The 230686-nt window shown below is 42.4% G+C and carries 180 protein-coding genes, 8 tRNA genes, 1 other RNA gene and 2 pseudogenes (2 of these 191 running past the window's edge); 91 read left to right on the top strand and 100 right to left on the bottom strand.

Annotated elements, in window-relative coordinates; translation table 11 throughout:
* From BZL35_RS01735 to BZL35_RS01725, 3 genes are all read left to right on the top strand, one after another.
* Positions 1 to 375: the 3' portion of a DNA-3-methyladenine glycosylase I gene (locus tag BZL35_RS01735; RefSeq protein WP_106182296.1), read on the top strand. The gene continues 219 nt to the left of window position 1, outside the view; the window shows 375 of its 594 coding nt (coding positions 220-594); its start codon lies off the left edge, out of view; it ends in the stop codon at positions 373 to 375.
* 17 nt (positions 376 to 392) lie between these two features.
* Positions 393 to 1247, top strand: coding sequence for a 23S rRNA (adenine(2030)-N(6))-methyltransferase RlmJ (locus BZL35_RS01730; RefSeq protein WP_106182293.1), 855 nt, complete (start codon positions 393 to 395; stop codon positions 1245 to 1247).
* A gap of 467 nt (positions 1248 to 1714) precedes the next feature.
* Positions 1715 to 1799, top strand: a tRNA-Leu gene (locus BZL35_RS01725).
* 210 nt (positions 1800 to 2009) lie between these two features.
* On the opposite strand, the gene pgi is transcribed toward BZL35_RS01725, so the two are convergent.
* Entirely contained in the window at positions 2010 to 3662 is a 1653-nt protein-coding gene (gene pgi / locus BZL35_RS01720) for a glucose-6-phosphate isomerase (RefSeq protein WP_245916320.1), read from the bottom strand.
* A gap of 952 nt (positions 3663 to 4614) precedes the next feature.
* On the opposite strand from pgi, the gene purL reads away from it, so the two are divergent.
* Entirely contained in the window at positions 4615 to 8652 is a 4038-nt protein-coding gene (gene purL, locus BZL35_RS01715) for a phosphoribosylformylglycinamidine synthase (RefSeq protein ID WP_106182291.1), read from the top strand.
* Between the two features lie 172 nt (positions 8653 to 8824).
* Here purL and BZL35_RS01710 read toward each other — a convergent pair whose 3' ends face one another.
* The 4 genes from BZL35_RS01710 to ygfZ all read right to left on the bottom strand — a co-directional run bounded on the left by BZL35_RS01710 (position 8825) and on the right by ygfZ (position 12000).
* Complete coding sequence (locus BZL35_RS01710) at positions 8825 to 9601, bottom strand: peptidylprolyl isomerase (RefSeq protein ID WP_106182289.1); 777 nt, start codon at positions 9599 to 9601, stop codon at positions 8825 to 8827.
* 61 nt (positions 9602 to 9662) lie between these two features.
* Positions 9663 to 9929, bottom strand: a complete 267-nt coding sequence (locus BZL35_RS01705; RefSeq protein WP_106182286.1) for a BolA family protein — start codon at positions 9927 to 9929, stop codon at positions 9663 to 9665.
* 2 nt (positions 9930 to 9931) lie between these two features.
* Positions 9932 to 10465: a septation protein A gene (locus BZL35_RS01700; RefSeq protein WP_106182284.1), complete on the bottom strand. Its 534-nt coding sequence runs from the start codon at positions 10463 to 10465 to the stop codon at positions 9932 to 9934.
* Positions 10466 to 10962: 497 nt separating this feature from the next.
* Positions 10963 to 12000, bottom strand: a complete 1038-nt coding sequence (ygfZ, locus tag BZL35_RS01695) for a CAF17-like 4Fe-4S cluster assembly/insertion protein YgfZ (RefSeq protein ID WP_106182282.1) — start codon at positions 11998 to 12000, stop codon at positions 10963 to 10965.
* Between the two features lie 141 nt (positions 12001 to 12141).
* On the opposite strand from ygfZ, the gene mltG reads away from it, so the two are divergent.
* From mltG to BZL35_RS01670, 5 genes are all read left to right on the top strand, one after another.
* Positions 12142 to 13143 (top strand): endolytic transglycosylase MltG, encoded by a 1002-nt coding sequence (gene mltG, locus BZL35_RS01690; protein ID WP_106182279.1) that lies wholly within the window; start codon positions 12142 to 12144, stop codon positions 13141 to 13143.
* Positions 13144 to 13163: 20 nt separating this feature from the next.
* Positions 13164 to 13802: a dTMP kinase gene (gene tmk / locus BZL35_RS01685; RefSeq protein ID WP_181276545.1), complete on the top strand. Its 639-nt coding sequence runs from the start codon at positions 13164 to 13166 to the stop codon at positions 13800 to 13802.
* Positions 13803 to 13877: 75 nt separating this feature from the next.
* On the top strand, positions 13878 to 14915 hold the full coding sequence (holB, locus tag BZL35_RS01680; protein WP_106182277.1) for a DNA polymerase III subunit delta': 1038 nt from the start codon (positions 13878 to 13880) through the stop codon (positions 14913 to 14915).
* A 214-nt stretch (positions 14916 to 15129) separates the two neighbouring features.
* Positions 15130 to 15903, top strand: coding sequence for a TatD family hydrolase (locus tag BZL35_RS01675; protein ID WP_106182275.1), 774 nt, complete (start codon positions 15130 to 15132; stop codon positions 15901 to 15903).
* A gap of 696 nt (positions 15904 to 16599) precedes the next feature.
* Positions 16600 to 17361: a phytanoyl-CoA dioxygenase family protein gene (locus BZL35_RS01670; RefSeq protein WP_106182273.1), complete on the top strand. Its 762-nt coding sequence runs from the start codon at positions 16600 to 16602 to the stop codon at positions 17359 to 17361.
* Between the two features lie 141 nt (positions 17362 to 17502).
* On the opposite strand, the gene bioD is transcribed toward BZL35_RS01670, so the two are convergent.
* The 7 genes from bioD to BZL35_RS01635 all read right to left on the bottom strand — a co-directional run bounded on the left by bioD (position 17503) and on the right by BZL35_RS01635 (position 25197).
* A complete protein-coding gene (gene bioD / locus BZL35_RS01665; protein WP_106182270.1) occupies positions 17503 to 18180 on the bottom strand; it encodes a dethiobiotin synthase in 678 nt (225 codons plus the stop codon).
* Positions 18181 to 18182: 2 nt separating this feature from the next.
* Entirely contained in the window at positions 18183 to 19526 is a 1344-nt protein-coding gene (bioA, locus tag BZL35_RS01660; protein WP_106182267.1) for an adenosylmethionine--8-amino-7-oxononanoate transaminase, read from the bottom strand.
* A gap of 1 nt (position 19527) precedes the next feature.
* The gene (gene bioF, locus BZL35_RS01655; RefSeq protein WP_106182265.1) at positions 19528 to 20694 is read right to left on the bottom strand and encodes an 8-amino-7-oxononanoate synthase; all 1167 of its coding nucleotides are present in this window, start codon (positions 20692 to 20694) and stop codon (positions 19528 to 19530) included.
* A gap of 27 nt (positions 20695 to 20721) precedes the next feature.
* On the bottom strand, positions 20722 to 21999 hold the full coding sequence (locus BZL35_RS01650) for a cytochrome P450 (protein WP_106182263.1): 1278 nt from the start codon (positions 21997 to 21999) through the stop codon (positions 20722 to 20724).
* A gap of 621 nt (positions 22000 to 22620) precedes the next feature.
* Positions 22621 to 22696: transfer RNA gene (locus tag BZL35_RS01645), tRNA-Thr, on the bottom strand.
* A 96-nt stretch (positions 22697 to 22792) separates the two neighbouring features.
* Positions 22793 to 23797 (bottom strand): class 1 fructose-bisphosphatase, encoded by a 1005-nt coding sequence (locus BZL35_RS01640; protein WP_106182260.1) that lies wholly within the window; start codon positions 23795 to 23797, stop codon positions 22793 to 22795.
* Between the two features lie 113 nt (positions 23798 to 23910).
* Positions 23911 to 25197, bottom strand: coding sequence for an aspartate carbamoyltransferase (locus tag BZL35_RS01635; RefSeq protein ID WP_106182258.1), 1287 nt, complete (start codon positions 25195 to 25197; stop codon positions 23911 to 23913).
* Positions 25198 to 25290: 93 nt separating this feature from the next.
* Between BZL35_RS01635 and BZL35_RS01630 the strand changes: the two genes are divergently transcribed.
* From BZL35_RS01630 to BZL35_RS01620, 3 genes are all read left to right on the top strand, one after another.
* Positions 25291 to 26187, top strand: coding sequence for a LysR family transcriptional regulator (locus BZL35_RS01630; protein ID WP_106182255.1), 897 nt, complete (start codon positions 25291 to 25293; stop codon positions 26185 to 26187).
* A gap of 306 nt (positions 26188 to 26493) precedes the next feature.
* Entirely contained in the window at positions 26494 to 28269 is a 1776-nt protein-coding gene (locus BZL35_RS01625; RefSeq protein ID WP_106182253.1) for a cation:proton antiporter, read from the top strand.
* Positions 28270 to 28613: 344 nt separating this feature from the next.
* Complete coding sequence (locus BZL35_RS01620; RefSeq protein WP_106182839.1) at positions 28614 to 29369, top strand: endonuclease/exonuclease/phosphatase family protein; 756 nt, start codon at positions 28614 to 28616, stop codon at positions 29367 to 29369.
* A gap of 361 nt (positions 29370 to 29730) precedes the next feature.
* Here BZL35_RS01620 and BZL35_RS01615 read toward each other — a convergent pair whose 3' ends face one another.
* Both BZL35_RS01615 and BZL35_RS01610 read right to left on the bottom strand, forming a co-directional pair.
* Complete coding sequence (locus BZL35_RS01615; protein WP_106182250.1) at positions 29731 to 29913, bottom strand: DUF1289 domain-containing protein; 183 nt, start codon at positions 29911 to 29913, stop codon at positions 29731 to 29733.
* 365 nt (positions 29914 to 30278) lie between these two features.
* A complete protein-coding gene (locus tag BZL35_RS01610; RefSeq protein WP_420837018.1) occupies positions 30279 to 30587 on the bottom strand; it encodes an HU family DNA-binding protein in 309 nt (102 codons plus the stop codon).
* A 405-nt stretch (positions 30588 to 30992) separates the two neighbouring features.
* On the opposite strand from BZL35_RS01610, the gene galE reads away from it, so the two are divergent.
* On the top strand, positions 30993 to 32024 hold the full coding sequence (gene galE, locus BZL35_RS01605) for a UDP-glucose 4-epimerase GalE (protein WP_106182245.1): 1032 nt from the start codon (positions 30993 to 30995) through the stop codon (positions 32022 to 32024).
* Positions 32025 to 32226: 202 nt separating this feature from the next.
* Entirely contained in the window at positions 32227 to 32997 is a 771-nt protein-coding gene (locus BZL35_RS01600; protein WP_106182242.1) for a ferredoxin--NADP reductase, read from the top strand.
* 768 nt (positions 32998 to 33765) lie between these two features.
* On the opposite strand, the gene cyoD is transcribed toward BZL35_RS01600, so the two are convergent.
* Genes cyoD through cyoA form a run of 4 tightly spaced genes read right to left on the bottom strand, consistent with a single transcriptional unit; the run spans position 33766 to position 37825 of the window.
* Positions 33766 to 34140: a cytochrome o ubiquinol oxidase subunit IV gene (cyoD, locus tag BZL35_RS01595; RefSeq protein ID WP_106182240.1), complete on the bottom strand. Its 375-nt coding sequence runs from the start codon at positions 34138 to 34140 to the stop codon at positions 33766 to 33768.
* A complete protein-coding gene (gene cyoC, locus BZL35_RS01590) occupies positions 34141 to 34755 on the bottom strand; it encodes a cytochrome o ubiquinol oxidase subunit III (RefSeq protein WP_106182238.1) in 615 nt (204 codons plus the stop codon).
* A gap of 10 nt (positions 34756 to 34765) precedes the next feature.
* Positions 34766 to 36739: a cytochrome o ubiquinol oxidase subunit I gene (cyoB, locus tag BZL35_RS01585; RefSeq protein WP_106182235.1), complete on the bottom strand. Its 1974-nt coding sequence runs from the start codon at positions 36737 to 36739 to the stop codon at positions 34766 to 34768.
* Between the two features lie 3 nt (positions 36740 to 36742).
* Positions 36743 to 37825, bottom strand: a complete 1083-nt coding sequence (gene cyoA, locus BZL35_RS01580; RefSeq protein WP_106182838.1) for a ubiquinol oxidase subunit II — start codon at positions 37823 to 37825, stop codon at positions 36743 to 36745.
* An 838-nt stretch (positions 37826 to 38663) separates the two neighbouring features.
* On the opposite strand from cyoA, the gene glyA reads away from it, so the two are divergent.
* From glyA to rplS, 6 genes are all read left to right on the top strand, one after another.
* Entirely contained in the window at positions 38664 to 39914 is a 1251-nt protein-coding gene (glyA, locus tag BZL35_RS01575; RefSeq protein ID WP_106182232.1) for a serine hydroxymethyltransferase, read from the top strand.
* 466 nt (positions 39915 to 40380) lie between these two features.
* Entirely contained in the window at positions 40381 to 40917 is a 537-nt protein-coding gene (locus BZL35_RS01570) for a DUF1415 domain-containing protein (protein ID WP_245916318.1), read from the top strand.
* Positions 40918 to 41501: 584 nt separating this feature from the next.
* A complete protein-coding gene (gene rpsP, locus BZL35_RS01565; protein WP_106182227.1) occupies positions 41502 to 41750 on the top strand; it encodes a 30S ribosomal protein S16 in 249 nt (82 codons plus the stop codon).
* A 150-nt stretch (positions 41751 to 41900) separates the two neighbouring features.
* The gene (gene rimM, locus BZL35_RS01560; protein ID WP_106182224.1) at positions 41901 to 42509 is read left to right on the top strand and encodes a ribosome maturation factor RimM; all 609 of its coding nucleotides are present in this window, start codon (positions 41901 to 41903) and stop codon (positions 42507 to 42509) included.
* A gap of 61 nt (positions 42510 to 42570) precedes the next feature.
* Complete coding sequence (gene trmD, locus BZL35_RS01555; protein WP_106182222.1) at positions 42571 to 43335, top strand: tRNA (guanosine(37)-N1)-methyltransferase TrmD; 765 nt, start codon at positions 42571 to 42573, stop codon at positions 43333 to 43335.
* A gap of 94 nt (positions 43336 to 43429) precedes the next feature.
* Positions 43430 to 43819 carry a 50S ribosomal protein L19 gene (gene rplS, locus BZL35_RS01550; RefSeq protein WP_106182220.1) on the top strand — a complete coding sequence of 130 codons (390 nt, stop codon included), beginning with the start codon at positions 43430 to 43432 and terminating at the stop codon, positions 43817 to 43819.
* A gap of 1050 nt (positions 43820 to 44869) precedes the next feature.
* Here rplS and BZL35_RS01545 read toward each other — a convergent pair.
* From BZL35_RS01545 to BZL35_RS01535, 3 genes are all read right to left on the bottom strand, one after another.
* Positions 44870 to 45379 carry a dihydrofolate reductase gene (locus BZL35_RS01545; RefSeq protein WP_106182217.1) on the bottom strand — a complete coding sequence of 170 codons (510 nt, stop codon included), beginning with the start codon at positions 45377 to 45379 and terminating at the stop codon, positions 44870 to 44872.
* Positions 45376 to 46170, bottom strand: coding sequence for a thymidylate synthase (locus BZL35_RS01540; RefSeq protein WP_106182837.1), 795 nt, complete (start codon positions 46168 to 46170; stop codon positions 45376 to 45378). The genes BZL35_RS01545 and BZL35_RS01540 overlap by 4 nt, the downstream gene beginning before the upstream one ends.
* Positions 46171 to 46595: 425 nt before the next feature.
* A complete protein-coding gene (locus BZL35_RS01535) occupies positions 46596 to 47708 on the bottom strand; it encodes an aromatic ring-hydroxylating oxygenase subunit alpha (RefSeq protein ID WP_106182215.1) in 1113 nt (370 codons plus the stop codon).
* A 229-nt stretch (positions 47709 to 47937) separates the two neighbouring features.
* Here BZL35_RS01535 and BZL35_RS01530 point away from each other — a divergent pair, with 229 nt between their 5' ends.
* The 4 genes from BZL35_RS01530 to folE2 all read left to right on the top strand — a co-directional run bounded on the left by BZL35_RS01530 (position 47938) and on the right by folE2 (position 52096).
* The gene (locus tag BZL35_RS01530) at positions 47938 to 48201 is read left to right on the top strand and encodes an exodeoxyribonuclease VII small subunit (protein ID WP_106182212.1); all 264 of its coding nucleotides are present in this window, start codon (positions 47938 to 47940) and stop codon (positions 48199 to 48201) included.
* Positions 48202 to 48255: 54 nt separating this feature from the next.
* Positions 48256 to 49125 (top strand): polyprenyl synthetase family protein, encoded by an 870-nt coding sequence (locus tag BZL35_RS01525; protein WP_106182836.1) that lies wholly within the window; start codon positions 48256 to 48258, stop codon positions 49123 to 49125.
* 138 nt (positions 49126 to 49263) lie between these two features.
* A complete protein-coding gene (dxs, locus tag BZL35_RS01520; protein WP_106182209.1) occupies positions 49264 to 51135 on the top strand; it encodes a 1-deoxy-D-xylulose-5-phosphate synthase in 1872 nt (623 codons plus the stop codon).
* 151 nt (positions 51136 to 51286) lie between these two features.
* Entirely contained in the window at positions 51287 to 52096 is an 810-nt protein-coding gene (folE2, locus tag BZL35_RS01515) for a GTP cyclohydrolase FolE2 (protein ID WP_106182207.1), read from the top strand.
* 66 nt (positions 52097 to 52162) lie between these two features.
* Here the strand turns inward: folE2 and tsaD are convergent, their stop codons facing one another.
* Complete coding sequence (tsaD, locus tag BZL35_RS01510; protein WP_106182205.1) at positions 52163 to 53191, bottom strand: tRNA (adenosine(37)-N6)-threonylcarbamoyltransferase complex transferase subunit TsaD; 1029 nt, start codon at positions 53189 to 53191, stop codon at positions 52163 to 52165.
* Positions 53192 to 53342: 151 nt separating this feature from the next.
* Here tsaD and BZL35_RS01505 point away from each other — a divergent pair, with 151 nt between their 5' ends.
* From BZL35_RS01505 to BZL35_RS01490, 4 genes are all read left to right on the top strand, one after another.
* Complete coding sequence (locus tag BZL35_RS01505; protein ID WP_106182835.1) at positions 53343 to 54560, top strand: BaiN/RdsA family NAD(P)/FAD-dependent oxidoreductase; 1218 nt, start codon at positions 53343 to 53345, stop codon at positions 54558 to 54560.
* A 355-nt stretch (positions 54561 to 54915) separates the two neighbouring features.
* Positions 54916 to 56790 carry a DNA primase gene (gene dnaG / locus BZL35_RS01500; protein ID WP_106182202.1) on the top strand — a complete coding sequence of 625 codons (1875 nt, stop codon included), beginning with the start codon at positions 54916 to 54918 and terminating at the stop codon, positions 56788 to 56790.
* 77 nt (positions 56791 to 56867) lie between these two features.
* Positions 56868 to 59477, top strand: coding sequence for an RNA polymerase sigma factor RpoD (gene rpoD, locus BZL35_RS01495; protein ID WP_420837013.1), 2610 nt, complete (start codon positions 56868 to 56870; stop codon positions 59475 to 59477).
* Positions 59478 to 59498: 21 nt separating this feature from the next.
* Positions 59499 to 59574: transfer RNA gene (locus tag BZL35_RS01490), tRNA-Ile, on the top strand.
* Positions 59575 to 59733: 159 nt separating this feature from the next.
* Here the strand turns inward: BZL35_RS01490 and BZL35_RS01485 are convergent.
* The 5 genes from BZL35_RS01485 to BZL35_RS01465 all read right to left on the bottom strand — a co-directional run bounded on the left by BZL35_RS01485 (position 59734) and on the right by BZL35_RS01465 (position 64790).
* Positions 59734 to 60495, bottom strand: coding sequence for an ABC transporter permease (locus tag BZL35_RS01485; protein WP_106182200.1), 762 nt, complete (start codon positions 60493 to 60495; stop codon positions 59734 to 59736).
* A 39-nt stretch (positions 60496 to 60534) separates the two neighbouring features.
* Complete coding sequence (locus BZL35_RS01480; protein ID WP_106182833.1) at positions 60535 to 61461, bottom strand: ABC transporter ATP-binding protein; 927 nt, start codon at positions 61459 to 61461, stop codon at positions 60535 to 60537.
* Between the two features lie 421 nt (positions 61462 to 61882).
* A complete protein-coding gene (gene nth, locus BZL35_RS01475) occupies positions 61883 to 62530 on the bottom strand; it encodes an endonuclease III (RefSeq protein WP_106182197.1) in 648 nt (215 codons plus the stop codon).
* 139 nt (positions 62531 to 62669) lie between these two features.
* Positions 62670 to 63299 carry an electron transport complex subunit RsxB gene (rsxB, locus tag BZL35_RS01470; RefSeq protein WP_106182194.1) on the bottom strand — a complete coding sequence of 210 codons (630 nt, stop codon included), beginning with the start codon at positions 63297 to 63299 and terminating at the stop codon, positions 62670 to 62672.
* Between the two features lie 291 nt (positions 63300 to 63590).
* Positions 63591 to 64790 carry an amino acid aminotransferase gene (locus BZL35_RS01465; RefSeq protein ID WP_106182192.1) on the bottom strand — a complete coding sequence of 400 codons (1200 nt, stop codon included), beginning with the start codon at positions 64788 to 64790 and terminating at the stop codon, positions 63591 to 63593.
* Between the two features lie 345 nt (positions 64791 to 65135).
* On the opposite strand from BZL35_RS01465, the gene uvrB reads away from it, so the two are divergent.
* The 9 genes and pseudogenes from uvrB to iscX all read left to right on the top strand — a co-directional run bounded on the left by uvrB (position 65136) and on the right by iscX (position 73415).
* Complete coding sequence (uvrB, locus tag BZL35_RS01455) at positions 65136 to 67226, top strand: excinuclease ABC subunit UvrB (protein ID WP_106182186.1); 2091 nt, start codon at positions 65136 to 65138, stop codon at positions 67224 to 67226.
* Positions 67227 to 67440: 214 nt separating this feature from the next.
* Positions 67441 to 67849: pseudogene (locus tag BZL35_RS01450) on the top strand (Fe-S cluster assembly transcription factor); the annotation flags it as partial.
* Positions 67850 to 67976: 127 nt separating this feature from the next.
* A complete protein-coding gene (locus BZL35_RS01445) occupies positions 67977 to 69200 on the top strand; it encodes an IscS subfamily cysteine desulfurase (protein ID WP_106182181.1) in 1224 nt (407 codons plus the stop codon).
* Positions 69201 to 69215: 15 nt separating this feature from the next.
* Complete coding sequence (iscU, locus tag BZL35_RS01440; protein WP_106182179.1) at positions 69216 to 69623, top strand: Fe-S cluster assembly scaffold IscU; 408 nt, start codon at positions 69216 to 69218, stop codon at positions 69621 to 69623.
* Between the two features lie 33 nt (positions 69624 to 69656).
* Positions 69657 to 69980, top strand: coding sequence for an iron-sulfur cluster assembly protein IscA (iscA, locus tag BZL35_RS01435; protein WP_106182832.1), 324 nt, complete (start codon positions 69657 to 69659; stop codon positions 69978 to 69980).
* A gap of 283 nt (positions 69981 to 70263) precedes the next feature.
* Positions 70264 to 70794, top strand: a complete 531-nt coding sequence (gene hscB, locus BZL35_RS01430) for a Fe-S protein assembly co-chaperone HscB (RefSeq protein WP_106182176.1) — start codon at positions 70264 to 70266, stop codon at positions 70792 to 70794.
* Between the two features lie 101 nt (positions 70795 to 70895).
* On the top strand, positions 70896 to 72782 hold the full coding sequence (gene hscA, locus BZL35_RS01425) for a Fe-S protein assembly chaperone HscA (RefSeq protein ID WP_106182174.1): 1887 nt from the start codon (positions 70896 to 70898) through the stop codon (positions 72780 to 72782).
* A gap of 16 nt (positions 72783 to 72798) precedes the next feature.
* Entirely contained in the window at positions 72799 to 73140 is a 342-nt protein-coding gene (fdx, locus tag BZL35_RS01420) for an ISC system 2Fe-2S type ferredoxin (RefSeq protein ID WP_106182171.1), read from the top strand.
* 80 nt (positions 73141 to 73220) lie between these two features.
* Positions 73221 to 73415 (top strand): Fe-S cluster assembly protein IscX, encoded by a 195-nt coding sequence (gene iscX, locus BZL35_RS01415; RefSeq protein ID WP_106182169.1) that lies wholly within the window; start codon positions 73221 to 73223, stop codon positions 73413 to 73415.
* 416 nt (positions 73416 to 73831) lie between these two features.
* Here the strand turns inward: iscX and BZL35_RS05085 are convergent, their stop codons facing one another.
* The 10 genes from BZL35_RS05085 to BZL35_RS01365 form a co-directional block, all read right to left on the bottom strand.
* Positions 73832 to 74050 (bottom strand): PIN domain-containing protein, encoded by a 219-nt coding sequence (locus BZL35_RS05085; protein ID WP_106182166.1) that lies wholly within the window; start codon positions 74048 to 74050, stop codon positions 73832 to 73834.
* Between the two features lie 419 nt (positions 74051 to 74469).
* Positions 74470 to 74931, bottom strand: a complete 462-nt coding sequence (locus BZL35_RS01405) for a peroxiredoxin (RefSeq protein ID WP_106182164.1) — start codon at positions 74929 to 74931, stop codon at positions 74470 to 74472.
* A 147-nt stretch (positions 74932 to 75078) separates the two neighbouring features.
* Positions 75079 to 75987: a polysaccharide deacetylase family protein gene (locus tag BZL35_RS01400; protein ID WP_106182162.1), complete on the bottom strand. Its 909-nt coding sequence runs from the start codon at positions 75985 to 75987 to the stop codon at positions 75079 to 75081.
* A 106-nt stretch (positions 75988 to 76093) separates the two neighbouring features.
* Complete coding sequence (locus BZL35_RS01395; RefSeq protein ID WP_106182159.1) at positions 76094 to 77140, bottom strand: bifunctional UDP-4-keto-pentose/UDP-xylose synthase; 1047 nt, start codon at positions 77138 to 77140, stop codon at positions 76094 to 76096.
* Positions 77141 to 77149: 9 nt separating this feature from the next.
* A complete protein-coding gene (locus BZL35_RS01390; protein ID WP_106182157.1) occupies positions 77150 to 78055 on the bottom strand; it encodes a formyltransferase in 906 nt (301 codons plus the stop codon).
* A 72-nt stretch (positions 78056 to 78127) separates the two neighbouring features.
* Positions 78128 to 79078 carry a glycosyltransferase gene (locus BZL35_RS01385; protein WP_106182155.1) on the bottom strand — a complete coding sequence of 317 codons (951 nt, stop codon included), beginning with the start codon at positions 79076 to 79078 and terminating at the stop codon, positions 78128 to 78130.
* The gene (locus BZL35_RS01380) at positions 79075 to 80217 is read right to left on the bottom strand and encodes a DegT/DnrJ/EryC1/StrS family aminotransferase (protein ID WP_106182152.1); all 1143 of its coding nucleotides are present in this window, start codon (positions 80215 to 80217) and stop codon (positions 79075 to 79077) included. The genes BZL35_RS01385 and BZL35_RS01380 overlap by 4 nt, the downstream gene beginning before the upstream one ends.
* Before the next feature lie 86 nt (positions 80218 to 80303).
* Positions 80304 to 80675: an SMR family transporter gene (locus BZL35_RS01375; protein ID WP_106182150.1), complete on the bottom strand. Its 372-nt coding sequence runs from the start codon at positions 80673 to 80675 to the stop codon at positions 80304 to 80306.
* Between the two features lie 46 nt (positions 80676 to 80721).
* A complete protein-coding gene (locus tag BZL35_RS01370; protein ID WP_245916317.1) occupies positions 80722 to 82410 on the bottom strand; it encodes a glycosyltransferase family 39 protein in 1689 nt (562 codons plus the stop codon).
* A complete protein-coding gene (locus tag BZL35_RS01365) occupies positions 82407 to 82793 on the bottom strand; it encodes an Mth938-like domain-containing protein (protein ID WP_106182148.1) in 387 nt (128 codons plus the stop codon). The genes BZL35_RS01370 and BZL35_RS01365 overlap by 4 nt, the downstream gene beginning before the upstream one ends.
* Before the next feature lie 926 nt (positions 82794 to 83719).
* Between BZL35_RS01365 and BZL35_RS01360 the strand changes: the two genes are divergently transcribed.
* The 3 genes and pseudogenes from BZL35_RS01360 (at position 83720) to clpB (ending at position 89556) form a co-directional block, all read left to right on the top strand.
* Positions 83720 to 85030: a homoserine dehydrogenase gene (locus BZL35_RS01360; protein WP_106182830.1), complete on the top strand. Its 1311-nt coding sequence runs from the start codon at positions 83720 to 83722 to the stop codon at positions 85028 to 85030.
* Between the two features lie 4 nt (positions 85031 to 85034).
* Positions 85035 to 86369 (top strand): annotated as a pseudogene (locus BZL35_RS01355) (PALP domain-containing protein).
* A gap of 571 nt (positions 86370 to 86940) precedes the next feature.
* On the top strand, positions 86941 to 89556 hold the full coding sequence (gene clpB, locus BZL35_RS01350) for an ATP-dependent chaperone ClpB (RefSeq protein ID WP_106182145.1): 2616 nt from the start codon (positions 86941 to 86943) through the stop codon (positions 89554 to 89556).
* A 133-nt stretch (positions 89557 to 89689) separates the two neighbouring features.
* On the opposite strand, the gene BZL35_RS01345 is transcribed toward clpB, so the two are convergent.
* Entirely contained in the window at positions 89690 to 91378 is a 1689-nt protein-coding gene (locus BZL35_RS01345) for a DEAD/DEAH box helicase (protein WP_420837012.1), read from the bottom strand.
* Positions 91379 to 91817: 439 nt separating this feature from the next.
* On the opposite strand from BZL35_RS01345, the gene tsaB reads away from it, so the two are divergent.
* The 3 genes from tsaB to BZL35_RS01330 are packed head-to-tail and all read left to right on the top strand — an operon-like array spanning position 91818 to position 93890.
* Complete coding sequence (gene tsaB / locus BZL35_RS01340) at positions 91818 to 92573, top strand: tRNA (adenosine(37)-N6)-threonylcarbamoyltransferase complex dimerization subunit type 1 TsaB (protein ID WP_245916316.1); 756 nt, start codon at positions 91818 to 91820, stop codon at positions 92571 to 92573.
* Positions 92573 to 93052, top strand: a complete 480-nt coding sequence (gene rimI, locus BZL35_RS01335) for a ribosomal protein S18-alanine N-acetyltransferase (protein WP_106182143.1) — start codon at positions 92573 to 92575, stop codon at positions 93050 to 93052. The genes tsaB and rimI overlap by 1 nt, the downstream gene beginning before the upstream one ends.
* On the top strand, positions 93039 to 93890 hold the full coding sequence (locus BZL35_RS01330; RefSeq protein WP_106182140.1) for a uracil-DNA glycosylase: 852 nt from the start codon (positions 93039 to 93041) through the stop codon (positions 93888 to 93890). Before rimI ends, BZL35_RS01330 begins: the two co-directional genes overlap by 14 nt.
* Positions 93891 to 94060: 170 nt before the next feature.
* Here BZL35_RS01330 and thiD read toward each other — a convergent pair whose 3' ends face one another.
* Together thiD and lplT are read right to left on the bottom strand one after the other, a co-directional pair.
* Positions 94061 to 94888, bottom strand: a complete 828-nt coding sequence (thiD, locus tag BZL35_RS01325) for a bifunctional hydroxymethylpyrimidine kinase/phosphomethylpyrimidine kinase (RefSeq protein WP_106182138.1) — start codon at positions 94886 to 94888, stop codon at positions 94061 to 94063.
* A gap of 1 nt (position 94889) precedes the next feature.
* Positions 94890 to 96182 (bottom strand): lysophospholipid transporter LplT, encoded by a 1293-nt coding sequence (gene lplT, locus BZL35_RS01320; RefSeq protein ID WP_106182136.1) that lies wholly within the window; start codon positions 96180 to 96182, stop codon positions 94890 to 94892.
* A 682-nt stretch (positions 96183 to 96864) separates the two neighbouring features.
* Between lplT and radA the strand changes: the two genes are divergently transcribed.
* A complete protein-coding gene (gene radA / locus BZL35_RS01315; RefSeq protein WP_106182131.1) occupies positions 96865 to 98244 on the top strand; it encodes a DNA repair protein RadA in 1380 nt (459 codons plus the stop codon).
* Positions 98245 to 98287: 43 nt separating this feature from the next.
* On the opposite strand, the gene BZL35_RS01310 is transcribed toward radA, so the two are convergent.
* From BZL35_RS01310 to dapC, 7 genes are all read right to left on the bottom strand, one after another.
* Entirely contained in the window at positions 98288 to 100225 is a 1938-nt protein-coding gene (locus BZL35_RS01310; RefSeq protein ID WP_106182126.1) for an ATP-binding cassette domain-containing protein, read from the bottom strand.
* A 111-nt stretch (positions 100226 to 100336) separates the two neighbouring features.
* Positions 100337 to 101767, bottom strand: a complete 1431-nt coding sequence (cls, locus tag BZL35_RS01305; RefSeq protein ID WP_106182124.1) for a cardiolipin synthase — start codon at positions 101765 to 101767, stop codon at positions 100337 to 100339.
* A 21-nt stretch (positions 101768 to 101788) separates the two neighbouring features.
* Entirely contained in the window at positions 101789 to 102706 is a 918-nt protein-coding gene (prmB, locus tag BZL35_RS01300) for a 50S ribosomal protein L3 N(5)-glutamine methyltransferase (protein ID WP_106182121.1), read from the bottom strand.
* Positions 102707 to 102811: 105 nt separating this feature from the next.
* The gene (gene dapE / locus BZL35_RS01295) at positions 102812 to 103963 is read right to left on the bottom strand and encodes a succinyl-diaminopimelate desuccinylase (protein ID WP_106182827.1); all 1152 of its coding nucleotides are present in this window, start codon (positions 103961 to 103963) and stop codon (positions 102812 to 102814) included.
* A 4-nt stretch (positions 103964 to 103967) separates the two neighbouring features.
* Positions 103968 to 104303 carry a Spx/MgsR family RNA polymerase-binding regulatory protein gene (locus BZL35_RS01290; protein ID WP_420837011.1) on the bottom strand — a complete coding sequence of 112 codons (336 nt, stop codon included), beginning with the start codon at positions 104301 to 104303 and terminating at the stop codon, positions 103968 to 103970.
* Between the two features lie 14 nt (positions 104304 to 104317).
* On the bottom strand, positions 104318 to 105145 hold the full coding sequence (dapD, locus tag BZL35_RS01285; protein WP_106182116.1) for a 2,3,4,5-tetrahydropyridine-2,6-dicarboxylate N-succinyltransferase: 828 nt from the start codon (positions 105143 to 105145) through the stop codon (positions 104318 to 104320).
* A gap of 15 nt (positions 105146 to 105160) precedes the next feature.
* Positions 105161 to 106372 (bottom strand): succinyldiaminopimelate transaminase, encoded by a 1212-nt coding sequence (gene dapC, locus BZL35_RS01280; protein ID WP_106182113.1) that lies wholly within the window; start codon positions 106370 to 106372, stop codon positions 105161 to 105163.
* Between the two features lie 950 nt (positions 106373 to 107322).
* On the opposite strand from dapC, the gene BZL35_RS01270 reads away from it, so the two are divergent.
* Together BZL35_RS01270 and ligA are read left to right on the top strand one after the other, a co-directional pair.
* Entirely contained in the window at positions 107323 to 108783 is a 1461-nt protein-coding gene (locus BZL35_RS01270) for a cell division protein ZipA C-terminal FtsZ-binding domain-containing protein (RefSeq protein ID WP_245916315.1), read from the top strand.
* 167 nt (positions 108784 to 108950) lie between these two features.
* The gene (ligA, locus tag BZL35_RS01265; RefSeq protein WP_106182109.1) at positions 108951 to 111059 is read left to right on the top strand and encodes an NAD-dependent DNA ligase LigA; all 2109 of its coding nucleotides are present in this window, start codon (positions 108951 to 108953) and stop codon (positions 111057 to 111059) included.
* A 337-nt stretch (positions 111060 to 111396) separates the two neighbouring features.
* Here the strand turns inward: ligA and map are convergent, their stop codons facing one another.
* Entirely contained in the window at positions 111397 to 112194 is a 798-nt protein-coding gene (map, locus tag BZL35_RS01260) for a type I methionyl aminopeptidase (RefSeq protein WP_106182106.1), read from the bottom strand.
* A gap of 511 nt (positions 112195 to 112705) precedes the next feature.
* Here map and rpsB point away from each other — a divergent pair.
* The 15 genes from rpsB (at position 112706) to BZL35_RS01185 (ending at position 126971) form a co-directional block, all read left to right on the top strand.
* Positions 112706 to 113458, top strand: coding sequence for a 30S ribosomal protein S2 (gene rpsB / locus BZL35_RS01255; RefSeq protein WP_106182104.1), 753 nt, complete (start codon positions 112706 to 112708; stop codon positions 113456 to 113458).
* Positions 113459 to 113594: 136 nt separating this feature from the next.
* Positions 113595 to 114470 (top strand): translation elongation factor Ts, encoded by an 876-nt coding sequence (tsf, locus tag BZL35_RS01250; protein ID WP_106182101.1) that lies wholly within the window; start codon positions 113595 to 113597, stop codon positions 114468 to 114470.
* 101 nt (positions 114471 to 114571) lie between these two features.
* Positions 114572 to 115285, top strand: coding sequence for a UMP kinase (gene pyrH, locus BZL35_RS01245; RefSeq protein WP_106182099.1), 714 nt, complete (start codon positions 114572 to 114574; stop codon positions 115283 to 115285).
* A gap of 106 nt (positions 115286 to 115391) precedes the next feature.
* Positions 115392 to 115952 (top strand): ribosome recycling factor, encoded by a 561-nt coding sequence (frr, locus tag BZL35_RS01240; RefSeq protein WP_106182096.1) that lies wholly within the window; start codon positions 115392 to 115394, stop codon positions 115950 to 115952.
* A gap of 54 nt (positions 115953 to 116006) precedes the next feature.
* Entirely contained in the window at positions 116007 to 116795 is a 789-nt protein-coding gene (gene uppS, locus BZL35_RS01235; RefSeq protein WP_106182094.1) for a polyprenyl diphosphate synthase, read from the top strand.
* Positions 116795 to 117604 (top strand): phosphatidate cytidylyltransferase, encoded by an 810-nt coding sequence (locus BZL35_RS01230; protein WP_106182092.1) that lies wholly within the window; start codon positions 116795 to 116797, stop codon positions 117602 to 117604. The genes uppS and BZL35_RS01230 overlap by 1 nt, the downstream gene beginning before the upstream one ends.
* Before the next feature lie 3 nt (positions 117605 to 117607).
* Positions 117608 to 118819, top strand: a complete 1212-nt coding sequence (gene ispC / locus BZL35_RS01225; protein ID WP_106182089.1) for a 1-deoxy-D-xylulose-5-phosphate reductoisomerase — start codon at positions 117608 to 117610, stop codon at positions 118817 to 118819.
* Between the two features lie 232 nt (positions 118820 to 119051).
* Positions 119052 to 121355 (top strand): outer membrane protein assembly factor BamA, encoded by a 2304-nt coding sequence (bamA, locus tag BZL35_RS01220; protein WP_181276530.1) that lies wholly within the window; start codon positions 119052 to 119054, stop codon positions 121353 to 121355.
* A 73-nt stretch (positions 121356 to 121428) separates the two neighbouring features.
* Entirely contained in the window at positions 121429 to 121926 is a 498-nt protein-coding gene (locus BZL35_RS01215; RefSeq protein WP_106182087.1) for an OmpH/Skp family outer membrane protein, read from the top strand.
* 14 nt (positions 121927 to 121940) lie between these two features.
* Positions 121941 to 122999, top strand: a complete 1059-nt coding sequence (gene lpxD / locus BZL35_RS01210) for a UDP-3-O-(3-hydroxymyristoyl)glucosamine N-acyltransferase (RefSeq protein WP_106182085.1) — start codon at positions 121941 to 121943, stop codon at positions 122997 to 122999.
* Complete coding sequence (gene fabZ / locus BZL35_RS01205) at positions 122996 to 123460, top strand: 3-hydroxyacyl-ACP dehydratase FabZ (protein ID WP_106182082.1); 465 nt, start codon at positions 122996 to 122998, stop codon at positions 123458 to 123460. The genes lpxD and fabZ overlap by 4 nt, the downstream gene beginning before the upstream one ends.
* Before the next feature lie 18 nt (positions 123461 to 123478).
* Complete coding sequence (gene lpxA / locus BZL35_RS01200) at positions 123479 to 124270, top strand: acyl-ACP--UDP-N-acetylglucosamine O-acyltransferase (RefSeq protein WP_106182080.1); 792 nt, start codon at positions 123479 to 123481, stop codon at positions 124268 to 124270.
* Between the two features lie 52 nt (positions 124271 to 124322).
* Complete coding sequence (gene lpxB, locus BZL35_RS01195; RefSeq protein ID WP_106182078.1) at positions 124323 to 125456, top strand: lipid-A-disaccharide synthase; 1134 nt, start codon at positions 124323 to 124325, stop codon at positions 125454 to 125456.
* Between the two features lie 63 nt (positions 125457 to 125519).
* Positions 125520 to 126113 carry a ribonuclease HII gene (gene rnhB, locus BZL35_RS01190; protein WP_106182076.1) on the top strand — a complete coding sequence of 198 codons (594 nt, stop codon included), beginning with the start codon at positions 125520 to 125522 and terminating at the stop codon, positions 126111 to 126113.
* A 75-nt stretch (positions 126114 to 126188) separates the two neighbouring features.
* Positions 126189 to 126971: a TrmH family RNA methyltransferase gene (locus BZL35_RS01185; RefSeq protein ID WP_106182074.1), complete on the top strand. Its 783-nt coding sequence runs from the start codon at positions 126189 to 126191 to the stop codon at positions 126969 to 126971.
* A gap of 32 nt (positions 126972 to 127003) precedes the next feature.
* Here the strand turns inward: BZL35_RS01185 and ppsR are convergent, their stop codons facing one another.
* Complete coding sequence (gene ppsR / locus BZL35_RS01180; protein WP_106182072.1) at positions 127004 to 127852, bottom strand: posphoenolpyruvate synthetase regulatory kinase/phosphorylase PpsR; 849 nt, start codon at positions 127850 to 127852, stop codon at positions 127004 to 127006.
* Positions 127853 to 128122: 270 nt separating this feature from the next.
* Here ppsR and ppsA point away from each other — a divergent pair, with 270 nt between their 5' ends.
* The 3 genes from ppsA to BZL35_RS01165 all read left to right on the top strand — a co-directional run bounded on the left by ppsA (position 128123) and on the right by BZL35_RS01165 (position 131973).
* Positions 128123 to 130510 (top strand): phosphoenolpyruvate synthase, encoded by a 2388-nt coding sequence (gene ppsA / locus BZL35_RS01175; protein ID WP_106182070.1) that lies wholly within the window; start codon positions 128123 to 128125, stop codon positions 130508 to 130510.
* A gap of 67 nt (positions 130511 to 130577) precedes the next feature.
* Positions 130578 to 130997, top strand: a complete 420-nt coding sequence (locus BZL35_RS01170) for an NfeD family protein (RefSeq protein WP_106182067.1) — start codon at positions 130578 to 130580, stop codon at positions 130995 to 130997.
* A 49-nt stretch (positions 130998 to 131046) separates the two neighbouring features.
* Entirely contained in the window at positions 131047 to 131973 is a 927-nt protein-coding gene (locus BZL35_RS01165) for an SPFH domain-containing protein (protein WP_106182064.1), read from the top strand.
* On the opposite strand, the gene smpB is transcribed toward BZL35_RS01165, so the two are convergent.
* Positions 131970 to 132419, bottom strand: a complete 450-nt coding sequence (gene smpB / locus BZL35_RS01160) for an SsrA-binding protein SmpB (protein ID WP_106182062.1) — start codon at positions 132417 to 132419, stop codon at positions 131970 to 131972. The two genes, BZL35_RS01165 and smpB, sit on opposite strands and share 4 nt — an antisense overlap.
* A 119-nt stretch (positions 132420 to 132538) precedes the next feature.
* Here smpB and BZL35_RS01155 point away from each other — a divergent pair, with 119 nt between their 5' ends.
* From BZL35_RS01155 to BZL35_RS01130, 6 genes are all read left to right on the top strand, one after another.
* Positions 132539 to 132976, top strand: coding sequence for a type II toxin-antitoxin system RatA family toxin (locus BZL35_RS01155; protein ID WP_106182059.1), 438 nt, complete (start codon positions 132539 to 132541; stop codon positions 132974 to 132976).
* 2 nt (positions 132977 to 132978) lie between these two features.
* Positions 132979 to 133314 carry an RnfH family protein gene (locus BZL35_RS01150; RefSeq protein ID WP_106182056.1) on the top strand — a complete coding sequence of 112 codons (336 nt, stop codon included), beginning with the start codon at positions 132979 to 132981 and terminating at the stop codon, positions 133312 to 133314.
* A 108-nt stretch (positions 133315 to 133422) separates the two neighbouring features.
* Positions 133423 to 134883, top strand: coding sequence for an IMP dehydrogenase (gene guaB, locus BZL35_RS01145; protein WP_106182054.1), 1461 nt, complete (start codon positions 133423 to 133425; stop codon positions 134881 to 134883).
* 6 nt (positions 134884 to 134889) lie between these two features.
* A complete protein-coding gene (locus BZL35_RS01140; RefSeq protein ID WP_106182052.1) occupies positions 134890 to 135279 on the top strand; it encodes a hypothetical protein in 390 nt (129 codons plus the stop codon).
* A gap of 76 nt (positions 135280 to 135355) precedes the next feature.
* Complete coding sequence (gene guaA, locus BZL35_RS01135) at positions 135356 to 136933, top strand: glutamine-hydrolyzing GMP synthase (RefSeq protein ID WP_106182049.1); 1578 nt, start codon at positions 135356 to 135358, stop codon at positions 136931 to 136933.
* A gap of 170 nt (positions 136934 to 137103) precedes the next feature.
* Positions 137104 to 138486, top strand: a complete 1383-nt coding sequence (locus BZL35_RS01130) for an MATE family efflux transporter (protein ID WP_106182047.1) — start codon at positions 137104 to 137106, stop codon at positions 138484 to 138486.
* 89 nt (positions 138487 to 138575) lie between these two features.
* Here BZL35_RS01130 and ldcA read toward each other — a convergent pair whose 3' ends face one another.
* The 7 genes from ldcA to BZL35_RS01095 all read right to left on the bottom strand — a co-directional run bounded on the left by ldcA (position 138576) and on the right by BZL35_RS01095 (position 146176).
* Positions 138576 to 139535 carry a muramoyltetrapeptide carboxypeptidase gene (ldcA, locus tag BZL35_RS01125; protein WP_338032332.1) on the bottom strand — a complete coding sequence of 320 codons (960 nt, stop codon included), beginning with the start codon at positions 139533 to 139535 and terminating at the stop codon, positions 138576 to 138578.
* A gap of 56 nt (positions 139536 to 139591) precedes the next feature.
* Complete coding sequence (gene tadA / locus BZL35_RS01120; RefSeq protein WP_106182044.1) at positions 139592 to 140107, bottom strand: tRNA adenosine(34) deaminase TadA; 516 nt, start codon at positions 140105 to 140107, stop codon at positions 139592 to 139594.
* A gap of 107 nt (positions 140108 to 140214) precedes the next feature.
* Positions 140215 to 140305 (bottom strand) — tRNA-Ser (locus tag BZL35_RS01115).
* A 90-nt stretch (positions 140306 to 140395) separates the two neighbouring features.
* Entirely contained in the window at positions 140396 to 141703 is a 1308-nt protein-coding gene (gene serS, locus BZL35_RS01110; RefSeq protein WP_106182042.1) for a serine--tRNA ligase, read from the bottom strand.
* Positions 141704 to 141829: 126 nt separating this feature from the next.
* Positions 141830 to 143164, bottom strand: a complete 1335-nt coding sequence (locus tag BZL35_RS01105; protein ID WP_106182039.1) for a replication-associated recombination protein A — start codon at positions 143162 to 143164, stop codon at positions 141830 to 141832.
* Positions 143165 to 143174: 10 nt separating this feature from the next.
* Positions 143175 to 143828, bottom strand: coding sequence for an outer membrane lipoprotein chaperone LolA (gene lolA / locus BZL35_RS01100; RefSeq protein WP_106182823.1), 654 nt, complete (start codon positions 143826 to 143828; stop codon positions 143175 to 143177).
* A 23-nt stretch (positions 143829 to 143851) separates the two neighbouring features.
* Positions 143852 to 146176: a DNA translocase FtsK gene (locus BZL35_RS01095; protein ID WP_106182037.1), complete on the bottom strand. Its 2325-nt coding sequence runs from the start codon at positions 146174 to 146176 to the stop codon at positions 143852 to 143854.
* Positions 146177 to 146511: 335 nt separating this feature from the next.
* Between BZL35_RS01095 and trxB the strand changes: the two genes are divergently transcribed.
* On the top strand, positions 146512 to 147468 hold the full coding sequence (gene trxB, locus BZL35_RS01090) for a thioredoxin-disulfide reductase (protein ID WP_106182034.1): 957 nt from the start codon (positions 146512 to 146514) through the stop codon (positions 147466 to 147468).
* 90 nt (positions 147469 to 147558) lie between these two features.
* The gene (locus BZL35_RS01085; protein ID WP_245916314.1) at positions 147559 to 148275 is read left to right on the top strand and encodes a Smr/MutS family protein; all 717 of its coding nucleotides are present in this window, start codon (positions 147559 to 147561) and stop codon (positions 148273 to 148275) included.
* A 14-nt stretch (positions 148276 to 148289) separates the two neighbouring features.
* Here BZL35_RS01085 and BZL35_RS01080 read toward each other — a convergent pair whose 3' ends face one another.
* The 5 genes from BZL35_RS01080 to hemC all read right to left on the bottom strand — a co-directional run bounded on the left by BZL35_RS01080 (position 148290) and on the right by hemC (position 154027).
* Positions 148290 to 148628, bottom strand: coding sequence for a P-II family nitrogen regulator (locus BZL35_RS01080; protein WP_106182032.1), 339 nt, complete (start codon positions 148626 to 148628; stop codon positions 148290 to 148292).
* Positions 148629 to 148730: 102 nt separating this feature from the next.
* A complete protein-coding gene (locus BZL35_RS01075; protein WP_106182029.1) occupies positions 148731 to 150830 on the bottom strand; it encodes an NAD(+) synthase in 2100 nt (699 codons plus the stop codon).
* 159 nt (positions 150831 to 150989) lie between these two features.
* Positions 150990 to 151517 (bottom strand): inorganic diphosphatase, encoded by a 528-nt coding sequence (gene ppa, locus BZL35_RS01070; protein WP_106182027.1) that lies wholly within the window; start codon positions 151515 to 151517, stop codon positions 150990 to 150992.
* 714 nt (positions 151518 to 152231) lie between these two features.
* The gene (locus tag BZL35_RS01060; protein WP_181276529.1) at positions 152232 to 153065 is read right to left on the bottom strand and encodes a uroporphyrinogen-III synthase; all 834 of its coding nucleotides are present in this window, start codon (positions 153063 to 153065) and stop codon (positions 152232 to 152234) included.
* Positions 153062 to 154027, bottom strand: coding sequence for a hydroxymethylbilane synthase (hemC, locus tag BZL35_RS01055; protein WP_106182018.1), 966 nt, complete (start codon positions 154025 to 154027; stop codon positions 153062 to 153064). Before hemC ends, BZL35_RS01060 begins: the two co-directional genes overlap by 4 nt.
* A gap of 779 nt (positions 154028 to 154806) precedes the next feature.
* On the opposite strand from hemC, the gene ubiG reads away from it, so the two are divergent.
* The 3 genes from ubiG (at position 154807) to ssrA (ending at position 160081) form a co-directional block, all read left to right on the top strand.
* Positions 154807 to 155526 (top strand): bifunctional 2-polyprenyl-6-hydroxyphenol methylase/3-demethylubiquinol 3-O-methyltransferase UbiG, encoded by a 720-nt coding sequence (gene ubiG / locus BZL35_RS01050; RefSeq protein ID WP_106182016.1) that lies wholly within the window; start codon positions 154807 to 154809, stop codon positions 155524 to 155526.
* Positions 155527 to 155814: 288 nt separating this feature from the next.
* Positions 155815 to 159684: a DUF748 domain-containing protein gene (locus BZL35_RS01045; protein ID WP_106182013.1), complete on the top strand. Its 3870-nt coding sequence runs from the start codon at positions 155815 to 155817 to the stop codon at positions 159682 to 159684.
* A gap of 26 nt (positions 159685 to 159710) precedes the next feature.
* Positions 159711 to 160081, top strand: a transfer-messenger RNA (tmRNA) gene (ssrA, locus tag BZL35_RS01040).
* A gap of 172 nt (positions 160082 to 160253) precedes the next feature.
* On the opposite strand, the gene BZL35_RS01035 is transcribed toward ssrA, so the two are convergent.
* The 4 genes from BZL35_RS01035 to BZL35_RS01020 form a co-directional block, all read right to left on the bottom strand.
* A complete protein-coding gene (locus tag BZL35_RS01035; RefSeq protein ID WP_106182011.1) occupies positions 160254 to 162671 on the bottom strand; it encodes a RelA/SpoT family protein in 2418 nt (805 codons plus the stop codon).
* Between the two features lie 54 nt (positions 162672 to 162725).
* Positions 162726 to 162932 carry a DNA-directed RNA polymerase subunit omega gene (gene rpoZ, locus BZL35_RS01030; protein WP_106182009.1) on the bottom strand — a complete coding sequence of 69 codons (207 nt, stop codon included), beginning with the start codon at positions 162930 to 162932 and terminating at the stop codon, positions 162726 to 162728.
* Positions 162933 to 163079: 147 nt separating this feature from the next.
* Positions 163080 to 163754 carry a guanylate kinase gene (gene gmk, locus BZL35_RS01025; protein WP_106182007.1) on the bottom strand — a complete coding sequence of 225 codons (675 nt, stop codon included), beginning with the start codon at positions 163752 to 163754 and terminating at the stop codon, positions 163080 to 163082.
* A gap of 6 nt (positions 163755 to 163760) precedes the next feature.
* Positions 163761 to 164711: a YicC/YloC family endoribonuclease gene (locus BZL35_RS01020; RefSeq protein WP_245916313.1), complete on the bottom strand. Its 951-nt coding sequence runs from the start codon at positions 164709 to 164711 to the stop codon at positions 163761 to 163763.
* Positions 164712 to 164956: 245 nt separating this feature from the next.
* On the opposite strand from BZL35_RS01020, the gene rph reads away from it, so the two are divergent.
* The 4 genes from rph (at position 164957) to BZL35_RS01000 (ending at position 167853) form a co-directional block, all read left to right on the top strand.
* Positions 164957 to 165691, top strand: coding sequence for a ribonuclease PH (gene rph, locus BZL35_RS01015; protein WP_106182820.1), 735 nt, complete (start codon positions 164957 to 164959; stop codon positions 165689 to 165691).
* A complete protein-coding gene (gene rdgB / locus BZL35_RS01010; RefSeq protein WP_106182005.1) occupies positions 165688 to 166302 on the top strand; it encodes an RdgB/HAM1 family non-canonical purine NTP pyrophosphatase in 615 nt (204 codons plus the stop codon). The genes rph and rdgB overlap by 4 nt, the downstream gene beginning before the upstream one ends.
* Positions 166303 to 167523 carry a radical SAM family heme chaperone HemW gene (gene hemW / locus BZL35_RS01005; protein WP_106182002.1) on the top strand — a complete coding sequence of 407 codons (1221 nt, stop codon included), beginning with the start codon at positions 166303 to 166305 and terminating at the stop codon, positions 167521 to 167523.
* A 238-nt stretch (positions 167524 to 167761) separates the two neighbouring features.
* Positions 167762 to 167853 (top strand) — tRNA-Ser (locus tag BZL35_RS01000).
* A 131-nt stretch (positions 167854 to 167984) separates the two neighbouring features.
* Here the strand turns inward: BZL35_RS01000 and BZL35_RS00995 are convergent.
* Complete coding sequence (locus BZL35_RS00995; protein WP_245916312.1) at positions 167985 to 168512, bottom strand: chorismate--pyruvate lyase family protein; 528 nt, start codon at positions 168510 to 168512, stop codon at positions 167985 to 167987.
* 356 nt (positions 168513 to 168868) lie between these two features.
* On the opposite strand from BZL35_RS00995, the gene BZL35_RS00990 reads away from it, so the two are divergent.
* On the top strand, positions 168869 to 169321 hold the full coding sequence (locus BZL35_RS00990) for a RidA family protein (protein ID WP_106181997.1): 453 nt from the start codon (positions 168869 to 168871) through the stop codon (positions 169319 to 169321).
* 59 nt (positions 169322 to 169380) lie between these two features.
* Here BZL35_RS00990 and parC read toward each other — a convergent pair whose 3' ends face one another.
* The 3 genes from parC to BZL35_RS00975 all read right to left on the bottom strand — a co-directional run bounded on the left by parC (position 169381) and on the right by BZL35_RS00975 (position 176103).
* The gene (gene parC, locus BZL35_RS00985) at positions 169381 to 171708 is read right to left on the bottom strand and encodes a DNA topoisomerase IV subunit A (protein ID WP_106181995.1); all 2328 of its coding nucleotides are present in this window, start codon (positions 171706 to 171708) and stop codon (positions 169381 to 169383) included.
* 282 nt (positions 171709 to 171990) lie between these two features.
* Positions 171991 to 173970 (bottom strand): DNA topoisomerase IV subunit B, encoded by a 1980-nt coding sequence (locus BZL35_RS00980; protein WP_106181992.1) that lies wholly within the window; start codon positions 173968 to 173970, stop codon positions 171991 to 171993.
* Positions 173971 to 174162: 192 nt separating this feature from the next.
* Positions 174163 to 176103: an ATP-binding cassette domain-containing protein gene (locus tag BZL35_RS00975; RefSeq protein WP_106181989.1), complete on the bottom strand. Its 1941-nt coding sequence runs from the start codon at positions 176101 to 176103 to the stop codon at positions 174163 to 174165.
* A gap of 283 nt (positions 176104 to 176386) precedes the next feature.
* Between BZL35_RS00975 and BZL35_RS00970 the strand changes: the two genes are divergently transcribed.
* A complete protein-coding gene (locus BZL35_RS00970; protein ID WP_106181987.1) occupies positions 176387 to 178102 on the top strand; it encodes a glutamine--tRNA ligase/YqeY domain fusion protein in 1716 nt (571 codons plus the stop codon).
* 323 nt (positions 178103 to 178425) lie between these two features.
* On the opposite strand, the gene pmbA is transcribed toward BZL35_RS00970, so the two are convergent.
* The gene (pmbA, locus tag BZL35_RS00965; protein ID WP_245916311.1) at positions 178426 to 179784 is read right to left on the bottom strand and encodes a metalloprotease PmbA; all 1359 of its coding nucleotides are present in this window, start codon (positions 179782 to 179784) and stop codon (positions 178426 to 178428) included.
* A gap of 151 nt (positions 179785 to 179935) precedes the next feature.
* Between pmbA and yjgA the strand changes: the two genes are divergently transcribed.
* The gene (gene yjgA / locus BZL35_RS00960) at positions 179936 to 180502 is read left to right on the top strand and encodes a ribosome biogenesis factor YjgA (RefSeq protein WP_106181982.1); all 567 of its coding nucleotides are present in this window, start codon (positions 179936 to 179938) and stop codon (positions 180500 to 180502) included.
* A gap of 663 nt (positions 180503 to 181165) precedes the next feature.
* On the opposite strand, the gene orn is transcribed toward yjgA, so the two are convergent.
* Positions 181166 to 181777 (bottom strand): oligoribonuclease, encoded by a 612-nt coding sequence (gene orn, locus BZL35_RS00955; RefSeq protein ID WP_106182819.1) that lies wholly within the window; start codon positions 181775 to 181777, stop codon positions 181166 to 181168.
* A gap of 69 nt (positions 181778 to 181846) precedes the next feature.
* Here orn and BZL35_RS00950 point away from each other — a divergent pair, with 69 nt between their 5' ends.
* Positions 181847 to 183109 carry a M48 family metallopeptidase gene (locus BZL35_RS00950; protein WP_106181980.1) on the top strand — a complete coding sequence of 421 codons (1263 nt, stop codon included), beginning with the start codon at positions 181847 to 181849 and terminating at the stop codon, positions 183107 to 183109.
* Entirely contained in the window at positions 183096 to 184049 is a 954-nt protein-coding gene (gene rsgA, locus BZL35_RS00945; RefSeq protein ID WP_106181977.1) for a ribosome small subunit-dependent GTPase A, read from the top strand. The genes BZL35_RS00950 and rsgA overlap by 14 nt, the downstream gene beginning before the upstream one ends.
* 226 nt (positions 184050 to 184275) lie before the next feature.
* On the opposite strand, the gene argH is transcribed toward rsgA, so the two are convergent.
* The 11 genes from argH to BZL35_RS00890 all read right to left on the bottom strand — a co-directional run bounded on the left by argH (position 184276) and on the right by BZL35_RS00890 (position 199188).
* Positions 184276 to 185685, bottom strand: a complete 1410-nt coding sequence (gene argH, locus BZL35_RS00940; protein WP_106181974.1) for an argininosuccinate lyase — start codon at positions 185683 to 185685, stop codon at positions 184276 to 184278.
* A gap of 491 nt (positions 185686 to 186176) precedes the next feature.
* Positions 186177 to 187694 (bottom strand): lysine--tRNA ligase, encoded by a 1518-nt coding sequence (gene lysS / locus BZL35_RS00935; RefSeq protein ID WP_245916331.1) that lies wholly within the window; start codon positions 187692 to 187694, stop codon positions 186177 to 186179.
* A gap of 431 nt (positions 187695 to 188125) precedes the next feature.
* Positions 188126 to 189230 (bottom strand): peptide chain release factor 2 gene (gene prfB / locus BZL35_RS00930; RefSeq protein ID WP_106181969.1). Its coding sequence is split into 2 segments (ribosomal slippage): positions 188126 to 189148 and positions 189150 to 189230, totalling 1104 coding nucleotides; the frame shifts between segments, so codons are not numbered across the junction.
* Positions 189231 to 189652: 422 nt separating this feature from the next.
* The gene (gene pheT / locus BZL35_RS00925; protein ID WP_106181966.1) at positions 189653 to 192106 is read right to left on the bottom strand and encodes a phenylalanine--tRNA ligase subunit beta; all 2454 of its coding nucleotides are present in this window, start codon (positions 192104 to 192106) and stop codon (positions 189653 to 189655) included.
* Between the two features lie 84 nt (positions 192107 to 192190).
* Positions 192191 to 193204: a phenylalanine--tRNA ligase subunit alpha gene (gene pheS / locus BZL35_RS00920; protein ID WP_106181964.1), complete on the bottom strand. Its 1014-nt coding sequence runs from the start codon at positions 193202 to 193204 to the stop codon at positions 192191 to 192193.
* A gap of 117 nt (positions 193205 to 193321) precedes the next feature.
* Entirely contained in the window at positions 193322 to 193681 is a 360-nt protein-coding gene (gene rplT, locus BZL35_RS00915; protein ID WP_106181961.1) for a 50S ribosomal protein L20, read from the bottom strand.
* 23 nt (positions 193682 to 193704) lie between these two features.
* Positions 193705 to 193902, bottom strand: a complete 198-nt coding sequence (rpmI, locus tag BZL35_RS00910) for a 50S ribosomal protein L35 (RefSeq protein WP_106181959.1) — start codon at positions 193900 to 193902, stop codon at positions 193705 to 193707.
* Between the two features lie 192 nt (positions 193903 to 194094).
* Positions 194095 to 194631, bottom strand: coding sequence for a translation initiation factor IF-3 (gene infC, locus BZL35_RS00905; protein WP_106182818.1), 537 nt, complete (start codon positions 194629 to 194631; stop codon positions 194095 to 194097).
* Positions 194632 to 194659: 28 nt separating this feature from the next.
* A complete protein-coding gene (thrS, locus tag BZL35_RS00900; protein WP_106181956.1) occupies positions 194660 to 196576 on the bottom strand; it encodes a threonine--tRNA ligase in 1917 nt (638 codons plus the stop codon).
* 239 nt (positions 196577 to 196815) lie between these two features.
* Positions 196816 to 196892 (bottom strand) — tRNA-Val (locus tag BZL35_RS00895).
* 64 nt (positions 196893 to 196956) lie between these two features.
* On the bottom strand, positions 196957 to 199188 hold the full coding sequence (locus tag BZL35_RS00890) for a RelA/SpoT family protein (RefSeq protein WP_106182817.1): 2232 nt from the start codon (positions 199186 to 199188) through the stop codon (positions 196957 to 196959).
* A gap of 747 nt (positions 199189 to 199935) precedes the next feature.
* Between BZL35_RS00890 and BZL35_RS00885 the strand changes: the two genes are divergently transcribed.
* Positions 199936 to 201606: an electron transfer flavoprotein-ubiquinone oxidoreductase gene (locus BZL35_RS00885; RefSeq protein ID WP_106181954.1), complete on the top strand. Its 1671-nt coding sequence runs from the start codon at positions 199936 to 199938 to the stop codon at positions 201604 to 201606.
* Between the two features lie 122 nt (positions 201607 to 201728).
* Here BZL35_RS00885 and aroC read toward each other — a convergent pair whose 3' ends face one another.
* The 3 genes from aroC to BZL35_RS00865 all read right to left on the bottom strand — a co-directional run bounded on the left by aroC (position 201729) and on the right by BZL35_RS00865 (position 205148).
* Positions 201729 to 202832, bottom strand: coding sequence for a chorismate synthase (gene aroC, locus BZL35_RS00880; protein WP_106181951.1), 1104 nt, complete (start codon positions 202830 to 202832; stop codon positions 201729 to 201731).
* Between the two features lie 329 nt (positions 202833 to 203161).
* Complete coding sequence (locus tag BZL35_RS00875) at positions 203162 to 203614, bottom strand: CBS domain-containing protein (RefSeq protein WP_106181949.1); 453 nt, start codon at positions 203612 to 203614, stop codon at positions 203162 to 203164.
* A 292-nt stretch (positions 203615 to 203906) separates the two neighbouring features.
* Positions 203907 to 205148, bottom strand: coding sequence for a YihY family inner membrane protein (locus BZL35_RS00865; RefSeq protein WP_106181944.1), 1242 nt, complete (start codon positions 205146 to 205148; stop codon positions 203907 to 203909).
* 95 nt (positions 205149 to 205243) lie between these two features.
* Here BZL35_RS00865 and wrbA point away from each other — a divergent pair, with 95 nt between their 5' ends.
* The 4 genes from wrbA (at position 205244) to BZL35_RS00845 (ending at position 209822) form a co-directional block, all read left to right on the top strand.
* Positions 205244 to 205831 (top strand): NAD(P)H:quinone oxidoreductase, encoded by a 588-nt coding sequence (gene wrbA / locus BZL35_RS00860; protein WP_106182816.1) that lies wholly within the window; start codon positions 205244 to 205246, stop codon positions 205829 to 205831.
* Positions 205832 to 206232: 401 nt separating this feature from the next.
* Positions 206233 to 206493 carry a type B 50S ribosomal protein L31 gene (locus tag BZL35_RS00855; protein WP_106181942.1) on the top strand — a complete coding sequence of 87 codons (261 nt, stop codon included), beginning with the start codon at positions 206233 to 206235 and terminating at the stop codon, positions 206491 to 206493.
* 225 nt (positions 206494 to 206718) lie between these two features.
* Positions 206719 to 208416, top strand: a complete 1698-nt coding sequence (locus BZL35_RS00850) for an ArnT family glycosyltransferase (RefSeq protein ID WP_106181940.1) — start codon at positions 206719 to 206721, stop codon at positions 208414 to 208416.
* A gap of 47 nt (positions 208417 to 208463) precedes the next feature.
* Positions 208464 to 209822 carry an MATE family efflux transporter gene (locus BZL35_RS00845; protein WP_106181937.1) on the top strand — a complete coding sequence of 453 codons (1359 nt, stop codon included), beginning with the start codon at positions 208464 to 208466 and terminating at the stop codon, positions 209820 to 209822.
* Between the two features lie 73 nt (positions 209823 to 209895).
* On the opposite strand, the gene BZL35_RS00840 is transcribed toward BZL35_RS00845, so the two are convergent.
* From BZL35_RS00840 to aceE, 14 genes are all read right to left on the bottom strand, one after another.
* Positions 209896 to 209972 (bottom strand) — tRNA-Asp (locus tag BZL35_RS00840).
* A 49-nt stretch (positions 209973 to 210021) separates the two neighbouring features.
* Positions 210022 to 210097, bottom strand: a tRNA-Glu gene (locus BZL35_RS00835).
* Positions 210098 to 210467: 370 nt separating this feature from the next.
* Entirely contained in the window at positions 210468 to 212618 is a 2151-nt protein-coding gene (pnp, locus tag BZL35_RS00830; RefSeq protein WP_106181935.1) for a polyribonucleotide nucleotidyltransferase, read from the bottom strand.
* Between the two features lie 278 nt (positions 212619 to 212896).
* Positions 212897 to 213169, bottom strand: coding sequence for a 30S ribosomal protein S15 (gene rpsO / locus BZL35_RS00825; RefSeq protein WP_106181932.1), 273 nt, complete (start codon positions 213167 to 213169; stop codon positions 212897 to 212899).
* A gap of 361 nt (positions 213170 to 213530) precedes the next feature.
* Positions 213531 to 215075, bottom strand: coding sequence for a 2-isopropylmalate synthase (locus BZL35_RS00820; protein ID WP_106181930.1), 1545 nt, complete (start codon positions 215073 to 215075; stop codon positions 213531 to 213533).
* 746 nt (positions 215076 to 215821) lie between these two features.
* Positions 215822 to 216610: a CDP-diacylglycerol--serine O-phosphatidyltransferase gene (pssA, locus tag BZL35_RS00815; protein ID WP_106181927.1), complete on the bottom strand. Its 789-nt coding sequence runs from the start codon at positions 216608 to 216610 to the stop codon at positions 215822 to 215824.
* A gap of 43 nt (positions 216611 to 216653) precedes the next feature.
* Complete coding sequence (locus BZL35_RS00810; RefSeq protein WP_106181925.1) at positions 216654 to 217289, bottom strand: phosphatidylserine decarboxylase; 636 nt, start codon at positions 217287 to 217289, stop codon at positions 216654 to 216656.
* A 194-nt stretch (positions 217290 to 217483) separates the two neighbouring features.
* Positions 217484 to 218500, bottom strand: a complete 1017-nt coding sequence (gene ilvC / locus BZL35_RS00805; RefSeq protein WP_106181922.1) for a ketol-acid reductoisomerase — start codon at positions 218498 to 218500, stop codon at positions 217484 to 217486.
* A 311-nt stretch (positions 218501 to 218811) separates the two neighbouring features.
* Positions 218812 to 219303: an acetolactate synthase small subunit gene (gene ilvN / locus BZL35_RS00800; protein ID WP_106181920.1), complete on the bottom strand. Its 492-nt coding sequence runs from the start codon at positions 219301 to 219303 to the stop codon at positions 218812 to 218814.
* Between the two features lie 83 nt (positions 219304 to 219386).
* Positions 219387 to 221153, bottom strand: coding sequence for an acetolactate synthase 3 catalytic subunit (locus BZL35_RS00795; protein ID WP_106181917.1), 1767 nt, complete (start codon positions 221151 to 221153; stop codon positions 219387 to 219389).
* 47 nt (positions 221154 to 221200) lie between these two features.
* Positions 221201 to 221353 carry a hypothetical protein gene (locus BZL35_RS05010; protein ID WP_181276526.1) on the bottom strand — a complete coding sequence of 51 codons (153 nt, stop codon included), beginning with the start codon at positions 221351 to 221353 and terminating at the stop codon, positions 221201 to 221203.
* Between the two features lie 320 nt (positions 221354 to 221673).
* The gene (gene lpdA / locus BZL35_RS00790) at positions 221674 to 223437 is read right to left on the bottom strand and encodes a dihydrolipoyl dehydrogenase (RefSeq protein WP_106181914.1); all 1764 of its coding nucleotides are present in this window, start codon (positions 223435 to 223437) and stop codon (positions 221674 to 221676) included.
* A 201-nt stretch (positions 223438 to 223638) separates the two neighbouring features.
* A complete protein-coding gene (gene aceF / locus BZL35_RS00785; protein ID WP_106181912.1) occupies positions 223639 to 224934 on the bottom strand; it encodes a dihydrolipoyllysine-residue acetyltransferase in 1296 nt (431 codons plus the stop codon).
* A gap of 95 nt (positions 224935 to 225029) precedes the next feature.
* A complete protein-coding gene (gene aceE, locus BZL35_RS00780; protein WP_106181910.1) occupies positions 225030 to 227714 on the bottom strand; it encodes a pyruvate dehydrogenase (acetyl-transferring), homodimeric type in 2685 nt (894 codons plus the stop codon).
* A 716-nt stretch (positions 227715 to 228430) separates the two neighbouring features.
* Between aceE and folD the strand changes: the two genes are divergently transcribed.
* Both folD and BZL35_RS00770 read left to right on the top strand, forming a co-directional pair.
* Complete coding sequence (gene folD / locus BZL35_RS00775; RefSeq protein WP_106181908.1) at positions 228431 to 229294, top strand: bifunctional methylenetetrahydrofolate dehydrogenase/methenyltetrahydrofolate cyclohydrolase FolD; 864 nt, start codon at positions 228431 to 228433, stop codon at positions 229292 to 229294.
* A 235-nt stretch (positions 229295 to 229529) separates the two neighbouring features.
* On the top strand, positions 229530 to 230686 hold the 5' portion of the coding sequence (locus BZL35_RS00770; RefSeq protein WP_106181906.1) for a M3 family metallopeptidase. Its footprint extends 937 nt past the window's final position; 1157 of the gene's 2094 nt are visible here — the first part of the coding sequence; the start codon lies at positions 229530 to 229532; its stop codon lies off the right edge, out of view.

Below are 230686 nucleotides of genomic sequence, written 5' to 3'. Positions count from 1 at the left end.
GAGGATCAAGCTCGCCTGATGAATAATGAGGGGATAGTACGTAATAGTTTAAAAATTTCTGGAGTTGTGAAAGGCTCAAATTCTTATCTCGCCTTGCAAGCGCTGGGTATACGATTTGAAGATTTTGTTTGGCAGTTCGTGGGTAATAAGCCGATCCAGAATTTCTGGAGAAAACTCGATGAAGTGCCTACTCGCACATTCGAATCCGATAATATGAGTTGTGCTTTGAAGAAAGTGGGCTTTACTTTTGTTGGCTCTACCATTTGCTATGCCTTTATGCAGGCGAGTGGTATGGTTAATGACCATCTTATTAATTGTCCTTGGCATCAGATAGTTTCATCCACTGATAGCCATTTGGTTGCCAACTGCAATTGATGAATTAGGAATATTCCATGTTTAGTTATCGCCATGCTTTCCACGCTGGCAACCATGCTGATGTACTCAAGCACATGATTTCTATCCAGTGTATTGATTATATGCGGCAAAAAGACAGTTCTTTCTGGTATATCGATACGCACGCAGGTGCGGGCGTTTATGCTCTCGATGGACACTGGGCTGAAAAAACAGCAGAATACGAGACGGGTATTGCTCGCTTGTGGACACGTAAAGACTTGCCGCAAGCCCTCAAGTCCTATGTTTTTTTGGTTCGTAAATTTAATAAAAATGGGCAATTACGTTATTACCCAGGTTCACCATATTTTGCTTTGCAATTGCTGGGTGACGGTGATCGGTTACGGTTGTTTGAGAAGCATCCGAAGGAAAATCGCATTTTATCTGAAAATTTTGCCATACAAGGAAAAAATGTGAAGCGTCGCACCATGATTTTTTTGGACGATGGATTTACTGGGCTTAAGGCATTGTTACCGCCATCGTCCCGCCGTGCATATACGTTGATCGATCCTTCCTATGAAGATAAGTTGGATTACGGTCGGGTGGTGAAAACGTTGCAAGAAGCGATCAAGCGATTTGCTACAGGTACTTATGCTATTTGGTATCCCAAAATTCAACGTCGAGAGGCAGTACAATTAACGGAAAAGCTAAAGCGTTTGCCTTTGAAAAATTGGTTGAATGTATCGATGACAGTTAGCAGTCCGAAGCAGGGTGAAATGGGCTTGCATGGTAGTGGGATGTTTATAATTAATCCGCCGTTTACATTAATGATGATCCTAAAGGAAACTATGCCATGGTTGACAAAAGTTTGTAGTCAAGATGGGAAAGCTGAGTTTGTGTTGGAAGGCGAAGGATGATCACGTTAGCGTAGACGAATCAAGAGCAAATGGCCTTGCATAACTTTACTATGTGTTATGCTGAGTGAGGGTTATAGCTGTTGATTTATCTAGCATTACATATATTTTTTGATAGTTACTGCCTTACCCTTTAAAATGAATCCATTCACTATGGACATCTTGTGGAGATTCTTTTCATCTACACAAGATGATTTGGACTGTATTCCTGTATTCAGATCTCATCAACTTTCGCCAAAATAATTTCCTACAGCCGAGTGTTTCTCATCTTAATAGCCGTTTCAGTGGCACCGATGGGTCATTATCGTAATGATATGCTTACTGATTTTGGATGGATTGGATATTAGTAAAATATTCCCGATGCAGTAAAAGATTCATACTAGATATTTTCGTATGTAGTTGACATGTTGTATTATATTAAGAATAATTTACACTTCTTCATGAGTCAATTCTGAAGAAGTCAGGATAGGGCCCAGATGGCGGAATTGGTAGACGCACTAGTTTCAGGTACTAGCGGGTAACTCCGTGGAGGTTCGAGTCCTCTTCTGGGCACCAGGTAAGAGTTTCAAGAAAATAAAAATACCAGATAACCATAAATGGGTTTTAGTGGAATTGGTTTTCTATGCGCCACTAACTAACGAATATTATTGTGCTGTCTGGCGAAATAGCTCTTTGATTGGGGTCAAACTTGTTAGCATCACCAGTTTTTGTCTTTTACTGCACATATTAGGTAATAGATAGGTTATATCATTTTATTTTGTATCTTTAGGTCTGATTAAGAGCAGCAGCAGCTCGGCGTATTAGGGACTCAGTTGAAGCATCGTGCGTTCCGTGAGTTAATAAGTCAAGTGAAACAAGTGCAGGCTCGATGGCAAAAGACAAGGTTTTCCCTAATTCGACGCCCCATTGATCGAACGGATTGATGTGCCAAATTGTCGCTTGCACAAAGACTTTGTGCTCATATAACGCGATTAATGCTCCCATCCGCTCAGGCGTCAGCGCATCTATAAGCAGGGTATTGCTTGGACGATTGCCTTCGAAACAACGTTGTGCCGCCAATGAGCTTTTCGCTTGAACTGATGTGTCTATCGATCCTCCTAGCATGAGTGCTTGACTTTGAGCAAAGCAGTTGGCCAGTAGTTTTCGATGATGAGTGTCGTAGGGGTACTGGGGTGTTAGTACAGCGATAAAGTCGACTGGTACCAGCGAGGTGCCTTGATGTAGCATTTGAAAGTAGGCGTGCTGACCATTTGAACCTGGTTGCCCCCAAATGACTGGCGCCGTTTGCCAGGCGACGGGTCGTCCATCAATCTGCATGGATTTTCCATTACTTTCCATATCCAATTGTTGCAAATATGGGGGTAGATGTAAGAGGGCATCTGTGTATGGGGCAATTGAAAGCGTTTGAGCATCAAAAAAGTTGCGGTACCAGATTCCAATAAGCGCAAGAAGGACGGGCATATTAGCTTCGAGCGGAGCATCATGGAAGTGCTGATCCATCGCATGTGCACCTGCCAGCAATGCATCAAAATGTTCAGGACCTAAGTACAGCATAATGCTGAGTCCAATCGGTGACCAAAGGGAGTATCGCCCACCAACCCATTCCCCAAATTCAAAAACGTGATTACGGGTGATTCCGAAAGCTAAGGCTGCATCAACATGATTTGATACGGCAACAAAATGTTGTCCCACTTCTTGTTCTGGAATACCTTGTTCAATAAACCAGGTACGCAAAGTGTGAGCATTAGTCATTGTCTCCATTGTCGTGAATGTTTTTGAGCAAACGACGACGAGCGTTGCTTCGGCGTCTAATTGAGGTAGAGTGCGAGCTAACTCAGTGGCATCGATGTTAGCGATGAAATGCATAGTCAGTTGTGGCGAACCAAAGGGAGTTAATGCATCACACACCATACGTGGTCCGAGGTCAGAGCCGCCAATGCCAATATTGACAATATGCCTGATGCGTTTACCTATCGCCCCAGGCCATGTCCCATCACGTACTGCATATGCAAATTTTCTCATGCGTGCAAGGCTACTGCGAACCATGTCGCTGACGCTATTTGGAAGATAGCGAAATGCACTATCGTCAGGGGCACGTAATGCAATATGTAAGGCGGCACGGTTCTCGCTAGTATTGACTGGGGCTCCATGCCACATTGCATCACGCCTTGCTACAACGTCACAATCACGAGCCAGCTGAGCTAGTAGTGTAATAGTTTTATCGGTGATACGATTCTTTGAGTAGTCGAGATATAGGCCTGCTGCTGATAGGGAAAATCGCTCAACGCGACTCTGTGAACTAGGGGAAGAAAACCAATCGCGCATATGTTGTGTGGCGATTTCAGTGCGATGTATGGAAAGTTCATGCCATGCAGGCAAATGATCCAAACGGAAAGGCGTCGAAGACGTTATAGCCACTGATGTTAATCCAATACGGTAGAGGGCCGGTAATCGTTAGGCACAATAATTGCAGTATAGCTGTATAGTCAATCCATTTACTGGGTCGGCATACATGAAGTGCAGCACTATACTCACTTGAATCTACTACATTTTTAAAATGAATAATTTGTAATTGAATCTCATACGGAATGGTAGATTTTGAGGTTAATAATTTTCATCCGGAATGGAATCTAATACTTGAAAACGTGAGTTTTGATTGAGAGGAATCATAGGGTTGGTAGCTCAATTGAAAAGCCGACGTAGACACGGGGCCAGCATCACCATGTTCCATCTGTCAAAGAAAGTACGTGATGAGAATGTCGATGGACAACCCTTTTAGGTCGTTGGGGCTATTTTCAATTCTATGAAGGTGGGTGATTGGAATTTTTGGCATGAATACGCGGCCGTCTGAGTGTATTTTAATTCGGTATGATCACCAATGTAGCGGGAATTTTCGATGTTTTATGCAAATCTTTTTATGCGAATCTTATGTCAAGATTCGATGCAGTGTGGTTGACTTAGATAAATTTGATAAGTCCCATCATATCATCAACCAATGCAGGCTGATTTGGCATCAGTATTTTGATTCATTTTTAATGAACTTGTACATGATTTTTGACCATAAAACAGAGTTATTGGAAGACTTAGTATCGTGTTGCATTTTTTGATGTATGCACTGGTGGGGTGACAATGATGCCTTTGGGTTGCGTCAGTTTGTCAACATGGGTGTCTTATGTTGTATTTTTACTAGATGTTGTCGCTGTAGTGATTTGTATCGATCTAAACTGATTGTGAGATTAAAATCATTAATCACTATTCAGTGTTTATATCTGAGATATAAACTTAGATGCGGTACAATCAGTACTGTTTTTTCTGGGATCTTCCATCAAGTGTTGACCTTGCCAACAGCTATACGTCTTCTATCTTTTCCATGACTCAGATTGCCTGCTTTCCCGGCGCTGTAGCGCTCTCCGAATCCCGCCTGAAACGTTTTTTGCAGATCTTGCAAGAAATTGATGATTCTATCGTTCGTATTCATGCGCGTTATGTTCATTTCGTCGCCAGTACGGAGTCACTTTCTTGTGAGGATGTTGATCGTCTCAATGGACTGCTTACCTACGGCGAACCTTCTACAGACAATACTGAAGGTGATACGCTGCTTGTGATTCCCCGGCTCGGTACGATTTCTCCGTGGTCAAGTAAAGCAACTAACATTGCACACAACTGTGGCATTGTTCACGTGCACCTTATTGAGCGCGGGATTGAATTCAAGCTCACTCTGAAGGCAGGATTATTTGATTCTAAGAAAAAACTATCGTTTGAAACACTTCGTCGAGTTTCTTTTGCTTTGCATGATCGTATGACGGAAACAATCGTTGCCAGTCGGAAGGATGCAGAAGCCTTGTTTGCCGAATTGCCTCCTAAGCCATTGCTTACTGTCGATGTAATTGGTGCTGGACGTAGTACACTCGAGGTCGCGAATCGTGATTGGGGGCTCGCCCTGGCGGACGATGAAATGGATTATCTTGTTGATGCTTTCGTTGGTCTGAAACGCAATCCGACCAATGTTGAGTTGATGATGTTTGCGCAGGCTAATAGCGAGCACTGTCGCCACAAGATTTTCAATGCAAGTTGGACGATTGATGGTGTAAAACAAGAAAAATCATTGTTCCAGATGATTAAGAATACTCATCAACAGCATCCGACAGGTACGATCGTCGCTTATTCAGATAATGCTGCGGTTATGGAAGGTGCCTCTGTTGAGCGTTGGTATCCTGGTAATGCTGGAAGTGGTCGTCTTTATGGCCGCAGCCTTGAGTTAATACATACCTTGATGAAAGTAGAAACACACAATCATCCAACTGTAATTTCTCCATTTTCTGGTGCAAGTACAGGAGTAGGGGGAGAAATTAGGGACGAGGGTGCAACTGGTCGTGGTTCGACACCGAAATGTGGACTGGCTGGTTTTACGGTATCTAACTTGACATTGCCTGGCGCACTCGAGATTTGGGAGAACGATGGTGATGTCACGATTCCGTTGTCATTACGCGAATCAAAAGATCATACACAAGTGTATGGCTATCCTAGTAACATCGCATCTCCACTACAAATAATGACTGAGGGTCCTATCGGTGCCGCTGCGTTTAATAATGAGTTTGGCCGTCCGAATATTGGTGGTTATTTCCGTACTTATGAGCAAAATGTAGCAGGGCGTATGCGTGGTTATCACAAGCCAATCATGATTGCTGGTGGTATGGGAAACATCTCCGCCAAACATACGCATAAGGATGATCTACCAGCTGGTACGTTGTTGATACAAATTGGTGGACCAGGAATGCGTATCGGTATAGGCGGAGGTGCAGCTAGTTCGATGGCTACGGGTACTAACATTTCAGAGCTTGATTTTAATTCAGTCCAGCGTGGTAATCCAGAAATTCAACGTCGGGCACAGGAGGTAATCAACTGGTGTTGGGCACAGAGTGATCAGAACCCCATTCTATCTATTCATGACGTAGGTGCAGGTGGATTATCGAATGCTTTTCCAGAGCTCGTTGATGGTGCGGATAAGGGTGCATTATTTAATTTACGTAATGTGCAACTCGAAGAGTCTGGCATGTCACCTGCTGAAATTTGGAGCAACGAAGCACAGGAGCGCTATGTATTGGCGATTGCGCCGGATAATTTTTCTGTTTTTGAGGCAGTGTGTAAAAGGGAGCGCTGTCCGGTAGCAGTGGTTGGGGTCTCTACGGATGAGCGTCAATTAAGACTTGTTGATGCTTTGCATCCTGAGTTTCCAGACCCTGTGGATATCCCGATGGATATATTACTGGGTAAACCCCCACGGATGCATCGTGATGTTAAGCGCATTATCCCTGTGTTCCCTGACGTTGATCTGACTGGTTTGGTACTTGATGATGTGGCACGTGCTGTGCTGCGGCATCCAACGGTAGCTTCAAAGTCTTTTTTGATTACGATCAGTGATCGAACAGTAGGAGGGTTAACTACTCGAGATCAGATGGTTGGTCCATGGCAAGTGCCGGTCGCGGATTGCGCTATCTCTCTGATGGATTATACGAGTTATCGTGGGGAAGCAATGGCCATGGGTGAGCGTACTCCACTGGCTGTGATTAATCCTCATGCATCAGGCCGCATGGCTGTTGGAGAGGCGATCACGAATATTATGGCAGCACCAATCATCTCATTGGATCAATTAAAACTTTCCGCCAATTGGATGGCTGCTTGTGGGAGTGAAGGCGAGGATGCAGCCTTGTTCGATATGGTCAAAGCGGTTGGTATTGAACTATGTCCAGCATTAGGTATATCGATTCCTGTTGGGAAAGACTCGTTGTCCATGCGTACACAATGGCAAGAAAATGGTCAACTTAAGGAAGTTGTCCCGCCCGTTTCATTGATTGTCTCAACGTTTGCCTCTGTTGAGGATGTTCGTTACCAATTGACACCGCAGCTGCATAGCATTAAAGAAGTTGGTGAAACAGTCTTGATCGCGATTGACCTTGGTCGGAACCAGTATCGCATGGCTGGTAGCATTTTGGCGCAGGTTACGCAGCAGATTGGTAATGAAACACCAGATGTTGATGATCCAATTGACCTCAAATATTTTTTCAATGCTATTCAGTTATTGAATCGGACCGGTAGGTTGCTAGCTTACCATGACCGCTCCGATGGCGGACTTTTTGTGACCGTTGCAGAAATGGCGTTTGCCGGACACGTTGGTGTTTCGCTAAATATTGATATCCTCACGATTGATAAGGATTTTGAATCAGATTACGGTGACGCTAAAGATTGGGTGAAACAAACGATTGGTCGTCGTGAAGATAAAACATTACGGGTATTGTTTAGCGAAGAGCTGGGAGGTGTGATACAAGTTCGCGCTGAAGATCGTGATGGTGTATTACAAGTTTTGCGTGAAAACGGCCTAGCGGCTTGTAGTCATGTGATTGGTAAGCTAAATACAGGTGATGTGATTGAGATTTATCGTGATGCCAAGAAAATTTTTAGTGCTCCACGTGTTGAATTGCATCGCTTGTGGAACGAGGTTAGCTGGCGTATCTCCAAGCTGCGAGATACACCAGCGTGTGCTGATGCGGAATTTGATGCCCTGAATAATACATCAGATCCTGGCTTAAGTTCGAGACTTACCTTTGATTCTAGGGTGGACATTGCAAAACCTTTTATCTCCACGGGTGTACGGCCCAAGCTCGCAATTTTGCGTGAGCAGGGTGTAAATTCTCATCTTGAGATGGCTTATGCATTCGACCGTGCAGGATTTGCAACATATGACGTACATATGAGCGATTTGCTCAGTGGTGAAGCGAAACTTGTTGATTTTCAAGGTTTTATTGCCTGTGGTGGTTTCTCTTATGGAGATGTTCTGGGTGCGGGGGAAGGTTGGGCTAAAACGATTCTCTTTAATTCAGCGCTGGCAGATCAGTTCTCGGATTTTTTTAATCGTCTTGATACCTTTGCCCTTGGAGTATGTAACGGTTGTCAGATGATGAGCAATTTATCCAATATGATTCCTGGAGCAATTCATTGGCCGAAGTTTACGTTCAATAATTCGAAGTATGAGGCACGTCTAGTACAGGTCGAGGTTCTTGATTCGCCTTCGATTTTTTTCAGCGGTATGGCAGGTACGCAAGCACCAATCGTAATTTCTCATGGTGAGGGTTTTGCAAATTTTAATCTACAAGGTGATATTGAAAATGCTATCCCAGCACTTCGTTTTGTGGATCACCATGGAGTGGCTACACAAGTGTATCCATTCAATCCAAATGGATCGCCTCGTGGATTGACCTCGTTCACCACATTAGATGGCCGTTTCACGGTCATGATGCCTCATCCAGAGCGAGTCTTCCGCACAGTACAGATGAGCTGGGCACCGAAATCATGGGAAGCAGATACCCCATGGATGAGGATGTTCCGTAACGCGCGCTGCTGGATTGGCTAACGTCGAGCTGTTTAGCGAAGTATTTTTTAACCTTAACTTTTTTCAACTATGATTACTTCTCTAGCTTGTCAAGGAAGGACACCGATTACTATGAGTGCGAGTGATGCAGGCTTACAGATTAAGGTTAGGTAATAAAATTTGAACTGTGATTAGTGGAATCACTCAAATTTCTTTATCGAATTTTTGATTTTTCTATTAAATTTTCTTCGAGAAGATGCATTCTTTCTTCACGGGCGCGATGCTCTAATTGAGGTTTGAGTTCTGCCAGTGATGGAACTTGTATGTTCCTTAGATCATCGAGCTTGATAACATGGTAGCCAAAATTTGTTTTCACAGGCGTTTCGATGATTTGCCCCTTTTTTAGCTGTAGTAATACTTCTTTAAATTCTGATACATATGAGCTAGCTGATGACCATTCCAGTCTACCACCATTCTTTGCTGAACCCTTGTCTTTTGAATACTGTTTGGCTAATTTTGAGAAATTGACTCCATTTTTGAGTTTGATAATGATTTTTTTGGCAGTATCTTCATCTTCTAACAGAATGTGGCTAGGGCGATATTCCTTATCACCAATTTGCTGTTTAATTTCGTCGTAGCGAGCCTGTAACTCATCGTCACTGATGGGAGATTTTACAATATCAGTGACTAGTGCACGGATTAAGACGGTTTGTTTTGTCAATTCAACTTGCGTTTTTACGTCTGCACGGGCTGCAATGCCCCGACGAATTGCCTCTTGAGCTAGAATTTCACGCTTGACCAATTCTCCTCGGATTTGCTGCCGCAATTCAGGTGAATCTGAATAACCTTGCTGCACCATTTCATTGAGCATTACATTGACCCGCGATGTGGGTATAGGTGAGCCATTTACGATGGCAACATTTTGGGCAAAAGTAGACAAAGATACTATTGCGGTGAGCGAGAGAGCTATATGAGCAAAGTTCAATGCCATGCTAATTTTCCTAACATTTTACGAGGAGAACAGAACTTTATAAATATTTGACATTTGCAACTTAACCTTCATTAGGCGATAGTGCTTTGATTACAAGTGCATGAATGCCATTTTCCATCAAATCAGCAAGTGCATCGTACACTAAGCGATGCCGTTCTACATGATTTTGACCGATGAAAGCTGCAGATACGATACGTATCTGATAATGCCCGCCAGCTGCTGCACTAGCATGACCAGTGTGACGAGAGCTGTCATTTTTGAGTGTAAATTCAATCGGCCTTAAAGTGGTTCGTAAGCGTGTTTCGATAACATCTTCGATATTCGACATGATTATTCATCTGATTTCATATGTTTAGATAGCCAAATGCTTTGTAAAATAAAGAATATAAGCATTAATCCCATACCACCGAATAATTTAAAATTAACCCAGAGGTCTGTAGAAAAATTGTAGGCAATCAATAGATTCAAAGCTCCAATCGCAATAAAAAATAGCGTCCAGCTATAGCTAAGCTTCTGCCAGATAGATTCGGTTAAGGTTATTTTCTCTCCCATCATGGCGTGAATCAAGTTGCGGTTGAAGAAGTGCTCTGTAATAAAAAGTGTCACACCAAATAACCAATAAAGGACTGTTGGCTTCCATTTAATGAATGCTTCGTTGTGGAACCAAATCGTGGCACCACCAAAAATTACAATGATTGCGAAACTGATCCACTGCATTGACTCAATCTTACGGCGATGAAAGCACATCCAGATGATCTGAATTAACGTGACGATGATGATAGTACCAGTGGCGACATAAATACCGGCAAATTTAAAGACAATGAAAAAAAGAATTAGGGGGAGAAGGTCGAATAAAAATTTCATACATTCTCGACAAAAAGAGAAATATCAATGATCATCTTCATATTATCATTTTAAATGATATTTTTGATTTCTATATTTCGACGTAATGGGAATCTCCTCATAATTTTAAAGAGGAGTGATGCTGAGTTAATAGAATCCAACCTACGTATTTCATGTAGGACCATTCGAACAATTGGCTAGAGAAATATTTGCATTAGTGTAGTTTTCTGCAGTGGGTTTTTCAATAAGTTCTATTTCCTGCATGTGGACAGTTAATTTTATTTTGCTAGACTTTTTTGATCAGTTTCAAACAAATTGATGAGTAAGGATAATCTCATTAAGTTACCTTATCTTGGTAGTCAAATTTTCGAATGCCCATCGTACTATACTAAGCATTTAAGTAGTCCTGATAAGCAAAGGTAATCCCCCACACCGCATTGTATATTGGTATTTTTTGAAGTGACGTATAACCTTATGCATAGTATCCTAAAGGTTTGGGTTTTGGTAGCTGTGAGATTTCATAGGGCATAAGGTAGTGCCAAGAACTTCAGACGAGTGCCGTCTACTTGTCCAAGATGTACGTCGTCAGCAGCACGTGCCATTAATTTTACTTCTACCAAGCAGTCCCATCCTCCTTCTGGTGAATGAGATACGTTTAGAACATGCCCACATGGTTGCTGTTTGTCTGAGCTTTCGAAAAGTTCTTGGCCTGGTTTGGGTTGACCATCGTCGAGATGCGCAAGAAATAACCGGCGTTTGATCGTGCCGCGATACTGGCTCCGAGCTACAATTTCTTGACCTGGATAGCAGCCTTTACGAAAACTCACACCTCCAATAAGTTCTAAGTTGATCATTTGAGGCACAAATTGTTCCTGGGTGACAGCGACGATTTTGGGTACTCCACTTTGTACATCAAGCCAATGGACGAGCTCTGGTGCGATAATTTCGAGATTGGGGACATTTAACAAGTTTTCCCACACATGCTTAACTACCTCGACGGGGATACTCCAGAGGTAGTGTGCTCGTGCCCGTGCTGCGGTGCTTGCATTTGGCAAGCAAACGAGTGTGCCGGCTGTTTGACTATGTGTGATAGAGAGTGGTGTGATGGGCAGTGTTGAAAAATATTGTTTCAATACTAATTCAACTGAATGACCGCCGACTCGAAGTAAGGCGCGATCGTTTGTGCCATCAGCAAGTTTTGCTTTTGCCCGTAATAGGAACATCGACAAACGTTTTTGTATCGAAACTCGTACATCGGCTGAACATATTAGAGAAATACAGTTTTCATCCTTCCAAACAAGGAAAGTAGCCAGTAAACGTCCCTTTGGCGAGCAATACCCAGCTAAAGTAGCCGTGTGAGTTAGTGACTGTGTAATATTAGCGGTCAGCTGGCTTTGTATGAAAGCTATAGCATCGGTACCACTACAGGTGATGATCCCCGAATCAGTCGAAATTGTGGCAAAACTTCCGTGCTTTAACGCGTCAAATTGTGCAGCTTGTGTTGCTTCTGAATGATGCGGAATATCCGGAAGAAAATTACACCAACGTGGATTCATAAATGAATTAGCCTGTCAATCTGTGAGAGTTTCGTTAGTGCAAGTATTATATTGTCTTTAGTGTATGGAAGTACCAGTAATCTTTGTTCACGTTCATATATAGAACCATTCTAGCTTGATTAGCACAGTATTTGGGTAATTATGTTTCGCATGTTTTTCAAACGTATATTCTTATTGCTTATAATTGCCGGATGTGTGGCTGGTTGTGCTGCATATTATTGGGCTACGTTCAAGATGGTGCTTACATCTCCCTTAATTGAGGTTACGGTAAAACCGCACAGTGCTGTGCCTAGTGTCGCGGCACAATTGCGAGATGGTGGTCTACCTATTCATCCACTTTTTTTTAATTTCTTGACACGTGTAATGGGTGTTTCTACAAAGCTAAAATCTGGCAGTTACGAGTTTTTGAACGGGGTTTCACTCTATGAAGTCATAGAAAAAATCGCCAGAGGTGAAGTAAATCACTATGGGATCACAGTAATCGAGGGATGGACGTTTAAACAGATGCGTGCCGAAGTTGATTTGCATCCTGCTTTGAAGCACGAATCGATAGGAATGAGTGATGCTGAATTGATGCACCGAATAGGTGCTGATGGCCTCATGGCAGAGGGAATGTTTTTCCCTGATACATATCTTTTTACCAAAGGATCAACAGATTTGGAATTGTATCAACGTGCCTATCGTTTGATGCAAAAACGCTTGAACGAAGCCTGGGCATCTCGTGTGCCTGGCCTGCCGTTTAATGTACCATACGAGGCTTTGATTATGGCATCTCTTGTGGAAAAAGAGACAGGACAACTTGATGAACGATCGAAAGTTGCTGCCGTGCTCATCAATCGGTTAAAAAAAGGAATGCTGCTGCAAACAGACTCAACAGTAATTTACGGTATGGGAAAACTATATACAGGACGTATTCGTAAGCGAGATTTGATCAGAGATACACCCTATAACTCTTATACAAGAGCAGGTCTCCTGCCAACACCAATTGCCTTGCCAGGACATGCATCGTTGAGTGCAGTTCTGAATCCTGCCAAAACGGATGCTTTATATTTTGTGGCATGTGGTGACGGAACCAGTCATTTTTCACTTAACTTGCAGGAACATAATCGTGCTGTGGAAAAATATCAACGAGCTCGGCAATAATGGGTAAAATTAATTCTCGTATGATACTACCAGGTCGATTTATCACCTTCGAAGGAATTGATGGTGCTGGGAAAAGCACCCATTTGAAGAATTTTGTTCAAGTATTACGTATGCGACTTGCGCCGCTTGGTCTGCAGGTGATTGACACCCGCGAGCCAGGAGGCACCCCTTTAGGAGAAAAGCTAAGAACATTACTGCTTCATGAAACTATGCATTTAGAGACTGAAGCATTGTTAATGTTCGCGGGACGGCGTGAGCATCTTACACGCGTAATTGAACCAGCCCTTGCACGCGGTGATTGGGTTGTCTCAGATCGTTTCACGGATGCGACTTTTGCGTATCAAGGTGGTGGACGTGGTTTGTCGCTTGATAAGTTGGTTACGCTTGAAACTTGGGTGCAGGGCGAACGTCAGCCTGACTTGACTTTTTTATTTGATTTAGCTCCTGAAATCGCTGCAAGGCGGATGGCTAGAACCAGGTTTCCCGACAAATTCGAGCGTGAATCGATCATTTTTTTTGCTCGAGTGCGAGCAGAATATTTGCGCCGAGTTTCGGTGGCGCCAGAACGTTTTGTCGTGATTGATGCTACAAAATCTGTCGAAGCGATCGCCTTGCAAATTTTGGATGAGCTGGATAGGAGTAAAATACCTGCATTATAAGAATAATTTTATAGATGCACTTGATAACTTCCACTCGCTATTTATTGCTCCTAAATTCGTTAGATAAGGGGATGCATGCTGTATTCGTGGCAATCTCGTGACTGGTCTCGATTGGCTAATCTTCGTGATCATTTACCTCACGCACTGTTGTTACAAGCTCTGCCTGGCACCGGTGAGATTGAGTTGGCATTCCACTTCGCACAAGGACTCCTTTGCGAAGCAGTACGGAGTGATCTACAACCCTGTGGTAAATGTACCGCATGCCAATGGTTCATTAAGGGAAACCATCCTGATTTTCGAGCTGTTTATCCTGAAATATTCATTGGGTTGTTATCTGAGGAGGCAAAGTCGGATAACAACATGAAAAAGAAACCGAATATTCTCAGTAAAGAGATAAAAATTGAGCAGGTGCGTCATTTAATCGATTTTGCAAACTTAGGTAGTCATCGACATGGAAATCGTGTTGCTGTGCTTTATCCTGCAGAGTCTTTGAACATGAACGCTGCCAACGCTTTGCTTAAGACGTTGGAAGAACCACCTGAAGGTGTTATTTTTATTCTTGTAACGACAGGGCGAAATCTCTTGTTACCGACAATCCTCAGTCGTTGCCGTCGTATAGTGTTGTCTCGTCCAGATATAGAATCTAGTACGCAATGGTTAATGTCTTCGGCTGTCCTTGATTATGGGGAAGCGATGTCCATTTTAACAGAAGCTGGAGGCGCTCCACTGCACGCACTTCTACTAAGCACTCCTGAGGAACGTCTTTGGCGCAATCATTTGCTCATACAGCTAGAGAAAGGGGCAGCACTCGACGTATTCACTTGCGCCGAAAAATTGTATAAACGAAGTTTGATAGATATTCTTGTTACATTGCAACGATGGTGTTTTGATTTGCTTTCGGCTCGTATGACTGGTGTAATACGATTTTTCCCTGCTCGTATAGAACAGTTAGAACGCTGTGGGCATAATACCGACAATCTCCGTTTACTTGGATTTTTACGTGAGCTTGAGCAGCAACGTGAATTCCAAAATCATCCACTGAATAAAAATGTATTACTCGAGGCATTATTTTTGAAGTATCAACAACTTTTTACAGATGTAGGTAGTGTCTAATTACCTCTCATACGCTACCAAAACCATGATTGTCGCTATCAGCTTTATCCCTAGGTCGATGAGAATTGGAACAAGGCTACTAGCATATTTGTGCGTATTAGCTCGGAGCTACAAGTGATACTTTTATTTTTAAACTACTCTGATTTTAACCTCGTCGTGTAGTCTACTTTTACTGGTACACGCATCAAACTTCGTTTATAAAATTTAATATAGAATGTTTATTGATTCGCACTGTCACCTTAATTTTCAAGAGCTAGCGACTCAGATGCCTGAGTTGCTAGCTAAAATGCGAGAGGCTCAGGTGAGTCATGCATTGTGTGTTTCCGTTGATTTATTAACACTACCGGATGTACTGGCAATTGCCTCCTCACATGAGAATATATATGCATCTGTTGGTGTACATCCTGATCATAAGGATATGCTTGAGCCATCGGTCAACGATTTAATTCGTCTTTCTAATATGCCAAAAGTGGTTGCTATCGGTGAAACTGGGCTTGATTATTACCGCTTGGAGAGCCATTCTATTGAGGCTATGGAATGGCAGCGTAATCGTTTTCGCCGTCATATTCAGGCGGCGAAAATTGCAAAAAAACCACTGATTATTCACACTCGTTCAGCAGCTCAAGATACTCTACGGTTAATGCGCGAGGAAAAAGCGAGCGAAGTCGGAGGAGTTGTACATTGTTTTACCGAAAGCTGGGAATTTGCTGCTGCGGTACTGGCAGAGAATTTTTACATTTCCTTTTCAGGTATTATCACATTCAAGAATGCAGGAGAATTGACGCACGTTGTGCGTCGTGTACCGCTGAATAAAATGTTGATCGAGACGGATTCACCTTACCTCGCACCAGTCCCATATCGGGGTAAGCTAAATCAACCGAGTTATGTTAAATATGTCGCGGAATTTATCGCAAAATTGCGTGGTGAATCAGTAGAGGCAATTGCAGAAGCAACTTCTGATAATTTTCATGCACTTTTTTCTGTTTGATGATTTTGGTAGGAGCAATCTTAAGCATACCTAAATTTAAATCATTTAACTAAGGGGCATACCAGGGGAGTAATTGGTGTATTCCTTCTCTATTCGTACAATTGACCACTTGCTTATACACTGAGCTTATTCAGCTACCCGGGTAAGGGTAGTGGGGATATGCTAATTATTTTTAGAAAATCTGTGATGTGTTTGAGATGTAAATGGATAAAATTTTAATAGTGCTAGGTATTCGCTTAAATACCCAAAATGGAGCTGATAGCTCCATTTTCTAATTTTGGTAATTCATATCTATGAATTTTTATTAATTCTTAATATTTAATTTATTTATTAAAATAATATCTTGCTTATGTTTTCCACTTTGCAGAATTTTATCACTTTTTTTGATGGCCCAGTGTAAGCATACTAAATAATTAACTGCCTTCTAAGCGGTGCTTGGTCGAGTGTACGTTTCTGGGAGCGAACTACTAAAATTACATGATTTTTCTTTAAACTGACGATTTTCGCAATCAATTTTTTCCTCGACAATCCCTTTCTGATATTGTAAGTTTAGGTGGTTCTTTCTGCAATGTACAAATTGATTTGTGTTCCAAGGCATTATAGACCGTTACAGACCTCAGTCAGATTTATGATAAGCCGTTTCCGTTGCAGAGGGTGCTATTTTGTACTTTTTCTATACGACACTTATCGTCTATTATGGCGCTTACCGCACACCAACTCGCCGAGTTTAAAGATAAAGGCTTCTTGATTTTGCCACGCTATGCTTCGGTGGATTACTGTGAAGATATTTTGTCAGATGTAAGACAGGAGCTAGAACAAAGTCGAGGACCATTGGAATATGAAGCAGATCTAGGCTATGAGGGTGCACCGAATTCTCGACAAGCAGAAGGCGGGCTAACTGTGCGGCGATTACTTAAAGCTTATGATCGGAGCGATAATCTACGTCATTGGGCCACTCATCCTGATCTTATTCAGTCCCTCGAACAAATCTTTTTAGAAGATGTTGTTCTAACACTTGCACATCATAATTGTGTAATGACTAAACATCCTAATTTCGGTACGGCGACAGGGTGGCATCGTGACATTAGATACTGGTTTTTCAATCGCAACGATCTTGTGTCCGTGTGGCTCGCACTTGGCACTGAGACTGCTACCAATGGGGCATTGCGTTTCATCCCAGGTTCACATCATGAGATGATTGCTCCTTATCAACTTGATGCGCTTGATTTTCTACGGCCTGAAGTTCCGGAGAATCGGAAACTTTTTGAACATAGTATCCAAGTAGAACTTTCACAAGGCGATGTTGTCCTTTTCCACAGTGGTTTGTTTCATGAAGCAAGCCGAAATGAAGGTAAAAATACAAAATTTTCCGTGGTTTTTGCTTATCGTGGTAGTAGCAATCTACCAATGCCAGGTTCACGATCTGCGTCTCACGGCGAGATTTTCACTAAAATCTAGGAGTTTATCTGTTGAAAATTTATGTAGGCTTAGATAGCCTGTAGGTCGGATTGGCATTATCGTTTGCCTCATATGCACCTAATAAACACATTGGCAGCTAATTTCATCATATTAGCGTTACTTTTTACTGCAAAATTTTTATTACGGTAACCTAATAAATTGGGCAACATTAGTCGCTTTTGAGCTAGATAGCCAAGGAATGTATCCAAGCATTGGTGATTGAATGCGTTTTTTTAGACAATTGATTGTGGCGTCAATCTGTCTCATTTCGGCATCGACAATATTAGCAATCCAGCCGACCATGCTGATGCCTCTGGCGGAAATTGCCTCGGTGGTTAGTAAAGTATGATTAATACATCCTAACCGAATCCCAACGACCAAAATAACAGGTAATTCAAGTATCGTGACGAGATGACCCATGTGAACGTTTTCATTGAGCGGAACAAGGAATCCGCCAATACCCTCCACAATAACTGAGTCAGCATATTTCTGAAGAGCACGATAGCAATGTTGTATGTGATTAACTTTGATTTGAATCCCTTCTGTGGCTGCTGCGATATGTGGGGCCGTGGGTTCGCGTAGCAGATAGGGATTATTTAAGGCGATTGGCACATCTACATTAGAAGCTTCTCGCAAAGCCGTTACGTCGTCATTTTGCCAAGCTCCGGAATTAAAAACGGCGCCTGATGCTACTGGTTTCATACCTACAGCACGATATCCTTTATTCGCGAAGTGATGGAGGAGCCCTGTACTGACTAATGTTTTACCTACTCCTGTGTCCGTGCCTACGACAAAATAACCTTTATACTTAGAAGACATGGTTAAACCCCATACATGACATTATCAGCGACTCGCTTTATGCGCGATGCAAGGATATCAATTTCTTCGGTATCTAGAATGTACGGAGGCATGAGGTAAACGGTTTTCCGAATTGGACGAATGAGGAGTTCCTGCTTAGTTGCCTCTGTATAAAACCGGTGAGCAAACGTTCTGGTATTTTCTGAATCGTTGATGATCGCATCACATGCCCAAATCATACCCTGCTGGCGGAAATGATGAAAGTCTGGATGTTGGGCGAGGGGCTGTAGTGCAACGTTAATATATTCTGCTAAGACACGGTTGCGTTCGATGATGTTGTCTTCTTCAAATATGGATAGCGTTGCAAGGGCCGCGCGGCATGCTAGTGGATTACCTGTGTAGGAATGGGAATGTAAAAAACCACGATGTAAATCTGTATCGTAGAATGCGCTATATATATCAGCGCTTGCCATGACTAAGGATAGCGGAAGATAACCTCCACTGATACCTTTAGATAGACAAAGCAAATCTGGCCAAATACCGGCTTGCTCGCAGGCAAAAAATTTCCCTGTTCGTCCACATCCGACAGCGATTTCATCAGCGATGAGGTGGACATGATAACGATTACACAAAGAACGTAATCCTTGTAGGTATGAAGCATCATACATTGCCATAGAATTAGCACACATGACCATTGGCTCTACAATTACTGCAGCAATGTGGTTTGCACGTCTTTCTAAAAGAGATTGAAGTGTATCTAGCGCATGTTGAAGAACATCATTAGGTGTTTGGCCGTCACGAGCCTGACGTGAATCAGGTGAGGGGACGACATGAGCAGCTCGAATTAGCGGCTCATAGGCCTCTCGAAACAATGAGGTATCGGTGATTCCCAGTGCACCAAGCGTTTCTCCGTGGTAACTGCCCTGTAGACAGACAAATTCCTGCTTCTTCGAATATCCTATGTTGCGCCAGGCATGTGCGCTCATTTTGAGCGAGATCTCAACGGCGGAAGCACCATCTGACGCATAAAAGCAGTGCCCTAAGGCATTGCTGGTCAGTGCTGAGAGTTTTTCTGACAGAGTGACAACTGGCTCGTGAGTAAAACCAGCTAGCATGACATGTTCCAGATAATCGAGTTGCTCCTTGATCGAGTTATTGATCCGATCATTAGCATGACCGAATAGATTGACCCACCATGAGCTGATTGCATCCAGATATCGCCGACCATCAGCATCATAGAGCCATGCGCCTTTCCCACGGACGATAGGAATGAGTGGCATAGTTTCATGATGTTGCATCTGTGTGCAGGGATGCCAAACACTACGCAAACTACGTAGAATGAGAGCAGAAGATTTTGAGGTGTTCATATTATCGCTCAACCTTTAGGACAGTTGCGATCTTCATCAGTGCCTTTGCTAGGCATATCACATCGTCCTCTGTATGCAATGCACTGAGGGAAATACGTAAACGTGCTGTTCCATCAGGGACAGTGGGTGGACAGATTGCAGGTACCCAAATGCCTTGATTTTTCAGCATGCTTGCTAAAGTTTGGGTGGTCTGATTATCGCCTATGATTATTGGGTGGATGGCAGTTTTCGAATGTATTAATGGCCATGGCAGCCCATACAAGACTTTTTGTAATTTTTTGCCTAACGTCCGGAGCCTAATACGTCGCCATTCCTCTTCGTAAATTAGAGGCAGTGCCGCAGATGCTGCTGTGGCGAGAAGCGCAGGGTTAGATGTGGTGTACATATAAGTACGCGCTCGCTGAAGAAGCCAATCTGAGATATGTCGATTGGCTGCAACAAATGCACCAGCAACCCCTGCTGCTTTCCCTAGCGTACCCATGTAAAGAAGCTGCTCCGATTTCAACCCAAAGTGATGCAGGCTGCCCTTCCCATGCGGGCCAAGAACACCAAAACCGTGAGCATCATCGACGAGTAACCATGCATCGTAACGCTCGCAAATAGTAATCAATTCTGCTAAATGAGCGATATCTCCATCCATACTAAAAACGGCATCGGTTACCACAAGTTTACTAGGACTTTTGCATTTCTGTAGAAGCTTTTCTAGCTTGAAAACATCACTGTGCGCATATACCTTGAATTCAGCACGGGAAAGTCGGGCTCCATCAATTAAGGAAGCATGATTCAGACGGTCGCAGAATATTGTATCTCCAGGCCCCACAAGTGCACTGATTACACCAAGATTAGCCATGTATCCGTTTGAAAAATAAATGACCCTTGGTATCTCGAGAAATGCAGCTAATGTTTGCTCCAAATCTTCATGAGCCTTTGTATGTCCACAAATAAGGGCTGAGGATGAGCTACCTACACCGAATTCAGACATACCGGTTATTATCGCTGCAATTAGGTTAGGATGATTTGCTAGGCCGAGATAGTCATTGCTACAAAATGAAAGAAAGGATTGATTATTGACACGTAAAGAAGGGTTCTGTGGGCCTTCAATGATGCGACGTGTGCGTAACAAACATTGTGACTCCATACGCATGAGCATTGCCTGAAAATCATTCATAGCAATTCTCCTCTAATAAATCCTTTATTAGGAAGCTAAGGATATTTGAGGTGTTAAAACACAAGTCAGTGGAAGTGATGTTAACCCGTGGTATGCCTTGTTGCTTTGCCATAGCGGCTTATCAGAAGTGAGCTGAAGACGAGGAAGAGCTTTCATTAAACTTTGGAAAGCAATGTTAGCTTCCATATAAGTGAGTGTGGCACCAACGCAGGCGTGAGGACCATAACCAAACGACAGATGATTTCTTTCATCGCGGTTGATATCTAGTCGATTTGGTGAAATGAAGCATCTTGGATCACGATTAGCTGATGCAATATCTAAGATGGCAAGTTGTCCTTTGCGTAGAAGGCATCCTTGGATAGAGACATCCTGCCGTAGCCGGCGCCCAGTGTATTGGATTGGGCTATCGTAACGCAACAATTCTCGCAACGCCCTTGGTAGGAGCTCCGGTGAATTCTGTAATGATTTCCATTGCGCTGGGTGACGAAGTAAAGCCAGCATTCCATTCCCAAGAAGATGACGAGTCGTTTCATAACCAGCAAAGAGTAAAGTGCAGGATTGAGCTAACATCTCAACTGTTGAAATCTGACCTTTTTGTTTTTTTTTCAAAAGCTTGGCAGTTATGCTTTCACTATCTAGTAAGTTGGGTTGATTCAGCATCTGGTTGAAGTAGTCACGTATTTTTACTAAAGCTTCCTGTGCAGCAAAGGCTTGTTCTATCGTTGGTATAGGACTTCCGATGAAAGTGGCAATGCTGCTTGCTGACTTTATAAATTGTGATTGAATCTCTGGAGTAACGCCCATCAAGTCAGCAATTACTAATGCAGGAATCGGTTGGGCAAACTCGCTGATATAGTCGAAATGGATCGTCTGTCTACCAGTTGAATCTAGTGTCGCTTTAGAAATAATATTTTTGATAAGTTGATCCACAATCCCAGAAATTCTGGGAGCTCGCTTCTGCAAAGCAGTACTGTTAAACTCGCCGGCAATTGCGCGACGTAGTCGAATATGAGCATGACCGTCAATAAATAGCAGAGAGCGAGAGAGGAGACGCTTGAATTCACGCAATGCATTCTTATCTTGACGCTGATGTTGATCAGCGATTTTGGTTGGATCAATGCTGCTGTTGACCCAGCGTGCCGCACGGGCTACAGAAAATCGCGGGTCGCGCAGGGCCGCGGCAACATCACGATAGCTACTCAATACCCATGCACCCTTGCAATATACTTCGCTCCAAACAGGAGCTTCTTCCCATGATTCATTAAGAGGATGCGAATGTACCTTAGTGCCTGTGATGAGATTCATTCTATGGAGGATCCTTTCCTTTGGGGATTTTCGATCGTCTATGCGACGTCATCCGCATGACCATATGGGATTTCTGTATCTATAGAATCAAAAAATACACTTTATTTTTTAGAGATTAAAACACCTGTATGGTGATTATTATAAATAATTTATAGAAATCGTCTATGCGAAATACTCAGAAAGAAAAATCGAAGAATACTTGGTAGATCGATGAAGTGATCAATATAAAAATATAATCGCTTGATTAAAATTATCTCAATATTTAACTGAAATTTTGATCATACTTACTACGTCAAATAAAGAACATTTTCGTATGAAATAACATTCCAAAACGTTCAAGAATAAATAACTTTAAATAACTTGATATTAAAATGCAAAAAAGCCATTTTTGCGCTATATCATATATGTAAAACGAATATTTTATAAACGACGTTTCTACCAGAACTGGGCTTCAATCTGAAAATGCATATATGACCGAGTAGTTCATCTTATTTTTCTAGTCTGATTTTTTTCGAAACAGAATCCAGACTAGCTACTCTGTTTCTCCAGATAGGAATAGGTGTTTCACGATCGCCGTTCCCATGCTTCTCTTTGGGTGCATAATTACCAAAAATGAACTTCTGGTGCCGGAGAGAGGAATTGAACCTCCGACCTTCTCATTACGAATGAGCTGCTCTACCAATTGAGCTACTCCGGCTATGCGAAGAGGAAGAATAATACTTTTCTGTTGACATGTTGTCACTAACTTTATCTAAAAAATTTTGATGATATTTCATACTTAGCCAGCTAATTCCTATATATCGATGTGGTAGCGTGTCACTCGTTCAACTTCATTCTTTGATCCAATAAATACGGCAACACGCTCGTGCAGTTCTATTGGTTGAAGATCAAGAATACGTTGACTTCCGTTAGTTGCTGAGCCACCTGCTTGTTCTACGATGAAGCTGATTGGATTGGCCTCATACATTAGTCGTAGCTTACCGGGCTTGTTTGGCTCACGTTTGTCTGCTGGATATATGAAAATTCCACCATGATTTATAATGCGATGCACGTCAGCGACCATCGATCCAACCCAGCGCATATTAAAGTTTTTGCCACGCACACCATCCTGGCCAGCTAGAATTTCATCGATGTACCGTTGTACAGGCGGATACCAATGTCGTGAATTCGATGCATTGATAGCGAATTGTTGCGTCTCTTCCGGAATTCGGATATTTTCTTGGCTAAGTACCCATGAGCCTATTTCACGGTCGAGTGTGAAACAATTTACACCGTGGCCTGTTGTCAGAACAAAGTCTGTTTGTGGACCATACACTGCATAGCCTGCAGCCACTTGCTCTGTACCAGCTTGTAAGAAGTCCTTCTCGCTTGGTTGTGTCACTTCCTTTGGGCAGCGCAGTACGGAGAAGATGGTGCCGATAGATATATTTACATCTATGTTTGAAGAACCATCGAGTGGATCAAACATCATCAGGTACTCGCCTTTAGGAAATCGATTTGGAATATGAAAAATATTTTCCATTTCTTCTGAAGCTATGGCTGCGAGATGCCCCCCCCATTCGTTAGCTTTGATCAAAATTTCGTTGGAGATGATATCTAGTTTCTTTTGAGTTTCGCCTTGTATATTTTTGCTGCCAGCAATGCCGAGTACTCCCCCTAGTGCACCTTTGGAAACGATATTGCTAATCGACTGACATGAGCAAGCAAAAACCTCGATAAGGAAGCGAAGCGTAGGTGGGATGCTGTTGAACTCTCGCTGTTGCTCAATGAGATATTGCGTGAGAGTCTTATTCCGCATGATGCCTCCAAAGAAAAAATGTCTATAGACGATTCTACATCTGGTAACTCGAAATTCTAGTTATTTTCTTTGAGATCTTGCTGAACGTGTAAAAGTATCTTCTACCTATGGTATCAATCAAGAAGTGCATCGAAGTATGCATCGTCTGGTCCGATATGAGATGGTACATTCCATTTAGCGTCTCGCATGCTGTGTGCCACTTGTTTATCGACTCCCATTAGCACGGCAAATATCGCCATACGAACCGGAATACCATTGTCTGTTTGGCGGAAAATCGCAAGTCGCGGGTCGTTGTTGAGGTCGGTAGACAAATCGTTTGCACCTGCCCGACTGTCACGAGGAAGCGGGTGCATGATAATAGTATGTTTATCGCAATAAGTGTTGATTAGTGCTTGGTTGATCTGAAATTCAGGGGTATAACCTTCGATAGCTTCGTCGGCAAAACGCTCTTTTTGAATGCGAGTTGCATAGACAACGTCAACTTGCTTTAGGTCGGTAAGTGAAGTGCTTTGTTGAATTACGTGCCCATGCTTAGTAACTGAATCAAGAATATAAATAGGCATTTCGAGAGATGGCGGTGAGATCAGTGTAAACTTTAACCTGCGATAATTGGCCAGAAGTTTGATGAGTGAATGAACCGTTCGACCATAGCGTAGATCACCGACCATGGCAATATGCGCCCCGTCAATAAGTTTACCTAGCCGAGAAAACTCTCGACTCATGCTATATAAGTCAAGTATAGCTTGACTTGGATGTTCGCCAGGGCCATCACCACCGTTAATGACAGGAATGTTGGTGGCACGGGAAAATTCTGCTACTGAGCCTTTCTCTGGGTGACGTATGACGAGGGCGTCGACATAGCCACTCATGACACGACTGGTATCGTAAATCGATTCTCCTTTTACCATGGAAGAAAAGGTGAATCCAGTGGTATCACAAACGGAACCACCGAGTCGGCAAAAAGCGGCTCCAAAAGAAACGCGAGTGCGGGTACTTGCTTCAAAAAAAAGGTTACCGAGGACTGCACCTTCGAGCACGCGTGAAATTTTTTGGCGTCGAGCAATAGGCTGCATGATATCTGATACATGGAAGAGTTCTTCCAGCGAGTCGCGCGTTAACTGGTCAACGGATAGGAGATGCGGTTTTCCCGAAATACCAATTTTTTCAGCGAGTGATTCATGTGCGCTTTGCGTATATTCAGTCATTAGAATTTCACGTCCGATGATTTCACTGACGAATTTTTTAACGATACTTGGCATAGTACGATATTCACTCGAATCTTCGGGTAATAACCACGTGTCAAGTGCTCTTCTTCGGACTCCAATACGCTTGGAAAAGCCATCGCGAGTCATATTGAGGCGACGCATCGCGTCGCGCAGAAATGTTTGCTGTGCGCTCATGGTTGGGTTATTGTATATACGCTATGCGCATAATATGTATCGAAATGCTGTTTGTCCAGCAAAAGATTTATGTTTTGGAAATTCTTATTAGGAATGGAAAATCTTCTCAGAAAACTTGATTTGACCTCACTGAGGTTGTTTGTCGCAGTATGTCATGAAAAAAGTATTACACGGGCTGCAGAAAGGGAGTTCATCGCGCCATCAGCAATCAGTCGTCGTATTGCTGATTTGGAGTCGATAATTGGACTGCCGTTGATACATCGGCACCAGCGTGGTATTACAGTGACTTCAGCTGGAGAGACGTTGTACGGGTATGCGAAAAAAATTCTTGGAACGATCGAATCACTGGGTGCCGCATTGTCTCAATTTCATGAGGGGGTGCGTGGCAACGTCAGGATTGCTGCAAATCTTTCGGCGATTGTTCAGTTTTTGCCGGAAGATTTAGCTGCTTTTGAACGAGTTTTTCCTGCAGTGAACGTTGAGTTAGACGAACAACATAGCCATGAGGTTTTGAAGCGTGTTTCTGAACGGATGGTGGGTCTTGGTATCTGTAATGAGGTAAGTGGTATTGAATTATTTGAAACTGTACCTTACCGTACCGATCGATTGGCGGTGGTACTACCTATTTCACATCCGTTAGCATCTGATAGGGAATTAGCATTCGAACTGATAGCGGATGAAATTTTCGTCGGACTACAAGATAAAAGTGCTTTAATGCAAATGATTTATGGGCAAGCGGTGCTACTCGGCAGTTCGCCGCGGGTGAAGGTGCGGGTCTCAAGTCTAGATGCGCTTTGTCGTATGGTACATGCGGGGTTAGGGATTGCTATTGTTCCACACCAGGTTGGCCAACTATATGTCGATGTGCTCGATATCGTGGTGCATCCTTTATTGGATGATTGGGCTTCACGTCAGCTCTGGTTAGCATTTCCGTCCCATGATTCACTCAGTGCAACCGAGTTGGCTTTGGTGAATTTTTTAACGAAATAGTAATGAAAAAAGTTGATAGTATTTTCTTCCAATTACAAGTAGCAATTGGAAGTTGCTTAGAAGTACGAAATAATTGTATATATTGTTTCATGCTCTATGGATCTGGCGTTATATAGGTATTGGGGGAGTGATATTTATTGACCAGTGAAAGTCAAATTTCTTGAACACTTGAATGTCAATGTCAGAAAACTGGCTCTCCTCCATACATGATATTCTATTCGTCACCGCAGTTCGGAGACGTAAGCGGCATGAAGTCAAGTACATAAATAAATATCGGCGCAAAGGCGCCTCGGAGGAAATTATCGGATGCACCACGCCGTCGACTTCATTCAGGATCTTGCTGTAATTATGCTGTTGGCCGGTATTGTTACAGTTATTTTTAATCGTTTTCGTCAACCAGTAGTCCTTGGCTACATTGTCGCGGGCGTGATTATTGGTTCTTATACACCGCCATTCTCTCTGATACATGATGAGAAAACTATCAGTATTTTGGCTGAACTTGGTGTGGTATTTTTAATGTTTTCCCTCGGCCTTGAGTTTAGCTTACGTAAGCTAGCGAGGGTTGGTGTGACAGCAGTTGTCGCAGCATTGACGGAAATCATATTGATGCTATGGATTGGCTTTGAAATTGGCCGTTTCTTCGAATGGAAATTAATGGATTCCTTGTTTCTAGGCGCCATGCTCGCGATTTCTTCGACAACAATTATCGTTAAGGCACTTGATGAACTTGGTTTGAAACGGGAAAAATTCGCACAGCTAATTTTTGGCGTGTTGATTGTTGAAGATATTTTAGCGATTGGGATGATTGCATTGCTATCTGGTATTGCAATCACTGGCTCAGTTGATACCAGTGAAGCAACTTTTACACTTGGCAAACTATTATTGTTTATGGTGGTATCTCTTGTTGTTGGTATCTTGCTTGTACCCCGTGCTATTGCGTATGTTGCGAAGTTCAAGAGTTCCGAGATGTTACTTGTGACCGTACTTGGGTTATGTTTTGGTTTTTGTCTTTTGGTGATTAAGCTTGGTTACAGCGTTGCGCTTGGGGCATTCTTAATTGGAGCAATTATCGCAGAGGCCCGTCAGTTGCATATGATTGAACGATTGGTGGCACCGCTACGTGATATGTTCAGTGCCATTTTCTTTGTAACTATCGGTTTTTTGTTAGATCCTAATGTAATTATTAGTTATCTGGGGCCAATTGCTATCATTACAGTTGCGGTTGTTATTGGCAAGATCGTATCGTGTAGTGTGGGTTCTTTTTTGTCGGGTCAGGATGGTCGCACATCAATGCGTGTTGGCATGGGGCTATCACAGATTGGTGAATTTTCGTTCATTATTGCTGCTTTAGGACTATCACTTAAGGTTACAAGCGATTTTCTCTACCCTGTTGCAGTTGCAGTTTCAGTGATTACTACACTGCTTACACCTTATTTGATTCGCGGAGCCGATCCATTTACACAGTGGTTGGGTCGTATGATGCCTGGGCGTGTCAGTTATGTACTCACACAGTACACAAAATGGCTTCAGAGTATCCATTTGTCGGGAGATAGTGCAGCTTTGATGGCAGTCGTGAGACGTATTTTGTTGAATGTCGCTGTGAATTTAGCGATTGTTGTAGCAATTTTTCTCGGGGGAGCGTTTTTCTTTAAACAGTTTGCGAAGCTCATGTCACCATGGATTCTGGCTGTAGCTGCGCAGAGTACAGTCGTGTGGGGAGGAGCTTTGTTGCTATCATTACCATTTCTTGTTGCTGTTTATCGTAAGCTGAAGTCGTTGAGTTTACTGCTTGTTGAGTTGTCGGTGCCCAGCAATTTGGCTGGACGCTATACGTTGCACGTGAGACGTGTCGTTGCGGAAATTTTGCCAATTGCCGCGATGGTTGGGGTCATGTTATTGCTGGCGGTATTGTCGGCCAGTATTTTGCCGTCGACAGAAATGCTACTTCTTACAGGTATTGCTGCTGTTTGCCTAGCAGTGGTACTGCGAAGCTGGTTTGTGAAGATGCATGCGAAACTCCAGATTGCTTTAAAGGAAACGCTAGAACAACAAAATGATATACAGAATGGTGGCCATTCATAGTGGGTTCTTTTGTTTAGACTTAGTTTAACAGTATCCATAGGATGATATTTCTCACCAAAGTGAGATGGGAAGAATATCCCATGGAGATAATCCACTAATTTTTCATATTTAATCCTAGTAAGCGTTTTAGTAAAGACTATATTTTTTGGTTGTGAGTACATCTTCGGATGTTTTGTCGTGTTCATTAAATTATGTGATTACTATTGTTGACGTTGTCAGATTGAATGTAATTTATATTAGAAAGTTGCAAATGTTATCGTTTTAGAGCATTTGACCACTGAAACGTGTGAAAAACGAGTCACAAGCATCATTTTTATTCGATAACCATGTACGTGTCGAAGATCATGTCGAATACTTTACACATTGTAAGTTATAACATTCATAAGGGTTTTTCTGCCTTCAATCGTTTACGTGTACATGAATTGCGTAAAGCATTGGAAGAACTTTCGCCAGATATTATTTTTCTTCAAGAAGTCCAGGGATTGCATCAACATAATGCGCTACGCCATAGCAACTGGCCTATTCAACCACAACACGAATTTTTGGCGGGAACGACATGGGGTGCTCATGTGTACGGGCGGACTGCAATTTATGATCACGGCCATCATGGGAATGCGATCCTAAGTCGGTATCCGATCTTACGTTCGGATAATCACGATATCACAACCCATAGTTTTGAGAGACGTGGAATGTTACACGCTGAAGTGGCTTTACCTGGGAGGTCTGAGCCGCTTCATTGTTTGTGTGTACATCTATCACTTAGTGGATCTGGGCGGCGCTGTCAGTTCGATATGCTGACGGCTCGCGTAGCTGAGGCAATTCCTATCGATGCACCGCTGATTATTGCGGGTGACTTCAATGATTGGAGTAACCAGGCTAACCGTTTTTTCGTCGACCGTCTAGCACTCACAGAAGTCTTTCAACCAACTGTAGGGCGCCCTGCACGTAGTTTTCCGAGTGTGCTGCCTTTGCTTCGACTGGACCGAATTTATGCAAGGGGATCTTATATTGAAAGTGCTGAAGTACTGCATGGTCGGCCATGGTCACGTATTTCGGACCATGCATTGATAAGCGCTCGATTATCCGTGGATAGTAACTGACTGATTAATTTATTTGGCAAATCGTTGAGAACATTCGCGTGATTGCTAAGAGAATTCTATTTTATAATAAAATTATTTTTTCTTAATTTTATTGCTTAGCTGTAAACACTGTGATTTTAGCATTGGGGGAAAAATATTCTGAAATTGCCTTTTATAAAAAGGCTTTGAGTATCAAGGGCGATAAGATTCGCTATATGCTACTTTAGCGTTATTAAAATACGCAAAACCCAGGTGTCATTGACGGCAACCTAATCGTTCTTAATAGCGTAGCAGCCTATTATTATAAATAGTGAGAAGTTTTTCAGAAGAAAGAGAATGAAATTGGTTCGACTGATTCTATTGTATCCTTGCTAAACGGATATTACATGGAATAACCTTCGCGTTTGATACGTTCCCACACTAGAGCTTTCTCCTCTTCACTGAAGAAAACCCAATTACTGACTTCGAAAGCAGTACGGTGGCAGCCTTTACAGATTTCGTCAAAAAGGGTAGAGCAAACCCCGATGCAAGGGCTGTCTAGGAGATCGTGGAGTTTTGACATTATTGTAACTAGAATTATAAGATCAATTCAAAAATTATTTCATTTCGCTGTTCGCTGTCGCAATTTATATAACTGCTGAATTATAGTTGAAGATATTTTTCGAGTGTTAGTTATTGCTATAAAAGATTAGCTTCGAGCGAGATCATAAATTTAGTAGAGTGGTGATATCCCGATGCTGCGGGAAAATTGGCTAGATATATCTGGGATATGAAGATGCGATATCTTAAAAATAGAGAGAGGAAAATTTGAAGAAATAGAAAACCCTAATAGCAGATTATGGGTATCACCTTATTTAGAGAAAAAATAGGCCAGCCCAAACCTAAGTCTAAGCCTAAGCCTATCCAAAACGAATTGTGGAGGGGGGGCATCTATTTCTTTTCGTTGACCGCATCCTTGAATGCTTTACCAGCGGTAAACTTAACAGTTTTTGCAGCCGGAATCTTTATCTCTTCTCCGGTTTTTGGATTACGGCCGATACGTGCGGCTCGCTTACCCGAGCTGAACGAACCGAAGCCGATCACCTGTACACTACCGCCTTTGGCAACATTTTTTCTAATGACATCTAGCGCTGTGTCAAGAGTTTCGCCTGTTTGAGCTTTACTTTGCCCAGTTTGGCTTGCGATGGCGTCGATCAATTCTTGTTTATTCATATCTGTTTTCCCTTGAGTGGTAGTGATTACCGCGACAACAGCAACTTCAACACTTCCCAAATTTGGGGAGATGGTGTTCTATTTGCGCCATAATACATGCTTAGTGGCGTCTTATGGCTATTGTTTCAAAGCCGTCCTCACTCAATTAGTAAATAAGTCTGTGAGGAATTGTCTGGCACCGATGCTAGTCGAAAATGAGTACATTATAGAGCCTTAGATACTTTGTGAGCAGAGTGTGATTGTGAGTTATATTATTTTCTGTATGTAATATAAAAGAAAGTCTCGCTTTTTGCACTTTCTTGAGAATTGTGTTGAGTAATATTTTAGGATTAATTATTTTTTAAAGTCATTCAGTGGAGGGTCTAAGAGATTCTCCACTGATACTTTGAACCCCTTTTTTGGGTATCTAAGCAGAGAGACATTCTATAGCATATGAAGAATACTCAGGGGACTATTCTCGTGACCGGTGGCGCCGGATTTATCGGCTCACATACCTGCGTTGAACTGCTCAATCATGGATATCAAGTGCTAGTGCTTGATAATCTTACTAATAGCCATCCTAATTCACTGAAGCGTGTTAGTTGTATCACGGGACGGGAGCTTATTTTTGTGGAAGGCGATGCCTGTTCTCGCGCGATTTTGTTAAACATCTTTGATCGGTACCATATCACTGGAGTAATTCATTTGGCTGCCCTTAAAGCAGTGGGTGAGTCAGTCATCAAACCCATTGTCTATTATCGCAACAACATTGATAGCTTGCTTACTTTGATCGAAACGATGATAGTAAGCAATGTCAAAACGCTTGTGTTTAGTTCGTCAGCTAATGTTTATGGTAATCCTGTGACTGTACCTATTTATGAGTCTTCCCCACTTTTCGCAACTAATCCCTACGGTCAGACAAAGCTGATTGGAGAAAAAATTCTTTCTGATCTCGCTTCAGCTGATCCAACGTGGCGTATTGCGACACTAAGGTATTTTAATCCGGTTGGTGCACATGAAAGTGGTTTGTTGGGTGAACATCCTTTGGGTATCCCAAGTAATCTGATGCCATTTGTTGCTCGCGTAGCAGCGGGACATTTGCCGAAATTGCAGGTGTTCGGTTGTGATTGGCCTACGCCAGACGGCACCGGTGTGCGGGACTATATTCATGTGGTTGATTTGGCGAAAGGACATCTTGCCGCCCTAGATGGCTTGCGGAAACTTGATCATAGCTTTACAGTGAATTTGGGCACTGGACATGGTTATAGTGTATTACAGATTATTTCTGCATTTGAGGAAGCCAGTGGTCGTAGTGTGCCCTATACACTTGTGGAACGGCGTCCAGGTGATATAGCATCCTGCTATGCTTCTACTGTGGAGGCTAAGCGTTTACTTGGATGGTATGCACAATATGATTTGCCACGGATGTGTGTGGATCATTGGCGCTGGCAAGTGAATAATCCTAACGGTTTTTGTGTTGAGTAAGTTTCGAGAGGTTTTCGAGATGTTTCACCATCTGTAGATATAAAGGCTTCTTTTTACTGGATAATTAATTGAATTCTCGGACGAAAATTATTCCCAATGTAGGGGATATAAAAGTTAATTAACCCGTAATATTAATTGTAATTATTTATTTGGCAGTCGCCTTTTTTATCATTGAGACAGTTTACACCGATGCTTATTTATTATGATTTCACAGAATCAACAAAAAGTATTAGAAGTTCATCATTGGACGGATACACTATTCAGCTTTAAAACAACCCGTGATTCCTCATTCCGTTATGTTAACGGTCAATTCACAATGATTGGATTGGAAATTGAAGGTAAACCTGTTTTACGCGCTTATAGTATGGTGAGCGCGAATTATGAGGAAACATTGGAATTTTTGAGCATTAAAGTAGAGCATGGTCTTTTGACATCTCGTCTGCGTCACTTAAAGCCAGGTGATTCTGTAATTATTGGTCGGAAGGCTACAGGCACGCTGATTGTCGATAATTTACTCCCTGGAAAGAATCTTTATTTGCTTTCGACAGGGACTGGGCTAGCACCTTTTATGAGCATTATTCGAGATCCTGAAATTTACGAATGCTATGAAAAGATCATACTTACACACACCTGCCGTTTTGTTGATGAGTTAGCCTATCGTAATCTGATTACAGAAGATTTATCTGAAGATGAGTATCTTGGTGAATTCGTCCGCAATAAACTTATTTATTATCCAACGATAACGCGAGAAGACTTTAAAAATCAGGGACGAATTACTGAGTTGATTCAAACCAATAAATTCTTCGTCGACATCGATTTGCCTCCTTTTTCTAAGGAGGACGATCGTATCATGATATGTGGTAGTCCGGAAATGCTAAAAGAAATGTCTATTCTATTGGAGAAAAATGCTTTCATTGAAGGTCACAATCACACTCCTGGACATTATCTAGTGGAGCGCGCATTCGTTGCGTAATAAATTTAATCGGATTAAATGAGATAGTATTTGTCGATAGACCTTATTGTCTAGTGATTGCTTTGATTGAATATCGAGTTGTGAATTGCTATCTATTCACGACATTCCTTTCCATATTACATATCAATGTATGTATTTTTTAATCGTTGGTAGTAATGATGATGAGTATTCTTGGATACTTGAAAAGTCTGAATGAACACACTTTTGCTGCATGTTACTTCATCTATGCATGTGGAATTTTATCGGCTAAAGAATTGCAAAACACTGTTTTTTTGAGGTAAATGGATTTGCAACTAATATTGTTTTATTTCTGAGCGACGAGGTCGTTAAGTATTTGGAGTAAATCATCCTGATAACTCAGTTTAATTTCAAGTTGAGTGATTTATGTTTCCAAAGCACGGAGTACCGTTAGTGTTTTTGAGGTCAGGGGGCCTGTTTTAAGACTTCTTTCATTTATAAAATACCAACGACTCTACTAAACCTCGATTGGATCACTATTCCTGAGAATAGGTTCTGGCATAGACACTAAGGTACAATCCAAGATTGTAACGAGTTTTTTTACGGTTCTTCGTCCAGTGGATCAATTAGATTTATTTTTTGAAAGAACCTATCTGAAAATCAAAAGTATTTTTTTGTAAATGTAATTGGATACTGGGGATCTCATTGTCTATTTATTCCTGATGGACAGTGTATGGAAAGTTTTTATATTCGTTACTCTTTTGTCTTAGTTTGATGGCACTATTATTCTTCACGTTATAAACACAAGTATTAGTCAAACGGGATTGGTAGCATCATTAATTCATTCGCATTGAACATAATCCAGAGTGAGCCAACTAAAATAATTGCAACAATTAGCATTGTGAATGCAAATGCTATGACGTTCCAACGCTGAGTCAATGAACCGTCCATGTGTAGGAAGCACAGGAGATGAACAACAATTTGAAGCGTAGCGAAAAGTATCATGACCATGAGAATGATACTTTTTGGTAGGTTATTATCCATTACAAGTTTGAATGGAATGAAGGTCAAAATGGCTGATAAGACGAAGCCAATTAAATATGATTTAATCGTTCCGTGACTGCTGAAAGCGATATTTTGGCTCTCAGTATTATCATGAGTCTGAATACTTTGAATATGGCCCATTTACATTACTCCCATCAGATACACGATGGTAAATACAGCAATCCAGATAACGTCTAAAAAATGCCAAAACAATGACATACAATTTAAACGAATAGAGTTAGTGGCTGTGAGACCCTTCTTGTTGATTTGATAGATCAAGGCTAAAAGCCATAGAAGTCCACTGGCTACGTGTAAGCCGTGTGTGCCAACTAATGCAAAGAAAGAAGAAAGGAAGGCGCTACGACTCGGTCCAGCACCTTCCTTGATTAAATGATGAAATTCATAGATTTCCATGCTAGTGAACGCTGTTCCAAGTAAGAACGTCACCACTAGCCAACATAACACCACTTTTTTCTTGCGACCGTGTAGGCCGATCATGGAAAAGCCATAAGTGATTGATGAAAATAATAAAATGAAAGTTTCGATTAATACGAACTTGAGATCGAACAACTCGTAAGCAGTTGGTCCTCCTGCGGTCGCATTGCGGAGCACCGAAAAGGTTGCGAACAGACATGCGAAAAGAACCAGGTCAGTCATCAAATAGCTCCAGAAACCGAAGATCGTGTTAGCACCGATATCGTTCTGGTGTTCGTGTGTATGCACGTGAGTGTCAGTAGATTTCAAAACATCGCTCATGATAGTAAGCCTAGTTCTTTGCGATGCGTCGACGATAATATTCCGACTCAGTTGCTAACACTTCATGGGAAGGAACATAGTAGTCGATGCAATCATCATTGCTACGGTAAATAAATGTGGCGATCATACCTATAAAACCCAAAATGGCTAGCCACCAGATGTACCAGATCATGGCAAAGCTGAACACCAGTGAGAACGCACTGATAATGAAGCCAGCGCTGGTGTTTTTCGGCATATGGATAGGAACATAGTCACTTTTTAAATCAAAATTAATGTTATTTTCTTTACGATATGCTAGTTCGTCGATGTCATGGACCTCTGGAATTGTAGCAAAGTTGTAATTAGCCGGGGGAGAGGTTGTCATCCATTCTAGTGTGCGGCCGTTCCATGGATCCCCAGTTAAATCTTTTAGATTTTCTCGGTTTTTTATAGAAATTAACAGCTGTAGCACTTGAAAACAGATGCCAGCAGCAATGAATAATGCACCAACCCATGCCACCAATAAAAATGGTTGCCATAGTGGATTATCGTAGCTGCTCAGACGACGTGTCATGCCCATAAGACCAAGGATATACAAAGGAATGAAGGCTAGATAAAAACCAATTAGCCAACACCAGAAGCTTGCTTTACCCGTACGCTCATCGAGTTTAAAACCAAAGGCTTTCGGGAACCAATAGTTCATGCCTGCTACGTAACCAAAAAGTACACCACCGATAATGGTGTTATGGAAGTGAGCAACCAAGAATAGTGAGTTATGCAGTACGAAATCAGCACCTGGCACGGCTAGCAAAACACCAGTCATGCCTCCGATAACAAATGTAACGATGAACCCTAGGGTCCATAAAACCGGTGTCGTCATTTGCACACGACCACGGTACATTGTGAATAGCCAATTGAAGATTTTTACACCTGTTGGGATTGCGATGATCATCGTCGCGATCCCGAAGAAGGCATTCACATTCGCTCCAGAGCCCATTGTGAAAAAATGGTGTGCCCAGACCAGGAGAGAGAGGACCATGATTGCAGCCGTAGCGTAGACCATTCCTTTGTAGCCAAACAATTTCTTACTGGAGAAAGTTGTGATAATTTCTGAAAAAATACCGAAAGCCGGTAGTATCAAAATATACACCTCTGGATGCCCCCAAATCCATATGAGGTTGATGTACATCATTGGATTACCACCCAGATCATTTGTGAAGAAATGAAAATCCAGGTAGCGATCGAGCGAGAGGAGGCCGAGTGTAACAGTTAATACCGGGAAAGCGGCACATACCATTACCATGGTGCATAGAGAGGTCCATGTGAACACGGGCATCTTCATCAAATTCATACCAGGAGCTCGCATTCTGAGTATTGTGACAAGGAAGTTTACCCCTGTGAGTAACGTCCCTAATCCAGAAATCTGCAGGGCCCAGATGTAGTAATCAACCCCCACGCCTGGACTATATTGAATTCCTGATAATGGTGGATAGGCCAACCAACCTGTTTTTGCGAATTCACCTACGCCAAGCGAAATATTGATGAGCAGTGCACCCGCCGCAAATAACCAAAACGATAGAGTATTTAAGAACGGAAACGCAACATCGCGTGCACCGATTTGCAGAGGCACGATGAAGTTGACTAAGCCTGTCATGAATGGCATAGCCATGAAGAAAATCATGATTACGCCGTGTGCGGTAAATATTTGGTCATAATGATCTGGTGGCAAGAAGCCAGCGGAATTATGAGCGATTGCTAACTGGCTACGCATCATGATGGCATCGGAAAATCCTCTCAGCAGCATGATGAGTGCTACTATAATATACATCACCCCAATCTTTTTATGGTCAACGGAGGTAATCCATTCATTCCAGAGGTATTTCCATTTTCTGAAATAGGTTATCAGTGCTATCAAAACTAGCCCACCCAACAACATTGCACCTACGGCACCGACAACAATCGGTTCGTGGTATGGAATCGCTTCTAGCGTTAACTTGCCAAACATCGATTACTCCTTTGAAGACGTATGTGCCGTGGTGTCAGAAGGCGTCATGGACTCGACGGTGGTGTTTCCCAGAGAGCGAAAGCCTTCCATGGCTAATTTTAGCGAGTGATCTGTGGTTTTTTTCGTATGTGTCGATGGTACAACTGTGCGAATTTGATTATTTTGTTTGCGAGTCTTATCGTCACACCAAGGCATGATTAGGCCATTGAGTGATGCTGTCCCAATTCTCCCTTTCGTGGTTCCTGCGACCATAGGTGTATGCAAGATCGTCAGATAGAGGTATGGGTCCACAGAGCTGTAGTATGTTACAGTATTTTTTTCTTTCGGAGCGACTAAGGCTTGGTAAGCGTCGTTATCGAGTATTTTATCAGCGCTACGAACCTTTTCTATCCACTGATGGAAGTCATGTTCTGATAGAGCGAGGGTTTTGAAGCGCATGCCAGAGAATCCAGCACCACTGTAATTTGCAGAGAGACCATCATAAATACCAGGCTCGTTAGCAATGAGGTGTAACTTGGTTTCCATGCCCGCCATCGAGTAAATCTGACTACCTAATTGCGGAATAAAGAATGAATTCATAATCGATTCCGAGGTAATTTTAAAATTGACTGGAGTATCGACTGGAATCGCGAGTTGATTGATCGTCGCTATCTTTTGCTCCGGGTAGATGAATAGCCACTTCCAATTCATAGATACCACTTGGATGGTGATTGGTTTTTTTCTATGATCCAGTGGTTTGTATGGATCTAGCTCATGCGTTGAAATCCACGTAATCTTAGCTAAAATTGTAACAATAACGACTGGAATGGCCCAGACGATTACTTCAATGACAGTTGAATGACACCATTTTGGTTCATATTTTGCAGAAGTGTTCCTGGCACGGTACTTCCATGCAAAGTACAAAGTTAAGAAGATCACTGGAATCACAACGATCAACATCAGGAAAGTGGATGTGAGAATCAATGATTTGTTCTCTTCACCAATGAGTCCTTTCGGATTGAGCACGGCCATATCGCAGCCTGTCAATAAGAGGAGAGTACATAAGTTTAAAAGCCTGAGCAATCGGGAGGTTCTGTATTTCTTCATATCATGACAGAGCGGTAGTTGGCCAAAACGACAGGCATAACATGAACTTACTGGCCTGATGCGGGGCAGGAGCTTGGTAAGGTTTAAGAAAAAAAGCATGTAGCCAGCATGTAGCCACCACGGTGGTTGCAAAGATTGAAATGGTGGCATGAGCAGCCATCGCCAAGGCACCCCGGTGAGTTTAGTTATTCACATTCCTGATGGACGTTTGGCATTATGCCGAAATTTAATGTACTTAGGAATGGAAAAGTAAGAAAACCAACAAAACCAACAATGTCCTGCACTAAAAATTCCGTTAAATATTCCGAAAATCGTAGAAGAGCACTTATGTTGCGATGAAAATTTTTTTGTTTTTTTGATCGAAAATTTACGAGTAAATTATGATTCATTCGTTGAATGCAACTATTTCTATAGGTATCAATTACGCATCATCTCTAGAGATTTCTATAGGTTTCCGGTTTTGTTGGATGTGAATCAACCTGAGTTACTTTCTAATGGCATTTTTATCTCTTACTCGGAATAATCCCTTGATTATAGGAATAACGTAGTCTTTAGGTTGTAGCCCCGGTAAATATTGAATTCGCTCATAGGCGAGAGATAATATAGTTGCTTAACATACAAAGCTGGCATAAACTTACCTCAGAAGACCTAATTTTTCCTCCGTGACAGGTGCCAGCTATTAGGGTATGAGATTTAGAGTCTTTCTTATGCTTATTTGCTCTATTCGCCTCGGGTTAGCGTGATAGCAGTTTCTCTTCCCTATACCCATCTTCCATAAAGATGGTAGGAGTTTAGCTTCGTTTATCCTGAGAAATTTGTTCAATTGAATGGGAAATTCATGTTTGACAAAGAGAAATTCACTCTTGCCGCGATTGATCCCGATGTATGGGCTGCGATTAAAAAGGAGAATCAACGTCAAGAAGATCACATCGAGTTGATTGCCTCAGAAAACTATGCGAGTCCTGCCGTGATGGAAGCGCAGGGTTCCCAGCTCACTAATAAGTATGCAGAGGGTTATCCGGGTAAGCGGTATTATGGTGGTTGCGAGTTTGTTGACGAAGTCGAAGCGCTAGCCATAGCACGAGTTAAGGAACTGTTTGGTGCTGAAGCTGCTAATGTACAACCAAATTCTGGCTCTCAGGCTAACCAAGGGGTGTATTTTGCCATGCTTAAGCCGGGCGAAACAATCATGGGAATGAGCCTTGCTCATGGTGGTCATTTAACTCATGGTTCGCCGGTCAATATATCTGGCAAATGGTTTAATGTTTTGAGCTATGGTCTGAATGATAAGGAAGAAATCGATTATGAAGCCGCAGCCAAGTTGGCTGATCAGCATAAACCAAAACTGATTCTAGCAGGTGCCTCGGCCTACGCACTTCGTATAGATTTCGAGCGGATGGCGCAGATTGCAAAGTCAGTTGGTTCGCTATTCATGGTGGATATGGCACATTATTCTGGCTTAATTGCTGCTGGGGTATATCCTAATCCAGTTCCATATGCTGATTTCGTCACCACAACCACACATAAGAGCTTGCGAGGTCCACGTGGCGGGGTTATTCTCATGAAGACTGAACATGAGAAAGCGATTAATTCAGCTATTTTCCCTGGCATCCAGGGAGGGCCTCTGATGCATGTGATTGCTGGTAAGGCTGTGGCCTTTAGAGAAGCACTGAGTCCAGCCTTCAAGGAATACCAAACGCAAGTCTTAAAGAATGCTTCTGTTTTGGCAGAAACATTAGCTAAGCGCGGTTTGCGAATTGTTTCTGGTCGTACGGAATCCCACGTAATGCTGGTGGATTTGCGTGCTAAAAATATTACTGGTAAGACGGCTGAAGTAGCACTGGGTAGGGCTCACATTACCGTTAACAAAAATACTATTCCCAATGATCCTGAAAAGCCATTTGTGACGAGTGGTATCCGACTAGGGACGCCAGCAATGACAACACGTGGTTTCAAGGAAGATGAAGCAGAAGTGGTCGGTAATTTGATTGCTGATGTCTTAGAAAAACCAGAAGATGCACATAATCTTGCTGCCGTGTGTGAAAAAGTAGCTCAATTGACTCGGCGATTTCCTGTTTACCGTGGCTAATTTCGCAATAATCCTTTGATGCTTTACGCTAAAGTTTGAGCTGACGATTTCTCTGTTTTTTATGGAACATTTTTTGGAGTGCTGTCCTCTGTAAACGTACTGGGTGTGCTGCTATAGTCAATAGATCGGAAGTGCTTGAATCTATGACATTTATATTCAATTAGCACCAGTACTTTCAGTATGGTAGGTATCCTGATTTTTTGATACATAAATTGGAGTTTTTGTATGGTTCAAAGTTATTTCTGTTATTTTGGATTATATGAGCGAGATTTCAAAAATCTCTTGAATAATTTTACTGTACAGAAGTGAAAATAAACATTTCTTATTTTAATTCAGAATACTTTTAAAGCACACTTTACCTGATGGTGTGTTGCGTTTTTTATATCTGAAGGTTTTCAGATATTTTTCTTCTTTAATAGAAGATTAATTTAACATAAGGATATCTGTTATTTCTACCTTAGATTTTTTGAAGATCAAAGCGGATGTTTCTCATTGGGTGACCCGTGCAGTAATTGGTTTGAATCTATGTCCGTTTGCAAAATCGGTGTACGTTAAGGGGAAAATCCATTATTCTGTTAGTGATGCGACCACACCTGATGCTGCACTACAGTCTCTTGAACAAGAGCTGCAGAACTTGATTAATTTTGGAAATGATTCGAATGATACAACTCTATTGATTCTACCGAATGTGCTGCAAGATTATTTCGACTATAATAATTTTATTTTTTTTGCAGAACTGTTGCTCGAAAAAATGGGGTTGAGTGGTGTGATACAAATTGCAACGTTTCATCCAAATTATCAATTTAAAGGAACGAAAAAGAACGATATTGATAATTACACGAATCGTTCTCCGTATCCAATATTGCATTTACTGCAAGAGGCAAGTATTAGTCGGGTTGTTGATGCGTTTCCTCAAACTGCGGATATTTATCAGAGAAACATCTACACCTTGCGGTGTCTTGGTATTGATGGCTGGACAGAATGGATGCAAAGAGAAATATGAAATGAGATGTACTGAATAACTTTTTTCTCTTATTGTGTCAAATATCAGACGAGTCCATTGGAATGGGGATACGTCTCCAATAATTTAATGGATAGATCTCTTTTTGCAGTTTAAAAAGTTCGTTCGTCAGGTCAAAGTGATGTAAATAAGAAAATAAACGAAATAACTGATGGTTCTAGATGCTAGAGATAATCTTTTATATTTTTGCGCTTTGATGAATATTTTGATGTATTTAAGCGTATCCGAAAATAGGATAGAGTCATCTCTTTATAACAGCACAGAGGCATACAGCTAAAGATAGAGGATAGAAATATTCCGTAAATTTCCGCATTAGCAATGTTGAGTTTCCTATTTCAGAAATCCTGCTTTCAGGACATCTTACTTGCTGAGAAAAATAGAGAGCAGAGTTTAGATGTAAGATGTTTTTTGCTAGGGCTATTTATCTGTGTGTAGTTTTCAGTTCGCTGTTGAATCAATTCTAGTAGATTTACATTTTAGAGTGGTTTTTTTGGTGAGATTTTGAGGTATAATTGCCAGGATGTTCATCCGAACATCGAATTTTCTGGATTTCAAGGATTTTTATTATGGTCGTTATCCGCCTAGCTCGTGGCGGCGCGAAGAAGCGCCCATTCTACAACATTGTTGCTACTGACTCGCGCAATCGTCGCGATGGTCGTTTCATTGAGCGCATTGGATTTTATAATCCGGTAGCTAGCGAGAATACTGAGTCTCTGCGCATCTCTCAAGCTCGTTTGAACTACTGGAAAGATGTCGGTGCAAAATTATCCCCAACTGTTAAACGCCTGGTTGGTAGTCGAAAGATTTCTATTTAATTTGAACGTTTTTCTTTAGCTCTGTTTAATGAGCTAATTCTATCGAAAAACGTTGATTGAGTTGGCTTAAGGATTATTGGCGCTTTCAGTTTATTCTGTAAGCGTCGAGCTTCGTCTTTTTTTCATTTGTGTGAGACCCTTCGCGTACTTATGAAGAATCGTACGGAATTAGAGAGTGTTGAATTTTTGCTGAAGCGAATTTTGCATCCAGTGATCAATGTCCCAACTGATCTCATTGAATTGGGATATATTTCGGGTGCTCATGGTATTTTTGGTTCGGTAAAAGTGCGGCCACATATCGGTCAAGGTGATTGTTTGTTGTCTGCTAAAAAATGGTACTGTCAAGTTCCTGGAAAAGTAGGATGGTTTTTAGCCGATATTTTGAGGAGTAGTAGATATTCTAGTACAATCGTCGCCCAACTGTGCGGGGTTGTCAATCGAACGGAAGCTGGATCCCTTAAAGGGATCCAGCTTTGGGTATCACGTGTCGATTTTCCGATGACAGAGGAAGGTGAATTTTACTGGGTTGATCTAATCGGTGCTAATGTGACGAACTTGCAGGGACAAGATCTTGGTAATGTTGCAAGCATGTTAGATAACGGCATCCATAGTATTATGCGTGTGGTACACGAATCCTCTATTGAGGACATTCGCTCTGTCGGGGTGCGAGAGCGATTAATTCCATTTGTAAAACACTATGTTCAAAGTGTTGATATGGCAAAACGGCGCATTGTGGTTGACTGGGGACTCAATTACTGAGGATTAATGGTCTTTTGGAGTGCGTTTTTTACCTAGATGTTGTGAATGAAAGGCCATTCTCATGCAGTTTGATGTTATTACTCTGTTTCCAGAGATGTTTCAGGCAATAACTCACTGGGGTGTTACTGGCCGCGCCTTAAAGAAGGCGAAGTATGTATTACGTACGTGGAATCCGCGTGATTTTACGAATGATAGTTATCGTACAATTGATGATCGGCCATACGGCGGTGGTCCAGGTATGGTAATGCTGGCTCAACCTCTAGAAGCAGCCATTGTTACAGCAAAAGTTGCACAGGTGCAGAAAGGTGTTGCAAAGCCTCGTGTGCTTTTCATGTCGCCGCAAGGTAAGCCACTCAGTCACCGTCGCATCATGGATTTTCAAAAGCATGAACAGGGCCTCATTATTTTATGTGGGCGCTATGAAGCTGTTGATCAGCGATTGATTGATCGTTGTGTTGATGAGGAAGTGAGTGTAGGAGATTTTGTGCTATCTGGTGGGGAGTTGCCGGCGATGGTCCTAATGGATTCCCTAATTAGGCAGTTACCAGGTACCCTAAACGACTCGGAATCGAATAAACTGGATAGTTTTGTTGAGGGTCTACTCGATTTTACCCATTACACAAGACCGGAAGAATATGAAGGTTTGCAGGTGCCTAAAATTTTGTTGAGTGGACACCATGCAGAGATTGAAAAATGGCGGCGGCGCGATGCGTTGGCGAATACTTGGCGTAAGCGACCCGATTTGCTTGAGATGGTACGTCAAAATGGCTTACTAAACTCTGCTGATGAGGCATGGTTGGCAAGTCTTAAAATTGAGGTTAACTAATAGTGCGTTGCTATTTTGGTGGCGCTAGATTTTCATCCTCTGTTGGGGCCGGTATCTTCGGTATAACGCCATCAAGATGGTATAAGGAGTAGTAATGAATCTGATTGAACAGATTGAAAAGGAAGAAATCGCGCGTTTGACCGCGAACAAGACAATCCCTGAATTTGCTCCGGGCGACACTGTGGTGGTGAATGTAAATGTAGTGGAAGGTAGTCGGAAACGTATTCAGGCTTATGAGGGTGTGGTCATCGCTAAGCGTAACCGTGGTCTGAATTCCTCATTTATTGTTCGCAAGATTTCGTCTGGTGAAGGTGTTGAGCGTACTTTTCAAACGTACTCTTTACTGATTGCTAGTATTGAACTCAAGCGTCGTGGTGATGTGCGCCGGGCAAAACTTTACTATTTAAGAGAGCGTTCTGGAAAATCTGCTCGTATTAAGGAAAAGCTTACTTTTAAGAGCAAGCCGGCCACGGCAGTTGTGTAGTAATTAGATTTTTCTGTTTTATTATCCACCCAAATTTCGAGAATAAATTTCTTCCTAGGGGGAAAGTTCCTTTTTTATTTTCCCCTAGTGGAGCAATTGGTTTTTCTCCTATGAAATAGGCTTGTTTTCCTCCGTAACTAATTCTCGTTCTTATATCAAAAAATTTTAAATCGTTATCCGTTAATAATTGATATTTCTTATAGTGATTGCGTTGAAAATGCATAAACGATTTAGATTCTATAAAAAGAGTGGAGGTTTACGAAAGACTAAATAGGTAACCTGCAACGCTTGCTCTACGTATTATCTCTACTGCATAACAAGACAGCACTCTGCGTTAGTTTGCTATATATTTTTTTCACAGTGCATTTTGGAATATTCATTAGGTGGGCATTTACGTAAACTATATGTATGTGTTTTACTGACGGGTTCAATAGATAAGATGAAATTCTCTTCATTACTATCTTGCTTTATAAGGAATTTGAGACGTCGAACCCAACGAAAAAATAAAACTAGGAGCAACTGCTAACTAAGTTTGGGTTTTTCTTTTAATGATAGAAATACAACTCTAGGTGAAATTTGTATATTGCAACAATATACATGCTTACTGATTTTTTGCAACTCAACACCATTTTGAGTTGAAGATTTTTATCTTAAATTTGAATGTTTCATAAAAAATGATGATTCTTTTTTCTTTGAAAAATATATAAGAGTAGCAATTTAGAAGAAAAAGATTTTCTATATTTTATTAAAAATAATCTTAGTCAAGATCTAGGAAATAAGTATTTCCAATTTTTTACTAATTTTCTTTTTGAATTAGAGGGTTATGCTTAAGATTTGCTTAGTTCAAAAATGAGATTTTTGTTAGTTTCTATTTTTTATGGATCGATAGTGTGGGTATAGTGAAAATAGTAGATTACAAGCTAGAGAAGAAGATAGATGAGCGTCAATTTCAGCCTACTGTGATGATCTATAACCGAAATCCTATAGCATTACATCTCAACTAAATACCTTTTCAGATAAACGTGTTCTGTAAGTTGCTGTCATAAACTATTATGAGATTTCAAGATGTGATTGACGTCGCTCGTATGTTACATATGCGAAGTCAAAGTTATTAGGTGATGGAGCGTGATGAATTTCTCTGGTTGTTTCCTGCCAAACTGTCAGGTTGGGTTCAGTAAAATATGCATTACCTTCAAAAACTTTTGAGATTTCTGTGATCATCAGCTTATCCGCATACGGCATGGCTTCAGCATATAATTGCGCGCCGCCGATAATGAACATTTCTTTAGCACCGATACAAAGGTGTTTTGCCTCTCCTAGTGAATTTACTACGTCACATCCGTCGATGCTGAGTGATGGATTGCGTGTAACAATAATGTTACGGCGTCCTGGCAATGCATGGCCAATAGAGTCATAAGTTTTTCGCCCCATAACAATTGGTTTGCCCATTGTTAGACGTTTGAAGTGAGTCAGGTCTTTTGGCAAATACCATGGCAATTTGTTATCTCGACCAATTACACCATTGATAGCACGTGCAACTATTAATGTCAAAATCGTCATATAGCCACCGGTACTTTTATGTGTGGATGCGATTCATAATTAACCATGACAAAGTCTTCAAACTGATAGTCGAAGATCGAGTGAGGTTTACGTACAATTTCTAATTTTGGTAATGGTAATGGTGTACGTGCAATTTGCATTTCCGCTTGTGCGAAGTGATTGCTGTAGAGATGACAGTCGCCACCGGTCCAAATGAAATCACCAGGAGCTAAATCCGTTTGTTGTGCCATCATGCGTACAAGTAGTGCGTAGCTTGCTATATTGAATGGCAAGCCCAAGAAAATATCAGCGCTACGCTGGTATAACTGGCAAGATAGCTTGCCGTCAGCTACATAAAATTGGAAGAAAGCATGACACGGTGGTAGCTTCATATGCGGAATATCTGCTACATTCCAGGCTGAAATAATCAATCGACGAGAATCTGGATTCTTGCGGATTTCTGTAAGCAGTTCTGTAATTTGATCAATTTGTCCTCCATTCGCAGTGGTCCATGAGCGCCACTGCGAGCCATAAATGGGGCCGAGTTCACCATTTTCATCGGCCCATTCATTCCAGATTGAGACTCCATTTTCTTGTAGATAACGTACGTTGGTACTGCCTTGTAGGAACCAAAGCAATTCGTAAATGATCGATTTCAAGTGAAGCTTTTTTGTTGTAATAAGAGGGAAGCTTGTCTGTAGTGGAAATCGCATTTGGTATCCAAACACCGAACGGGTACCGATGCCTGTACGATCATTTTTTTTTGTGCCTTTTTTAAGCACATGACGTATCAAATCAAGATATTGATGCATAGGCTGATCCGCCATTTTCCCCTAATTTTACGATCTCAAGCATGTATGAGTTTATGGGAAACACTAATGCGTAGATGGCTAAAGCAAAAATTAGATGTGTCATTTAAAACGTATATATACTAGAAAATATATAGTAGAGAAGATTTGAAACCGTGGTTAAATATTGTTTCTTCAAAAATTCTTAGCTTAAAAATTTTTTTAGAAAAAAGAGTACTTCACTCAATAAAAAATGACTATTTAAGGAAAATACTCAAGATACGAATTATCAATTTTTATATGAAAGTACCAGCGTCTTAAACCATAATTGGGATGACACACACTGTATCGGACTATTTTTCAAAAGAGTTTTATGATGACTTACCTCATGAAAACTGTCTCCTATCTACGCGAAAAAAGTAAAACACAAAAAAATCAACGCAGGAAACCTAAAAATTTTCCATTTGACTACGTAGAAATTGATGAAAATGCCTCATACCATCTTCCATAGGACTTTGGTAAGGACCAATTTCGGAAACCCCACGTTCAAATAGTACTCGCCGACCAGCATCCATGCGCTCTGCAATTTGATCGTCTTCGCGTGCGGTTTCGGTATAAGCTGCGCGTTGCACTTCGATAAATTCTCGCTCGAAGAGACTTATTTCCTCTAAATAATAATATTCAACAATATTCGTTGTTTTTTGAGGATTACGGGGGATCAGCCAGGATACTATGAGTACATGTGGGTACCATTCAATCATCAGGTATGGATAATACAGCATCCATATCGCACCAAAGGTGGGAAGTTTGCCTTGATTGTATTTTAGCAGCATATTATGCCACTTATGATAGATTGGACTGCTTTGCTTATCAACGCAGCTACGCAAACCAACCGTCTGTATGCTATACCAATCGCCAAATTCCCATCTTAATTCATCACACGAAATGAAGCTGCCGAGTCCTGGGTGAAATGGGACGACATGATAGTCTTCAAGGTAGACTTCAATGAATGTTTTCCAATTATAGTTGCAGTCATGTATCTCCATGTGATCGAACATATAGCCAGAAAAATCCAAATGGCGTTTTACGCTCAACTTTGCAAGGTCATCCTGTACATTTCTGCCTTGATTTTCGAAAAGTAGTCCATTCCAGCGTTGCAGAGGGAACTTTCCGAGATTGAGGCAGGGTTTTTCTGTAAAATGTGGGGTACCTAGCAATTCACCAGTTGTGTTGTAAGTCCAGCGGTGCAACGGACATACTATATTAGATACGTTACCACGTCCGTTCAGCATGATTGACTGTCGATGCCGACAAACGTTTGATAATAAGTCAACACCATGCTCGCTCGAATAGTTACGTATCAGCATGCGACCTTCATTTTCTGCAGGCAGTGCAAAATAGTCGCCATAGTCTGGTACCATCAATTCATGTCCGATGTAACGTGGACTATTCTTGAAAAGTATATCGAGTTCCCACCTTAGGAAGGACTCATCAAAATATAAATGGACCGGTAACTGACTAGCAGTCGGTTTCGGTTGAAAATCGCTGCTTATATTAGACATTCCCCATAACGCCGAACTTAAAAAGACTGAAACAACCTCTTCGTCGAAAAATCGATTTATAGAGGACGGGCATTGTACACTTTTCAAGTGTGTCTCTGAATGAATTTTGTAATACCTTTAGTAGGATAGAATTTTTGTGAGAAAAAGACTTGCATTAAAATTATGCACCACCGCTGTGGTTCTAGTTTATTTACCGTAAAATACAATTTTAATTTAATTTTTTTAGTTTATGGTCAAGACTTCGAAGATTAAGGTGCTTGCGACTGAGAAGGTTGGATTACCTTCAAACTACGAAACTGCATTGGCTGAACTTGAGTTGCTTATTGGTAGAATGGAAGGAGATGAGCTCGGGATTGAGGAGTTGTTAGATGCATACCGACGTGGTGTTTTACTCGTGAAGTATTGTCAGGAATTGCTTGAAAAAGTTGAGCAGCAGGTGAAAGTACTTGAAGGTGAGACGTTGCGTCCTCTGACTTTATCTCGTGATGAATGATATTGTTGGGAGGTTTTTGTGGCGGGAGAAGTAGCGCAGGATTTCTATAACTGGATGCAGGAGATACGAGCTCGTATCGAGCTTGTGCTTGACAGCAGCCTTCCGACTCTGGATGGCGATCTGACTGGTTTGCATGAGGCTATGCGTTATGCTCTCGTTGGTGGGGGAAAGTATGTGCGGCCGCTCTTATGTTTTGCAGCGGGTGAGGTAACGCAAGCGTGCCCAGCCGCGCTAGATCGCGTAGCCTGTGCATTGGAAATGGTACATGTTTATTCGCTAGTGCATGATGATTTGCCGTGCATGGATAATGATACATTGCGCCGTGGTAAACCGACGGTGCATGTTCAATTTGATGAAGGTACTGCGTTATTGGTAGGTGATGCTCTCCAGACACAGGCTTTTTCGTTATTGAGTGAGACATCGTCAGTACTAACTGCCTCTCAGTCTTTGGCACTTGTACATGAATTAGCCCATGCAGCTGGATCATTTGGTATGGTGGGCGGTCAGGCGATTGACTTGGCCAGTGTTGGCCAGAGATTGCCACAAAATGTGCTGGAGGCGATGCATCGCATGAAAACTGGTGCTTTATTACGGGCTTCGTTGCGCATGGGAGCACTTTGTGGAGATCCTCTATCTGATGAAGCGAGAGAGATGTTGGATGTCTATGCTAGCGCTGTTGGACTTCTATTCCAAGTAGTAGATGACATTCTAGATTGTACAGAAAATTCAAATACACTGGGGAAAACCGCTGGCAAGGATGCTAAATATGCTAAGCCAACTTACGTATCACTTTTGGGGCTAGATGCGACTCGTGCACTGACCAAGCAATTGCATGCTGATGCGTATAAGGCGACGGAGAGGTTAGGCAAACGGGCGAATCGTTTGCGTGCGTTAGCTAATTTCGTTGTACAACGAATCCATTGAAGAGGAATTCTGGTTGAGATTTTGTATGTTCCTTGTACAACAAGGATTAGTATATTCCAAAGTTTTCTATGGAATTTCTTAATATCTTTAACGGGTCTTAAATAGACCAGTACTTGATTTGCTTACAACAAAATAATGATGTGCGAATTGCTGAATACTATCGATGGTCCCGCTGATTTGCGTAAACTCGATCGTCACCAGCTCTCATTTTTGGCGGATGAGCTGCGGGCGTTTGTACTCAAAAGCGTGTCCTGTACTGGTGGTCATCTCTCCTCTAATCTCGGAACAGTGGAGTTAACAATCGCATTGCATTATATTTTCAATACCCCGGAAGATCGTATCGTCTGGGACGTGGGCCATCAAAGCTACCCTCACAAAATTCTTACAGGCCGTAGAGAGGCAATGAATTCACTTCGTCAAATGGGGGGTATTTCTGGATTTCCACGCCGCAGTGAGTCTCCATACGATACATTCGGTACAGCGCATTCTAGTACCTCAATTTCTGCAGCTTTAGGAATGGCACTCGCGGCGAAAATAAAGGGCGATAATCGTTTCAGTATTGCGGTCATAGGAGATGGAGCGATGACTGCGGGAATGGCTTTTGAAGGCATGAATAATGCTGGGATCTATGAGGATTTGCCATTTCTTGTCATATTGAATGATAACGATATGTCAATATCACCGCCAGTCGGTGCATTGAATCGTTATCTTGCCCGTTTAATCTCGGGAAAATTTTATGCTACTGCTAAGAAAAGGATTGAGAAGATGTTGTCTGTGTCTCCACCGATTCTCGAACTTGCTCGTAAACTTGAAGAGCATGCTAAGGGTATGTTGGTACCGGCGACGATGTTTGAAGAGTTTGGTTTTAACTATATAGGCCCAATTGATGGCCATGACCTTGATTCACTCCTTCCGACGCTTCAGAACATCAAAGCGTTGAAGGGACCCCAGTTTTTGCATGTTGTGACCCGTAAAGGTTATGGTTACAAACTGGCCGAGGCTGATCCTGTGCTCTATCATGGTCCAGGTAAATTTAATTTAGCAGAAGGCATTAAACTTAGTAAAAATGCCAAAAAAACTTATACACAGGTTTTTGGTGATTGGCTTTGCGATATGGCAGAGCAGGATGTTCGTGTAGTCGGCATTACCCCTGCGATGCGAGAAGGTTCTGGAATGGTGGCATTCGAACAACGTTTTCCGATGCGCTATTATGATGTTGGTATTGCCGAACAGCATGCCGTGACATTTGCAGGTGGTATGGCTACCGAAGGATTGAGACCTGTAGTCGCAATCTATTCAACTTTTTTGCAGAGGGGTTACGATCAGCTAATTCACGACATTGCACTACAAAACCTTCCTGTTATGTTTGCCTTAGATCGTTCGGGACTTGTCGGCGCTGATGGCGCTAGCCATGCGGGTGCTTATGATCTTGCTTATCTGCGTTGCATTCCAAATATGGTAGTGATGGCACCTTCAGATGAAAATGAGTGCCGTCAGATGCTTTATACTGGCATCCAAATTGATGGACCTTCTGCAGTACGCTATCCTCGTGGAACGGGTATTGGAGTAAAGACTGAAAAGGAAATGACGGCATTACCAATCGGCCGTGGCATCGTTCGGCGTGAGAGTTTAGCAAAAGCTGGACATCGCGTCGCCATTTTCGCATTCGGTAGCATGGTAGCGCCTTCTCTTGAAGCTGCTGAGTGGTTGGATGCAACGGTTGCTGATATGCGTTTTGTTAAACCGATTGACGACGAGCTGGTTACTCGTTTAGTGCACTCGCACGACTTCCTTGTGACGGTGGAGGAGGGATGCATTATGGGTGGAGCTGGTTCGGCAGTATTAGAAAACATTTTTATCAGTAAGGTTTCTCGACCAACACTACAATTGGGTCTACCCGATAAATTTCTTGATCATGGCGACCATGCCCAGTTGATCGCAGCACTCGGACTTGATGCGAGTGGGATTGCCAAGGCGATTTACACTAGATTTAATCTGAATCATTCTTGAAAAAATGAAAATTTTTAATAAATCAATTGGATTGATGTGCGAATTTTCCTTGATCTATTTCTTAATTGAATAGCCAGGATACATCTCCAGTTCTTCTTCAATTTTACATACAGCTCCTCCGGTCAATTGACTGGTTTATAAGGATATTTTGATGAATCAAATTAACCCTATTTTTATTATGCCGGACGTACAAAGTGGTATTGATACGCGCCAGATTCCGATCCAGCGTGTTGGTGTACGTGCTGTACGGCATCCATTGGTACTGAAGACCAATTCTGATCAGATGCAGGCCACAGTAGCTATTTTTAATATGGATGTGCATTTGCCTGCTAATCAAAAGGGAACACATATGTCTCGCTTTATTGCTTTGCTTGAAGAAAATAAAGCACCGTTCGATATGATGAATTTTCGTGTTATGTTGATAACCATGCTGGAGCGTTTGGAAGCTGATGCTGGACATATGGAAGTGAGCTTTCCTTATTTCATCTCAAAGACTGCACCGATCTCTGGTGTAGAAAGTTTGATGGACTATCAGGTGACACTTACTGGGCAAGTGCTTGATGGTCAGACGCGTGTGTGGCTCAAGGTGCTTGTCCCAGTCACTAGCTTGTGCCCATGTTCGAAGCAAATTTCCAAATATGGAGCTCACAATCAGCGCTCACATGTCACGATTCATGCAGAGTTGCTGAGTGAAATCAGTATAGAGGAAATCGTGACTATAGCGGAAGAGGAGGCTTCATGTGAGTTATGGGGTTTATTGAAGCGTCCAGATGAAAAATACGTAACAGAGCGTGCCTACGAGAATCCGAAATTTGTGGAGGACTTAGTACGTGATGTGGCAAAACGCTTAAATAAAGAACCACGTATCATTTCTTATAAGCTGGAGGCGGAAAATTTCGAATCAATCCATAATCACAGCGCTTACGCACTGATTGAGCATGACAAGCGATTAAATGCGTGACGATAGGAATAAATTGATCATTGGCTATCGCAGAATCACGAATACGTCTGAGATATGGATTGAACACTAATATCTAGTGATATCGGATAAGTCCCAGCGCGGGCGAACTGTGTATGAGTAAGAGAAATCCGCCTCATCTGGCCAATGTTTAAGGCGCATTGCTCCAGCGAAGGCAATCATAGCGCCGTTATCGGTACAAAATGATAGGTTTGGGTAATGAACCCGGTACCCGCATCGCTTGACGGCCAGATTGAGACCTTGACGTAATTGTTGATTAGCCCCGACGCCGCCTGATACGACAAGGGTATGCAAGCCTGTTTGCTTTAATGCTGTCATAGATTTATCAACGAGGATATCTACGATAGCATCCACGAAGCTTCGCGTTAAGTCGGCTTTGGTCTGTTCGCAAATATTTTCTTTCAGACTTTTTACCTGAGTAAGCACAGCTGTCTTTAGACCACTGAAACTGAAATCAAGATTACCTGAATACTTCATTGGACGAGGAAACCTAAAGCGGTTGGGGCTACCAAATTCTGCCAGTCGAGATACGGCAGGACCACCAGGGTAGCCAATGCCGAGAAGCTTTGCCGTCTTATCAAAGGCTTCTCCCGCGGCATCATCTAAGGTTTCACCTAGCATACGATATTGACCGAATCCATGTGCTTCCATCAATTGTGTATGTCCACCAGAGACAAGTAGCGCTACGAAAGGGAATTCAGGTGGCTCAGGCGAAAGCAGTGGAGATAGTAAATGTCCTTCAAGATGATGTACTCCTATCACAGGTTTTTCGAGGGCAAATCCCAATGCATTTGCAATGCTTGCCCCGACAAGTAGTGCACCAGCGAGTCCTGGACCTTGTGTGTAAGCAATGGCATCTATGGTTGATAACGGTTTTTTGGCTTCTGCGAGTACTGCTTCAGTGAGTGGCAGGACGTGTCGGATATGATCGCGTGAAGCTAATTCTGGAACGACACCACCATACGCTTCGTGCATAGCAATTTGAGAATGAAGCGCATGGGAGAGTAAACCATGCTTTGTATCATACAAAGCGAGACCGGTTTCGTCGCAAGAACTTTCGATGCCTAAAACTAACATAAGAATTGAAGTAGTTTTAGTCAAAATTGACTAAAATAATATGCATGGTCTCAGTATACCACCAATATCGCAGGTCATTCGCGGATCCATATAACGTGGAGAAAGCGGTGACAAGATGACGGTTTTACTTTGTGTCGCTACAATGCTAAGCATGGAAAAATTTGATGTTGCGATTGTAGGGGCCGGAGCAGCAGGTATGATGTGTGCTGGTTTAGCGGGTCAAGCCGGCTTGCGAGTGGTATTAATAGACCATGCTAAATTCCTTGCTGAGAAGATTCGTATCTCTGGGGGCGGGCGTTGTAACTTTACCAACATTAATGCGGGTCCCTCTAACTATCTTTCGGAAAATCCTGATTTTTGTCGTTCAGCGCTAGCACGTTATACGCCTAGTGATTTCTTGGATCTGATGCGGGAGAATGGTATCTCATGGCATGAGAAACACAAAGGGCAGTTGTTTTGTGATAAGAGTTCGGGTGACATTATAGAGATGTTGCGTCGAGAGTGTGAAGTGGGTAATGTCTACTGGAGAATGCCTTGTCGTGTTCATGCTGTTACCCGTAATGAGGGGAGCCATCCTTATTATTTAATAACAGATGCTGGAGATATTTCCGTAAGCCGTTTGGTGGTTGCAACGGGTGGATTGTCTATTCCAAAAATTGGAGCAACGGACTGGGGATTTCGTCTTGCCAAGCAATTTAATTTGAACATCATCGAACCTCGCCCGGCTTTAGTGCCATTGATGTTTGATACGATCAGTTGGGCACCATTTACTGGTTTATCGGGATTGTCTTTAGAAGTCGAAGTTAGTTTGGGGGAAACAGGCCATGCTGTAAGTTTTGTGGAAGATTTGCTGGTGACTCACCGTGGATTATCGGGGCCCGCAATTCTACAGATATCCAATTATTGGACAGCGGGGCAACTGCTTCTGATCGATCTTGCACCAACACAAAAGCTTGAGGAACTGCTAATTAAAGCTAAAGCAAGTTCGAAGCGCCAGTTGGTAAACGTACTAAGTCAATTCTTGCCAGTGCGGTTATCTAATGCGTTGGTTGGGCATCAAAATCTTTCTCCCTCATCTAGAATTCAAGAATTATCTGATAAGGCATTACGCTCGCTTGCCAGAGCATCAAACGCTTGGAAGGTTAAACCTTGTAGCTCAGCAGGGTGGAGCAAAGCTGAAGTGACACGTGGCGGCGTTGATACGATGGCATTATCATCTACAACCCTGGAGGTGCATGGATTGCGAGGGCTACATTTTATTGGTGAAGTTCTGGACGTCACTGGCTGGCTTGGCGGTTATAATTTTCAATGGGCGTGGGCATCTGCTGTAGCCGTGGCTAGAGCTATAGCTGCTGAAGATATTCAGTAGTTGGATAGTAATATAGTATTACCATGGGATAAACGGGGCGACATTTTGTTTTCGCTGTGTTAATTCAGCTGCTTCCCTGATGTTACGTAGTAAAAATTCAATTATTTTGTTAATTACCGTGATTAATCAGAATGAAGTTAATAAATGGTGATTGCTATAACAGGGATAGGTACATGGCATTTATGAATGCAATAATCGGTCAAAGCATTGAATATGAAAAGTCATGAAGATAGTGAATTGCATCTTAGTCTGACTAACAGATGCCTCTGTAATATTGCAGATAAAATAAATGCAGACGTGTTTCTAATATCAACGAGCTCACGTGCTGGGTAATATCTCTCATCATATTTGAGCCATGATTCCTCAAACATTTGTTCAAGAACTACTCAACCGCGTCGATATTGTCGAGGTAATTGGACGTTATGTGCCCTTGAAGAAGGGAGGGGCCAATTTTATTGGCCTTTGTCCATTCCACAGCGAAAAATCACCGTCATTTACAGTGAGTCAAATCAAACAATTTTATCATTGCTTCGGTTGTGGCGCAAATGGTACGGCAGTGACATTTTTAATGGAACAAGGGGGTCTCGGTTTTATTGAAGCGGTTGAGGATCTTGCGAATTCAGTAGGACTTAATGTACCTCGTGAGATGTCTATGAATGGTGTTAAGGAGAAAACTTCGCAGCGGAAGGAGATATTGAGATTAGTTGATGTTATGAATTGCGCGAGCAATTATTACCGTCGTCAATTACGCACTGCAACACTTGCTATTGACTACTTGAAGGGTCGTGGTTTAACTGGAGGAATTGCAGCTAAATTTGGCCTTGGTTATGCGCCGAATAGTTGGCAAAACCTAGCAGCGGCATTTCAAGATTATCGTAGTGATCTATTGATGGAAGCGGGGTTGGTAATTGATGGCGATAAAATGACCCGCAATGATGGGTTAAACCGACGTTATGACCGATTTCGTGATCGAATTATATTTCCTATTCGAAATGCAAAAGGACAAGTGATTGGTTTCGGTGGACGCATAATGGGAAATGGAGAACCGAAGTATTTAAATTCTCCTGAAACATCGCTCTTTTCGAAAGGGAACGAACTATACGGCCTTTTTGAGGCGCGTAGTGGAATTCGTGATGCGGGTTACGCACTTGTCGTTGAAGGTTATATGGATGTCGTCACACTTGCACAAGCCGGATTTCGAAACGCACTTGCTACGTTAGGGACTGCTTGTACGTCTATGCATGTGCAGAAACTGTTGCGTCAAACAGAAACGGTGGTATTTAGCTTTGATGGGGATACGCCCGGACGACGCGCTGCAAGGCGCGCAATGGAAACGTGTTTGCCGCATGCAGGGGACAATTGTAGTTTTAAATTTTTATTTTTACCAGCGGAGCATGATCCCGACAGTTTTATCCGTAAATTTGGTGCGAAAGTATTTTCTGAAAAAGTGAATGAAGCCATTCCACTCTCTCAATTTTTGATTGCAGAAGTGCTGAAAGGTAAGGAGATGCATCAGCCTGAAGGTCGTGCACGTGCTTTTTTCGAAGCAAAGCCTTTGTTACAGGCTTTGCCGACAAATACTCTTCGTAGTCAAATTTTGAAAGAATTTTCGGCGCGCGCGGGGATACCTCTCGAAGATGTTATAAATTTGTGCCAATTACCTGCTCAACCTAGAATAAAAAATTATAATAAAGCTTTGATAAAGCCTGAGAAACGTCCTGTAGTTAATACAGCCCGACGTATATTGCAAAATCTTTTGATGTATCCGTTGATAGCAAATAATTTGACCGATGATGAAGCGCAACAATTGAAAGTAGTCAAGGACTATTCTGAAATTTTCCAGGAAATCTTGAAGCTTTGTCAAGATATGGGAACTCAAGCCGATTTTCGGTATCTTTCGGATCTTCTGCGTACCTCACCAAATTTCGCGACTTACGAAGACGTTCTGCGTGAAATCATGTCCTTTGATGAAAATGTGCGGGATTTAGTCTTATCGAGTTCAGAAGATGAAATTCAGCTTGATAAACGACAGGAACAGCTGCATTTACGGTTGGTTGAGGTGCGTAGTGCCATTCGCAAGTTGCGCTACGATGGATTATGCGAAGCTTTAGATCGCTTATATAAGCAAGGCTCACTTACTCCCGAAGAGATGTGTCATGCTGCGGCTCTATCACGTGAGCGTAATGAATTGAAACGACAGTTATTTTCCAACAATATAGGATATTCATGATACGAGGATGAAGAAAGTTCGCATGATATAATCAAAAATATTTCAGTGGGCTATTTTTTCTGGCAAGTGGAATTAATATGGAAAAGACGACAACGTCCGGTAGAAAAAAGATAAGAGATGAGGTGTCGTCGTCAGCGAAGCCCACTCCAGTGATAGAACTCCCCGTTTCTCAAAACAAGAGATCGAAGAAAGAAAAATCATCCTCCCTGACTAAGTCTTTTAGTGCAAAAGTCGCTAAGTCTGTGAAGGATAAAAAAGTGTCTCGGGCTGAAGCTAGTAATGGAAGAACATTGCATCAAGAAAAAACTACTGCTGTTTCAAAAACAGGCAAATCTTCTATGAAAATTGTTGTTTCAGCAAAAAAGATAGAAAAGGTGATGACTGTCTCAAAAGAATCGGCGCACAACTTGAGAACCATCCGCAATATGCGTAATAAAGCAGAAAAGCCGATCGAAATTGATAATTGTCAAAGTGAGTTTCCATTGAGAGAATCTAAGACAGCTTATGACCAGGCCGAAGTTGTTGTTGCCAGAAAGGGGGTTATCGAAGGGAATCAGTCGATGGAAGCGAAGGTTGTAATGAATGAAGTAACTCAACCATCCACATCTGCTAAGCGCTCTCCCAGAGCTGGAAAGGGAACTATTCCAAATATGGAAGCCATAAACACTGCTTTCATTGCGCAAGATAACGCAGTAAAAAATATATACGATCAACCCTTGAACGAAGATCAGATTAAAGTGGAAAAGCAGAAGGCACGTGACCGTCGAGCAAAGGAAAAGGCGTTACTGAAGGATGCATTTTCTTCACATCAGCCAGGAACTGCCGAAGAATTGGAAGAGCGGCGTGGGAAGCTCAAAGCGCTTATTAAACTTGGGAAAGAGCGTGGCTTCCTAACATTTTCCGAGATTAATGATCATCTTCCTGATGATCTTATCGAGAGCGAGGCGCTGGAAAGTATTACCGGTACGTTCCATGATATGGGAATTGCAGTTTATGAGCAGGCGCCGGATGCTGAAACATTGCTGCTCAATGATAATGCGCCAAACATTGCTTCTGATGATGAAGTTGAAGAAGAAGCAGAGGCAGCGTTATCGACCGTCGATTCAGAGTTCGGCCGTACGACGGACCCAGTACGCATGTATATGCGTGAAATGGGAACAGTGGAGTTACTAACGAGAGAGGGTGAAATTGAAATAGCCAAACGCATTGAAGAAGGCCTCAAGCATATGGTCAAGGCTATTTCAGTATGCCCTACAACGATTGCTGAAATTCTTGTATTGGCAGATAAAGTCAAGCGTGATGAAGTACGCATTGACGAGGTGGTTGATGGGTTAATTGACTTTGATACAGATTCTGTAACTGTGCAAACTTCCTCTGAGGACGAGGGTTTCGATGGGAGCTCGGAAAATGATGATGCAGTATCGCCCGAAGACGAAGATAATTCAGATTCTAGTATTTCAGCAGCACATATTGAACAACTTAAGCGTGATGCGCTGACTAAGTTTTCATTGATTGCTGAGTTATTTGGTAAAATGGAAGATTGCTTCCATAGAGAAGGTTATCAGTCGAAGTCATATTTGAAAGCAGGGGCATCGATTCAGGCAGAACTGATGACCATTCGTTTTACCGCGAGGACTGTTGAACGATTGTGCGATACTTTGCGTTCGCAGGTGGATCAGATCCGTTACATTGAACGTGCGATCTTGCATATTGTTGTTGATAAATGTCGTATGCCTCGTTCTGATTTTTTATCCAGTTTTCAGGGGAATGAAGTCGATCTCAACTGGATCAACACGATTGTGGCTGATGGCAAGAATTACAGTTCAATACTGGAACGTAACGTGCCAGCTATTCAAGAACTTCAGCAAAAGTTAATTGATTTGCAGGCAGATGTGATATTGCCATTGAGTGAATTGAAGGATATCAATCGTAAAATGGCCGAAGGTGAGCGTCGCGCACGTAAGGCCAAACGTGAGATGACAGAAGCCAACTTGCGTCTTGTAATTTCTATTGCTAAAAAATATACGAATCGTGGTCTACAGTTTCTGGACCTAATTCAGGAAGGCAATATTGGTTTAATGAAAGCCGTTGACAAATTTGAATATCGTCGTGGTTACAAATTTTCGACGTATGCGACTTGGTGGATTCGTCAAGCAATCACGCGTTCAATCGCAGATCAAGCACGGACGATACGTATTCCAGTCCACATGATAGAAACAATTAATAAGATGAATCGAATTTCTCGTCAAATTTTGCAGGAAACTGGCCTAGAGCCTGATCCAGCAACACTGGCTGAGAAGATGGAAATGCCAGAAGAGAAGATTCGAAAAATTATGAAGATCGCGAAAGAGCCTATTTCCATGGAAACTCCGATCGGAGATGACGATGATTCGCATCTAGGTGATTTTATTGAGGATGCTGGCACAGTCACTCCCGTAGATGCTGCACTTCATGGTAGTATGAGAGATGTCGTGAAAGATGTGCTTGATTCATTGACACCTCGTGAAGCGAAAGTGCTTCGCATGCGTTTCGGTATAGAGATGAGTACGGATCACACACTTGAAGAAGTTGGTAAGCAATTTGACGTGACGCGTGAACGGATTCGTCAAATTGAGGCAAAGGCGCTTCGTAAGCTACGTCATCCAAGTCGATCTGATAAACTCATGTCCTTCCTGGAAGGTAGCTAAGTTACTTACAATTAATTTGATGGGCCGTTAGCTCAGTGGTTAGAGCAGGGGATTCATAATCCCTTGGTCGCTGGTTCGAACCCAGCACGGCCTACCACATCAATATCTGTGCTCAGTAATATACAATTTAAGTGCATATTACACGATCGAATTTAAGCCTTAGAGCGAGATGGATGTCGAATAAGAGACTTCTATGGAGATGTAATCTGCTTTTTCAAAAAAGAATGATTTTCCTCCTTTATATTGATGCTTAGCATTAGTGTTTTAAACGATACCCTGTTTTAAAAATCCAGCCAATGATGATGAGGAAGACTGATAAAAATACGATGGTCATCACAACACTAATGCCAACATTAACATCGGCAATGCTATAAAAACTCCATCGAAAACCACTAATTAGATAGACCACAGGGTTAAAAAGAGTCACAGTTTTCCAAAATGGTGAGAGAACATCTGTCGAATAAAAGCTGCCGCCGAGAAATGTTAGTGGTGTAATGACAACAAGTGGTACCAACTGTAATTTCTCGAAGCCGTCAGCCCAGATGCCTATAATAAACCCGAGTAGAGAAAAGGTGAATGCTGTCAATACTAAAAATATGAGCATCCAGAACGGATGTTCGATTCGAAGAGGCACGAATAGTGAGGCTGTTGCGAGCATGATCAAGCCGAGAATAATGGACTTGGTTGCTGCTGCTCCGACATAACCGATAGTGATCTCTAGGTATGAAATTGGTGCCGACAGCAGCTCATAAATGGTCCCAGTAAAACGCGGAAAATAGATTCCGAATGATGCGTTTGATACGCTTTGTGTGAGGAGGGATAGCATAATCAGACCAGGTGCAATGAATGCACCGTAAGGGACTCCGCTAATTTCTGGAATACGAGATCCAACCGCAGCACCGAAAACTACGAAATAAAGTGATGTAGAGATTACTGGCGAGATAATGCTTCTCATCAAGGTTCTTCGTGTTCTTGCCATCTCAAAATTGTAGATGGCAAGTACGGCATAGAGATTCATTTTTAGCACCTTCTCACAACATACATGATGAGTATTTTTTTAAGAGGTGTGATGGACAAGGCTTACGAAAATATCTTCGAGAGAGCTTTGTGTCGTTTTTAAATCTTTCACAGCAACGCCGGCCTGATCTAGGTCACGTAATAGCTCAGAAATCGTTGTTGGTGCAACTTTAGCATCGTAGATAAAAATCAGTTCATCACCACCAGTGGCAAGCGTCATGTCATACGCGGCAAGCGATCGCGGAATACTTTTCATCGTAGTTGTTAGCTGTAATGTTAATTGTTTGCTACCGAGCTTACGCATGAGATCCATTTTATCTTGCACTAGCATAATTTTCCCTTGATTGAGAATGCCGATACGTTCAGCCATTTCTTCAGCTTCTTCAATATAGTGTGTGGTTAAAATGACTGTCACGCCTGTGGTGCATAGTGACTGCACGAGACGCCACATATCTCGTCGTAGCTCTACGTCCACACCAGCCGTTGGTTCATCTAGAAAGAGAACCTGAGGTTCATGTGCCAATGCTTTTGCAATAAGCACACGTCGTTTCATACCGCCAGATAGCGTTAAAAGCTTGTTATGACGTTTTTCCCATAAAGACAAATCACGAAGTACTTTTTCGATATGATCGGAATTGGGAGGCTTACCAAATAAACCGCGAGAAAATGAGACCGTCGACCAAACGGATTCGAATGCATCTGTTGTAAGTTCTTGTGGTACTAGGCCAATACATGCACGCGCAGATCGATATTCTGAGATGATGTCATAACCATTCACTTTCACGGTACCTTCTGTTGGACGTACGATTCCACAAATGGTGTTAATCAGCGTGGTTTTTCCTGCACCATTTGGACCAAGTAGGGCAAAGATTTTTCCACGAGGAATCTCCAAGTTGATTTTTTTTAATGCCTGGAAACCTGAAGCGTAGATTTTCGACAGATTCTGGATGGAAATCACGGTTTGCATGGCGGGAAACAATAATAGCCGCTTAAAACCTGCATATAACATTGCTGTATAGCACTAACGACAGTAGTAAAATTCCGAGAGTGTTATATGCTGATGCGAGTGAGTAAATGAGAGGGATAGAGCTATGTCATATAAATTAAATTAAATATGTGGTTCCTGAAGGACTCTCCTCAATAGTCAAATTTCTCTCACAGACCTCAGTATTTTGTCAATACAACATCTACCTTAGATCAATATTCCTTTGGAATTGGAAAGTCCTATATAAGAATAAGCAGATAAAAATAAATTGGATCTTCAAAAAATTTCAGTCGATTAAGAGCAGCGTTATATAGATGATATTCCAAGCATTTTAATCTTTTTATGCCTCCTCCCTAACTTGATATGTAATTTGACGTTTTATTAAAATCTCCAAGATTGCTTTTCAGAGTGTGGAGGATGCTACTGTTTTAAGATGAAAATCGCATAAGGAAGCAACAGCGCAATGCCAACATTCAGGTTTGCGTGCTTTACAGACGTATCGTCCCAGTAGAATCAACCAGTGATGGGCATGTTGACGAAATTCGACGGGTGTGACTCGATTGAGTGCAAGTTCGACAGCCATCGGTGTTTTACCAGGAGCAAGACCTGTGCGATTAGCAACTCGAAAAATATGAGTATCCACCGCAATGGTAGGTTTACCAAAAACAATGTTAAGTACAACATTTGCTGTTTTACGACCGACCCCGTGCATTGCTTCAAGACTTTCTCTGGAATCTGGCACCTCTCCAGCATGTCGATCGATCAAGGACTGACTTGTTAAAATAATGTTTTTAGCTTTTGTGCGGTAAAGTCCAATTGTTTTGATGCAATCTATAATGCCTGCCTCGCCGAGTAGAAGCATTTTTTCAGGCGTGTTAGCAAGTCGATATAGCTTGCGCGTGGCCTTATTAACCGAAATATCGGTAGCTTGTGCAGATAGTAGCACGGCAATCAGTAATTCAAATGGTGAGGTGTATTCGAGCTCTGTGACAGGATGAGGATTGAGTTGCTGTAGCGTTTTAAAAAATGTGCGACGTATGGCTGAATTCATTGATACAGAGGTTCATCAGGATGATGGAAAGAAAAGTTTAATGTATTCATTAATGCGTGTATTTCGTCATTTTGGGGGAAAGGCTTAAATAATATTTTTTTATGGATTGCAACTTCGCTTATTGTGTAGTTTAATCAGGTCAGCTTTCTATCTCAGACGTGCTGCTGCTGACAATAATATTTGTTATTGTGGATTCTCTGATCGACGAGACAGTAACGCGAGAGACTGCCCGCTCGGCTAACCGGGCTTCGTGAGCAGATTCATTGTTCGCCAATCTTCTCATATGGTTTTCGTAATTTTTTCTTGCTGTATTAGCTTCCGCCTTTGACCAAGCATTCCAACCGGTTTTTTCTTTAGTAACTACCACCATTTCTATGCAATCAACTGGGCAAGGAGAAACACATAAGTCGCAGCCGGTACAGAGATTCTCGATAACGGTATGCATCTGTTTCGATGCACCTATTATGGCATCGACAGGGCATGCTTGAATACATAAAGTACAGCCGATGCATAATGATTCCTTGATAACGGCGCGATGGCGTGGACGTTCAATGCCATTTTCTGGATTAAGTGGAATTATAGGTTTGCTAAGTAATGACGCTAGTCGTGCTACTCCTTCAATACCCCCAGGGGGGCATTGGTTGTATCCTGCGGCATCAGTAGCAATGGCTGCAGCGTACTGACGGCATCCAGGGTAACCGCATTTTGTACATTGTGTTTGTGGTAATAAAGCATCAATTTGCTCGACAAGCTTGTTAACTTCAGTCAATTTTTTATCGGATAAAATTCTATTAGAGCGGGGTTTCCCCGTGATATTTATTCAAAATACACTGTGAGTTGGAACGAAAAAATAGTATCCCATTCGTTTGCAATGTGCAAATTCCAAAACATCACTCTTCTTCGGAAGAAGGTTGATAGTTTTTATTTGGTTTCTAAGAATTATTATTTTACGTTCTTCGTTAGAGAAAGCACCATTCGTTGAAAGGATGCTGCTTTCTCTTTTTACTTAAATGATTAGCCTCTATAAAAGAGATTATCTATTTGCTTAGATAGAAGGCTTTTAGCGAATGACTTGAGCTATGGATGAGGCAACATAGTCAATATTTTTTTCGTTCAATGTGGCAACACAGATACGGCCTGTCGAGACAGCGTATATGCCAAATTTTTCACGCAAACGTTCGACCTGATCGGCACTGAGGCCAGAATAGGAAAACATGCCACGTTGCTGGATTACGAATGAAAAATCGCGATCCCCATCTTGGGAGAGCAGCCTTTCCACTATTGATAGACGCATGGAATGGATGCGTTGACGCATTTGGGTCAATTCATCCTCCCACATAGTACGTAGCTCTGGGGTTCCTAGCACTGAAGAAACTACTGCAGCACCATGCGTTGGTGGATTCGAATAGTTAGTACGAATTACACACTTCAGTTGTGATAGAACGCGCGTGCTTTCATCATTGCTCCTAGTTACGATTGACAAGGCACCCACTCGCTCACCATAAAGAGAAAATGACTTAGAGAATGAGCTAGAGATAAAAAAATTGAGTTCGGATTTTGCAAACAATCGAATAACCGCAGCATCTGCATCGATTCCATCACCAAAACCTTGGTAAGCGATATCGATGAAAGGTACCAAATTGCGTTTTTTTATGACTTCAAGGACTTGAGCCCATTGCTCGAGGCTTAGGTCAACACCGGTAGGATTATGACAGCAAGCATGTAGTACGACAATCGTACCAGGTGATTCCTTATCTAGCATGTCGAGCATGTTAGATAAGTTAACCCCATGAGTATGAGGATCGTAGTAAGGGTAAGAAATAACATTGAAACCGACCGAAGAGAATAAGGCCCGGTGGTTTTCCCAGCTTGGGTCGCTAATAGCGACGTTGACATTTGGATTCAACTGTTTTAAGAAATCGGCACCGATCTTGAGCGCGCCAGTCCCTCCCAAAGTTTGTACTGTTACAACACGCTTTTCGGCTAATAGATTGGAATCCTTGCCAAACAAAATTTGCTGCACTGCAACGTTATAGGCAGCAATACCTTCTATAGGCAGGTAACCTCGCGGCAGACGAGCAGCTATTCGTTGCTTTTCAGCCTCTTGCACCGCCCGTAATAGAGGTAATTTACCGTTACTATCAAAGTAGACACCTACGCCTAAATTTACTTTATTAGGGCGATTATCGGCATTAAACGCCTCGTTGAGACCAAGTATAGGATCGTGAGGGGCTAATTCGACACTAGAAAAGAGTTTCATTTTGAAAGCTCGAGAGTGGAAATTCTATGAATGAGAATGGATTGATTAGACTTTAACTTCATATCTGATTGACCAACGAGGTCCATTTTAGCGAAGAAGATTAAGTTTCGTAAAAAACGATATACACTTTGAAAGATGAAATATGCTCTGAGAAGGATAGTATGGTGATTATCAATCCAGTCGACACTGATCATAAATAATGTAGTGTTCCAAGCTTTTTACATCAAAATTGCTTCTTCCACTAGTTTTTTGATGTCTGAAATTTTTCTTACTGAAGTATTCTTACTAAGAAGACTGGTGTGATAAATTTATTTTTTGTAACTCGACCTTTTTTGGAAACTCAACATGACCTACGTGCAACAGGAAAATCAGGAGATTGACGAGGATCGGTTTCAGATATTTTTAAATTCTCCGTACAAGCTTTATTGCCCTTTTCCTGCAGCAGGTGATCAGCCTGAAGCTATTCGTCAACTTACAGAAGGTATTAAGGATGGTCTTGCTTTTCAAACACTTTTAGGAGTAACCGGATCAGGAAAAACTTTCACGATGGCTAACGTAATCGCACGTATGGGACGGCCAACAATTGTATTTGCACCCAATAAAACATTGGCAGCGCAGCTATATTCTGAGTTTCGAGATTTTTTTCCATGTAATGCTGTTGAGTATTTCGTTTCTTATTACGACTACTATCAGCCAGAAGCTTATGTGCCACAGCGTGACTTATTCATTGAGAAAGACTCATCGATCAACGAGCACATTGAGCAAATGCGGTTATCTGCTACAAAAAGCTTGCTTGAACGGCGTGATGTTGTCATCGTTGCTACTGTTTCGGCGATTTATGGCATTGGAAATCCCAACGAATATCATCAGATGATTTTGACGTTGCGTCAGGGCGATAAACTTGGTCAGCGAGACATCATCGCACGTCTCATTGCAATGCAGTACTCTCGTAATGAGCTCGACTTTACACGTGGAACTTTTCGTGTACGTGGCAATATGATTGATATTTTCCCTGCGGAACACGCAGAGCTTGCAATGCGTGTAGAACTATTTGATGATGAAGTTGAGGCAATGCAAATGTTCGACCCAATAACAGGGCGTATTCGTCAAAAAATTTCTCGATTTACGGTATACCCATCATCACACTATGTTACACCACGTGATACGGTCTTGCGGGCCATTGAAACTATTAAAGATGAATTACGTGAACGTCTTGATTTTTTTTATAAGGAGAACAAGCTGCTTGAGGCGCAGCGTTTAGAGCAGAGGACACGTTTCGATTTAGAGATGCTTACAGAACTTGGATTTTGTAAGGGCATCGAAAATTACTCCCGACATCTCAGTAATTCCGCCCCTGGGGATCCTCCTCCTACATTAGTCGACTATCTCCCTGACGATGCACTCATGTTTCTTGACGAATCACATGTATTAATCGGTCAGTTTAACGGCATGTACAAGGGCGATCAGGCGCGTAAAGAAAATTTAGTTAATTACGGATTTCGACTGCCATCAGCACTTGATAACCGACCCCTTAAGTTTTCGGAATACGAACGAAAAATGCGTCAGACAATTTTTGTTTCCGCGACACCAGCAGACTATGAAAATCAGCGTACTGCTCAAGTAGTTGAGCAGGTAGTTCGGCCAACTGGGCTTTTGGATCCGATCATACATGTCCGTGCGGCTCGTACACAGGTCGATGATCTCTTATCAGAAATCTATTTGCGTGTGCAGGTACGTGAGCGAGTCCTTGTCACGACGCTGACGAAACGTATGGCAGAACAGTTGACAGACCATTTGTCTGACAATGGTATTAAGGTCCGTTATCTGCATAGCGATATTGACACGGTCGAACGGGTGGAGATCCTACGAGACTTGCGGATCGGGACATTTGATGTGCTCGTTGGTATTAATTTATTACGTGAAGGACTGGATATTCCCGAGGTATCGCTAGTCGCTATTTTGGATGCAGACAAAGAGGGTTTTCTACGTGCAGAGCGATCGTTAATTCAGACGATTGGTCGTGCGGCACGCAACGTAAACGGTACGGCAATTCTTTACGCTGATAAGATGACTAATTCGATGAAAAATGCGATTGATGAAACAAACCGGCGACGTACCAAACAAAAAGCGTACAATCGAGAACACTCTATTGTACCGAAAGGGGTGCAGAAGCGCATCAAAGATATTATCGATGGGGTGTACGATCTCGATGAGGCACGTGCCGAACAGGCTAAATTGTCTGAGCATGCTCGCTATCAAGATATGAGTCAAAAACAGTTGTCAAAGGAAATAAAAAAACTTGAAAAGCAAATGCTTCACTACGCTAAGAACCTTGAATTCGAAAAAGCGACACAGGCACGAGATCAATTATTGCATGTTAAGGCACTTGTTTTTGGAACAGATGGAGCCAGTGAGCTTGTTCCGGTGTATTCATAAGCTTTGACTTTTTGTTGCCGACACTCATCACAATATTCGACAGCGATATGATATTTTTCCTTAAAATTCTATAAGAAAAAATATAAGACTTTCTGCTTTCCATCACTTGAAGATGCAAAAGTAAATAGATAAAAATTTTACAAAAAAACTTGACTAAATTAATGCTGAATTTATACTTGACAAAAATAGTCAACATTATCCTGAGCATATTCCCATGAGACTTACAACGAAGGGTCGTTTTGCCGTTACAGCGATGATTGACATGGCTATAAACCAGGTTGGTGGACCTGTAACTCTTGCAGGAATCAGCCAGCGACAGCAAATTTCCCTTTCTTACCTAGAGCAACTATTTAGCAAACTTCGGCGTCACGAAATCTTGGAGAGTATACGTGGTCCAGGCGGAGGTTATGTCTTAGTGGGTCGCCCAGAGGATGTAACTGTGGCAGACATTATTATCGCAGTTGATGAGCCAATTGATGCCACCAATTGCGGCAGTAAAGGGAATTGTAAAAAAAGCCAAGATGGTTACCCTAGCCATTGTATGACACACGAACTTTGGACAACACTGAATCACAAAATAATTGAATATTTAGATTCTGTATCGCTGCTCGACTTGGTTGAACGAGAGTCTAATAAGCGAAAACAGTCCACAGCTTTACAAAATGCCGCGAAAACATCTGCGATGTCTAATAATTCACGAAGAATTATCTCACGCGTACCGAATTCTGTCTTTGATATTGCTCGTTCCACATGAAAAAAGATACTCTGCATCTACCCATTTACATGGACTACAGCGCTACCACACCGATTGACCCGCGTGTGTTGAATAAGATGCTGCCCTATCTTAGTAGCCAATTTGGCAATCCTGCTTCCCGTAGTCATGTCTTTGGTTGGGCAGCAGAGCGAGCTGTTGAAGAAGCTCGTGAAGAAGTTGCTAAATTGGTGAATGCCGATGCGCGTGAGATTGTTTGGACTTCTGGTGCAACTGAGTCAAATAATTTAGCAATTAAAGGTTCTGCCCATTTCTATAAACACAAAGGTAAGCATCTTATCACCCTTAAGACTGAGCATAAGGCGGTACTGGACACAATGCGTGAGCTAGAACGTGAGGGTTTCGAAGTCACTTATCTATCGGTACAAGAAGATGGTTTGCTTGACGTTGAAAAATTCAAGTCAGCTATTCGTCCCGATACAATTTTAGCTTCAGTGATGGCTGTTAACAATGAAATCGGTGTTATTCAAGATATTGGAGAAATAGGTTACATTTGTCGTGAGAATGGTGTGATTTTTCATGTTGATGCGGCACAAGCGACTGGTAAGATGGTTATTGATTTGCTTAATTGGCCAGTGGACTTAATGTCATTCTCAGCGCACAAAACTTATGGGCCAAAGGGTGTAGGTGCATTGTACGTTCGTCGTAAGCCACGTGTACGTATTGAAGCGCAGATTCACGGTGGAGGACATGAACGTGGTATGAGATCTGGAACATTGCCGACACATCAGGTTGTGGGTATGGGTGAGGCATTCCGTTTGGCACGTGAAGAAATGGCAGTAGAAAATAATCGTGTGCGCATGCTTCGCGATCGCTTGTATTATGGCCTAACAAAAATAGAAGAAGTTTATGTTAATGGTGATATGGAAAAGCGTGTGCCGCACAATTTGAATATCAGTTTCAATTTTGTTGAAGGCGAATCTTTGATTATGGCGATCAAAGATGTTGCTGTTTCGTCGGGTTCCGCTTGTACATCTGCTTCACTAGAACCATCTTATGTTCTTCGAGCACTTGGACGCAATGATGAACTGGCTCATAGCTCAATTCGTTTTACTGTAGGTCGTTTCACAACCGAAGAGGAAGTTAATTATGTAGTAGATCTGTTCAAAAGCAAAATCCTGAAGCTGCGCGATTTATCGCCACTCTGGGAAATGTACAAGGAAGGGGTCGATTTGAATTCGATCCAGTGGGCTACACATTGATTCAAGGAGTTTGCTATGTCGTATAGTAAAGAAGTGCTTGATCATTATGAGAATCCGCGTAACGTTGGTTCATTTGATAAGCGTGACAATGGGGTTGGTACAGGCATGGTTGGTGCACCAGCTTGCGGTGATGTGATGAAGCTACAGATTCGTGTTAACGAGTCCGGTATGATTGAGGATGCTAAGTTTAAAACTTATGGCTGTGGCTCTGCTATTGCTTCGTCATCTCTTGTTACCGAATGGGTGAAGGGTAAGACTCTTGATCAGGCACTAAATATCAAAAATACACACATTGCACATGAATTAGCCTTGCCTCCAGTAAAAATTCATTGCTCAATTCTTGCTGAAGATGCGATTAAAGCTGCAATTGCAGACTACAGGCAAAAGCATGGTAATAAATTACAATCCACGCAGACAGCGTAAGTGGTAAATCTCAGCATTGAAGAGGATGCTAGAATGGCAATCACAATGACCGAAAAGGCCGCAGAGCATGTATCTCGCAATATCATGCGTCGAGGATATGGCGTGGGTTTACGATTAGGGGTGAAGGCGACCGGTTGCTCGGGGTTGGCGTATAAGCTTGAATATGCTGACTCATTTGCACCAGAAGATGTGGTTTTTGAATGCCATGGTGTGAAGGTGTTGATTGACCCAAAAAGTTTGCCGTACATCGATGGAACAGAACTCGATTTTGGGCGAGAAGGTTTAAACGAGGGATTTCGTTTCCGTAATCCGAATGTAAAAGATGAATGTGGTTGCGGTGAATCATTCCGTGTCTGAACCTTCAAATCTAAGCCAGAGATAATCTGGCTTGCTAAGCCTAAAAATTTTGGATCGGCGATGTAGATCACCCCAACTCCATTGACATGGCCTTACATATTTTCTTTGTTGACAGTGAGTCGTCAAGAAAACTCACTGTGGAGGGTGTTATAAGTTTTTATTTGCTATCTTTGTCTACCTTATATTGACAAGGGTAATAAAAATATTTTCTAGGGTATGTAGAATGGACGGCTGAACCCGGTTCCATGGGAGGCATAATGCTCTGCCAATATAAGACGATGTAATGAGTTCGCTGACAGATAATTATTTCGCATTATTTGATTTACCACAATGCTTTAGATTAGATATTGCAGAACTCGATTTAGCCTATCGTGCAGTGCAGTCACGTATTCATCCAGATCGCTTCGCAAGGGCGAGCGATACTGAGAAGCGTATCGCGATGCAGTGGGCAACTTTTGTAAATTTAGCCTTCCAAACATTGCGTGACCCCGTAAAACGTGCTTCCTATATATTGACATTGCACGGTATAGATGTTAGCACCTTGGATGATGCGTCGATGTCGAGAGATTTCTTGATACAACAGATGAGATGCCACGAAGAGATTGAAGATGCCGTTGGTGCGAGTGATTTCGTTGAGCTGAATCTCTTGGCCAAGAGATTGAGTGCTGATCGCAGTGCAAAAATAGATAAGCTTGGTGATTGGATTGATAGCGGAAACTGGAAACCTGCTGTAGAGGCTATTCGTCAATTGATGTTTATCTCACGTGCGCAACAGGATATCGTGCAGAGGATTGAAGAACTTGAAAATATATAACGAATGTAATAGAACGCGACTATAGACAAACATAGCAGTCGTGAATGACGTTACCTCACTGATAAGATAGCCTGCGCTATGCGCGGCTTCGAAGTAAAGCGATGGCACTCCTACAAATTTCAGAACCAGGTATGTCCCCTGAGCCGTACCGCCAGCGACTCGTTGTTGGCATTGATCTTGGCACCACGCATTCGCTAGTAGCGGTTGTTAAAAATGGTGTCCCTGAGGTATTGGCCGATGAACAGGGACGTATACTTTTACCATCCGTAGTCCGTTATTTAACTTTAGGACGTCCTCAAATTGGTTATACCGCTCGTGAAGCATCCACGATCGATCCAAAGAATACTATCATATCCGTCAAGCGTTTTATGGGTCGAGGTTTATCGGACGTTTTGCATGCTGGAGAAGAAACACCTTATGATTTTGTTGACGCGCCAGGTATGGTTCAGATCAATACGGCTCGCGGAGTTAAAAATCCTGTTGAAGTTTCTGCAGAACTCCTTTATACCCTACGTCAGCGTGCAGAGAATGCTCTTGGCGCTGATTTAGTAGGTGCCGTTATCACGGTACCAGCTTATTTTGATGATGCACAACGACAAGCTACAAAGGATGCAGCTAAGTTGGCTGGGCTCAATGTGTTGCGTTTGCTTAATGAGCCGACAGCTGCGGCAATTGCTTACGGCCTTAATCATGGGGCCGAAGGTATCTACGCAATCTATGATCTTGGTGGTGGAACGTTCGATATTTCCATCCTGAGACTAACAAAAGGCATGTTCGAAGTGTTGTCCACAGCTGGTAATTCAGCGCTTGGTGGAGATGATTTCGATCAGGCTATTTATCGTTGGATTATTGAAACAGCGCAATTGAAAAACGACTTGTCGGCTGAAGATGTGCGTTCGTTACTAAATTATTCCCGTAACGCCAAAGAAGTACTGTCAGATGTTGAATCAACTATCATCACAGTAACGTTAACAAATGGCAGTCTAATCTCTCTTACTCTGACACGTAATATTCTCACCGAAATCACTGATGCACTGGTAAAAAGGACGTTATCGCCAGTACGTCGAGCTATGCGAGATGCGGGGGTTGATCCTGAGGATGTTAAAGGCGTAGTTTTAGTAGGCGGTATGACACGTATGCCACAAGTACGTGTTGTGGTGGGAGAGTACTTCCGCCAAACTCCACTGACGAATCTTAATCCGGATCAAGTGGTAGCACTCGGGGCAGCGATACAAGCCAATTTGTTGGACGGTGGTAATAATCAAGGTATGGGTGATGACTGGCTGCTGCTCGACGTAATCCCGCTATCTCTTGGTGTTGAAACAATTGGTGGTTTAGTTGAAAAGATCGTCCCACGTAATTCGACGATTCCTGTCGCTCGTGCACAAGAGTTCACGACCTTCAAGGATGGCCAAACGGCGATGGTAATTCACGTGTTGCAAGGCGAGCGAGAACTGGCTGTTGATTGTCGTTCACTGGCACACTTTGAATTGCGAGGGATTCCTCCAATGATTGCTGGTACTGCGCGTATTCGTGTGACCTATCAAGTCGATGCCAATGGCTTACTGTCAGTGTCAGCACGTGAAATACATTCAGGGGTAGAAGCGTCTATCGAAGTGAATCCGTCCTACGGGCTTGCTGACGGGGACATTGTACGGATGTTAAAAAATAGTTTTGGTACGGCTGAGATGGATATGTCTACCCGTGTGCTACGTGAACAGCAAGTTGAAGCGAATCGTCTCTTAGATGCGGTCGAAAGCGCATTATTTTCTGATGGAGAATTATTAGAGGAAAATGAGCGGGCAGTGATAGTTGATATGATGAATCATCTTCGAATCCAATTGTCTGGAACAGACTATACTAGTCTAAAGGCAAGTATCGAAGCACTTGTCAATGCAACAGATGATTTCGCGGCTCGTAGAATGAATAAAAGTATTAGTGCTGCACTGGCGGGCCGAAAGATCGCTGATATTGATAAGTCATTTTAAGTATTAATTAATCATCATGCCTCAGATTATCGTTTTACCTCACCTTGAACTTTGCCCTGAAGGTACCGTGCTCGAAGTTGAATCTGGTACTACGGTGTGTGATGCACTTCTTGCCAACCATATTGAGATTGAGCATGCTTGTGAAAAATCTTGTGCATGTACTACCTGTCACGTAATTGTGCGAAGAGGTTTTGATGATTTAAAATCAGCTGAAGAGGATGAGGAAGACTTGCTCGATCGTGCATGGGGCTTAGAACCGACGTCACGGTTATCATGCCAAACTCAAATACCTATCCAATCAGATCTTGTGATTGAGATTCCGAGGTACTCGATCAATCATGCTAAAGAAAACCACTAAGTTGTCTTGGATGCGTATGATGCATCGATCACCTCATTATATTAGGTAATTATTACAATGATGGATAAAGGAGCAGCTTTATGAAGTGGACAGATACTCATGATATTGCAATTGCGCTAACAGAAAGATATCCAGACATTGATCCTCAAGTAGTACGTTTTGTTGATTTACATAATTGGATCGTTGGGTTAGAAAATTTTGACGATCAGCATGGGTGTGGAGGAGAAAAAGTACTTGAGGCAATTCAGATGGCCTGGATCGATGAAACACGATGAGTCTTCTGTGAGTGTTTAATGTGCACATATACTATCCAGACAAGAGAGCCTTTTAAAAAATTGAGAGAACTCAAGCCTGAACTGAATCTAATATAAGATCACGTGTATTGAATTTTTGATCTGTGCAAAACTCCATTCGATTACGTATTGCCGTCAAATTAAAAGTTAAAAAATTTCTGTCTTCAAGTATTTTTTCGATGAGGTAATCTTCGGCTTGTATTCCTAATGCATGTGCTTTTACACCTATAATTAATGCCTTTAGACACTAATATAATCTGACAGTGTGGATTTTTTGTAAGGTGTCTGGATGACAACGAAAACATAGGCTTCTCTATGCTTAGCAAATCACTTTCAAAGTAAAAAGATCTATGGGATTTTTATTTCTTCTCCTAAGCAGGACAAGGAAATACTAGCTATCATTTTTTACCATTAGTAGTGTTAGTGAGATAATGGTATCCAAAGTCCGGATCGACTGGCGGAAATTTCATACCATTTCTGAAACACTTTTTTTTATGATTGTTGAGTTCATCTAGCATTATCATAGGCGCATACATATCATTTTCTTTAAAATTGGAAAAGCTATCCGGATTGTGTATCAATACATTGACATCAAGCACGAATATTTTGGCTAGCATATCCTTGCAATCAAGAATTTTGACAGATTTTTGAGACTCTTTTGTCAAGTAATATTTTGGTAGACAATAGATTCTGGATGTTGTCGCTATGAGAAGTAGCAAGTTTATTGCTGTTTTTGCTGTGTTTGAAACGTTGCTAGTAGCAGGAGCAAGTAGGAGACCGATCCCACGGTCGCTCTTTTCTAGTTAATTGAAAATTGGTTGCACTCGCACTAGTCTATTTTCAATAGTATGGGTTGCGGTTTACTGGGTTTTGTGTTTTTTTTTGGCGAAGTCTGCGATCGCTTTGGAGAAACTGATCGAAAGCAAGTGATGTTTCCTTTTTTATCTGTGCCAATGGCAGTAGCATAGGTATCTAATTCTAGAGAAACACACAAGGTTAACGTTCAGCAGATTAACATTAAAAACCGGAACTTCTTTTATAGCGCTTGTATAGCAGAAAGTACCTCGTCGACGTGATTCGCAACCTTTACGCAACGCCATTCTTTTCGAAGAATACCATTGGTATCGATTAGGAAAGTACTTCGCTCAATCCCCATATATTCTTTACCGTACAGTTTTTTCTTTTTGAGAACATCAAATAGATTGCAAATCTTTTCTTCAACATCAGATAAGAGGGGGAAAGGTAGACCTAATTTACGTTTGAAGCTATCGTGTGAGCGAAGACTGTCGCGTGATACGCCAATGATTTCAGAATTTAACTCTATAAATTGCGTGTAAGCATCACGAAATGCCATACTTTCCATGGTACAGCCGGCTGTATTATCCTTAGGATAAAAATAAATGATAACTTTCCTCCCTCGTAGTCCTTTTAAAGAGATTTCCCCCCCGGTAGCAGCGGCCGTGAAATCAGGAACGTGAGTATCTATGATGACAGTCACAATAAGCCTCCTTGGATATGTAAATCGAAATTCTTGGACAACATTCCGATAAAAAATTGCTATTTATTTTAGTTTGTTGGTATTACCAATATATATTGTTTGAAACTTTGGTCTAAACTGTTCTTATTAGAACTTTGTTCAATCAAGTTATAGAGTAGGAGTAGCACCTTCTAAAATCAGCTCACCTGCGCGTCCGTTTATTCTCCCCCATACCATAGAGTGAGCAGGTAGTTTTTTTAAATCTAGAGTGGAATAATAGTCCTCCATGGCAACTAACGAGTACCCTTGATCAGTCCAGCCAGTTAGTAACTTTGAAAATAATGGAGCAAGTTTTTGGCCCTCAAGCTCAGCATGAAGCGTAAATACATGATCTTTCTCTACATTAATAGTTAATGTAAGCAAATACTCGAGTACTCCATCAGCATCCAAGCCGTTGATACCAATCAATTCATCAACGGTTGGCAAGGTAGTTGGTATTTGCACGTGGTTCAAGCGTTGCCCATCCACGATAGGGTAATGTGGAGCATTACCACGACCATCGGAGGCATATTTCATATCCCATCTATCAATTTGACGAAATGCATGGGCATTCATCTGCCAACCTGCAGCGCCGTGTGTGACGGGAGAGGTATCAAATATCTCAATATAGCGTGTATAAGCATTTTTCATCTGCCGTTTCGTCCAAACGGCGTCACTCATACGGACATTGTCTTGCCAATATACGTGGTCCCAAGTATGAATGCCGGTCTCATGTCCCTCTTTGGCAACTGCACGCATGGCATTAACTGCTCTTATACCGATATCTGGTCCAGGCAATAATGTGCCGTACATTAGTGTTTTAAAGCCATAATGCTCAATGATAGATGTACGAGTAACTTTTTTAAGAAAACCTCGACGAAATAGCCGTTTGAGAGCCCATCCAGTATGGTCTGGACCAAGACTAAATAAAAAAGTGGCTCGCGCGTGAGCAGATTCTAGTAAACGAATGAGATTTGGCACACCTTCACGGGTTCCGCGCAATGTGTCTACGTCAATTTTTAAGACAATATGAGCCATCCCTTGAAAATTTTTTATGGATTCGGATATTCAAAAAAAGACCAGCAAGCCAAGATCTACTCCGAAGATAACAAAAAATATTTACGACGGACTAGATCAATACTATTTATTCTTCATCAACTAGATGGCGAGCATCTCCTACGCGACTACGATATGCTTCGAATATTTTTCGAAGTGAGTGGTCCATATTGGTTGTGAGTTTCCACCCGAGTTCTTGGATTGTATTTTCGATATTTGGCACACGATTTTTTATATCCTGATATCCATTGCCATAGTATTCTTCCGATGAAGTTTCGGTCAACTGAACTTGTTTAGCTGAGACGGCATATTCTGGAAATTCAATGGCTAACTCTAACATCATATTGGCTAATTCGCGCACAGAATAGTTGTTTTTCGGGTTGCCAATGTTGTAAATTTTTCCTGATGCTACACCATTCTTGTTATTAATAATACGGACCAAAGCATCGATGCCATCATCGATATCAGTAAACGTACGCTTTTGGTGACCTCCATCCACGAGATGGATGTTTTCACCACGGGCTATATTCCCAAGAAACTGTGTTACAACTCTTGATGAACCTTCCTTTGGTGTGTAAATCGAATCGAGTCCGGAGCCAATCCAGTTAAATGGACGGAATAGTGAGAAATTTAGTCCTTCCATGCCGTAGCCCCAAATTACGCGATCCATCAATTGTTTTAAGCATGCGTAGATCCAACGTGGCTTGTTTATCGGGCCGTAAATCAACATCGAGGCTTCTGCATCAAATGAGTCATCTTCGCACATACCGTAAACTTCGGAGCTAGAGGGAAAAACTAAATGTTTCCCATATTTGAAAGTCAAGCGAACAATTGGAAGGTTTGCTTCGAAGTCGAGTTCGAAGACGCGTAGCGGCTGCGTGACGTAAGTGGCTGGGGTAGCAATTGCGACGAGTGGCAGGATGACATCGCATTTACGAATGTGGTATTCCACCCATTCTTTGTTAATCGTAATGTCACCTTCCAAGAAGTGCATGCGCTCATGATTGACTAGCTCACCGAGACGGTTTGTGAGCATGTCCATCCCGTAGACTTCCCAGTTAGTAGCCTCGAGGATACGTTTTGATAGATGGTGACCAATAAATCCATTGATACCAAGAATAAGTACCTTTTTCATAGTTCCAAGTCATTGATTAAGCTGAGAAAAGCGTTCTGGTGTCACAGGAACCCCATTCAGTAATAGTTCTTGAATGTCAATAGCATGACCGTCACCGCAAATGCCAAGCATTTGATGATTTACCACTTGTAAGCCATTATGTAAACCAGTAAGTGCACCAATATGTGAAAGACGCGCTTTTGAAACCACCCACTGGTTTCCCCTTATGTTTGTAAAGGCGCCTGGATATGGAAATGACACGGCACGAATGAGGTTATAGACATTTATTGCAGACTGCCTCCAGTCGATTTTTCCATCTTCGGGTTTACGAACTCCAAAATAGCTGCCTGCTCTCAAATCATTTGAACGACGTGGGGCGGTACCATTTAAAAGCTTTGGTAAGCAGTGCCAGAGGGTTTGCTCAGCTGCAACTGTGACTTTTTCAAAGACTTCACCAGCTGTATCATCAGGCAAGATTGGCACAGTAGTTTGCTCGACGATAGCTCCTGCATCTGGTTGAGCAATCATTTCGTGTAAGGTAGCACCAGTTTCACTTTCTCCTCGCAATACTGCCCAATTTACGGGTGCACGCCCTCTATATTTTGGTAGCAATGAGCCATGCATATTGAATGCACCATGCTTAGCTAGGCTGAGTATTGCGCTGGGTATTATGTGACGATAATAGAATGAAAAAATAAAATCAGGTGCTATTGCTGTGATTTTCTCCTGTAAATCAGGACCATTCGCATGGTTAGGAGTCACAACAGGAATGTGATGTTCCGCGGCAACGGATGCAACACTATCAAACCAAATATTTTCATTTGGACTGTTTTGATGACTAATCACCAGCGCGACGTCAACACCTTGGGTAAGAAGTACTCTTAGGCAGCGTACTCCCACATTGTGGTAAGCAAAAACAACAACTTTAGATTTCATACATAAAAATATGTGCACACTTTTCGTTTAGAGTCAGAATAAATTATCCGGATTAGCTGAGGACAGCCTTTGCTAAGCTGTATGCGTATCATGTTCTTCAAGCAATCCTTGAACCAAATATCGTGGGCGCTCACGTACTTGCTGATGGATACGACCGATGTATTCACCGAGCAATCCAATACCAAATAGAATGACACCTAACATGCAGAAAATAAGAGCAAAGAGCGTAAAAACTCCTTCGACTTCTGCTCCCAGCAAAAAGCGCCGTGTAATTAACATTAAGAATAGGATGCCGGATCCAATTGATAGGGTGATACCTATTCCTGATAGCCATTGTAATGGCACGAGTGAAAATCCTGTAATAAGATCAAAATTCAAACGAATTAGACTGTATATTGAATACTTGGATTCTCCAGCGAAGCGTTCTTCGTGATCCACATTAATTTCCACGGGTTTTTGTGCGAATGTGTAGGCAAGCGCAGGAATAAAGGTATTGATTTCTCGGCATTGGTTGATCGTATCAATAATATGACGACTGTAGCCTCGGAGCATGCAACCCTGATCAGTTATTTGAATATGTGTTATGTGTTCACGTAACCGATTCATCATGCGTGAAGCATGACGGCGGAACCAAGTGTCTTGTCGATGTATCCGAACCGTGCCAACATAATCGTGACCAGCCGCAAGTTTTTCAACAACTTTACTGATTTCTTCTGGTGGATTTTGTAAATCTGCATCCAGTGTAATAATCCATTCACCACGGGTATGTTCAAAGCCCGCAATAATTGCCATATGCTGACCATAGTTACCATTGAACAATAAAACACGCGTTACGTCTGGGCGCATGTGGAACTGCTGAGTTAGTATTGCTCCAGAACGATCGTGACTGCCATCGTTTACGAAAACGATCTCGTAGGACATTCCTAATTTATCTATGGAAGGATAGAGTCGTGAGAATAGAGCGTTCAGTCCTTCTTCTTCGTTGTAGACAGGGATAACAATAGAGAGTTGTAGTCGTTTCATTTTGTAAATTGAGCACAAATCGTATTGACAGCTTCGCATACACGTGACACATCTTGATCTTCCATGCTCGGAAATAGCGGCAGTGTGACAGTGTTGCGGCCTATACGTTCCGCATGTGGAAATTGACCGTTTTTAAAACCTAGTTTACGGTATAAAGTAAACAAGTGAATAACCGGATAGTGAACTCCACTTCCAATACCAAACTCCTTAAGTTTTGCCATAAAACCGGCTCGATCAAGGGACAAACGGTTTTCTGGCAAAACTATTTGGAACATGTGCCAATTCGTGTTAGTGAAGTTTGCAATCGGTAGCTCAACACCGATTTTTACTGCTTCTTTTTTTTCAAAACCATCAAAATAAAGCTGTGCTAGGGCATGGCGACGGCGATTAAAATTTTCTAGATGAGCTATTTGTCCTAGACCAACGCTAGCAGCAACAGCTGTCAAATTATACTTGCCACCGAGCACATCAACATCCATGGTATCGAATCCAGTTCGAGTAAGACCTTGTAGCCGATATTTTTCTGCGAGATGAACTTCATCTTTTGTATTCAAAACAAGAGCGCCACCTTCAATAGATGTCAGATTCTTATTAGCATGAAAACTGAATGAGACAAGATCGCCAATCGAACCAATGCGATGGCCTCGCCAGGTCGAGCCCATGGCTTGTGCGGCGTCTTCCACAACGCGCAGGTTATAGTGTTTAGCTATACTATATAGTCGGTCCATGTTGACCGGTAAACCTGCTAGATAAACGGGTAGAATAACGCGAGTTTTCGGCGTGATAGCTTTCTCGATAAGCTCGAGATTGAAATTTCGAGTAACAGGATCAACATCAATAAATACTGGTTTCGCACCGACCTCTAGAATCACATTGGATGTTGCTACCCATGATAGTGGGGTAGTGATCACCTCGTCTCCAGCTTGAACACCGGCAATACGTAAGGCAACTTCTAATGTGGCAGAGCCAGAATTGAATACGCGTACGTGCCGCCCACCGAAAAATTGAGAAAGTGCTTGTTCAAATTCCTGCACTTCCTGTCCGGACGTGATCCAACCTGAGCGAAGTACATTGACAACACGAGCGATAGTTGCATCATCAATGGATGGTCGCGTAAATGGTAGGAACGGTTGCATCATGATGAAATCGATTTTGGGGATAAAATGGACAGCAAAAGATATGATTTCACGTCGTTTTTGGAGTGTGCACTAACCCTATAGGTTTTTTAACTGAGTATCAATAGATAGACACCGACGAGGATAATGCCCATGGCTACTAGACGTTGCACCGATAATATTTCCCCAAATAGATACCATGCCGCAAAAGCGTTGAAGATATAACCGATCGACAGAATTGGATAGGCAATTGAAACAGGTACGCGGGAAAGTACAAAAATCCAGATAATAAGACTGATTGCATAGCAAAAAATTCCGCCGATAATAGGTATTTGTGTGGCGATTTTAATAGTTATTGGGAGAATGTTGGTGCTCGTAAATTCAATCTTGCCAATCACCTGAGCACCTGCTTTGAGCAGTAATTGAGCGCTTGCATTGAGAAAAACACCGATCAAGACAAGCAAAAATATCCTCAGACTCATGGTGGATTATCAAATTTAGTTAATAAATGAATTCCGCGATAAACTTTTAAGGCTTTGTAATAATTATTCGCCTGGCATCTTGGGCAACAATCCGCATTGGCAAATCAACTACCTTGAGCTTTGGGAATATGTTTGGATTAACCAGTGCTAGTGCTTTGGGGTTATCTCTCCAGACTTGATAGAAAGAGTCAAGTGTCGGTACCCATTTCTCTGGCTCTTGGCTGATACCAAATGCCAATTCGTCAGGATTTTGGACCATAATCATTGGCTGCTGAAGGTAGTATGGCATTGTGTGATCAATCATGCCGATTGAGTAAAATGGGGTGTTGGGACCGAGTTTCTCCATTTCCTTTTTCACATCAGGTACTAACAGAATACCAGAACTATGACGACCAAATGCTTCGTGCCCAAGATGGGCAATCATCATTAGACAAAACATACCTCCAGCAAATGCTATGATGGCCTGCTTAGCGCTATGTTTTACTAATCGCCACGCGATAAACATACCAATAAGACCGGTGGCATAAGACACCATCAACCAACATTTGAAATCAGTATACGCTTCGATCGTATTACGCACATCTGCTTGCCCATCGATCAAGATGGGTGTTAGGACGGCTGCTCCTGCAAGTAATAAGGCGTATCCCGCAATATCTCGTCGGAAACGTTCTTTAGTAATTCGAGATAGATACAAACCTAACAGAATGGCGACGGCCGGTGCAATCGGCAAGAGGTATGAAATTAGCTTCGAATGCGAATAGCTGAAGAATAGAAAGATAAAGACAATCCATACCCAAATCAAAGTAATTGGAGAAAATCCATTTTTTTGGCATGGATTTTTCAGCGTGATTTTCACAGTTTGAGGCAGAATCGACAACCACGGTAAAAAGCCGACCAGAAAAACAGGTACGAAATACCACATCTTGCCTTCACGATTATGTCCATTACTTAGAAAACGTTTGAAGTGTTCATTGATAAAGAAAAAATCGAAGAACTCCGGATTATTCAATTGAATCAGGATAAACCATGGTGCGGTGATGATAAAAAATATAACCAAACCGCTACCGAAATAGAGGCGTTTCCATAGTGTCCAATCGCGTGTAAATAATGTATAAATAACGAGCACAGCACCTGGTAAGCAAAGACCAATCAAGCCTTTACTTAAAACTGCTAAACCCATACTTGCCCAACATAACCACATCCACTGGCGCAATAGACGCTTCGGTAAATTTTGTCGTTGTGCAAGTAACAAACTACACAACGTAAGGGTCATCATGAATGATAGCCCCATATCAAGTACGTTGAAGTGACCAAGAAGAGCCCAGAGTGGGGCACTACCGAGTGCGACAGCGGACATTAATCCGACTCTGTCGTTGAAGACATGACGGCCAGTGTAACCAACCATTAGAATGCCAGAAAATCCTGTTAGAGATGTCCAAAAACGAGCTTGCCATTCACCAATACCGAAAAACATAAATGTCAATGCATTCATCCACATTTGTAGAGGAGGTTTCTCGAAATACTTATAGTTGTTATAACGGATAGTGATCCAATCACCAGACGTCACTATTTCACGCGCTATTTCGGCATAACGACCTTCATCGCTCGATATTAAGTGGCGATAATCCAGGACACCGAACCACAGCAGTGAAAATGTGATTATTAAAAACCTAAAACTGGTATTAGACAGGGAATACGAATAAAGTGACCTATGTTGGATACCTAGCTTACTCACGTGGTAGTCTCACTTTCAATCAGTAAGGCCAATACGACCTTACGGCCTTCAGCCATCAAAATATTGTAGGTCCGACATGCCGCTTGAAAATTCATAGCTTCGACACCGATCTGTAACTCAGCTAAAGATGCGGTAAGACGTGGATTCTGCAAACGTAAGCGCTTACCGCTGCCGAAAATAACAACCTCAGGTGATAGCGAAATGAGCGATTCAAAATGTTCTGGCAACAGTGCGTCAAAATGGCTCACAGACCAATTCCGAACATCACCATCAGGAAAAACAATAACGCTATGCATATAGCAGACTTTATTGATTTCAACATGATTATCGCCGTAACCGGTAATAGTATTCAATGTCTGTAAAGGATCTTGATAAAATTTCACTTTTTTGGATCTTCCACTGTCCAATCGAATAGAATGATTCTCGAAAGAATATGGCTAATTGATTAGTATTGCACCAAGAAATCGCTAATGAGGCATTGTCATTGCTGAAGTCTATCAACAATGTTTAAATTATATCTTTTCCAATTCATTTATATATATCAAAAATGAGCACGATACATCCTTATGAATTGAGATTTTCATGAATGGACATGGTCTTTGCTCTCTCCGCGCATGACGGTATCCCAAATCACAGAAGAAGTTATGACATTCGTTTTTTATATGTGATCCGAAACCTACAAAAATTGTAGCTTTATATTGTGAACATACTTGTCAAGAATATTGTCCATTTTGTTTGTAAAAAAAATTTACAAAGTCTATACGAATGAAATATAGGATAAGATCCTCTATGATATGGTTGCTCGTTTATGGTTATGTTCGTTCATGATAGAGGTGTTTGCGGATATTTTCATGTTTGAAAAATTCTCATAATCTGTTAACAGATTATCCATCGTAAAGATGAAGATCTTTATCTCGGTGCGTTTTTACTTAAAATCTATTCACGAATACCTCTGTTTAGAGGAGCTCATAAGCCTGATGTGATTAATATTCACATTAGTCTAAATTTCCATTTAGACGTGTTTTAAGAACGCTAAAACCAGTAATAATAATCAAGGCCTCAATTTGTCTATCCACTTTTTTCGATGAGAAAATGGAATAAATTTTTTCTGGTCCACGAAAATTATTTAAATTTTCTAGATTTTAATCATTTCTATATTTTTATTTTTAACACTATAAAATAGCTTTATAAGCTGACTTCATCTGCATTATCTGTTTAATTGGAGGCTATGGCTGTTGGTAAAATAAGCGAAGGATCAGTCTATTATGACAAACCTTCAAAAATTAATAATTTTTTGAGTAGAAAACGCATGAAACCGATTAAAGTTGGCTTGCTTGGCCTCGGCACCGTAGGTTACGGTGCCTTTCGAGTATTGGCTCGTAATCAAGAAGAAATCCAGCGCCGTGCAGGTCGTTGCATTGATGTGACGAAGGTGGCTGTTCGCAATGTTGAACGAGCAGGTAAACTTGTGGATGGCGTTTGCGAGGTAACAGATAATCCGTTAAACGTAGTGATGGATCCGGAGATCGATATAGTAGTGGAGACTATTGGTGGTGATGACCCAACTCTGGAGCTAGTGTTAAAAGCAATTGATAATGGTAAACATGTCGTGACAGCGAATAAAGCTCTGTTAGCTGTTCACGGTAACGAAATTTTCACAGCCGCCAGAAAAGCCAACGTCATGGTAGCATTTGAGGCTGCAGTAGCTGGCGGTATTCCCATAATTAAAGCTCTGCGTGAGGGACTCACTGCTAATAGAATCCAATGGATCGCTGGTATCATTAATGGTACCACTAATTTCATTCTGTCAGAAATGCGTGAAAAGGGTCTTGATTTTGACGTTGCATTGCAAGATGCGCAACGTCTTGGTTATGCTGAAGCCGACCCTACTTTTGACATTGAAGGAGTCGATGCAGCGCATAAAGCTACTATTATGAGCGCAATTGCATTTGGTGTGCCAGTGCAGTTCAATAAAGCTTATGTTGAAGGAATTTCCAAACTCTCCTCCATCGATATTAAATATGCGGAAGAGCTTGGTTATAGGATCAAGCTTCTTGGTATCACACGCCGTACGGATATAGGTATTGAGCTACGTGTGCACCCAACCTTGATTCTCGCAAAACGGCTAATTGCAAACGTAGAAGGTGTAATGAATGCGGTTTTAGTACATGGTGATGCTGTGGGTGCCACAATGTATTACGGTAAAGGGGCAGGTGCTGAACCGACGGCTTCAGCCGTGATTGCTGATATTGTCGATATAACTCGTTTGCATACCGCTGACCAAGAAAATCGAGTACCTTATCTAGCATTCCAACATGACGCATTGTCGAGCATGCCGGTTTTGCCAATTGAGCAAATCAGAACTAGCTACTATCTGCGATTACGAGTAGCTGATCAAACAGGAGTTCTAGCTGAAATCACACGAATTTTGGCTAATCAAAACATCTCCATTGATGCCTTATTACAAAAAGAATCACGCGAAGGAGAACCACAGACTGACATTATTATTTTGACGCATGAAACACAGGAAAAATTTATCAACTCAGCAATTTCGTGCATTGAGGCTCTAGATACGGTATTCTCTCAAGTAACTCGTATCCGAATGGAAACACTCAGTTAAAGCCATGGAATATATATCTACCCGTGGCATGGGTTCATTCACAGGCGCGCCAAAATTATTTTTAAGCGTTTTGTTGAGTGGCCTAGCGCCATATGGTGGACTTTATCTCCTGACAGTGTACCCTCTCACTCAAGTAACGAAAACTGAGCTAGAGAGATGGCGTACGCTTTCATATACTGATTTAGCAGACGAAGTAATAGGTAAATCATTGATGATTTACCTATCGATCTTCTACTTTATTTGACGCGCCTTACATATACTGCTGAAGTATATAAGAATGTTAGGCCATATGAGAAAGATGAGGACATTACGTCACTTGTTCCCCTTGGAGAGGAGAATGGTGTCCCAATATCATTGCTAGCATTGTCTAATAGTCCGACTCTTGCATTTAAAGATATCGCCATGCAATTGTTAGGCAATTATTTGAATATACGTTGACTCGTTATAACGAGTTACTAAACATTCTTTGTGCGACCTCCGGAGAAACTGGAAGTGCTGCTGAATAGGCAATGCGAGGAAAATCAGGTATTCGAATTTTCATGCTTATAAAGCAAAACATAAAATTAGAACTGTCAATTCGATTAATTGGGCACGTATTGCCGCACAAGTTGTTTATTATTTTAAGGGGTATTTTTTCGCTACTGGCGGAGATATGGGGGTTGACAGTGAAATTTTTTTACAATCCCTTCCGGAAATTTCGGTAATGTTTGTGCATGTCATATTGCACGTACGACTAGCTTACCTATAGGTAAGCTAGTCGTGGCAACAAATGAGAACGATGTTCTCGATGAATTTTTCCGAATAGGTCGCTACCGAGTGCGCAAGCATAACAAGACGTATCACACCAGAAGCCGGAGCATGGATATTTCTAAAGCATCAAACTTTGAGAGGTTTTTATTTGATTTTCTAGGGCGCGATGCAAAACGTACTTCGGCACTGTTCTACGCGATAGAAACGCAAGGAGAGATTGATCTGTCACGAACGGACGATTTTTCACGGGTAGAGCCGAGTTTAGCCTCGTATCGGGACGCAGCACTCACGTGATCGTATAGCTACGATTCATGATATTGCTGAACGTTAGAAATTTTGATCGACACACAGGCAGCAGATGGTGTGAAAGTGGCTCGTGAAGCCGTTGAGTGAGAAGGGTGTTCCGATGGTAGTGTTGGAAACGGCGCAGCCGATCAAATTTTCAGCAACCCTTCGTGAAGCGTTGGGACATGAGCCCTCGTTTCCAATAGGTTTTGAGGAGATAGAAACTCTACCTCAACGTTTTCACATAGTCGCAGCCGGTGTAGAACGTGTCAAAACGTATATTGTAAATCATACAGGTCTATAATTTTTTCTCTTAAATCTGCTGCTATATTCGATATCTCCTCTGCCTCAGGAGAGTTCACTAAAAAATTAACCAACATTGATTGAGTTGTAATACCTAGTATTTTTATTCATTGCGAGTTACTCGCATAATATGTGGATCGTATCAAACTTCACCATAAATACATAAAAAATTTTTGACTTTTATCCAGAATTTTTATTGTTAAGTTCTGCAGTTTGGACAACTTGCACGATATCGGTTCTATTGCTTCTATGTCCTATCATTTATGTATTTAAATACATAAAGCAATAATCGAATAAACCTGTAAATATTTTGTGAAATCTAAGGATTTCATGATTTATCCATGTATTAGTAGCCTGTAATTTCTGTACGTTCTATAACCCTTTGCGAGAAAGGCTTTATAACTTTATCAATTAGTAATAGATTTAGTAAATAATTTTTTCAAACCAATTGGGAATATACGTCAATTGCTCATTTTTTATTAGCATCCGTTGTATTTTTTCTATAGGCCCTTGAAATGTAACAGCAATATCTGCACCTCTAATTAAGAAATTTCTTCTTAATGGAGATTCTGATGCGACAAGACAAGTTCACCACACAATTTCTAGATGCCTTAGCTGATGCCCAGAGTTTAGTTGTTGAGCATGACCAGCAATATATGGAAGCATCTCATTTACTATTAGCATTTCTATCGCAGAAAGAAAGCGCAGCCAAATCCCTACTGGAACGTGCTGGCGTTCAGGTAGTGCCCTTGATAAAGGATCTTAATTCCGCGATTGAACATTTCCCAAAAGTACAAGGCACGGATGGGAATGTACAGTTCGGACACCAGCTCGTAGGTCTTCTCAATCAAGCTGAAAAAGAAACGAAAAAAAAGGGTGCCAATTACATCGCTAGTGAAATGTTTCTCCTTGTGGTTTCTGATGACAAAGGAGATGCGGGACGTTTAGCACGTGCACGAGGATTGACACGTAAGGCATTGGAATTGGCAATTGAAGCAACTTACGGTCGACAGTCGACAGTCGATAGTCAAGATGCTGAAAATCAACGCGGTGCTCTAAAGAAATTTACTCTTGATTTAACTGACCGTGCTCGCCTAGGTAAGCTCGATCCAGTAATTGGAAGAGATGATGAAATTCGTCGTACGATTCAGATATTACAACGTCGAACGAAAAACAATCCGGTGTTAATCGGTGAACCTGGGGTTGGAAAAACAGCCATAGCGGAAGGATTGGCACAACGTATCATCAACGGTGAAGTGCCGGAATCACTTAAAAATAAGCGTGTACTTATACTCGATATAGCGGGGCTGCTCGCCGGAGCAAAGTTTCGTGGAGAATTCGAAGAACGTCTTAAAGCTGTACTTAACGACCTTGCGAGTGAGGAAGGTCGTACTATCGTGTTTATCGATGAAATCCATACAATGGTGGGTGCAGGCAAAGCTGAAGGCGCAATGGATGCGGGTAATATGCTAAAACCAGCGCTTGCGCGAGGTGAACTGCATTGTATTGGAGCAACTACGCTTGATGAGTATCGAAAATATATTGAGAAAGATGCTGCCTTAGAACGACGTTTTCAAAAAGTGCTAGTTGATGAGCCAAGTGTTGAGGCTACTATCGCTATTTTACGTGGTTTACAAGAAAAATATGAACTTCACCATGGTGTAGAAATTACAGACCCAGCAATAGTTGCTGCTGCTGAGTTGAGTTATCGATATATCACGGATCGCTTTTTACCGGATAAAGCAATTGATTTGATCGATGAGGCTGCTTCAAAGATCAAAATGGAAATTGACTCCAAACCAGAAGTAATGGACAAGCTTGATCGTCGAATAATTCAGCTAAAGATTGAGCGTGAAGCGATGAAAAAGGAAACGGACGAAGCTTCTAAAAAACGGCTAGCCTTAATCGAGGAAGAAATCTTACATCTTGAACACGATTATGCTGATCTAGAAGAAATTTGGATTAAAGAGAAGTCTGCTGTGCAAGGTGGTTTACAAGTGAAGGAAGAGATTGACAAGATTCGCGCAGAGATTGTGTATTGGCAACGAGAAGGAAAGCTTGATAAAGTGGCTGAATTACAGTACGGGAAATTACCGCAACTGGAAGGACGTTTGCGCGATGCTGCGCAGTCTGAAGCTTTAGATAGACAACAAACCAGGCCTCGTTTATTGCGTACACAGGTCGGGGCGGAAGAAATTGCTGAAGTTGTTTCACGCGCCACCGGAATTCCTTTAGCAAAAATAACACAAGGAGAACGAGAAAAACTATTACATATGGAGAATAAATTGCACCAGCGAGTGGTAGGTCAAGATGAGGCTATTGTTGCAGTGTCAGATGCAATCCGTCGCTCGCGTGCTGGACTTTCCGATCCTAATCGCCCATACGGTTCTTTTCTATTCTTAGGCCCAACTGGTGTTGGTAAAACAGAGTTATGTAAGGCCTTGGCAAATTTTATGTTCGATTCTGAGGATCATCTGATCCGAATTGACATGAGTGAATATATGGAGAAGCATAGTGTATCTCGCTTGATTGGTGCACCACCAGGCTATGTTGGATATGAAGAAGGCGGGTATCTGACCGAAGCAGTGCGCCGAAAACCGTACAGTGTCATTCTTCTCGATGAGCTCGAAAAAGCACATCCTGATGTTTTCAACGTGTTACTACAAGTGCTCGATGACGGACGTATGACAGATGGACAGGGACGCACCATAGAATTTAAAAATACTGTGATTGTGATGACCTCGAACATTGGATCGCAATTAATTCAATCGATGGTCGATGAACATCACAATCAAATCAAAGATGCCGTTTGGATGGAAATCAAGGAGCAACTTCGTCCAGAGTTGCTAAACCGAATTGATGAAGTTGTCGTATTTCATCAACTTGATCAAAAACATATTGAATCAATCGCAAAGATTCAAATAGAACGTTTGCGAACTCGTTTATCGAAGATGGAGATGCAATTATCTGTATCGGCCGCAGCCTTGGCTCAGATCGCGAAAGATGGATTTGATCCTTTGTTTGGAGCACGTCCACTTAAGAGGACAATCCAGCAGGAAATCGAAAATCCAGTGGCTAAACTAATCCTTTCTGGGAAATTTGGTCCTAAGGAAACTGTACCTATCGATTGGCGCAATGGGCAGTTCATCTTTGACTCAATCGAGTTGAATTCTAAGTCGATTATGTAAAATCTCAGATCTTTCCTTGGAATAGGAAATGAGCTCTACATAATTTTTATGTGAAAGATGTCTGAATTACATAAAAAGGCCATGAGATGAATGTCTCATGGCCTTTTGAAAGAGTGCTACTCTACTACTAACATTAACCTCGACGATTCATTTTATGGTGATCATCACTGCGATGATGAAATGCACGATCACTACGACTACGGTTTGAGTGATTTTTATCCACTAGACAGTTGTTGCCGCCGCGATCGAAACGGTCAGTGTGGCTGCCATGGCTGAATCCTTCTCGACGCTCACTAATAGATTGAAAATCACCACTAGATTTCTGGCTACTACCAAATGGACGTTGACCATGATAGGAGTCCCCGTCGCGGCTATTTTTCCAGCGAGTGCTACTACCTGGTCCGTGTTGACGTGTACCAATGCGGCCAGCTCCACCAGATCGCTTCCCGTTATTAGACAATGACTTGGTACGTCGTCTTGGCTCAAAACCTACTATAACGTTAACTGGTAGCAGCTGACGCGTATAGCGTTCGATTCGTCGAACTACGCCAATTTCACCATGATCAGCTAGACTAATAGCAATTCCACTCCGACCAGCACGACCAGTACGGCCAATACGATGTACATAGTCTTCTGCAAATTTTGGTAGGTCGTAGTTAAATACGTGAGTGATACCCGGAATATCGATACCACGTGCGGCGACGTCCGTAGCTACGAGCACTCTTAATTTACGTTCACGCAAAGCTCGGAGTGTACGATTACGTACGCCTTGCGGCATGTCGCCATGTAATGCGGCGCTATCAAAACCAGCTTGTTCAAGCTGAATTGCAATTTGGTCCGCATCGCGTTTTGTCGACGTAAAAACTATGGCTTGATCAAGCGTATTATTTCCAAGCAAATGAGTCAGCAAGCGGTCTTTATGGGCGCGATCATCGACATAGTGAAGTATTTGTTCAATGTTTTCATTTGTACGCTTATCTGTTCGCGTGCTGATCTCGATGGTTTCCGGATCTCTTAGAAGTCGACGAGTAATTTCGCTCATTCGGCTATCGATCGTAGCCGAGAATAGCAAAGTTTGACGTGTATTTGGCGTGGTATCGACAATGGTTTGAATATCATCTATAAAACCCATATCAAGCATGCGGTCAGCTTCGTCTAGTACCAGCATCATAAGGTTTGATAAATCGATCTTGCCACTCGAAATGTGATCAAGTAAACGGCCCGGTGTGGCAACAATGATTTCTGGTTGCTTAGCTAGCATTTCCAACTGACGCGGGTAAGGCATGCCTCCCAGAATACTGACACAACGTAAACGACGTAGTTGTCGTCCATAGGTATCGGCAGCCATCGATACTTGTTGAGCTAGTTCACGTGTCGGTGTGAGTACAAGTAATAACGGTTTAGCCGCAACACGGCGCACGCGATGGCCTTTGCGTGATTTTTCACCAGACATCGCGGATCCATTTCTAGGATGATCTGGCACTGTCTTTAGTTCGCCTCGTGCTTGCATTTCTGAAAAACGCTGGATAGCTGGCAACATAAAGGCGGCTGTCTTACCTGACCCAGTCGGGCTCGAAACTAAAAGATCGCGGCCTGCGAGTGCCAAAGGAATCGCTCGTTGCTGCACAGATGTTGGATTTGTGTAACCTGCCGAATTAAGTGCAGATAGGATAGCTGTATTTATTCCCAGATCGTCGAATGTAGGTCCCATTTTCGATATAGATTCTGGAAGGATTTGATTTGTAGTGTCAGCTGCACTAGATTCTTCTTGCGATAGAAGAGACATCTGCCCAAGGGCAGACACTTTGGAAGTTAGTTCCATGATTACTCTTGCGAAATGAGGGTGATTATTAAGGCGTTGGCGCCAATCGGCGAACCCAATTCGTCGCAAGAAGGATCAAATCGATGCAAATCGCGGATGGGACGGATATGGAAAAATTTTTCCATATCCACATCGTAGACCTGGAACGCTTGCCAAATTCTAGCATTACTGAACCATAGACTATCACTGGATTGGAGCAAAACGCAGTATGGAAGCCAGGTAATATAATAAAACCAATCCTAGACCTCCGACTCTATATTCTACACGTTATTTTAAAAGATTGCACATTGGATGACATACTTGCATGTACTAGAACTTTTGGCTTATTAAGCAATTGGATATAAGGCTAAAATGTACTTCATTACTCTTTTTTTGAAAATCAGTGTTACTTGTCGAAGATATTCAATTTTTATATCTTATGAAGGTAGGGTGCATAATAATGTACGTTCCCATTAAAACTGCTATGTCACCAATCACGATTCTTGCCCTTGACACTTCCACAGAATTTTGTTCTGTTACCCTATATCGAACGTATTCCGATACTGACATGCCAAAGATTGTTGCTCGTCACCTCGATACAGGTCCTATTTCCAGTACTCATATTTTGCCTGCAGTACGTGAAGTATTAAAATTTTCAGGAATAACATTGGCTACCTGTCAGGCTATTGCATTTGGTTGTGGTCCTGGATCTTTTACAGGGTTGCGTACCGCTTGTGGTGTCGCTCAAGGCCTTGCTTTTGGTGCTAATCTGCCAGTACTTGCAATTAATACATTGATGACATGTGCAGAGTTAGTGCGCTCGCAGGAAGAATCTGCAAAGCGGGTATTGGTCGCATTAGATGCTCGAATGGATGAGGTTTATTGGGCAGATTTTGAGTGGGATGACACTATCAGAGATTGGCGTATAGTGGCAGGTCCATCACTCAATGGTGTGCAAGAAGTACCAGTTCCCGATCTACCTTTCGTACTTGCCGGTAACGCTGCAGTTGCATTTGGTGAACGATTGTCTGCTGTAACGTACGCAAAGAACCTACGCATTGACGCGATGCCGAATTCACAGGCCACTGCAATACTGGCTGCTCGGGCATTCACCCGCGGTGAAGCAATTCATGCAGAAAAAGCAATGCCTCATTATGTGCGTAACAAGGTAGCTCAAACAACAGCAGAGCGTGAGAGCACAAAGGAACGAGGTTAATGCTGAAAATTATCCAACATTATTTTTCGAAGATGCAAATAGAAGATATCGACGAAATTGTTGCAATAGAAAAAATTGCTTACAAATTTCCATGGACTTCTCATAACTTCATAAGCTCTATCGAGGCAGGACATTCTTGTATTTGTTTGCGCGATTGGAATGAAGGTTTGCTGGGTTATTTTCTGATGATGTCTGTGGTTGACGAAGCACATTTGTTAAATATGTGCATTAATCCGTCATATCAGGGCTGTGGGTTCGGTAGCATAATGCTGAATGAAATCATACGTTTAGTGAATGAAGATGGTATGAAGGGAGTACTACTTGAAGTACGTCCGTCTAATATACGCGCTTTTCATATTTATAAACGTTTCGGTTTTATAGAGATTGGTCGTCGCAAAAATTATTATTCATCAGATAATTCACGTGAGGATGCCATTGTGATGCGTTTTGCATGGGAGGGATGTTGTGCCTTGGCCTAAATTGATTTTGGATGAATTTGGTCTTTGGCCAGTGTGGATACGACGGATTACATCTACAGCGTGGGATGGAAGAACACCACATGAACTTTACAGGGACAGTCAGCTTGATTCACTTGATGGAAAGAATTCAGATTTAGCTTTGCAAGACAATTCAACAGTGATAAAAATTCCATCAGGGCAGAGAGTATTCCCACAGGAAACAAATTTAATTCATGCAGATACTTTATTGCAGCCTAGTCAAAGCATTAACATTCAAAAACAGAGGCTTGATCTACTCGACTGGGATGATTTAGCTGAGTATGTTGTCAAATGTCGTGATTGTGTACTTTGTGAAAAGAGAACTCAAACTGTATTTGGCGCGGGGGATCGAGCAGCTAATTGGCTCCTCGTGGGTGAAGCTCCAGGGCAGCAAGAGGATTTTCAAGGTGAACCATTTGTTGGGCAAGCCGGTAAATTACTTGACAATATACTACGTGCGGTTAATTTGAAACGTGATAAAAATGTCTATGTCGCAAATGTACTTAAATGCCGCCCACCTAACAATCGAAATCCTGAGCCACATGAAGTTACCAGCTGTGAACCGTACTTAAAACGCCAAGTCAGCTTGCTAAAGCCATATCTCATTGTGGTAATGGGTCGATTCGCAGCACAGAGTATTTTACGTACGAAAGGAAGTATTGCTAGCTTACGTGGACGTTTGCATTTATATGAAGGCATACCAGTAATCGTCACATATCATCCGGCATATTTATTGCGCAGTCCTTTGGATAAATCTAAAGCATGGGCAGATTGGTGTCTTGCTCGTGCTACTTACGAGTCAATCCATAAAAAAATTTAAAACAAAATACTGACTCAAGAATTTTGAGAAGCCGGTTAAACATGAACTGAATTCACTGTTTATGTCGGCATATCCCTGTTGGTTCAATAAACATTAGTTAATACTGGCGGTTGAGTCAACAGAAAGTAAAATTAAAAAATAACTGATATCGCGCAATTAAAACTAAGACTCTAATGTTTAGCTGATGGATTCCGCCAGAGCGCATAAAAATGATGTGTAGGACCAATGCCGTGTCCTACACATAGTCGACCACTTGCCGATAATGCACCATGTAAGTACTGCTTAGCATCGCGTGTGGTTATCGACAAATTCTCGCGTTGTGGTTGCAGTGCAGCAAGTGCGGCAGATAACGTACAACCGGTGCCATGTGTATGATGAACGGAAATACGTGGTGCGTTAAAGCGTTCACTCCCTGAATCGCTGATAAGCCAATCTGGGCTGTTTGCACTGGTGAGGTGGCCGCCTTTTATAAGCACATTGCGTGCACCAAGACGCCGTAATGCTTGTGCTTGCGCGATCATTTCATTTTCGTTATTCGCCTGATGTACGCCTAATAAAGCAGCGGCTTCCGGTAGATTTGGGGTTATCAAATCTGCTAGCGGCAACAGGATTTCACGCAATACCGAAAGAGAGTCTGGCAATAGCAGTGAATGTTCGCTTTTAGAGAACATGACTGTATCGAGTACGACGAAACGTGGACGATAACGGTGCAAAGCGGCTGCTACTGCATAAATAATCTCGCAGTTAGCTAGCATCCCAATTTTCACCGAATCGATATTGAGATCCTGAAACACAGCATCAAGCTGTGCTGTAATAAATGACGCTGGTGGTATATGAATTTCCATCACACCACATGTATTTTGGGCGGTTAATGCTGTGACGACAGTCGCACCATATGCGCCAAGTGCAGAAAATGTTTTAAGATCAGCCTGGATACCTGCTCCACCACCAGAATCTGAGCCAGCGATCGTTAGTACAATTGGAATATCTGATGTCATATTAGTGTTTCACCTCGCCAATCAGCGCTACGGAATCAAAAGTTCGCTGATTAGATTGATGGCGCTTCATAACGAACCACATAGTTCCAGACACAAAAAAACCAAATAATATGAGAACAACGTTAACGGATACATTAAGCCAAATAAGCAACGCATAAACGCATAGCATAAAAAGTACAGATAGATTTTCATTGAAATTCTGAACAGCGATTGAGTGTCCTGCTGAAAGTAATACGTGACCACGATGTTGTAACAAAGCATTCATTGGCACAATAAAAAATCCAGCTAGTGCACCGATCACGATTAGGAAAACATAGGCAATCATAAGGTAAAACGGTATCTTCCAGTCAGAACCGAAGCTGAACACAGACTTTGAAAAAAATGCCATACACATAACACTTAAGCCCATTGCAATACCAAGCGGTAATACCGATAGAGAGCGTTTTAGAGGAATTCTTGCAGCAGCTAACACCGCACCAATGGCGATACCCAGCGCAGATACGGCTTGTAACAGAGCACCTTCTGAAAGTGTCATATTAAGGGCTTTTTCTGCCCATTTTAGGATAATAAATTGTAAAGTTGCGCCTGCACCCCAAAATAATGTGGTAACTGCTAACGAAATTTGACCGAGCTTGTCTCGCCATAACGTGAAGAAGCATTCTGAGTAATCGATAATTAATTTGATAGGATTACGCTCCTGAGTCGCGTAACGTGCTCCAGTATCTGGAATACGAAGATTAATCAGTGCTGCTAAGAAGTAAATACCGACGATCATAATCATGGCAGCATTCGATGGAGAATTTATCGATAAATGTGTATGCGCTATGATTACCTGGGTAATTTTCGGACTGATGAACAATCCACCAAGTAAGGTGCCGAGTATAATTGAGCTTACTGTAAACCCTTCAATCCAAGCATTCGCAGCCACCAATTTTTCTGGAGGAAGTAATTCTGTCAAGATACCGTACTTAGCAGGTGAATATGCAGCGGCGCCAAAACCAACTACACCATATGCAATTAGCGGATGTGACCCTAACATCATCATGATGCATCCTCCTATCTTGATCATGTTAGTAATAAACATGACTCGGCCTTTTCTCATCGAATCAGCAAAAGCACCTACGTAGGCGGCCAGTATCACGTATGACAACACGAAGAATAACTTGAGAAGTGGTGTCATCCACTGTGGCGCATCTAAATCATTAAGAATCGCAATCGCTGCGATAAGCAGTGCATTGTCGGCCAGCGAGGAAAAAAACTGCGCGGCCATGATAGTGTAAAAACCTGTCTTCATTGGTACTTCAAGTCGATCTCGGAGAGAATTATGCTCAGATATCTCACTTATCAATAATCCAGATTGTTCCGTTAGCTTGTGAATGGAGTTTTTACTAACAGCAGTTTTTGAGCAATCGAAGTATGAAGATAGATAGTCGACATATATGTAAGATTCTATTATCGCCTGAGTTCGCGGCTATCTTCTGCTGTTGGCGAAAATTATTTTTCGATCTACGTATAAAGCGTTACGAACAAACAAGTTCTGTGAGGATATTTATAACACGAAAATATGTAACATCGTTATATTTGCCATTCCTTTAAATCAATTGTATTTAATAATACAGACACTTCATGAGTAATCTCATATCTGATTTTTTATGCAAAGGCCAATATATTATGTTCATACCATTAAATATAATGATGCATAGTACGCAGTTACAGATGTTAGAAACCACACGCCAAGATGTACTCTCTCGAATACAGTGCCTAATACTGGCGTGAAAACGTTCAACTTTCATGAAAATCATTAACAACCACGTTATCACTGTACAGGTTTTGAAATTGAGATTTTATATGAGCTACGGCATATAAGTGTTGCATGCACTTTTTTGTATTGTATGGGTAACGCATCAAAAGCGAAGTGATTTCTGAGGACTCTAGCATTTTTTGCTTTTCATTTACCAAAAATCCACAGTATGCACATGATCAAGGCGAAAACTGTCTATATTTGCAGCGAATGTACTAGCCAAACCCACAAATGGCAAGGTAAATGTCCACACTGTAATGCATGGAATACACTCTCGAAATCGATGGCAAAAATTGAAACTGAACGTCGTTATCAGGCTCTTTCCAAGAGCGCGTCAGTATGCAAATTATCAGAGATTGACGCAAAAGATTTACCGCGCTTCTCAAGTGGGATGGATGAATTTGATCGTGTTCTAGGAGGTGGTTTGGTAGCTGGCGCCGTGGTCTTAATAGGTGGTGATCCAGGTATCGGAAAATCGACGTTGTTATTACAATCCTTGACTTATATTTCACGTGAACGGCATGCGCTTTATGTAAGTGGCGAAGAGTCAGGAGCACAGATTGCTTTGCGTGCACAGAGATTAGGATTAAGGGATTCGGTTCTTGAAGTGAATGCTGGAAACATCAATCTTTTATCTGAAATCCAATTAGAGAAAATTCTAAGCGTTATTGAATCGGAAAAACCAGAGGTAGTAGTTGTGGATTCAATTCAGACGGTATATTCTGGTGAGTTGACATCATCCCCAGGTTCTGTAGGACAGGTTAGGGAATGTACAGCTCAATTGACCCGTTACGCGAAAGAAAATGGTGTAACGGTGATCTTGGTGGGGCACGTCACTAAAGAGGGTAGTTTGGCTGGGCCGAGAGTGCTGGAGCACATTGTCGATACTGTGCTGTATTTCGAGGGTGATACTCATTCGTCATATCGACTGGTACGTGCGTTTAAAAACCGTTTCGGTGCAGTCAATGAATTGGGTGTTTTTGCAATGACTGAGAAAGGTCTAAGGGGAGTGGCCAATCCATCTGCACTTTTTCTCTCTCAGCATGAACAAACGGTACCTGGTGCCTGCGTGCTAGTAACACAAGAAGGTACACGTCCTTTGCTGGTCGAGATTCAGGCACTTGTCGACAAAACTCAGGCACAAAATCCTCGACGCTTAGCTGTTGGCTTAGAACAAAATCGCTTATCAATGTTACTGGCAGTTATGCATCGACATGCAGGGATTGCTTGTTTTGATCAGGATGTTTTTCTCAACGCCGTTGGTGGTGTAAAGATTACCGAGCCTGCTGCTGATTTGGCAGTATTACTGGCTATTTACTCCTCAATAAGGAATAAACCATTACCTGATGGTATTGTCTCCTTCGGAGAAGTTGGTTTGTCCGGCGAGATTCGCCCAAGTCCACGGGGTCAAGATCGACTCAAGGAAGCTGCTAAATTAGGATTTTCAGTTGCTGTCATTCCAAAATCAAATGCACCCCGTCAAGCTATTGATGGACTTGCAGTTCATGCCATTTCTCGCCTTGAGCATGCAATATCGGTAGTAGCAAAAATATAGCTCAAACTAGATTTTTCTAAAAAAATGACTGCAGCATACTATGTCAACAGTCAATTTTTTCAAAGGCTTCTTGTACTGTCAGCCAAGATGACTCAGTTTCTGCTAATTGAAATTTGACTTCACTATGACGCTTTAGACTATCCATCAATGCGATTTTTTTTGATGGTTCGTAGAGAGTTTTGTCAGCTAGCAAGGCATCAAGTTTGATTTTTTCCTTATTCAACAATACCATCGCTTTTTCCAGGCTTTCAATCTTGATTTGCAATGGTTTTCGTAACTGAGTCAATCGATGACGCTCTTTTGCATCGATCCGTTTTTTTGTTTGTCGATTAATATTTGATGTAATACTACCTTGGGTATCTCTTTCTTTCTTATGTCCAGCGGTACGTTGATCAGCTAAATTTTTAAGTAGCCAGTTACGATAATCATCTAAATCTCCATTGAAAGGTTGCACTCTACTGTCTGCAATAAGCAAAAATTCGTCTGTGGTACCGCGAAGTAAGTCTCGATCATGAGAGACAATGATCAGAGTCCCATTAAACTGAGAAATGGCCATTATCAGTGCCTGACGTGTTTCAAGATCTAGATGATTCGTTGGCTCGTCAAGCAAGAGTAGATTGGGTTTTTGCCAGATGATCAAGGCCAATGCTAGACGTGCTTTTTCTCCGCCGGAGAAAGATTTGATAATTTCCATAGCCATAGTGCTACGAAAATTGAAACCTCCGAGAAAATCTCGTAATTCCTGTTCGTGCGCATCTGGTGCTAGCCGTTGTAGATGTTGTAATGGAGAATTATCATTCTCCAATGTTTCAATCTGGTGCTGAGAAAAATAGCCAATTTTTAAACCTTTGCCTTGCGTAATATTTCCTGCTAAGGGTGGCAAATAACCGGCTAAGGTTTTAATCAGCGTCGATTTTCCTTGCCCATTTGCACCGAGTAAAGCGATACGTTTATCTTTTTGTACTGATAATGTTACGCGTGGAAGTATGACTTGTTCTCTACCAGAGTCGAGTTTATAACCACAACACACCGAGTTAAGAACAAGCATGGGATTAGGCGCAGAATTGACAGAATGAAAATTGAACACCAATAATGAATTTAAATCTCTAGGAGAGATACGTTCCATTTTGCGAAGTGCTCTTACACGGCTTTTAGCTTGCGTTGCCTTTGTAGCTTTTGCTTTAAATCGTGTGATAAATGATTCTAAATGAGCAATCGTTGCCTGTTGTTTCTCGAAAGTACTTTGTTCCAAAGCTAATTCGTGTTCACGTAGAATTTCAAATTGACTATAATTACCGCCGTAACGTTTTAATTTATGATTTTCGATGTGTAAGATGACATTACATACACTGTCAAGAAACTCTCGGTCATGAGAAACAATAAATAGAGTGCCGGTATATCGACTAAGCCAGTCTTCAAGCCAAATGATAGCATCCAGATCTAAATGATTAGTCGGTTCATCGAGTAATAGCAATTCAGATGGGCACATTAACGCCTGTGCAAGATTCAGACGCATTCGCCAACCACCAGAGAAACTAGAGACAGGTAGTTCACTTTGAGCTAGCGTGAAACCAAGACCTAGCAATAGAGATTGGCCACGTGCTGGGGCACTGTATCCATTTGCATCAGCAAAGGCTATGTGTGCATTCGCTTCCTGGTAACCGTCACCTCTAGCTTGTGCATCCGCGATTTGTGCCTGTGTTTTTCGTAAGTTACTATCACCATCTAGTACGTATTCGAGGGCTGTTCTCTCGAATGTAGGGGTTTCCTGTCTAACATATGCAATTCGCCAATTATTTGGAAAGAAAACATCGCCACTGTCGGGATGCATCTGACTGTGCATGAGGCCTAATAGGCTACTTTTGCCTGCACCATTTGCACCGACGAGACCAACTGACTCTCCGGGATTAATGACGATAGAGGTATCTTTAAAAAGCAATTTGGTACCACGTACAATGGTCAGATTTTCAAATCGAATCACAGAGGAAATTTTTTAAAAAAGTTTAAAGGTCAAAAAGCACTGCTTAAGAAAAAATATGGATTGACGGATTCATCTATCTAATTGGTATATATAGTATATATAATTTTTCTTTTACAGAATTGGTGCAAACATTCGTGCGATTCTCATCAGCATGCGACGCCATCCTGCGATAAAAAGAAAAGATTCTCTTTCGATGATTTCAGAATTCGAAAAATCATTCATTAGCATATGAGAAACTTCTGCAGCAAAGTGCTTATCAACAGTTAGAATCATCAATTCAAAATTAAGTCTAAATGAACGATTATCCAAATTAGCACTGCCGATAGCGGCAGCTGTATCGTCAATCAATACAACTTTTTGATGCAAAAAGCCATGCCGGTACCGGTAAATTTTGATACCGCTGCGTACCGCTTCGTGAGCGTAGGATTGTGTCGCCTCGTAGACCATACGATGGTCTGCACAACTTGGAATTAATATTCTAACCTCAACACCCCGGAGAACTGCTAAGCGTAACGCAGTAAAAACAGCTTCATCTGGACAAAAATATGGCGAGGTCAACCATACCCGCTCTCGGGCAGCATTGATGACAGAGACGAAAAAAAGAGAAGAGGTTTCTAATTGATCTGACGGCCCACTTGGCACAACTTGACAATGCATTTCACTATCCATAGATAGTGACGTCTGGTTGAGCAGTGGTACAGTGCCAGTACTCCAATGCCAATCTTCTGCAAAAGTATGCTGTATACCAATTACAGCAGGACCGGTCACTGAAATATGCGTATCACGCCAAGGGGCCAGTGGGAATTTTTCACCAAGATACTCGTTACCAACATTATGCCCACCTACAAATGCCTCAATGCCATCAATTACCACGATTTTTCGATGATTACGAAAATTTAGCTGAAAACGATTGATAAATAAACCTCGTCTCGCAGCAGAAAATTCACGTACGATGACCCCACCAGCCATGAGTATTTCGCAGTACCTACGCGGTAGATCATAGCTACCAATTCGATCGTATAAAAAATAGACTTTTACGCCGGCTGCGGCACATGAAAGTAAATGTTGTTGCAGCTCATGCCCAATTTTGTCATCGCGAATGATAAAAAATTGAATAATGACATAATCACGCGCTCGACCAATCGCTTCAAAAATAGCATTAAAGGTAGCATGCCCGTTGATGAGTAATTTGACATGATTACCTGCCACAAATGGCATGTTGGTCAAAGTCGTCAAAGCGCGAAATTCAGGATGGATATTAGCAGCAAGTGGAGGAGAAGGACCTGTAGAGATTATTTCTCCGAATTGTGAACGCATCAATTGATTACATGCTCTCCGTGCTTCAACGTAACCCAAAAAGGTGGAACGACCTAAGAATAAATATGGGATAAGAGTGAAGTATGGTATGGTAGTGAGCGAGACTGCCCATGCAATAGAACCCTGTGAGGTACGCACAGTCATGACTGCATGGATTGCCGCCATAATACCTATAACATGCAGTACGCCGATCCCGAAACCAATGTCAATCCAACTAAAGGTCATGATTAATTACATGACCTTTAGTTATTCTGAACAGGCAGACATATATCGCTGGAGATCAGCAGCGTGAACCAAAAATATCATATCATCGATACCGCTATTAGTCGGCAACCATGTCACTGACAAGTGTGGGAATGCTGCTTCAAAATTTTTGCGTTCGTGTCCAATTTCGACAATGAGAATTCCATTCTTGCTCAGTCGTTCGTGTGCTCCAATAAGAATGCGACGCACGATATCCATACCGTCGCTACCACCTGCCAGTGCTATGTAAGGCTCATGTAAATACTCAGCTGGCAGTGTTCTCATGGCTACTTCATTAACGTATGGCGGATTTGTCACAATTAATTCATAACGTTTTTCTGATGGCAGAGGCGAGTAAAGATCCCCATGATACAGTGTAATGCGTTCGTTAAGATAATAATCGCGAATATTAATTCTAGCTACTTCAAGGGCGTCCGCAGAAATATCCACTGCATCAATTTTCGCGGTTGGAAATGCCTGAGCAGCAAGAATTGGCAAGCATCCCGAACCCGTACATAAATCTAGTATGTTTTCGAGTGCTTCTGGATACAATATCCAAGGCCTAATTTTTCCTTCAATAAGCTCGCCGAAAAATGATCTTGGCACAATCACACGCTCATCGACATAGAAACGTTGTCCGTTCATCCAAGCTTCATTAGTAATATACGCCGAGGGGAAACGATCAACTACTCGGCGATTAATTACAGATAAAATATGTTCAATTTCGCTAGGTAACAAACGTGCATCGAGGAATGGATCAAGCATGTCAAGCGGGAGACAAAGAGTATGAAGCAAGAGATAGACGGCTTCATCATACACATTGTTATTACCATGGCCAAACGATAGTTTCGCTTCGTTGAAGCTTGATATGGCATAGCGCAGTAAATCGCGTAGCGTGACGAAAGGATGTGTTAATGACATAGCGTCCCCACACTTGCAAAAGTAAGCGTTTGCTAAATAGTCCTAGACTTCAAAACTTCAAAATGAAATTTCAACTAAACGATATGGAAGTACAATTTGGTTTAGTCATACGATCAAGCGATTCAATACGCCATAATAAATATTTTTGAGTGGTTCGATGTCTGCAACTTCGATATGCTCATCAATCTTGTGAATACTCGTGTTGCAAGGACCGAACTCAATCACTTGGGGGCAAATACGCGAAATGAAACGTCCATCTGAAGTCCCCCCAGTAGTTGATAATTTAGTTTCAATACCAGTTTCTTCCTGAATAGCATTTCCTAGTGCTAATGATAATTCACCGCATGGTGTAAGAAATGGTTGTCCACCAATCATCCAATCTATAGTGTAATTAAAACCATGAGCATCAAGTAAAGTGTGAACCTGCTGCTGAAGATCGTCAGATGTGCTCGCCGTTGAAAAACGAAAATTGAATAACACTGTCAATTCGCTTGGAATGACGTTATTCGCACCAGTACCTGCATGAATATTGGATATTTGCCAAGAAGTCGGTGAAAAATATTCGTTACCGTTATCCCATACGATCTGCGTGAGTTCGCTGAGTGCTTGCGCAAACAGATGTATGGGATTTTTAGCCAAATTTGGATAAGCAATATGGCCTTGTGTTCCATGTACCGTAAGCTTGCCAGACATCGAGCCACGACGACCATTTTTAACAAGATCACCCAATTTTTCACTGGATGTAGGTTCTCCGATAAGGCAATAATCGATACGTTCACCACGTTGTTGAAGTATCTCTACAACCTTCACGGTACCGTCAATAGCAGGACCTTCTTCATCACTCGTAAGTAAAAAACCAATGGATCCCTTGTGTTTTGGATGTTTAGCCACGAATTCTTCGATAGCGACAACAAAAGCGGCCAGTGATGTTTTCATATCTGCTGCGCCTCGACCATAGAGTTTACCATCTCGGTGTGTCGGCACAAATGGATCTGAATTCCATTGCTCAATAGGACCGGTTGGTACAACATCTGTATGGCCAGCAAAGACGAGTAATTTTCCAGCAGAACCTTCCTGTCCTCGCCTGATAGCCCAGAGGTTCTTTACATTATTGAAAAAAAAAGTTTCGCAGGAAAAATCGATGGCATTTAAGCGTCGTGCGAGAATATCTTGACAGCCCACATCTTCTGGCGTCAGAGAACGCCGAGCAATTAATTGCTCGGTGAGGGATATCGTAGGACTACTGGGAAGTATCATCATGTTAAAATTGCGAGGCATAGATATCGGGATTGAAACCAACTGTGACATATCCATCCTTGATAAGCACAGGTCGTTTGATCAACAACGGTTTTTCAGCTATCAATGCGCGTGCTTCAGATTCGTTAGTTGCAGCAGCCTTTTGTTTATCTGTTAATTGGCGCCATGTTGTACTGCGAAAGTTAAGCAGCCTTCCGATTGAAAATTGCGTTAGCAATGTGTTAAGTAAAGTCTCAGGCACACCTTCTTTCTTGAAATCATGAAAACAATAAGTAATGTGATGAGTATCTAGCCAAAAACAAGCTTTCTTCACAGAATCACAATTAGAAATACCGTACATTATTATCGCCATCCTCATTCGCCTCGAAGGAGATCGTTAATAGCAGTTTTCCCCCTTGTTATAGCATCTACTTTTTTCACAATCACAGCGCAGTACAAGCTATATTTTCCATCGCTAGATGGCAAATTACCTGGAACAACTACCGAGCCAGCTGGTACTCGACCATAATGAACTTCACCCGTTTCGCGATCGTAAATTTTTGTCGATTGCCCAATGTAGACTCCCATCGAAATTACTGAATTCTCTTCGACGATCACACCTTCAACCACTTCAGAACGCGCTCCGATGAAACAATTATCCTCAATAATGACCGGATTGGCTTGCAGTGGCTCCAACACACCTCCTATGCCAACACCACCAGATAAATGAACATTCTTACCAATCTGTGCACACGAACCGACAGTGGCCCATGTATCAACCATTGTACCCTCACCAACATAGGCTCCGATATTTGTATAAGATGGCATCAATACGACGTTACGTCCGATAAATGATCCATGGCGAGCGATGGCAGGTGGGACAACACGGAAACCGCCTTTCGCGAAATCTTCCATCGTATAGTTGGCAAATTTACTAGGTACTTTGTCATAAAAATGAGTAAAACCACCTGCTGTCATAGGCAAATTATCTTCCATGCGGAAGGACAGTAACACAGCTTTTTTAAGCCACTGATTGACAATCCATTGGCCATTTTTTTTCTCCGAAATGCGTAGAACACCTTGATCAAGGCCCTCTATAACATGCTTAACGGCATCTCGCACGTTAGCAGGAGTTGAGTGGATAGAAATTTCTGTTCGATTTTCCCAGGCTTGATCAATAAGAGTTTCAAAGGATGGCAACATAATTAGGTAAGAGGATCAGAGAGATGAAAGGGATTGGCAAAATTGCACGATACGTTCTGCTCCTTCGATACATTCGTCAATATCAGCCACCAATGCGATACGCACATAGTTCTCGCCCGGATTTCGCCAATGAGCAGTACGACCTAAGTAAGAACCGGGTAAAACAGTTACATTGTAGTCCGCCAACAAGCGACAGGTAAATTCTTTATCTGATAGTCCGGTTTTGGCATCGACACATGCCCAAAGATAAAAACCGGCATCAGGTAGTCTAACGTCGAGCACCTCAGAAAGCATTGGCGTAACTATCTGGAATTTTTTGATGTATTTACTACGGTTCAATCGCACATGTACCTCATCTTCCCATGCAGCAATACTTGCGGCTTGAACTGCTGGGTTCATGGCGCAACCGTGGTAGGTACGATATAGTAAAAATAGTTTTAGAACCGCGGGATCGCCAGCAACAAAACCTGAGCGCATACCGGGCACATTGGAACGTTTCGATAGGCTGGAAAAGACTACCAAACGATTAAAAGAACGACCTAATTTTTGTGCCGCAGCAAGTGCTCCAAGAGGCGGGTTCTCTTCATCAAAATATATTTCAGAGTAGCATTCATCGGACGCAATTATAAAACCATATTGGTCCGATAATTCAAACAATAGCTGCCAATCTGCTAGCCCCAACACAGAACCAGTTGGATTGCCCGGTGAGCACAGGTAGACAAGTTGCACTTCCTTCCAAACATCGAGAGGAACGCTAGCGTAATCAGGTGCAAAATTACGTGCAGGATCGCAATCAACATAGTAAGGCATAGCACCTGCGAGTAAAGTAGCTCCTTCGTAAATTTGATAGAACGGATTTGGACAAACCACCTTTGCGTTGGGTCGACGGTTATCGATGACGGCTTGTGCAAACGCAAATAATGCCTCACGTGAGCCAGTCACTGGCAGCACTTCCTTAGCTGAATTTATATTTCGCAGTTGATGACGCCGTTCTAGCCATCTAGCAATACTATCGCGTAGCGAGTCCGATCCAGCCGTCGCAGGATAATTAGATAATCCACCCAATCCTTCTATGAAAGCTTCCTTGATAAATTGTGGTGTCGGATGTTTAGGTTCACCAATCCCAAAACTGATATTTTTGAAATTGGTAGCCGGTGTTACGCCAGTAATGAGTTCTTTGAGACGCTCAAATGGATATAACTGAAGTTTTTCAAGTAGCGGATTCACGACAAGGACTAATAGATAAGAGTTTATTGGGCCTTCAGCGTTTGGCCTTTAGGATCCCGAAATGCCAAATAACTTATTTACGTTAGAGTTTGAGATTGCTGTAAAATGAAGGAAGTAAAAGAAAATTATACGTTACCCTATGCCTGATAGGGCGCATGATATTACACATTTCAAGCACTTTCGATGTTGCCAAGCCAAGTAAATCTTGTATCTTCATGCCAAGTGGTTTTTCTTCTGTACTAGCATGTTTTTTAGAGATAGGTATTTGCATAGCGTCCATTGATTTCCTATGTGTTTTGGCGAAATCTACGACATTCTATTAATGAGTAAGCCATAGTCACTTCCAGTACGCTGGGAACCAGCGTTATCGTCAGAAATCAGCTTTTTTGCAACAACACACGGAGCATATTTGATTGATTAATGTGTTCCCAGTTTTTTTGCTTGACCTTCAGACTCAATAACATTTTTTGATGTCAATGATTCCCAAGGAATCATTGACATCAAAAGGGATAATGTTTCTTTAGCTTAAGCAACAATCAAGTTTATTTCATTTTTTATGTACGTTACACGCTACCATCAGGTAAAAATCACATCTAGCCATCTGGCGCATGTTGTTCATTTTTGTACTGCACTTTTGACAAGGTATCAAAAATAAAACTCATCGTAACAACAGGACGTGAAATTTCTGATGTTAGTGTTCAGCTGAACACACCAGCCAGCTCATAAAACAGCTCAAAAATTAAATTTTTTCTAGAAAAAGAGAAAAATCAATCAATTATTTCTGTTTTTAGCATATTTCAATTGAATATCTCTAATAGAAGAAGCATGAGAAAATAAGGCTTTTCACGCATCGTTGCAATTAATAGAAATCTAACATTGAGTTAAGCCTAGGATTGTCTTAACTCAATGTCAAAACGCGACAATAATGAAAACAGTGAGGTAGTGAGCACATGAATGATCTTCAGATGAGTTTAATTGCTACAGGGATGGTTATATTATTGATTGTCATCGCCTACAATGCTTGGCAAAGCAGAAAAATAAAACAACGGATGACTTCTCACATGCCTTTGGAAAAAGCAAATATCACTACCAAAACAGATCTATTGGGAGATAAACAAAATCAAATATTTATCAAACCAACACATTTGGAGACCCATCATCATAGCGAACGACGTGAGCCAACGATGGGGGGGCATCAAAACGTAAATCCAGGCATAGAAAAATCAATCGATTTATCTCGTTCGCAAGAGGAAGTGAATAACTGGGATGGGAGAGGGAATCAAGAAACTTACTTCACAACACCATTTAATCAAGAAGAAACAGCTCGTGATAACCCAAACGTGCAGAATATCATTAATAGCCCAGTGAGTAATTATGATACCAAGAAAAATCTACAGGAAGAGATGAGCTATGTGGATGATAACGAGAGAATCCATTCAATGACAGGAAGCATTAATATAGATGCCGATCGTCAAAAAGACGGTGTTATGAACCTAGAATGGATAAGTAACGATTATAAATCTTCAACCTCATCGAGATACGATGGAATGTTACCTTCTGCAGCAAGATCTGTATTTGATACGATTGCCGCATTTTCAATTGTAGACCAAAAAATAGACTGTATTGTTTCCTTTCCATTATCGAAACCATTCTCAGGTCAATGCATCTTGCCACTGAGGGAGCGCATCGGACGTGCGAGTACCAAACCAATCTACATTGAAGGACGTATCGATAAAAGTAGGCCATGGCGGTCGATCTGTGCTGACGATCACTACATTGAACTGCGCATTGCTGTCCAGTTGGCAAATCGTGGGGGTGCCATGAACGAAAGGGAATTTTATGAATTTACCAATGGAGTACAACTGATTGCGGATGTAGTTGGCATTCTGCCAGAATTTCCAGAAATGAAAGAAACTCTAGCAAAAGCACGTGAGTTAGACAGTTTTGCAGCGCAGTGCGATGCACAGTTATCTATCAATATACTTTCCAATAGTGCACCTTGGTCTGCTAATTATATTCAAGCTATGGCGATGCAAGACGGCATGTTGCTTTCTCGCAATGGTATGCGTTTTGTTAAATTGGACGCCAAACAAACCCCTATCTTTATGTTGCAATTTGCCAGTACTAATTTTTTGCGTGATGACCTAACCTACAAAGACGGAGATTTAATCACGCTTCTGCTCGACGTGCCAATGGCTGATCAAGCCTTAATGCCTTTCGATTTAATGTGCGTTTATGCAAAGTCAATTGCTCAAAGAATCGATGGTTTTTTGGTCGACGATCTTAGGCACACATTGACAGATGCGGCATTGCAGAATATAAACCACAAACTATTAATGCTATACAAACGGCTTGAAGAGAGTGGTTTACCAGCAGGCTCTCAGGTCGCCCGGCGGCTATTCAGCCAGTGAATAAAATGGATGTGCCGATATCAATAGATATGAGTAGAAAAGTCCAATCCAATATTTTCTTAATTTCAAACAGCCTTTAATAATGAAGAAATAATAAACTTGGTTTGCCGTTTTCACCATAAGGCATAATAGTATTAACTCCATGGATATTCAAAATATTATCATCAATGTCCGAATTAATCGTATCAGACACAATCTCGTTAACCTCTGATCCTGGTGAACGTGTTTTGGCGCTATATGAAGCGATAGAAAAACATAATCATGCGTACTACGAAAAAGATGATCCAATCATTTCCGACTCAGAATATGATGCTCTGTTCAACGAGTTAGTTACCCTTGAAAGGGTCTATCCTGAACTACAGCGTGTCGATTCCCCAACAAAGCGCGTTGGTGGTAAGCCTCTCCAAGAATTTACAGCTGTGACACACCATGTGCCGATGTTGTCTCTCAATAACGCGTTTTCAGATGAGGCTGTCGCAGCCTTTGATCAACGTGTATCAAATTTTTTTCATGCTAATTTAGCAGTTACCCCATCGAAAACAATAACTGATGTTTTTCCAGTGTCAGCTTTGAAGCCACAAATTGAATATGTGGCCGAGTTAAAATTCGATGGGCTCGCAATTGCCTTGCGCTATGAAAATGGCATTCTAACACAGGCGGCCACACGTGGTGATGGCATGATGGGTGAAGACGTTACGGCGAATATTCGCACAATCAAGCAAATTCCACTTCGTCTGAAAACAAACACACCACCTGATATCTTGGAAGTACGTGGTGAAATCTTGTTATTACGTGCTGATTTTGAAGCGCTCAATCGAACTCAAGAAGTCGCTGGTAAAAAAATATTTATCAATCCCAGAAATGCAGCAGCAGGAAGCCTGCGTCAACTCGATTCACGCATCACAGCTAAGCGATCATTGTCATTCTTTGCTTATGGTTCGGGCGAACTACTAGGCGGCGCACACTTTCCAAAAACTCACAGCGCCTTACTGGCTTGGTATGCTGAATTAGGCATCCCTGTGAATGATAAATATGCAGTTGTCAAAGGGATCAATGGGTTACTTTCTTTTTATCGCCGAATCTCTGATATTCGTTTATGTCTCCCTTATGACATTGATGGTGTTGTGTATAAGGTAAACCATCGAGAAAAACAAGAACAACTAGGATTCGCATCGCGCGCTCCTCGCTTTGCATTAGCACACAAATTTCCAGCACAAGAGTCCTTAACAAAATTGTTGGATATCAAAGTACAGGTGGGTCGTACCGGTGCTATTACACCAGTAGCGCGATTGGCTCCAGTGTTTGTAGGAGGAGCAAAGGTTGCTAATGCAACCTTGCATAACGAAGATGAAATCCTACGTAAGGATATTTTAATTGGTGATACTGTGATTGTACGTCGCGCAGGTGATGTGATTCCTGAGATTGTGCGATCTGTCAAAGAACACCGACCAGATGGAGCCTATGCATTCGTAATGCCTAGCATTTGTCCAGTATGTGGCTCACATATTAAGAAATTACCTGATGAAGTTATTGCCCGTTGCACGGGAGGATTGATTTGTGCAGCGCAACGTAAACAAGCGTTGTTACATTTTGCGCAACGTCGAGCCATGAATATTGAAGGTTTAGGTAATAAACTCGTAGAGCAACTCGTTGACCAGCAGATCATTCAAACGCCAGCTGATTTATTTAGGCTCGATGTATCGACTTTGGTAACACTCGATCGAATGGCTGAAAAATCGGCGAAAAACTTGGTGACATCATTAGAAAAAGCAAAGAGTACAACATTATCACGATTTATTTTCTCACTCGGCATTCGCTACGTTGGTGAGACTGCTGCTAAAATTTTAGCAAATCATTTTGGTAAACTGAACAATTTGCTAAGCGCCACACAAGTAGATCTTCTATCCGTACACAACATTGGATCCACCATGGCGCAATCTATTGTCAATTTTCTTTCTGAATCTCATAACATCGACGTTATCGAGCAATTACGTAAAGTCGGTGTCACATGGTCAGAATCTTCGCTAATGGCAACTGTATCATTGCCATTAGCGGGACAGAAATTTGTATTAACTGGTACATTGCCGACGCTCTCACGGGAAAAAGCCAAGACGCTTCTCGAAGCAGCAGGTGCAAAAATAGTAGGTTCTGTGTCAGCAGAAACAAATTATCTGGTGGCGGGAGCAAATGCTGGAAGTAAGTTAATTAAAGCTGAGTCTCTTGGAGTTCCAATACTTGATGAAGTAAGCATGTGTGCCATGCTCGACGTCCTTTGATAAAAAATAATTTGCTAATTCATTAAATTTTTCTTGCAAATTTAATGTTTCTGATATTTTTTCATCAAAGATGAAAACTAAGTAAAAAAGATAGTGAATAAAGGCACACTTCACTAAGCGTGTTTTCTGACGACTATATTTTATGACGCACAAAAAAACCTCTGGCATTTCTTATTAAGATTCAGTGACATCCCCAAACTCCACTGCGCGAAAGGCCGTTCAATAAGCTGCTAATTTTTTCGTTTTTAAAAAAATAAACTGGTCAGCTTTACAAGACTTTAAGGTTTTTTTGAGAAGTAAATGGAGTCTGCCAGACGATATAAATTTTTATTCATATTCAATGATTATCTGGTGGTTTTTGTGTGTTAGCAGAAACGGTAAGAACTTCATATCCAGTTTCCGTTACTAAAACCGTATGCTCCCACTGCGCTGACAAGCTGCGATCACGGGTTTTTACAGTCCATCGGTCAGGCATCGTTCGGGAATCACATTTTCCAGCGTTAATCATTGGTTCAATCGTAAATATCATACCAGCCTGAAGCTTTAATCCAGTGTTAGGGCGGCCATAATGCAAAATTTGAGGATCTTCATGGAACACCTTACCTATGCCGTGGCCGCAATATTCTCGCACCACGCTATATCCTTGTGCCTCTGCATATGTCTGAATAGCATGACCAATGTCACCAACGTATGCACCTTTTTTAACTTGAGCAATTCCTAGCCACATACACTCAAAAGTTACTTGTATGAGACGTTTGGTAAGAATCGATCCTTCGCCAACGATAAACATGCGGCTTGTATCACCATAATATCCATCTTTGATCACGGTAATATCGATATTCAGTGAATCACCTATTTTGAGAACCTTCTCGCCAGGAATGCCGTGACAGATGGTGTCATTGACAGAAATGCAAGTAGCTTTTGGGTACGGTGGGTAGCCTGGCGGTTGGTAATGCAAAGGCGCTGGAATAGTTTTCTGTTTTTTAATCATATATTCGTGACACAGGCGATCCAATTCACCAGTGCTTATCCCAGCACAAACATATGGGGTGATGAAATCAAGCACTTCGCTAGCCAACCGGCAAGCAACACGCATCATTCCAATCTCGTAGGCATTCTTTATGGTAACGGCCATTACAAATCTAATTTTCTACTAGGCGATTTATGATTGTCACATGAAAACTTAAACTTGGCTCTTTATAAATAGCATTTAATGCTTGTTCCCTAAATTTAGGGAAATTCCAATTATTTAGTGGAAACATCCTCTATGATCTTCGTTGGATTTTAATGGAGATCGGTTCATACATAAATAGTTTAAAAAATCGAGTAATGTCATGTCGATGCGATTTTGAACATATTCCCTGACTTGAATATTGTACTATATGGATGCTATCATCTTCTGTTAGGCCAAGGTTAGTTTTTTTCCAATTTCACCTATCTTTTCGTCTTAACATTCGAATCAGTCATTTTAGATGACTTATATCAGATAGATGATAAGGGATGATCGGTGTGGGTAGAACTAATGTCTAGCTAGGTGAGTATTAGTAAAGAGAATCTCAGAATGAGAAAATTACGGGCCGTCGCACCAAGGGTGGTTTTTCATACATTGCAGTCGGCCTAAGACCTAACCCTATTGGAGAAATTATATGTCAGTCACAATGCGAAAGATGCTGGAAGCTGGTGTCCATTTCGGACACCAGACACGTTTTTGGAACCCAAAAATGGCTCCATTCATTTTTGGTCATCGCAATAAAATTCATATTATCAATCTTGAAAAGACCTTGCCGATGTTCGAGGACGCACAGAAATATGTGCGTCAACTGGCTGCTAATCAGGGCACCATCCTGTTCGTTGGTACCAAGCGTCAAGCAAGGGACATTATAGCTGAATCTGCATTGCGGGTGAGTCAGCCTTATGTCAACAACCGTTGGTTAGGGGGCATGCTAACCAATTTTAAAACTTTAAAATCATCCATCAAGAAATTGAAAAGCATGGAGCAAGCTCTCGAGGCCGGTGAGCAAACTCGCATGAGTAAGAAAGAAGCATTGATGTTCGATCGTGAAATGTCTAAGCTTGAAAAATCCATCGGTGGTGTAAAAGAAATGAGTGGAATGCCCGATGCTATTTTTATAGTTGACGTTGGTTACCACAAAATTGCGATTACCGAAGCTAATAAGTTGGGGATTCCGGTAATCGCTGTAGTCGATACGAACCACTCACCTGATGGGGTCGACTACATCATCCCGGGTAATGACGATTCAAGTAAAGCAATAACTCTATATGTTCAAGGTATGGCGGATGCAATTTTGGAAGGTCGCGCAAATGCAGGTCAAGACCTCATCAAAATCTTGCGTGAGGACCATGATGATGATTTCGTTGAAATAAAAGATGAAATTTAAGCAATTGTCAATTAACGAAAGGGGCTGCCAATAGCCCCATTTTTCAAGTCATGCGTCGAATGTCTTGGATTCGAATATTGGAGTTTCGCCTGGCTGTATAGCATTAGATATACTATTATAGTAAGGAGTTTAAAAGATGCCGGCAATTACTGCAGCGATGGTCGGGAGACTGCGCGCCAAAACTGATGCGCCGATGATGGAGTGCAAGAGGGCACTAACAGAAGCCGACGGTAACATCGATCGCGCTGAAGAAATTCTTCGAGTAAGACTAGGCAGCAAGCCATGCGCAAGCCGCGTGACTGCCGAGGGTGTAGTAGCGGCCTTCATGGAAGGCAACACAGGAGCCTTGGTCGAACTTAACTGCGAAACAGACTTCGTTGCCAAAAATGATGATTTTCTGAGATTTGCCTCTAGTGTCGCTAAGCTCGTGGCTACCGAAAATCCTACCGATCTGAATGAACTAAATACACTAGTGTTCGAAAATAAAACCGTCGAGCAAATTTGTAGAGAATTGATTGCGAAAATTGGTGAGAATATCAGTATCCGCCGTTTCCAACGCTATGCCGTGAACGGTAAGCTAGCTGTTTATCTTCACGATAAACGTATTGGTGTAATCGTTGAGTACGAAGGTGCTAATGAACAAGTAGGCAAAGACCTTGCCATGCACATCGCCGCTATGAAACCGATTGCATTGTCAATAGAACAAGTGCCTGTTGATTTGATCGAAAAAGAACGTAAAGTGGCACTAAAAAAAGCTATGGAATCTGGAAAACCAGATGAAATCGTCACAAAAATAGTGGATGGCAGTGTAGATAAGTTCCTCAAGGAGGTTTCACTGCTTAATCAAACTTTTGTTAAAAGTGATAAGCAATCGGTTGAACAAATGCTGAAATCTACAAATACAAATGTGAACGCTTTCACGATGTTCGTGGTGGGAGAGGGCATTGAGAAAAAGCAAGATAATTTTGCGGCAGAAGTGGCTGCGCAAGTAGCAGCCGCGAGAAAACTGTAAAATACACTCCGCACTTGTTATATAAGAGGGTGTCTCTTTCGTCTTTATTTAACCAAAACACGTACTGCTTGGCTCACCCAAAGATTTATAAGGACTGTAACATGTCAATCGCTTACAAACGCGTACTTCTTAAACTTTCGGGTGAAGCCCTTATGGGAAGCGATCCATTCGGTATCAATCGTGGAACAATTGAGCGCATCGTCACCGATATAGCTGAAGTCATTCGGTTAGGTTCACAACTAGCAGTCGTTATTGGTGGGGGTAATATTTTTCGTGGAGTTGCTGGAGGTGCTGCCGGTATGGATCGTGCTACCGCTGACTATATGGGAATGCTCGCCACTATGATGAATGCACTTGCGCTGCAAGATGCGATGCGACATGCTGGTATTGAAGCACGAGTACAATCTGCTCTCCGTATGGATCAGGTTGTTGAACCTTATATTCGACCTCGTGCTATTCGTCAATTAGAGGAAGGAAAGGTGGTAATCTTCACCGCTGGTACAGGCAATCCATTCTTTACCACCGATACTGCAGCAGCTTTACGTGGCTCAGAAGTTGGGGCTGAGGTAGTTTTAAAGGCTACTAAAGTTGACGGTGTTTATTCCGATGATCCGAAGAAAAAACCATCCGCTATTCGTTACCAAACTATCAGCTTCGATGAGGCGATTTCTAAAAACTTACAGGTGATGGATGCCACAGCATTTGCATTGTGTCGTGATCAAAAAATGCCTGTGCGTGTCTTTTCGATCGTGAAACCAGGCGCGCTCAAACAGGTGATTCTGGGTGAAGATGAAGGAACTCTAATCCACGTTTGAGAGCTCCAATAGTGCATGAAATGTGATATGTACCGTACCTACCATTGATTTTCCTAGCGGTGGTTTCTATTTGCGTCTTACTATATAAGGTTTTTGGGGTGAGGTCATGACTGTTTTTGACGTTAAAAAGAATATAGAACAAAAAATGCTAAAGTCGATCGAGTCATTCAAGATGGATCTTGGAAAAATTCGTACAGGACGTGCACATATTGGTTTACTCGACCATGTACACGTTGATTACTATGGTTCCATGTTGCCAATTCCGCAAACGGCGAATGTGACACTTCTAGACGCTCGTACTATCTCTGTGCAGCCATGGGAAAAAAAGATGGTAAATGTAATCCAAAAAGCTATTCGCGATGCCAACTTGGGTTTGAATCCGACAGCAGAGGGTACTTTAATTCGTGTCCCAATGCCAATGTTAACGGAAGAGCGGCGTCGCGAGCTAACGAGAGTCGTAAAGCAAGAAGCAGAAGCAGCCAAAGTATCTATTCGTAGCTTGCGTCGTGAAGCAAATGATACACTCAAAAAAATAGTTAAGGACAAAGAAGCTTCTGAAGATGCTGAGCGGCGTGCTAGTGATGACGTTCAAAAGTTAACAGACAAGTTTGTTGCTGAAATCGAAAAACTTACTGAAGCGAAAGAAGTTGAACTAATGACGCTTTAAGCTATTGAGGCCAATCGAATGCTTTTTGACTGATTTTTCAGGAAATGTTCTGCAATGGCCTTCTTTAGCTCGACGCTGACCACTCCTCAAACTGGTGAGGTTCCCCGGCATATTGCCATTGTAATGGATGGTAATGGACGTTGGGCGGCTCACAGAAAACTTCCTCGTGTGGCTGGTCATGTACGTGGTCTTGATGCTGTGCGAAACATTGTAGATGCATGCGTACAACGAGGTGTGGAATATCTTACACTATTCGCGTTTAGTTCAGAGAACTGGCGTCGTCCCAATGAAGAAGTGTCATTTCTAATGAGATTATTTATATCCGCACTTGAGAGAGAGATTGATAAGCTTCATGAGAGTGAAATCAGATTACGTGTCATCGGCGCACTCGATGCTTTCGATGCTTTCGAGCCGCGTATTCAGGAATTGGTTCGTGCAGCAGAGGCGCGTACAGAAACTCATCAGCGCTTAACATTAACGATTGCAGCAAATTACGGTGGGCGTTGGGATATCCTTCAGGCTGCTCAGAAACTTGCCTTTGAGCGTCTTCTTTTAGGACCAACAGCATTCGCTTCACCGTTTAAAGAAGCTGATCTCGCGCCACATCTTAGTATGGTATATGCTCCGGAACCAGATTTGTTTATTCGCACAGGTGGGGAAAAGAGAATCAGCAATTTTTTGCTATGGCAACTCGCATATACTGAGTTCTATTTCACTGATAAATTCTGGCCAGACTTTGATGCAGAAATGCTCGATTTAGCGATTTCTGAATACCAAAAACGTGAACGACGTTTTGGTCGTACCAGCGCACAAGTTCGCCCCAATTCTGGACATCTTTTCTAATGCTGAAAACACGAGTTATTACCACGATCGTATTGTTCCTTATATCCTTACCGATCATTTTTCTTGGTACGAAAGAAAATTTTTTTCTGTTCGGTGCTGTTGTCGTTATTGCTGGAGGTTGGGAGTGGGGGCGCCTTATAGCTTTAAAAAAATTCTGTACCGCACTGTATGTCACACTGATTACTGCTGGCATAACATTCACTTGGACCAGTAATTTAACACTCAGTCATATCTGGATTAGACCTGCCGTGCTATTTTGGACCTTTGCAGGTCTTTATGCGTTAGCACGCAAACCAAGAAATACCGGATTGTGGCATGTATTGTTGTTTATATCAGGACCAGTCGTATTAATTGGCACATGGCAGGCTCTCTGTTTAGCACGTGAGAAAGGCGTCATATTTTTATTATCTGTACTTATCATCGTTTGGATTGCCGATACGGGGGCTTATTTTTCGGGTCGTTCATTTGGTCGGTATAAATTGGCGCCATCGATTAGTCCAGGTAAATCCTGGGAAGGGGCCATAGGTGGCTGGCTCTTAGTACTTATTGTCGCAGCACTCTCATTAAAGTGTGGAATAACAGCGCCGACAATCTTTACTCATTTACGTGATACAGTTGGTTTAATAAACGGTGTATTCTTACTAACCTTACTAATTTTTTTTAGTGTTGTTGGAGATCTTTTCGAATCGAACTTAAAGCGTCAAGCCGGCGTGAAAGATTCAGGGAAACTACTGCCGGGACATGGGGGTGTTCTAGATCGTTTTGATGCTTTACTACCCGTCTTGCCCCTTGCCATGGCGTTTATCTGATTTATGAAGAAACATGTTGTTATCCTAGGTTCGACTGGATCGATTGGGGTCAATACATTAGATGTAATTAGCCGTCATCCTGAGCAGTTCAAAGTACATGCTTTATCTGCACACCGAAACATCGATCTTCTATTTAAACAGTGCCTTATACATCGACCTTCAATTACAGTGGTGGAAAATGCTGTAGGTGCTGACATGTTATCCAAACGTTTGAAAAAGGCAGGACTTTCTAGAACAGAAGTTTGGCACGGCCCAGGAGCATTGGTCGAAATTGCCTGCACGACGGAAGCCGATACTGTAGTTGCAGCTATTGTTGGTGCTGCAGGCCTTGGTTCCACAATGGCAGCGGCAAAAGCAGGCAAACGTATTCTACTTGCAAATAAAGAGGCACTTGTTCTATCCGGCGCGATTTTTATGGCTGCCGTAGAACGGGCCGGTGCTATGCTGTTGCCACTCGATAGCGAGCACAATGCCATTTTCCAATGTCTACCTCATCAGAGCTCGATAAATACAGGTATACAACCAAAAATGGCAAGCGTTGAACGGCTAGTGTTGACAGCATCTGGAGGTCCCTTTCGAGATCGAAAACTCAGCTCTCTTGATAAGATTACACCAGATGAAGCTTGTGCTCATCCAAATTGGGTGATGGGACGTAAAATTTCTGTTGATTCCGCCAATATGATGAATAAAGGATTAGAAGTTATTGAAGCATATTGGCTTTTTGGTGTACCAGCTGAACGTATCGAGGTATTAATACATCCACAGAGTGTGATTCATTCAATGGTCTCGTATACTGATGGATCAATGCTCGCACAACTCGGAAATCCTGATATGCGTACACCAATTGCACATGCGCTTGCCTTTCCCGAACGTATCAGTTCTGGAGTAAAACAGCTCAACCTCGCGGAAATCGGAAAACTTACCTTCGAAGCACCTGATATGCGATACTTCCCATGTTTGCGGTTAGCCTTCGAGGCACTGCGGAACTTAGGGACCTCTGGTGCATTACTCAATGCTGCCAATGAAATTGCAGTCGAGGCTTTTCTTGCGAGACGTATTCGTTTTACTGCCATCGCAGAAGTAGTCGAATACGTGTTAGACACTATCCCAAGTGGGCCAGCATTATCTATGGATGATGTATTGGATGCGGACCGCCGGGCACGAGCAATGGCGAACACTCGTATTGTTCGCCTGATGTCCCAAAGTTCATCATAACATCTCAGCACATTGATTATTTTTTCCGATTTTGGATGTTGGTTTTGAATGTTATATTATCGACACAAAGCGCTCGTCACTACGACAGTTTCTTGGATTATAGGAGTGAACTTCTAAGCACATCACGTCTATTTTTTCAGATAGCCGTTAAAGCTTTTGCTTAATAACATTTTTTATGTATCACCCAGTAAGCATCACACTTTTAGTAAAATAGTTTCTTGGGGAAAGCAAGTTGTTAAAAAAACATCACCTTGTTCTAAAGGGTATAGCAGCTACTATTCTGGCAACCCATAGTTTCTTGGCGTGTGCCATTGCACCATTCGTGGTGAAAGATATTCACGTAAATGGTTTGCAACGGATCGAACCCGGCACCCTGTTCTCCTATTTGCCGATTAAACAAGGTGAAGTATTCAGTGGGGATCATGGAGGTGAAACAATTCGTTCTCTTTATGCCACAGGCCTATTTTCGGATGTACGTATAGACGTTGTAGATAACATCCTCGTCCTGAATGTTCATGAACGTCCCTCGATCACAACTATCGACTTTCTTGGGATTAAAGAATTTGATAAGGATGCTTTAAAGAATGCATTACGTTCCATTGGACTAAGCGATGGTAGAACCTTCGATCGCAATCTACTTGAAAAATCAGAACAGGAATTAAAACGACAGTATTTAGCACGTGGTTACTATGCTGTAGAAGTAAAAACAATCATTACACCACTCGAGAAAAATCGCATATATATTCAATACAACGTCACAGAAGGTCTAAAAGCTAAAATCAAGGACATTAAATTTTTAGGTAATAAAATTTTTTCAAGTAGTAATCTTCTCTCAGAGATGGAGCTTGGAGCAAACAATTGGCTGTCTTGGTATTCCAAAAACGACTTGTATTCGAAAGAGAAATTAAATGGTGATCTGGAAAAACTCCGTTTATTCTACCTAAATCGTGGTTATCTTGAATTTAATATTGAATCAACTGATGTGTCGATCACGAACGACAAAGGTGAGATGTTTCTCACAATCAATTTGTATGAAGGCCCAAGGTACAAGATAAGCGCTGTGAATCTGTTGGGTGAGACCCTAGGAAAACACGATCAAATCCAGAAATTAATCGAATTGAAGGTTGGAGATTTCTTTTCTCTCAAGAAACTACAAGAAGGCACAAAATCCATCAAAAATTTGCTCGGTAATTATGGTTTTGCCTTTGCGAATGTCACTGCCCAGCCGAATCTGGATCGAGAAAATCATAATGTGGAGTTAACAATGACTGTGGATCCAGGCCGGCGAGTCTATGTCCGCAAGATCAACATCATTGGCAACTCTCACACACGTGACGAGGTCATCCGTCGGGAAATGCGCCTGCTAGAAAGTTCATGGTTTAATGCTGACCGTTTGAAGCTATCTAAAGAACGTGTGAGCCGTCTTGGCTACTTTGCCGATGTCGATGTGATAATAGAACCCGTATCGGGTTCGACTGATCAGATCGATTTACAAATCAAGGTTTCAGAAAAACCAACCGGCACGATGAATATTGGAGCAGGATTTTCATCAAGTGACAAAGTAATTTTGCAAGCAGGAATCAGTCAGGATAATGTATTTGGTTCTGGCACCAGCTTATTGGTGAACGTAAATACAGGTAAGAGTTATCGAACGTTACAAGTAGCACAGGTTGATCCGTATTTTACTATTGATGGCATCTCTCGTATCACCGACGTTTATTATCGTACTTATCAACCTTTACTGTTGACGACTAGTAGTGATTTTCGTATCAATGCGATCGGTGGTAATCTGAAGTTTGGTGTGCCATTCTCCGAAGTTGATACTGTATTTTTCGGACTTGGTTTCGAGCAGACACGATTGAAATTTGCGAATAATAGTACAACGCCGCAACGTTATATCGACTATTCTAGTCAATATGGTCACATCAGTAATGATTATCCTTTAACGATAGGCTGGACTCGTGATTCTCGTGACAGTGCGTTGATCCCAACTCGAGGTTGTTATCAGAAAGCAAATATTGAATTCGGTATGCCAATTGGAACAACAAAATACTATCGAGCTTATTATAACCACCAATTCTTCTATCCGGTAAATCGAGGTTTTACAGTATCGTTCAACGGAGAAGTTGGTTATGGTCACGGATTGAATGGTCAGTCATTCCCAATTTTTAAGAATTACTACGCTGGCGGTATCGGTTCAGTACGCGGGTATGAACCAAGCTCATTGGGCCCGAAAGATGATAATAGCGATCCAATTGGTGGCGCATCAAAGTTGATCGGTAATGTTGAATTAACATTTCCACTGCCAGGCACAGGATATGATCGTACATTGCGTGTATTTACCTTCTTGGATGGAGGCACTGTTTATGACAATGGCAAAGCGATTACGTTCAATCACTTGCGTTATTCATATGGTTTTGGTTTGTCGTGGATTTCACCAATCGGCCCATTCAAGATTAGTATGGGATTCCCATTGATAAAAAAACCTGGTGATAAATATCAAAAATTACAATTTCAAGTAGGCACATCATTTTAATAATGTCACTATCTAGTCAAGGTCTATTTTTGTTGTAAGGGTGAATATATTGAAAAATACTAATATTTTTTTTATGCGAGGGTTAGCAATTATATTGCTTAATTGTGCTACATTTTCGACTTGGGGCCAAGAAGCGCGTATCGCCGCAGTTAATTCTGATAAAATTTTAAGAGAATCATTACCTGCTAAAGCCGCACAAAGCAAGTTAGAGATAGAATTTTCTAAGCGCGATCATGACTTGCAGAATATTGCAGCAAATTTAAAAAGCAAGTCTAATGATATTGATAAGAAATTTACTGGAATATCTGATGCGGAAAATTTTCGTCGCCAGAAGGAATTGGATACTCTTAATACAGAATTTCAACGCAAACAACGAGAGTTTCGTGAAGAATTAAATCAACGACGTAATCAAGAATTAGCGGTAGTTCTTGAGCGCGCAAATAAAGTAATAAAACAAATTGCTGAGACGGAAAAATATGATTTAATCGTACAAGAAGCGGTATACGTAAATCCACGTATTGATATCACGGACAAGGTATTAAAAAAATTAAACAGTGATGGTGCTAAGTAAAGGAATACCTTTTAATGTCTGTTACGCTGGATGAAATTATTGCTCGCTTCGGTGGCAAGTTAATCGGTGAAGGTACGATCGAGGTTGATGGTTTGGCTCCGATAGATAGTGCAACAATGTCTCAACTTTCATTCCTTTCGAACCCGTTATACTTTGCACAGATACCGAATTCAAGAGCTGGTGCAATTATCATTTCACATGCTGATTTCGATAAAATCGTAGGCCATGATAACCGAAGTTGGATCATTGCTTCAAATCCCTATGCCTACTTTGCACGCGTCGCACAGATGTTTTCGGAAATTCTTCAACCTATTTTTTTGCCAAAAATTCATCCAAGCGCTGTTATTGATGCAAGTGCTGTAATTCCGACAACAGTGAGTATTGGACCTAATACTGTAATAGAGGCTAATGTACGTTTGGGGCAGCGGGTACGTATCCTAGGCAATGTATTTATCGGGCAGGGGAGCAACATCGATGATGATGTTCTGCTATATCCTAACTGTACGCTGTACCACAGCACTGTCATTGGTGCTCGCTGTATAATTCACGCGGGAGCAGTAATTGGCTCTGATGGTTTTGGATTCGCACCTGATTTTACCGTTACTGGTAAAGAATGGATAAAAATCCCGCAGGTTGGGCGTGCTCTGATCGGCGATGATGTTGAAATTGGAGCATCGACTTCTATCGACCGTGGAACGATGGCTGACACTGTGATCGAGAAAGGATGCAAAATCGACAATCAAGTACAGATTGGCCATAACGTTCGTATCGGTGCATATACGGTAATTGCTGGTTGTACAGGGATTGCTGGTAGCAGTACGATCGGACGTTATTGTATGATTGGGGGTGCGGTTGGAGTTGCTGGGCACATCACCATTGGTGATCGCGTCATTGTCACTGGTAAATCAAGTGTGTCGAAATCAATTTCAGGACCGGGTATTTTCACTAGCATGTTTCCTGCAATGCCTAACGCAGACTGGAACAAGAACGCGGCGATCATGCGTAATCTCCATAAGATGCGGGATCGTTTACGTAGGCTTGAAGCTACTGTTAAAAAATTGCAAGATAAATGAACCAGAACACCATCAATATCGATATTCACAAGATTCTAAAACTGCTACCGCACCGCTATCCAATGTTGATGGTTGATCGTGTAGTCAAGCTAGAACCACATAAAAACATTAAGGTGATTAAAAATGTAACCATTAACGAGCCATATTTTGTTGGTCATTATCCGCAGCGTCCAGTCATGCCAGGTGTATTAATTGTTGAAGCACTTGCGCAAGCTGCCGCCTTATTAGCCTTCTCTGAAGAGTCGGTGCATGACGAGAATACACTCTATTATTTTGTCGGAATCGAGAATGTTCGTTTCAAGCGACCTGTCCAACCAGGCGACCAATTAAGCCTTTCAGTCGACTACATCAGCTCGAAATGCGGTTTCTTCAAATTCAAAGGTCAGGCAATGGTTGAGAGTACGATCGCTGCCGAAGCTGAGTTCATGTGTATGGTAAAAAAAAATGACACTGACAAATAATTAGTTCGATGATATTACATGGCGAATATTCATTCCACCGCGGTGGTTGACCCAAAAGCACAGCTGGGAGATGACGTGATTGTCGGACCTTATTCTGTAATCGGCCCGAATGTCACTATTGCCTCTGGCTCGCAGATTGGTTCGCATAGTATTATTGAAGGTCATACGACCCTGGGAAAAGGAAATAAAATCGGTCACTTTTCAGTGATTGGCGGTAATCCACAGGATATGAAGTATGCTGGTGAGCCAACGCGACTCGTCATCGGTGAGCGCAACATGATTCGCGAGTATGTGACAATCCATACCGGCACGATACAAGATAATGGATTAACAACCGTTGGAAGCGGCAACTGGATCATGGCGTATGTACACATCGCTCATGACTGTCGTATTGGTAATCATGCGGTACTTTCCAATAATGCTCAGTTAGCTGGACATGTCCATGTAGGAGACTGGGCAATTATCGGTGGCATGACTGGAGTACACCAGTTCGTTCGTATCGGTTCACATGCTATGGTTGGAGGAGCCTCTGTGCTTGTGCAAGATGTTCCTCCTTTCATAACTGTTTCAGGCAATCGTGCTACACCGTATGGAATTAACGTAGAGGGACTACGTCGTCGCGGATATTCAACTGATGTGATAACTGCTTTACGTGGCGTCTATAAGTTACTATATAAAAGCGGTTTAAGGCTTGAAGAAGCCAAGAAGAAGATTGACTCTATTGCGTCACTCGAAACACCGGTTGTATCTCAAGAGATTCGTGGATTCCTCGATTTCTTGGGTATGGCAACACGAGGGATTGTAAGGTGAGGTTCATCGCATAGTGGTACATTTGAATCGAATCGGTGAAAGGACTTTGGCTATGGTCGCTGGAGAGTTATCCGGCGATTTAATCGCTGGAAGTGTACTTAAGGGTCTCAAGGCGCGTTGGCCGGCGGATTTTATCTACACAGGAATTGGTGGCCCACACATGGGCGAGCAGGGTTTTAACTCTTTATGGCCAATCAGTAAGCTTTCTCTGATGGGTTACGTTGAGTTGATTAAGCACATTCCAGAAATTCTTTTAATCCGTCATCGATTACGTAAGCGCTGGTTGATTGATAAACCGCTTGGCTTTGTCGGTGTTGATGCTCCAGATTTTAACTTTGATCTTGAAATAGCGATGCGTGAGGCGGGTGTACCGACGATTCATTTCGTCAGCCCATCCATTTGGGCATGGCGTAGCGGTCGTATTAAAAAGATCAAACGGGCTGTTGATCACATGCTGTGCTTATTTCCATTTGAAGTTGAGATTTACAAACATGCTGGCATTGACGCCACATTTGTTGGTCATCCGTTAGCCGACAAAATCCCCATAGTACCAGATGTGGCTAGTGCCCGTGCCAAACTAGGATTGACGGGTGATGGACCGATTATCGCAATTTTGCCAGGGAGCCGTGTCTCAGAAGTAGAGCGTCTTGCTCCAATTTTCTTCGCAGCAATGAAACTATTGGCAGTCCGTGAACCTGGTATTCATTTTGTTTTACCAGTGGCAACATCAAGTCTATACAGCATATTGCAACCTTTGTTGAATAAGTATGACGAATTATCTCTGAGTGTAGTAGACGGTCGTTCGCATATTGCGATAGAGGCTTCAGATATTGTCCTTTTAGCGAGTGGTACCGCAACATTAGAAGCAGCGTTATACAAAAAACCGATGGTGATTTCTTACAAGGTTCTCTGGATTAGTGCTCAAATTATGAAGCGTCAAGGCTATTTGCCTTACGTTGGGCTACCTAATATTCTTTTAGATGAATTTGTGGTGCCAGAATTTTTACAAGATTTTGCAACACCGCAGGCCTTATGTACTGCTGTCTTGAAGCAATTGCAAGATTTCGGATTGCGTGATTCGTTACGCGAACGTTTCACACACTTGCATTTAGCTCTTCGTCATGGGACAGCCGATCGATCTGCAGAGATAATCGATCATGTTTTACGTAAAAAAAAGCGTTTATAAGTCAAAAATCACTCCCCTCGAAGTAATCTGATAGCGAACCGCCCACACTTTGACATAACTAAAATGACATTAGAGATTTCAACTACTACCAATAATACAGCGTTCACATGTGGTGTTGATGAAGTAGGGCGAGGTTCATTAGCAGGCCCAGTCGTGACAGCAGCAGTCATCCTCAACCCTGCGCGGTTAATTAAAGGATTAGCTGACTCGAAAAAATTGAGTAAGAAACGACGCGAAGCTTTATTCGAGGAAATCACTCAAAAAACAATAGATATTTCAATCGGTGAGGCGTCTGTAGAAGAGATTGACAAGCTAAATATATTTCATGCTACTTTGCTGGCGATGCAGCGTGCAGTAGCTGGGTTGTTGTTTCAACCTCTACTGGTTTTGATTGACGGAAATCGTTGCCCAGAATTAAAGATGCGCGCAGAGGCTATCGTCAAAGGCGATAATACAGTTCCTGTCATCTCAGCAGCTTCCATCGTAGCAAAGGTAATGCGCGATCGTCAGTTAGCTTTTTTACATCATCAATTTCCACAATATGGTTTCGATAAGAACTCGGGTTACGGTACAGAACAGCACCTTGAGGCGCTTCGTCTATATGGCCCAACACCTCATCACCGCCGTTCATTTTCACCAGTCCGCAAAAGTTTTTGATAGATTTAGCCAGACGCTGCGTTCATTCGTTTTGATAACATCGATTCAATTGTTTATCGGATTCTGAATAATTTCATGAAACTCATCAGCTCGAAGGATAACAGTTTTTATAAATATCTAAAGCACTTGGCAACGTCGAGTCAACAACGCAGTAAGACAGGTCAAACGTTGATTGAAGGCATCCACTTAGCGGATGCTTATCTGGATATATTTGGACAACCACTCTTTTGCATCGTTTCAGAGAGAGCCGTAAATATTCCTGAAGTGACCACAATATTGTCACGAGTTGATCCAACGTTACGTATTTGTTTGTCCGAATCGTTATTCGAATCGTTGTCTACGTTAGTCAATAGCCTAACCTTGCTCTGCTTGATTGAAATCCCATTGCCGAAAATGCCGAAGCAACAAAAATCGGATTGCGTAATTCTCGATGCCGTTCAAGATACAGGCAACGTCGGCTCTATTTTGCGCACCGCAGCAGCAGCAGGAGTGCGTGACATTTTTTGTACGCCGGGTACAGCTCTGGTTTGGTCGAGCAAGGTTTTACGTGCAGGGATGGGTGCCCATTTTATCCTGAACATCGTAGAACATTGCTCAGTAAAAAATTTAGCTCCATGCTTGAGCTTGCCCTTAATAGCGACTAGCCTACAAGCAAAAACTTCAATCTATCAACAAGATCTCACTGTACCCGTGGCATGGATATTTGGCAATGAAGGCAAAGGTGTATCAGATGCTTGGCTTTATCACGTCGACAATCGCCTAAAAATTCCGCAATCAGTTGGCATAGACTCCTTAAATGTTGCCGCTTGTGCCGCAATTTGTCTCTTCGAGGCACTACGTCAACGTAAATGGACATAAAAAAAGAAAAGACCAATTTCTTATATCAATAGTCACTCTCTCTGTTCTAATTTAATTTCTTGCAGAATGGTCGTTGCGATCTCTTCAATTGACTTATGGGTAGATGATAACCATTTAATGCCTTCGCGACGCATCATAACCTCAGCCTCATTAACTTCATATCGACAATTTTCCAATGAGGCATATTTACTGCCAGGACGGCGCTCATTCCGAATTTCAGATAAACGCCCGGGATCGATTGATAGCCCAAATATTTTTTCCTTGAATTGATCTAGCGTGGATGGCAATCGCCGTCGTATGAAATCCTCCGGAATGAGTGGATAGTTCGCAGCTTTTACTCCATATTGCAAAGCAAGATATAAACTCGTTGGCGTTTTTCCACTGCGAGAAACTCCCAGCAAAATCACATCTGCGCTCCGCAAATTTTTGTTAGATTGACCATCGTCGTGTGCTAAGGAAAAATTGATAGCTTCAATACGATTTCGATAAGCATCGCTATCTGCATTTTGGTGAACTAACCCAATCGCATGTGTTGATTTAAGATTCAGTTCTATTTCTAAAGGTTCAATAAATGTCTGGAACATATCCAGAACTAACCCTTCTGTTTTTCTAACAACCGTGTTTGTTTGACTATCTACCAAAGTAGTAAATACGATGGGACGAACACCATCAGTCCAAAATATTTCATTGATCCGTTGTGCTACTTCATGTGCTTTATCAAGTGAATCAATGAAAGGCACGCGAATCTGACGAAAACGCATTTCGAATTGTGCCAAAATTGAATGAGCAAATGTCTCGGCGGTAATACCAGTCCCGTCAGACACAATAAAAACTGTCCGTGGTAAGGATAGCGTTATGATAGATTGGCTTTCATCGCTCATTGTAGGCAGACGTTTTCGCTTTGATTTCGCACAAGGGTACTTTGCACGGTAGAATAACTGCAACTTATTGGATAAGCAATTGTGTATCCACCATACTGTGGTGGTTTTGACGATATGATGACAGAGATATTATTTCGTCCCATTCTGGCATGTCATCAAATTTAATTTAAATTCACTGAAGTGGAATATATCTGGCGCGATGATTTATCCAACAGGTGAAGGGATCTTGTATCCCATACTGAAGATTTTTTTTTACTTTTGGGGAATTTTATGAGTAACGCAGTACATGATGGCACCTACGTAGTGTCATTTGAGAATTTGCGGATGACGGATATTGAATCGGTTGGCGGTAAAAACGCGTCACTTGGTGAAATGATTAGCCAACTCACTAACTCTGGAATTAGGGTGCCTGGCGGATTTGCTACTACCGCGTTTGCCTTCAGAGAATTTCTCAACTATAACCATTTGACTGATCTTATTGCACAACGCCTTGATGGTCTTAACATTGACAATCTCCAGTCCCTAGCTAAAGCTGGAAAGGAGATTCGACAATGGATTATCGATGCACCATTGCAACCAAAACTAGAATCTGAAATCCGTTTGCAATTTGCCACCGCAACCAAAGACCTCAAAGGTGAAATTTCGTTTGCGGTGCGTTCATCAGCAACTGCAGAAGATCTGCCAGATGCCTCCTTTGCAGGACAGCAAGAAAGCTATTTAAACGTAGTAGGTATTGATGCAATACTCGATCGTATAAAACACGTTTTTGCTTCTCTTTATAACGATCGTGCCATTTCCTATAGAGTTCACAAGGGCTTCACACACGCCGAAGTTGCTCTGTCCGCTGGCGTTCAGCGTATGGTGCGTTCGGATTGCGGAGCATCTGGTGTTATGTTCACTATCGACACTGAATCCGGTTTCGAGGATGTTGTTTTCATTACAGCGAACTATGGTCTTGGAGAAACAGTTGTACAAGGAGCAGTTAATCCCGATGAATTCTATGTCTTCAAACCGATGTTAGAAAAAGGGAAATATCCGATTATTCGTCGCACAATCGGGTCGAAACTTTTGAAAATGGAATTCACATCTGAAAGAGAGCAGGGATATGTCAAAACAGTTGATGTACCTCTAGAAATGAGAAACCGTTACTCTATCGATGATAATGATTGTATTGAGCTAGCCAAGTATGCGCTAATCATCGAAAAACATTATGGATCTCCAATGGATATTGAATGGGGGAAAGATGGTCGAGATGGCAAGATATACATCTTGCAAGCTCGACCAGAAACGGTAAAAAGCCAGGTCATTGGAAAAATTGAGCAACGTTTTAAGTTAAAAGAGCAAGCTCCCATTTTGACATCGGGACGTGCAATCGGTCAGAAAATTGGAGCTGGTTCCGTGCGTGTAGTTCATGATCCAAGCGAAATGGAGCGTGTTCAGCCTGGGGATGTTCTCGTCGCTGATATGACCAATCCTAACTGGGAACCTCTCATGAAGAGAGCTTCGGCCATTGTCACCAATCGTGGTGGCCGAACCTGTCATGCGGCTATAATTGCCCGGGAACTTGGTGTGACAGCGGTGGTTGGTTGTGGTGATGCGACTGAAGTACTGAAGGATGGTTCGCTTGTCACCGTATCGTGTGCGGAAGGGGACGAAGGCAAAGTTTACGATGGTCTTTTGGAAACAGAAGTGACCGAAATTGAACGCGGTGAAATGCCAAAAATTCCAATCAAAATTATGATGAACGTAGGTAATCCACAATTAGCCTTTGATTTTGCAAAATTGCCAAATGATGGTCTCGGTTTAGCGCGTCTTGAATTTATTATCAATAATAATATCGGTATCCACCCGCGCGCGATTCTCGAATACCCTAATATTGATCTCGCCCTTAAGAAGGCTGTCGAATCTGTTGCGCGAGGTCACGCGTCGCCCCGTGCATTTTATATTGCTAAACTAGCGGAGGGTATTGCAACGATTGCTGCGGCCTTCTATCCGAAGAAGGTAATCGTTCGTCTGTCCGACTTCAAATCCAACGAATACAAAAAACTTATCGGCGGTTCGCGTTATGAACCAGATGAAGAAAATCCGATGCTTGGATTCCGCGGTGCCTCACGCTACATTTCGGAAGACTTCGCGATGGCCTTCCAAATGGAGTGCCTTGCATTAAAGCGTGTACGTGATGAAATGGGGTTATCAAATGTTGAAATCATGGTCCCATTTATTAGAACATTAGAACAAGCTGAAAGTGTCATCGCGCTTTTAGCTGAAAATGGTCTTAAGCGTGGTGAAAACGATCTACGTCTCATCATGATGTGCGAGGTACCTTCTAACGCGATTCTCGCTGACCAATTTCTTGAGTATTTCGATGGTTTCTCGATTGGTTCTAATGACCTCACGCAACTGACGCTAGGCCTTGATAGAGATTCTGGCATAGAATTACTGGCCAATGATTTCGATGAACGTGATCCTGCCGTGCGCTTTATGCTGAGTCGTGCCATTCAGGCATGTCGCAAAAAGGGGAAATATGTTGGAATCTGTGGTCAAGGACCATCCGATCATCCAGATTTAGCAAAATGGTTGGTTAAGGAAGGTATTGATTCTATCTCGTTGAATCCCGATACCGTTATTGATACCTGGCGTGAAATTGCAAAAAACTAGGTAATATATTTTTAATATTGTAGTCCCGGAATTTTCAGGGACTACAATATTTCATAGAGGAAACTCCATGGAATATCTATTACTTTGGTTAGAGATGGCAGGATTAGTCGTAGTGTTCGAACTTCTGTCCGGTACGCTATACCTGCTCATGCTTGCGTTTAGTATGTTGGCGGGAGGTCTGGTCGCATTATTGGGTTTCGATTGGGAAACTCAAGTCATTATCGCTACGTTGATTTCTGTAATTTTTGTTTTTCTTTTGCAACGTAGTAAATTTGGTCAATTAATTAAATTAGATGTCACAAAAGACCCACGTATAAATCTAGATATTGGACAACGTTTGTATATTGAGACCTGGCTAAAAGACAACCGAGCCAGGGCGATCTACCGAGGTACTGAGTGGGATGTCGAATTACTACCTGGGAAAGTAGCCCACACCGGTTGGTTTGAAATTCGTGAAGTACGTGGTAATCTTCTCCTTGTAGCATAGACACTTATATAATAAAACGCGCTGTACGCGTTTCCTCGAGTGAGAGTACATGTTTGATTTTTCAAATTTTGCAGTTATTCTTTTTATTATCGTCTTCATCATCGCGTCACGTTCAATTAAGATCGTGCCACAACAGCATGCTTTAGTAATAGAGCGTCTCGGTCGTTATCACACAACATTAACGCCAGGTTTATCGATTGTGCTGCCATTTATCGATCGGGTTGCTTACAAACACTTGCTTAAAGAAGTACCGCTCGATGTTCCTAGTCAGATTTGCATCACAAAAGACAACACGCAGCTACAAGTCGATGGAATTCTATATTTTCAAGTAACGGATCCAATGAAAGCATCGTATGGGTCTAGCGATTTCATCATAGCGATTACACAACTAGCACAAACGACATTGCGTAGCGTCATCGGTAAATTAGAGCTTGATAAAACATTTGAGGAGCGAGATATCATCAATCGCAGCATTGTAACTGTACTAGATGGTGCAGCTACTAACTGGGGAGTAAAAGTATTACGTTATGAGATTAAAGATTTGACACCACCCAAGGAAATTCTCCATGCGATGCAGGCACAGATTACTGCTGAGCGCGAGAAGCGCGCCTTGATTGCTGCATCGGAGGGTAAAATGCAAGAGCAAATCAATTTAGCGACAGGGGCTCGTTCAGCAGCAATTCAAAAATCGGAAGGTGAGCGCCAATCGTTGATCAATCAGGCACAAGGTCAAGCATCAGCCATTCTGGCTGTAGCTGATGCTAATGCGCAAGCGATCGAGAAGATCGGCAATGCAATTCAAAAAGAAGGAGGCGCACAGGCCGTGAACCTCAAAGTCGCACAAGACTATGTCGATGCCTTTGCGAAGCTGGCTAAGACCAATAACACATTAATTGTGCCAGGAAATTTTTCTGAAATGAGCGGGATGATTGCTTCGGCACTCGCTATTGTGAAGGGATCAGGAGACAAATCTTAGGTTGAATTGCGGCGTACCAAGCGTGCTTTTTCACGCTCCCAGTCCTGTTTTTTCTTAGTTTCACGTTTATCGTGCATTTTCTTTCCCTTAGCAAGACCAATTTCAACTTTCACAAGACCTTTACTGTAGTGAAGATTAAGTGGAACAAGCGTATATCCACGTTGCTCAACCTTACTGATCAATTTTTTAATTTCGCCAGCCTTGAGCAGTAATTTGCGTGTGCGTACAGAATCCGGGTAAATATGCGTTGACGCAGTACTTAACGGGCTAATATGAGCTCCGATTAAAAAAATCTCATGATTTTTGATGATGACATAACCCTCTTTAATGTGCGCGCGACCCGCACGAATAGCCTTGACCTCCCACCCTTCAAGAACTAATCCAGCTTCGTAGTGTTCTTCAATGAAGTAGTCAAAAAAGGCTTTTTTATTAGAGACGATACTCATTTGGACAAATGACTCAGTTAACTTAAATTCAGGCTACAATAACATGTTTTACAAAGCAAAAAACGGTCTTACCAGAAGCTGGTTGCGCATCAAGAACGAACACACCCTCTCAAAAAATAATGCCAGACATCAATAAAATTGTTATTGTTCATCATCCCGCAGAACAGATGTACAATTTGGTGACCAATGTCGCCGATTATCCCAAATTTTTGCCTTGGTGTGGTGGTGTCGAAGTGCGTCAGCAAGATGAAACAAGCATGGAAGCATCTATTATTATTGACTTCAAGGGGCTAAAACACTCGTTTGCCACCCATAACAAACAAGTTCGGCCATCTCTCATCAAAATGTATTTTGTTGATGGGCCGTTTAAACGATTCTACGGAGAATGGAAATTCATAGAACTTGGTAATGATGCCTGTAAGATCGAATTTCTTTTGCATTACGAATTTTCAAATTTTCTTCTTGAAAAGCTCATTGGTCCGGTATTTTTCTATATTACAAATACATTAGTGGATTCTTTCGTAAAAAGAGCAGACAGAATTTATGTCGGTCAGTAGTTATGTCGGACAGTAGAATTTTTGTACAAGTTTGTTATGCGTTACCTAAGAAACAGATATTACTTGCAGTTCAGTTAAATGCTGTCGGAGCAAATATAGAGAAAGCACTTAAGCATAGTGGCATTTTTACACTCTATCCTGAACTAGAAATATCTAATTTGAATGTTGGCGTATTTGGAAAAATTAAGCCGCTAGATGCCTCAGTAATTGACGGCGATCGCGTCGAAATCTATCGCTCACTAATAGCAGATCCCAAGATAGCACGCCAACTTCGTGTTGAAAAAATGCGCAACACAGGGAAAAAAGAAGACCGTAAATGGCTAGTTAAACGGTGTTAATTTTTATCAAGCTTTGGTTATTGGAAATATCGGAGTGTATTATGTCTTGCTAACCCAAGAATGCTACCGATTTCTGTATAATCGTGTTTTCCGCCTACCGGATTTTTCATGCGTCTGATCCAAAAAGCATTCACTTTTGATGATGTGCTCCTTGTGCCGGCCTATTCTGCCGTTCTCCCACGTGACACCAGTCTAAAAACCAGGTTCACGCGGAATATTTCGTTAAATATTCCGTTGCTTTCAGCTGGTATGGATACGGTGACTGAGTCGCGTCTAGCAATTGCGATGGCACAGCAAGGCGGTATTGGTATCATTCATAAAAACTTCAAGCCAACTGATCAAGCAAAAGAGGTATCAAAAGTAAAACGTTTCGAGTCTGGTGTATTGCGTGATCCAATTACGATTTCACCAAATATTAAAGTGCGTGATGTGATTGCTCTATCCGCTCAGCATGGAATCTCTGGTTTTCCTGTAGTGGAAGGTGCGCAATTAATTGGCATCGTAACCAATCGTGATCTGCGCTTTGAAAATCGTCTTGACGAGCCTGTACGTTCCATCATGACACCTAAAGATAGGCTGGTGACGGTACGCGAAGGCACTTCTCCTGGAGAGGCAGAAAGCCTCATGCACAAACATCGTCTTGAGCGTGTTTTGCTGGTGAATGATGCGTTTGAGTTGCGTGGTTTGATGACCGTTAAAGATATTATGAAGGCAACAGAATACCCTCATGCAACAAAAGACAAAGACGGAAAACTACGTGTTGGTGCAGCCGTTGGAATAGGATTGGATAATGAAGAGCGTATTGAACTATTAGTGGCCGCTGGTGTTGATGTAATCGTTGTTGATACAGCACATGGTCACAGTCAGCGTGTACTCGATCAAGTGCAGTGGGTAAAGAGAAATTTTCCTAGAATCGAGGTTGTGGGTGGTAATATCTCAACAGCCAGTGCTGCATTAGCTCTTTTTGAACATGGTGCTGATGCTGTTAAGGTTGGCATTGGACCAGGCTCCATTTGCACGACAAGGATTGTTGCTGGTGTTGGTGTGCCTCAAATTACGGCGATCGCTAATGTGGCAGAGGCACTCAAAGACAGGGATATTCCACTAATCGCTGATGGAGGAATTCGATATTCTGGTGATATTTCAAAGGCCCTAGCCGCTGGAGCACATACCGTAATGATGGGGAGTATGTTTTCTGGTACTGAAGAAGCACCAGGGGAAGTATTTCTATATCAGGGCCGTTCCTACAAAAATTATCGCGGCATGGGGTCAATCGGCGCGATGCAAGATGGCGCCGCAGACCGTTATTTTCAAGATCCTGCAAATAATTCAGATAAGCTAGTGCCAGAAGGTATCGAGGGTCGAGTGGCTTATAAGGGAAGCGTTCTGGCAATCATACATCAGTTGACAGGGGGTGTTCGCTCATCAATGGGATACCTAGGTTGTACAACGATTGCTGACTTGCATAAAAATGCTGAATTTGTAGAAATTACCGCAGCAGGCATGCGTGAATCTCACGTGCATGACGTGCAAATTATGAAAGAAGCTCCAAACTACCACGTGGAATAACACTTAATGAAGGTAATTCTGCGTACCTTATTATTTTTGAATGCAATACTCAATTTAACGATTGGTCTCCTGTTATTGGCTTCTTTCATTCCTGGATTGTTTATTCGCTTAAATATGCCACCAGCCACACCTGCTTTTTATGGACAACTACTCGGCGTAGCACTTCTAGGATTTGCATGGCTTCAATGCCGTGCAGCAATAAATTCTAAATTGGTAGCTTTAACAGCTTCCATAACTGGTCATGTTAATTGGATTTCAGGTGCAATACTACTTGCCTGGGTAATAGTTTTATATGCTGACCAAATGCTAGCAGGTATTGGGCTGCCTCTATTTGGTACAGTGTTGATTGTGATTGGCGTTTTATTGGTCAAGCTCGCTCATGTCTCTCGCATTTAAAAACATGGCAAAAGTTATTTGCTTGCATATCCTCACAACCTAAAAACATATTCATTCCAAATCTGCAGCTTATAAGATGCACAATAAAATCCTCATTCTCGACTTCGGTTCTCAATTTAGTCAACTCATTGGCCGTCGCATTCGTGAATCTCACGTTTACTGTGAAGTTCATCCTGGTGATGTTTCTGACGAATTCATCCAAAAATTTGCCCCTAAGGGGATCATTCTCTCTGGAAGTCATGCCAGCATCTATGAAAATCAGAGCTTGCGGGCACCAGAAGCAGTGTGGTCATTAGGTGTGCCAGTGCTCGGTATCTGCTATGGCATGTTTTTGATGACTGTTGCTTTAGGTGGAAAGGTTGAAGCCACTTCGCATCGTGAATTTGGCTATGCAGAAGTATGTATCCATGGCAATACACCTCTGCTCAATAACCTTGCTGATTTTTACAGAAAAGATGGCTCTGGAATGCTAAAGGTATGGATGAGTCATGGTGATAAAGTCACACAGATGCCTGAAAAATTTGAGTTAATTGCCTCAACAGCAAACTGTCCAATCGCGGGCATTGCTAATGTCTCCCGTAATTATTATGGTGTGCAATTTCATCCAGAAGTTACCCATACCTTAAAAGGGAGTGAATTTCTGGAACGTTTCATACTCGAGATCGCTGGAGTGAAGCCTGATTGGATCATCAGCGAGCATACCGAAGAAACTATACAAAAAATTCGTGATAAAGTCGGAAACGAGGAAGTAATTCTTGGTTTATCAGGTGGCGTAGATTCGAGTGTGACGGCAGCCTTAATTCAACGCGCGATTGGTAGTCAATTAACATGTGTATTTGTAGACCACGGTCTTTTGCGTAATGAAGAAAAGATGATGATGGATATTTTTAAATGTTTGCATACAAAAGTTGTACATGTTGATGCTTCTAAACAGTTCCTCAGTCAACTAAACGGGATCACTGAACCAGAACAAAAGCGCAAGATTATTGGACGCGAATTTTTAAAAGTATTTCAAAATGAAGCGAAAAAACTCAAAAATGCGAAATGGTTAGCACAAGGGACCATTTATCCTGACGTTATTGAATCAGGTGCAGGAAAGACAAAAAAAGCAAAAACAATCAAAAGTCACCATAATGTCGCTGGACTCCCAGAAACGTTAGGCTTAAAGTTGCTGGAGCCATTACGTTATCTCTTTAAGGATGAAGTGCGTCAGTTGGGTTTGGCATTGGGATTACCACACGATATGATCTATCGTCATCCATTTCCAGGCCCAGGGCTTGGCGTGAGAATTCTTGGTGAAGTAAAATCCGATTATGCTGACTTGTTACGTCATGCTGATGCAATTTTTATTGAAGAATTACGTAATAATGTTGATCCAAATAGTGGGAAAACATGGTACGAAATTACGAGTCAAGCATTCGTTGTATTTCTACCAGTTAAGAGTGTCGGTGTAATGGGTGATGGCCGCACATACGAGTGGGTTGTCGCTTTACGTGCTGTAGAAACGCGAGACTTTATGACAGCCCACTGGGCATATCTTCCACATGAGTTGTTAGGGAAAATATCTAACCGTATTATCAATGAGGTACCTGGTATCAATCGAGTTGTTTATGACATTTCTGGTAAACCGCCTGCAACAATTGAGTGGGAATAATATTATTCTTCTCACAGAAGCTCGCGAAGCTATAATTTGCGCATAATATATATTATGTTAAATTCTATTTATAGATGATCGGTGAAAAGCAGATCCGAGACCCAGTCATTACCCTAGAAACGGTAAACTGCATCCCGAAGCGATGCGGAGATTCGTCATAAGACACCAAAATGTCTCAACTAACAAATATAGTACCCCCCCTACAAACGTCGCTGATAAGACAGTATACATCTCTAGCCATACCAACTATCCTATCGGGTTGGGTATATACCATCTATACACTGATAGATGGTATATTCATCGCTCGCTACCTTGGGCAGCAAGCAATCGCTGCGCTGAATCTAGTCGTGCCATTGCTCTATATTCCATACGCATTTAGTATCATGATTGGTGTTGGAGGAGCTACATTGATTTCACGCCTACTTGGCCAGAATCGTCATATCGAAGCACGTCGAGCGTTCACACAAGTACTTTGGAGCATGTTGGCTATCTCTGCCATTATGAGTGTATTCGTTCTTGTCCTGACATCAAAAATCGCAAAATGGCTAGGCGCGACAGGTGAACTGGCTATGCATGCAGAAGCCTATCTAAGCAACTATGCTTGGTTCATTCTATTTGCTAATGGTCTTTACGCTATAGAACTTTTCCTACGCGTAGAAAGTGCTAAAGCAGCACGTTTTGGTTTATATGCCATGTTTATTGGTGCTATCACTAACGGTGCACTTGATTATTGGTTCATCGTTGTGGAAAATAGAGGCATGGCGGGTGCAGCACTTGCCACCGGTCTATCAATGATGGTATCTAGTCTTGGGATGTTTAGCTACCATATTCTCTTTGCTAAACGTGTTATACCTTTAACGGTACCATTCGCGAAAGGAGAATCCTATATTAGCAAGGTGCTCTATAACGGTACTTCCGAATTTCTCGATGCCATTGCCCCTCTAATAACTATATTGGCATTTAACAGAATTATCATGAATGGCTTCGGTGAAGCTGGCCTTGCTGCCTTTGCAATTTTGGAATATATGACCTTAGGCGCTGCGGTCACTTTAGTAGCTCTGGTACAAAGTATGCAACCCATGATTAGCTTCTATCGTGGAATGCAAAATCGACAGGCACTAAGAGGTTCGTTCAAACTGGGTATTATCGCAGCAGCTGGTTTTTCTATGCTAGCTGCCATAGGCATGATGACGTTATCACGTCCACTCACCTTTTTATTCCTCCCAGAAGGCGAAATTGCATGGCACATTCTGACACACGCCATACCTTGGTATGCATTATCGCTCTTACCAGCTGCTGGTAACCTGATTATTGCAGGCTATCTCACCGCGATTGAAGCACCAGGACCATCAGCAGTAATCGCAACACTTCGTAGCTGGATTTTATTACTAGGTAGTTTGTGGCTACTCAATACCTACTTTGGTGGTACAGCGATCTGGTATGCACTACTTATCACTGAAATTTTAACTCTTGTGGCAAGTATTTGGCTATATTCGATTGTGGATCGCGGTGATCGCGGTGATCGCGCTTTTGCTGATATCACACTGAGGTGATAAAACATACTAGGAGCGTGGAAATCCCTAATAGCAGAAACTCCACTAAACGGTTAAAGGTACCATTAAAAAATATATTTTTATCAAACCTAAACTCCACGACATGGATACTGTGAGAGCCGCAGTACCGCTTGCGCACCTTCAACTTTTAATTGGGCATGCCCTCCAACCGGAAGGGTTAATTTGTCATATACATGACCGAAAGGAAGTCTCGTCACAATTGGGATGCGAATTAAACTACGAAGGTGATCAATCATAGTTAAAATCTCGTAACCATTGTCATAATCAGACACTCGACACTCGGTAAATTGCCCAAAAATTATTGCCTTCTGACGACACAATATACCACTCAAATGTAGCTGATATAGCATCCGTTCAATACGGAAAAGACTCTCGTTAACCTCTTCCAAAAATAAAATTCCTCCATCTATTTTTGGAAAAAATGGGGTACCAACCAGATTAACCAACACCGAGAGATTGCCACCCCATAGGAGGCCTGCTTCATTTAAATCCTGCCAAGCATCAGTAACCCACCTAACAGTATGCTCAGGATAATTTAACATTGATTGAAAATGACTCAATGTAAAATTACTGACTACTTTTGCACCAAAATCAGATAACAACATAGGACCAGCAAATGTAGTAATCTTCGCACGCGCCAACAATGCCATTTGCAGAGCAGTAAAATCACTATGTCCAACCAACATTACTGGGCCATGCTTATTCATACATCGATCCAGCCCTTGATAATCTAGCCATTCAAGGAGCTGGCTTGCCCCATAACCTCCACGCATCATCAAAATTACATCAGGCAAAGGATGCTCACCTTTTGCAAGATAATTAATTTCATCAACACGCTCAGAAAGCGTACCAGCAAAACGTAAATATCGACGTTCAATAACCGCCAAATTGGCAACAGAAAATCCAAGTCTTCGCAAGACCTTGATACCACGAATAGCTACTTCCAAATCTGGAGCATAGCCTGACGGTGCAATCAATTGGAGCCATCGAGAATTAGACAAAATTAAGCGCTCCAAATAAGCGTACATTTTACGCTTACTAGACCGATCTCAAGGGCTATGGTGAGGAGCACCCTGCGGATAGTCTACTTATTATCACATCGACAACTTCTAATTGCCTTCACCACAGCGCGCTTTTTCACGAAAAAGGCCTGTAGAATATGAACGCACTGGTCATCCATCACACCTCCTATAACATTAGCATGATGGTTAAACCTCTTTTCAGAAAATAAATCAATGACACTGCCACAAGCGCCGCCTTTATGATCAAATGCACCGAACACCAAACGTCGCAAGCGAGAATGCATGATAAGCCCTGCGCACATTATACAAGGTTCCAGTGTGACATATAGCTCACAATCAGGTAGGCGATAATTTCCAAGTATTTTTGCTGCAGCACGTAGTGCCTGCATCTCAGCGTGTGCTGACGGATCATGTTGACTTACAGGAGCATTGTGCCCACTCGCAATAATAGACCCATCATGTACAACCACGGCACCAACTGGTACTTCACCTTTCGCCATCGCAAAATTTGCCTGTGCCAGAGCCGCCTGCATAAAAGTACAATCAATCAGAGAAATATCCCGAGATGCATTAATCATAGATAAAGTTGCTCAATATTTTCAAACGAGATCACTGGAAAATATTACCTATGGTTAATTTCATTCACTTTAGAGATAGATACAACTATATTAAAAAAATAAATTATTGGCGGAGGGGGTGGGATTCGAACCCACGATACGGTATAACCGTACACCGGATTTCGAGTCCGGCGCATTCGACCACTCTGCCACCTCTCCAAGATTATCTAGATTTCACTTACGAACAACTTAAAAACGTATTTTGGCAGATTGTAGCAGATTTTTTCTACAAACTCTGAGCAAAAAAATCTACTCCATGGGGACCAGCTTTTCGATACCATCCATATAAGGACGAAGAACTTCTGGTACTGTGACACTACCATCCACATTCTGATAATTTTCGAGCACAGCAACTAGCGTGCGACCTAGAGCTAATCCTGAACCGTTGAGCGTATGAACAAACTCAGGTTTACCTCGTCTATTGCGGTAACGTGCTTGCATTCGACAGGCTTGAAAGTTCTCCATGTTTGAACAAGACGAGATTTCACGGAAAGTATTTTGCGTAGGAATCCAGACTTCCAGATCGTAAGTCTTAGCACTTCCAAATCCCATATCCCCAGTACACAAAACTAAAGTGCGAAAAGGTAAAATCAAACGCTTCAGAATTTCTTCCGCATGCAAGACCAATTCTTCTAATGCATCATATGATTTATCTGGTGATACTACATGTACCAATTCCACTTTATCAAACTGATGCTGGCGAATCATGCCGCGTGTGTCTTTCCCATAACTCCCTGCTTCCGAACGGAAACACGGCGTATGTGCCACCATACGCAATGGCATAGATTCTTCTGGTATGATTTCATCACGTACTAAATTTGTAAGTGATACTTCAGCCGTAGGGATAAGATAGAAATTTTCAGTTTTTTGTTCACCCTCTTCTTCCTCAACCTTTCGCAACACCTTAAATATATCTTCCTCAAACTTCGGTAATTGCCCAGTACCCCGCATCGAAGCCGCATTCACAATATATGGTACATACGTCTCGGTGTAATTATGTTCCTTCGTATGAAGGTCAAGCATAAACTGTGCCAAAGCGCGATGTAAGCGTGCAATACCACCTTTCATTACAGAAAAACGCGACCCCGACAACTTTACAGCTGCATCGAAATCCAGTCCCAATGCTGATCCAACATCAGCATGATCACGCGGCATAAAATCAAATACACGAGGCGTACCCCAACGCCGTATTTCGACGTTCTGTGTTTCATTCGTACCAATCGGTACACTCTTGTGAGGTAGGTTAGGTACACTTAGAAGAAAATCTAACAAACGTCCTTGAATCTCTTCAAGACGAGTCGACCATGTTTTCAGTCTTTCAGTAATAACTCCTACTTCAGTTACTTCTGACGAAATACTTTCTCCATTATTCTTCTTAATACCAACCTGCTTCGAAAGTACATTTCTGCGTGCTTGAAGTTCCTCAGTTTGTATCTGAATCTCCTTACGTTCAGCCTCAAGCAACGAAAATTCTTCAACATCCAACACATAGCCACGTGTTTTAAGACGTTTAGCAACACCCTCCAAATCCTTTCGAAGAAGTTGAATGTCAAGCATAACGCATCCAAAAAATATGTAGACTGTGCATTCGAAATAGTGATATTTAATATAGTTCAGATTTTAACATCACGTCCAGACCACTGCTAGGATAGTGCATTTGATATCAATTTCTTTGTAGGTCACCTAATTTTTATTCTCGGCCTTTATTTCAGAAACTTTTTTTGCACTGAGCCAGTCGGCATCTAGTAACTTTAATCGGCTCAACTTTTCGCCAATTTTATTTTCTAGACCTCTTTGAACCGGACGATACCATTGCTGTAGAGGTAAATCATCTGGGAAATAAGTTTCACCAGCCGCATAAGCATTTGGTTCATTATGAGCGTAGCGATAATTTTTAGCATAGCTGCTATTTTTCATCAAACGTGTGGGTACATTGCATAAATGTAGCGGTACTGGTCGTGACTTATCTTTACTAACAAAGGCTCTGGCTTCATTGTAAGCATTATAGCCCGCGTTCGACTTAGGTGCTGCCGCCAAATACAAAACAGCTTGAGCCAGCGCGAGTTCTCCTTCCGGAGTACCAAGACGTTCATAGGTTTCAGCTGCATCAAGCGCAATACTGGCTGCCCTGGGATCCGCTAATCCTATGTCCTCCCATGCCATCCGAAGAATTCGTCGCGCGAGATAACGTGGATCGACACCACCATCAAGCATGCGACATAACCAATACATTGCCCCATCAGGGGAACTACCACGTACTGATTTTTGTAGTGCACTTATCTGATTATAAAAAACATCACCACTCTTGTCGAAATACCTAAAATTCTCGGTAAGAGTACTTGCTAAAAATATATCATCAATTGATTTCACTCGCTTTATCAGTGCAAACTGCATGACGCTCTCTATATTATTTAACAACTTTCGACCATCTCCATCTGCGGAATCAATGAGAATTTTCTTAGCTGCATCCGTAAAGGTCAGATCACCCAATACAGTACAGGCGCGATCAAGCATTTCACTCAACTCTGTATCCGAAAAACCCTTCAAGAGATACACAGACACACGTGATAGCAATGCACTATTAATCTCGAATGAAGGATTCTCAGTCGTCGCACCAACGAAAATAAACATTCCAGACTCAACATATGGCAAGAATGCGTCCTGCTGTGCCTTATTGAACCGATGCACTTCATCTACAAACACGATGGTCTTTTTCCCTTGTTTCAATTGAATCTGCGCAGATTCAACAGCATCACGAATCTCCTTCATACCAGAGAGCACCGCCGACAAGGCAATAAAATTGAATTTGAAAGTATTTGCCATCAAACGGGCAAGCGTGGTTTTGCCAATACCCGGTGGCCCCCATAATATCATCGAGTGTAGGTGCCCCCCTTCGAATAGAATGCGCAGCGGTTTCCCTTGTCCCAGCAAGTGCTGCTGACCAATAACAGCATCAATGCTTTTTGGACGCAAGCGCTCAGCAAGCGGGACAGTAGTGTTTAAAATGGTATCGACCATAAATCCCGGCTTATCCCTGAATGACATCTACCCCCTTCGGGATAATAAATTTAAAATGTCCAGCTGGGAATGTCAGATTTTTCTGCATTTTTCCGAACATCAGCAACGTGATGTTGCCAAATACATCATATACCTCAACACTTGAAAGGTTTCCATTCTTAAATCCTAGACCCAAATGCTGGAACTGTGTATCCTGCGCTTTAGGCATTAACCTTACCCAATCGACACCATCTCTAGTGCCAATGTTCTTCAATGTGAAATTCTGCTCAATATCATTTTTCCCCAAAAAAATGAACATCGGGACAGCTTCTAGTGAAGTATCCAGCTTACGCTGCGTGACTTGATTTAGATCTTTGTCATAAATATAAAGCATCTCTCCATCTGCTTGCAATACTTGTTCATAGGGTTTTAGATAACGCCATGTGAATCGACCTAAACGAGAAAATTCAAACACTCCCGAGGAGATACTCAAAACCTTTATCTCTCCATTTTCCCCTACTTTAACCTGCCTTTGCTCAAAAGGCCCACACGCTGTCTTTACTTTTTTCACAAATGTCTTCATTTGCTCAGTGGCACTGGCATACGCTGATATGGGGATAGTTGCTATAGTAAGTAGCGCAAAAATAGGCATACTCCAACGGAGTGTTACACGCCGAATGTTCATCCATTTCCATGGATTCATCGTCTTCATTCTCCTAGATGATTTGGCAGCAGAATTTCTCGATTTCCATTACTTGCCATTGCAGAAACGATACCGGATTTTTCCATTTGCTCAAGCAACCTGGCGGCCCGATTGTAACCTATGCGCAAATGACGCTGTACCAACGAAATTGATGCTCGACGCTGCTTCAGAACCACAGCTACAGCTTGGTCATAAAGAGGATCCGACTCTCCTCCTCCATCGCCAGCGCGACCGTCTATGTCTACGCCATCTTCCCCATAAAGCGAGCTGCCCTCAAGAACACCTTCAACATAATTAGCGTCGCCTTGTGCCTTCAAACGTTCAACCACACGATGCACTTCCTCATCTGCTACAAAAGCGCCATGCAAACGAAGAGGTAGCCCTGTACCTGGTGGCAGGTAAAGCATATCACCCATCCCAAGTAATGTTTCTGCACCCTGCTGCTCCAAAATCGTTCGCGAATCGATCTTTGAGGATACTTGAAATGCAACACGTGTGGGTACATTCGCCTTGATTAAACCAGTTATCACATCGACCGATGGTCGCTGTGTCGCCAAGATTAAATGAATACCGGCCGCACGTGCTTTTTGAGCAATTCTGGCAATCAGTTCCTCTACTTTTTTACCGACAACCATCATCAAATCAGCCAATTCATCGATAACAAGCACAATGTAGGGCAGATGCTTTAAAGGTTCTGGAGCATCTGGTGTCAGTGAAAACGGATTTGGGATATGTATTTCACACTTAGCCGCATCATCAAGTTTTTTATTATAGCCAGTCAGATTACGTACACCCAGCTTACTCATCAATTTATAGCGACGCTCCATCTCACCTACTACCCAATTGAGGGCATGTCCAGCCTGGCGCATATCCGTTACAACTGGACACAACAAATGCTGAATACCCTCATATATACTCATCTCAAGCATCTTTGGGTCAATTAAAATCATGCGAACCTGATCGGCTGTTGCCTTATAAAGCAAAGAAAGAATCATCGCATTGATACCGACAGACTTACCTGAACCAGTCGTCCCAGCCACCAATAAATGTGGCATCTTCGCTAAGTCCGCAACAACCGGTTTGCCACTAATATCCTTACCCATCGCGAGGGTCAATAAAGATGGTGAATCTTTATAAACTTCAGAGCATAAAATCTCCGTTAGTCTTACCATCTGTCGACGAGGATTTGGCAACTCTAGCCCCATATAGTTTTTACCTGGAATAGTTTCTACAACACGAATCGATACCAAGGACAGAGAACGTGCCAAATCTTTAGCTAGATTCACAATCTGACTTCCTTTCACCCCAGTCGCTGGTTCAATTTCGTAACGCGTGATCACTGGCCCCGGATAGGCTGCAACTACACTGACGTCGATACCAAAGTCCTTAAGCTTCTTTTCGATAAGCCTTGACGTAAACTCCAATGTTTGGATAGAAACCGTTTCCTGAGAGAGGGTTGGAGCATCAAGCAATGATAAAGAAGGTAAAATAGAATCAGGAAAATCCTTCAGCGATGGAACTTGCTTCTCATTTTCAACACGTTCAAATTTTGGCTTTGTTGTCAAAGGCGAAATAATTTTTACCGACTCATGCACTTCATCGAGAAAATGATTTTCTAAATGTACACCTTCGCGTACTATCTCTGTATCGCTATCTTCCATTGAACGTCGATCAAGTACCATCTCGTAAAACCGTCGAAGCATAGTGACCGTTTTGAAAATCCAGTCACCAAATTTCTCAGTCAAAGAGAGCCAAGAGAAATGAAAAAATATCGATGATCCAAACGCTAATAGTAGTAATAACGCTAATGTTCCTCCAGTGAAACCAAAAGCATCTTTTATTACATTACCAATCACCTCGCCCAACACGCCCCCTGGTGCACGTGGCAACGTTACATTAATCTGGTAAAGACGCAGGGCCTCAATACCTGAGCTAGAAAACAGTATTAATGGGAATGCAAAGATTTCAAGCCAACTGCTAGTCAATGAACGATCACATACCGTTGTTCTAGCAGTTTTTATCGCCATCCACCGGTAACTCAATATCAATCTACGTCCAAAAAACACAATAAGCCAATACGAGGATAGTCCGAAGATCAAAAGCAGCAAATCGGCCATCCAAGCTCCAACACGACCTGCCCAATTAGCAATTTCATCGATATGTGCTGCATGTGTCCAACTAGGATCCTGAGGACTATAAGAAATCAGTGCCATCAACAAAAAAAAGATCATGGCACATTGTGTCATCCAGCGAATTTCATAGAAAAGATGCGTCACCCGATTGGAAAAAATAGGCCTATTACTAGCGGAGTAAGGAGATTTCGTCGTCATTAAATCAAGAGGATTGGAATGTGAATCTCATTTTAAATAAGTGAATGCCTTACCACAAAAGACATAACAACACGAACCAGATCACCTCATATCGAAAAGGTTAATCTAAAAACTCGCCTCAATGTTATTGAACTGGTATAAAACTATTATCTCGTGGAAAGCATAAAAATTTTTCTCTCTTCATAAAAATACAATCATGAGTGATTGCAATATGGAATCAACGAAAACGAATTGAGCATTTATAATGCCGATTAATCTATATTATTCGAAAATAAGTCTCTATCATCACCAGATGACGTATCGTACCAGTCAAACTTCTTACCGGTGAGTTATTTATGTCCACTCGCAAACACGCGAAAGTCCTAATTCTCGGCTCCGGTCCAGCTGGCTATAGCGCCGCTATCTATGCCGCCCGTGCGAATCTCAATCCTATATTGATTACCGGTATTGCTCAAGGTGGTCAGCTAATGACAACAACAGATGTAGAAAACTGGCCTGGTGATCCTGATGGATTGCAAGGCAGTGATTTAATGACCCGCATGTTGAAACATGCCGAAAATTTCCAGACTGAAATAGTGTTAGATCACATTTATGAAGCACATTTAAACGAGCATCCTATTCGCCTCATTGGTAATTGTTGTGAATATACTTGTGACGCTTTAATTATCGCAACGGGGGCATCTGCCCAATATCTCGGTCTGCCCTCGGAAGAGATATATGCAGGACGAGGAGTATCGGCATGTGCCACATGCGATGGTTTTTTTTATAAGAAACAGGATGTAGCTGTAATCGGTGGCGGCAATACAGCGGTCGAAGAAGCCTTGTATTTGTCGAACATTGCTCGCAATGTTACACTTATTCATCGCCGAAACAAATTTCGTGCAGAACCGATTTTGATCGATCGTCTAGAAGAAAAAGTTCTACAAGGCAAAATCAAAATAAAATACGACACCATACTCGATGAAATACTCGGTGATGACACTGGTGTCACGTCCATACGTATCAAAAACATCACCAAAAAGATCATAGAAAATATCTCGGTACATGGCGTATTCATCGCTATCGGCCATAAACCAAATACCGACATCTTCGAGAATCAACTTGAAATGAAAAACCGCTACATACTGACCCATAGCGGCATCAATGGGAACGCGACGGCTACCAGTATTCCTGGTGTATTTGCTGCAGGTGATGTGCAAGATCACATATATCGTCAGGCTATCACTAGCGCTGGAAGCGGATGTATGGCTGCGCTCGATGCACAACGCTATTTGGAGAGTCTTGAGAAATAAGCACTTACATATCTCAGGCAGGCTGATTTTTTGATCAAATATTTATATATAAATCAGAATTTCACAACACCTATATATCCAATGAGAACAATGCCCGCTTTTAATATCAGTGGCATGAGAATAAATATAAAGACTCCTAAATTAACACTTAACGATCTCGTAGAGCTACGAGATCGAATTTCGAAAGACAGAGAAAGTCGGGACTCTGCACACAAAAAATTAGAAAGGCATACTCAAGATGCACTAACTGATGCTCGAATATTTCGCAATAGTATTGGACAGATTACACCAATATCGTCTAAGTGGATACAGAATCGAGCCACACTGTTATTACGACAACTACCACCGCCAATCACCACTCAAAAAATACGAGAAACTCAATCAACAGTAGACATTGATAAATCATTATCTGATGAATTCTATCCTAAAGGTTTACTCGAATCTGTAGAACAGTTAGCATACCGGCGGCATGGTACGGACAGAAAAATTCTTAACCAGCTTAAAAAGGGATATTGGGTTATCCAAAAAAAGTTGGATCTACACGGAATGCGACGTGAAGAGGCGCGTGAAGCTCTTTCTATATTTCTACATGAAGCCGTTAGATGCAAGTCACGCTGTGTCCATATAATCCACGGGAAGGGTCTGAATTCTATCGATCAAAAACCAGTGTTAAAAGATAAAGTACGTGGATGGCTAGCTCAAAAAGATGAGGTATTAGCCTATTGCGAAGCAAAAACGAAGGACGGCGGCAGCGGGGCATTGATTGTTCTACTAAAAGCAAAACAAACAGGGCCTCATAAAGAATAATAAATAAAAATTAACTAAACTGCAGTTTCACCCTCTTCGCCAGTACGAATACGAATCACACGTTCGACATCTGTGACAAAGATTTTACCGTCACCGATTTTTCCCGTCCGTGCAGCACTTAAAACAGCATCAATTACTTGATCAGCATGTGAGAGAGCCACGACCACTTCGATTTTAATCTTCGGCAAAAAGTCAACCACGTATTCTGCACCCCTGTACAACTCCGTGTGTCCCTTTTGACGTCCGAATCCCTTCACCTCCGTGACAGTCAGCCCTGTCACACCAATTTCTGCAAGCGCTTCACGAACTTCATCAAGCTTGAAGGGTTTGATGATGGCAGTCACTCGTTTCATTGTTACCTCAATACTTTTAGGTTTAGTTAACAAAAACTATTATGCCAAAATGCAATGCCATAAAGTTTATCCTATAAAACCAAAGAAATGAATCAATGAACATTAAGCGTTGGGGTCATCTGGAATTTTGTCAAGTTGCGCTAGCCAAAGGGCAGATTCTCCATCGCTTGGTGCCCGCCAATCGCCACGGGGCGAAAGCGAACTCCCCATACCAACCTTTGGTGCATTCGGCATGCAAGAACGCTTGAACTGACTCGTCCGAAAAAAACGATCCAAGAAAATTCGAAGATTCCTCTTAATCTCTGGCAAATCATATTGATGACGTCTTGTACCCACCACATCGGGCCAACGCCCCACATCCTCGTCTTTCCATGCACTATATGCAAGAAAAGCAATCTTTGAAGGTGTGAATCCAAAACGCAAAGTATAGTAAAGATGAAAGTCTTGAAGATCATAGGGCCCGATAAAATCCTCAGTCTTTTGCTCTGTCCCCACATCTTCTTTACCAGGAACCAATTCCGGACTAATATTCGATCCGAGAATATCAGTCAACACATTTGATAATGCAGTCGTATCTTCTTCTTTTCTCACAAATGAGAACGTAGAGTCACCCATGTCGGTTGCATCAGCGACCCAATTTATCAAGTATTTGATTAACGTTTTTGGCACGCTAGCGTTGAGATTATAGTGTGCCATCTGATCACCTACACCATAGGTACACCAGCCAAGTGCCAATTCGCTTAAATCACCTGTTCCCACAACAATTGCCTGTTGATAATTCGCCAATCTGAATAAACGACTTGTCCGTTCTCCAGCCTGAACATTCTCAAAGGTTACGTCGAATACTTCTTGGCCATCTGCATATGGATGACCAAGATCCTTTAACATCTGTAAACAACTTGGACGAATATCAATTTCCTGCGTATTACATCCAATCAATGTCATCAAACGGCGGGCTTGTTTGAGAGTGCGCTCAGTAGTACCAAAACCAGGCATCGTGTAGGCAAGTATATTCGTTCGTGGCAAACCTAAACGATCCATAACTTTGGCACAAACAAGCAAGGCATGTGTTGAATCTAGTCCACCAGATATGCCAATTAACACCTTTTTGATATGGCTCGACAGCAAGCGCTGTGTCAATGCTTGCACTTGAATGTTATATACTTCGCGGCAATGCTCATCACGTCGTTTAGAATCCGCTGGCACATATGGAAAACGTTCTACGGTGCGTTCAAGTGGCAATATAATATCTCGCGGCAGCTTAAGATCAATATGTATCACGCGAAACTTTTCTACTTCATCCTTGTGACGACGCACCGATTGGCCAAACGTAGTTTTATGCATACGTTCATACGCAAGGCGCTCTAAATCTAGATCCGCAAAAATTAAATGCGATGCCTCCAAAAAGCGTTCGGATTTTGAAAGGCACTCTCCATTCTCGTAAATTAGTGCCTGTCCATCCCAGGCGAGATCACTAGTCGACTCACCTTGTCCAGCTGACGAATATAAATAGGCAGCAAGACAACGTGTAGATTGTTGTCGCACTAATTCACGCCGATAGACCTCTTTACCAAGTAGCACATTCGATGCAGAAAGATTAACAAGTACTGTTGCACCAGCCAACGCAGCAAAGGAGGAAGGCGGAATTGGCACCCAGACATCCTCACAAATTTCCAGATGAAAACGCAACAACGGCATATCTGAGAATTCAAAGATCAGAGCTGCCCCGAACGGCACCGTCTGGCTAAGCAAACTGATGGCTTCAGCACTGCTACAATCCGCCGCATTGAACTGACGTGCTTCATAAAATTCGTTATAGTTCGGCAAATAGCTCTTTGGTACAACTCCGTGAATTCGACCACCTGAAACAACAATTGCACAATTGAATAAACGCTGATCAACGCGTACTGGCATACCAATGATCATGACTGTCGAAAGCGTAATAGATGCTGCGACAACATCAGCCAACGCCATCTCACAGGCATCCAGCATTGCGCGTTGATGAAATAAATCATCACAGGTATAAGCCGACAAGCCCAATTCTGGAAAAGCAATCAGAGCAGCACCAGCATTGTCTGCCTCGCGTGCAAGGGCAATAGTTTGTTGCGCGTTATATGCAGGATCAGCGACTCTGCATTGCGGCACACCCACTGCCACGCGGGCGAAATCGTGATGATAGAGATTCAGAAATCGGTTCGTCATGTTAGAAGAAAGCTATCTTGCACGTCCACAGATTGACTTATTTTAGCCAGATTACTCAATTACCTCATTGCTGAGGCAGTTTTCATTGACATTAATAAAAAGCCGCAATGACCAAGCGCAGAAAAACTCTGTACGATTGGGGTCAGCGAGGGCATTCGTTCAACCCAAGTAAGCAGCAACACCATCGGTTATTTCTTTATGGGCATCAACGATACCAGACCAGCCTTCGATTTTAACCCATTTACCGTTCTCAAGCGCTTTGTATTGCTCAAAAAAATGACGGATCTGATTTTTTAGATTCGTTGGCACATCGTCAATATTCTTAATCGACGACGTCATCGAGCAAATTTTGTCAAGAGGTACGACTAACAGCTTTGCGTCATTACCTGACTCATCCATCATCTTTAGTATTCCAACAGCACGGCAACGTATGACAGATCCTGGAAGCAAAGGAAACGGTGTTATAACCAGTGCATCGACAGGATCGCCATCACCAGCCAGAGTCCGTGGAATATATCCATAGTTAGTCGGATATCGCATGCCAGTTCCAATAAAACGATCAACAAACAATAGACCTGTTTCATGATCAGCCTCGTACTTGACTGGATCACTCTGTGCAGATATTTCGATGATCACGTTAAAATCATTAGGGATATCGCGGCCTGCCAGCAGGTTTTTGAATTTCATGATTACATTCCTATATATGGGGTAAATAGAGTGACAAGCTCTGGCGTGCCACTATAAAATTTCATAAAGTTATAGTAATGTGAAAGCGTAAGTAAATATGATCGTGATAGATATTACATATGGTAAATTAGAGTAAATCGCGAAGTAGACATAGATAATAAATATCTCAAGCCAAGGCAAATTCTCGATGGTGCCAATTTGCTTATATCTATTTGACCGACCATTTCGAAAAGTTTTGTTAACGCTAGATACAACTTAAGTTCACTAGTTTAGCGTAGCTACTTTCAAAGGATTTCTTTGCATTCCACTAAAAATGTCTGCATATCTAACTCATTCGGATCATTTTTCTTTCTACTGAATCAGCGGCATAGCATCAGCTTCTACACATCGCATAGGGCATGCTACCAGTACTTATCAGTCTTAGCTTGCGTTTGAATTACGGCAGCATTTTTATCTTACTTATTATGCTAAGCGATCTCTTGCTATATGCATTTAATTTTTTGATTGAGTATCAAACTATCGACGCTAATACTTTTGGATTTAGGAATAAAACAACAGCCGCGCCGGGATTTTTCACTGGTGCATGAGGTTTGAAACAGTTGGGACCGATATCAAAGCGATCATTGGGCTTCATTTAATAATTACACCAGTGGTTAAAACGCAATCATAAAGGTTATCTAAAAAGAATCCAGCATAGAATGCTATGTCCCCATCCTACTTAATTTGAATTGATTCAGCCCATGATTTTAATGCTTTAAAAAGTTTTTCGTCACCCACAGAATATTGTTTAATCCTGTTAAACCCAGCATCCCGGGCGATATCCGCAATACGAGCATGCGATGTAAAACAGAGCGATTTATAAATACGAGCGCGCATAATAACACTGCAGCGACTTGATATTAGGGCAACAAGATGCTTAATTGCCTCAGAACTAGTCAATACCCAGGCACAAGGCATACTACGCATCACCATATCCTCCATCTTCTCCCAACATGCATCATCGATTAATGGAGTTTGGCGCTTATATACACTCACAATATCAAGCTGCACGCCATTCTCACGCAACGTATTGGAAAGCAACTCTCGACCGCCATCTCCACGCACTAACAATACGCGGCGGCCAGCGAGTGATGATAAATTAAGTTGTACAAGCAATGCTTCCGAATCAAACCGTGCCTGCGGACCGTTCGGTGGCATAATTACTCTATATCGTGGTGGCGCAATACCTGCATTTGCCAAAGCCGCGGCACTGCCTGGACCAACTACAGCTATCGCCACATGCTCAGGCCATGGATACCTAAATCTTCTTAACGCATATATAACCGCATTTGGTGAAACAAATATCACTAAAGCGTAACCCGACAAATCCGAAAATGTATTATCAAGCAGTGTCAATAAACCCTTTTCGGTATGGGGCACAATGTCGAGCAATGGAAAAGTCAACACATTAATACCATACCCTTGCAAAGCGTCCGACAACCAAGCAGATTGCTCAACAGGACGTGTTAGAATCACGCAAGGGTTATGATTGTCGTAATTGAGAGTCACGAGGGGGTAATATCCTGTGCTGCCGCCAATACAAGCGCACGTGCACCAACATCAATTAATTGCTGAGCAACATTCTTCCCCAACCCTTCCGCACCCGCGACATCAACGACAATAGACTCTGCATTTGCACTCAGTGTCTGACTCGCGTCAACCGCAGCGATAAACGCTCGCAGTAAGAGAATATCTCCGTCGAATTTTGCGAATGCAGCTAATGGAATTTGACAAGACCCCCCCAACTCCCTTGAAAGAGCACGCTCCGCTGTAACAGCAAGTGCAGAACGTGTGTGATGCAATGGCGCAAGCCATTTTTTAAGCTCTGTTCGTGCCGAACAAATCTCAATACCAATAGCTCCTTGACCGGCAGCAGGCAAACTCATTTCAGGTGTTAAAATTTTTCGAATACGGGAAGTTAGTCCCAAGCGCTTCAATCCGGCTGCAGCCAGCACAATTGCCGAAAAATTGCCTCGATCAAGTTTATTCAAACGGGTATCAAGATTGCCACGCAACGGCTCAATCTTAAGATGAGGGTAATGCGTACGAAGACTCATCTCACGCCGAAGACTGGATGTTCCAACAATAGCGCCTGCCGGCAAGCCTTCCAAGCTTTCGTAGTTATTACTCACGAAAGCATCGCGCGGGTCTTCACGTGTCATAATTGCACCGAGCATAAAGCCATCAGGCATTTGCATTGGCACATCTTTAAGGGAATGTACTGCCAAATCTGCACGTCCATCGGACAGTGCAATTTCAAGCTCTTTAACAAAAAGTCCCTTACCACCGACCTTATTCAGTGACCTATCTAGTATTTGATCTCCTCGTGTTGTTATTCCTAGAATAGTGACATCACACTTTGGATATAATCTTTTCAGATTATCACGCACATGAGAGGCTTGCCACATCGCCAAGCGACTTTCGCGTGAAACAATTACGAGATTTTCAGGTTCAGGATAACAGAAGTTCATCAGCGACAAGGTAGTTCACTAAACGGCCATAGTAACACGTCGACTAAATTTCAATCACAAAAACAAAGGAGGAGAAAATTTCATAAGCACACTCACTTGAGTATGATATATATGAAGAAAATGAGAAGCTTCTCATTTTATAGAAAAATTTCGAGAAAGTGTCGTTACGAGTCATTTAAACATATTCGGTATGGTACCCTCATCTACCCGAATACTCCCCCCACATTCATATTCTTTTGGCACTGTGGCATCAAATAAGAGGAATAACTCAGATACTGTGATAGAAAATACGAAAATAGTAATCAAGATTAAAATAACATCTTCACTACTATTATTAAAGAATATTTAATAAATTATTGTGATCAAATCTTGATCTAATTGAAAATATTTTCTGGATTTAGGATTGATAATTTTAAAAACTAAAATTTCCCACTATCAGGTTCTTAAAACCTAATGCAAAAAATAAATCTTTCTTCCTATTAGGAACTATTAACCTATCAATCTTTAATTTTTAAAAAAGTATTATTACCTCTATTCAAAGAAAATAATTGCGTTATTATGGGATTTTATTATTTAAGACCAATGATGATAATATTCCATTGCAAATATTTTATACTCTATGACCCATTTGCCAGATCCTTATCGTCTTCAATATATACACAAGGTGTGATGGTACCTAGAAAAAATGCCACATCATTATGTGTCTGAGCCTACGTGTATCAGCTTTTTATTTTTTAGCGGATAGACTCATTGCGTAGCACTCGTATCTTTTAAACAATATCATGAACGTAGATCCTAAAGAACTTCAAAAATTTACAGAGATCGCCCATCGTTGGTGGGATCCTCAGAGTGAGTTTAAACCTCTACATGAAATTAATCCGCTCCGTCTCAGATGGATAGAGCAACACGTAGCGCTACAAGGTAAACGCATCCTAGACGTAGGCTGTGGTGGTGGTATATTGACTGAAGCAATGGCGCGTCAAGGTGCACAACTCAAAGGAATCGACCTTTCATCCAAGGCGCTTGGGGTAGCCAACCTTCACAGTATAGAATCTGGCTTAGTAATAGAGTATGAAGAAATTGCTATCGAAGCACTAGCTATACGCGAAGCGGGATCCTATGACATTGTCACTTGCCTCGAAATGCTTGAACATGTGCCATCACCATTGGCTATAGTGACAGCATGTGCCACACTTGTAAAACCTGGAGGCTATCTGTTCTTTTCCACACTGAATCGAAATCTGAAGGCTTACATGCTTGCGGTTATCGGTGCAGAATATGTCCTAAGGATGATACCTATCGGCACACATGATTATGCTAAATTCATCCGTCCATCAGAGCTAGCATCATTTGCACGTGCCAGCAGCCTAAAAATCGAGGACTTAATAGGTGTAACCTATAATCCGTTTATGAAAAATTACAGATTATCGTCTAGCACAAATGTGAACTATATGATGGCCTGTACCCGAGATGTCTTAGATACTCAAACACATTGCTAGAATGTGGCACCAGCTTAACATCCATTTTAAATAACACGCTAATCTTCACCTCTGAGAGTTTTTTACTCTAGACAACTCGAGCAAAAGTCGAAGAAAAAACACATCACGCGCGCCGCTGATACCATCTCTCTAACTACAACGCGAGGCTGTTCTCAACATGGTACGCTGGCATAGTTGTTATTGATTCTAATCAAATCGCATTATTGCCGTTACATCATTCGTCCTCTACATGAGAAGCAATATCCTTATATTTAATAAATTGAAGTCGTTTATATCTCGAAAGACCGTATGGCCGACAAACCTAATGATCGTCTCTCATTGCTTCCGCGTAGCCTAATCACCACACAGAAAATAATCTGTTCACGGCGCACAAGAAAAATCGTCTTTTGGACGATAGGAGTGCTCACTGCCTTAGGCATCATCGGATGTTTTATGGTGCCACACCTTGTCAGGCATTACGCCATAAAAAATATTTCGACGTATCTCGAACGCAAAGTCACGGTCGGCAATGTCAATTTTAAACCTCACATCCTACAACTAGATCTGCAAGAGATCCGTATCAGCGACAAGCTATCAGAGAAATCATTTGTTGATATAAAGCATGTGCGCTTCAACGCATCATGGAACTCACTATTGCGACGCACACCTATATTAAATGAGCTCTACATTGATACACCCGTTATTCATATAGTTCGTCGAACTGAACAAGATTTAAATTTCTCAGATATATTTGAAAAAGCTATTTCAGAACTCCCAAAATTAGAGTCGAGCAAAGCCTCACGCATCTCCATTTCGAACATACAAATCTCTAACGGTTCAATATTTTTAAACGATCAGGTTCGTCGTAAGCAAGATACCGTTGAGAACATTAACATTGGTATACCATTCATCACAAATTTACCATCGCACACAAATATTTTCGTCAAACCATCAATTCAAGCAACAATCAACGGTTCAACTCTCAATATTTCGGGGCAATCACAACTTTTTTCAGATTCTCATGAGTCCTCTATTGAGATAAAAATCAATCGCCTCGATATTTCCCGTTATCTTGGTTACTCACCTGCCTCCATTCCTATGGTGCTTAAGGAAGGTTGGCTGTCAACCAAATTACAGCTGAAGTTCAGGCGTTTTAGATCAACTAACGAAGTTATGTTAGCAGGCACATTAGTACTTGACGACATAAAACTAGACGATCGTCTAGGAAATAAGCTATCCAAACTCAAGCATCTAAAAATTACTATCGATAATCTTGAACCATTACGCAATATTTGCCACGTGAAAGCGATTCACCTGGATGGACTTGATCAGAATATCCTAATTGATTCCGACGGTTCCTTAGCCATCACGAGATTCAACTCGCAGCATAATTCAGTCGAGAAAACACCTTCGGATAAGGCATCATCTTTTTCTACAGAAAAATCAAAATCGATGTCTGGAGCGTCAAAAAAAATCCGCTTATGTTTACCTTCAAACATCGATTTCCGCTTCGGAGATTTGACAATCATCGACAGCACCATACATATCACAGATAAGCGCTTTAAAAAACCAGCACAGCTTTCTTTGAATCACGTGCATATCCACTTAAAGCAATTCTCGATGTGCGACAAAATACCTGCTTCCTACGATGCATCCTTTACCTTATCTAGTGGCGGAAAGATTTCTGCGAATGGGCAGCTTTATTTTTCAGAGCACTATACCACTGGCTCCCTCGAGGTCAACAACATCGAACTTATATCCTTATTACCATTCTCAAAAAACTCACTCATCGGAAGATTTAAAAAAGGGAAAATCGGATTAAATACAAAATTCCAAATCAAATTTGGTTCATCATCTCCTAACTTGATCATGTCGTCAGGAAAAGCTATCTTCAATCAGATTGAATGGATAACAGGCAACAATGGAGACGAACCAATCAAATTTTCAAAAGCCGAAGTAAAGATAATAAAATTTGATCTTACGAAACGTAAAGTGTCTTTTGAAAATCTCCGTATCAACGACCTAAAGATCAAATTTAAACGTAATAAAAACGGTCATATCAATCTAATAACGCTAAAGAATGGTCGACGTGGCAAAAATGTAGATGATCCATTACTATCAGCAAGAAAAACTAAAAAAAGAAACACTACCAAAATCTCGAATAAAAATTGGCAGTGGCAGGTGAATCGTATTACTCTTGAGAATGCTAGAATTAGCTTAGAAGATCAAGCAGTTAAGGGAGAACCGATCCAAGCAAATCTGACCCCATTGAATATAACACTCAATGGTATGTCACAAAAAATGAATCAATCTATTACCGTAGAAGCCAAAGGCGCTCTGAATAAAAAAGGCTCAATTAATGTTATCGGTAGCGTCACCCCAAAGCCCTTGAGCGGCGAATTGAAAATCCGTACAAATGAGTTTGACTTGGCCCTGTTTGACTCTTACCTCAGCAAAAAACTGAACGTCAGCATTATTAGTGCACTATTAAACAGCAACGGCGTCGCAAACTTCGCCGTAAAAGGAAAGAGTATTGAGGCCAACTATCGAGGTAATGCGAGCCTCAACAGAGTTCGCTTGCTAGATAAAATGAGATCAGGAGAAACGATACGATGGAATTCGTTGGCTATGCAAAAAATCAGCATCTCAGTCGGGTCAGACACCCCCCAAGTTAACATCGACGAAATCACTGTCTCAACTTTATATACACAACTCATCATTAATGCAAATGGACAGCTAAATCTCACTGATGCAATCAGTAGCAAAAATGAAGTTCCAAAGTTGATAATGGCAAATGCCTCGAAAAGCACACTGCTCAATCTCAAGGCAAATATCCAATCAGATATTAATAAGGAAACGAATCGGAGAATCGTAAATAGTAAAACCTCCGATGCTAGGACATTTTTACAAGAAGTCAATAATCACACTACCCAAATCACAAAAAAACCAAATAACAACAACTCTTATTACGGCGCAGGGAAAGCGCTAAGCGCTCACATCACGGTGGGGAAAACCATAGTCAAAAATGGAAACGTCAAGTTCACGGATAAATTCATACAACCCCACTACACTGCCAACTTGACAAACATCGATGGATGTATAGGCACCTTTAGCAGTACGACTGCCACACCCGTGAATGTATTCTTACAAGGCCAACTTAACCAGAATGGCTCCCTCAACATTGCCGGTAGAATGGATCCATTCACGGCAATGCCATTCATAGATTTGGATATCAAGGCAAGTGGTATCGAACTCAAAAATCTAACACCGTACACTATTAAATATACTGGGTATCCTATCGAAACAGGAAAATTAACACTCAATGCGCATTACCTCATCGATCAGGGTAGGCTAACAGCAAACAACCATATTTATATCGTCCAATTGGTCTTCGGCAAGCGTATTGAAAATAGTATGGCGCGGAACTTACCACTGCGCCTCATAGCATCTCTCTTAAAAAATAAAAAGGAAGAAATTAATATAGAGATGCCCGTATACGGATCAATACAAGATCCACAATTGAACTTTGGCAACGTTATATTTCGATCTTTCGTCAATCTCATTGTGAAAGCTGCGGCAACTCCATTTGGTCTACTGGTATCAATGTTCGAAGATATCGATAAGGAATTAAATTCTGTCATTTTTGAACCGGGGCACTCAATACTCACACCAGATCAAGAAAAAAAACTTGAGACGTTAATTAAAGTATTGGAAGATCATCCTATCCTAAGACTCGAGATCGTAGGATGCGTCGATCCTGCTAAAGATGTCAAAGGTCTTCAGCAAGTGATACTCGATCGGCTCATAAAGGTACAAAAAGCAAAATCAAGTGTTAAACACAATGAGAATAGCGATCTCACTTCAATAATCATTGAATCCAATGAGAGAGATAAATTTATAAGAGAAGCCTATAAAGCTGAGAATTTTCCAAAAACGAAAAATATTATTAGTTTTCTAAAAGAATTTTCATCAGAAAAAATAGAAGAATTAATGATAACTGGCATAAAAATCACCGATGATGACCTAGAATGCCTAGCCCATCATCGGGCAAAAGCCGTTCAAGCTTGGTTAAATAGGAAAATAGATTCAGATCGATTATCCATAGTCACAAAAAAACTTAAAACCCACAATCTCAATAAGAAAGATATAGTAAATGGTGTATGTTTCATACTGAAATAAAAATTTCATGCGATAATACGATCGTTGGGGCCGACTTGGTTTCGACAAGGGTTACAAAACGGTCAGGGCATATCGAGGACCCGTTACCTCGTTAATCAATGGGAAAAACGTAACTGCAAACGACGAAACGTTCGCACTGGCAGCCTAAGGGTCGCCGTCCTCTGCCTAGTTCACTGACGGACTAGCCGTCGCAAGACCGGTAGCAATACCGCCAGAGGTCATATACGTCAGTTAATCCTTGTTGGTGTCACGACACCAAGGCCGAAAATTAAGTGAATCGCTGTCCTGAAGCGTGTTCATCCGCGTCAGTACAGTTAAATCGAAAGATAGAACTAAGTATGTAGAACTGTTCGTGGCGTGCTTTTGGACGCGGGTTCGATTCCCGCCGGCTCCACCAAAATATTTTGACTGGTCAATTCTTGCAATTGATCAGTCAAAAACTTCAAAAATCTGCAACTTCACCAAGTTATCACAAAAAATTTCAACAAGCGCATCCATTGTGATGATTCTAGTTTTATCGAGACAAGGCTAACAATCACCATGCCCATGAAATAAAAAGACCGCTAACATTAAAGATAATGATCTTCAAGATTTCGTATGATGCGCATAGTATTCGAAGAATGTACGTCATTCTGATGGCGTTCGCTAGGAAGTGCTCGTGAAACACGCATCACATCCAAATTAACACGCACACGGCGTATCACGTTGGCTAGATGCACGCGATCACTTACCTGAATGAGGAAACACAGCGTTGCAGACTCTTTCGGTATCACATCTTCCATGCTAATGTGAATAATATTCGCATCTGATAACGAAATATCACTTGCCACACGCGAGAATACCCCCCGATTGTTGTGTACCAAAACATGGATGGCCACCTCAAATTGGAGTCCGGGTTGTGGTGACCAAGCAACATCGATCCAGCGCATCGAATCTTTACGATGGATTCGTCTAGCAACCGGACACTCTGTCGTATGGATTCCCATCCCCATCCCTGTACCAATATATCCCATAATACTATCTCCAGGAATCGGGCGGCAACACGATGAAAACTGTACAGACATACCTTCGGTACCAGTAATTAAGATCGGTGGCGAGCCAGCCGATTCATTAGAACGAAGAATATCAACACCTTTATGATGGGTACCGATTTGATTCTCAGTGACTTTATCGGAGTACAGCATGACTAAGTGTTTAGCAATCACGGCCGCTACCCGACGCCCCAAGCCAATATCGGCAAAAATTTCCTGACGGTCTTTATTACCTGTCCATTTAAGGAGTTTGATCCAAAGTTCCTCACTAATCTCGCTCATTGAGAGAGCATGACCTTTCAGTGCCTGATCAATTAGACGCTCACCTAACTGCATAGACTCTTTGAGATGCATCGCTTTTAAATAATGACGAATCGCTGAGCGCGCCTTGCCAGTACGGATAATTCCAAGCCAAGCAGGACTTGGCTTGGAATATTGGCCTGAAATAACTTCAACGATATCCCCATTTTTGAGTTCTGATCGAAGAGGTAATAGCTGGTTATTGATCTTAACTGCCACACACTGGTTACCAAGATCACTGTGAATAGCATACGCAAAATCAATTGCTGTCGCACCACGAGGCAACGCCATAATGCGTGCCTTTGGTGTAAAAACATATACTGCGTCCGGGAAAAGATCAATCTTGACATGTTCGAGAAACTCAGTTGAATCCCCAGTCTCGCTCTGAATATCGAGCAACGACTGCAGCCATTTATGAGCCTGACGTTGTACATCATTCATGTCTGCGCCACCGTTTTTATACAACCAATGTGCCACAACCCCAGCTTCTGCAATTTCATGCATTCGGTTCGTACAAATTTGAAATTCAATTGGTGTCCCAAACGGACCTACAAGCGTCGTGTGCAACGACTGATACCCATTTACCTTCGGAATTGCAATGTAATCCTTAAATTTTCCAGGAAGAGGCTTATAAAGAGCATGCAACAATCCGATAGCAATATAGCAATGTGAACTTGATTCGACCACGACGCGAAAACCATACACATCAAGCACCTGTGAAAATGAAAGCTGTTTTTCTTTCATTTTTTTGTAGATGCTGTAAAGCGTCTTTTCACGGCCATAAACACTTACATCGAATTTCGCATCTTGCAGCACATGTTTCACAGTATCGAGAATTTTACCTACTACCTCACGGCGATTACCACGTGCAGCTTTCACCGCTTTATCAAGTACCGCGTAACGGCGTGGGTGATAGTTTGCAAAGCTCATGTCCTGCAGCTCACGGTAGGTATTATTTAAACCAAGACGATGCGCAATAGGAGCATAGATATCAAGGGTTTCACGCGCCACTCGGCGACGCTTTTCCATCGACATTACACCAAGCGTACGCATATTGTGTAGACGGTCAGCAAGCTTTACAAGAATAACACGCACATCACGTGCCATGGCTAACAAAATCTTACGAAAACTCTCCGCCTGTGCCTCCTCACGGCTGCGAAACTCCATCTTGTCTAGCTTCGATAAACCATCGACTAACTCAGCCACCTTAGCACCAAAACGCTCGACCAATTCAGCCTTGGTAACACCCTGATCTTCCACTACATCATGCAGTAATGCTGCCATCACTGATTGCGCATCGAGCTTCCATTCAGCACATATTTCAGCGACAGCAACTGGATGAGTAATATAAGGCTGCCCGCTTTGACGATACTGTCCCAGGTGGGCATCATCGCTAAATTGAAAAGCCTCTTTGATGAGCATCATCTCGTTCTCTTTCAGGTACCCCGCCAGTAAATGATTAAGACGCGTAATAGAGACAACTTCTCGCTTACGCGGCTGGTCAGGCGTCTCGGTTGGCCCGAAAAGATGGCGATAGGACTGCTCAAGCAATGCATCAATATATTGACGAGTGATACTATTGCTTTCGTGCTTTTTGGAAGCTGACACAGGCTCCCATGATGCTATAGATCGATCCGAAGGCTTCGTGGAACTCATTCTTTCACCTACATCGAGCGGCCCGAAACATCACATCGCATTAGTGGGAACCTCTCAAAGAGGCACTTTTTTTAACATCTCAATGCCAACCTGACCGGCAGCAATCTCACGCAACGCAACGACTGTGGGCTTATTTTTATGATTTTCCAACTTTGGCGTATGACCTTGAGCTAATTGTCGTGCGCGATACGTAGCAGCAAGTGCCAACTCAAAGCGGTTCGGTATTTTTTTCAAACACGCTTCAACGGTAATACGGGCCATACAGATATTCCTCCTCAATATAAGGTATATAGGCATTCTATCTCAGTCAATGAAAAATCGTGATAAATCACATTTTTTTAAACATATACATAAGATCTAAATAGGATTTTTAATCTCGATCTATAGCATAACTCAGTAAGTCAAATGCTAAAAATTAGTCTCACTTGTCAGTGAATGAATACCAAGCTCGATAAACAGTTTTTCATGCCGTTCGCGCTGTGAGTCAAAATGTAAACGTGTAGAAGTTACAACCGCTTGCAAATCGCTTAATGCACGCTGAAAATCTTCATTAATAACAATGAAATCAGCTTCTGGAGCATGTGCCATTTCTCGACCAGCGGCGAGTAAACGACGATTAATAACACTACATTCATCGGTTCCACGACTCTTCAATCGTTTTTCTAGAGCATCAATCGAGGGTGGTAAAATGAAAATACCAATCGCATTGGCGAAATGCTTACGTACCTGCAGTGCTCCTTGCCAGTCAATTTCCAGCAATACGTCTTTCCCTTTTTTACGCATATGCTCTTCAATCAAAAGTCGTGAGGTAGCATAATAATTACCATGCACCTTAGCAGACTCTAAAAATTCCCCCGATTTTTTGCGACATTGAAACTCTTCTATCGAAATAAAATAGTAATTGATACCCTCTTTTTCGTTCGAACGCGGCGGCCGTGTAGTACACGACACCGACAAGCTAATCTGACTATCCTGTGCCAACAAAGCACTAACGAGTGTGGACTTACCTGCGCCAGAGGGAGCTATTACCATGAAGATATTTCCAAAATATTTCTCATGTATCCCAATTCCTGCGGAAGTCATGGCTGTTTACTCCAAATTCTGTACTTGTTCTCGCATCTGCTCAATGAAAATCTTGAGGGCCATTGAGGCATCCCCAAGTTCTTTGGATACCGCTTTCGATCCGAGTGTATTTGCTTCACGATTGAGCTCTTGCATCATGAAGTCTAGGCGTTTTCCAACTACACCTCCATTGTTTAAGATATGACGTGTTTCCTTAAGATGTGTCTCTAAACGAGTTAACTCTTCACAGATATCGATCCGTATTCCATACATTGTCACCTCTTGACGAATACGATCAGCAATCTCTTCTTTGACTGGTTGAGCACTCCCCTCAAACAATGTAATTCCAAGTGCTTCTTTCAAACGATCAAGAATCCTCTTTTGATGACGCTCAATCAACTCTGGAACTAACGGTTGCACCTCCCTCAAAATTTTTTCCATACCGTCAATTTTCTCAAGTAAATTGGATTTCAGCCTTCTTCCTTCTCGTTTTCTAACCTCAAGAAGCTCCTGAATCGCAGAACGCCCCATTTCAATAACAACATCTCGTAACGAATCTGATGTAACAACAACTTCTCTCAGTACACCTGGCCAACGCAAAATCTCACCAGTACCCATACGTTCTACACCAGGAAAAATTTCAAGCACTTTGGCTTCGAGTTCGCAAAGATGTCGGATGACATTAGTATCAAGCGTGCCAACAATACCAGTGTCTGAGCGTTGCACATTTACGCGAATATCTACCTTTCCTCTCGACAAATTCGTCATCAACACTTCACGCAGCACCAACTCACAGAAACGCATCTCATCAGGTATACGAAACGTAAAATCAAGGAAACGTGAATTGATAGAACGTAACTCAATGGATACGTTCACAGCCGACGCATTAGTCTCTAATCCTATAGTACGGGTCAAAGTAGCGTATCCCGTCATACTGTAAATATGATTTTCTTTCATCAAGATTTTGTGTAAAGACATTGTGATCCATAGCTACAGAATTTGATTCTGTTCTAGATTAATTCTCATACTAAAAGGAGAAAATTATCTCATTTCCTGTATCAATGATATCTAAACATTATCTCCTTAAGACGATATCATGTTCGTAACCGAGTCTTCTCTGTAATACAACCCGACTTTCAGGAGTATTTGGCGATGACATTTAGATTAACTCCTACGCATTGCCGAGTACTTTTAATTTCCTGCAGGACATAATTATGAATTTCATAACTAACTCAAAACGCCCAGATGGCCGTTCTCCAAACACGTTACGCCCTGTCCGGATCACTCGTCAATATACCCGCTATGCTGAAGGTTCCGTGCTAATCGAATACGGAGATACAAAAGTTATCTGCACAGCCAGTGTTGAAGAACGCGTGCCATCATTCCTAAATAACAGTGGTCAAGGCTGGCTCACTGCTGAATATGGATTGCTTCCTCGCGCCACACATACCCGCATCGAGCGTGAAGCTACGCATGGTAAACAAAGCGGCCGCACCCAGGAAATCCAACGTCTCATCGGCCGTTCGCTACGAGCAGTGTTCGATTTAAAAGCATTCGGGACACGCACAATGCAAATTGATTGCGACGTGATTCAAGCCGATGGCGGAACACGTTGTGCATCAATCACAGGGGCTTTCGTTGCCGCACATGATGCAATCGATACTCTCATCAAAGAAAAAAAATTGAGTAGGTCTCCAATTCAGGAACATGTAGCCGCCGTGTCAGTTGGTCTCTATAAAAACATTCCCATACTCGATCTAAACTATATAGAAGATTCTTCGTGCGATACCGATATGAATGTCATCATGACAGGCACAGGAAATTTCATCGAAATCCAAGGTAGCGCAGAAGGCACTCCATTTACAAGTGAACAAAATGATTGCTTACTAAAACTAGCTAAACATGGCATTTCGCAACTCGTGGATGTACAAAAATATGCACTAGGACTCTTGTCATGACATTTAAAAAAATTGTCCTCGCGTCAAATAATGATGGAAAACTCCGTGAGTTCGCGACACTATTGAAGCCTTTAGGCATCCAACTGATACCACAAAGTGTGCTCGGTATTTCAGAATCTAATGAATCTAGCATCACATTTATCGAGAATGCCATCACCAAAGCACGCCATGCTAGCTCTGCTAGTGGATTACCTGCACTAGCTGAAGATTCTGGCCTATGCGTTCCAATTCTTGGTGGCGCCCCTGGTATATATTCTTCAAGATATGCTGCTCGCGCAGGCTATGCAAAATCCGATACTGCTAACAATCACTATTTAATCGAACAATTGTCTTCATACGCGAATCAAAATGATCGACGGGCCTATTACTTTTGTGCTCTAGTACTCATTTTTCATGCCCAGGACTCACAGCCCCTCATCGCCGAAGGACGTTGGGAAGGAGAAATTATTACACAACCTCGCGGATTAAATGGTTTTGGGTATGACCCACATTTTTTAATTCCGTCTTTACAGAAGACAGCAGCCGAACTCAATCCAGAAGTGAAAAATACATATAGCCATCGTGGGCATGCGGTAAAGCATCTGCTTCATAAACTGAATCGCGAAGCATAGATGAATACCAATAATATCTTAGCCGTCCAAAACTTTCTAAAACCTGGCGAAATTCGTCTGCCATCTCTCCCCCCATTATCGCTCTACATACATTTCCCATGGTGTATACGTAAATGTCCCTACTGTGATTTCAATTCACATGAATGGAAAAGCATAGGCGCGCAAACAGAATTTCCTGAAACATCTTATCTCAAGGCACTGCGAAAGGATTTGGAGCAAACTTTACCCACCATTTGGGGGCGCCAGGTACATACCGTTTTCATCGGTGGGGGGACACCAAGCCTCTTATCAGTAAACGGACTTGAACGTCTGTTATCAGATATCCGTGCCCTGCTTCCGCTTGATCCAGACGCAGAAATCACGATGGAAGCAAATCCTGGTACATTTGAAGCTGAAAAATTCCGATCCTTCCGTGAAATTGGTATAAATCGATTATCAATAGGTATTCAAAGTTTTAATAATATCCAATTAAAAAAATTGGGACGCATTCATGATGGTAATCAAGCGCGTCGTGCTATAGAAATAGCAAAAAAATATTTCAACAACTTCAATCTTGATCTTATGTTTGGCTTGCCACAACAAACATTATTGGAATGCCAGATAGATATTGAAACAGCTATTGAATTTTCTCCCCCTCACCTATCTCTCTATCACCTAACAATTGAAACCAATACACAATTTTATAAATATCCACCGAGTGTTCCCGATGAAGACATATGTGGGGATATGCAGGATTGGATCATTGAACGGACAATGACTTCAGGCTACGAACGTTACGAAGTTTCCGCCTATGCGCAACCCAATCAGAAGGCTAAACACAACCTAAACTACTGGGAATTTGGGGATTATCTTGGCATCGGCGCAGGCGCTCATAACAAACTTTCATTTCAAGAACGAGTGATTCGTCAAATCCGTTATAAACATCCAAAACGCTATATGGAAGCCGCTATGGAAGGTAATGCAATTCAAAATTCTATCGAGGTAAGTCCATTTGATCTTCCATTTGAGTTTATGTTAAACGTATTACGTTTGACTGCAGGGGTAAAAACGGAAACATTCGCTAATCGCACCGGATTAGCAATATCACAGATTGCAAAACCATTAGCTAAAGCAGTTGAAAAAGGCTTATTGGTTCGCGATCCAGGACGGATCGCGCCAACAGCGCTAGGTCAGCGTTTTCTAAATGATTTGCAAACTATATTCCTTAACCAAACTCGCTAAAACAAAATTTTCATGTAATTAAAAATGATATCTATCTCCGTAGTAATCTAAGCCCAATTCTCATATCTACATAACAAGGCACAGCAATATATATGATGTGATTTAGCTACTAGTTCTTCACAGAGAGCCTAAGATAGGTATAATGACATGTTTAGCGTGAGCGCTAGTAATATACCTCGAATTTTATCTTATAACTAAGCAAACACCCCTATTTGCTATAGCGACCACATCCTCACAGGGAGGCGTGCCAGAGTGGTTTAATGGACCGGTCTTGAAAACCGGCGAAGGGATCAACCCCTTCCGTGAGTTCGAATCTCACCGCCTCCGCCAAGTTATTTATGAGAATAAGTGTATCAGCTACTCAAAAAAGAAAACCGACCTTATTTAATTATTTCCACTCTGATTCGGAAGGGTATCTTTTGATCCAAAAGAGCTAGAAAAAATCACGTAGTTCCATTCATTCAACGTTCATAATACTCGCGATCGCGTAAGTACAAACTACGCCAAAAGCGTGGTAGAAAAGCTTCTGTTACAAGCAACGGTGCACCATGACGTATAAATACAGAACGTCTTGCCCATAATCGTGAACGTAAATTTGGATCCCTGCCATATTTCATGGCACAACGATAAAGCCGATGACCTTGGAATAACAAACGATTCACCAACATCGAACGCTCTACCGCCCTATCAAAATAGAGAATATCTGCCAATGGACGCGTATGCAAGCGCCGCATTGCCTTCCAAATAGAACGAGAATCTTGTAATGGTGTCACGCTATGCGCCACCACCATGGGATTACCTTCAACCAGCAACATCACCTCCCGCATCCACAATGATGCACGAAGTGGTACAGCAAGACATCCATTCTGATCAGAATCAGCCGGGACCATACACTCAGAAAGCACCTCCAAGGTGACGTGACCCATCAATTGCAAATGCCAAGTAAGGGAACCACGGCGTGTCAACCAATCCTTCTGTTGAGGTGACATTGAAGGAGAAGGATTTCTTTTCCAATTTTCACCGGCAATATCAAATTTAGAAGACATAAAATAAAATTACAGCACCATACTGTATGCATTAATATTACCCCTTCACTGAAGTCAGAGATACATGAATTGATCGAAGAGGAGTATTTCGCATTGAACAATAAAAGAGGAAGCGTTCACTCATGAGCAATGCTTCGGAAGCAATGGCATCCATCAAACTCAAGATTGAATACAACTGAGTTTATATTGAATATAATGTCCGGTTAAATATCTTAGAGTAAGCGCCACAGCTATTCATTTTATTTTATCCATTAACCCATGCTCATCGCTCCGGCATCTGCCATCTCAAGGAAAATTGTATGTCTGTCTACGAAAAATTAAAATTGCTTGGTATCAACCTACCAACTGCCAGTACTCCTGCTGCTTCCTATGTCATGATTGCACAAACTGGTAGCACAATATTTCTTTCAGGTCATTTACCAAAAAAGGATGGTAAAGTCTGGATAGGTAAGCTTGGTCAAGAGCTCACAACAGCAGATGGTCGCGCAGCTGCCCGCAGTGTTGCAATCGAATTGATAGCCACTTTGCATGCTCACACCGGCGATCTTAATAAAGTCAAACGGATCGTCAAACTAACGAGTTTAGTCAATTCTACGCCAGACTTTACTGAGCAGCATTTTGTTACGAACGGGGCATCGGAGCTCCTCGCCGATATCTTTGGCGAGCGAGGAAAGCATGCTAGGTCAGCTTTTGGTGTTGCACAAATCCCACTTGGTGCCTGTGTTGAAATCGAAATGATCGCCGAAGTCTAATAAATACCGCACGACGATACCATTGTACATTTTTCTAAAAATGTACAATGGTAAGATCTTCAACTCTCAAAATTTTTAATTTGTATTTCTTGCGTCATGGAATGTGGAGATAATAATCCTACTGTGAGAGCATGTCCTCGCTGTCCTCGCTTACCGATATTCAATGCCATCGATTTCCAAGAAAGAAATTTTCTCTTCACCTTTTTATCTCGGCCAATACCATAGACATGAACCCCGGTGTGGCTAATCGGCAAAGCTTGTATTAGCTTTTCTCCAGTATGTAAATCGATCATCCTGACTCCACGCCCTCCTCTGGATAACCTCTTCATTTCATCTAAGCTAAAGATAAGCAGATGGCCAGCGCTCGATAAACATGCTAAAGAGCTGGCACCATCCCGAATCCATACAGGAGGTAAAAGCTCCGTATTATCATCAATCGATATAAACGATTTACCCAATTTTACTCGACTCACCATATCACTCAATTTCGCTATAAAACCGAAACCAGCAGTCGTGGACAATAACAGTACATGATCTAATGATCCAGCAAAATAATGTAGCAGCCGTGAGTCGGATTGCAATTGAATCAACGATGTCATTGGCACACCATCTCCTCTCCCGCCTGGTAGTAGGCTTGAAATCGCTAAAGAGTACACACGGCCATTGCTATCGAAAGCCATCAACCAGTCCAACGTACGACACTCGAAAGAATTATATAACGAATCACCTATTTTGAAAGAGAAGCTCTGTGTATCAACCCCATGTCCCTTCAGTATACGAATCCAACCCTTACTAGAAATAACTATCGTAACTGGGTCGTCAGCTAAGCGTGTCTTAGCAAAAATCCGTTTCTCTTCCTGAATAATAGTGCGCCTCTCATCTCCGAATTGCTTCGCATCAGCTTCGATTTCTTGAATCATCAATTTGTTAATTGCCGATTCACTCGCCAACAAATTTTCAAGCTTTGTTTTTTCTTGTCGTAACGTTGCGACTTCTTTTTCAAGCTTAATAGACTCCAATCGTGCCAAATGACGCAAGCGAATTTCGAGAATATCATCCGCTTGCCGATCCGATAATTCAAACGCGCGCATCAATGCCAATTTTGGCTCATCCGATTCACGAATCATACGGATCACTTCGTCTATATTCAAGAAAATAATCAAACGGCCTTCAAGAACATGAATACGATCGGCAACTTTATCTAAACGATGCTGAGAACGAGACGTAATCGTTGAAAAACGGAAGCTTATCCATTCTGTCAGAATATTACACAGTGTTTTCTGTCTCGGTCGGCCGTCGGTGCCTATCATGACAAGATTAATTGAGATTGACGAGTCTAGACTGGTATACGCAAGCAGCATGTTGATAAACATCTGCTGATCAATTTTGCTAGACTTCGGTTCAAATACAAGACGAACTGGAGCAGTTTTACCTGATTCATCTCGTATGCAATCAAGGATGGAAAGCATTGACTGCTTTAAGTTTTGCTGCTCCGTCGTGAGTGATTTTTTGCCGAGTTTGACTTTTGGATTGGTTAGCTCCTCTACTTCCTCAAGGATTTTTTGGCTAGATGTATTTGGTGGTAACTCGTAAACTACAATCTGCCATTGACCGTGCATCATCTTCTCGATCTTCCAACGTGCACGAACTTTGAGGCTGCCACGACCTCTTATGTATACTGAAAGAATATCAGCAGGGCTAGAAATCAGTTGACCCCCTCTAGGAAAATCTGGGCCAGTAATAAAGTTCATTAAACTTGCATCATCAAGTTTTGGATTACGAATCAATGCCACCGTAGCTTGTGCTACTTCACGCAAGTTGTGCGACGGTATCTCTGTCGCAAGGCCAACTGCAATGCCTGATGCACCGTTGAGCAAAACAAAGGGTAAACGAGAAGGTAACAAATGAGGTTCTTCTTGTGAACTGTCGTAGTTAGGAATGAAATTCACCGTTCCTGAATCAATTTCATCGAGTAACAAACTAGCGATCGGGGTAAGACGTGCTTCGGTATATCGCATCGCTGCTGCTCGATCGCCATCTCGGGAGCCAAAGTTGCCCTGACCGTCGATAAGCGTGTAACGCATCGAAAAATCTTGTGCCAAACGTACGAGTGCATCGTAAGCGGATTGATCACCATGCGGATGAAATTTACCAAGGACATCACCTACAACTCTAGCGGATTTAACTGACTTAGCATCAGCAAATAATCCCATTTCTTTCATCGCGAAGAGAATACGTCGCTGCACTGGCTTTTGACCATCACAAACATTTGGTAAAGCACGTCCTTTAACAACACTGATCGCATAGTCAAGATACGCATGCTCGGCGTAAACACCAAGGGTTAATGTGCCATTGTCATCTTGAAAAGATAAATCTTGTTGTTTCATAAGGCAAAAAACGTTAGCTCATAAATAATGTGAAAAGTCAGGTAGCCATTAGAGCCATACCTTTTCATTCCTTCATATCAGCCTCTGAATAAACTTCTAAAATGACTGAAGACCTCAAAACAAATATATACAAGTCTACTTATAAATAAATGACAAGCTTAAAAAGCAGCATCATAGATGCTTAGATCAAGCTAAATTTATTCGAAGTGAAAAACTATACTTTTTTTTCGTATAGTTACGAATACTCATTAAAATGTGAAAGGCAGCTGATATCTACTGAGATTAATAAATATCAGCTTCGATCTCATTGCCCTTAGACTCAAGCCAACTACGCCGATGTGCTGATTTAGCCTTGGCCATCAACATATTCATGGATGTTACTGTCATATCGAAATCAAGCTGTCCAAGAGCAATGGGACTCAAGCGACGTGTATTTGGATTCATCGTTGTCTCCCATAACTGAACCGCACTCATTTCTCCAAGACCTTTGAAACGATTAATAGACAATTCATTTTTCTTTACACCATCCTTACGCAACTTCTCAAGAATTACAGAAAGCTCACTTTCATCAAGTACATAATATTTCTGTACCGGTTTCTTCCCACGCGCCCCGACGTCCACACGATACAATGGTGGCCGTGCAACAAAAATATGTCCTTGTGTAATCAACTTTGGAAAATGTCGAAAGAACAGCGTTAGTAGTAATACTTGAATATGAGATCCATCAACATCTGCATCCGACAAAATACAAATTTTTCCATAACGTAGATTGGATAAATCAAGATCATCTTTCGGACCATGAGGGTCCACACCAATCGCCACAGAGATATCGTGAACTTCATTATTAGAAAAAAGGCGATCGCGTTCAGTTTCCCAAGTATTCAATAACTTTCCACGCAACGGTAAGATCGCTTGGTATTCTTTATCACGTCCCATCTTCGCTGATCCACCAGCAGAATCACCTTCCACCAGAAAAAGTTCATTACGCATGATGTCTGTCGTTTCACAATCGGTCAGCTTCCCGGGCAATATCACCACACTCGAACTCTTCTTCTTCTCAATTTTTTTCAGAGCCCGCGTGCGTTCCTGAGCTTGACGAATTACCAGTTCAGCTAGCTTTTTGCCATACTCGACATGATGATTAAGCCATAACTCAAGAGCTGGACGAATAAACGATGAAACTAGTCGTATAGCATCGCGGTTATTCAAGCGCTCTTTGGTTTGTCCTTGGAACTGTGGATCACGAACTTTCAACGACAGCACAAACGATACACGTGAAAATACATCCTCTGGCAAAATTTTGACACCCTTCGGGTGAAGGTTATGAAATTCGATGAATCCATGAACAGCCTGAAAAATACCCTCACGTAAACCAGATTCATGAGTCCCGCCTGCTGGCGTCGGAATTAAGTTCACATAAGATTCTCGCACGGTCTCACCCTCTTCTGTCCATGCAACAGACCATGCCGCTCCCTCACCTTCTACAAAACCATCTTTATTATCGGAAGCAAATCTCCCTCCCTCAAAGAAAGGAATTAATGGTTCCACGCTGTTGAGCAATTCGAGTAAATAACTGTGCAAACCCTGCTCGTAAAACCATGACTGTGTTTGAGATTTTTTTTCTTGCAGAAGTGTCAAACGCACTCCAGGTAACAATACCGCTTTGGAGCGTAACAAACACTGCAGTTCCCCAATCGGCAACTGCAAACTGTGAAAATATTTCTGATCCGGCCATACTGTCACTCGCGTGCCGCTCTTCTTTTCTCCACTTTTTACCGGCCGGGAATTAAGCACTACACTAACATCTCCCCCTGAAAACTCAATATTCGATACTCTATTTTCACGCCAGACAGTCACTGCCAAACGAGTTGATAATGCGTTTGAGACAGATACACCAACACCATGTAAACCGCCAGAAAAAGCGTAAGCACGACCATTCGTTGTGTCAAATTTTCCTCCAGCATGCAAACGAGTAAACACAATTTCAATGACTGACACGCCTTCTTCTGGGTGTAGACCTATAGGGATACCCCTCCCGTCATCCTCAACGGATACCGAACCATCATCATGCAACGTCACAAGGATTTCTTTGCCATATCCATCCAAAGCCTCATCACAGGCATTGTCGATGACTTCTTGAATAATATGAAGAGGATTCTCCGTACGAGTATACATACCTGGGCGTTGCTTAACCGGATTAAGTCCTTTCAAGACCTTGATTGAAGCTTCGCTGTACTTCGTGACTGTGTTTTTTTTCAGCATAATGGAAATGAAAAAGCGCACTACACATATTTATCCACAGTCGGTGTGGATAAATATGTGGAAAAGCAGTTATCACATTGACACAATCATCAGCATATCAACAACTTGCCTTTCCTTGCCTATTTTTAAAGCGAATGAAGTCATGTATCGAATAGAAGCCTGAAAGCTATTGAAGCCGTAAAATTTAATAAATCAGTACAATTCGGTACGCTGTTTTTTTTCTAACATTTCCCAACGTTCAAGCGCTTCAAGTAATTCCTGCTCAATAACTTCAAAACGTTCTGAGAGAGTAACAGCATAATGAGGATCCTTTGCATAGAGAATCCCATCTTCTAATTTCCGGTAGATAAGGGTTTGTTCGGTTTCGAGCGATGTAATCATTTGAGGCAAAGCATCAAGCTCCCGCTGTTCCTTATAACTAAGTTTAACAGGACGATTCTTCATACGACCCTCGGTCGTTGTAATCTTCTTCTCTAGAGATTCTTTCGATGATGAAATACGTTTGGAAGCAGAGAGCATCTGCCCACGCTCCATCTGTACCTGCCAGTCGCTAAAACCACCTATATATTCTTTCCATTGTCCGTCATCCTCCGCTACAACCACTGAGGTAACAACGTTGTCGAGAAAAGTTCGATCGTGGCTCACTAGAAATACCGTACCGCCATACTCCTGCAGTAACTCTTCAAGTAATTCAAGTGTTGGGATATCCAGGTCATTGGTTGGCTCATCAAGCACCAATACGTTAGTCGGCCGCGAGAATAATCGAGCGAGTAACAACCGATTACGCTCCCCTCCCGATAGAGAACGCACTGGTGAACGTGCTCGCTCCACAGAAAACAGAAAATGTCCAAGATAACTTATGACATGCTTCTTTTCGCCGTTGATCTCAATCCAATCACTTCCTGGACTGATCGTGTCAATTAGGGATTTTTCTGGATCGAGCTGTATGCGTGATTGATCAAAATACGCGACCTGTAAGTGTGTGCCAATACGAATCTGCCCATGATCAGGGCTCAATTCGCCAAGTATCAATTTGAGCAAAGTTGTTTTTCCAGCGCCATTCGGTCCGATCAATCCAATTTTTTTGCCACGCATCACTGTCAAAGTTACATCGTTCACTACAGTACGAGTTCCAAATGTTTTAGTGATGTTCTTCAACTCTGCCACAAGCTTTCCAGACTTCTCGGCCTGAGAAACATCCATTCGTACATTTCCCTCTATTTCACGTCGGTCCGATCGACATAAACGCATGTCTTCCAAGCGCTCAGAACGAGCAATACTACGCGTGCGACGCGCTTCCACACCCTTGCGAATCCATATTTCTTCTTTTGCAAGAAACTTATCAAACTTCTCGTTTTCAATTCGCTCAACTTCCAATTGTTGAGCCTTACGAACCTGATACTGTGTAAAATTGCCAGAGTACGTGAGCAAACGTCCTCGATCAAGTTCAACAATTCGCGTCGCAACATGATTAAGAAAACTTCGATCGTGTGTGACAAACAAGATAGTTCCACGAAACCCTATCAAAAGATCTTCAAGCCAACGAATTGTCTGGAAATCAAGGTGATTAGTCGGTTCGTCAAGTAGCAAAATATCTGGCTGCGCAACCAAAGCTTGTCCCAATGAAACACGTTTCTGCATCCCACCAGACAATGTGCTGACTAGTGCATTCGCATCGAGACCAAGCTGATCGATCGTCGTTTCTACCCGTGTCTTAAGATGCCATGAATCCGTTGCATCCAAAGAAGTTTGCAAAGCATGCAAGCGTAAAAGTAACGCATCATGCTGAACTTCATCGTCAACCTCTTTTAATAATCTTAGAATAGAATTGTATTCTGACATCATAGCCTGCAGGGATCCCAACCCAAGCTCCACCGCATCGAAGACACTCAGATGTGGATCGAAGGTAAATTCCTGAGGTACATAGACCGTGTTAAGCGAACTTTGACGAGCAACAAGACCTTCATCCAGCTCAATCAAATCAGCCGCAACCTTAAGCAACGAGGATTTGCCTGCGCCATTTCGACCGATCAATCCGACTCGTTCACCCTCTTCCAGTGAAAAATCAGCACTATCAAGCAAGGCGACGTGACCAAACGCGAGTTTTGCACCGGTAATAGAATACAGAGACATTTGTGGAGAAAATAATAAACGACGAAGAATGCCATTGTACTGCCTTGATAAGGATTCACCACCCCCGGTGGCTACATCGCCTCAACGCGTTTCCAGAAGCGCCAATCGCAACACTACCAATTTTTGAATATTAGATAGATCCATCGCAGAAATTACAATCATTCAAAAATAATGTAGATTGAAAATAGGGATAAGCCATTGCACGTGACATAGACCATCGCTTAATGCCTCTTATTGGTTAAGGTACGGTAAAATGCTTTAAAAATTTACCTTATGGGCTAGCATGAGCAACGAGCTAATTTCAGGATCTAATTTCATCCGTAACATTATCGACGAAGATAATCGGAATCAAAAATGGGGACAACGCGTAGAAACACGTTTTCCTCCAGAGCCAAATGGCCATCTTCATATCGGGCACGCGAAAAGCATTTGCGTGAATTTTGGCATAGCACGCGACTACGGTGGTATCTGTCATCTTCGCTTCGATGATACAAATCCAGAAAAAGAAGAAAAAAAATATGTCGATGCCATCATTGAAACGGTTAAATGGCTCGGTTTCTCCTATCAACAAGGTGATCAAGAGCATTTGCACTTTGCCAGCGATTATTTCGAGAAACTATATCAATGTGCTGAGATTTTAATTCAACGCGGGCATGCTTACGTTGATAGCCAAAAAGCCGATCAAATTCGCGCAAACCGTGGTTCTTTAACCGAGCGAGGCATTGATTCACCTTTCCGATCGCGTACCTTTGAAGAAAATCTACATCTGTTTCGACGGATGCGCGCCGGTGAATTTCCCAATGGCCAACATGTGCTGCGCGCAAAAATCGATATGGCGTCTCCGAATATCAATATGCGCGATCCAGTAATCTATCGAATTCGTCATGCATATCATCATCGCACTGGGAATTCATGGTGCATCTATCCAATGTACGCATATGCTCATCCCCTCGAAGATGCTATCGAAAACATCACACATAGCCTTTGTACACTCGAATTTTCAGATCAGCGGCCATTCTATGATTGGGTGCTCGAACGACTCACAGAAGCAGAAGTATTTTTACGTCCGATGCCACAGCAAATCGAGTTTGCACGGCTAAAGCTGGCTTATTCCATCACCAGCAAACGTCATCTTCGGCAGTTGGTAGATGAAGGATACGTGGACGGCTGGAACGATCCGCGCATGCCAACACTGGCTGGTCTACGTCGCCGTGGCTTCACGCCTGAGAGCATAAGACTTTTCTGCGATCGAATTGGAGTCTCGAAGGCAGATTCATGGATCGATATAAATATTTTGGAGAAAGCATTACGTGATGATCTCGATCCCAAAGTACCACGTTCATTTGCTGTACTTGATCCCATTAAATTAATCATTGATAACTATGCCCAGAATTCACAAGAAGATTGCGAAGCACCAGTGCATCCACAACATCCTGAACGAGGGATACGCACTTTCCCACTATCACGTGAATTGTGGATCGAGCGTGAAGACTTCCAAGTTAATCCAGTCAAGAACTTCTTTCGTTTGTTCCCTGGAAATAAAGTGCGTTTACGCTATGCTTACGTGATTGAATGCACTTCCTTCGACACAGATATTGATGGGAAGATCACAGCTGTACACTGCCAATATTTTCCAAACAGTAAATCAGGAACACCGGGTGCTGACAATTTCAAGGTAAAGGGAAATATTCATTGGATCAGCACGGCACATGCAGTTCATGCAGAAGTACGAGTTTACGATCGACTCTTCACACACCCGAATCCCGAGGTCGACGAAAAAAATTTTCTGGAAGCCATCAATGCAAATGCTAAACATGTGCTGCAAGCCTTCGTCGAACCGGGTCTCACACATGTTGGTAAAGAGGATCGTTTCCAGTTCGAGCGTCATGGATACTTCGTCGTGGATCGCTACGATTCGCAACCTGATAAGCCAGTATTCAACCGTATTGTGTCATTGAAAGACAGTTGGTCTACTAAATCAAAAAAAGATAAGAGTTAAGAAAAACACTTACTTACGCATAAAAACGATATGTCTATGTAACTTGACTATGCCACACTGCATATCTCCCACAATAGGCATATCAAGCTACAATAAAGTTACAACTTCCCCCTGCATATCAGAGGAAGTCGAAAAAATCTAGTCACCTTTTAGAATCTCAGATTCTTCCACGATTAAAAAAAGAATAAAACTGCAACGTGCTCTAATATGGCCATGATAGCTTAAGGTGAATTTAGAGAAAGTTCTATAGGCAACTTTAAGAATGAGGAAATTTCTAGATCAATATATCAAGTAAGTTCTAATGTTTTTAAGTTTTTGTAGTATCAATGCCCAGCAATGATCATTTCCTCGATTAGGATCGATCCAACTTCCTTTGTGCCACGAACCAATGTATCAGCACCTACAGCGACAATCTTCTGGAACATATGGTTCAGATTTCCTGCCAGTGTAATTTCTTCTACCGGATATTGAATTTCACCACCCTCGACCCAGAATCCAGCCGCACCACGCGAATAGTCCCCGGTCACATAATTCACACCTTGTCCCATCAACTCTGTCACTAGTAAACCTGTGCCAAGTTTTTTAAGCATTGTGCAAAAATCATCGGTCGGTTGTGTTTCCGTGCTATAAAGTCTTAAATTATGCGATCCACCAGCATTACCAGTCGTCTCCATACCCAACTTACGCGCAGAGTATGTTGACAAAAAATATCCTTCGACAACTCCATGTTTAACAACATCGCGCCGATGCGTACGAACGCCTTCATCATCATATGGTGCGCTACCCATCGCCCGCAGAATATGTGGGTCTTCCTCAATACCAATATGCGACGCAAAAATCCTTTTCCCAAGGCTATCAATGAGAAATGTCGCTTTTCGATACAGCGCACCTCCGGAGACAGCTTGCACAAAGGCACCAATTAGACCTGCCGCAAGCGGAGCTTCAAACAAAACAGGACACTTTCGCGTAGATAGCTTACGAGAATACAGGCGTGCAAGCGCCCGCTCAGCCGCATATCGACCAATTGCTTCTGGGTTAGCCAGATCATCGGCCAATCGTTTAGAAGAATACCAACTATCACGTTGCATACCATCTCCCGAACCCGCAATCGGGGAGACTGAAAGGTGATGGTGAGAGTACGGATATCCCTCTAAGAATCCCTTTGTGGTTCCAAAAAAGAATTGGGAATGCTGTGCTGATACACTGGCTCCTTCCGAATTATGGATCAGAGAACTCGTACCAAATGCCGCTTGTTCACATCGATGCGCCAACTCAACTGCCTTATCAGGCGTAATTTCCCATGGATGAAAAAGAGATAAATCCTGCGGATGTTTCTCTAATAATCTCCCCTCTGCCAAGCCCGCACAGTCATCTTCCGCAGTAAAACCAGCAATGTCATACGCGGCACTCACTGTGTCATATAGTGCTTTTTTGGAAAAATCAGATGTACTCGCGTTACCGCTACGCTGACCGATAAAAACTGTTATACCAACTGATTTATCATGTTTCCGCTCTATTGTTTCGATCTTACCGCAGCGGACAGACACGGATAAACCATCCCCTTCACAGATTTCTACAGCAGCGTCGGTAGCGCCTATCAACCGCGTGTATTGCAACACATCACTGACGATTTCCTTGAGTTGATCTTGAGTATGCATGAAATTCGAATTCACAGAAGACATCGACACCATTCAAAAAGAATTAAGAGAACGTTATCTTATCGCGTCTCGATTACCTCTGGTGGATCTTTAGACAAACTATTTCAGTCCTTATTGACCAATACATAAACACGAATACCCCTAACAGTCAAACACTAGCAGTACAATATCGCATATGACATTAGACCATTTTCATCCTCACACTTTTCAAGAAAGTATTAATATAAAAGAAGCACCGAGCAAATCTCAACGCAAACGGGAGATGCTTGCTTTGCAAAAGCTAGGAGAATCTCTCATTGGACTTTCAAAAGAAAGTCTCAAGCATATGACACTACCCGAAAAAATTGCCGATGCCGTCAAAGATTGTCAACGCATTACAGCACATGAAGCTCGTCGTCGTCAGATGCAATTAGTCGGGAAAATCATGCGCACACTAGATAAAACTGAAGTTAATAGAATCCGTACAGCACTGGATACCATTAAAGGAATTTCTAATCCTGAAACAGCTAAACTGCGCTGCCTCAACCGTTGGCGAGAACATCTACTAACTGAAAACGAAGCACTTACAAGGTTATTAGCACAGTATCCAGATGCAGCTGCTCAGCAGTTACATACATTAATTCGCAATGCTCGGCGAGAAAAAATGCAAAGTAAACCATCCAAAGCATTTCGTGAATTATTTCAAGTATTGAAAACTTTACTCTACCCAGACAACACATCTATGGATTCCAAAAAAATCTAGATCCAAAGAAAAGTATGTACCATCACGCCATACGTTTTCAAAGCAAGGGGATACATAATATTTCCAATCAATATTAAAATAATATTTGTCTTGACTTTATATCAATTTACCGCAAATAAAACTAACGTAGTTATAAAAAAAGTATCCATGCACTTTAAATCCACATTACTAAAATAGTAATAGTCTATGAGACTCGACATTAATAAGTAGCGGAAGAAAAACCTAGATTTCCGATGATTCACATGACCTTATGAAGAAATCAGTCTGAAACATGAAACTCATACAGCTTCTCCAAACCGCCTTCAAATAGAGGAGAGGCAAAGATTTCGCTGAGCCGACGTCACTAGAAAAGAATGTTCAGCTGATAAAAAAACAATCCCTACCTTTATGACCGTAAAATCCATTTACGCATTCATACCAAATATCATTTGATTACACAAAGTTCCAGCCATCCGTGACTTCGTTCATGCGACCTTAAGCATTCGTGGTCCATGTCGAAAAACAATCAATTAAGGAAACACTCAAAAACACTATCTCGTCCAAGCAACTTCTACCGACCATAAATAGCTAATTTTATTGATCTAACTAATAAGCGATCCTCATACTGTCAGATAAGAAAAATACATCTATGTGTGCAATATTCAATGTCAGATTTCAATCTGCTCATGAATGTTTCACAGTAGTGTTTAAAAAATTAGCACGGTAATATATGAGCTCATCAATTGATTCATGGATGTCAGCCAAGGCTGTATGTGCACTACGCTTCTTAAAACCCCTGTACACACCAGGCTCCCAGCGACGACAAAGTTCCTTCAGGGTGCTAATATCGAGATTTCGATAATGAAAAAATGATTCAAACTTCGGCATGTAACGCGCCATGAAGCGACGGTCCTGACAGATCGAATTGCCACACATCGGCGATTTATTCGAGGGCACATACTCAGACAACCATTCTATTAATTTCTCCTGAACAGTCTCTTCATTAAATATTGAAGACTTAACTCGCTTGATTAAACCGGAGCGGCTATGCGTCAGTTTATTCCAATCATCCATGCCATCAAGCACAAGATCAGGTTGATTAATCGCAAATACCGGCCCTTCAACACGCTTGGTCAACGTAGAATCTGTCACAACCACTGCTATTTCAATTATACGATCGACATCTGGTCTTAAACCAGTCATTTCCATGTCTAACCAAATCAAGTTGGACTCGTGCCACCCGAGGATTATCTGTTCAGCTGCAAGTGAATCGAAAGTGCTAGGAGTATCGGGCATAAGATGAATAAGATTAAGAAATAAGAAAGAATTTGCAATTTTCACACACTTTGAATTACTCTCAAACGTATGCTGAATTATCTTTTTATATCTTTGCTCTTAGCCATGGTCATCACCAAGCTGTGGCTTGCCTCACGCCAAATTCGCCACGTCACCGCAAATCGCAGTTTGATACCGAAATATTTTTCTGAAAGCATTACCTTAAAAGATCATCAACGTGCTACTGATTACGCCTTAGCCCGTACCAAACTCAGCATCATAGAAACCTTGGCACAATCTGTCCTACTTATTGCACTGACGCTGATGGGAGGACTGCAAATCCTACATCTCACTGTCAGTAAATGGCTTGGAGATGGTTACATCGGACAAATTACCTTAATTAGCATGGTACTTCTGATTTTTAGACTCGCAGATTTACCTTTTAGCTACATTCGCCAATTCATAATTGAGCAGCGCTTCGGTTTTAACCGAATGTCATTCGCTCTATTCGTTACTGATATGCTCAAAGGCTCAGTGCTTGTCCTGATCCTTGGTTTACCGATATTATTCTTCATTTTGTGGGTGATGCAGGAAACAGGGTCAGTGTGGTGGTTGTACACGTGGCTCGTATGGGTCAGCTTTAACTTTTTTTTGATACTCCTCTATCCAACAGTTGTCGCTCCGATATTCAATAAATTCGAACCTTTGAGAGATCCCTTATTGACCAAGCGTATTGAGGGTCTGATGAAACGCTGTGGCTTTTCTAGAAATGGTCTATTCTCGATTGATAGTAGTCGACGTTCCACACATGGCAATGCATATTGCACAGGGTTTGGTCCCTCGAAGCGAATCGTTTTCTTCGACACATTGATTGAACGCCTATCCCACGCCGAAATCGAATCTATACTAGCTCACGAACTTGGACATTTTAAACAACAACACGTCACAAAACGTCTCATTGCCATATTTATGCTCAGCCTCGCATTCCTTTTTCTGCTTGACTTGCTAGCATATCAGACTTGGTTCTATACAAATCTCGGTATACAACCATCAATACGACCTGACACCAATAATGCACTCAAACTCATCTTATTTTTCCTAATTTTTCCGGTTTTTGGATTCTTCGCTGCCCCCATCAGCAGATTAACTTCACAAAAACAAGAATTTGAAGCAGATGCCTTCGCTGCAAAGCAAACAAAGACATCTAATTTAGTCGATGCACTCGTGAAACTTTATAAAGAAAATGGATCAATCCTAACATCTGACTCCATTTATGCCTCCTTCTACTATTCCCACCCACCTGCCTCGCAGCGCATTAACCGATTGTTAGAGGACATGCATGAAGCGAGTTAATAAGGATCAGAAAAACAACATATCCAGCCAAGAAATCACACCGAATATCCCTTTATTGCAAGGGTGTGTCGTCGCTGCGCATGGACGACATTATGTGGTCAAATTCGGCGCTGAAAATATCCTCTGTTTCCCGCGCGGCAAACACAGTAAAATTACCGTAGGTGATCAAGTCACCTGGGCACGAGTGAGTATTAATCAAGGCGTAATCGAAGACATTTTACCTCGACGAAAATTACTACACCGCTCGGATCAATTCAAGAGCAAGTTGTTCGCAGCAAACATCGATCAACTATTGATCAGCGTCGCGACAGAGCCATACTTCAGCGAAGATTTTCTTGGAAGGGCGTTAGTAGCTGCCGAAGTAAATGATCTCAAACCGATCGTCATCCTGAACAAGATTGATATTACCAAGCACCTATCTGTTGCACGTGATAGGCTTGCCCTCTATTGTACCCTGGGTTATAAAGTGCTTGACATATCCATACGAGATAATCCAGCCGATGCTCGAGCACAATTGTTGCCATATCTCAATGGACAATCCACGCTATTGCTTGGACAGTCTGGTGTGGGAAAATCTACGCTTATCAATCTTCTCGTGCCTAATGCTAACGTAGCTACACGTGAAATCTCAACAGTTATTAACTCAGGCAAACACACAACCACGTTTACTCAAATGTTTCATCTATCTGGAGGGGGTACACTGATAGATTCTCCAGGATTTCAAGAATTTGGTTTGTATCATCTGAATAAAAATCAGTTAGAACAAGGATTTCCAGAATTTCGAGGACTATTGAATTGCTGCCGATTTTATAATTGTTACCACCTGAAAGAGCCCGGTTGTGCCATTCTTCAAGCTTTGGTAGAAGAACGTATCCAACTGAAACGTTACACTCTTTACGTAAAACTAGTACATGAATCGAAGCAAAAAACACTGAGATAATTTAAATGTCAGGACCAGATGCGAAATTTCTTGAAAGACAATCAGCCATAAGTTTCGATTCCAAATCGACAGATATGCCTTCGTCACATCCATTCAATAAGCGATTTTTCTTATAGAGACATAACATCTTTCTTTCATTTTGATTATTTTTTAACTAAAAAATTACGATAGCCCATCGGGAATAATCATAAAAACCATTGAACTTTGACATATACTTCCTCTTTCCCTAATAGGGTGGTTTTTTCGAGAGCTTTTCACGAGCAGTGGCAATAGCATATTTCACTTGTGTGGGAGCAGTTCCTCCGATATGTTTTCGGCTCTCAATTATTCCTTCGAGTGTGAGTAAGCTAAATATATCATTCCCAATGAGAGGAGAGAAAGCTTGTAATTCCTCTAAAGAAAGGTCAGCGATATCAATACCACGTTCGGAACAGATGCGTACGGAGTATGCCACGATCTCGTGAGCGTCGCGAAACGGCATGCCTTTCTTGACAAGATAGTCGGCCAGATCTGTAGCTGTCGAGAAACCCTGTAATGCAGCATTACGCATTGCTTCTACATGAACCGAGATACCGGACACCATATCAGCAAAGATACGCAGCGTATCAACAACCGTATCAACGGTATCAAAGAGCGGTTCCTTATCTTCCTGATTGTCTTTGTTATATGCGAGTGGCTGGCTTTTCATCAAGGTCAGCAGTGCAATCAAATGACCATTTACTCGACCAGTTTTTCCACGGGCTATCTCTGGGACATCCGGATTTTTCTTCTGAGGCATAATTGAACTTCCTGTACAAAAACGATCAGCAAGATCAATAAAACCGATGCATGGACTCATCCATAGCACAAGCTCCTCTGAAAAACGTGAGATGTGAGTCATAACAATCGCAGCAGCAGCACAAAACTCAATGGCAAAATCTCGGTCTGAAACAGCATCGAGCGAGTTACTACATACTTCATCAAATCCCAGTGTCCTAGCAACACGTTCGCGATCAATGGGATAGCTTGTACCTGCTAAAGCCGCAGCACCAAGCGGTAACCTATTCACTCGGCGACGTATATCAATCATGCGCTCTGCATCACGGGAAAACATTTCAACATAAGCGAGCAAGTGATGACCGAAGGTCACCGGTTGTGCTACTTGTAAGTGTGTGAATCCTGGTAAAACAGTCGAACTATGCTGTGTAGCAAGATCAAGCAGTGCCAATTGTAAGTTATTAAGCAATATGCCAATGTGATCAATTTCACTACGCAACCATAAACGAATATCAGTGGCAACTTGATCGTTGCGCGAACGACCCGTATGCAAACGTTTCCCGGCATTACCAATCAATAAAGTCAGACGAGCTTCGATATTCAAGTGAACGTCTTCCAAATCTAGTTGCCATTCGAATTTGCCACACTCGATTTCACGACGTATCTGTGCCATACCACGCTGAATGTCATTGAAATCCTGTTCACAAATAATACCCTGTATGCATAGCATATCAGCATGAGCGAGCGAAGCTTCAATATCGAACAGAGCAAGACGTTTGTCAAAAAAAACAGAGGCAGTGTAACGTTTAACGAGCTCAGAAACAGGTTCGGAGAAACGAGCCGACCAAGCTTCATTTTTCTTGGAAAATTGGGATGTCATTATCGTGGCTACACAAAGAAAATCAATCGATCACGTCCTTTTATTTTGTATATCTCACACGGGAAAGTGTCTTATCATACGAAAAAATATTCCTTCCCCATTCTAACAATGCTTTCCACACAAAGGCGACAGAGTACATTGCATACGCAGTAACGATAATTACTCGAGAGATAAACCCCATAGTATGTTAAATGCATAATATAAACTTCTAAGCAATGAAAAATACACTCAAATGGAAATTTTCAAGATATCTCGAAGGTTCCTATCTAAGACATCATCATGAGTAAAGTTGCTACAGCATTTTTGGCTACTGGTCTTATCAAAGACCCAATGAAACAATTTATAGCAGTTAGCCTTCACACATCATCAATCTGATTAAAAAATCATCTTCCATATACACAAAAAAATACTATGCCAGACGTTCATATCTATTTTTAACCATCTATGAACATAAATAAAACCGCATCACTGCTCATCGCCAAGACTAGTGCTTAATCTTCGCGACGTAGGCTTGGGAACAACAGCACGTCTCGGATATTCGTCTTATCGGTGAGCAACATGATCAAACGATCGATACCAAGACCGCAACCTCCCGTAGGAGGCATCCCGTATTCTAGCGCACAAATATAATCAGCATCGTAATACATTGCTTCTTCGTCCCCTGCTGCCTTCTGTTCGACTTGCGCACGGAACCGCTTAGATTGATCTTCTGGATCATTAAGCTCCGAGAAACCGTTAGCAATTTCACGACCCGTGATGAATAACTCAAAACGCTCTGTCATCTCTGGCATATTATCGGAAGCCCGCGCCAATGGTGATACTTCGATTGGGTAGTCAATGATGAATGTAGGTTCCCAAAGTTGCCATTCTGTCGTTGCTTCAAAAAAAGCGAGCTGGAGTGCACCTAAGCCAGCATTGAGAAACTTAGGTGCATCTGTCTTGATGCCAAATGTGTTTAGGGTCTCACGCAAGAAATCTGGATCTACTAGCTGTGATTCGCTGAATTTCGGTACATATTTTTTAATAGCTTCAACGATAGTTAAGCGATGAAAAGGTTTTTCAAAATCTAGTTCACGACCTTGATACCTAATGATGGCGGTACCACTGGCATGGATCACTGCCTGACGAATCGCATTCTCAGTAAAATTCATCAACCACCGATAATCGGTATACGCCGCATAGAATTCCATCATCGTGAATTCTGGATTATGACGTGGCGAAACACCTTCGTTACGAAAATTACGATTAATTTCAAAAACTCGCTCAAAACCACCTACAATTAAACGCTTGAGATACAATTCTGGCGCGATTCGAAGAAATACCTGCATATCAAGTGCATTGTGATATGAGATAAATGGCTTCGCAGCAGCACCCCCGGGAATAGGATGTAACATCGGTGTCTCGACCTCCATGAAATCCTCGTCTATCATAAATTTCCTAATAGACGCAATAGCTTTGGAGCGAGTACGGAAGGTATCACGTGTTTCTGGCGAGGTGATCAAATCAACATACCTCTGCCGATACTTCGTTTCTTGATCAGTCAGTCCATGAAATTTTTCTGGCAGTGGACGTATTGCTTTAGACAAAAGACGTAACGTTTTAACCTTGATCGACAATTCGCCGGTACGTGTACGGAATAAAATACCAATCGCAGCAATGATGTCCCCAATATCCCACTGCTTAAAAGCCGTAAAAGTCTCAATCCCAACATCTTTTAAACTGATGAAAAACTGAATTTTCCCACTGCTATCTTGCACGCTTGCAAAAGCAGCTTTACCCATGATGCGCTTAAGCATCATCCTGCCAGCAATTGATACTGAGATAGGTGTTGCTTCAAGGGATTCATTTTCTACGTCTTTAAAACTATCTTGTAACTCAGCTGCCCTGTTTACAGGACGGAAATCATTTGGATATGCAATCCCCGCTGAACGTAAACTTTGTAACTTCGCGCGTCTCTCCGTGATAATTTGATTTTCATCTGGCGATAAGTTCTCTTTTTTTGAAGTCATTGAAATAGCCGAAGTGGCCTGAATATTTTCATCAGTCATGGTAAGAGAGAAAGTTCTTTAGGTAAAGCGCAAGATAGGCAGGAATGTTTTTTCAGCTCAGTGTGTGAGGAATCCCAAGCCAGAGAGAACTCCACGAGATCAGGTAGAGTCAGATAAGATATTGTCACCCAACTAGGACCTCCTACAAATAGTCCATAATCGATTCCAATCCCAAATTAGTGACAAAATATAATACAATCTCTCAGCTAATCATTTAGTTATCAGTCAACTTACGGTTCTATAAAAACAACCAAATCTTCATGATTAAAAATTTACATGGCTGTGGCTTTATCTCAATTCTCCATGCAACCTAGGTAAACCTGAGATAAATAAAGGTAACCGCTGTGCTATCAAAGCCAATCATGCGAGCAGCTTCGGAAGCAACTTCATACTCACACACCCTGTTTCAAGCTAGCAGAAATGAACTGGTCCAGATCACCATCAAGCACTGCACGCGTGTTGTTTATTTCGATATTAGTGCGTAAATCCTTAATACGTGACTGATCTAAAACGTAAGATCTAATCTGGTGCCCCCAACCTACATCGGTTTTGCTCGATTCAATCTTTTCTTGTTCAGCTTTGCGCATACGCATTTCAAATTCATATAGACGTGCGCGCAATATCGTCCATGCCTCAGCACGATTACGGTGTTGTGATCGATCATTCTGGCACTGCACAACGATGCCTGACGGGATGTGTGTCAAACGTACAGCCGAATCAGTCTTATTGATGTGCTGACCACCTGCACCAGATGCACGATATGTATCAGTTCGAACATCCGATGGATTAACGTCGATTTCTATCGAATCGTCTATTTCCGGGTATACAAATACGCTGGAGAAAGAAGTATGACGCCCACCAGATGAATCAAACGGCGACTTACGTACGAGACGATGCACACCAGTCTCCGTACGCAAATAGCCATAAGCGTAATCACCCGAAATCTTAATTGTAGCACTCTTAATACCTGCAACATCGCCGTCAGAATATTCAAGTACTTCTGTTTTAAATCCTTTTCGTTCACAGTAGCGCAGATACTGGCGAAGTAACATCGATGCCCAATCACAGGCCTCTGTGCCGCCAGCCCCAGCTTGAATATCGATAAAACAATTATTCGGATCAGCCAAATTATTGAACATCCGACAGAATTCCATATCAGCAACACGCTTACCTAAAGCCTTTGTGTCTCCTTCGAGAGTCAACAGGGTTTCTTCATCATTTTCTTCACGAGCGAGATCAAAAAGATCTTGTGTATCTTTCAAATCTTTACGTAGTGCGACCAGTGATGAAACTACACACACAAGCTGTTTCTTTTCTTTACCAAATTCCTGAGCACGCTTAGCATCTCTCCATATACTTGAATCTTCAAGTTCTTTATTGACAGCTTCCAGACGTGATTTCTTAAAAGCAAAGTCAAAGATACCCCCGTAGCTGTTCTTCTCGCGTAAGTAGATCAACTAGCGAGGATTCAATCAGATTTAGTCGTTCAGATTCCATAAAATTCGTGAAATTATGCCCAGTATAATCAACGCCGGATTATATCTGATAGGAAAGCCTAAATAAAAGGATTATTAAAAACTTGTCGCAATGATTTTTACGGGAATTTCGTTTCCGACAGGAAAATATTCGGAATTGATTCATTTTTGAAATGAGCTCGACGGACAGAAAGCTACAAAACAATCTATCAATATAGATTGATCTAAGTGTGCCACGTTCTATATATTAAAATCAAAGCGACACTTAAAAAAACCACCCATACAACCCAAGCCTAACGAAATAATATCTATTGTTAGACTCATAATTAGAAATTACCTTCTGAATTTAAGGTTCACGCCAGATTTCAAATTTTATGACAATCAGTACACGATTATGAGGATTACCCCACTTCGCAAAATAGAGTTCCCTCTCAACAACACAATTTACTTACTACGCAGTTGTGCTCGGAAAACTTTAAAAACTGGCCGTAGTAACCCGGCAATAGCCCGCTCAATAGTCTCATCCTTCAAGGTTCCTTGTGAGTCTTGCAAAGTAATACGAAATCCGAGACTTTTATCTTGTGCATTTAACCCCACGGCAGCACGCAACATACTATCACCCTTTGGACGGAACTCATCGAACAACACAACCGTCTCTACAAAACGACAATCAGGATTGCTTATCTGCGCATCCAACATGGTATCGATGATTGGTTGCACCGCCTGTTCCTGTGGCACTACAAGCGCAATGTCACGGGTAACCGGTGGAAACTTCGATATATCATGATAACTTGGCACATCACGCACAAACAAAGCATCAGCCACAATTTCAAATAGCACCGGAGCATGTGGAAAATCATACTTCTGCTGCCAACGCGGATGCAACTCGCCGATCCAACCAACACGACGGCCGTCAATTTCAATGGCGGCACTACGTCCGGGATGGAATGCAATATGCGTCTCGCTAACAAAACGCGCCACACGCGGGCAAAGCAACGCTTCCAGATCACCCTTAACATCGAAGAAATCAACTTGGCGTGTCGAAATACCCCACTGCTCTTCTAACACTGGACCATATGCCAACGCTGCCAACGTCAACGGTTGATGATACCGATCGAGGGCTAACTCGCCTGGAATTGCCGCATCATGCTGATGGTACGTACGAGCGATTTCGAAAAGACGCACTCGAGAAGCCTTACGATTCAAATTATAACGTACCACATTCAACAAGCTTCCAATCAATGTTGATCGCATTACAGCAAGATGACTAGCAATCGGATTCTGCAAACGAATCGGATTTACATTTCCAGCCAGATGAGCTTCCAATTCAGCATCGACAAAACTGAAATTCAAAGTCTCCTGATAATCACGCGCTGCCACTGCATGACGAAGTATATGCATCGAACGTTGTCCTTCTTGAATCGAGCGCATCTCGCCAGAAGCCATCGGCAAATTTGCAGGAATTCGATCAAATCCGTAAATACGCGCGACTTCCTCAATCAGATCTTCTTCAATTTCGATGTCAAAACGATGTGATGGAGGCGTAACTTCGAAAACACCATCCTGCACTACAAATAGCAGCCCAAGACGCGAAAAGATTGATGCTATTTCAGTTTCGCTCACATGCATACCAAGAATTTTGATAGCACGAGCAACACGCATTTTAACAGCACGACGTTGCGGTAATTTTACAATCTGATCTACGAGGGGTCCAGACTGTCCTCCGCAAATTTCAATAATGAGCTGAGTAGCACGTTCAAGTGCACGAACATTCATTTCGAAGTCAACACCACGTTCAAAACGATGTGAGGCCTCACTCGTGAAATTAAATTTTCGGGAACGACCTTGGATCGCTTCACGATAGAAGAATGCGCCCTCTAAAAAGATATGCTGGGTTTCCAAACTCACGCTCGTAGATTCGCCTCCCATAATACCTGCGAGGCTAATCGGACCACTTGCATCAGCTACAACTAATACAGATGAATCAAGCATGACGATCTGTTCGTTAAGCAGTTTCAGCATTTCACCTTTTCGCCCAAAACGAACATCAATATCTCCTTGTAATAAGTCCAAATCATAGACATGCAAGGGCTGTCCCAATTCAAGCATCACATAATTAGTGATATCGACGAGTACTGAAATGCTGCGCTGACCTGCACGTTCAAGTCGCTCAATCATCCAACGCGGTGTAGGCACAGAGACATTTATATCACGGATAATACGTCCGCCAAAACGACCACACCCTTCTATGGCACTGATACGTACAGGCAAGATATCAGTAATAACCGTCGGTTGCGCATCTCCCCAAGGTAAATCATGCAAAGTTGTCCCTGTAATTGCTGCAACTTCACGAGCAAGTCCGAGTAACGATAGACAATCCGCCTTATTAGGCGTTAGTTTAATCCTAAAACAAGTATCATCAAGATTGAGATATTCTCGAATATCAACCCCAATGGGTGCGTCTTCTGCGAGAATCATTAAGCCATCTCGATCACTAGATAGATTGAGCTCACCTGCAGAGCAAAGCATTCCTCTACTTTCAACGCCACGCAACTTACGAAGTTTAATAAAAAAAGGAGTTCCTCCTATTTGGGACGGTGGCAATTTTGCACCAACCATGGCAGCTGGCACCTTGATACCAACAGCAACATTTGTCGCGCCACAAATAATCGTCAACGGTACACCAATACCAACATCAACCTGGCAAACATTTAAATGATCTGAATTTGGATGCTTCGCAACCTCGAGTAGTTTCGCCACCACAACGCCGGAAAAGAGGGGCGCAACCGGAAACGTTTCCTCTACTTCGAGACCAGACATTGTTAAGGCCTGTGCCAACCCGTCTGTTGTAATATCTGGATCAACCAGGGTACGCAGCCACGATTCAGGAAATTGCATTGATCAAGTCGCTCAAAATAAAAAGTTCAGCACTAGTTTTGGACCATGGCATGGTCCAAAAAAATACCAAATTCGCAAAATAGACTACATAAATTGGCGCAAGAAGCGTAGATCGTTCTCATAAAATAGACGAAGATCTTCAACCCCATAACGCAACATCGTTAATCGTTCAAGACCAGAACCAAACGCAAAACCGACATGACACTCCGGATCAAGCCCCATATTCCGTAAAACGGTTGGATGCACTTGGCCTGCACCAGAAATCTCTAGCCACTTACCCGCATTCTTGCCTGTTTGAAAATACATATCAATTTCGGCCGAAGGTTCTGTAAATGGGAAGTACGAAGGACGAAATCGCACCTGAATATCATCGTTCTCAAAAAACTTCCTCAAAAAATCGGTGTAAATACCTTTGAGATCAGAAAAACTAACATCATCCGCAATCCACAAACCTTCTATCTGATGAAACATTGGTGAATGTGTAGCATCGAAGTCAACACGATATGTACGACCCGGAGCAATCAATTTTATCGGTGGTTTTTTCATATATGCATATCGAACTTGCATCGGGCTCGTATGCGTACGAAGCAACAATGGCTTGCCAGTATCGTCATTTCCTTCAATATAAAAAGTATCTTGCATCGATCGCGCTGGGTGATTCTCTGGACTATTCAAAGCGGTAAAATTAAACCATTCAGATTCAATCTCGGGACCATCAGCAACATCAAAACCAATCGAGCGGAAAATGTATTCCACACGCTCCCAGGTTTTAAGAACAGGATGCAAAGTACCATTTCCCATGCCACGGCCAGGTAACGTGACATCAATAATTTCAGTAGCAAGCCGGGCATCCAAAAGAGCATCACTCAATACCTGACGACGCTCCTGAAGAGCCATATCAATCTGATGTTTAGCAACGTTAATTGCAGCGCCTTCCTTCTTACGCATGTCAGGATCCAACTGGCCAATTCCTTTAAGAAATTTAGTCAGTTTTCCTGTCTTTCCAAGAAAACGTGCCTTTTCATTTTCCAGGGCAGCAATGTCAGAAGCAGCAGAAAATGCATGCTTTGCTTCGCAGACAATAAGTTCCAGATCCATAAGCTACTGGTTCAAATTTTTCAGATAAAACACCACAAAAACAAGCTAAAAAACAAAAGGGAGCTCAATAAGAGCCCCCTTGCTAACGATTGTCGCTCACGACGTTAAAGTGTAATCTTATACGGCAACGGCTGCTTTCGCCTGAGCAACAATCTCGGCAAACGCCGGCTTGTCGTTGATAGCCATATCTGACAACACCTTGCGGTCCAACTCAATCGAAGCTTTCTTCAGCCCAGAAATAAATACACTGTAGGTCATATCGTGCTGACGCACACCCGCATTAATACGGGCAATCCACAAAGCACGAAACACACGCTTCTTATTACGACGATCGCGATAGGCATATTGCCCAGCGCGCATAACTGCCTGCTTAGCAATACGAAAGACATTATTCCGACGACCGCGAAAACCCTTCGCAGCATCAATAACTTTCTTATGACGGGCCCTCGCAGTGACCCCACGTTTGACTCGAGACATATTTTTCTCCTAAAAGTCGGGGTTTAAGCAAAGGGCAACATTGCCCGAACAGCATTCAAATCCGAATCATGGACACCTACAGAACCACGCAAGTGACGCTTATTCTTAGTAGTCTTCTTGGTCAAAATATGACGTTTGAAGGCCTGAGCACGCTTAATGGTACCACCAGGACGCATGCGAAACCGCTTCTTTGCACTGCTCTTGGTTTTCATCTTTGGCACAAAAAACTCCATTCTTATATATGAACAAACAGGTGTTACACAAAATTTATGTACCTTCCAAAACCTGTGTTCACTTGGTATCAGAACCTATCCAAGATGAAGATTCATTTCTGATATTTTCTACGGACGAGGTCTTGCCAATGCAAAGTGGTCCCTAGCAAAATAATAAGTACACCAAGGACCACCAAAGAACTACTGCTTACTTTTCTTTGGGGCGAGCACCATAACCATGTGACGGCCTTCCATTTTCGGCATCTGCTCAATCTGAGCAATTTCCTCCAAATCAGCCTTCAAGCGCTCGATGACGCGCATACCAATCTCTTGGTGTGCCATCTCCCGTCCACGGAAACGCAATGTAATTTTCGTTTTGTCACCGTCATCCACCAAAAAACGTTTCAGACTCCGTAACTTAACATTGTAATCTCCATCGTCAGTGCCTGGCCGAAATTTAACTTCCTTGATAAGCACAACCTTCTGCTTAAGCTTGGCAGCGTGTGCCTTTTTCTGCTCCTGGTATTTGAACTTACCGTAATCCATCAGTCGACAGACTGGCGGCTGTCCATGAGGAGCAATTTCGACCAAATCGACGTCAGCTTCCTCTGACATCAATAAAGCCTCAGACAATTTCACAATGCCGATCGGCTCACCGTCAACTCCAACTAGACGCACCTCCGACACATTAATTTCGCCATTGATGCGATGCGACTTCTCGGTAGCGATGTTTCTCATCCTCAAAAAATAAAAAATTAAGCCGTGCTCACTGAACATGGATACTGAAAGAGCACTCCTTCGTAAGTTCCGCGCATAATGCATCAAGGGACATAATACCCAAATCCACACCACCACGGGCACGCACGGCCACCATATTTGCATCACGTTCCTGATCCCCCACAATTAACATGTAGGGTATTTTTTGGAGAGTATGCTCCCTTATTTTATAGCTAATTTTCTCGTTGCGCAAATCTGCCCGTGCCCTAAATCCTTCTTTTTTTAATCTTTGAGCAATAGCAAGCGCATAATCTGCCTGACCTTCAGCAATATTAAGCACAAGCACTTGTTCCGGTGCAAGCCATAAAGGAAATGCCCCAGCATAGTGCTCGATCAAAATAGCAATAAAACGCTCAAGAGATCCCAAGATAGCCCTATGCAACATCACAGGTCGTTTTCGGCTGTTATCCTCAGCCACATACTCCGCACCCAACCGCTCCGGCATAGAAAAATCAACCTGCATCGTTCCGCATTGCCACTCTCGCCCCAACGCATCCTTAAGCGTATATTCAATCTTTGGCCCATAAAACGCACCCTCCTCCTCGGCAATCAAAAAATCGCATCCGGACCGGCGCAATGATTCCATCAGGGCAAACTCAGCTTTATCCCAAACATCATCAGATCCGACGCGTTTCATCGGACGTGTAGCAACTCTATAAATAATCTCGAAAAAACCAAAAGTCCGATAAACCGCTTGCAAAAGTGCCGTGTAATTGACACACTCATCTAGAATTTGATCTTCCATACAGAAAATATGGCCATCATCTTGTGTAAAACCACGGACACGCATGAGTCCATGCAATGCTCCTGATGGCTCATTTCGATGACATTGACCAAACTCACCGAAACGCAGTGGTAAATCACGATAGCTATGCAGAGATGAATTAAAAATCTGTACGTGTCCAGGACAGTTCATTGGTTTTATTGCAAAATGGCGCTTCTCCGACTCCGTCGTAAACATGCTTTCTTTATAATTTTCCCAATGACCTGACTTTTCCCATAGTGTACGATCAAGAATTTGTGGGCCTTTCACCTCCTGGTATCCATTTTCGGAATAGATGCGTCGCATATAGTGTTCAATCTGCTGCCACAGCACCCACCCTTTTGGGTGCCAAAATACCATGCCTGGAGCTTCCTCTTGCATGTGAAACAAATCAAGCATGCGACCGATCTTACGATGATCACGCTTTTCAGCCTCCACCTGCCTATGTAAATAAGAGTCTTGGTCTTCTTTTTTAGCCCAAGCCGTACCATAAATGCGTTGGAGTTGCTCGTTATTTGAGTCACCACGCCAATAAGCGCCTGCGACTTTCATCAATTTGAAGACCTTGAGTTTTCCCGTCGATGGCACATGAGGACCACGACATAAATCAATGAAACTCCCTTCGCGATATAAACCAATCTCTTGATCGGAAGGAATCGATTCAATAATCTCAGCCTTATATTTTTCTCCCATCGATAGAAAAAGCCTGATAGCATCACCACGATTCATAACTTCACGAATAACTGGCTCGTCCTTCTTAACAAGTTCCTCCATTTTTTTTTCAATAGCTTCAAGATCTTCCAGTGTAAATGGACGATGGAACGAAAAGTCGTAGTAAAAACCGTTTTCAATCACGGGACCAATAGTTACTTGTGCCTCAGGAAATAGCATTTTGACAGCATATGCGAGCAAGTGAGCCGTTGAGTGACGAATAACATCGAGACCATCCAAATCACGATCCGTCACGATCACAAGATTGATATCACGATCAATCAAATAAGAGGTGTCAACCAATTTACCATCGACCTTTCCAGCCAAAGCAGCATTAGCTAAACTCCTGCCAATCGATGTAGCAACTTGCGCCACCGTTAAGGGTGCTTCGAACTGGCGCTCTGAACCATCAGGCAATCGTACCGAAATCATCTCATACTCCCCACACCAAAAAATCACACGCAATATATACAGTTCGCTGATTCTCTATATGATTTTTTATCACTCGACGAAAAACGGCCTCGGGAATTAGCCGAGGCCGTTTTAAATTTAACCAACTCATATTAAAAATAAGGCAGACAGTAAACTTTCTTTCAAAAAAGAGAGATCACATTACCTATTCCTTATCCATTTCATCCAATTTTCTATGGATTATATTGTATCTAATTCGTTGGTAGGCTCGATTGGACTCGAACCAACGACCCCCACCATGTCAAGGTGGTGCTCTAACCAGCTGAGCTACGAGCCTCTTACATTTTTGGATTATAACAAAAAATGACTAATCAATGCTAGCTCATCAAATTAAAATGCATCTATTTTCCACGACGTGCGGACGCCACACCAATAACGTTAGAAAGCAAGGTAAGTGCTCGTTGTAACTGCCCTGAATCACCTATCTCAACTGTAAATTGCATAAACGCCTGGGAAGAATGAGACTTGGTACTTACCGCTGTAACATTAAGTTTCTCACGCGAGAATACTTCAGAAATATCTCGCAGCAGATCCTGTCGATCCATAGCCTCAATCTGAATATCAACAGGATATGTAGCTTTACCACGGCCTTCAAGCACATCAGTCGACCATGTCGTCTGAATCACGCGCTCCGGTGCACGCTTACGCATCGAAGCAAAACTCAGACACTTCTCTAAGTGAATCGAGACGCCCTTACCACATGTCACAAAACCCACAATCCGATCCGGAGGAACAGGACGGCAACATTTGGCTAGCTGCGTCAACAATGCATCAACACCCACCACCAATACACCGCTGCTGGCGCCTTGAGTTACGCTAGTATCCAGACTCTTCTTAGCAATGACTGCATCATCACGTACATCCGATATAGGGTCATTACCTACCAACGCCTGCTCAACCTGCCGCAGGCTGTATTCCTCCTTTGCAACAGATGCGTAAAGTGATTCGGGCGACTTAAAACCCAAACGTGAAGCTAAATCCTCAAGATTTACAGAGGTCTTTCCTTCTCTCTGCAAAGTTTTTTCAACCATGGTGCGCCCATATGCAATGGTCTCTTCCAAGTCAATAGCATTGAACCATGCCCTAACTTTCTGACGTGCGCGATAGCTTTGCAAATAACACAACTGTGTATTAAGCCAGTCACGTGATGGACCTCCTTGCTTAACAGTCACGATTTCAACCGTTTGCCCGTTATGTAATTGGGTATTAAGTGGCACCATCGCACCATCAACACGCGCTCCGCGGCAACGATGCCCTAACTCAGAATGAAGATGATAAGCAAAATCAATTGGCGTCGCACCTTGTGGTAAGGAAATAACACGTGCCTGCGGCGTCAGTACATAAATATGATCATCAATTGACGCATGCTTAAGTTGTTCCCATGACTGTGCCGCTGTATCAGCAGCAACCGTATCAGAAACATCATCTTTCCAGGCAAGTAACTGGCGCAACCATGCAATTTTTTGATCATAGACTCCATTCGCTGAGAAATCGCCACTATACCCATGGAATCCCTCTTCTTTGTAGCGCCAATGTGCCGCAACACCATACTCGGCAAAGTGATGCATCTCTTGAGTTCGAATTTGAACCTCAAACGCTCGACCATCATCGCCAATCACTACGGTGTGGAGTGACTTATACCCATTTGGTTTTGGACGCGAGATATAATCATCAAATTCTTTTGGAATCGGCTGCCAAAGATTGTGGATAATCCCCAGGACAGTGTAACAATCTTTAACATCGTCAACGATCACTCGGAACGCATGTACATCATATAACTCGGCAAAGTCGATCGCCTTCCCACGCATTTTTTTCCATATGCTAAAAATATGCTTTGGCCGACCTGAAACCTCTGCATTGATCTCTGAGCATGCTAGTTCTTCTCGCAGGCGAGCGACTGCCTCATGAATGAAACTTTGTCGTTCAACTCGCTTTTCATCAAGCAGCTTTGCAATACGTCTGTACGTACAGGGTTGCTGAAATCGAAACGCTAGATCTTCCAATTCCCACTTCAACTGCCAAATACCCAAACGATTAGCCAGTGGTGCGTAGATATCGAGTACTTCATGCGACACATCAGCAGAAGGCTCTTTTTTAACTGCAACATACCAACGCAAGGTCTGCAAACGAGATGCTAAACGGATCATCACCACCCGAACATCCTGAAACGCTAACAACATTTTACGCAGTGCTTCCACTTGCGTTTTTCGTGCAGAAACCACATCTCGATTCCGACCATTTTTTTTTGTCAGGACCTTTGCGCCACGCGAACCTACGCCAGATAATCGCTGCAGCTTACGCACGTCGAAAACCAGACCTGCAACTTCTACGCCGAATTTTTTCGTCAACACATCTTCAGTGTTATTGAAAAATTCCGATGCGGAAAATAGCACAGCGGCTTGATGTGTAGCAGCATCGACATGCAAGGTATCAAGAATTGACAACATGCCGCGTGCGTGCGCCATCACAGGCTCGCCTGACGACAATACAGCATCGCCACACAAAAGATCTCCAAAAGAAATCACTTCATCGAGGGTTACCAGCAATGGTGCCGTAACCGATATTTCATCCATTGCGAGTGAAATCTGCGAAGAATTCGTCATGTCAAAATTTAAGCTATGGAACCTCGAAAGCATCGTGATAGTTATTGATCGCAATGTGTCATCACCAGATGACTTAGCCAATCAATATCAAGCAATGTAAAAAGACGTGTATATTCGTCGAGAACCTTTCTACTTCGGACCATGTATTAAATGCAGTCTCCTTTTGGAGGGATAAGATTAAAATTACTCTCCTGCCAAACAACGAAAAACATCAGAATCTTTTTCTACCCTCTAACAACGAGCCATACCAAACACACATCATTAGATGTAAGCCAAATCAGTATTGCTATCTTTAATTTCAGAAATTACATAGTCCCAGAAATCCCATTCTCGTTAAGCCACATCGTCCAGAAAATACTATCAAAGTAAACCTCAAATCATTCTTTTGAAAAATTACTCTAATCTTTCAAAAGAATGGCATGCTTCTTAACCGATTTAGCAATCTTTTCAATTATTTCACAGCTGTTATTACATTTTTTATGTTTTTATGATTAATAGGTCTGTTGGCATAACCCCAAGTCAAAATACGTTAACGTATAGGTGTACGCGATGACATAGCACTCTCAAATACACCACAAGCACTCATGATCTCCTCTTTAAGTTTTTTGAATTGATAAACTATATCACTAGAATTGATGCCGGGAATATCGATCGAACCAGCGTATTCCTCAAAAATCATTCGTGCCCATAAATTCTAACGATAGAGTGGAAATATAAATGAATACAACACTGATCGAAAAATGTTACTCAAGAGAATCAATGGCCTACGACGTTGTCGTTGTTGGAGGTGGCGCAGCAGGGTTGGCTGCAGCAATTCGTATCAAACAAAGAGCGATAGAAGAAAATCAGAAAATTTCTGTTTGTGTAATTGAGAAAAGCGCTGAGATTGGTGCTCACATCCTTTCCGGAGCCGTCATGGACCCAAGTGCCATGTATGAACTTCTCCCGAACTGGAAAGCACATGGAGCACCGATTAAAACAGCTGTAACCCAGGATCAATTCTTATTCCTATCTGAAAATAAGGCTAAAGCCATCCCTAACTGGTTGCTTCCTTCCTGCTTCCAAAACAACGGAAACTATATCGTGAGCTTAGCTAACGTCGTACGTTGGCTTGGGAAACAAGCCGAATTACTAGGTGTTGAAATTTTTCCAGGCTTCCCGGCTGCCGAAATTCTCTATAACGAAAATGGTGCTGTCATTGGCGTCGCAACGGGCAATATGGGTGTCGGCTATGATGGACAGCCAACGGAGCACTTTCAACTCGGCATGGAACTGCATGCTAAATATACGCTGTTTTGTGAAGGCTCCCGAGGGCACCTTGGCCGTCAACTCATTCATCAATTTTCACTCGATCAGGATAGTGATCCACAAACCTATGGTATCGGGATGAAAGAACTCTGGGAAATCGATCCTGCCAAACACGAGGAGGGATTAGTCATACATACGGCTGGTTGGCCACTGGATAATGCAACCTATGGAGGTTCATTTCTTTATCACATGGATAATAATTTAGTAAGCATTGGTTTAGTTGTTGGCCTCGATTATACCAACCCTTATCTCTCACCGTTCGAGGAATTTCAACGTTATAAAACGCATCCACAGATACGTCACTTTCTTGAAGGGGGTAAACGCATCTCGTATGGAGCGCGTGCTATTACCACCGGCGGCATCCTCTCTCTACCAAAACTTGTCTTTCAAGGAGGGGCATTAGTGGGTTGTGAGGCAGGCTTTTTGAATGTATCACGAATGAAGGGCAGCCATGCAGCGATCAAAAGCGGTATTCTCGCAGCAAATGCAACCTTTGATGCCATTATTGAGGGTCGCTCACACGACGAACTAAATGCCTACCCCTTATCCTTCAAGGGATCATGGCTACACGAGGAACTAAAAAAATCACGGAATTTTAAGCAATGGTTTAAAAAGAGTCGAACGCTCGCAACGCTTATGACAGGTATTGAACAAAAACTACTAAGTGGCAAAATACCCTGGACAATTCACTGTCCAAAAGCAGATCATGAATACTTAAAGCCTGCAGCAGAATGTTCACCAATCTCTTATCCGAAACCAGATGGAAAACTCACTTTCGACCGTCTATCCTCAGTATTCATTTCAAATACATATCACAAGGAGAATCAACCTACTCATCTGAGACTGAAAGATTCCACTGTCCCTGTAGACATAAATCTTGTCAAATACAGAGGCCCCGAGCAACTGTACTGCCCAGCAGGAGTATACGAATTCATTAAAAATGAAGATGCCACTACACGGTTACAAATTAATGGACAAAATTGTGTGCATTGCAAAACCTGCGATATTAAGGATCCCACACAAAACATCGTCTGGACCGTTCCGGAGGGAAATGGTGGTCCTAACTACACCAATATGTAACCGAAATCATGAAAAATGAAAAAGCCAGATTAAAAATACTTAATTAAAAAAGCGAGTCCGACACTATCAATCAGAAAGGAAAAGTCATTCCTTAAACCAAGATAGCGATGATCAAAGGTAAATTATTCTGGTACTCGTGGGGCAATCCTCGGTGTGGGAACACTGACATCACCGCATTGCGCACGCTGACGCAACGCGTGATCCATAAGTACTAAAGCCAACAACGACTCAAGAATTGGCGTAGCGCGAATACCCACGCAAGGATCATGACGACCAAAGGTCTCTACTAGAGCGGGCTCGCCATATTTATCAATAGACCGGCGCGGCTTTCTAATGCTAGATGTCGGTTTAATAGCAACGGAAACGTCGATATCCTGTCCTGATGAGATACCACCCAATACACCTCCAGCATAATTACCGATGAAACCCTCTGGAGTTAACTCATCGCCATGCACTGACCCCTTCTGAGCAATACTCTGAAAACCGGCACCGATTTCCACTCCTTTCACAGCATTAAGTCCCATCATGGCATGAGCAATATCGGCATCCAGCTTATCAAACAACGGCTCACCCAAGCCCACTGGTACACCAGTGGCCACAACGCGAAGCCTAGCTCCAACGGAGTCGCCTTCGCGACGCAGCAAATCCATATAAGCTTCAAGCTTCGGTACAACCTCAGCATTCGCTGCATAAAACGGGTTTTCAGACACATGAGACCAGTCGATGAATGGAATTTTAATATCACCTAGCTGTGACATATGTCCACGAATTTCTATACCCAATTTCTCAAATAACCATTTACACGCAATGGCACCAGCTGCCACAACAGGCGCTGTCAAACGAGCTGATGAACGACCACCACCACGATAATCGCGGATACCATATTTCTGCCAATAAGTATAATCCGCATGGCCAGGTCGAAACGAATCAATAATATTTCCGTAGTCCTTACTGCGCTGATCAGTATTACGAATGAGTAACGCTATCGGTGTACCTGTCGTCACTCCTTCGAAAACACCAGACAAAATTTCTACTAGATCCAACTCTTGTCGCTGAGTGACGTGACGCGACGTACCAGGCCGACGACGATCAAGTGCTTTCTGAATATCAAACTCGGTCAAGTGCATGCCTGGTGGGCAGCCATCGATGACACAACCAATCCCTGGGCCATGGGACTCGCCAAAAGTAGTGACAGAAAAAAAGGTACCAAGCGTATTGCCAGCCATACGAAAACAGGAAAATGAGAAACAATATGGATATTATGCCAGTGTTCTCCTATTTTTGTCTCCAAACAAACTCGGATATCCGAATCTTCCTCATAGAAAGAAGCACTTACCACCGAAAAAATGTATATAGGACCCTACTCTCCCTAGAATTTTTCTACGGTGTCATCACCACCATAATTAAATAAAATCGAAGATATATCAAGTGTGTTCACTTATGCTAAAAATAGCAAAAATAAAACAAAAAAACCACGACAATCAAAAATACACACTGCCCCTTATTTTAAATTCGAATTAGGCCAAAATAATCAAATTTTCCTAAGGCGAAAAATCTAGATAGTTTTTTTCTCTTCGGCAGGCCAATCACGAATATAGTTCTTAAGCATCTGATTCTCGAACGATTGCTCTTCAACAACGGCTTTTGCAACGTCATAAAACGAAATTACACCCATCAATACCCGGTTATCCATCACCGGTAAATAGCGCGCATGATGCTTGAGCATCATGCGACGCACTTCGTTGACATCATTATCAGGAGCACAAATCAACGGATTTTCATCCATTACCCGGCGACTCGTAATGGTGCCAACAGTACCCCCATTCGCACTGATCGTGTTAATGATTTCACGGAACGTGAGCATACCGACAATTTCACCTTTTTCCATCACCACCAACGAACCAATATCATGCTCAGCCATTGTATTGAGACTGTCTTTCAGCAGTGTTTCCGGTGTCACGGTAAAGAGAGTGTTACCCTTAACTTTTAGAATAGCTTTCACTTGCATGGAAAACCTCTTTTAATAGTGAGTGGACAACATCCCAAATTTAATGCTATCGAAAAATTATGTAAAAATAAAGACAATGAGACACCTCAATCAATATCTACGTATGCTTTCCATGTAAAGAACCTCTTAATTTTATATTCCAGAATACTGCATTGCGCTTTCAACGACTCATAATCAAATGGAATTAATTTATCGAAGCAAACAAGCATATCCCATGAAACTCTATCTAAAAATAAGATTAGTAACTGAAATGTATAAAGAAAATGAAAGTTTCTACTATACCCATCGTTATTCATGCTATACGAGGCAAAATATCAGACAGCAAAACATCCCAATGGCCATTCCGAAGTTTGGTGGCTACCCGTTTTCCATCAAATTCATAACGCGATAATTGACGTATCAATTCCTCGACATCAAGCAAAAATTCCGTAACTAAAGGCCCAAGCGAGGTGTTTTTGGGATTAGCAAGTAAAATCCATAGTTCATCACTCCCCTCAATTGATAAACGTCCGATCCAATTTATATGCTCAAGCTTTATCAGTAGCTCACTGACATGCTCAATGCTTATCCCAAGATCCTGCGCCAAAGCAAGCCGTGTTTTCCCTGATCGACCATATTCACGTTCATAACTTAGTAAATGTAACAACACAAGGCTATCGTTCAAATCCCTCCCTGGAAAACGTGGATATTGAAAGTGCCCTTGACGTATGGATGGCAAAATAGAAGCGACCATCGCACCTAGCAGAGTGACTAGCCAACTGACGTAGATCCACAATAAAAAAATTGGAAACGCCGCAAAAGCACCATATATTGCCGCATACGTCGGGAATTTTCGCACATAACAACCGAAGCCATATTTAGCTATCTCAAACGCCACTGCAGCCGTACCGCCACCAGCAAGGGCATCGCGCCAATCAACTTTGCAGTTAGGCATATGAATGTACATCAATGTGAAAGCGATACTCGTCATAGCCAAAGGCAGAAAACTCAGCATCCAAGTTATACCAATGGGAATCCTATCTACAAATGACATAGTTTGTGAAAAAATGTACGAGCTAATAGATAAACTGGCACCGAAGAGTAATGGACCAACCGTAAGCAATCCCCAATACACTAGTATCCGTTGCAGCAGCGGACGCGCACAAGGAACACGCCAAATCAAATTGAAGGTAGATTCAATCGTTATCAATGTGATAATAGATGTCAACATTAGACTTATCAGACCCCATGCCGTCATCCCTTTTGCTTTTGAAGCAAACTGATTCAGATAGAAAAAAATCTGATCATTCACGCTAACGGGCATAAGCTCTTGGAGCAAAAATTCTTGCAAAGCATCACGAAACGTGTTGAAAATTGGAAATGCAGTAAATAATGCGAAGGCCACTGCAAAAAGAGGCACCATGGATAAGACCGAGGTAAATGTCAAGCTGGCAGCAATTTGTAAAATACGATCTTCTTTTGCACGCTTGGCAGCAAAGTGCATAACTTGGGCGACCGCCTGAAAATCAATACGATGAAAAAAATGAGAATCCATGGAAAATATGGCAATCACGCACCTAAGACAAACTATTGAAAATAGGCCATATAATAATCCTACTTTTTATGACGAGTCTTATGACAAAGATACCTATGACAGAAGTCCTAGTTCTGTATTACAGCTCTCACGGAGCAACAGCACAGTTAGCGCAATGTATCGCCCAAGGTATCGACAGCGTCGTAGGCACACAAGCACGCGTCCGCACAGTCCCGCCGGTTTCGACGGTCTGCGAAGCTAGTACCAAAAAGATTCCCGACGCTGGACCGCCATACGTCGAACTACGTGATCTAGAGGAATGTATAGGCCTTGCGCTCGGCTCGCCTACTCGTTTTGGCAATATGGCGGCTGCATTAAAATACTTTCTCGATAGCACTACACCGCAATGGCTCTCTGGCGCTCTCGCAGGGAAAGTCGGCTGTGTTTTCACATCCAGCGCCAGTCTGCATGGTGGTCAAGAAAGTACCTTGCTCTCGATGATGATTCCACTCTTACATCACGGTATGCTGCTCATGGGCCTTCCATACACAGAGTCCGGCTTGACTAGCACAAGAACCGGCGGTTCACCTTACGGAGCAACACACTTCGCCCATGAGAAGAAAACATTATCAACTGAAGAACACCAGTTAGCCATCGCACTCGGTGCAAGACTCGCACATACCGCAAATCGACTTACGATATAGCCACAGACTATTGAAGCATCAAATATCTACACGATGACCAATCAGAGCTCTTTCCGAAAGGATAGGATCAATTTAAGAATTTACTTACAACCAGTGTGACTTATAGAATATTGACATTAAACGCAATCTCTTCGCCGATCTCATCGGAGTATGCCTAGGCATGTGAATACATCCAACTTCCTATTTTCGTGGTATTTTATAGAAAATCTTACAAAGTCACAAAAATCTCCATACAACAAACTTTTATCAAGTTGCGCAAATGATTATTTCTCTGGCATACTTCTCCTTTTAACATTGGCAAGTGAGTGGTTAGCGCAAGCTGCGGGTTCTATTCTGATTATGGACGCGCCAGCCTAAAATGGCCGCGCAAACTCCGCTACGAATCCACATCAGGTACGAACATGAAAGAAGGCATTCACCCGAATTACCGTGAAGTTCTTTTCCGCGACATGTCTAACGGATTCGAATTTTTAACTCGATCAACCATACAGACAAAAGAAACAGCTGAGAAAAATCGGACAATCTACCCGCTAGCAAAGATTGAAGTTTCGTCGGAATCACATCCGTTTTACACCGGCCAACAAAAGATTATTGACACAGCTGGTCGCGTCGAAAAATTCCGTCAAAAGTTTGGTTCCCGCACAGGCAAAAGCGCGAAGTAAAGCTGTTTCTTCGAGGTAACCTCGCGAGTAAAATAAGTTAGGCTTCAAAGCTTTCCATGCCGTTCAGTTCAAAACTGAACGGCATTTTTTAATTGCTTATGATAGATAAGTCATTGTTACATCCAATGAGTATTGCTATATAAAATATAGCCTCCACTTGTCACTTCGATATGGTAATACTGTCTTCTTATCCGATTTTTCCTTAGTTTTCGGACAATCTTGCTTATGAAACGTGTCCGCATCACAGCCTCTGCTGCTAGAAAAATTCCGCGATCTCTACTCATCGCTATCTGTGTTATCTATGTCATAGTTGGCCTATTTGGGCGCGATCCATGGAAAAATGAAGATGCAACTGGTTTTGGTGTCATGTGGACAATGGCGAATGGTAATTTAACTGATTGGTTGCTACCTAATATTGCCGGCCATCCTATCTACGAAAGTGGTCCCCTAATTCTCTGGATGGGAGCACTTGCAATACGGGTATTTCAAAAATGGTTCACCGCTCACGATGCCGCGCGCATCGTGACGGGACTATGCTTTTACATGACCTGTACATTCGTCTGGTATGGTACCTATCTTTTAGGCCGCCGTTCTGAACTTCAACCCTTCAAATATGCTTTCGGTGGTGAACCCGAACCACGTGTTTACGGTCGAGTACTAGCCGATGGTGCATTATTGATTTTACTAGCTTGCTTCGGCCTCGCTGAGCGGGGTCATGAAACGACGGCAGATGTTGGTCAATTAACTCTGGTAACCATGACCATCTATGGCCTCGTACGCAGTCTCGACAAACCACATCAAGGTGCAACATGGTTTGGTATATCGATTGGTTGTCTAGCACTAGCGTCAACACCATTGCTCGCATTCTCAATGTGGCTCTCAGGATTAATCGTTACAAACTTATGTCATACATTATCACTACGTTGTATTATTATCATTAGTACATCAATTGCCACATTCATAGCTGGCACCTGGCCAGCTGCTGCATTACAGTGGGCTCCAGATTCACAGCAATGGCTTAGCAAATGGGCAACCATCAGTATAGGCAGTTTCAGTAGATCGAGTTTTTCATCGCTAAGCTACACTGCTAAAAACTTGGTACTCTTCGCTTGGCCAGCCTGGCCGCTAGCCATTTGCTCACTCTATACTTGGTGGAAATGGTACCGCGCACCCCATGTCTGCATTCCGATGACCTTGGCAGCCACAATCCTTATCTTGGTGTTTCTACAAGAACATCAAGGTAATCGTTTGTTCATGCTATTACTACCACCACTTTCAATCGTTGCAGCTTTTGGTCTACCCACACTGAAACCCAGCACTATCAATGCAATCGACTGGTTTGCCGTAATCAGCTTCACATTGCTAGCTAGTTTTGTTTGGATAGTATGGCTAGCCGGGTTAACTGGTTTTCCTCTATCAACAGCTCGTAACTTGTACCGGCTTGTCCCCGGTTTTAAGCCTGAATTCAGTTGGACTGCATTCCTTTCCGCAATTTTGGCCACAGCTGCATGGATTGTTCTCGTTACTTGGCGCATCTCGAATAGTCCCAAAGTAATATGGCGTAGCGTTGTGTTATCAAGCGGTGGCACCACGCTGATGTGGGTGCTCTTGATGACACTTTGGTTGCCTGTAATAAACTACGGCCGGACGTATAGAAATGTTGCTGCACAAATTTCTGCTAACTTACCGGCTAATTACAAATGTATTCTTACCTCACATGTTGGTGATGGACAGCTTGCCTCTTTCGCCTATTTTGGGCAAATGAGGTTTGGCACACACAATGATGATTGTGACGTACTGCTACAACAAGACTCCCGTCATAGTGATCAATTATTACTCAACTCTTATGAAGGGCAATTGCTATGGGAAGGCCACCGCCCTGCCGACAGGAATGAACGATTCCAACTTTATATACTTCAATAACCGCCCATGGCAAATCGTCCAGCCCCGCTAACACTTACCGCTAAACTATGTGGCTCGATATACAACGCATCACTCGTCTAGCTTGGCCTGTACTCATTGGCCAACTTGCATCCATTGCCTTTGGCGTGATAGATACCGTCATGATCGGCCGCTATTCCACTTTTGATCTCGCTTCCATCGCACTAGGTGGTGCCATTTATATCACGGTTTATGCTGCCCTAATAGGCATACTCATTGCTCTATCCCCAATTGCTGCTCAAATGTTTGGGGCTGGAGAGCATACAGCCATCGGGGAAGCCGTTCGCCAAGCATTATGGCTTTCTATAGCTCTAGCGATCCCCGGTATTGCAATACTCTTACACCCACAGTTCATTTTGCAACTATCGAAAACATCGCCAGAATTAGAATTTCGTGCAGTAACATACTTACAAATTTTGGCGTTGGGTTTGCCTGCTGCACTACTCTTTCGGGTGTATTCGTCACTGTCGACCGCTATAGCACGTCCTCACATTGTTATGGCGATTCAGCTAACAGGCCTCTCACTCAAGGTTCCACTTAATCTTATCCTGATCTATGGGATAAACATCGCAGACTGGCAAGTACCTATGCTCGGGAGCAACGGATGTGCGATTGCAACGACGATGATCAATTGGGTGTATTGCGTACTAGGAATAATTTTAATGGCACGACACCCATTTTTGCGTTCTTTTGGGATATTTCACCGCTTTTGTTGGCCTAACTGGCAAACCATTCGCACACTGTTAAAATTAGGTATCCCCATAGGACTGAGCTATTTAATAGAAGTCACGGCCTTTTCATTCATGACGATATTCATCGCTCGGTTTGGAGCCGAAACTCTTGCAGGACATCAAATAGCAGCTAATCTGAGTGCGCTTCTTTACATGCTACCAATGTCTCTTGCTATCGCGACGACAACACTGACAGCTCAGGCCATTGGCTTACACGATTTTGAAGCAGCGGCTCGTACCGGTCGCCACGGCATTACATTCGCTACAGTACTAGCCTTAGGTCTAGGATTGTTTATCTGGTTTGCTCGTCCACTAGTAATTCCGCTTTACACTCCAAATGCAACGATTGCAAGTATTGCAGCACCATTGTTGGCACTGACTGCTCTTTATCACGTGTTCGATGCATTACAAGTCACCACAGTTTTTGTGCTACGCGCATATAAGGTAGCAATGGTGCCAACAGTGATTTACGCTCTATCGTTGTGGGGCGTAGGCCTTGGTGGTGGCTATATACTTGGCTTTGACATCTTTGGTAATACGCCAGATATGTTAATAGGTGCATCTGGATTCTGGTTTGCAAATAGTATTAGCCTAGCCGCCGCAGCTTGCGGTTTGCTTTTTTTCTATCTACGCTGGATTACACATAGAATAAGTTGAAGAACAGCATAAAAGTACATAACTTACGTCGTCCAGAATCAAAAAAGCCCAGGTCTTAGCCTGGGCTTTTTTTTGGCGGAGCGGACGGGGCTCGAACCCGCGACCCCCGGCGTGACAGGCCGGTATTCTAACCAACTGAACTACCGCTCCAAAAGTAAAAAACTACTAACGGACATTGTCCATAAAATTTAAAATATTCTGGCGTCCCCTAGGGGATTCGAACCCCTGTACTCACCGTGAAAGGGTGATGTCCTAGGCCTCTAGACGAAGGGGACAAATTCTTTATAAGCCTTCGATTAGCGCGCATCCTGCTAAAAGGATAATTCTAAACAACTTTACTTCACTTGTGAAGCCATATTTTCAGTGTGTAAAAAATAAAGCTTTTATCTATATTGTGTAGAATAAACTAGGCAAGATCCTTTCTCTTCCAAAGCAACTCTTTATTCTAATACCAATATGATTAGGTGTAAATATCTAATCTTCAATTTTTTCGTGCTTTATTTCTTGAATTTTTATTCAAAAAAAAATGACGACTTTTCGAGGTCGTCATTTTTTTTTGAATAAAAATTCAAGATAGCAGCATTCAAAACACGTTAAGGAGTTGCCACATAAAAAAACACATACTAATGCTAAGCAAACCTACTGCTAGTCATCGGCTTCTACTCGTTTCAGTAATGCTGGCGCACCAACCTTATCTTCTTCAGTCAGCACTTTGTGTGATAAACGCAAACGTCCCTTTTCATCTTGCTGAATAACCTTCACGCGAACTACCTGCCCTTCCTTGAGATACTCATTTAAATCCTTAATACGTTCGTTAGCAATTTCAGAAATATGCAGTAACCCATCCTTTCCAGGCAAAATGCTCACAATCGCACCAAACTCAAGTAGCTTCAGTACAGTGCCATCGTAAACAGAACCCACTTCGACTTCAAAGGTAATTAACTCGATGCGCCGCTTCGCTTCAGCGATACCTTCTGAACTCGTGCTGGCGATTGTAAGAACACCATCGTCAGAAATATCAATTTGCGCGCCTGTCTCTTCCGTCAACATTCGAATCACCGATCCACCTTTCCCAATCACATCGCGGATTTTGTCCGGATTAATCTTTAAGGTAAGAATACGCGGTGCAAATTCCGACATTTCAGTCCGAGCACATGACACAGCCTCTTCCATTTTTCCAAGGATATGCAAGCGACCTTCCTTGGCTTGTGCTAAAGCAACCTGAATAATTTCCTTGGTGATGCCTTGAATCTTGATATCCATTTGTAGTGCTGTCACGCCGTTAGCGGTACCAGCAACCTTTAAGTCCATATCACCCAGGTGATCTTCGTCACCCAAAATATCCGATAAAACAGCAAATTTATTATCTTCAAGAATAAGGCCCATGGCGATTCCAGCAACATGAGACTTCATTGGCACTCCTGCATCCATCATGGCCAAGCAAGCGCCACAGACAGAAGCCATTGAGGACGACCCATTCGATTCAGTAATTTCTGAAACAACACGGAGTGTGTAGCCAAATTCCTCTGTACTCGGTAAACAAGGAACCAGCGCCCTCTTAGCCAAACGGCCATGACCAATCTCACGACGTTTAGGAGAACCAACACGACCAGTCTCACCTGTGGCAAAAGGTGGCATATTATAATGCAACATGAAGCGATCACGAGACTCACCTTGCAGCGCGTCGATAATCTGCTCATCACTCTTCGTACCCAACGTAGTCGCCACCAGCGCTTGCGTTTCACCACGAGTAAAGAGTGCTGATCCATGAACACGAGGCAATACGCCAGTACGGATCGAAATTGGACGCACCGTACGCGTGTCACGACCATCAATACGCGGCTCACCAGCCAAAATTTTGCTACGAACGATCTTCGATTCAAGCTCGCATAAAATATTACGTACTTCAATCTCGTCAGGGACCCTTTCACCTTTAGCCACAGCAATTTCAGCAAGTTTAGCGCTCACATCGGCACTCACTTCACGTATTTGCTTCGTACGAGCTTGTTTCTCACGTGTTTCATAAGCCGTGCGTAATGCATCGTTTGCCAACGCAGTCACCTGCTCTATCAACACCTCATTCTTATCAGCAGGAGCCCAATCCCATTCAGATTTTCCACCATCACGCACCAGATCATGAATCGCATCGATTACCATTTGTATTTGTTCATGACCGAACACAATAGCACCTAACATCAGATCTTCTTTTAACTCTTTAGCTTCTGATTCCACCATTAGTACAGCTTGCTCCGTACCTGCAACAACCAGATCCAACTGCGATGTAATAATCTCTTCACGCGATGGATTAAGTACGTATTGATTGTCTATGTAAGCCACACGTGCAGCAGCCATAGGGCCATTAAATGGCAAACCTGAAACAGCGAGTGCAGCTGAAGCCCCGATCAAAGCGGGGATATCAGCTGGCACAGCTGGATTCAAAGAAACAACTTGTACAACGACATGCACCTCGTTATAAAATCCTTCTGGAAATAGTGGACGAATTGGTCTATCTATCAAACGAGACGTCAGAGTCTCATTTTCAGAAGGACGACCTTCGCGCTTGAAGAAACCACCCGGAATCTTTCCAGCAGCATAAGTTTTTTCAAGATAATCAACCGTCAACGGAAAGAAATTTTGACCAGGCTTGGACTTCTCTGCAGCGACAACACTAGCCAATATAACCGTCTCATCCATATCCACGATCACTGCACCAGAAGCCTGACGAGCAATCTCACCGGTTTCGAGTCGAACTGTATTTTTCCCCCACTGAAACGTTTTCACAACTTTATTAAACATTTATACTCCTTCTCATGTATATCTGATCGCGCGAATTCAGCAGCAGCGGCGCGACGACACTGCCGAGCATCTTAATGTATTCCACGACGAAGAATTTATGTCATTCGAGTGAGTCACCTAATCACTCTCTCGAATGACATAACTCCTGTTTATCGAGATCCCCCACAGTCAAAATCTAATCGAACTAGTTACACAAAGCATTAAATTTTCATCTTTTATCTCAAAAAAAATGCCTGCATCAGCACGCTGATACAGGCATTTTTCGATAGTTTAAGGACTTACTTACGCAATCCAAGCTTTTCAATCAAAGTACGGTAGCGGTCAACATCCTTACCTTTTAGATAATCAAGCAACTTTCGACGGCGGCTTACCATCTTCAAAAGCCCGCGGCGGCTGTGATGATCTTTCATATGCGTCTTAAAATGAAAGGTCAGCTCGTTGATACGGGTCGTTAATAAAGCAACCTGCACTTCGGGACTACCGGTGTCGTTAACAGTACGAGCAAATTTGACAACAACATCCGATTTTTTTATATGTGTGTTAGTAGACATTCTTTCCTTAATCGAACAAGCGGTCACGGAAGAAAGGCCGTGCCGTGATTTTAAAAATTCAACCAAAAAGAACCAACGCCTCTGACTATATAAATACTCAGAGCAGGTTATTTTTTATTATATATGAAAAATAAGGGAAAAATAAAAAATAATCTTAGACAAACGCCTAAATACACTTCCCTCCTGTGCAGCAGGAGATTTTTACGTAGAATGACATTTAGGGTTCAATAATGAACTTCTCTTTCAATCTAGAATAACCCTGACAATTTTCCACCCACCGAACTCATGATTTGGTGCCGGATCTGCAAGCATCACGGCCCCCACTTCATGGCTGCCTTTCGAAAAAAGTAGATACGACCACTTACGGTGTCAATTGCGGATTAAGCTTTTCAGTCTTAGCAAGTAGTTTGTTAAGAGCCGCCAAATACGCCTTGGCTGAAGCAGCAACGATATCAAGATCGGTGCCAACAGCATTAACTATACGACCAGCCTTCGATAGGCGCACCGTCACTTCGCCCTGTGACTCCGTGCCTGTAGTAATAGCATTGACTGCATATAGCAAAAACTCGGCCCCGCTCTCAACACGAGATTCAATGGCATTAAGTACCGCATGAACCGAACCATTACCTCTAGATTCTCCGACACACTCATTACCCTGATCTGTAAATACAACCCTTGCATGTGAATGTCCTCCAGTCTCTGAGCGTTGGGACATCGATACGAAGTAGAAACGCTCATCACCCTTCACTTGTGCCTCACTCGACACAATAGCTAGGATATCTTCATCATAAATTTCGACTTTCTGATCTGCCAATGCTTTAAAACGCGAAAATGCCTCGTTGACCTCCGCTTCTGAATCCATTGCAATACCAAGCTCTTGTAAGCGCTGCTTAAACGCATTACGCCCCGATAATTTACCAAGCACGATCTTATTGGCCATCCATCCAACATCTTCTGCACGCATAATTTCATACGTATCACGTGCTTTGAGCACGCCATCTTGATGAATACCTGATGCATGCGCGAACGCATTGGCGCCCACTACTGCTTTATTCGGTTGAACGACAAACCCTGTGATTTGGGAGATAAGCTTAGAGGTCGGTACAATCTGTGTTGTATCAATACCTAATGCCAAGCCAAAGTAATCCTTCCGCGTTTTCAAGGCCATCACAACCTCTTCGAGAGCTGTATTCCCTGCTCTCTCGCCTAAACCATTCACCGTACATTCAATCTGACGAGCCCCACCCAATCGAACGCCGGCCAGTGAATTAGCAACTGCCATACCCAAATCATTGTGGCAATGCACTGACCAAATAGCTTTATCTGAATTAGGTACTCGCTCACGCAACGTCCGGACCAATTGACCATAAAGCTCTGGCACACCATATCCAACGGTATCAGCCACATTAATTGTCGTTGCCCCTTCATTGATAATGATCTCCAAAACACGACACAGGAAATCAATATCAGAACGGCTAGCATCTTCGGGTGAGAATTCAATGTTATCCGTAAATTGACGTGCGAATCGTACAGACAACTTAGCCTGTTCAAGCACCTGATCTGGCATCATGCGCAACTTCTTCTCCATATGGAGTGGCGAAGTAGCAATAAAAGTATGAATGCGTGATGAATTTGCGCCTTTAAGAGCTTCAGCCGCTCGTGCAATATCTCTCTCATTGGCACGAGCTAAACTGCATACCGTGCTTTCTTTGACAATGCTGGCAATCGCTTTAATTGCCTCAAAATCACCGTTAGAACTTGCAGCAAAACCAGCCTCGATTACATCAACACGCAACCGTTCCAATTGTCGCGCAATACGAATTTTTTCATCACGAGTCATCGAAGCACCAGGTGATTGTTCACCATCACGCAAAGTCGTATCGAATATTATCAATTGGTCAACCATAACTTTCTCCTGTTAGAATTCATTTAACCACTAAGGGATGTATCCGTTATCACTTCGCTATCAGGTACACAAACGGTATTGAGAGATCAAATCAAGAGGTACTGCTGCCACGCAGTGCATAGAAGCGACTAAAGGAAGAAAGGGAAACAGTGCTGAGGAAGATACATATGTGACAGACTAAACCTGTATTCATTTTGCAAAAATAGATGTTCAATAATTCCGCGACAACCGGCAAAAAGCACGGGCAGCATCATGCAAAAAATTATCAAATTAGGATGCCTAAATTCGAAATAATTTCCTTCCAATAAATCTTATCTTAGTATTAAAAACACCTGGTTTATAAACTTCAAAAAATGTAATGGTAAAATACTACTGCAGTTGCTGCAGATTTAATGAACAATCTTATAAAACGTATTTTCATTCTCGTTCATATGGTATTTTCACACGTCCCAGGTATTTTCAGGGATTATATTTTATCCTCGACCCAGCCTTCTTCCAAGATGTCCCCCAGATCACTTAATTAAAAAATCAAGTAGCCAAACACCTCGTTCGTGTAAAAATTATCCGAAATACCTAGGCTCTTTGCGTCGTTTTATTTTATTTAACAATAGTCTTCCGATAGTTTTTTTAAGCATACTACTCAGACGTCGCTAAAAATTCTCTTTCGAATATGACCCTAATTTCTCTTTCATTAATGAAATTCAGAATAACAATGTTTACATAATTAAAGCGTTAAAAAACGCGGATCAATCGTCCTCGTCACCAAAAATTCGAGAATGTCTCCCGTTTAAAAATCGTATAACCCACAGAACATAGCCTGAAAAACTATACAGGCAAAACAATCCAAACAAAACAAATGGTGGATCTGAGGAAACTAGCACAAATGCCACCATAAAGAGCAATATCATTCCAAACGAGACACGATGTCGTACATCAAGCATCTTTCCGCTATAAAACGGCGCATTCGAAACCATTGACATACCAGCATAGATGGTCAGTACGAACGCCACCCAGGGCATCCAGAATACGTTGACAGGTAGCTTATTGTCGATCGCTAGCCACACAAATCCGGCGATAATAGCAGCCGCCACTGGACTTGGTAACCCTTGAAAAAAACGCTTATCGACGACGCCAATATTTGCGTTAAAACGCGCAAGCCGCAATGCAGCACCATAAACGTAAACAAACGCTGCAACCCAACCCCATTTTCCAATATCGCGCAAAATCCATTCATACATAACAAGTGCCGGTGCCACTCCAAAAGATACCATATCCGACAGACTATCATAATGCTCACCAAATACACTTTGTGTATTTGTCATACGAGCAATGCGTCCATCCATACCGTCAAGTAGCATCGCCAAAAAAATCGCGATGGCAGCATGTTCAAAATGGTTATTCATAGCCTGTACAATTGCAAAGAAGCCACAAAACAAGGCAGCTGTCGTAAATGCGTTAGGCAGAAGATAAATACCTCGCTTAAGCGGGCTCACCGGCACGAGATTGTCGTGCTCCCGTTCAAAATTTTCGCTCATGGGCTTGTCCGTAGTTAGATTCGATTGAAACCGACCAATAAGCTTAAAGTTGCGCCAGAATAGTCGATGTCGCGGACACCTTATCACCGATAGCGACAAGTGGGCGAGAATCCAACGGCAAATAAATATCGACACGTGAACCGAAACGTATAAAACCGTAGCGTTGACCACGCATCAAGATATCCCCCGTTTTCACGTAACATAGAATACGACGCGCAATCAATCCTGCCACCTGAACACTCGTTACGAAGTGGTCCCCCACCTTAATCACCAATGCATTACGTTCATTCTCTAATGATGACTTATCAAGGTCTGCATTGAAAAATCGCCCAGGAAAATACTCGATCTTCGTCACAATACCATCAATTGGTGCACGATTCGAATGTACATTGAACATATTCATGAATACGCTTATTTTGAGTGCTTCACGCCCAACGTAAGGATCTTGTGTTTTTTCAATCGCTACAATACGCCCATCGGCAGGTGATAAAACTACTCCTGTCTGCTGTGGTACAAGCCGTGGTGGATCACGGAAGAATTGCAACACCAATAGGGCGATACCCCAGAATGGAATAGCCCAAAAAATATCAGCAAAAAAATGTACTGCGAGCGCAACAGCAACTGCTATGGCCAAAAAAGACCACCCTTCTCGGGCAATAATGGGGTGAGGGTAATTCATGGATATAACTCGTGTCCTTTACGAAATTCTGATTCTATTAATGCATACATAACATGCAAGCAGCTAGTTTTCTCGACCACTCACATATCAAACGAAAAAGCCGCCCAAGATACCTATATGGCACACGAGCGGCTTTCCCCAAAAAACATTAGGCTAATGGGATAAAGAGCACCCACCAACCTCCGATGGCCAACTTAGTTCTTCGATTGGTCGACCAACTTATTCTTCGAAATCCAAGGCATCATCGCACGCAGCTTACCACCAACCTCCTCAATCTGATGCTCAGCCACCAAGCGGCGACGGGAAATCAGAGTTGGTGCACCAGCTTTATTTTCTAGAAGAAAATTCTTTGCATATTCGCCAGTTTGAATATCTTTGAGAGATTTACGCATGGCATCTTTGGTTGCCTCAGTCACAACCCGAGGTCCAGTAACATACTCACCATACTCAGCATTGTTCGAAATAGAGTAGTTCATGTTGGCGATACCGCCTTCATAGATCAAATCAACAATTAGTTTCAATTCATGCAAACACTCGAAATAAGCCATTTCAGGGGCGTAGCCAGCCTCCACTAACGTTTCAAATCCTGCCTTAATTAACTCAACTGTACCGCCACATAGAACAGCCTGCTCACCGAATAAGTCGGTTTCAGTTTCTTCGCGGAAGTTAGTTTCAATCACTCCGGCACGGCCACCGCCGTTCGCAGCTGCATAAGACAACGCGATATCGCGCGCTGCACCGGACTTGTCTTGCGACACAGCGATTAGATGTGGCACACCACCACCTTGTGTGTAAGTCGATCGCACAGTGTGTCCCGGCGCCTTCGGCGCGATCATTACAACATCAAGATCATCACGAGGAACGACACAACCATAATGGACGTTGAAACCATGTGCAAAAGCCAATGCAGCACCATTTTTAATGTTAGCGTGCACCTCATTTTTATAGACATCGGCAATCTGCTCATCCGGCAACAGCATCATGACAATATCTGCTGATTTGACTGCTTCTGCTACTTCCTTAACGATTAAACCGGCCTTGGTGGCTTTATTCCAAGAGCCGCCATTCTTGCGAAGCCCAACTGTTACGTTAACACCACTATCCTTCAAATTCAACGCATGAGCATGGCCTTGGGAACCATAGCCGATGATTGTGACTTGCTTGCCTTTGATGAGCGATAGATCTGCATCTTTGTCGTAAAAAACTTTCATTAGAATACCTGTATCACTAAAAATTAACCGAATCAAAATCAAAAAGAAATATGAGCCGTACAGTGACTACCTTCACTTGTTTTTTTCAAGTTGAAGCTGCCCCCCATCAGATTCTCGTGGATTCTGAAAAAAGTCAACAACTTGCAGCAAATCTGTACGCCGATAATGCCAAATAACATAATAATGCCAATACAAAAAAAACTTGGTAACCTATCATGCTTGTAATTAAAACAACAGTGCAAATGAACACACAACAGGGTCTGTTAGCAAACATCACCCTCCCCAGAGGGCTATTCCTACAAAAAAGATTATCAAAGTTTGAGAGTACGCTCGCCGCGACCAATCCCAGATCCTCCTGTACGGACAGTTTCGAGAATCAACGTTTGATCCAGCCCCTCAATAAATGCATCTAATTTTGAAGAATCTCCAGTCAACTCAATCGTATAAGTTGTCTCCGTGACATCGATGATGCGGCCGCGAAAAATATCCCACATCCGCTTCATTTCCTCTCGCTCCTTACCAACAGCACGTACTTTGATAAGCATCAATTCACGTTCAATGTGCGGTCCTTCAGTCAGATCTACCACCTTCACAACTTCGATCAATCGATTTAAGTGCTTCGTGATTTGCTCGATGATGTCATCCGACCCTGTCGTAACCACAGTCATACGTGATAATGAACGATCTTCAGTAGGTGCCACAGTTAACGTTTCAATGTTGTAACCTCGTGTAGAAAACAAACCAACCACGCGTGAAAGCGCGCCTGCCTCATTTTCTAACAAAACAGAAATAATGTGCCTCATAGTGTGTCTCAGATCCTCCACTTTTCAATAAACATAGCGCATACGGACAGCTAGCTAAGGTAGCAATTCACGCACATTCCATGCTACAGATCTTCTGAACCGAGTAACATCTCGCTAATACCCTTGCCCGCCTGAACCATCGGCCAAACGTTCTCAGTAGGATCTGTTTGAAAATCCATGAATACTGTACGGTCACGCATCTTCAATGCCTCACGCAAAGCAGATTCAACGTCTGCCGATTTTTCAATCCGCATACCAACGTGACCATAAGCTTCTGCAAGCTTTACAAAGTCAGGTAGAGCATCCATATACGAACTAGCATATCGTTTCTCATATTCGATCTGCTGCCACTGACGCACCATGCCAAGATAGCGGTTATTGAGTGACAAAATCTTGATAGGAGTCGAATATTGCAAACACGTCGATAGCTCTTGAATGCACATCTGAATAGAGCCTTCACCCGTAATGCAGGCTACCTCAGCATCAGGGTGCGCCATCTTGACGCCAACAGCTGCAGGAAGCCCAAATCCCATCGTTCCTAAGCCCCCAGAGTTAATCCAGCGACGCGGCTTATTAAAGCGATAATATTGTGCCGCCCACATCTGGTGCTGCCCAACATCTGAACAGACAAAAGCATCACCGTTTGTCAGTTTCCAATAGGTTTCGACCACATGCTGAGGCTTAATTACTTCACTTTCGAGGTCATATGCCAGACAACAACGAGAACGCCATGCTTCGATTTGCTGCCACCAAGCAACAAGTGCTTGTGAGTTTGGTTCATATTCATCTGCCTGCAGGCCATCGATCATCTCTCGAAGAACTTCCTTCACGTCACCGACGATCGGAATATCCACTTTCACCCTTTTTGAAATCGATGAAGGATCAATATCGATATGAATAATCTTGCGTGGCGTCTCAGAAAAATGTGCAGGATTACCAATCACTCGATCGTCGAAACGTGCACCAATGGCGATCAAAACATCGCAATTCTGCATTGCCATATTGGCCTCATATGTACCATGCATGCCCAACATACCAAGAAATTTTTTATCCGAAGCACGATATCCCCCCAATCCCATCAACGTATTTGTGACAGGAAAATCAAGCAAGTCGGCAAATTGATTGAGTTCTTGTGAGGCATCGGCAAGAATAACACCACCACCTGAGTAGATATAAGGACGCTTAGCTGAGAGCAACAAGCTCATCGCCTTACGAATTTGACCGGAATGTCCTTTCGTTAATGGATTATAGGACCTCAACGAAACTGTCTTCGGATATTCGTAATTCGTGAGTGCCTTTGAAATATCTTTTGGAATATCAATTAACACGGGACCTGGCCGACCAGTTTTGGCGATATAGAACGCCTTCTTGATCGTTCTTGCCAGTTCTCGCACATCCTTTACAAGGAAATTATGCTTCACACAAGGCCTGGTGATACCGATTGTGTCGCATTCCTGAAATGCATCCTGTCCTATCACAGCAGTTGGCACCTGACCTGTAATGATCAGCAGCGGTACCGAATCCATGTAAGCTGTCGCAATGCCAGTTACAGCATTCGTCACTCCAGGACCAGAGGTTACGAGACAAACCCCTATTTTATTGGTCGAGCGCGAATAGGCGTCAGCAGCATGCACAGCGGCTTGCTCGTGGCGAACAAGAATGTGCTTAATCTTATCCTGCTTATAAAGTTCATCGTAAATGTGAAGTACCGAGCCTCCAGGATAACCCCAAAGGTACTCGACACCTTCTTCCTGAAGCGAACGCACAAGAACCTCAGCCCCGATCATCTCATCGGAGGAGGATTGGTGAGAAGCGTCCGCTTCGGAAAATTCGGCGCTTGGCATGTTCATCGTTGACCTTTCAAGTTTTCGGCAAAAAATTTGATCGGATGCTCTCCTCACTCGTTTGTAACACGTGGCTCAAGCGGTACATCTAAATGATGGGCAATCCGGATAGGCAAAGCCCAAAGCCGATATATTGTGACAATCACAACATCATATTGCGAACTTTTCAAGATATAGGTTTGTACCGAAATGGTCAAGCCAGTCATTGATAAATTAACAAATATTGTCAATATTCCACGTTTTCTTGCACCAGTACATCAACGAGAAAATTTCCCTTATACGGCATAGGGTATTCAAAAGATACCAAATATCGGAAATAACGAGTTTATGTTAAACATAAAATGTTATCAAAACGCAGGATAATCTCTCTGCATTCCGAAGAACGGGATAAACTATAATACCTTTCGATACAATGCCCAAAACACTGCACAGTCAAAGCAAAATATCAAAAAAATTTAAACCTTTTTATACAAAAAACCATCCTAAACGCTCGTTATCAATCCAACAGATTTTAAAATCAATGTCCTCAATTTTTGCGCGATGGCGGTACGTCCGTGCAAATCCCTTCATAAATCTCAGCAGCCATGCCGATGGATTCTCCCAAAGTTGGATGTGGATGAATCGTTTTAGCAATATCCACGGCATCGGCACCCATCTCGATCGCGAGACAAATTTCACCAATCAAATCGCCTGCATGCTTGCCGACAATACCGCCACCTATAATGCGATGTGTGGTTTGATCAAACAAAAGCTTAGTGAAACCTTCATCACAACCATTCGCGATGGCACGGCCAGACGCAACCCATGGGAAAAATGCTTTCTCATACCTCATATCTTCTGCTTTGAGTGACTCTTCTGTCTTGCCTGTCCAAGCAACTTCTGGATCGGTATAAGCAACTGACGGAATTTGCAGTACATCGAAATAGGCTTTCTCACCATGTGCGACTTCCGCTGCCACATGGGCTTCATGCACCGCTTTATGCGCCAGCATCGGCTGTCCCACAATATCACCGATCGCAAAAATATTGGGTACATTCGTACGCATTTGATTATCCACAGGAATAAAACCAAGATCAGTGACAGTAATGCCTGCCTTATGAGCACTGATTTTCTTACCATTCGGAGTACGTCCTATAGCCACCAAAATCAAATCATAGCGTTCTGCTTCTTCAGGCGCCGATTCGCCCTTAAACGTTACATAAATACCATCCCCCTTTGGTTCCACACCAACCGTCTTCGTCTTTAACATGACACGCCCGAAACGCTTGGTATTCTTCTTCTCCCAAACATTAACTAAATCTGGGTCAGCCCCTTGCATCAAACCATCATTCATTTCCACAATATCGATGTTACTGCCTAGAGCACTATAGAACGTTGCCATTTCCAAACCGATGATACCACCACCAACAACTAACATTTTCTTCGGAATTTCCCTCAAAGCCAAAGCTCCAGTAGAATCAACAATACGAGGGTCTTCCGGAAAGAATGGCAGTTTCAAAGCCTCTGAGCCAGCGGCAATAATCGCTTGTCCAAATTTAATGATTCGCTTACCACCACTTAAAATCGTCACCTCCAAATGATTGGTATCAACGAAATTACCAATGCCACACACCACTTCGACCTTACGAATCTTGGCCATGTTATCTAAACCATTCGTCAGTCTGGCAACTACACTTTTCTTATATTCACGAAGCTTATCCAAATCAATTATAGGTTTTCCAAACGAAACGCCATGATGTGAAAGTCCAATGGCTTCTTCCATAATGGATCCGATATGCAACAACGTCTTCGACGGGATACAGCCCACATTTAAGCAAACACCACCAAGAGATGCATGACGCTCAACTAATACAGTCTTTCTGCCCAAATCAGCAGAACGAAATGCCGCAGAATAACCACCCGGACCTGCTCCAATGACGATTACGTCACACTCAATATCCACGTCACCCACATATTTCGCAACTGAAGGATTTGAAACCATTAAATTCTGAGAAAGTGTAGAGATTACCGAAGTATCTGCGACGGTAGGTTTTGCAACAACATCACTCGCGTAAGCTGTTGACTCAACTACTGCAATTAGTGTCCCTTTACTGACTTTATCTCTCTCCTTAACCTCCACCGCCTTGACAACACCTGATACTTCCGAAGGTACTTCTATTGAGGTTTTATCCGATTCCAGTATCACCAGCGATTGATTTTTAACGATAGTGTCACCAGGTTTAATCATTATTTCCACAACTTCCACAACTTCTACGCCGATATCCGGCACTTTGATTTCAATAAAATTCACGCGGAACCTCTCTGTCGCATTATGAGTTGATAACTTCAATAGCAAAGCGTGCACTTCGAAGAAGCTGAAAAATTTTTATGAAATTATGAACTATCCACTCATCAACGATAGCATTCATGCTCAAATCTTGAGTCCAGAAAGCATACATGATTAGCGATCTAAATACGCAGCAAACATCTCATTGGACGGACTTGTCTAAAGTTACAGTATTACTCGACGAAAATCCTGCAACAGTTCCCCCAGATAACTGTTAAAACGTGCAGCTTCTGCACCATCGATTACTCGATGATCATACGAGAGTGATAGGGGCAATATCAGACGCGGTACAAACTGTTGTTTTTGATTATCCCATGTAGGCTTGAGACTTGAACGCGACAAACCCAGAATCGCCACTTCTGGTACGTTAATAATAGGGGTAAACGTCGTTCCACCGATACCCCCAAGTGACGAAATAGAAAAACAGCCACCTTGCATTTGATCCGGCTTAAGCTTCCCATCACGCGCCAACCTAGCCAACTCACCGGTTTCTCGTGCTATTTCGAACACACCTTTTTTATCGACATCACGCACAATTGGCACCATGAGACCATTCAACGTATCAGCTGCAAAGCCTATATGGAAATACTTTTTTAAGACGAGGTTATCCCCATCAAAACTCGCATTGAACGTTACATGTCTTTTAAGTGCCATCACGCAAGCTTTCATAACGAAAGCCAACATTGTCACTTTTGTGCCGGACTTTTCATTTTCCTTATTCAAATTAATACGGAATGCTTCGAGTTCAGTGATATCCGCCTCATCGTTGTTTGTGACATGAGGCACCATCACCCAATTTCGATGCAAATTGGCACCGGAGATTTTTTTAATACGTGAGATATCTTTCAACTCCACCGGACCAAACTTAGCGAAGTCTACTTTAGGCCATGGCAACAAATTCAAATCACCAACACCAGCTCCAGTCGGAGAACCGCTCACAGCACCTAACGCATTATTCCCAGACAATATATTTTTGACGAAAGTCCGCACATCATCAAAGGTAATGCGACCCTTCCGTCCACTACCCTCTATACACCCGACATCAACTCCCAGCTCTCTAGCAAATTTACGCACTGATGGACCAGCGTGACTAATTGTCAGAGATTCCTTCCTTTCAGAAGTTACCGGTACCTTAGTAGAAGTATTCGAGCTTGAAACCCCGAAGCTATCCTGTGCAGATATTGATGGCGAAGATACAGCAGCAGGAACGATCGAATCACAGCTCTCCTCAAGCGACAAAATTAATGTACCTTCCGATACATTATCCCCAACTTTTAGCATCAAATTTTTCACAACACCAGATGCTGAACTTGGTACTTCTATGGTCGCTTTGTCAGACTCCAATGTGATGAGCGATTGTTCAACACTTACTATGTCTCCGACCTTAACAAGCACCTCCACGACCGGTAGGTCTTTGAAATCGCCAATGTCTGGGATTTTCACTTCAATTACTTGACTCACTTCGATAGTCTCCTCGATCAGCTGTGCGCGTCACTCGTCCACCTCTGACCATTTTATAGATAAGAAGATTGGACACAAGTGCGAGGGCAGCAGCATTATACGGTCATCGGATTAGGTTTATTCGGATCAAAATTGTACTTCGCGATCGCTTCAGACACCTTAGAAGCTGAAAATATACCGTCATCTGCCAATGCCTTGAGAGCAGCAATAGTCACCCAGTACCGATCGATTTCGAAGAAGTGTCTCAGCTTTTTACGTGTATCCGAACGACCATAGCCATCAGTCCCCAAAACCACATAACGACTACGAACAAACGGACGTATCTGTTCCGCATAAGTACGAATGTAGTCCGTCGCTGCAATCACGGGACCATCCGTATCTTTGAGACACTTTGTGACATGCGACTCCTGTTGTGTTTGTGTCGGATGCAAAAGATTATAACGTTCCACACTAACACCTTCTCTAGCCAACTGGGTAAAACTAGGGCAGCTCCACAGATCCGACTCGACGCCCCAGTCACTCTTCAGTAATTCACTCGCTGCGATCACTTCATTAAAAATCGCACCAGATCCAAGCAATTGGACACGCGGCATATTGCTATCCATTCCACGGCGGAACGCATACATACCTTTCAGGATGTCCTGTTCCACACCATCTGGCATCGCTGGATGGGCATAGTTTTCATTCATCACTGTCAAATAGTAATAAACATCCTCTTGCTGTTGCACCATGCGGTATAGACCATTCTGAATGATTACTGCCAATTCATAAGCAAAAGTCGGATCATAAGGCAAGCAATTTGGAATAGATGAAGCCCAAACCAACGAGTGACCATCTTCATGTTGTAATCCCTCACCATTGAGGGTCGTACGACCAGCGGTACCTCCGATCAGGAAACCACGCGCACGCATATCACCTGCACTCCAAGCTAAATCGCCAATACGTTGAAAACCAAACATCGAGTAGAAGATGTAAAATGGAACCATCTGTTCACCATGCGCGGAGTACGATGTCGCCGCAGCAATCCAATCACACATTCCACCAGCTTCATTGATACCTTCCTGCAAAATTTGACCGGTCTGTGATTCTTTATAAAACATGAGCTGATCTGAATCCTGTGGCACATATTTCTGACCTTCTTGATTCCAGATACCAATTTGACGAAATAATCCTTCCATACCGAAGGTGCGAGACTCATCGGGCACAATCGGAACGATACGATCACCTAACACCTGATCCTTCAGTAGCACATTTAGTGCACGCACGAAAGCCATAGTCGTCGAGATTTCACGACCTTCATTAGTCGCCTTAAGCAAAGAATCAAATGCCGACAATTGAGGCACTTGTAGAGACGCAGCTTTTTGACGGCGCTGTGGCAAATAACCGCCCAGATCCATACGACGAGTACGCATGTATTCCAGTTCTTTCGATCCATCTTCAAACTTAAGGTAAGGCACATCGACAATCTGTTCATCAGAGAGTGGAAGCTTAAACTGATCACGGAACTTCTTAAGTGCTTCCAGTGGCATCTTCTTCTGTTGATGAGTAATATTGGTCGCCTGACCAGCTTCCCCCATCCCGTAACCCTTAATCGTCTTCGCGAGAATAACCGTCGGCTGTCCTTTATGGTGAGTAGCAGCATAGAATGCTGCATAAATCTTATGTGGATCGTGACCACCACGATTTAGAGCCCAAATTTCTTCATCAGAGTAATCGGCTACCATCTCCTTCAATTCTGGTGTATTGAAGAAATGCTCACGCGCATAAGCACCATCTTTAGACTTGTATGTTTGGTATTCCCCATCAAGCACTTCCATCATGCGTTTCATCAACAAACCATGTTTGTCACGGGCCAAAATCGCATCCCATCGCGAACCCCAAACAATTTTGATAACGTTCCAACCCGCACCACGGAACTCTGATTCAAGTTCCTGAATAATCTTTCCATTTCCACGCACTGGTCCATCGAGACGCTGAAGATTACAGTTAATGACGAACACCAAGTTTTCCAAACGCTCACGACCTGCCATACCAATCGCGCCAAGAGATTCTGGCTCATCTGTTTCACCGTCACCAAGAAATGCCCACACCTTACGACCTTCTGTCTGTACGATATGTCGGCTTTGGATGTATTTCATGAAACGCGCCTGGTAAATCGCCATGATCGGGCCCAAGCCCATGGATACCGTCGGAAATTGCCAAAAGTCTGGCATTAACCACGGATGTGGATAAGACGATAAACCACAACCATCGACTTCCTGACGAAAATTATCAAGCTGTGCCTCAGTCAAACGACCCAAAAGGAATGCACGGCTATAGATACCTGGCGACGAATGCCCTTGTACAAACACCAAGTCTCCGCCATGCTTCTCAGACGGCGCATGCCAGAAATGGTTATAACCAACGTCATACAATGTAGCGGCAGAAGCAAATGAGGCAATATGCCCCCCAACATTCGTATCCTTGCCAGCACGCAGAACCATCGCGACCGCATTCCAACGCGTGTAAGAACGAATCTTATGCTCAATCTCCTGTTCACCAGGGATACGCGCCTGCTGATCTACTGGAATCGTATTAAGATAGGGAGTGTTAGCTGAGAACGGATGGTGAGACCCATTGATACGAGCAAATTCAATTAACTTCTCAAGCAAATAATGTGCTCGTTCAGAACCTTCGTTAGCCATCACGCCCTCAAGCGCAGCAAGCCATTCTTCGGTTTCCTGTGGATCTACATCCGTAGTAGATACGATTTTCAGGGCTTCTTCAAGTACGGCGGACATTTTTGTCTCCTGTCTATCGTTGACGGTTAGCGTAACGGTTAAACTCGACTCGAAAGACAAGCGTCCCGATCTTTTCCACCGGGCATTGTACGAAGGCTCGGCGGCCTTTTGCAAGAGGAATTTAAAATTCAAATATCATGTTTGTGATACAAAATATCTTATCTTATATACCTCCTTGGCCAAAAAGGCTTTTCACCAATTTTATCTCTCATCAGGGTATTGTGAATTTCTTTCAAAGAAATTTTTTCTAACTAAGTTTCGATGGAGAAATTCAATGATGGATTATTTTACACAACTACAAAAGATACGAAAAAAACAAGATGACATCCTCTACAATCCACAATACTTTCGCCTGAAATGAATGCAATATATCTTGCAGTGCAGGTTAATCACACATCTCACATCTAAGAATGAGTTACTTAAACGCCTATTTAACTTCGAAAAATTGAGAGCCTCACAACAAAAATATATGGAAACACGATAAACCATCAGTCAATCAAATTAGGCAGTATTTGACAAAGTTATTAACTGCTAGATACATGCATGTAGAGTTAATTTGTTTGACAAAGCCATTTTTAAACTACTTATCCGTTTAAAAGATTAAGGTTGGTCCGTGTTTTTTCGAGGTTGGTATAATATCCGCCCTACGTCCGCATCTTTGAACAAAAAGACTGATGACAAACTTTTCTCTTAAATACTGATCCAGTCTACCAATCATGACAGCCAACCTAATCGACGGCAACGATCTTGCCAAAAAAATTCGTAGCGAAGTTGCTGCTAGATCGGCTGTTTTAACTGCCAGAGGGCATCAACCGGGCCTAGCTGTCATACTTGTCGGCGAAGATCCGGCGAGCCAAGTATACGTTCGCAATAAAATAAAAGCTTGCAAAGACAACGGCCTCTATTCTTCATTCGAGCACTATCCCTACGATCTAACAGAAGCTCAATTAGTTGCGCGCATAGACGACCTGAACAAAAATCCAAAAATTCACGGCATCCTCGTGCAACTGCCACTCCCAAAACATATCGATACTCACAAGGTCATCGAGGCGATCGCAGTAGAAAAAGATGTCGACGGCTTCCATCTATCAAATGCTGGAGCACTGATGACCGGTGCGGCACTATTTCGTCCATGCACCCCTTACGGCTGCATAAAAATGCTCGAATCGATCAGTTTTCCGTTACAGGGTACGTATGCCGTAATCATCGGCACATCCAATATCGTTGGCAAGCCAATGGCCATGATGATGCTCCATGCAGGAGCCACAGTCACCCTTTGCAACAGCAAAACCCGTGACCTAGGATCGCATACACGTAAAGCCGATGTGATTATCGCAGCCGTGGGTCGGCCTAATATTGTCACGGCCGACATGGTCAAACCAGGGGCAGCAGTAATCGACGTCGGCATCAATCGAGATAATGCTGGCAAACTTTGTGGTGATGTTGACTTCCCTAGAGTCAAAGATGTAGCTGGCTGGATTACACCGGTACCTGGCGGTGTTGGACCGATGACCATTACCATGTTACTCGTCAATACCATAGAAGCAACTGAAAATGCACTCAGGAAAGCTACCAAATGATTCTAAGCATCAACGGCTAACAGTATTTTAGACTATCAAAGTATATCCGCACATTCCATGAACTTTTTTACAAAGCACACCAGCCTCAGCCAGATGAAACTCCGAGGTAAATTCATTAAGCTATGGATCGTTTCATGTGCTACCTTCTGGCGTATATACTCGATTCCAAAAAACTAAAAACTAATGTGCTGTCACGCACACTATTTCTAAGTTTATCCTAAGGAATATTCATTGCATGAACACTATACACCCTACCAATCCTCTACTCGATATTGGGAACTTGCCGCGTTTTTCGGAGATTCGTTCCGAACATATTACCCCAGCAATCGATATACTTCTAAAAACTGCAAAAACCACTGTTGCACATATCGCCGATCCAACAACTATAGCTAACTGGACAAATATCTTAGATGCACTTGAAGCGGGTACCGAAGGTTTGAACCGCGCCTGGGAAATTATTGGGCACCTAACAGCTGTCGCAGATACCCCTGAATTACGTGCGGCCTATAACGAGAATCTTCCGCGCATAACAGAATTTTCAACCAGCATCACTCAAAATCTCGCTTTATTTGAAAAATATAAAGCGATCGCGTTAAGCTCTGAATTTTCTGGTTTATCCAACTCTCGAAAAAAAATTATCAATAATGAGATACGCGGCTTCCGCTTAGGTGGTGCGGAATTATCAGAGAATCAGAAAACACGCTTTGCGGAAATTAAAGAATCACAGGCCAAACTAGCCAAAGCATTTTCTGATCATGTACTTGATGCCACAAATAAGTTTTCTTATATCGTCACTGACATCCGAGATCTATCCGGGTTACCGGAAGAGGATCTGGAAGCAGCCCGTGCTACCGCCGAACGAGATAGCCAGAATAAGGAGGGCTGGAAATTCACTCTACACTTCCCATCTTATTTCCCGATTTTGCAATACGCCGACAACCGAAATCTTCGAGAAACAATGTTTAAGGCAAATGTAACCCGTGCGTCCGAACTAGGGCCAGAGTACGGTCAAGGCGATCCAACTTGGGACAATACAGAAAACGTCATCGAACAACTCGTCTTAAGAGCTGAAGAAGCATGTATGTTAGGTTTCAAAAATTATGCTGAATTGTCACTGGAGTCGAAAATGGCCGCCTCTCCAGTACAAGTTCTTAAATTTCTGGAAGACCTCGCAAAAAAAGCTCGTCACTATGCCGAAAAAGATTGGGATGAACTTTGTGAATTCGCCACACAATCTCTTGGCATCCATGACATACAACCCTGGGACATAGCCTACGCCTCAGAGAAACTACGTCAGCAACGATATATGTTCTCAGAAAATGAAGTGCGTCAGTACTTCCCTCTACCCAAAGTCCTTGATGGCCTATTTCGCGTTGCTAGCAAGCTCTTCGA

Source organism: Candidatus Pandoraea novymonadis (assembly GCF_003004665.1).
GTDB classification, from domain to species: domain Bacteria; phylum Pseudomonadota; class Gammaproteobacteria; order Burkholderiales; family Burkholderiaceae; genus Pandoraea; species Pandoraea novymonadis.
The sequence above is the reverse complement of the archived record's forward strand: the minus strand, read 5'-3'. Positions and strand labels throughout refer to the sequence as shown.

Coding starts and splice junctions, on each gene's coding strand:
- BZL35_RS01730 (WP_106182293.1), top strand. CDS start 393: ATGTTTAGTTATCGCCATGCTTTCCACGCTGGCAACCATGCTGATGTA.
- purL (WP_106182291.1), top strand. CDS start 4,615: ATGACTCAGATTGCCTGCTTTCCCGGCGCTGTAGCGCTCTCCGAATCC.
- BZL35_RS01710 (WP_106182289.1), bottom strand. CDS start 9,601: ATGGCATTGAACTTTGCTCATATAGCTCTCTCGCTCACCGCAATAGTA.
- BZL35_RS01705 (WP_106182286.1), bottom strand. CDS start 9,929: ATGTCGAATATCGAAGATGTTATCGAAACACGCTTACGAACCACTTTA.
- BZL35_RS01700 (WP_106182284.1), bottom strand. CDS start 10,465: ATGAAATTTTTATTCGACCTTCTCCCCCTAATTCTTTTTTTCATTGTC.
- ygfZ (WP_106182282.1), bottom strand. CDS start 12,000: ATGAATCCACGTTGGTGTAATTTTCTTCCGGATATTCCGCATCATTCA.
- mltG (WP_106182279.1), top strand. CDS start 12,142: ATGTTTCGCATGTTTTTCAAACGTATATTCTTATTGCTTATAATTGCC.
- tmk (WP_181276545.1), top strand. CDS start 13,164: ATGATACTACCAGGTCGATTTATCACCTTCGAAGGAATTGATGGTGCT.
- holB (WP_106182277.1), top strand. CDS start 13,878: ATGCTGTATTCGTGGCAATCTCGTGACTGGTCTCGATTGGCTAATCTT.
- BZL35_RS01675 (WP_106182275.1), top strand. CDS start 15,130: ATGTTTATTGATTCGCACTGTCACCTTAATTTTCAAGAGCTAGCGACT.
- BZL35_RS01670 (WP_106182273.1), top strand. CDS start 16,600: ATGGCGCTTACCGCACACCAACTCGCCGAGTTTAAAGATAAAGGCTTC.
- bioD (WP_106182270.1), bottom strand. CDS start 18,180: ATGTCTTCTAAGTATAAAGGTTATTTTGTCGTAGGCACGGACACAGGA.
- bioA (WP_106182267.1), bottom strand. CDS start 19,526: ATGAACACCTCAAAATCTTCTGCTCTCATTCTACGTAGTTTGCGTAGT.
- bioF (WP_106182265.1), bottom strand. CDS start 20,694: ATGAATGATTTTCAGGCAATGCTCATGCGTATGGAGTCACAATGTTTG.
- BZL35_RS01650 (WP_106182263.1), bottom strand. CDS start 21,999: ATGAATCTCATCACAGGCACTAAGGTACATTCGCATCCTCTTAATGAA.
- BZL35_RS01640 (WP_106182260.1), bottom strand. CDS start 23,797: ATGCGGAATAAGACTCTCACGCAATATCTCATTGAGCAACAGCGAGAG.
- BZL35_RS01635 (WP_106182258.1), bottom strand. CDS start 25,197: ATGAGCGCACAGCAAACATTTCTGCGCGACGCGATGCGTCGCCTCAAT.
- BZL35_RS01630 (WP_106182255.1), top strand. CDS start 25,291: ATGGAAAATCTTCTCAGAAAACTTGATTTGACCTCACTGAGGTTGTTT.
- BZL35_RS01625 (WP_106182253.1), top strand. CDS start 26,494: ATGCACCACGCCGTCGACTTCATTCAGGATCTTGCTGTAATTATGCTG.
- BZL35_RS01620 (WP_106182839.1), top strand. CDS start 28,614: ATGTCGAATACTTTACACATTGTAAGTTATAACATTCATAAGGGTTTT.
- galE (WP_106182245.1), top strand. CDS start 30,993: ATGAAGAATACTCAGGGGACTATTCTCGTGACCGGTGGCGCCGGATTT.
- BZL35_RS01600 (WP_106182242.1), top strand. CDS start 32,227: ATGATTTCACAGAATCAACAAAAAGTATTAGAAGTTCATCATTGGACG.
- cyoD (WP_106182240.1), bottom strand. CDS start 34,140: ATGGGCCATATTCAAAGTATTCAGACTCATGATAATACTGAGAGCCAA.
- cyoC (WP_106182238.1), bottom strand. CDS start 34,755: ATGAGCGATGTTTTGAAATCTACTGACACTCACGTGCATACACACGAA.
- cyoB (WP_106182235.1), bottom strand. CDS start 36,739: ATGTTTGGCAAGTTAACGCTAGAAGCGATTCCATACCACGAACCGATT.
- cyoA (WP_106182838.1), bottom strand. CDS start 37,825: ATGAAGAAATACAGAACCTCCCGATTGCTCAGGCTTTTAAACTTATGT.
- glyA (WP_106182232.1), top strand. CDS start 38,664: ATGTTTGACAAAGAGAAATTCACTCTTGCCGCGATTGATCCCGATGTA.
- rpsP (WP_106182227.1), top strand. CDS start 41,502: ATGGTCGTTATCCGCCTAGCTCGTGGCGGCGCGAAGAAGCGCCCATTC.
- rimM (WP_106182224.1), top strand. CDS start 41,901: ATGAAGAATCGTACGGAATTAGAGAGTGTTGAATTTTTGCTGAAGCGA.
- trmD (WP_106182222.1), top strand. CDS start 42,571: ATGCAGTTTGATGTTATTACTCTGTTTCCAGAGATGTTTCAGGCAATA.
- rplS (WP_106182220.1), top strand. CDS start 43,430: ATGAATCTGATTGAACAGATTGAAAAGGAAGAAATCGCGCGTTTGACC.
- BZL35_RS01545 (WP_106182217.1), bottom strand. CDS start 45,379: ATGACGATTTTGACATTAATAGTTGCACGTGCTATCAATGGTGTAATT.
- BZL35_RS01540 (WP_106182837.1), bottom strand. CDS start 46,170: ATGCATCAATATCTTGATTTGATACGTCATGTGCTTAAAAAAGGCACA.
- BZL35_RS01535 (WP_106182215.1), bottom strand. CDS start 47,708: ATGTCTAATATAAGCAGCGATTTTCAACCGAAACCGACTGCTAGTCAG.
- BZL35_RS01530 (WP_106182212.1), top strand. CDS start 47,938: ATGGTCAAGACTTCGAAGATTAAGGTGCTTGCGACTGAGAAGGTTGGA.
- BZL35_RS01525 (WP_106182836.1), top strand. CDS start 48,256: ATGCAGGAGATACGAGCTCGTATCGAGCTTGTGCTTGACAGCAGCCTT.
- dxs (WP_106182209.1), top strand. CDS start 49,264: ATGTGCGAATTGCTGAATACTATCGATGGTCCCGCTGATTTGCGTAAA.
- folE2 (WP_106182207.1), top strand. CDS start 51,287: ATGAATCAAATTAACCCTATTTTTATTATGCCGGACGTACAAAGTGGT.
- tsaD (WP_106182205.1), bottom strand. CDS start 53,191: ATGTTAGTTTTAGGCATCGAAAGTTCTTGCGACGAAACCGGTCTCGCT.
- BZL35_RS01505 (WP_106182835.1), top strand. CDS start 53,343: ATGGAAAAATTTGATGTTGCGATTGTAGGGGCCGGAGCAGCAGGTATG.
- dnaG (WP_106182202.1), top strand. CDS start 54,916: ATGATTCCTCAAACATTTGTTCAAGAACTACTCAACCGCGTCGATATT.
- rpoD (WP_420837013.1), top strand. CDS start 56,868: ATGGAAAAGACGACAACGTCCGGTAGAAAAAAGATAAGAGATGAGGTG.
- BZL35_RS01485 (WP_106182200.1), bottom strand. CDS start 60,495: ATGAATCTCTATGCCGTACTTGCCATCTACAATTTTGAGATGGCAAGA.
- BZL35_RS01480 (WP_106182833.1), bottom strand. CDS start 61,461: ATGCAAACCGTGATTTCCATCCAGAATCTGTCGAAAATCTACGCTTCA.
- nth (WP_106182197.1), bottom strand. CDS start 62,530: ATGAATTCAGCCATACGTCGCACATTTTTTAAAACGCTACAGCAACTC.
- BZL35_RS01465 (WP_106182192.1), bottom strand. CDS start 64,790: ATGAAACTCTTTTCTAGTGTCGAATTAGCCCCTCACGATCCTATACTT.
- uvrB (WP_106182186.1), top strand. CDS start 65,136: ATGACCTACGTGCAACAGGAAAATCAGGAGATTGACGAGGATCGGTTT.
- BZL35_RS01445 (WP_106182181.1), top strand. CDS start 67,977: ATGAAAAAAGATACTCTGCATCTACCCATTTACATGGACTACAGCGCT.
- iscU (WP_106182179.1), top strand. CDS start 69,216: ATGTCGTATAGTAAAGAAGTGCTTGATCATTATGAGAATCCGCGTAAC.
- iscA (WP_106182832.1), top strand. CDS start 69,657: ATGGCAATCACAATGACCGAAAAGGCCGCAGAGCATGTATCTCGCAAT.
- hscB (WP_106182176.1), top strand. CDS start 70,264: ATGAGTTCGCTGACAGATAATTATTTCGCATTATTTGATTTACCACAA.
- hscA (WP_106182174.1), top strand. CDS start 70,896: ATGGCACTCCTACAAATTTCAGAACCAGGTATGTCCCCTGAGCCGTAC.
- fdx (WP_106182171.1), top strand. CDS start 72,799: ATGCCTCAGATTATCGTTTTACCTCACCTTGAACTTTGCCCTGAAGGT.
- iscX (WP_106182169.1), top strand. CDS start 73,221: ATGAAGTGGACAGATACTCATGATATTGCAATTGCGCTAACAGAAAGA.
- BZL35_RS05085 (WP_106182166.1), bottom strand. CDS start 74,050: ATGCTAGCCAAAATATTCGTGCTTGATGTCAATGTATTGATACACAAT.
- BZL35_RS01400 (WP_106182162.1), bottom strand. CDS start 75,987: ATGGCTCATATTGTCTTAAAAATTGACGTAGACACATTGCGCGGAACC.
- BZL35_RS01395 (WP_106182159.1), bottom strand. CDS start 77,140: ATGAAAAAGGTACTTATTCTTGGTATCAATGGATTTATTGGTCACCAT.
- BZL35_RS01390 (WP_106182157.1), bottom strand. CDS start 78,055: ATGAAATCTAAAGTTGTTGTTTTTGCTTACCACAATGTGGGAGTACGC.
- BZL35_RS01385 (WP_106182155.1), bottom strand. CDS start 79,078: ATGAAACGACTACAACTCTCTATTGTTATCCCTGTCTACAACGAAGAA.
- BZL35_RS01380 (WP_106182152.1), bottom strand. CDS start 80,217: ATGATGCAACCGTTCCTACCATTTACGCGACCATCCATTGATGATGCA.
- BZL35_RS01375 (WP_106182150.1), bottom strand. CDS start 80,675: ATGAGTCTGAGGATATTTTTGCTTGTCTTGATCGGTGTTTTTCTCAAT.
- BZL35_RS01360 (WP_106182830.1), top strand. CDS start 83,720: ATGAAACCGATTAAAGTTGGCTTGCTTGGCCTCGGCACCGTAGGTTAC.
- clpB (WP_106182145.1), top strand. CDS start 86,941: ATGCGACAAGACAAGTTCACCACACAATTTCTAGATGCCTTAGCTGAT.
- BZL35_RS01345 (WP_420837012.1), bottom strand. CDS start 91,378: ATGGAACTAACTTCCAAAGTGTCTGCCCTTGGGCAGATGTCTCTTCTA.
- tsaB (WP_245916316.1), top strand. CDS start 91,818: ATGTACGTTCCCATTAAAACTGCTATGTCACCAATCACGATTCTTGCC.
- rimI (WP_106182143.1), top strand. CDS start 92,573: ATGCTGAAAATTATCCAACATTATTTTTCGAAGATGCAAATAGAAGAT.
- thiD (WP_106182138.1), bottom strand. CDS start 94,888: ATGACATCAGATATTCCAATTGTACTAACGATCGCTGGCTCAGATTCT.
- lplT (WP_106182136.1), bottom strand. CDS start 96,182: ATGAAGACAGGTTTTTACACTATCATGGCCGCGCAGTTTTTTTCCTCG.
- radA (WP_106182131.1), top strand. CDS start 96,865: ATGATCAAGGCGAAAACTGTCTATATTTGCAGCGAATGTACTAGCCAA.
- cls (WP_106182124.1), bottom strand. CDS start 101,767: ATGACCTTTAGTTGGATTGACATTGGTTTCGGGATCGGCGTACTGCAT.
- prmB (WP_106182121.1), bottom strand. CDS start 102,706: ATGTCATTAACACATCCTTTCGTCACGCTACGCGATTTACTGCGCTAT.
- dapE (WP_106182827.1), bottom strand. CDS start 103,963: ATGATACTTCCCAGTAGTCCTACGATATCCCTCACCGAGCAATTAATT.
- BZL35_RS01290 (WP_420837011.1), bottom strand. CDS start 104,303: ATGTACGGTATTTCTAATTGTGATTCTGTGAAGAAAGCTTGTTTTTGG.
- dapD (WP_106182116.1), bottom strand. CDS start 105,145: ATGTTGCCATCCTTTGAAACTCTTATTGATCAAGCCTGGGAAAATCGA.
- BZL35_RS01270 (WP_245916315.1), top strand. CDS start 107,323: ATGAATGATCTTCAGATGAGTTTAATTGCTACAGGGATGGTTATATTA.
- ligA (WP_106182109.1), top strand. CDS start 108,951: ATGTCCGAATTAATCGTATCAGACACAATCTCGTTAACCTCTGATCCT.
- map (WP_106182106.1), bottom strand. CDS start 112,194: ATGGCCGTTACCATAAAGAATGCCTACGAGATTGGAATGATGCGTGTT.
- rpsB (WP_106182104.1), top strand. CDS start 112,706: ATGTCAGTCACAATGCGAAAGATGCTGGAAGCTGGTGTCCATTTCGGA.
- tsf (WP_106182101.1), top strand. CDS start 113,595: ATGCCGGCAATTACTGCAGCGATGGTCGGGAGACTGCGCGCCAAAACT.
- pyrH (WP_106182099.1), top strand. CDS start 114,572: ATGTCAATCGCTTACAAACGCGTACTTCTTAAACTTTCGGGTGAAGCC.
- frr (WP_106182096.1), top strand. CDS start 115,392: ATGACTGTTTTTGACGTTAAAAAGAATATAGAACAAAAAATGCTAAAG.
- uppS (WP_106182094.1), top strand. CDS start 116,007: ATGGCCTTCTTTAGCTCGACGCTGACCACTCCTCAAACTGGTGAGGTT.
- BZL35_RS01230 (WP_106182092.1), top strand. CDS start 116,795: ATGCTGAAAACACGAGTTATTACCACGATCGTATTGTTCCTTATATCC.
- ispC (WP_106182089.1), top strand. CDS start 117,608: ATGAAGAAACATGTTGTTATCCTAGGTTCGACTGGATCGATTGGGGTC.
- BZL35_RS01215 (WP_106182087.1), top strand. CDS start 121,429: ATGCGAGGGTTAGCAATTATATTGCTTAATTGTGCTACATTTTCGACT.
- lpxD (WP_106182085.1), top strand. CDS start 121,941: ATGTCTGTTACGCTGGATGAAATTATTGCTCGCTTCGGTGGCAAGTTA.
- fabZ (WP_106182082.1), top strand. CDS start 122,996: ATGAACCAGAACACCATCAATATCGATATTCACAAGATTCTAAAACTG.
- lpxA (WP_106182080.1), top strand. CDS start 123,479: ATGGCGAATATTCATTCCACCGCGGTGGTTGACCCAAAAGCACAGCTG.
- lpxB (WP_106182078.1), top strand. CDS start 124,323: ATGGTCGCTGGAGAGTTATCCGGCGATTTAATCGCTGGAAGTGTACTT.
- rnhB (WP_106182076.1), top strand. CDS start 125,520: ATGACATTAGAGATTTCAACTACTACCAATAATACAGCGTTCACATGT.
- BZL35_RS01185 (WP_106182074.1), top strand. CDS start 126,189: ATGAAACTCATCAGCTCGAAGGATAACAGTTTTTATAAATATCTAAAG.
- ppsR (WP_106182072.1), bottom strand. CDS start 127,852: ATGAGCGATGAAAGCCAATCTATCATAACGCTATCCTTACCACGGACA.
- ppsA (WP_106182070.1), top strand. CDS start 128,123: ATGAGTAACGCAGTACATGATGGCACCTACGTAGTGTCATTTGAGAAT.
- BZL35_RS01170 (WP_106182067.1), top strand. CDS start 130,578: ATGGAATATCTATTACTTTGGTTAGAGATGGCAGGATTAGTCGTAGTG.
- BZL35_RS01165 (WP_106182064.1), top strand. CDS start 131,047: ATGTTTGATTTTTCAAATTTTGCAGTTATTCTTTTTATTATCGTCTTC.
- smpB (WP_106182062.1), bottom strand. CDS start 132,419: ATGAGTATCGTCTCTAATAAAAAAGCCTTTTTTGACTACTTCATTGAA.
- BZL35_RS01155 (WP_106182059.1), top strand. CDS start 132,539: ATGCCAGACATCAATAAAATTGTTATTGTTCATCATCCCGCAGAACAG.
- BZL35_RS01150 (WP_106182056.1), top strand. CDS start 132,979: ATGTCGGACAGTAGAATTTTTGTACAAGTTTGTTATGCGTTACCTAAG.
- guaB (WP_106182054.1), top strand. CDS start 133,423: ATGCGTCTGATCCAAAAAGCATTCACTTTTGATGATGTGCTCCTTGTG.
- BZL35_RS01140 (WP_106182052.1), top strand. CDS start 134,890: ATGAAGGTAATTCTGCGTACCTTATTATTTTTGAATGCAATACTCAAT.
- guaA (WP_106182049.1), top strand. CDS start 135,356: ATGCACAATAAAATCCTCATTCTCGACTTCGGTTCTCAATTTAGTCAA.
- BZL35_RS01130 (WP_106182047.1), top strand. CDS start 137,104: ATGTCTCAACTAACAAATATAGTACCCCCCCTACAAACGTCGCTGATA.
- ldcA (WP_338032332.1), bottom strand. CDS start 139,535: ATGTACGCTTATTTGGAGCGCTTAATTTTGTCTAATTCTCGATGGCTC.
- tadA (WP_106182044.1), bottom strand. CDS start 140,107: ATGATTAATGCATCTCGGGATATTTCTCTGATTGATTGTACTTTTATG.
- serS (WP_106182042.1), bottom strand. CDS start 141,703: ATGCTTGACATTCAACTTCTTCGAAAGGATTTGGAGGGTGTTGCTAAA.
- BZL35_RS01105 (WP_106182039.1), bottom strand. CDS start 143,164: ATGGTCGATACCATTTTAAACACTACTGTCCCGCTTGCTGAGCGCTTG.
- lolA (WP_106182823.1), bottom strand. CDS start 143,828: ATGAACATTCGGCGTGTAACACTCCGTTGGAGTATGCCTATTTTTGCG.
- BZL35_RS01095 (WP_106182037.1), bottom strand. CDS start 146,176: ATGACGACGAAATCTCCTTACTCCGCTAGTAATAGGCCTATTTTTTCC.
- trxB (WP_106182034.1), top strand. CDS start 146,512: ATGTCCACTCGCAAACACGCGAAAGTCCTAATTCTCGGCTCCGGTCCA.
- BZL35_RS01085 (WP_245916314.1), top strand. CDS start 147,559: ATGCCCGCTTTTAATATCAGTGGCATGAGAATAAATATAAAGACTCCT.
- BZL35_RS01080 (WP_106182032.1), bottom strand. CDS start 148,628: ATGAAACGAGTGACTGCCATCATCAAACCCTTCAAGCTTGATGAAGTT.
- BZL35_RS01075 (WP_106182029.1), bottom strand. CDS start 150,830: ATGACGAACCGATTTCTGAATCTCTATCATCACGATTTCGCCCGCGTG.
- ppa (WP_106182027.1), bottom strand. CDS start 151,517: ATGAAATTCAAAAACCTGCTGGCAGGCCGCGATATCCCTAATGATTTT.
- hemC (WP_106182018.1), bottom strand. CDS start 154,027: ATGAACTTCTGTTATCCTGAACCTGAAAATCTCGTAATTGTTTCACGC.
- BZL35_RS01045 (WP_106182013.1), top strand. CDS start 155,815: ATGGCCGACAAACCTAATGATCGTCTCTCATTGCTTCCGCGTAGCCTA.
- BZL35_RS01035 (WP_106182011.1), bottom strand. CDS start 162,671: ATGAGTTCCACGAAGCCTTCGGATCGATCTATAGCATCATGGGAGCCT.
- rpoZ (WP_106182009.1), bottom strand. CDS start 162,932: ATGGCCCGTATTACCGTTGAAGCGTGTTTGAAAAAAATACCGAACCGC.
- gmk (WP_106182007.1), bottom strand. CDS start 163,754: ATGACTTCCGCAGGAATTGGGATACATGAGAAATATTTTGGAAATATC.
- BZL35_RS01020 (WP_245916313.1), bottom strand. CDS start 164,711: ATGTCTTTACACAAAATCTTGATGAAAGAAAATCATATTTACAGTATG.
- rdgB (WP_106182005.1), top strand. CDS start 165,688: ATGACATTTAAAAAAATTGTCCTCGCGTCAAATAATGATGGAAAACTC.
- hemW (WP_106182002.1), top strand. CDS start 166,303: ATGAATACCAATAATATCTTAGCCGTCCAAAACTTTCTAAAACCTGGC.
- BZL35_RS00995 (WP_245916312.1), bottom strand. CDS start 168,512: ATGTCACCTCAACAGAAGGATTGGTTGACACGCCGTGGTTCCCTTACT.
- BZL35_RS00990 (WP_106181997.1), top strand. CDS start 168,869: ATGTCTGTCTACGAAAAATTAAAATTGCTTGGTATCAACCTACCAACT.
- parC (WP_106181995.1), bottom strand. CDS start 171,708: ATGAAACAACAAGATTTATCTTTTCAAGATGACAATGGCACATTAACC.
- BZL35_RS00980 (WP_106181992.1), bottom strand. CDS start 173,970: ATGCTGAAAAAAAACACAGTCACGAAGTACAGCGAAGCTTCAATCAAG.
- BZL35_RS00975 (WP_106181989.1), bottom strand. CDS start 176,103: ATGTCTCTGTATTCTATTACCGGTGCAAAACTCGCGTTTGGTCACGTC.
- BZL35_RS00970 (WP_106181987.1), top strand. CDS start 176,387: ATGAGCAACGAGCTAATTTCAGGATCTAATTTCATCCGTAACATTATC.
- pmbA (WP_245916311.1), bottom strand. CDS start 179,784: ATGTCTTCTGTGAATTCGAATTTCATGCATACTCAAGATCAACTCAAG.
- yjgA (WP_106181982.1), top strand. CDS start 179,936: ATGACATTAGACCATTTTCATCCTCACACTTTTCAAGAAAGTATTAAT.
- orn (WP_106182819.1), bottom strand. CDS start 181,777: ATGCCCGATACTCCTAGCACTTTCGATTCACTTGCAGCTGAACAGATA.
- BZL35_RS00950 (WP_106181980.1), top strand. CDS start 181,847: ATGCTGAATTATCTTTTTATATCTTTGCTCTTAGCCATGGTCATCACC.
- rsgA (WP_106181977.1), top strand. CDS start 183,096: ATGAAGCGAGTTAATAAGGATCAGAAAAACAACATATCCAGCCAAGAA.
- argH (WP_106181974.1), bottom strand. CDS start 185,685: ATGACATCCCAATTTTCCAAGAAAAATGAAGCTTGGTCGGCTCGTTTC.
- lysS (WP_245916331.1), bottom strand. CDS start 187,694: ATGACTTCAAAAAAAGAGAACTTATCGCCAGATGAAAATCAAATTATC.
- pheT (WP_106181966.1), bottom strand. CDS start 192,106: ATGCAATTTCCTGAATCGTGGCTGCGTACCCTGGTTGATCCAGATATT.
- pheS (WP_106181964.1), bottom strand. CDS start 193,204: ATGGATCTGGAACTTATTGTCTGCGAAGCAAAGCATGCATTTTCTGCT.
- rplT (WP_106181961.1), bottom strand. CDS start 193,681: ATGTCTCGAGTCAAACGTGGGGTCACTGCGAGGGCCCGTCATAAGAAA.
- infC (WP_106182818.1), bottom strand. CDS start 194,631: ATGAGAAACATCGCTACCGAGAAGTCGCATCGCATCAATGGCGAAATT.
- thrS (WP_106181956.1), bottom strand. CDS start 196,576: ATGATTTCGGTACGATTGCCTGATGGTTCAGAGCGCCAGTTCGAAGCA.
- BZL35_RS00890 (WP_106182817.1), bottom strand. CDS start 199,188: ATGGATGAAATATCGGTTACGGCACCATTGCTGGTAACCCTCGATGAA.
- BZL35_RS00885 (WP_106181954.1), top strand. CDS start 199,936: ATGAATACAACACTGATCGAAAAATGTTACTCAAGAGAATCAATGGCC.
- aroC (WP_106181951.1), bottom strand. CDS start 202,832: ATGGCTGGCAATACGCTTGGTACCTTTTTTTCTGTCACTACTTTTGGC.
- BZL35_RS00875 (WP_106181949.1), bottom strand. CDS start 203,614: ATGCAAGTGAAAGCTATTCTAAAAGTTAAGGGTAACACTCTCTTTACC.
- BZL35_RS00865 (WP_106181944.1), bottom strand. CDS start 205,148: ATGGATTCTCATTTTTTTCATCGTATTGATTTTCAGGCGGTCGCCCAA.
- wrbA (WP_106182816.1), top strand. CDS start 205,244: ATGACAGAAGTCCTAGTTCTGTATTACAGCTCTCACGGAGCAACAGCA.
- BZL35_RS00855 (WP_106181942.1), top strand. CDS start 206,233: ATGAAAGAAGGCATTCACCCGAATTACCGTGAAGTTCTTTTCCGCGAC.
- BZL35_RS00850 (WP_106181940.1), top strand. CDS start 206,719: ATGAAACGTGTCCGCATCACAGCCTCTGCTGCTAGAAAAATTCCGCGA.
- BZL35_RS00845 (WP_106181937.1), top strand. CDS start 208,464: ATGTGGCTCGATATACAACGCATCACTCGTCTAGCTTGGCCTGTACTC.
- pnp (WP_106181935.1), bottom strand. CDS start 212,618: ATGTTTAATAAAGTTGTGAAAACGTTTCAGTGGGGGAAAAATACAGTT.
- rpsO (WP_106181932.1), bottom strand. CDS start 213,169: ATGTCTACTAACACACATATAAAAAAATCGGATGTTGTTGTCAAATTT.
- BZL35_RS00820 (WP_106181930.1), bottom strand. CDS start 215,075: ATGGTTGACCAATTGATAATATTCGATACGACTTTGCGTGATGGTGAA.
- pssA (WP_106181927.1), bottom strand. CDS start 216,610: ATGAGCGAAAATTTTGAACGGGAGCACGACAATCTCGTGCCGGTGAGC.
- BZL35_RS00810 (WP_106181925.1), bottom strand. CDS start 217,289: ATGAATTACCCTCACCCCATTATTGCCCGAGAAGGGTGGTCTTTTTTG.
- ilvC (WP_106181922.1), bottom strand. CDS start 218,500: ATGAAAGTTTTTTACGACAAAGATGCAGATCTATCGCTCATCAAAGGC.
- ilvN (WP_106181920.1), bottom strand. CDS start 219,303: ATGAGGCACATTATTTCTGTTTTGTTAGAAAATGAGGCAGGCGCGCTT.
- BZL35_RS00795 (WP_106181917.1), bottom strand. CDS start 221,153: ATGAACATGCCAAGCGCCGAATTTTCCGAAGCGGACGCTTCTCACCAA.
- BZL35_RS05010 (WP_181276526.1), bottom strand. CDS start 221,353: ATGACTGGCTTGACCATTTCGGTACAAACCTATATCTTGAAAAGTTCG.
- aceE (WP_106181910.1), bottom strand. CDS start 227,714: ATGTCCGCCGTACTTGAAGAAGCCCTGAAAATCGTATCTACTACGGAT.
- folD (WP_106181908.1), top strand. CDS start 228,431: ATGACAGCCAACCTAATCGACGGCAACGATCTTGCCAAAAAAATTCGT.